Source organism: Streptomyces sp. CA-249302 (assembly GCF_050936785.1).
GTDB lineage: Bacteria > Actinomycetota > Actinomycetes > Streptomycetales > Streptomycetaceae > Streptomyces.
The window spans coordinates 4,894,263-5,116,896 of sequence record NZ_JBNJMG010000001.1 but is presented as its reverse complement, the minus strand read 5'-3'; the positions used below and the strand labels follow the sequence as shown (position 1 = coordinate 5,116,896).

The window sequence follows — 222,634 nt, the reverse complement described above, 5'->3', positions numbered from 1 at the left end:
CGTCCGACCTGATGGGCCGCCCGGCCGGCTGGCACGCGCTGTACCTGCTGGGCCTCGGCCTTACGGCGGCGCTGCTCGCCGTCGTCGCCGGGGGCGGCCGCAGCTGGGTGCTCAAGGGCGCGGTCGCCGGGGCGCTGGCGCTGGCGATCACGGGCGGGGTGGCCCAGACCTCCGGGCTCCCGGCCGACACGGTCGTCGCCCGCGCGGCGGCCACCAACAACCCCGACAAGCAGCAGACCTGCGTGAACCGGGACGGCTCGACGTACTGCGCCTTCCCGGAATGGCAGCCGCGGACGGCCACCTGGGCCTCGGTCGTGCGGCACGTCCAGTCCCTGGCCGGCGGCAGGGCGCACACCCAGCCGCTCATCGTCCGCCAGCGCGTCTACGCCACGGACGGACTCGCCTCCGACGGCGCGATCGCCCAGTCGACCAACCCGTACCAGGTCACGGTCGGCACCAGCTGGGGCGGCAACCGCGTCCCCGAGTTCTCGGCCGCGGTCTCCTCGGTCCTCGTCGCGGGCAACGAGAAGGCGACGAGCGCGATGTGCGACGGCCGCATGGTGACGACGATGTGGCTGGCCCTGGCCTGGCAGCCCGACCCGATGCAGTCCCTGCGCAACGTCCGCCTGGACGACAGCGTGACGGGCTCGGCGATCGTGCTGTCCCCGACCGACCCGCTCCAGATGACGGCCGGCCAGACGGACGTCGTACGCGAACTGCTGGGCAAGCCGCAGGAGTCCGTGGCCGCGAAGGTGAAGGCCCACTGGGCGGAGCTGACGGCACCGAAGGTGACCAGCGCGCGGGTGGCGGAGCTGCTGGGGGTCACGGCACCGAAGGAGGCGGACAAGTGCGACTGAGGGGGAGCCGACGGGGCGTGTGGCCCGGCGTCGAGCGGTGCCGCGGCTCGCGTGCGGAGGTGGCGAAGTGCGGGGCTTGATAAGGGAGTTGACGCTCCCCGTCTGGCGCACCCTGCCGTGGCGGGCGCTCGCGGCGGGCGGTGGGCTCGGCTTGGTGCTCGCGGGAATGATGCGGCTCTACAGCGACTCGCTCGCCGGCTGGTCCACGCTCACCCTGCTCCGCACCGCCGCCCTCGCCTACGCCCTGGGCCTGACCTTCCTCCTCGACGACCCGGCCCGCCACACCACCGCCGCGGTGCCGACCCGGCGCCCCGTGCGCACCGTGCTCCGGGTCGCCCTGGTCACCCCGGTCACCGCACTGTGGTGGACGGCGACCGTCCTGCTCGTCCCGTCCGACCTGCGCCCTCCGGTGGGCGCGGTCACCCTGGAGGCCGGCACGACCTGCGCCCTGGCGCTCGCGGCGGGGGCCCTGGCGGTACGCCTGACGGACGAGCCCCGACCGGGCCCCTCGGTGGCGGCGGCCCTGCTCTTCACGGCCGTCGTCGGCCCGCTCCTGCTCCCGGGCCGCTGGGCCCTGTTCGTCTTCCCGCCGGACAAGAGGTGGGAGGCGGCGCACGAACGGTGGGGGATGGTACTGGCGGCGGCGCTGGTGCTGTGGGCCGCGTGTCTGGGAGAGCCGGTACGGCGGAGACGCTTGCGCCGTCATCGCGGCTCATCCGGCGCCGGAGCCCTGATGGTTGACGCCTGACGCCTGACAGCTGAAACCACGTGAGCCTGTGGCCGAACTCCGGCCACAGGCTCTCGCGCTTCCCGTGAACTACCTACTGAACGACCGTGATCCGGTTCGCCGTCGGTGGTGCGAGCGGGTTCGTTGCCGATGAGTTCGCCGTCAGGTACTGCTCCAGTGCCGTCAGGTCGTCCGTGCCGACCAGGTCGTTCGTGCCCTGGCCCAGGGTCGTGAAGCCGTCGCCGCCGCCCGCGAGGAAGCTGTTCGTCGCGATGCGGTAGGTGGCGGCCGGGTCGATCGCGGTGCCGCCCAGCCTGATGGAGTCCGTGATGACGCGGTCCGCGCCCGACTTCGTCAGGTCCAGCGTGTAGGAGAGGTTCGACGAGGGCTGGAGGATCTTCGGGGAGGCCGCGTTCGTGCCGCTGACCTGCTCCTTCAGGACCTGGATGAGTTGCGCGCCGGTGAAGTCCTGGAGGTTCACCGTGTTGGAGAACGGCTGGACCGTGAAGCCCTCGGCGTAGGTGACCACGCCGTCGCCCTCGGTGCCCTTGGCCGCGTAGGTGAGACCCGCCCGCACACCGCCCGGGTTCATCAGCGCGAGGTCGGTCTCCGCGTCCAGCCCCTTGCCGTACGCCAGTTGCGCGTCGGCGATGAGGTCGCCCATCGGGGACTCGGTGCCGGTGCTGGGGACGTCCGCTGAGATGTAGCCGATCGCGCGGTTGCCGATGGGAGCCGCGAGGGTGTTCCACTTGGCGATCAGCTCGGTCAGGTCCGGCGCCTTGGCGACGGTCCGGGTGACCACGTGGTTCGCCGACTTCACGGACGTACGCGCGATGTCACCGGTGAAGCGGTCGTACGTCAGCGTGGTGTCCGTGTAGAGGCGGCCGAAGGAGGCCGCCGACGTCACCATGCGCGGCTGGCCCGCCGGGTCCGGGATCGTGCAGACGTACGCGGCGTGCGTGTGGCCGGTGACCAGCGCGTCGACCGACGGCGAGATGTTCTTCGCGATGTCCACGATCGGGCCGGAGATGCCGCTGCCCGCGCTCCCGGAGTCGCAGTCGTAGTTGTACGAGCCCGAGGCCGGCAGACCGCCCTCGTGGATGAGGGCCACGATCGACTTCACGCCCTGGCGCTGGAGCACCTTGGCGTACTTGTTGATCGTCTCGACCTCGTCCTTGAACTTCAGGCCCTTGACGCCCTCGGCGGAGACGACACCCGGGGTGTCCTCCAGCGTCACGCCGATGAAGCCGACCTTGACGTCCTTCTTCTTCCAGACCCAGTACGGCTTGAGGATCGGCCTGTTGGTCTTCTCGTCGAGGACGTTGGCGGCCAGGTAGGGGAAGTCCGCGCCCTCGAACTCCTCGTCCGTGTAGCAGCCGGCCGTCGGGTGGCAGCCGCCGTTCTGGAGGCGGGCCAGCTCCTTGGCGCCCTCGTCGAACTCGTGGTTGCCGACCGAGGTGACGTCCAGGTCGAGGTCGTTCAGCGCCTCGATGGTGGGCTCGTCGTGGAAGAGGCCCGAGATCAGCGGGGAGGCGCCGACCATGTCGCCGCCCGCCGCGGTGATGGAGTACGGGTTGCCCTTGCGGGCCTCGCGCAGATGCGTCGCGAGGTACTCGACACCACCGGCGTCGATTGTCTTCGTCGTACCGTCCGCCTGCAGCTCGGTGACCCGGCCCGAGGAACCCGACGGCGGCTCCAGGTTGCCGTGCAGGTCGTTGAAGGACAGCAGCTGGACGTCCTGGTAGCGGCTCGGCAGATGCCCGCCGCCCTTCGTCTCGTGCGCGTCGGCCGGCAGCGCGGCCGCGAGGGCACCGGCGGTGGCGAGCGTGGCGGCCGCGGCCAGCAGTCGGTACGTCCGTCTGCGGCGCGGGTACGGCTGGGTGGTGGCTGGCATACGCCCCCCTGTGGCTGTGCAGCCCCGCTGTGGGTCTGCTGAGTGACATGGCCCCGTCCGGCGCAGCCTAGGGTCAACGCGCGTAGCGCGACAGGGGGTTCTTGGTTACATCCTGGTTTCCCTTTGCCCTCTGCTTTGCCTTTCCGCTCGGTTTGCCGCGCACCCCCACTTTGTCGGCCGGCCCGCTTACCCTCGTACGCATGACCAGCGACGACACCGCCCCCGCGGGCCGGACCCGCTCCATCGAGACCCTTTCCGCGCTCTCTCCCGGGCAGACCGAGGCCGTGCTCGCCCTGCTGGCGGAGGCCGCGAAGAACGACGGCCAGCAGGCGGTGTCCGAGCAGGGCCGGCTGCAACTGCGGGACGGCGAGCGCGAGGGCGTCTCCCATCTGCTGCTCACGGCCGGCGATGAACTCGTCGGCTACGCGCAGCTGGAGGACACCGACCCGGTGGAGGCGCCGGCCGCCGAGCTGGTCGTCCACCCCGCGCACCGCGGACACGGCCACGGGCGGGCGCTGGGCTCGGCCCTGCTCGCCGCCTCCGGCAAGCGGCTGCGGGTGTGGGCCCACGGCGGCCACTCCGCCGCCCGGCACCTCGCGCAGGTCCTCGGGCTCACCCTCTTCCGTGAACTGCGGCAGATGCGGCGGCCGTTGGCGGGCCTCAACCTGTCCGAGCCGGTGCTGCCGCTGGACGTGACGGTGCGGACCTTCGAGCCCGGGCAGGACGACGCGGCCTGGCTCGCGGTGAACGCGGCCGCGTTCGCCCACCACCCCGAACAGGGCTCGCTGACCCAGCGGGACCTGGACGCCCGCAAGGCCGAGCCCTGGTTCGACCCGGCCGGCTTCTTCCTCGCCTTCCGCGGCGAGGAACTCGTCGGCTTCCACTGGACGAAGGTGCACGCGGCGGAGCGCTTGGGCGAGGTGTACGTCCTCGGCGTGCGGCCCGGCGTGCAGGGCGGCGGGCTCGGCAAGGCGCTCACCACGATCGGGCTGCGGCACCTGGAGGCGCAGGGCCTGCCGACGGCGATGCTGTACGTCGACGCCGACAACAAGGCCGCGGTGTCCGTGTACGAGCGGCTCGGCTTCACCACGTACGAGACGGACCTGATGTACCGCACGGAGACGTGATCTCCCACCACCCCTGGACGGCCGCCGGTCATCGACCGGCGGCCGTCTCTTTTTCCGTAAGTTCTGTGTGAGCGCGGTTTCAGTTCCAGGGTCCGTGTAGCAGTTTAAATTCAGAGGCAACCCACATCGATCCTTATTGACGTCTAAGGCAATTTGGCTTTTCCGGCTTCGGAAATGCCGTAGTGTTTTCCATGTCGAAAGCGAACGGCGCGGACGACACCGAAACGAAGGAGAGCCCGATGAGCTTCCACAAGATCGCCCCGGTCAAGAAGGCCCACAAGCCCGCCCCGGCCCCGAAGAAGAAGCCGGTCAAGAAGGCCGCCCCGGCCCCGAAGCGTCGGCCCGTCGGCCACAAGTAAGTCATCCATAAAGAACTCAGGGAGGGAAATAAATCATGAGCTTCCACAAGATCGTCCCCGTCAAGAAGACCCGCAAGCCCGCTCCCGCGCCCAAGAAGCACGCGCCGAAGAAGGCCGCTCCGAAGCGGCGCCCGGTCGAGCACAAGAACTGACGCAGAACTTATCCACGTAATTCACAGGCACTTGCAGCAGATCGGTAGAAGGACTGTTGCAGAACAGTAGTGAAGAGGGAAACAGACATGAGCTTCAAGAAGATCGCCCCGGTCAAGAAGAACGACTGCAAGAAGGCCGCGCCGGCCGCCAAGCGCGCCGCCAAGCCCGCGCCGAAGAAGGCCCCGAAGCGCCGCCCCGTCGGCCACCAGGGCTGACGACCGTGCGGCGGGGCCACCGGTTAGCGAGCGAGCTCGCGCCGGTGGCCCCGCCCGGCCATGTAGTACCCCCCGTACCGCCGTGCCCGTAGTCCCGAAGGGAGTTGATCATGAGAGAGGTCCGTGAGGCCTTCCGCCGGTTCTGGCCGCTGACCCGCGGTGACCGCAAGTGGCTGGCCGCGATCGTCGCGTGCGTGGTGGTGTCCGCGCTCGCCGAGACCGCCTCGATCCTGCTGTTCGCGCAGCTCACCGACAACGCCCTGGAGGCCGGTTCGATCACCGCGTTCTGGGGCCCGGCCGGCGCCTGGCTGGGCGTTGCCGTGCTCGGCGCGCTCGTCGGCTACTTCGGCAACTCGCTCGCCACCTGGACCGCGGAGAGATTCGTCCTGCGGCTACGGGCGAAGGTCTTCCGGCACGTCCAGGACCTGCCCCCGCACTTCTTCCAGAAGCACCGCCAGGGCGACCTGGTGGAGCGGCTGACCGGTGACGTCGAGGCCATCGAGCAGATGGTCGTCTCCGGCGTGGTCGGCGCCGTCTCCGCCGCCTTCTCGGCGGTCTTCTACTCGGCCGCCGCCCTCTACCTCCGCTGGGACCTGGCCCTCGCCACCTTCGTCCTGGCCCCCCTCTTCCTGCTGGCCGCCCGCCGGTTCTCCGGCCGCATCCGCACGGCCTCGCAGGACGAGCGGGTCGCCGACGGCGCGATCACCTCCGTGGTCGAGGAGTCGCTCGGCAACATCGTGCTGACCCAGGCGTACAACCGCCGCGCGGACGAGGAGAAGCGGCTCGACCGCGAGGCCCGCGCGTGGATGAAGGCGTCCGTCCGGGGCGCCCGACTGAGCGAGATGTACGAGCAGTTCGTCGAGGTCGTCGAGACGCTGTGCGTGCTCGCGGTGATCGGTCTCGGCGTCTGGGAGATCTCGGCCGGCCGGATGACCCTCGGCCAGCTCCTCGCCTTCGCCGCCTTCATCGGCTACCTCTACCCGCCGGTCCGCAGCCTCGGCCAGCTCGGCCTCACCCTCACCGCGGCCACCGCGGGCGCCCAGCGCCTGAACGAGATCCTGGACGCGGAGCCGGCCGTCACCGACCCCGCCGAACCGGTCGCCCAGTGGCCCGTGCGCGGCTGGGTCGCCTTCCACGACGTCTCCTTCCGCTACCCCGAGTCCCGCCGCGCCTCCCTGCGTGACGTGACCTTCACCGCGGGCCCCGGCGAGCTGGTGATCGTCACCGGCTCCAGCGGCGCCGGCAAGTCCACCCTCGCCAAGCTCATCCCCCGCTTCTACGACCCCGCGCAGGGCACGATCACCCTCGACGGCGTCCCGCTCATCGACGTGCCCCTGGAGTTCCTGCGCGAGAACGTGGCGCTGCTCCCGCAGGAGACCCTCATCCTCAACGGCACGATCCGCGAGAACATCGCCTGCGGCCGCCCCGGCGCGAGCGAGGAGGAGATCGTGCGGGCGGCGACGGAGGCGGCGGCGCACAACTTCATCACCGCACTGCCCGAGGGTTACGACACCCACATCGCCCCCGGCACGGCCGCCCTGTCCGGCGGCCAGCTCCAGCGCGTCGCCATCGCCCGCGCGATGCTGCGGGCCGCACCGGTCCTCGTCCTCGACGAGCCGACCGCGGGCCTGGACGCGGTGGCCGCCCGCCAGGTGGTGACGCCGCTGCGGAAGCTGATGGCGGGCCGTACGACGATCATGATCACCCACGATCTGAGCCTCGCGCCGGACGCGGACCGGATCCTGGTCGTGCACCGCGGACGCCTCGTCGAGTCGGGCACCCACAAGGAGCTGCTCGCCCGGCAGGGCGCCTACGCGCAGCTCGCCCAGCCGCTGCCGGACGCGGTGGCGGACGTACCGCCGACGGTGGACGAGACGATGATCCTCAGGTGGTAGGGCTCAGTTGGTAGCCCTCAGGGTGTAGCCGAGTCCTCGCACGGTCTGGATGAGCCGCGGTTCGCCGCGGCTCTCCATTTTTCGTCGCAGGTACATGACGTACACGTCGAGGGTGTTGGAGGTCGGCTCGAACTCGAAGCCCCACACGTCGTGCAGGATCTGCCCGCGGCTGAGCACCTTGCCCGCATGCCGGAGCAGGTACTCCAGCAGGGCGTACTCGGTCTTGGTGAGGTCGAGCGGGCGGTCCTCGCGGGTGACCGTGCGGGTGCGCGGATCCAGGGCGAGGTCCTGGAAGCGGAGCCGGTGGTCGGGCGCGGACTGGGTGGGCTGCCGGGGCACTCGGCGCAGCAACGCCCGTACGCGCGCGAGGAGTTCCTCGGCGGCGAACGGCTTCATGAGATACCCGTCGGCGCCGTTGTCGAGCGCGACGATCCGGTCGCCCACCGCGTCCCGCCCGGTGATCATCAGGATCGGCACGGTGGACCCGGAGGCCCGGATCCGCCGGGTGGCGGCCAGCCCGTCGAGGCCCGGCATGGTGACGTCCATCAGCACGAGGTCGGGCTCCTCCTCGGGCACCCCGAGCAGATCGAGGGCGGCACGCCCGTCCCCGGCGAGGAGCGTGTCGTACCCCTCGAACCGGAGCAGTCGCCCGATCCCCTCCCGTACGGCCTCGTCGTCGTCGGCCAGCAGAACCGTTGTCTTCCGCGCCATCTGAACAAGGTGTGACGGCCGCCTGTGCCAGGGCTGGCAGCCGCTTATGGCTGAGCTGGGACCAGGGACTTCCAGCGCCAGTCAAGGAGTGCGCCCAGCAGCGCGAAGGAGGCCAGCGGCACGCACACGAACAGCAGGAACGGGTGCTCGGGGCGGCCGGTGACGATCTCCCAGACGTCGACCACGAACATGGCCGCCAGCATCACGAGCGCGCCGTAGGCGGCCCAGGTCCACGCCCGGCGCCGGGCGGCCCGGCGCACGATGAGGGCCTCGACCTTCGGGCGGCGTTCCCAGGTGAGGCTGCGGTTCGGGTCGGCGGCCAGGCAGAGGTCGGAGACCTCGGCGTAGGGGTCGTCGAGCTGCCAGTCGTTGAGGTGCGGGAGCAGGAAGCGACGGCCCTCGAAGTCGTAGACGTACGCGAGCCATTGGGGAGCCATCCGGCCCGAGCCGCGCGGGGCGGGCTCGACCCGGATGTCGTACACCTGCTGCCAGGTCCAGGAGCGCGAGCGCACGGCCCACTGCGCGGTGACGCCGGTGCTCGTGACGCGGGTGCGGGAGCGGTACTGCTCCAGGAGGATCCGTGCGACGGCCGCCGCCATCACCACCAGGAACACCACCGTGGACCACTTGTCGCGGCTGGTGTAGTGGGTGCGGCCGGTCTGGATGAGGGTGTTGAGGCAGAGCACCGCCAGCAGCCCGACCACCGGCCCCGGCAGTCTTCGCCGCTTGCGGTACTCCCGCTCGGTCATGCCCCCGTGCGCGTCCATCGCCCCGCCCTCCCCGACGTGTGTGCGAGCGATGGTACGACCGCCGGCTGTGGGCTCAGGAGGCCGACGGCGTCCAGTCGCCCAGCCAGTCCGCGACCTCCTGGTCCGCGGCCTGGGCGTCGGTCAGCTGCGGCCGGTTGCTGCTCGCCGCGCCCGACCCGGCGCCGGTGTTCCGGTACTCGGCGAACCGGTCGTCCTTCCAGCTGAAGCCGCCCATGTCCGACCAGGGAGTTGACCTGATCGCCGCGCCGAGGGTGCTGTTGCGGACGGTGGTCTGCGGGTCGACCGTGGTGTCGCCGCCGGGGTGCCAGTTGCGGCCGAGGAAGAAGGAGGCCGCGGAGACGTCACCGCCGATCGTGGACCGGTTGATCAGGATGCCCTTGCGGCCGGCCGGGGTGCTCGGCGCGGTGACGTACCCGGCGGACGTGCCGTTCCAGCGCTTCTTCAGCGTGATGACGGACTTGTCGACCACGACCGTCGCCCGGCCGAAGACGAAGTCGACGTTCCCGGTGACGTAGGAGTTGTTGATGTAGACCCGGCCGGGCTTGTCCTTGGCGGCGGTCTCCAGCTCCAGGGTGTCCTGATCGCCGTTGACGATGACCCCGTCGAGCACGATCCGGTCCGCCTGGGTCAGCAGCGCGACCGCCTGGTTGGCGATGTCCTGGTGCCTGGACTCGTCGAAGTCGTTGGTGACGGTGAGGTTGCGCACCTGGGAGTCGTCCGACAGGACCGAGACGGTGGCGCTGCCCGGGGTGCCGTAGGTGCCCGACCCGTCCGGCTTCCGCGTCCCGGCCGCGTTGTCGTACACGATCGTCGTGTCCTTACGGCTGCCACCCGCGCCCTGGATGGTGACGTGCGGCTTGTTGGCGGGGACCTTGACCAGCTCGCGGTACGTGCCCGGCTTGACCGAGATGACAACCCGGGAGGGGTTGTCGACCGGCACGGCGTTCACGGCGGCCTGCACGGTCGTGTACTGCCCGGACCCGTCCTGGGCGACGGTGAGGGTGGTAGCGGCGGCGGAGGTCGTGTTGGCCGTGGTACCGAGCGAAGTACGCGGCCCCGCACCGGACTTGAGCAGCGCGGGCACGTCGGCGGCCTTGTCGAGGGTGTACGGGTAGTAGCTCTTCGGATCCCAGGAGGCCCCGCTGCCCCCGCTCTCGTTCCGCCCGCTCGTCCCCGAGAAGACGTTCCCCTTCTGCACGAGCGTCGCCGTACTGTCCCTGATCACCGGGTTGTTGATGCCCTGGAAGTACGAGTTCTCCAGCAGCATGTTGGTCTTGCCGCGGGAGTAGTTGCCGTAGGAGGACTTGATGTCGGTCCCGGCCTCGTCCTCCAGGTAGTTGTTGTAGAGGTGGGCGTGGGCGACGTTGTCCGTGGACGGGTTGCGCTGCTCGGTCTCGCGGATCCAGTTGTGGTGGATCGTGATGTCCGAGGTCACGTTGGTGGTCCAGCCGATGCCGAAGGCCTTGTTCTCCTGGCTGAGCTTGTTCCAGGAGACGGTCAGGTAGGTGGTGTCCTTGCGGCTGTCGATGAGCCCGTCGGCCATGTGCCGGATGTCGTTGTGGTCGATCCAGACGTGATGCGCGCCGTCCATCTGGATGCCGTCGTAGTCGTGCTCCTTGTCGTTCCACGTGCCCTGGTAGGCATCCCGGATCGTCAGGTTCCGGATGATGACGTTGTGGACGCCCTGCCCGAGGAAGAACCCGCCGGCGACGATCTGCCCGGCGGTCCCGGAGCCGATGATGGTCTTGTCGGACTGGACCTTGATCTCCTTGCCGACGGGATCCATGTTGATGGTCGCGGCCACGACGATGACGTACGGCTCGGCGGCCGTCGCGTACTTCTCCAGATCGGCGAGCGTCTTGACGGTGACCGTCTTCCCGTCCCTGCCGCCGTAAGTCCCGTTCTGCCCCAGGGCGTTGACGGAGGCGAACCCGTCCGCACCGGCCGTGGCCCAGGCGGGCGCGGTCGCGGCGGAGGCCTTGGACTGCGAGCCGGGGAGCAACCCGTAGGCGGCGGCCGAGGTGGCCGCGAGGGCGACGGGGATGGCGATCACGAGGGCGGTACGACGCCGTCTGTGCTGGGCCATGGGAGGGGGCTTCCGTTCCGTGCGGGTGACAGGGACCGGTGTGGGGTCGTCACAGGGGACGGAAAGGTTGCCGTGACGACGGGAATCTCCACCGGCGGACGGGGGTTGCTTGCTGTCACAGCGATGACAACGGGGGGCTCGCCCTCGTGGAGTGGAGGGGACGGGAGCCGATGAGCCTTCGCCAGTTCGAGTACGCCCTGGCCGTCGCCGAGGAGGGCTCGGTGACGGCGGCGGCGGAGCGGCTGCGCGTCGCTCAGCCCTCGGTGTCCCAGCAGATCCGCGGCCTGGAGCGGGAACTCGGCGTGGAACTCTTCGCCCGCACGCCGACCGGACTCGTTCCCACCGTGGTCGGCCGGGCGTTCCTGCGGGAGGCGGAGCTCGCGGTGAGCGCGGCGCGGCGGGCGCGGGCGACGGCGCGGGCCGGTGCCGACGATCTGGTGGGCGAGCTGGTGGTCGCGGCGCAACTGGGCTTCGGTACCCGGCAGTTGCCGGGCGCGCTGGGTGCGCTGCGGCGCCGCTTCCCACGCGTCGAGGTCACCGTCTTCGAGGAACAGAGCTCCGCCGAGCTGGAGCGGCTGTGCCGCCGGGGCGTGACGGATCTCGCCCTGATGGCGGCCTGCAAGCGCAGCCCGGCCGACGCCCACCACCTCGGCGACGAGGAGTTCGTCGTGGTACTGGGCGCCGGGCACCCGCGGCTCGCCGCGGACCGGGTCGAGCTGCGCGAACTGGACGGGGAGCCGTGGGTGAGGTTCGACCGGGACAGTGCGCTCGACGGCGTGCTGCTGAACGTTCTGCGGGACAACGACCTGACCCCGATCACTGCCGCCCGCGTCTCCCAGACGGCCACGGCCGTGCGCTGGGCCGCCCACGGGCTGGGGGTCACGCTCGTCCCGGCCTCCGCGGTGCCCCCGGGGCACGAGCACCTCGTCCGCCCGGTGTTCCCGGTCGTGTCCCAGCCCGTCATCGCCGTGGTCCGGCCCGCCGCAGGCCCGGGGGAGACGGCGCTGCTCGAACTCCTGCGCAGGGAAACCTGGCCGGAGCCGGAATTCCTCTCGCCGGAAGCCGCTGAAGTCCTTTGAACTCCTGCGGACCACTATGAATTGCTGTTCCTCCGGCGTCAGCCCCGGGGGAATTCACCGCCGTCCACGACGATATTGCTCCCGGTCAGCCATCCGGCCCGCTCGGAGGCGAGGAACAGCACCGCGTCGGCGATGTCCTCGGACCTGCCGTCGCGCCCCAGCGGGGTGGTGTCGTCGGCGTTGACCCGGGCCGGGCCCTCGCTCAGACGCGCCCACTCCTCCCGCGTCTCCTCGCCGCCGGGCGTGGCGACCCGGCCGGGACTCACGGTGTTGACCCGGATCCCGAACGGGGCCAGCTCCAGGGCCAGTCCCCGGCTGTAGTTCTCCAGTGCCGCCTTCGCCGCCGTGTAGTGCAGGAACGGTCCCATCGGGGTGAGGACCGCGGCCGATGAGATGTGCACGATCATCCCGGTACGCCGTTCCCGCATCCCGGGCGCCAGCAGCGAGTCCAGTCGCACCGAGGCCAGGTAGTTCAGCTCCAGCGCGTCCTGCCACTCCTCGTCGGGGATGGCCGAGGCGTCCTTGTACGGCCGCGCCCCACCCGCGTTGTGGACCAGGATGTCCACCCCGCCGAGCCTCTCCCGCACGGCCGCGGCGAGCGCCTCCGCGCCGGCCCGGGTCCGGACGTCGGCAGTCACGAAGCCGGCCCCCTCCGGCGCCGTGCTCGTGGCCGACCTGGCGGTCGTGATCACCTCGGCGCCCGCGTCCAGGAGTTGCCGCACGACGGCCGCGCCGATTCCGCGAGAACCTCCCGTGACGAGGGCCCGCTTTCCCTTCAGTTCATTCTCGATCGTGGCCATGCCACCGTTCCTCTCGATCTCGCCGTTGTCCGTTTCACGGTACGTACGGGAAAGAAAGAGAGGCAAAGACGAAATTGCAGCAGGCGCTATAGGGAATTCCTATGTCATGCGGGCTGCGTCTCCGGCGGAGCGGTGGGCGCTCCCGGCAGTCGTACCGTCGCCATCGTGCCGCCGCCGGTGGGGCGGGACAGGGTGACCTCGCCGCCGGCCTGTTCCACCGTGCGCGCCACGATCGACAGGCCGAGGCCCGAGCCGGGGAGGGCGCGCGCTGACGGGGAGCGCCAGAAGCGGTCGAAGACGTGGGGGAGTTCGTCGGCGGGGATGCCGGGGCCGTGGTCGCGGACGGTGAGGGTGCCGTGGTCGAGCTGGACCTCGATCGTGCCGCCGTCGGGGCTGAACTTCACGGCGTTGTCGAGGATGTTGACGATCGCCCGCTCAAGGGCGGAGGGCTCCGCCCGTACGAACCAGGGCTGGAGGTCGGCGTTGATCGTCAGCTCGGGGCCGCGGAGGCGGGCCCGGCGGAGGGCCGCCTCGACGGTGTCCTGGAGGGAGACCACCTGGACGCGTTCGCCGCGCTGGCCCTCCGAGCGGGACAGCTCCTGCAAGTCGCCGATCAGGGACGCCAGTTCGGTCATCTGGGCCTTCACGGAGGCGAGGAGCGCCTTGCGGTCCGCCGGGGGGATGGGGCGGCCGGTCTCCTCGCTGCGGGTGAGGAGTTCGATGTTGGTACGGAGGGAGGTCAGGGGGGTGCGGAGTTCGTGGCCTGCGTCGGCGATGAGCTGCTGCTGGAGTTCACGGGAGCTGGCGAGCGACGAGGTCATCGAGTTGAAGGAACGGGAGAGGCGCGCGATCTCGTCCTCGGCGTCGTCCTCGACGGGGATGCGGATGCCGAGATCCTCCGTGCGGGCCACGTGTTCGACGGCCTCGGTGAGCTTGTCGACGGGACGGAGACCCGCGCGGGCGACGAAGAGCCCGGCGGCTCCGGCGCCCAGGACTCCGATGCCGGAGACGAGGAGAAGGATCAGGGCGAGGTCGTTGAGGGTGTTCTGGGTGCTCTTCAGGGGGACGGCGACGACGATTCCGATGTTGGGGCCGGCCTCCCCCGTGGAGTTGTTGGTCGTGGGGGCCAGATAGCGCGTCATCACACGCACTTCGCTGCCGTCGTCGGCGGTGCCGTTGCGGAAGTAGACCCGCTGGACGTTCCCCGACTTGATCGCGTCCTTGTCGGACTGGGTGACCTTGACCGTGCCGATGGAGTCGTCGGTGATGCAGACCTTGCCGTTCTCCGTGACCACCTGGGAGTAGGTGTTCCGGAAGAAACCGTTGTTGTTCTGCGCCGTCTTGCTGCAGTTGAGGAGGGCGAGCTGGGCCTGCTGGATCTGGCCCCCGGGCCCCTTCCCCTTCGTCAGGTCGCTGTCGAGCTGCTCGTACAGCTTCCCCTGCACGATGAACCAACACGTCACCGAAACCGCCGCCACCGCGAACGCCACCGCCGCCGCCACCAGCATCGCCAGCCGGGAACGGATCGGCAGCGTCTGGAAACGGCGCAGAACCTTCCTCACTCCGCGCCGCCCTGTCGGAGCACGTAGCCGACACCCCGCACCGTGTGGACGAGACGCGGCTCGCCGCCCGCCTCCGTCTTGCGGCGCAAGTACATGACGTACACGTCCAGGGAATTCGACGACGGCTCGAAGTCGAAGCCCCAGACCGCCTTCAGGATCTGCTCGCGGGTGAGGACCTGGCGCGGGTGCGCCATGAACATCTCCAGGAGGGTGAACTCCGTGCGGGTCAGCTCCACCTGGCGTCCGGAACGGGTGACCTCCCGCGTCGCGAGGTCCATGCGGAGGTCGGCGAAGGTCAGCGCCTCGTCCTCCGGGACCGTACCCGCCACGGCCGCCGCCGCGTACGAGCTGCGCCGCAGCAACGCACGGACGCGGGCGAAGAGTTCGTCCAGTTCGAAGGGCTTGACCAGGTAGTCGTCCGCGCCGGCGTCGAGCCCCGTCACGCGGTCCCCGACCGTGTCCCGGGCGGTCAGCATCAGGATCGGCGTCGTCGTGCCCGCACCCCGCATGCGGCGCGCCGCGGTCAGGCCGTCCATGCGCGGCATCTGGATGTCGAGGACGACCAGGTCGGGCTGGTACGCCGTCGCCTTCTCCAGCGCGTCGGCGCCGTCCACCGCGACCTCGGTGTCGTAACCCTCGAAGGCGAGGCTGCGCTGAAGTGCTTCGCGCACGGCCGGCTCGTCGTCGACGATCAGGATGCGCTGGGGTTCACGGTCACCATCGGCGGGGCTCATGGGCTTCGGATCCTCGGGTGCGGTGGGACGACATGGGGCTGGCACTGCTGATGGCCTTCAGCCTCGCATGTTTCCCGGCGGGCGCGTTAAGGCGGAGCGAGGGGAAGCGGCTCAGCCGCGGGCTGCCGTACGGCGGCGGCCGCGCGCGGCGCTCGCCCGGCGGCCGGCGCCGAGGGCGGGCGCGACCTCCGGGGCCCGCCCCGCCGGCGCGTGCAGTTCGTACGCCACTTCGAGGGCCAGCGCGAAGCCGGCCGGGTCGGTGCCGGCGACGGTGTGCGAAACCTGCTTGATCATGACGTACTCCCTGCGTGGTCGAGGTGGCTGAGGGGCCGATGGGTCAGCTGTCGGAGCCGCCGGCCCGGAGCGTGGCCAGGTCGGCCTTGACGGTGTTGATCGGGATGGCGAAGCCGAGGCCGACGCTGCCGGCGTCCGAGGAGGAGCCGGAGGAGGACGAACTGGCCGAGTACATCGCGGAGTTGATGCCGATGACGTTGCCCGCGGCGTCGAACAGGCCGCCGCCGGAGTTGCCGGGGTTCAACGAGGCATCCGTCTGGATCGCCTTGTAGGTCGTCGTCGACGAACCCGTGTCGCCGTTGAACTGCTGGCCGCCGAAGGAGAACGGCCACTGGCCGTCGCCGCCGCTCTGTCCCTGGCTCTGGCTCTGGGACTGGCTCTCGTCGGTCGCGACGGTCACGTCACGGTTGAGGGCGGAGACGATGCCGCTGGTGACGGTGCCGCTGAGGCCCTCGGGGGAGCCGACCGCGACGACGGTGTCGCCGACCTGGATGCCGGAGGAGTTGCCGAGCGTGGCCTTGGTGAGGCCGGAGGCGCCCTCCAGCTTGATCAGGGCGAGGTCCTTCTTGCTGTCGGTGCCGACCACCTTCGCGGTGTACGACTTCCCGGTGCTGGTCGTCACCTTGATCGACGTGGCGCCGGAGATGACGTGGTTGTTGGTGACGATCTCGCCGTCGCTGGTGATGATCACGCCGGAGCCGGTCGAGGTGCCGTTGCTCAGCGTGGCGCTGATCTCGACGACGCTCGGGCTGACGGCCGCGGCGATGGTGGCGACGTCGCCCTTCTTGCTGGACGGCACCACGCTGGTGGTCGTCGAGCTGGTGGCGGCCGTGTCGTTGCCGGTGAGCTCCTGGATGGCGTAGGCGGTGCCGCCGCCCACGGCCGCGGCGACTATCGCGACGGCGGCCAGCAGGGCGATGGGGCCCCGGGTGCGCTTCTTCGGGGCGGGCGCGGGCTCGGCCGGTACGGCGGTCAGGACGGCCGTACCGCCGCCGCCGTACCCGTCCCCGCCATTGCCCTCGGCCGTGAAGCCGGCGGGTGCGGCGGCGTGCGAGGCCTGGGCGGGCCACACCGTGGTGCCGGGCTCGACGGTGACCGGCTCCACGGGCTGCGGCTGCGGCGCGTGCTGCTGCTGCGCGGGCTGGTACGCCGGCGGGGGCGGCCACTCCGGGTTCACAGGCGAGGAGGAGTGCTGCTGGGCGCCCTGGTAAGGGTTCTCGTACTGCTCGTACTCGCCGTCGCGGCGGAAGCTCTCGGTCATGACACTGAGCTTGTCGCCCGACCATGAGAGCTACCTGAGTGCCCGCTGAGAAGCCCGGCAGAACCTCGTATGCCCGATATAAAGGCGGTCCCGGGGGCCGTGAAGGGTCTCTCAGGAACCTCTCAGGAACCGCTCACGAGGTCACTCGCAGCCGCAGGACCGGCGCACGACCAGCCGCGACGGGAAGGTCTTCAGCCGCTCCCGCCGCGACCCGGCGACCCGCAGCCCGTCGTCCAGTACGAGATCCACCGCCGCCCGCGCCATCGCGCTGCGGTCGGATGCGATCGTTGTCAGCGGCGGGTCCGTCAGGGCCGCTTCCTTGATGTCGTCGAAGCCCGCGACCGCCAGCTCGCCCGGCACGTCGATGCGCAGCTCGCGGGCCGCGCGCAGGACGCCGATCGCCTGGTCGTCGGTGGAGCAGAAGATCGCCGGCGGCCGCTGCGGCCCGGAGAGCAGCTCCAGCGCTATCCGGTACGCGTCGTAGCGGTTGTACGGCGCCTCGAACAGCCGCCCCTCGGTGGGCTTCCCGGCCTCCTCCATCGCGCGCCGCCAGCCCTCGACGTGGTCGGAGACGGGGTCACCGACGGCCGGCGTCTCGGCCGTACCGCCCATACAGGCGACGTAGTCGTAGCCGTGCTCCAGGAGATGGGTCACGGCGAGCCGGGCGCCGCCGAGGTCGTCCGTGACGACGGCGACGTCGTCGATGGCCTCGGGCCGCTCGTGCAGCAGGACGACCCGGGCGTCCCAGGCCTCTATCTCGGCGGCGGCCTGGTCGTTGAGCGCGTGCGAGACGAGGATGAGCCCGGAGACCCGCATGCCGAGGAACGCGCGCAGGTAGTGGACCTCGCGCTCGCTGACGTAGTCGGTGTTGCCGACCAGCACCATTTTTCCGCGCTCGGACGCGGCCTGTTCGACCGCGTGCGCCATCTCGCCGAAGAAGGGCTGCCGGGCGTCCGGGATGATCAGGCCTATGAGGTCCGTGCGCCGGGACGCCATCGCCTGGGCGACCCGGTCGGGCCGGTACCCCAGCTCCTTGATCGCGGCGAGTACACGCTCGCGCGTTGCCGGGGCGACCGGCCGGGGTCCGTTGTTGATGACATAACTGACGACGGCGGTCGAAGTCCCCGCCAGCCGCGCCACATCATCCCGAGTCACCTTGGCCACGCGCGGAGTCTACGCGGATATACCCGCTCCGGGCAGGGCGAGCGGAAGCTTCCGGCGGTACCTCGTGTGCGGAAGCAATGCCCTGCCCGGGGGTCCGCTAAGCCTCCGCCGGTACCTCGACCTCGTCCAGGGCGGCCGGCTCGTCCGCATCCTCCGCCTTTGCCCGGTCCGCCTTGGCCCTGGCCTCGTCGGACCCGCGGTCGGCCTTCTCGGGCGTAACGAATCGATAACCGACGTTCCGGACGGTCCCGATCAGCGACTCGTGCTCGGGGCCGAGCTTGGCGCGCAGCCGTCGTACGTGCACGTCGACCGTCCGGGTGCCGCCGAAGTAGTCGTAGCCCCAGACCTCCTGGAGCAGCTGGGCGCGCGTGAAGACGCGGCCCGGGTGCTGGGCGAGGTACTTGAGGAGCTCGAACTCCTTGAAGGTGAGGTCGAGGACGCGCCCCTTGAGCTTCGCGGAGTACGTCGCCTCGTCGACCGACAGGTCGCCGTTGCGGATCTCCATCGGGGAGTCGTCGTTGACGATCTGCTGCCGGCCCATGGCAAGGCGCAGGCGCGCCTCCACCTCGGCCGGACCGGCGGTGTCGAGCAGCACGTCGTCGATGCCCCAGTCGGCGGTGACGGCCGCGAGACCGCCCTCCGTGACGACCAGGATGAGCGGACAGCCGGGGCCGGTGGAGCGGAGCAGCTGGCAGAGGCTGCGGACCTGCGGGAGGTCACGGCGGCCGTCGATGAGGATGACGTCGGCACCAGGGGTGTCGACGAGTGCGGGGCCTTCCGCCGGTGCCACGCGCACGTTGTGCAGCAGCAGGCCGAGGGCCGGCAGCACCTCCGTCGACGGCTGGAGGGCATTGGTCAGGAGCAGCAGCGAACTCATACGTCTGGTTCCTCCTCGGTCCCTGCGAGGACGTGTGTGGTGCATCACCTGCTCTGCGATCCCGAAGGCTCCATATACCGGCGGTCACCTGGAGTTTCCCGCTTCGTATACAACGCTTCCGAAAGCACAAAAGGACCCGGGGGCTACGCTGCCCGAGTCCTCTGCCCAGCAGAATAGCCCACATGAGCACTACTCCGGCAGGTCATGTGGCGCGATCCACCGTTCGTCCGAACTTCGAGACGGCCAGACGTACCCCTTTACGGACGTTTCTCCACACGGACGACGGTGTGACGATCGATTCCGTATACGACCCGTCGAGGGTCGTATACGACGTGTCCGCGCCATCTGCCGGTCATCTCGCGTTCGTCGTCGCACACGGCTTCACCGGCGACGTGGACAAGCCGCATGTGCGCCGGGTGGTCGAGGCGTTCGCGCAGTACGGGGCCGTGGTCTCGTTCTCGTTCCGCGGGCACGGGGCGTCCGGCGGGCAGTCGACGGTGGGCGACAAGGAGGTGCTCGACCTGGCCGCCGCGGTGCGCTGGGCCCGGGAGCTCGGGCACGCGCGCGTGGCGACCGTCGGCTTCTCCATGGGCGGCTCGGTGGTGCTGCGGCACGCGGCGCTGTACGGAGCGGACGGCTCGGGGCGCGAGGGGCGCACGGAGGCGTGCACGGACGCGGTGGTTTCGGTGAGTGCTCCGGCTCGCTGGTACTACCGGGGTACGGCCCCTATGCGGAAGCTCCACTGGCTGGTAACCCGACCCGAGGGACGGCTGGTGGGCCGCTACGGCTTCGGTACGAGGATCACGCACCGCGAGTGGGATCCGGTCCCGCTCTCCCCCGTGGAGGCGGTCCCGCACATCGCCCCCACCCCGCTCCTGATCGTGCACGGCGACCGGGACGGCTACTTCCCGGTGGACCACCCCAAGTCCCTTCACGAGGCGGCCGGCGGTCATGCCGAGCTGTGGATGGAACCCATCGGTCACGCCGAGCACGCGGCCACCGACGAGCTGCTGGCGCGCATCGGGGACTGGGCTGTCGGTCACGGCGGCTAGCCTGGCGTCGTACACAGCCGATTGATTGAGGGACCGGATGCCGAAGGTCACGGTGCGCTACTGGGCGGCCGCGAAGGCCGCCGCCGGGGTGGCCGAGGAGCCGTACGACGCGGGCACCCTCGCCGAGGCGCTCGACGCCGTGCGCGAGCGACACCCCGGGGAACTGGCTCGCGTGCTGCGGCGATGCTCGTTCCTGATCGACGGTGACCCCGTGGGCACCCGCGGACATGAGACGGTACGGCTGGCCGACGGCGGGACGGTCGAGGTGCTCCCGCCGTTCGCAGGAGGGTGACGATGACCGATCAGCCGTACGACCCGTATCAGCAGCAACAGCCACAGCAGCAGGAGTGGCCCGGGCAGCAGGCGTACCAGGGGTACGACGACCCGTACGCCGCCCAGCAGTACACGCAGCAGTGGCAGGGGCAGACGTGGGAGACCCAGGTCCACACGCCGGTCCAGGAGGCCCCGCAGTGGCCGCAGCAGCCGCAGGCGTACCAGCCACCGGTTCCTGATCCTGAGCCCGTCCACGAAGCCCCCGCCGTCGGCCATCAGGCGCAGGCGCCCGGGACGGACGACACCGGCTACGGCCCCGCCACCCTCTCCGGCAACTCCCGCATCACGGACGCGCAGCGGGCCCGCCTGGAAGGCCGTTCCCCGATCATCGAGCCCGGCATGCAGCCCGCCGGCCTCACGGCGCTGCTCGGCCTGCTGCTCTCCGGCACGGCGGCGGTCGGCTCGTACGCCCTTCTCGTCCCGCTCGTCGTCCTCCAGGCCGTCACCGCGGCGGGCTGGTTCCGCCTCAACGGCATGTGGCCGGCCCGGCAGGGCATCGCGCTGGCGTTCCTGGGCGCGTTCGTCGCGGACGTGGTGCTGCTCGCGGCGGGCCGGGAGAACGGTCCGGCGGCCATCCTCGGCACCCTCGGCGTCTGGGTCCTGCTCACCCTGGTCCTCCAACTGCGTTCGCACGCGGACCCGGACACCCGGATGTACGGCCTGATGGCGACGGTCGCGTCGGCGGCGCTGGCCATTGTGGCGGCGGGGTACCTCGCGGCGGATCCGGACGCGGTGTCGGTGGGCGCGGCGGCGGTGGCGGTGGCCGTCCTGGCGCGGGCGCTCCCGCTCCCCACTCCCGCCTCGGTGATCGTGTCTCTCCTCGCCGCGGCGGGCGCGGGTATCGCGGTGGGCGGCATGACGGGCCTCGGCGCGAAGGGTGCGCTGCTGGGCGGGGCGGCGGCGGTCTGCGCGCTGATCGGCCACCGGGTCGCGAGCTACGACTACCCGTCCCGCTTCGTCCACTTCACGGCGGGCGTGGCGCTGCCGCTGGCGGCGGCAGCTCCGGCGGTCTACGTGCTGGGTCGGGCGCTCACCGGCTGACGCCTTCGACGAAGGCGGCCCACGCCGACGCGCTGAAGACGAGCGGGGTACGGGCGGTGTCCTTGCTGTCCCGGACGGGGACGAGGGCGGGGAGGTGGTCGGAGACTTCGAGGCACTCGCCGCCGTCAGGGTTGCTGTAGCTGCTCTTGCGCCAGAGGGCGGTGGCCAGAAGGCCGTCGGAGACTTCGAGGCACTGTCCGCCGTCAGGGTTGCTGTAGCTGCTCTTGCGCCACGTCACGCCGCTCAGGTCGATGGCTCGCACGGCACTTCCTCCAACATCCGCAGGATGAACTTGCGTGACTCGTCCGGGTTCAGCGCGAGGTCACGCATCGCATCGTATGCACGGTGGAGGCGCTCGACAGACGCGTTTTCCTCGATCAGTTCACCCCGGAGGGCGTTCTCCATGTACGCCACCGTCCGCCCGCCCAGCAGCTTGAGGAACATCACGCTGGTGCTCACCAGACCGTGCAGCCCCGCGCGCTGCGGCACCACCTGGAGCGTGACGTTCTGCCACCGCGACACCTCCAGCAGATGCTCCAACTGCCCGCGCCACGCGGCCGTGTCCCGCAGCGGCGTTCGCAGCACCGCCTCCGCGATGAGCGCGCGGAAGATCGGTGCGTCCTCTTCCTCCAGCAGCTTGCGACGCCCGGTGCGGGCTTCGACCTGCTGATCCAGTTCGTCGCCCTTGGCTCCGCCCAGTGCGAGCAACTCGCGGGCGTAACCGTCCGTTTGAAGCAGTCCCGGCAGGATGCTGACGCCGTAGTGCCACAGGCTCAGCGCTTCCGTCTCCAGGATCATGTACCGCCGGTACTGCTCCTTGAACTGCGTCGGGTCCCCAACTGCCAGCTCCCACAGGGCCAGTAGCAGCCCCGGAGTCCCGTAGTACCGCTCCAGGGCCTCCACGATCTCCGGGCTGCCCAGGCTCCGCCCGCTCTCCATCTTCCCGAGGGTCGACGGGTCCCAGCCGAGCCGTTCGGCCAGGTCACGCAGGCTTTCCCCCTTCCCCGCCCGGAGCAACCGCAGCTCCTCCGCGAACCGCAACCTCGGCTCGTAACTCCGCCCCGTAACCACCCGCCGCTGCGGCACCGCGCCCTCCCGCTGCTGTGGAATTTGTGGAATTTGGACCGCCCCTTGTGGAATTTGCGGCCCTTCTGGTCGCGAACAGCCTCCTCGCCGGGCCATCCTCGTAACGCCCAGGAACACACCCAGAGTAGTTCAACTGTCGCATTACGTAAGAAAGTTCAAGAAATCTCTACAAAGGAGGTCGTATGGAACCCAGAACTCCTCGGCCCTGTACCGACGGCCCGTTCCTCGTCGCCGACCCACCCCGCCCCGTCCGCGGCTGCGCCACCTGCGCGGAGCTGAACGGGCTGCGGGCCTCCGCCCAGGCGGAGTTCGACCGCAGCGCGGAGGTCGACGCGAACGTCCGGCTGCGCAGGCACCAGCGAGAGGAGCACGCCGTATGACCGCCGACGCCAGGAGGCTGCCGAACGCGCCGCAACCGCACCAGCTCGTGCAGGTACTGCCGACGTCCTCGCTGCCGCCGCCGCTGTTCCCCCCTCCACCTCCGCCCGCGGCCACCCGCACCACGCCCCGCCCCTCCCGACGCCGCCGGCTCCGGCCGCCCCGGTTCCTCACCGACGGCGCCTTCTGGAGCGGCGTACTCACCGCGCTCAGCGTCGCCGGGCTGGTGGCGGCGATCGTCGCGACGGCCTGACCATCGTCCGGTCAAGCTCTGTCACAGCTGATCGACAATTCCTCTGCCGCCCTTGCCCCCCGGGTTAGTGTCGCGGTCGGCGGCAACCCGTCCGTCGACCGACCGCCGCTCCGCCAACTGCCTGCCGCCCCGGGGGGAATCACCGCATGCGCGCCCTGCGAATACTTCTGATCGTCGTCGTGATCCTGGGCGGCCTCTTCGTGATCGCCGACCGCGTGGCCGTGCACTTCGCCGAGAACGAGGCGGCGGACAAGGTGCGTACCACCGAGGGTCTGGCCTCCACCCCCGACGTCTCCATCAAGGGCTTCCCCTTCCTCACCCAGGTCGCGTCCGGCGACCTGGACGACGTCCGGATCAGCATCAAGGACTACGAGGCCGACACCGGCACCGCCGGCAAGACCATCCGTATCGACGACCTGCACGCGGACATGAAGGACGTCAGCTTCTCCGGCGACTACAGCTCCGCCACCGCGCAGACCGCCACCGGCACCGCGACCATCTCCTACGACGAGCTGCTCAAGAACGCCCCCACCGAGCCCGTCGACATCGGCCTCGGCTTCACCGGCAAGGTCGTCGGTCTCGCCGACGGCGGCAACGGCAAGATCAAGGTCACCCTCGTCGTCAATGGCCCCGCCATCGACAACCAGAAGGTGAACGTCCTCAGCGCGGTCACCGTCAAGAACAACACCGTCCAGGTGCACGCCGACAACCTCCCGAAGCTCCCCGGCATCAGCCTCGTCGAGGACCGCTTCCGCCAGGCCTCCGACTTCGACCAGGCCATCGACCAGCTCCCCGGCGGCATCAAGCTGGACACCGTGCAGGCCGCGGCGGATGGTGTGGACATCACGGTGAAGGGTTCGAACGTCAAGCTGGCGGGGTAGGGCAGTCCGAAGGGCGAGACGGTGATGTCCGTACCAGAGGTGTGACGGCGGCTACACGGGCCGCGAACCCCTGCGGGAGCGGCCTTCCCGGTTGATCCATCCCACATTCCGGACGATCGCATCTCAGAATACGACACACCGGTGACATGCCCGCGTTTCCGTCCCTAAGCTCGACGGCATGAAGCGACAGGCGGATCTCACGAAGCGGCGGGCAGTAGACCTGTGCCGCGTCGCCGCCATGCTCTGTCGCACCTTCTGAGCGGACGGCACCGACCTCCGCATTCCCAGCAGCCCTGTCATGGGCACCCGTGCGCCCCGAACTGCCCCGGAGGAGAAAGAGCATGAGCCGCAGCGACGTCCTCGTAGACGCCGACTGGGTCCAGGACAACCTGGACAACGCCGACATCGCGATCGTTGAGGTGGACGAGGACACGTCCGCCTACGAGAAGAACCACATCAAGAACGCGATCCGGATCGACTGGACCAAGGACCTCCAGGACCCGGTCCGCCGCGACTTCATCGACCAGGAGGGCTTCGAGAAGCTCCTGTCGGCGAAGGGCATCGGCAACGACACCCTGGTGATCCTGTACGGCGGCAACAACAACTGGTTCGCCTCGTACGCCTACTGGTACTTCAAGCTCTACGGCCACGAGAACGTCAAGCTTCTCGACGGCGGCCGCAAGAAGTGGGAGCTGGACGCCCGCGAGCTGGTGGAGGACGTGCCCGAGCGCGCGACCACCGACTACAAGGCCAAGCCGCAGAACAAGGCCATCCGTGCCTTCCGCGACGACGTCGTGGCGGCCATCGGCTCGCAGAACCTGGTCGACGTGCGTTCGCCCGACGAGTTCAGCGGCAAGCTGCTCGCCCCGGCGCACCTGCCGCAGGAGCAGTCGCAGCGTCCGGGGCACGTCCCGTCCGCGCGCAACATCCCGTGGTCGAAGAACGCCAACGACGACGGCACCTTCAAGTCGGACGACGAGCTCAAGGAGCTCTACGCCGAGGAGCAGGTGGACCTCGCCAAGGACACGATCGCCTACTGCCGCATCGGTGAGCGCTCGGCCCTGACCTGGTTCGTGCTGCACGAGCTGCTCGGTGTCGAGAACGTCAAGAACTACGACGGCTCCTGGACCGAGTACGGCAGCCTCGTCGGCGTCCCGATCGAGCTCGGCGCCAACAAGTAAGTCCGACCCCTCAGCAACCCGACCGGCCTTCCTTCCGGTCAGACCCTCTGAATCTGAATCTGGAGAAAGACATGTGTGGAGCGAAGGCCGGCGGCCCGGACGCCTCGACGATCAAGCCCGGTGAGACCACGATCCAGGGCCAGGTGACGAAGGACGGCGAGCCCGTCGTCGGTTACGTCCGCCTGCTCGACTCGACCGGCGAGTTCACCGCCGAGGTCCCGACCTCGGCGACGGGCCAGTTCCGCTTCTACGCGGCCGAGGGCACCTGGACCGTCCGCGCCCTGGTCCCCGGCGCCACCGCCGACCGCACGGTCGTCGCCCAGCAGGGCGGCCTGGCCGAGGTCGCGATCGCGGTCTGAGACCCGAACGCCAGAAGGGCCGCACCTTTCGAGGTGCGGCCCTTCCGCATGCTCAGGCCTACCCTGGACCTATGTTGGCTCGGCGGCGTCACGTGACCCCTCCTTGACGCGCCCCTCGCACTGCTTCGCAGGCAGCGGAGCGCTGCGCCGGCCTCCGGCCGTCGGCCTTCGGTAGTGGGCCTGCGCCGATGCGGCTGTCGGGGCTCTCGGCATTCGTGCCGACGCGCGTGGTCCGGCCTACCCTGGACCTATGTTGGCTCGGCGGCGTCACGTGTACTTCGCCATGATGGGGACCTGTATCGGGCTCTTCGTCCTGGCCTGGGGAGTCGTGCGGCTGTGGTCCGTTCCGGTGGCCGTGGGCATGTGCGTGGTCGCGATGCTCATTCCGCCGGTCGCCGCGATGGTCGCGAACCGGCGCGGGCCGGACGACCGGTGGTGGGACGATCCGTCCGGTGACCCGAAGTCCGACGAGTGGTGGGACGAGCTGGACGGGAAGAAGCGGCGCCCGTAGGCCGTCGAGTCGCTTACCCCCGGTGCTTCACGGGGAGACGTAGCAGATCGCTGCCCAGGATCATGCGGCCGCCGTATCCGGCGCTCCGCGCGCTGTCGCGCAGCAGGCGGCGCCAGGTCGCGTCGGGGACGGTGGCCGGGTCCCCGGGGCCGAGGTGGGTGGCGACCAGTGTCCCGACACCGGCCGCGGCGGCGATCCCGCCGAGCTTCGCCACGTCGGTGTGGGTGGCCAGGATGTGGTCGACGAGGGCCTGCGGCAGGCCGAGCCCGAGCAGCCCGGCGGGGTAGACGGCCTCGTGGACCAGTACGTCCGCGCCCTGGGCCAGCGTGATGATGTTGGGGGTGGGGGCCGTGTCGCCGGAGAAGACGACGCTCCCGTGGTCGGTGTCGAAGCGGTAGGCGTAGGCCGGGTACACCGCGCCGTGCGGCACGAGGATGGCCGTGACCTTGACGTTGTCGTCCTCCATGACCGTGAACGGCTGCATGGCGGGTGCCGTGTTCGTGGCGGAGGCGCCGACCGCAGTCGGCGGCAGGACGTCGTGGACGTCCAGCAGCGTGGCCGGGTCGATACCGGCGTGCTCCGTCATGAAGAACGTGGGGGAGGCGGCGTACGCCTGCCCGGCCAGCTTCGTCATCTCGACGGTGCCCGGCACGGTGCCGGGGGCGCCGGTCACCGTGGAGGCGATGCCGGCCGAGCCGGGGCCGTAGACCGACACCTTCGTCTGGAAGCCCTGGTTCCCGGCCGCTCCCGCGGCCAGCGACGGGAAGGCGTAGTAGTCGACGACGTGGTCGGCGTGCAGGTGGGTCAGGAAGATGCCGGTCAGCGACGGCAGCGACAGGCCCGCGCGCATGTACTGCGTGACCGCACCGCGGCCGCAGTCGACGACGTAGGTCTTGCCGTTCACCACCAGCGCGGAGGAGATGCCGTACCGGTCCGCCAGCGGCGGCGGTCCGGCGTTCGTGCCGAGCAGGACCAGGGTCAGGTCGGAGTCGGACGTACTGGTGGTGTCGGCGGCTGTCGCGGCCGCGGCCTGCGACGCTCCGAGCAGCGGCGCGACGGCCAGGGCCGAGGCCGTCACGGCACCCAGCAGCGTTCGGCGGGACGGGGTGGGCTGTTCGTTTTCCTCGGTGCTGCACATCGCGGGTCGGCTCCTCTTGCGGGCACGGCGGACACGTTAGCGGGAGCCACTTAATCGTTCTAGAGGGGCGGGCTGTCAATCCCGGTTCTGCTGTAGGGTGTTGGTTCGGTGGATTTACTAAATCGTTTTGTTCCACCCATATTTACACAACCCTCGCAACCGGTAGCATCTCGCCCCATCGAACGGACCGTAACGGGTCTGTTACACCGAGCATGCTGGGGACATCCGTGGCAGTGCATGCACGCGCGTCGAAGAGGCAGAGCCGTACGGACAGTGGGGGAAGTCGGCAACTATCCCTGCGCACAGCCCTGTTGGTGCTGGCGCTCGTGCCCTGTGTGGCACTCGTCGCCCTGTGGTCGACGACCTCCGTACAGCTGTACAGCGACTGGCGGACGCAGAAGGACCGCAGCGACTCGGCGCAGCAGTCCTCGGTCAAGGTCGCCCAGGTCTGGTACAGCCTCCAGGAGGAACGGCGGCTCAGCGGCGCGGCGTTGGCCGATCCCGACGCCTACCGCTCGCAGCTGGCCGTCCAGCGCGAACGTACCGACGCGGTGGCGAAGCTGGTCGAGGCGCTGCCCAGCAGCGGCTGGGACGGCCCCGCCGACCTCGACCGCGACGTGTCCGACGTGATCAAGAGCCTTGGGAAGCTGGCGAGTTACCGCGAGTCGGTCGACCGCCGGACCTCCAGTCAGCAGGAGACGTACGACGACTACACCCGACTCATCTCCGCCGACCTCAAGCTCTTCTCCACCATGAGCTACCTCGGCATGGCCGACATCGACTACCGCATCCGGCCCGCCAACGACGCGATCTGGGGCATGGAGATGGTCGCCCGCGAGAACGCGTTCGTCAGCCGCGCCGCCGCGACCGGACGGCTGTCCGCCGAGGAACGCGGCCAGCTGGCGGAGACGGTGGGTTCCCAGACGTTCGTCTACGACAACCGGGTCCTGGCCTTCATGCCGGCCGACCAGACGGCGCGCTACGAGAAGTTGATGACGAGCGGCGCGTGGAAGACGAAGACCGCGAGCGAACAGGCCGTACTGCACGCGTCGGCGTCCTCGGACGGCACCGTCTCCGCCGCGCTCGCCAAGAAGTGGAGCGGCGCCCTCACGCAGATCGCCCCTCAGCTCCAGAAGTTCAACCAGGCGTACTGGCTCACCATCAACGCCGCCATCGCCGACGAACTGGACGCGATGGAGATGAAGTTGATCGTCACCAGCGCCCTGGACGCGGCGGCCGTCGTCCTCGTCGTCGTGATCAGCCTGCTGCTCACCCGGATGCTGCGGCGGCGGATCTTCGCGCTGCGCCAGGCGGCCCTCGACCTCCAGACCCGGATGCCGTCCGTGGTGGAGCGCATGCGGCGCGGCGAGGCGGTCGACCCCGACGCCGAACTGCCGCCGATCCGGCACAGCGACGACGAGCTCGGCCAGTTGGGGCAGGCCCTCAACCTCGCCCGGCACAGCGCGCTGGACACCACGATGACCCAGGTCAGCCAGTTCCGCGGGTTCGAGAAGCTGCTCCAGCGCATCGCCCGCCGTACCCAGCTGCTGATCGGGCTCCAGATGAAGAAGCTCAACGAACTGGAGCGCCGGCACGAGGATCCCGAGGTGCTGGAGGGCCTGTTCGACCTCGACCACCTCACCGCCCGGCTCCGGCGGTACGAGGAGAACCTGGTGATCCTCGGCGGTGGCCAGCCGCAGCGCAAGTGGCGCAAGCCGGTGCTGATGGTGGACGTGCTGCGCTCGGCGCAGAGCGAGGTCCAGGACTACCGGCGGGTCCAGATCGAGGTGGAGGGCCGGGTCTGGCTCACGGAGCGCGCCGTCGGTCTGGTGGTGCACGTGCTGGCCGAGCTGATGGAGAACGCGGTGACGTTCTCGAAGCCGCCGACCCCGGTGGAGGTGTACGCGTCCAGGGTGGGGCGCGGTCTCGCCGTGGAGATCGAGGACCGCGGCATGGGGATGGCGCCCGAGGAGTACGACGAGGCGAACCGGCTGATGGCCGACCCGCCCCGGATGGACGTGCTGTCCCGCGCCGAGGACGTCCGCCTCGGCCTGTACGTGGTGGCGCGGCTGGCGCAGAGCCTCGGTCTCCAGGTGGAGCTCAGGCCCTCGTCGTTCGGCGGCACCCGGGTGGTCGTGCTGATCCCCGAGGGACTCGTCCTCGACGACGCCGGGGCCGAGCGGGCTCCCGAGCCCGAGCCCGTCGGTGTCGCCGCGGGGCCGTCCGCGCACTCGGACCGGATGGTGCGGGTGCCCGAGATGCCGCAGACCCCGCCCACCGTGCACGTCGGCGCCTTCGCCACGGACCCGGGACCGGCCGCCGGACGCGGGACTCCCACCGTCGTACGGCGTGTGCCCGAGCGGCCCCGCTCGGCGCCCCACCGCACCGAGGTTCCGGGTCCCGGCCTGCCCAGTACCGAGCCGCTGCCCAAGCGGGTGCGCATGGCCAGCCTCGCCGACGAACTGCGCGATCCGGACGCGGACGTGCGGTCCGCTCCGGCCGAGGACCGGCCGCCGGTCCGCAACGGGAGTCCGGCCCGCTCGGGCGCGACCATCGGGGCCTTCCAGCGCCAGTCCAGGATCGCCCGGCAGGGAGCCTTCACCGCTCACTCGGCCGTGGCCGACCGGGGCGGCTTTGCCGACCGTGCCGGTGCGGCGGAGCACCGAGACGGAGAGCAGGACCGCCCGGCGGTCCTGCCGCATCGCAGACAGACCACGACGGAAGACTGACCATGACACAGCGAACGACCGCCACGCATCAGGACCTCGACTGGTTGCTGGACGGACTGGTCGAACAGGTCCCCGGCACGCAGCACGCGATCGTGCTGTCGGACGACGGGCTGGTGGTGAGCCAGTCCCGCTCCATCGCGCGCCGGGACGCCGAGCGCCTGGCCGCGGTGGCCACCGGCCAGCAGAGCCTGGCCCGCGGTGCCGGGAAGCTCTTCAACGGCGGTCCCGTGCAGCAGGTCATCGTCGAGATGGCCGACCTGTGGCTGTTCATCTCCGCCGCGGGCCAGGGCACCCACCTCGCGGTCGTGGCGTCCCAGGACGTCGAGGCCGAGGTGCTGGCCGTGGCCATGCACACCCTCATGCAGCAGGTGGGCCGCCGACTGGGCACCGAGGCCCGGGTCGCGTCGGTGAGCCTCGAGGGCGGTGTACGTGAGTGAGCCACTGGATGGACGACCTGGAGGCGGAAGCGGGTGACCCGGAGGAGCTCTCCGTCCGGCCCTACACGATCACCCAGGGGCGTACGGCACCCTCCCGCGACGACCTCACCCTGATCACCATCGTCACCACCGTGGACCCGCCGCCGGGCCGGTCCGCCTCCCGCGGTCTCCAGCCCGAGCACCAGGTGATCCTGCGGCAGTGCCGGGGCTCGGCGGCGGTGGCGGAGATCTCCGCCGAACTGAACCTCCCGGTGTCGGTGACGAAGATCCTCATCGACGATCTGGTCGCCCGCGGCCAGGTCACCACCCGGCCGCCGATCGCCATGGCGGCGGGCAACGAATCGGACATGAACCTTCTACGAGCGGTGAGAGATGGTCTTCGCAGACTCTGAGGCGACCGGTGGCGTGCACGTGAGCACGCCACCCGCGGCCGTCAAGATCCTTGTCGCAGGCGGCTTCGGCGTGGGCAAGACGACCCTGGTCGGGGCGGTCAGCGAGGTGACGCCGCTGCACACCGAGGAGTACCTGACCGTCGCGAGCGAAGGCGTCGACGACGTGGGCGGGGTGGAGGAGAAGACGACCACCACGGTGGCGATGGACTTCGGCCGCATCACCGTCAACCCCCAGCTGGTCGTCTACCTCTTCGGCACCCCGGGCCAGGAACGCTTCTGGTTCATGTGGAACGACCTGGTCCACGGCGCCCTGGGCGCGATCGTCCTGGCCGACACCCGGCGCCTGGAGAGCAGCTTCGCGTCCATCGACTTCTTCGAGAGCCGCGGCATCCCGTTCGTCATCGGGGTCAACTGCTTCCACGGCCACGTCGACCGCACCGAACAGGAGGTCCGCGACGCCCTGACCCTCGGCTCCGAAGTACCCCTGGTGATGGGCGACATGAGAAGCAGAGAGGTCGGCCGCGACCTCCTCCTCGCCCTCGTCGAGCACCTGCTCGCGACCATGTCGGCGGTCCAGTAGCGGTCCAGTAGCGGTCCAGTAGCGGTCTAGTAGACGAGGGCCTGCGTCTCGTCGGCCAGTGCCTCCTGTACGAAGACCTGGGCGCCGGCGATGCGTACGCCCTCGATGACGTCCTTCTCCGTGATGTCCCGGCGGGCCGCGCACTGGGTGCACAGCGTCAGACGGCCCGCGGCCAGGATCGAGTCGATCAGGTCGGGGAGCGGGGCCGCGTGCGGGAGGTCGAAGTCGGCGGCGCGGCCGGGGAGGGCGAACCAGGCGGACTCGCCGGTCAGCCAGAGCGAGACGTCCACGCCGCTGGCCACGGCCACCGCCGCGACCGTGAACGCCTGCGAGCAGCGCTCGGGGGCATCGGCCCCCGCCGTCACCTTGATCACGAGCTTCTTCGCCATGGCCGAATCGTAATCAACCCTCTTACAACTTCGTGCGTTGGCCATGGGTCTTCTATGCGCGCATGTGGCATGCGCGCTTCATGTATGTGGGGGACGTCGTGGAAGTACCCGAAGAAGTGCCCGAAGAAGTGCCTGAAGAAGTCGTCGCGCCCGCGCCCCGGCGCCGTGGCCGCACCACGCTGCTCATCGTCGGTGCCGCCGTGCTCGGCGTGGTCGCCGGCACCTGCACCGGCTACCTCGTCCAGGCCGACCGCGAGCCGACGAAGCTGCCCCCGCTGTCCCAGCCGACGCTCGCGCAGGCCAAGGGCGACGGGCCCGAGCCGCTGTCCGCGGCCCAGGACCGCCGGGTGAAGACCAACGGCGACCTGCGCAAGCTGCTGCTGAACAAGCCGGGCGGGGCGAAGAACGCCTCCTGGCTGGCGGGCGACGACGGCTGGATGAACCTGGCCGAGTTCGCCGAGACTTACGAGAAGCCGGGCAGCGTGTTCGGCGACCTCGTGGGCGACGAGTTCCGCCGCGCGGCGGTCACCGGCTGGGAGAGCGGCAACCAGACCGTGGAGATCCGGCTGATCCAGTTCCGCCAGCAGGAGACCCTGGCCGCCGCCGACTCCAGCGACAACAACCAGTACTGGGCGGACGCCAAGTCCTCCACCGACAGCTGGACCATCCCCGGCACCGGGAGCGGTACGGCCTACGTGCACAGGAAGCCGAAGACCGAGGCCGGCTACCTGCCGATGTACAGCGCCGAGGCGCACGCCTACCGCGCCGACATCGCCATGGAGCTGTGGGTCTACGACACCAGGCCCATCACCAAGGCGAAGATCATGGACCTGGCAAAGCGGCAGATGGAGCGGCTGTGAGCGAGAACCAGAACCAGCCCCTCGGCGAGCTGGGCCCCGTCGAGCTCGTCGAGTCCACCGCCGACCCGGAAGCGCCCGGCAGGAAGCCCGTCCGCCGCGGCAAGGTCGCCGCCATCGCCGGTTCCGCCCTGCTCGCCGTGGCCGTCGCGGCCGGCGTCGGCTACACCGTCGTCACCGTGAACGGCGCCGACCGGGACGCCGGCGCCCCCGTCTGGAAGATCCCGGAGGGCGGCGCCGAGAAGGCGAAGGCGGCCTCCGGCAAGGGCCTCGCCGGGATGCTCGTGCCGTACGGCTCGGACGGCTGGAGCAGCGGTCCGGACATCGGCGAGTACGGCGCCGACGCCGCGCTGAGCGGCCGCGAGGCCACGGCGCTCCGCAAGGAGGCGCTGAGCGGGCTGCCGCGCACCCAGCGCAAGAAGCTGGAGAAGCAGATCGACAAGCAGCGCCTCCAGGGCATGGCGATGCGCAGTTACGTCAGCACCGACGAGAGCTCCTCCGTCTACACCGACCAGGCCTCCACCGTCACCATCGAGCTGGCCCAGATGGACAACAAGGCGGCGGTCCGGAACATCTCGGAGTTCCAGAACGAGTTCCTCGACGCCCTCGGTGTCTTCCGCGAGGGCCCGCGGATCGAGGGCCACAAGAACGCCCGCTGCTTCCTGCCGCCGGCGGACAAGGACGAGAAGCTCGACGCGATGTACTGCTCGGCCTACCAGGGCGACGTCCTGGTCACCCTGGCCGCCAACAGCGCGAAGCCACTGCAGAAGACAGGAATCGCGATGCTGCTGAAGGAACAGCTCGACCGCATCGCCGAGCCGGGGGAGGCGGTATGACCGAGCAGCAGCAGGCCGAGGCTCCCGAGCCCGCCGAGGCTCCCGAGCCCGCCGGGGTTCCGGAGGCGGCCGGGGTTCCGGAGCAGCCCGGGGTTCCGCCGATGCCGGACGCGCCGCCCGTCGTATCGCCGGACGCGCTCCCCGTCGTATCGCCGGACGCGCCGCCCCTCGTACCGCAGGCCGTGCCCAAGAAGGATCGCCGGGTGTTGCGGGCCGTGCTGCGGTGGACCGCCGCCGTCGTGGTGTTCGCGGCGGCCGGGGCGGGGACGGCGTACGGGATCACGGGGATGGAGCGGACGGACGTACCGGGGCTGAAGACCCAGGCGGACGGGCGGTGGGACTATCCGACGCTCACCAGGCCGCCGCTGCCGTCCGGGAGCCCGGGGCCGTTCGCCGACGAGAACAAGGCCGGCTCCCACTACGCCGACCTGCGCGCCCTGGTGCTGCCCCAGCCCGAGGGGGCGAGCGGGAACAAGGCGCTGAACGGTGCCGGCGGGTGGCTGCCGACGAAGGACTTCCTCGCGGAGTTCACCGACAAGGAGCGCGTCGACGCGCTCCGGCAGACGCTCACCGACAACGGCCTCCGGCACATCGCGGCCCGTGGCTGGACCACCGCGGACGGCACCCGTACCCGCGTCTACCTGCTCCAGTTCGACACCGCGGCCGTCGTCGACGACCTCTTCTCCCGCGACATCGCCCCGTACAGCGCCCCGGGCTACGCCGTCCGCGGCGCCGGCAACTCCGCCGCCGACGACGACTTCCCGTCCGAGGCCCGGGTCGAGAACATCCCGTACTCCGTGTACGCCGAGACCAGGCCGTACGGCGTCGAGCAGGTCCGGCAGGCCTATCTGTCCGCCGGTGACGTCCTCGCCGTGATCGTCCAGTCGAGCAAGAACGTCGTGCACGAGGTCCCGTTCCAGCAGACGGTCATCCTGCAGAGCGAGCTGCTGGGCTGAGCCCGCGGGGAGTACCTCACACGGAGGGCCGGGTCCCAGCCGCGTAAGCTGGGGCCCGGCCCTGTGTACGTACAGCATCTCTGCTCGACAAGGAGCAACCCGTGGAGATCTTCTTCGAAACCCTGCTGGTCCTGGTCTGCGTGGGCGTGCTCGCCTTCGCCGGACTGACCGTGAAGAAGCTGTACCAGGGCCAGCGCTGACCCACGTCTAGGAATAGCCCCTCATGATCGAGATCCCGTCCGACCTTCACAAGGACCTCGTCCCGCTCGTCTTCCTGCTCGGCAACTGGGCCGGCGCGGGCGTGCACGACTTCCCCGGTGCCGAGAAGTGCAACTTCGGCCAGGAGGTCGCCTTCACCCATGACGGCCGGGACTTCCTGGAGTACCACTCCCACACCTGGGTGCTGGACAACGACGGGAACAAGGTCCGCCCCCTGGAGTCCGAGTCCGGCTACTGGCGCATCGACGCCGACCGCAAGGTCGAGGTGACGATGGTCCGCAACGACGGCGTCGTCGAGGTCTGGTACGGCGAGCTGGCCGACAAGAAGCCGCAGATCGACCTGGTCACGGACGCGGTGGCCCGGACGGCCGCCTCGGGCCCGTACACCGGTGGCAAGCGGCTCTACGGCTACGTCAACAGCGACCTCATGTGGGTCGGCGAGAAGGCGACCCCCGAGGTCGAGCTGCGCCCCTACATGTCGGCCCACCTGAAGAAGGTCGTCACCCCGGAGGACGTCGAACGCTGGGCGAAGGCCCTCCCGGACGACATGCCGGACGACGGCATCGCATTTTTCAAGTAGGCCTAGACTCGTCGGTGTGGTGAGCACCGACTGGAAGAGTGATCTGCGGCAGCGCGGTTACCGGCTGACCCCGCAGCGCCAGCTTGTCCTCGAAGCCGTGGACAGCCTCGAGCACGCGACCCCCGACGCCATCCTCACGGAAGTGAAGAGGACGGCGTCGGGGGTCAACATCTCCACGGTGTACCGGACCCTGGAGCTCCTGGAGGAGCTCGGGCTGGTCAGCCACGCCCACCTCGGGCACGGCGCTCCCACCTACCACCTGGCCGACCGGCACCACCACATCCACCTGGTCTGCCGCGACTGCGAGAACGTCATCGAGGCCGACGTGGCGGTGGCCGCCGACTTCACGGCCAAGCTCCGGCGCGAGTTCGGCTTCGAGACCGACATGAAGCACTTCGCGATCTTCGGCCGCTGCCGGGACTGCTCCGGCAAGCTCAAGAGTTCAACTACCAAGTCGTAGGCTTGGGGATTATGAAGAGCGGGATTACGAAGAGCGGGATGATGAAGAGCCCTCTGCTGTCCCTGCCGGGCGCCGTCCCCGCCGAGGGTGTGGACGAAGGCGTGGCCGCCCACTACGGCGACCTGTTCCGCGAGCAGCGAGCCCTCGCCGACGGCGCCGGTTTCGTCGATCTGTCCCATCGGGGGGTCGTGACGGTCACCGGTGACGACCGGCTCGGCTGGCTGCACCTGTTGCTCACCCAGCACGTCAGCGACCTCCCGGCCGGGCAGGCCACCGAAGCCCTGATCCTCTCCGCGAACGGCCACATCGAGCACGCCCTGTACCTCGTCGACGACGGCCGGACGGTCTGGGCCCACGTCGAGCCCGGCACCCAGGGCGAGCTGATCGCCTACCTGGAGTCGATGAAGTTCTTCTACCGGGTCGAAGTCGCCGACCGCACGGCCGAGTTCGCGGTCGTACACCTGCCGGCCGGTTCGATCGCCGAGGTGCCGGACGGGATCGCGGTAAGGGAGACGGCGTACGGCCGTGATCTCTTCCTGCCGCGCACGGACCTGGAGGCGTACGCCGAGAAGGCGGGCCCGGCGGCCGGGATCCTGGCGTACGAGGCGCTGCGGGTGGAGCAGCACCGGCCCCGGCTCGGCTTCGAGACCGACCACCGGACGATCCCGCACGAGCTGGGCTGGATCGGGACGGCGGTGCATCTGCAGAAGGGCTGCTACCGCGGTCAGGAGACCGTCGCCCGCGTCCAGAACCTGGGCAAGCCGCCCCGCCGTCTGGTCTTCCTCCACCTGGACGGCAGCGAGGTGCATCTGCCGCCGGCCGGGACCGAGATCCGGGTCGCGGACGAGGGCCCCGACGGCCGCAAGATCGGATTCGTCACGACGTCCGTACGCCACCACGAGCTGGGGCCGGTGGCGCTGGCGCTGGTCAAGCGGAACGTACCGGTGGATGCGCGGCTGATGGCCGACACGACGGCTGCCGCGCAGGAAACCGTCGTAGAACCCTAGATTTCCACCAGGACGGTGAACGGGCCGTCGTTCGTCAGTGAGACGCGCATCTTCGCGCCGAAGCGGCCCGTCGCCACGGTCGCGCCGAGGGCGCGGAGTTGGGCGACGACCTCCTCGACCAGGGGCTCGGCGGTGTCGCCGGGGGCGGCGGCGTTCCAGGTGGGGCGGCGGCCCTTGCGGGCGTCGCCGTAGAGCGTGAACTGGCTGATCACCAGGAGCGGGGCGTCGATGTCACTGCACGACTTCTCGTCGTGCAGCATGCGGATCGACCAGAGTTTGCGGGCCAGTTGGGCCGCCTTCTCCTTGGTGTCCTCGTGCGTCACCCCGACCAGGACGCACAGCCCCTCGCCGTCGATCTCCCCGACGGTCTCGCCGTCCACGACGACGCTCGCGCCGTCCACCCTCTGCACCACTGCTCGCATGCCCCCATGATGCCGTGCGGTCGTGGACGCCCCGCAGGGGGCTTCTTAATGATCCTTAACCCCCCATCTGGGGCCGATCGGGGGCACTCGGTCACATAGCGGCCACTTGGGGTGGCACGATGCTTCCACACGCCGGTCGAGGGGACGGTTGAGGCACATGAGCACACCGAGTACGGGGCGGCCGCCCGTCTCGCTGACGCGAACCGGGGAACGGGCGTCCGCCCGGCCGCCCGTGCAGCGCACCGAGAGCCCGGACGGCGGCCCCTGGCTGCCCACCGATCCGCCCGAGCACGACCTGACCCTGCTGAGCCTGTCCGAACTGCGCACCCTGCGCCGGGACGCCCAGCGCGACGAGGCCGACCTCAGCTATGTCCGACGGCTGCTACAGGGCCGTATCGACATCCTGCGCGCGGAGTTGGCGCGCAGATCGCCCGCCGGGGCGGCGTCCGTGGTGGACCGGCTCCCGGAGATCCTGACCGACGCCCCGGCCCGGCACCGCTCCTCGGCCCGGCACGTCACGCTGGGCACCCCGCACAGCGAGGAGTACCGCCGACTGGCCGCCGACATGCTCGCCGAGGTCGAACTCTCCGACCTCGCCGCCCGCACCGACCTGGAACTCAACACGGCGATGGGCCGCCTGGTCCGGTACGAACAGCAGGTCTCCCGCCGGCGGCAGCGGCTGCAGGGCACCACGGACGAGTGCAGCGGGGAGATCGCGCGGCGGTATCGGGAGGGGGAGGCGCAGGTGGACGACCTGCTGACGTGAGGTGAGGCGTGGTGCGGGTGGGGCGGCCGGGGAGAAAACGGCGCGACACCCCACCGCCCGCCGCCTACCGTGATCCCATGAGCCGAGCCGCCGACGACATCGACGTCCGTCCGATCACCGAGGCCGAATTCCCCGAGTGGCTGCGTGCCATCAAGGTCGGGTTCCTGCGGGAGCCGGTCGTGCCGCAGGCCGAACTCGACGGTCGGCGGGGGCAGTTCGAGGAGGGGCGCTTCATCGGCGCCTTCGACGGGGACCGCTGTGTGGCGACGTACCGCTCCTTCGCCCAGGAGGTCACCGCGCCCGGCGGGACCCCGGTCCCCGCCAATGCTGTCTCCGGCGTCACCGTCACCGCCACCCACCGCCGCCGCGGCCTGCTCACCCGCATGATGGGCCAGGACCTGGCGGCGGCGAGGGAGCGCGGTGACGTGGTGGCCACGCTGAACGCGGCCGAGTACCCGATCTACGGGCGTTACGGCTTCGGCGTCGCCACCTCCACGGCCGAGTGGACGGTCGACGTCCCGCGGGCCGGCCTCGACGGCCGCTGGTCCGGCCCGGAGGGCGGGGCCCGGATCGACCTGGTGGACGGCGACGACGTACGCAAGCTCGGCCCCGAACTGCACGACCGGTTCCGCCGTGCCACCCCCGGCGCCGTCAGCCGCACCGAGTGGCGCTGGCAGCACGACACCGGCGCCCTGCGCATCGACGCGAAGTGGACCGAGCCGTTCTACGCCGTGTACCGCGCGGCGGACGGCACGGTCGAGGGGCTCGCCGTGTACGAGGTGGACGACACCTGGGGCGACGCCAAGCAGCCGCTGGACACGGCGACCGTACGGGACCTGTTCGCGACCACCCCGGCCGCCGAGCACGCCCTGTGGCGCTACCTCTGCTCCATCGACTGGGTCACCCAGGTCAAGACCGGCCCCCGCGCCCCCGACGACCTCCTCCCGCACTTCCTGCCGGACCCGAGGGCGGCCAGGATCACCACCCAGGCGGACTGGCTGTGGGTGCGGATCCTCGATGTCGTACGGGCTCTGGAGGCGCGTTCGTACGAGGGGACCGGCGCCCTGGTCCTGGAGGTAACCGACGCGGCCGGCTTCACGGGCGGCCGCTACCGGCTGGAGGCGTCGGCGCAGGGCGCGTCCTGCACGCCGACCCGCGAGAGCGCCGAACTCACGCTGGACGTGGCGGAGTTGGCACGGCTGTGGCTGGGCGACGAGTCCGCCGTACGACTGGCGGCGCTGGGCCGGGTCAGGGAAGAACAAGCGGGCGCCGGCCGACTGGCCGACGCCCTGCTGCGTACGTCCAGGCGGCCTTGGTGCCCGGACATGTTCTGAAGTTCCTTTCTCCCGGGGACGGTTGGCTGCTCATCCGTAGCTGTGCTGTTCAGTTGTAGGTGTGCTGTTCAGTTGTGACTGTGCTGTTGAGTTGTGGCCGTGCTGTCGGAGCTCTTCGGTTGTCGATGTTCAGTTGTGGCTGTGCAGACTGACCGGGCTCCCGGCTCCCCTCCGGAAGGGAGCCCGATCAGCCGGACTGGGCGTCAGCCCGCCTGGGCGAGCAACATGACGAGAATGAGTGCTCCCGCGCCGCTGATCAGGCCGTTCTTGGCCTTGAGACCGATGGAGAACACGACACAGGCGATCACGAGGGCGGTGACGGAGGCGACAGGTGGCATTTTGATCCCTCCAAGTTTGACCATGTTGCTCAAGTTGGCGACCAACTCATCTCTACTTATCTCCGCTTGGAAGCGTCTTATAACCACCTTCCCTGGAACTGCCCAAAGATGGCGGGAAGTTGTAGTGTTTGGTCGTGGACCCGAAACACGCCTCCGTCAATGGACGGACGAGGTCACAGCGGCCACAGAAGTCACATGAAGAGGTGGCCGACGAGCTGCGCGCGCGCATCAGGTCGGGCACGCTCCGGCCGGGACAGCGCATGCCCACGCAGGCCAGGCTGGCCGTGGAGTTCGGCGTCGAGCGCGGCGCCGTACGCCAGGCGCTGCGCATCCTCCAGTCGGAGCACCTGCTGACCAACGTGTCCAAGGGCGCGCCCGCCACCGTCGCCGCCGACCTGGGCCTGACCAGGGCACTCACCGGCCCCGCGGCCCCACCGCTGCCGACGATGGTGGCGCTGGCCCCGCGCATAGAGGCGGCCTTCGCCGACACTCACGTCGAGATAGATGCCCTCTGCCTGACCTCGATCTCCCTCAACCTCGCGTTGGGCGTGCCGTTGCGTCAGATCCACGCCGGGCGACTGAAACCGGCCAAGGTCGACGTCCGGATCCTGTTGCCGAGCGACGACATCGACCTGGCCTTCCCGACGCCGGTGGACCCGGCCGTCGACGGCCGGCTGCAGCGCCGCTGGCTGACCAACCGCAACGCGCAGGGCCGGGTGCTCAAGCACAACCTGCTGGCGCTGCGCGCGACCCACGGCATCGACGTCCAAGTCACCTTCCGCGCCCTGCCGTTCACCCCGCCGGTGAAGCTCTACCTGCTCAACGGCGCGGAGGCGCTCTTCGCGTACTACACCCTCACCCGCCGTGAGGAGGAGGTCGACGACGAGCAGCTGCAGATGTACGACGCCGAGGGCACGCAGTCGATGCTGTTCGCCTTCGAGCAGGGGGCCGACCTGCGCGACACCACCTTCGTCGAGCAGTCGCATCTGTGGTTCAACGCGCTGTGGGAGACGATCAGTTCGGAGCTGGTGCTCGCGGACTGATCGTCTCCCACGGTGTTGCCGAACTGCGTGTTCATGCTCCTAGAGCCGGTCCGGCGACCAGCAGGGCGAGCACGACGGCTCCCATGGAGCTGAGTGTGGGGTTCTTCGCCTTGAGGCCTACGGTGAGCAGCAGCAGCCCGATGATGCCGGTGACGCCGTACTTCACCTGGATGGACTGCTCGATGCCGACGACGAAGACGGCGGAGAGGAGGGCGAGGACAGGCACGGTGGTTCCCCCTTCGGGCTTCGCGGGCGGGACGGTGCGGTGGTGCGGTGGTGCGGGGCGGTGCAGCGGGGCGGTGCGGGTTGGAGTCAGTTGGAACCGAGGAAGCAAAACTTCCGCCAAGTAGGCTAAGTTGGCAACCAACTTCGTCTAAGTTATCCCCACTTGGTACCACCTCATAAACAAGTCACAAACAACTCCCCGTAGATGGATCCGAGTTGTAGCGTTTGGTCGTGACCCAGGAGAACGTGGCAGTGAACGGCAGCAGAAGGCTCTCGCCCCAGGAGATCGCCGACATCCTGCGGGAACGCATCCGCGCCGGCGACCTCAAGGCGGGCGACCGGCTGCCCACCCAGGCCGAACTCGCCGACGAGTTCGGCGTGGAGCGCGGCACGGTCCGCCAGGCCCTGCGCGCCCTCCAGGACGACGGCCTGCTGACCAACGTGAGCAAGGGCAGCCCCCCGCGGATCGCCCAGCCGGCCCCGGTCTCGGGCGAACCACAGCCGACGATGGTGGCGCTGGCCCCCCGCCTGGCGGAGGCCTTCTCGGCCCCACACGTCCACGTGGACGCGGCGTGCCTGACTGCGGAGACGCTGATGCTGGCGCTGGGCGAGCCCCTGCGCCGTATCCACGCGGGCGAAATACGCCCGGAGTCGATCGACGTCCGCATCCTGCTGCCGTCGCGGGAGATCACGCTCGCTTTCCCGGTCCCGATCGAGGGCCGCAGCGAGGACGACCCGGTCCATCAGCGGTGGCTGGCCCAACGGAATGCTCAGGGGCAGGTGCTGAAGCACAATCTCCAGGCGTTGCGGGCGACACATGGCATTGACGTCCGGGTCACGTTCCGCGCCCTGCCGTTCACCCCGCCCATCAAGCTGTACCTGCTCAACGGCACGGAGGCGCTCATCGCCTACTACGTGATCACCGAGCGCGAGGAGGAGTGGGACAGCGAGACCCTGGAGATGTACGACGCCCTGGGCGGCAAGTCGCTCCTCTTCTCATTCGAGCAACGGGCCGGTCAACGGGACGCCGCCTTCGTCGAGCAATCCCAGAAGTGGTTCGACGCCCTCTGGGAAACCATCACGACGGACCTGACACTCTCCTAGTGACTAGTGATACGACGCAGACTGATCCGGTGACAGCAGAGACAGAGAACCTGCGAGAACTGATCACCGACGCCCGCTTCGTGCTGTTCGACTTCGACGGTCCCATCTGCCGCCTGTTCGCCGGACACACGGCGGAGGAGGTGGCGAAGGAACTGGTCGACTGGCTGGCCCGACAGGGGCTGCGCGGGCTGCTCACCGAGGAGGAACGGGGTCATCCCGACCCCATGGTGGTCCTCTACGCGGTCAACCGCCGCCACCCGAACAGCGATCTGGTGGCCGAGCTGGAGGAGAGACTCACCCAGCAGGAGCTCAAGGCGGTCACGTCCGCGATGCCGACGGCGTACGCGGATCCGCTGATACGCACGTGGTCGGCGGTGGGCAGCCGGCTTGCCGTGGCCACGAACAACTCCCCGCGCACGGTGGCGGGTTACCTGTACCAGCGGGGTCTCACCGACTGCTTCACCCCCCACGTGTACGGCCGAACCAACGAACTCGACCTCCTGAAGCCCGACCCGCACACCCTCAACCGCGCCCTGAACGCGATGGGCGCCGCCCCGTCGACGGCCCTGATGATCGGCGATGCCCCTACGGACTTCAGGGCCGCGCAGGAGGCCGGCGTTCCGTTCCTGGGCTACGCGCGTAACGAGTACAAGGCGAAGCAGCTGAGGGACGCGGGCGCCAAGGATGTCGTCGGGTCGCTGTTGCCGGTGTTGCGGGTACTGCGGGATCAGGCCTGAGGCGCCGCCACGGCCAGCATTAAGAGTGCGGCGCCGGCACCGGCACACCTCGCGCTGCGGGCTTCGACCCCGACGCCGATGAGGATGAGGCCCAGCACGGCCGCCATCCCGTAGCGCGTCTGGATCAGCTGATTCAGTGTCAATGCCAAGACCGAACCCACCAATTGGATGACCAGCATGGGACCCCACCCCTGTCCACTTCCGAAGACCGATCAACTTCCGGTCCAATTGGACTGATTGCCTTGGATTGGTTGTGCCCGGACTGCTTGATCCCTTAACAGTCAGACCAATGTGACTTGAATTGGTTTGTTGTTGGCGCGGGAGAGGTACGGTCGCGATGTGAGCGCGGAACGTGGTGAGGGCGTAGGGAAGGGATCGCTCCTTCTGGAGACGTTGCGTGCTCGGATCGCTGATGGGGAGTACGGGGTGGGTTCGCATCTGCCCACGCAGCGGGCACTCGCGGACGAGTTCGGCCTGTCCCGTGAGACGGTGCAGCGGGTGCTTGCCGAGCTGAAGAGTGAAGGGTGGGTCGAGTCCCGCCAGGGCAGCGGCACATGGGTTGTGGAGCCGCCGATACATTCGCTGATCAAGCTGCCTTCGGCGCCGCTTCTGCGCGCCGCGCTCGGACCTTTCATCGCGCGCGCCTTCGCTCAACCATCAGTGCGCATCGATGTGTTCACGCTCACCTCGGAGAGTCTCGACGCGCATATCCGGCTCCAGGCGGAGCGCATCCGCCTTGGGGAGATCAGTCCCGAACGCATCGAACTACGGATGCTGCTGCCCGCCGACTCGGTCGACCTGCCGTATCCAAGGGCCAACAGGTCGGCCGCGAGCCAGGCCGATGCGGCGGAGATCGACCGCCGGCTCCAGGACCGGCTGCGTGACATCACCCGACGGCACACGTCTTCACTGCGCGCCGCGCTGCGGGACCTGGAGACGGAGGGGCTGGTGCCGTCTGTCGAGGTGGAGGTCAGGAAGGTACCCCTGGCCCCGCCCTTCAAGCTCTACATGTTGCGGGACGTCGAGGCGCTTTTCGGTCCCTACCAGGTGGTCGAGCGCTCGGTCCTGCTGGAGGACGACACGGAGATAGACGCCCTGGACGTCCTGGGTCTGGGCTCGACCCTCACCCGGCACGTCAATGACGCGGGCGACCCCAACTCCACCGGAACTGTGTTCATGGAGAGCTGGCAGGCTTGGTACGACTCCTGGTGGGGACTCCTCGACGCCACGCATTGAAACCAGCCGACCACGACCTGCTCAAGTGCGCCACTATTTGGTGACGACGGCCTCGCGCGAGTATTCAAGCCACTAGTCTGTGTCCATTCACCTCAGTGTATGAACTTTAGCGCGATTGCATAACTATTCAGGAGTGCCCCTTGGGTGGTCCAGCATTGCCCGGAGCCGTGCCGTCGGCGTACGACGATTTCGTTCGCTACGCCAGGGCGCTGGGGGAGTTCGGCCGGGGGCACCACAATCTCAACTACATGGTGCGGCCGCTGACGGAGGATCAGCGGCGGGCCATCGGTTGCGCGGACAGGGAACTGGTCACGGTGCGAGAGCGCATCCGCACGTCGCTGCCCGTGGTCATCAGGACCTGGCAGGACGAGGCGGAGATCCTTGCAGCCGTCCGCCGTTTCCTGCCGCACGTGCCGCAATGCCTGGTTCAGAGCCGAGACGAGACCATCCTGAGCTATGTCGAGGGCGTGCCGCTGTCCAGCATCTGCCCCAACGGCAAGCCGGTGGACTCCCATCTCCTCTACGGCCTCGTTGGGCTGCTGGGCGACATGACACAGGTGGGCAGAAAGGATCTGCCACCGCTGCCGCAGTCCTGGCCCCGGTCCAGCCGTGACAGCCGCGCCTTCCTGCGTGCCCTTGCCTATGCGGCCGAGGAACAGATCAGGCAGCGCAACTGGGGCAGATTCGGCGGCCTCTTCGCCATGCTGGGCATTCCCGAGGACGCGATGGTGCGATTCGCCGAGCGGGTGCCCTCGATGATCAGCCGCCCCTTCAGCCTGCTCCACACGGACCTGCACCGTGACAACGTGATCGTGTCGTTCGACGGCGATCCACCGTTGATCTGTGTCGACTGGGAGCTCGCGAGTTACGGCGACCCGCTGCACGATCTCGCCACCCATCTGGTGCGCATGCAGTACCCCGACTACCAGTGGTGGGAGGTGGTAGAGGCGTGGCGCGACAGCATGGGGAAGCGGCGCCTCAAAGCGGTCAACGGTCTCGACCGAGACTTGAAGCACTATGTGGCCTTCGAACACGCTCAGTCTGTCTATCCCGACGTGATGCGGGCCGCGACCTCTCTTGGCGACTCGTACGATCAGCGGGACCTGGACGAGGCGACCCATGCGGTGCACGGGGCGCTGCTTGCCGCCGAGGAGCCTCTACGGCTCAAGAGCGTGCCGGACGAGAAGGCTATCGAACGCATTCTCTTCCGCTGGAACGTTTCCCACGGCAAGCGGCACAGCCGCGAGCGGACGGTGTCGTCGATCTCCTGGATCCGTGACGAAAGGCTGCCGCAGCATCGTCTGTTCCCCTCGTCAGCCGTCCAGGAGGCCCTGTTCGAGGAGGGTGCGGCCTCGGCCGACCGAGTGTTCAAGGGCACGGCGCACCTGAGCACTGCCGTGACGGTGAGTAGGTACCCAAAACCGGTCATGGTGCGCCGAAAGGTGGGCTCCGGCAGTCCATTGGAGCGGCGGTTCCTCAATGAACACGCGGTGCTTACGGCGATCGAAGTGTCACGCGTCAATGTGCGTGCGCCCAGGGTGCTGGCGCTGGGCACCAGTGAGCTCGGAGACGAGTTCACCATCCACTCCTACGAGGGGCCAAAAGGGCAGATCCGGCACCCGGAGCACCCGGCCGACGGCCTGCTGCCGCATGAGGCGGACGATCTCGTCAACCAGCTCTGCGAGTTGACCGACATCGACTGTGAGCAGTTCGGTCTGTATTCGGACACGGAACTCTATCCCCTCCTGTGCGACGAACTGATCCGCATGGTCGCCGAACTTCCCAAGCAGACCTCTGCGCTGGCCCGTGAGCTTGGCCTGCCGAGTGCAGTCCGGCTCGGCGAGATCCTTCGGCGGCACTTGGTGGCACCACGCCGGCCCGTCCTGCTCCACGGCGACCTCAACCCTTGGAACATGGTGCGCCGTGAGGATGGCACCGGGCTGACCCTCATCGACTGGGAGATGGCGATGGTGGGGGATCCGCTCTACGACTTGGTCCGCCACATGCACCTGACACCGACGCTGCCGGACATCCGCGGGCGTCTGTTCATCCGCTGGTCCACTCTCCTGCCGGAGGACTGTACGAAGGGCTGGGAGCAGGACTGGCGGGTGTACCGCTGGATCGAGACAGTCCGCTCGGCCTATGTGGACCTCGACCGCATGGTGACTGGCGACAGCCTCGAAGCTCCCAACGTCCACCGGGCCGTGGAGCGGTACGCCATGACCCTGACGGAGGCCACCGCGAACCTGGGACTGCCGTCCAGATCCACAGTGAACCCCTATCTTGCCCGCGCGCTGCCTCATGGAGACCATGGAGGTTCGTCGGGGGAGGGGACTGCGTATGTCCGGAGTTGGGACCAGGTTTCCTGAGGAAGGCATAGGCGAGCGGCTCAAGCGTTTACAGGCGCGCTACGAACCCGCCGCCACGCGTCTGTTGCTGCTCGGCATGTTCGTCACGGGCCTGGCCGCCCAGTTAGTGAAGCCGATCGGTGACGCACTGGAGGGCAAGGCCTTCCTCGGTGGCGCGCTGCTCAGCCTGGTGGCCTACGTGCTGTACGACACCCTGAAGGACGTGGCTTCCTCTCTCCGGGCACCGTCGCGGACTCAGGTGAAATCACGGGAGCTCGGCAGCTTCGTCACCGAGGCGTTCGAAGCCCAGAACGTGGAGATCGGCTTTCTCGGCTACACGGGCGAAACGCTTTATCACGCGCTCCACCACCATCTCGAAGGGTTCTTCGACGACCCAGGTCCGACCAGGAAGGTCACCATAAGGTTCCTGGTCCCCGACTTCCGGCAGCCCATGATCGTCCCGTCCAAGGTGGGCGAGAACGGTGTGCCCGAGGACGATGCCGAGTTCCGCAAGCGCCTGGAGCTCAAGTGCCAGGAGTACGACCGCGCGCTGTCGGCGATCGCCGAGCGCCTCACCATGCTGGGCCGGGTGACCGCCGTCTGCGAGTACCGCTTCTATCCCGGTATACCGCGCGACAAGATCTGCATCTTCAACCGCGAACTGGTCCTGCACGGACTGTACGACGTGGTCGCCCGCACTATGGGATTCAGCACGGAACCCGAGTACTACGACCCCAAGGGCTACCGCACCGACCTAAACGTCTGGTCCCGCAAAGACGACGATGACGCCAGGGTCGCCGTAGCCACTTGGAACAAGCACTTCGACGACCTGTGGGGTTTGGCCGCGACCCCACCTTGGCATCGCAGCGGCGCCGCGACCTGAAGCTGGCTCATGCCTCCAGCACCACCTTCCCCACCACCCCCCGCCCCTCCACAGCCCGATGTGCCTCCCCCGCCCGCTCCACCGGAAACACCTCCCCGACCACCGCCCGCAACCGCCCCCCAGCCGCCTCCCCCAGCGCATACGAGGCCAGCCGACCGACCTCCGCCGCCCCGAACTGCACATCCCCGATCCCGAACATCTTGATCCCGCGTTCGGACGCCGCCTCCCCGTCGACCAAGGCAAAGCCCCCTGACGGCGCCCCATGTGCCGAGAACCGCCCCCCGTCCGCAGTCAACCCCAGAGCCACCCCGCCCAATTGGCCGCCCACCCCGTCCAGAACCACGTCGGCCGCACCCCCGAGCGCCTCCCGAGCCCGCTCCGGCCAATCCACCCCCGTGACATCCACCGCCACCGACGCCCCCAACTCCCGTACCAGCGCAAGCTTCTCCGCACCCCGAGCCGCCCCCACCACCCGCGCTCCCCGCGACCGGGCCAATTGGACCAGTAGCGTGCCCATACCCCCGGACGCCCCCACAATCAGCACCCGATCCCCGGCCGACACCCCCGTCAGTTCGAGCAGCCCCGCCGCTGTCACCCCGTCATGCACCAGTGCCGCCGCCGTCAACAGGTCCAGCCCCTCCGGTACGGCCGTCAGGGACGAGACCGCCGCCACGGCCCGCGACGCATAGCTGCCCTGGACGAAGGACACCACCCGGCGCCCGAGCCACGACTCCGGCACCTCAGGGCCGATCGCGCCGACCGTCCCCGAGACCCCGCCTCCCGGCACATACGGCGGCGTCACCGGGAAGTAGTCCCGCCCCCACCCCGCCCGCACCTGCGTCTCCACGAAGATCGTGTCCGCGTACGCGACCTCGATCAGCACCTCGCCCCGCCCCGGCACCGGGTCCGGGAGTTCCACCGGTACCAGTACCTCCGGTCCGCCGAACTCCGTCACCTGTGCTGCCCGCATCACAAACCCCCAGTGGTAGTCGCCAGCTCCCCCGCAGTCTTCGACCTCAAGCAGAGTTGAGGTCAAGGGCGAGTGGTTACGCTCGCCGTATGGGTGAGACAGAGTCGGCCGGGATCGGGCTGCGGGAGCGCAAGCGGCAGCGGATGTACAGGGACGTCTCCGACATCGCCGTCCGGCTGTTCCTGGAGAAGGGGTTCGATGCGGTGTCGGTCGCCGAGATCGCCGCCGCGGCCGAGATCTCCAAGCCGACCCTCTTCCGGTACTTCCCGGCCAAGGAGGACCTCGTCCTCCACCGCATCGCCGACCACGAGACGGAGGCGGCGAGGGTGGTGGCCGAGGGGCCGACGCCGCTCGCCGCCCTGCGCCGGCACTTCCTCGACGGGCTGGAGCGGGGCGATCCCGTCACCGGGCTCAATGACCATCCGGACGTGCTCGCCTTCCACGGACTCCTCTACGGCACGCCCTCCCTCGTCGCCCGCGCCCACACCTTCGCCGAACGTTCCGAGGCCGCACTCGCCGAGGCCCTCGGCGGTGATCTCGACGCGCGGCTCGCCGCCGGCCAGATCACCGCCGTACGACGGATCCTCGCGATGGACAACTGGCGGCGGATCGCGGCGGGGGAGCGGGTGGCGGATGTGCGGGGGGAGGCGATGGCCGCTGCCGAGCGGGCCTTCGAGCGGCTGGCGCTCGGGCTGTCGCATCTCGCCTAGCCACGACCCCCCGTAATCCCCTCCCGATACTCGGTAAATTATTTAACTCGGTTATGCCTTTCGGGTACCCTCCTCCCCATGACGTCGGTCGAACCTGCCCTCGAAGATCTCGAAGAGTCCCTCCGCCGAGAACGCACCCACCACGACCGTTGCCGCACCGCCCTCGCCGCCATGGTCGACGGAGCCCAGGAACACGTCGTCACCGGTGAGGACGTCGCCGCCTCCGGGGCCGATGCCGAAGTCCTCGGCTACCAGCTGCGCAGCAAGGCGAAGGAGATGCGGGAGCTGCCGGAAGGGCCGTTGTTCTTCGGGCGTCTGGACTTCACCCAGGGCGACGGTGAGCACGGCGGGCAGAGCTATCACGTCGGGCGGTTGCGGATCAGCGAGCAGCCCGCTGCCCCGCCGCTCGTCGTCGACTGGCGCGCTCCCGTCTCCCGCGCCTTCTACCAGGCCGGCGCCCATGATCCGCAGGGCGTGGCGGTGCGTCGGCGTTTCGGCTGGGCGGCCGGTAGTCGGGGCGACTCCGCCGACCTGACCGGGCTGGAGGACGAGCATCTCGGCCGCGGGGAGTCGCAGGTCAGCGACATCGTCGCGCGGGAGATCGAGCGGCCCAGGGTGGGCCCGATGCGTGACATCGCGGCGACCATCCAGCCCGAGCAGGACGATCTGGTACGAGGGGATCTGGCGCAGTCGGTGTGCGTGCAGGGCGCGCCGGGGACCGGGAAGACGGCGGTCGGACTGCACCGGGCCGCCTACCTCCTCTACACCCACCCGCAGCGCATCCGGCGCAGCGGACTCCTCATCCTCGGGCCCAACCGCACCTTCCTCTCCTACATCTCCCAGGTGCTTCCCGCCCTCGGTGAGACCGGCGTACGGCAGTCGACCCTCGAAGACGAGATCGCGCGGCATCCGGTCAGGGGGATGGACGGCGAGCTGGCCGCGGTCGTCAAGCACGACGCCCGGATGGCGGAGGTGCTGCGCCGGGCGCTGTACGCGCATGTGTCCAAGGACTGGTCCAACTCCCTTGCCGTGCCGGACGGTTCGTACCAGTGGCGGGTGCCGGCCGGACAGCTCGTGCAGATCGTCGAGGACGTGCGCGCCGAGGAACCGCCGTACGGGATCGGGCGGGAACGGGTGCGGATGCGGGTCGTGCGCGCCGTGCAGTTGCAGGCCGAACGGCGGGCCGGGCCGCAGTCGGCGGCCTGGGTGCAGAAGGTGTCGCGGGCGCGGGCGGTGAAGGAGTACGTGGATGCGGTCTGGCCGCGGGTTCGGCCGGAGGAAGTGCTCTCTCAACTGCTCACGGACGGTGGGGTGTTGGAGGTGGCGGCCGACGGGCTGCTGGATCCGGACGAGCAGGCCGCGCTCCTCTGGGCCAAACCGCCGCGGTCGTGGAAGTCGGCTCGCTGGTCCGCCGCCGATCTCGTCCTCCTCGACGAGGTCGCCGGGCTCGTCGAACACCCCGACGGGTACGGCCATCTCGTCGTCGACGAGGCGCAGGACCTCTCCCCGATGGAGTGCCGGGCCATCGCCCGCCGGGCGCGCTTCGGTTCGCTCACCGTCCTCGGCGACCTGGCACAGGGGACCACGCCGTGGGCCGCCCGCTCCTGGGACACGACCCTCCGCCACCTGGGCAAACCGGACGCTGCCGTCGTACCGCTCACGATCGGTTTCCGGGTGCCGGAGGCCGTCGTGACGCTCGCCAACCGGCTGCTGGAACGGCTCGACGTCGACGTACCGGCGGGGCGATCCCTGCGCAGGGACGGGGAGTTGAGGGTGCGGGTGGCGGCGGAGGGGGGTGTCGGTGGTGCGGTCGTGGACGCCGTGCGGGACGCGTTGGGGAGAGAAGGGTCCGTGGGGGTTGTGGCGGTCGACGGGGAGGTGGAGGGGGTGCGGGCCGCGCTCGGTGCGGCCGGGATCGCGGTGGCGGGGCCGGATGAGCTGGGCGCCCGGGTGACCGTCGTACCGGCGACTCTCGTGAAGGGGCTTGAGTACGACCATGTCGTCGCCGTCGAGCCTGCGGCGATTGCGGAGGCGGAGGCGCGGGGGCTGCATCGGCTGTACGTCGTACTGACCCGGGCGGTGTCGCGGCTGGAAGTGGTGCACGGGCGGCCGTTGCCGTTCTAGCTTGCGTGGCTACGGCCGCCCGGCGGTCACGTCATGCGGAGGTGTCGAGGGGGGCGAGGAGGGGGATCAACCACTCCTCCTCGTACGTGAGATGGGCTTCGAGTTCGTGCGTCAGGCGCTCGACTTCGGCGCGGGCGGCGGCCGGGTCGGGCCCGTCGGCTGATACGGCCCCGCGCAGATCCGCGACCAGCTCGGCGATCCGCTCGTGCTCCTGGCGCAGGCGGGCGAGGACCGGGGCGGTGGAGGGGTGTTGCTTCTCGATGAGCGGGAACAGACCGATGTCCTCCCCTGTGTGGTGGTTGTGCAGGCCTTGGCAGAAGGTCAGGCAGTTGACGCGGAGTTGGGCGCCGAGGGTGCTGCTGCTCGTGCTCCCTTTGCTCATCTCCCCTCGAATCAGGGCGAGTTCGCGGCGGAAGACGTCGTGCACGACCTTGATGGCCTCGCCGGGGGAGGCGGCGTTGATGTTCGGGGGGCCGGGCTCAGGGATCTCCTTCAGGGCGACCACGGGGATCACCCGGTCCGTCTTCTCCTGGTACGCCGCCCAGCCGGTGTCGGTCTCCACGGCGCGCGCCCAGGCTCGGTCGCGTTCCTCGCCGTCGAGGACGACGGCCAGTGCCTGGTAGGTGAACACGCCGCTCTCGACGGTGACTTGGGGGTGGGCGAGGAGGTTCCGGTACCAGTCCGGGTGTTTGTCGGCGCCGCCGGCCGAGGCGATGACCAGGACGCGGTCGCCGCCGTCGGGGAAGTAGCCGACGGGGGTGGTGTGGGGTGCCGGTGCGGGCGCCGGTGGTGGTGAGGAGGAGCAGGCGGGCGCCCTCGAAGTAGCCGCCCACGCGGCCGTGGTTGGTGCGGAACTCGTCGATGACCTGCTGATTGAAGGGGTTGGGCATTCTCGTCTCGGTTCTCTTTCTCTGGCGCTTTCCGATGGACTCGAAGGCGGTGCGGAGAAAGAGGCGGGCTCCTGGCCCGCCGCGGCCTCACTCAGAGGCCGGGCACCCAACTCGTTCGCGGCACGAGGCCGACCCGGCAGTCATGGGAGGGAACGGTAGCGTCGCGCCCATGACTGACGCCAGCGAATTCCGGGCCGTGCCGACCACCACGCTCGCCGACCTCCTCGGCCGCGAACAGGTCATGGACATCGGCATCCGCCCGCTGTGGGGACCGGCGGAACGGCTGGCCGGCCCTGCCTTCACCGTCCGTTGCCCGCCGGGCGACAACCTCATGCTGCACGCCGCCATTTACCGCGCCGAGCCCGGGTCGGTCGTGGTCGTGGAGTCGGGCGACCTGGACTGGGCGCTGGCGGGCGGCAACGTGTGCGCCGTGGCCCAGCGGCGCGGAGTCGCCGGCTTCGTCCTGGACGGCCTGATCCGCGACCTCACCGAGGTACGCGAGGCCCGCTTCCCGGTGTTCGCCCGCGGCGTCATCCCGATCCCGGGCGCCAAGTCGGCCGTAACCCCGCTGGGGGAGCCGGTGACGTGCGGGGGTGTACGGGTCGAGGCGGGCGACGTCGTGGTGGCGGACGAGGAAGGCGTGGTCGTCGTACCGGCCGGTCGCCGGGCAGAGGTGCTGGCGGGCGCGCGGGCCAAGCTGGCGAAGGAGGACGCGGAGACGCTGGACGAGTGGGAGCAGGCACACCGGGCGCGGATCGAGAAGATCCTCGCGGAGCGGGGGTACGAGGGCTGAGGCCGGCGCCCTGGCTCGGGCTGCCGCAACGAGATCGCCGACGCCGATCGGGAGTGGGTGGCCGCGCATCATCCGGGGCCTGCCCTGCTGCACCGCGTCGACCACCGGTACGGGCTGACGGATGCCGACTTCGCGGTGCTGGAGGCTTGGATCAGAGGGTGTCGGGCCAGGTCGTGAGGCGGGTGCCCTCGCGGGGCATGATGTCGGGGTCGCGCAGGGCGTTGGTCAGGAGGGACATGCCCTGGATCCCGACGACGTGGCGGCTGGCGGCTGTCGGCTCTCGGGGGCGTGCGGACGAAGTGGCGTACCGGAATGGCGTGTTGGGCCAGGCCTCTGCCGATCTCGCGCCAGTAGGTCTCGGCCGTGGGTGGTCGCCAAGGCGGTCGGCCTGGGGAAACCGGTGCTTCAGGCGAAGGCGGCCGCGTTCTCGGTGGCCCACTGCCGGAACGGTCGGGCCGGAGTGCCGGTGAGGCGGGGAACCGTGTCGCGGACCGCGAGCAGTTCGGCGTTGACGTCTCCGCCCATGACGTCGAGCACCGCGTCCGCGGCCTCCGCCCCGAAGATCGCGGCCATCCGCGCGTGCGCCTGCGCGCGGCTGATCTCGGCGAACGGCACCTCCCGGCCCAGCGCCGCCGCGATGGCCTCGACCTGCTGCCGGGCCGTCACCGGCTCCGGACCGGTCAGGGCGTACGTGCGCCCATGGTGGCCGGGCTCGGTGAGTGCTACCCGTGCCACCGACGCGATGTCCGCGGGATGGATGGTCGGCAGTGCGGTGTCCGCGTACGGCGCGTGGACGACCTCGTGCGCACGGACGGCGGCCGCCCACATGAGGGCGTTCGAGGCGAACTGCGTCGGCCGCAGGATCGTCCAGGCCATGCCGCTCTCCTTGAGCAGCCGTTCCACCGCCAGGTTCTCGCCGGCGGGGCCCAGGTGCGGATGGGTCCGGGCGGTGATCGACGACACCAGCACCACGTGTTCCACACCCGCCTGCCAGGCGGCCTCAAGGATGTCCGCGTCCGAACCCAGCCGCGACACGAGGAACAGCGAACGCACCCCCACCAGCGCGGATTCCACTGACGTCGGTTCCGCGAAGTCGCCCCGCACGGCCTCGACCCCTTCGGGGAAGGCGGCCCGCGCGGTGTCCCGGGTGAGCCCTCTCACCGGTCCGGCACTGTGCGCGTGCAGCTCCTTGAGCAGTGCACTGCCTGTGTTTCCGGTCGCTCCGGTCACGAGGATCATGCGCTCTCTCTCCCGCCGTCGAGTGATCAACCAGAGGGCACGCTAGAAACTCAACCGCGCTTCAGGTCAAGGGGAGGAAGGGCGCCGGTACGGCTTCGCGGCACCCTTCAGGGTGGCGTGGCGCACTATTGCAAGCGCCTGCTTGCAATAGTTAGCGCGAGTGGGGCACAGTGGGGGCATGGCATCGCTCAACGTCGGCAATCTCGGTGAGTACCTGCGTGAGCAGCGGCGCACCGCGCAGCTCTCGCTCAGGCAGCTCGCCGACGCCGCCGGGGTGTCCAATCCGTATCTGAGCCAGATCGAGCGCGGGCTGCGCAAGCCGAGCGCGGAGGTGTTGCAGCAGGTCGCCAAGGCCCTGCGGATCTCCGCCGAGACGCTGTACGTGCGGGCCGGCATCCTCGACGCCGAGCGGGACCGGGACGAGGTGGAGACGCGCGCCGTCATCCTCGCCGATCCCACGCTGAACGAGCGGCAGAAGCAGGTGCTGCTCCAGATCTACGAGTCGTTCCGCAAGGAGAACGGCTTCGGGATCGACCCGGCGGAGGAGAGGGAGGGGGAGGGGGACCAGGCCGAGGCCGTCCGGGTCTCCGACGCCCTCGACGTGATCGAGACCGTCGTCGTCACCGAGGCCGACCGGCCCGGCGACGGTACGGCGGAGGCTCGGCCCGGCGACACGGTCGACACCGGCGAAACCCCTGGGCGCCGTACCCGCAAGACCCGCGCGGCCGACGGGCGCAAGTCCGCCGCGCGCCGCACCCGCACGTCCGACGGCAGCGACGCCGAACCGCACGACCCGCAGCAGCCCACCGGTTGAGCAGGCCGGACCGACTGCCCGCGGGAACCGAGACCCGCAGTACGTAAAACCCGCAGTACGCAAACCCTCAGTACGCAAACCCTCAGTACCCAAAACCCTCAGCCGAAAGTGATCCGGGAGGACCATCACCATGGCCATCACCGACGACCTCCGTAAGACCCTCAGCGACCCGACGCCGCTCTACTTCGCCGCCGGCACCGCCGACCTGGCCCTCCAGCAGGCCAAGAAGGTGCCCGGCATCGTGGAGCAGCTGCGCGCCGAGGCCCCGGCCCGTATCGAGGCCGTCCGCAACACCGACCCGAAGGCCTACCAGGAGAAGGCCCAGGCCCGTGCCAAGGAGGCCGGCGCCAAGGTCAAGGAGACGCAGGAGACCCTGCAGACCAAGGTCACCGAGTTCATCTCGAACATCGACGGCGACCTGAAGAAGCTCGGTTCGACGATCGACGCCGACCTGAAGAAGTTCGGCGAGTCCGCCCAGGACTTCGCGCTGCGCGGGGTCGGCGTCGCCGCCGAGTACGCCGTCAAGGCCCGCGAGACCTACGAGAAGGTCGCCGAGCACGGCGAGCAGGCCGTGAAGACCTGGCGCGGCGAGGCCGCCGAGGAGATCGAGGAGCTGGCCGTCGCCGTCGAGCCGAAGGCCGAGCCGGTCGAGGTCAAGGACGAGCCCGCGAAGCCCGCCGCTGCCGAGGCCCAGGCCGCCGCTCCCGCCCCGGCCAAGAAGGCCGCCGCCAAGAAGGCGCCGGCCCGCAAGGCCACCGCGAAGAAGACCACGCCGCCCGCCAAGTGAAGTGACACGAACGGGTGATCGGGGACGGGTCGGGCACTCTCACGGTGCCCGGCCCGTTCTCGGTGTAGCGGATCGATGTGGTGGATCGACTCGAACGGGTACGGTGACCGCGTAATGACAAGCCGAGTCTGGTGGTGGACGTTGTGCTGATGCAGGGGTTCGCAGGGTTCATGTGGCTGCTGAGCATGGCCCTGATCCTTTTCAGCGCCTTCGCGCTGATCGACGCAGCCACGCGCCGCGAGGACGCCTACCGCGCGGCCGACAAGAAGACCAAGCCTTTCTGGCTGATCATCCTGGGCCTGGCCTTCGTGGTGAACCTGATCTTCAACATCCTGTCGTTCCTGCCCATCATTGGCCTGGTCGCGACCATCGTGTACATGGTGGATGTCAGGCCTGCGCTGCGCGGACTTCCGGGCGGCGGCCGCAACAACAGGCGGGGTTCGAGCAGCGACGGTCCTTACGGGCCGTACAACGGCGGCCGGTGACATAGGAACGCCCCGAGCAGGAACGCCCCGAGCGGGAGCGCCCCGTCAGGGGCGCCGGGTCACCTCTCCCGGTCGAGCAGCAACACCGCCACGTCGTCCGTCAGCTCGCCCCCGTTGAGCTCCCGTACCTCGTTCACCGCGGCCCGCAGCAACGCCTCTCCGCCCAGCCCCTCGGAGAGAAGTCGCCGGACGATCTCCACCATCCCGTCCTGACCCAGCCGTTCCAGCCGCCCCGCCCCGACCCGCCCCTCGATCAGCCCGTCGGTGTAGAGCATCAGACTCCACTCCCGCCCCAGCTCCACCTGCATCCGAGGCCACCGGGCCCCGGACAGCAGCCCGAGAGCGGGCCCGTTGTTGTCGTACGGCAGCAGCTTCGCGGGCCGCCCGGGCCGGGCGACCAACGGCGACGGATGCCCGGCGAGACACAGCCCCGCCCGACGCCCGTCCGGCGCGATGTCCACCGTGCACAGCGTCGCGAAGATCTCGTCGTCGGACCGCTCATGCTCCAGCACCTGCTGAAGCGTCCCCAGCAGTTCGTCCCCGCACAGTCCCGCCAGCGTCAGCGCCCGCCAGGCGATCCGCAGCTCGACCCCGAGCGCGGCCTCGTCCGGCCCGTGCCCGCAGACGTCACCGATCATGGCGTGCACGGTCCCGTCAGGGGTTCGTACGACGTCGTAGAAGTCCCCGCCGAGCAGCGCACGCGAGCGCCCCGGCCGGTACCGCGCGGCGAACCGCAGCGGTGAGCCGTCCAGCAGCGGCGTGGGCAGCAGCCCGCGCTCGAGGCGCCGGTTCTCCTGTGCCCGCACCCGGCCCTCGGCGAGCCGCCGTTCCGCCGTGTCGGAACGTTTCCGCTCAACGGCGTAGCGGATCGCGCGGCTCAGCAGCCGCCCGTCGAGTTCGTCCCGGAAGAGGTAGTCCTGCGCGCCCACGCGCACGGCCTCGGCGCCGCGCTCGGCGTCACCGGACGGGGCGAGGGCGAGCACGGCGTGCCGGGGCGCGAGCTCCAGCACGTGCTTGAGCACGGCGAGCTCGTCCCCGTCCTCGGCCCGGCCGGGCGCCGGCAGCGCGAGGTCGAGCAGGATGCAGTGGACGTCGTCGGTCAGCAGCCGCCCCGCCTCGGTGAGGTTGCGGGCGGTGCGGACACGGATCGGCCGGCCTGCCGAGTCCTGAAGTTCGGGCACGACGGTGGAGCCGCCGGGATCGTCCTCGATCAGCAGCAGCGTCAGCTGGGTGGTGGCGGCGTTGGTGTCGACCGTGGCTTCCTTGCTAGGGGCCGCTTCCTTGGAGGTGCCGCCTCGGTTCGCGGCCGGCGCCTGACCGCTCTCCGCGGCCGGTACTGCTCGCTGCCGCGGTATGGGTGCGGGCATCGTCTTGAGTTCCTTCCCTCCCCCCGAGGGCGCGGCGGAGCGAGGGACCTCGATCCACCGACGGGGACCATAGCGGTTGTCGGTGGGCCAGCGGAATGGTGTGAGCCACGTCGCCCGCACACCGGCCACTGTCATATGCCGCGTTCCGTACCGCAGTTGGACAGGGTGGCCCACCAGCGGGGATGACGAAGGTCACGTCCGCGGGGGGTTTGGGGACGGGGATACGTGCGCTGGGTCACGTGGTCCCGGTCACGAACCCCGGATACCCGCACCCGGAACGCTCACGCGTCCGGCCGTACCACCCCGAGGATCGGCATCGAGCCCGCGCCCGCGATCGACACGTTCCGCCCGGGCCGCGGGGCGTTCACCATCGCGCCGTCGCCGATGTACATGCCGACGTGACTGGCGTCGTCGTAATAGATGATCAGGTCGCCGGGGCGCATGTCCTTGATGTCGATGTGCTTGAGCTGCTTCCACTGCTCCTGCGAGGTGCGCGGAATGGGCCGGCCGGCGTTCGCCCAGGCCTGTGAGGTGAGCCCCGAGCAGTCGTACGAGTCGGGGCCCTCGGCGCCCCAGACGTACGGCTTTCCTATCTGCTCGGTCGCGAACTCGACGGCCTTCTTGCCCTGCTCGGAGGCCTTGCCCTTGATCTCGTCGAGGATCCCGGAGTCGAGCCAGGCGGTCTGTGCCTTGAGGGCGTCCTCCTGCTCCAGCTCGGCGAGGCGCTCCTTCTCCTTCTCCTCCAGCTGGGACTCGAGCTTCTCGGCCGCCGCGATCTGCTTCTTGATCTTCTTGCGGGCCGCGTCCTTCGCCTTGCGGCCCGCCTCCAGCTTCTTCCACTGCTCGGCGGCGTCCGCGGCGTACTGCTTCAAGTCCTGCTGGGTCTGCGTCATTTCCGCGATCAGGCCCTTGGTCGCGCGCTCGCCCTGAAGCACCCGCCCGGCTCCGTCGAGGAACTCCTGCGGGTTGTCGCTGAGCAGCAGTTGCGCCTCGTCGGGCAGGCCGCCGGTGCGGTACTGGGCGGCGGCCGCGGCGCCCGCGCGCTTCTTCAGCTCGTCCAGCTTCCGCTGGCCCTCGACGATCTCCTTGGCCAGGCCGACGATCGCGGCGGACTGCTGCTTGGAGCTCTCCTCGGCCGCGTTGTACGAGTCGGTGGCGACCGCCGCGTCGTGGTACAGCTTGTCCAGTTTGTCGCGTACGGCCTCAAGGTCCTTGGTGGACACGGCGGTCGAGGACGTCGAGGGCGAGGGGGACGGTTCGGGGCTCGCGAACGCCGTACCCGGTGCGGCCAGCACCGTGATGGCGCAGACCACCGTCACGGCCGTCGCGACCAGTCCGCGCTTGCCCGTGCCCATACGGCTCCCCCAACCTGATTTACCGTCAGTAACTTACGGACGCCTGGGGGATCGTGCCACGCCAAGGCGCAAAACGACAGAGCCAGTCCGAACTCGGACTTCCCCCTCGTCGCCGTCGTAAGCCGCCGAAAGACGATCTCCCCGCCTTTGTGACGAACGACTCGCGGAGATCGTTCCCCGCAGGTCAGGGTATGTGGGGACGGTCAGCTCCGGGGCGCCAACGCCTCCCAGGCCACGGTGACTTCACCCTGCCGCCACCGCACCGGCCCGTCCGTTACCGGCCAGTTCGCCCTCAGGTCCCGTACCGCCCGCTGCCAGCGCTGGCGGGCGCCGTAGGAGGCGTAGGGCGCGGCGGCGGCCCAGGCGCGGTCGAAGTCGCGGAGGAAGGCGTGCACCGGTTCGCCCGGGACGTTGCGGTGGATGAGAGCCTTGGGGAGGCGTTCGGCGAGGTCGGAGGGGCGGTCCAGGGAGCCGAGCCGGGTCGCGAAGGTGACCGTGCGCGGCCCCTCCGGGCCGAGCGCGACCCACACGTGCCGGCGGCCGATCTCGTCGCAGGTGCCCTCGACGAGCAGCCCGCCGCGGGAGCCTTCCGTGGCCGGCGCCAACCGCGCGCACAGCCGCCGCCAGGCCTCGGCCACCTCCGACTCGTCGTACTGGCGCAGGACGTTGGCCGCGCGGATCAGCAAGGGCCGCCGGGGGAGCGGGATCTCGAAGCCGCCGTGCCGGAAGAGGAGGCCGTCGCGCTCGTACGGCCTGGCGGCCGCGACCCTCGCCGGGTCGATCTCGATGCCGACCACGCGCGCGTGCGGGGCGGCGGTGCGCAGCCGCTGGAGCAGCTCCACGGCCGTCCAGGGGGCGGCGCCGTAGCCGAGGTCGACGGCCACGGGGTCGGTGGCGCGGCGCAGTTCGGCGCCGTGCGTGGCCGCGATCCAGCGGTCCATGCGGCGCAGGCGGTTGGGGTTGGTGGTCCCGCGCGTGACCGTGCCCACGGGGCGGTGGGTGGCGCGCGATGTCATGAGTACGAGGGTAAGCGGGTGCCCGTGGCCGCCGTGCACATCGCCCTCCGGCCGCTACGCAGACCACCCTCGAACGGTTGAGCGACCCTCGGTAATGTCTCGGTAAAAACACCCGCCCCCGGAATGGGAATCCCACCCTCCGCTGTTGGACCCCCGTGGAGGGCACCCGCACCCTCCCTCAGGCATGCCCGCTGCGAGGAGGACCGCCACGTGAGCCAGTACGTCAGCAGGCTCGGACGGCGCTCCCAGGCCGCGCCCCACCGGCTGCGCCTGCCGCACCGCCGCCCGCGCCGCGTCGCCATGCTCTCCGTGCACACCTCACCGCTCCACCAGCCGGGCACCGGCGACGCGGGCGGCATGAACGTCTACATCGTCGAGCTCGCGCAGCGCCTCGCCGCGATCAACATCGAGGTCGAGATCTTCACGCGCGCGACGACGGCCGCCCTCCCGCCGAAGGTGGAGATGGCCCCGGGCGTCCTGGTCCGCCACGTCGACGCCGGCCCCTACGAGGGCCTCGCCAAGGAGGACCTCCCCGCCCAGCTCTGCGCCTTCACGCACGGCGTGATGCAGGCCTGGGCCGGCCACCGCCCCGGCTACTACGACCTGGTCCACTCGCACTACTGGCTCTCCGGCCACGTCGGCTGGCTCGCCGCCCAGCGCTGGGGCGCTCCCCTGGTCCACGCCATGCACACCATGGCCAAGGTCAAGAACGCCAACCTGGCCGACGGCGACAGCCCCGAGCCCGCCGCCCGCGTCATCGGTGAGACCCAGATCGTCGCCGCGGCCGACCGCCTCATCGCGAACACCTCCGAGGAGGCCGACGAGCTGGTACGGCACTACAGCGCCGACCCGGACAAGGTCGCCGTCGTCCACCCGGGCGTCAACCTCGACCGCTTCCGCCCGGCCGACGGCCGCGCCGCCGCCCGCGCCCGCCTCGACCTCCCGCAGGACGCCCTGGTCCCCCTCTTCGCGGGCCGCATCCAGCCCCTGAAGGCGCCCGACATCCTCCTGCGCGCCGTCGCCGTCCTCCTCGACGAGCGCCCCGAGCTGCGCTCCCGGATGGTCGTCCCGATCGTCGGCGGCCCCAGCGGCAGCGGCCTCGCCAAGCCGGAGGGCCTGCAGAAGCTCGCCGCCCGCCTAGGCATCGCGGACGTGGTCCGCTTCCGCCCGCCGGTCGGCCAGGACCAGCTCGCCGACTGGTTCCGCGCCGCCTCCGTGCTCGTCATGCCGTCCTACAGCGAGTCCTTCGGGCTGGTCGCCATAGAGGCGCAGGCGGCCGGTACGCCGGTGCTCGCGGCCTCGGTGGGCGGGCTGCCGGTGGCCGTGCGCGACGGACGGACCGGTTTTCTCGTACGAGGTCACGATCCCGCCGAGTACGCGCGCGTGCTGCGCGCCTTCGCCGACGACCCGCACCTCACGGACCGCCTGGGCGCGGCCGCCACCCGGCACGCCCAGTCCTTCGGCTGGGACACCGCGGCCGCCGCGACGGCGGACGTCTACACGGCCGCGATGCAGTCGTACCGGCGTCGCGTACGCTCCCACCATGGCTGATGTACAGAAGGTCATCGAGGGTGTCCTGAAGGACGCCGAACTCGAATGGGAGAGCCCCGCACCAGGCAACTACGTCGTCCAGCTCCCCGGCACCCGCAAGCTGAAGACGACCCTCTCCCTCCTCGTCGGCCGCCACTCCCTCTCCCTCAACGCCTTCGTCATCCGCCACCCCGACGAGAACGAGCCCGGCGTCCACCGCTGGCTCCTGGAGCGCAACCTCAAGCTGTACGGCGTGAGTTACGCGGTCGACCGGCTCGGCGACATCTACGTCGCCGGCAAGCTCCCGCTGACCGCCGTCACCCCCGAGGAGATCGACCGCCTGCTCGGCCAGGTCCTGGAAGCGGCGGACGGCAGCTTCAACACCCTCCTCGAACTCGGCTTCGCCTCCGCGATCCGCAAGGAGTACGAGTGGCGGGTGGCGCGCGGCGAGTCGACGCGAAACCTGGACGCGTTCACTCACCTGACCCAGCGTTCTGCTGACTGACGTCTTCCCTACCCAGTGATGGCCGTGGCATGCTCACGCCCAACGCACATCTGAACGTCGTTCACATCCATGAAAGCACATGGAAGGGCGTACGGACATGGGTAACGCGCATCTCACCAGACGGGCCCTGCTCGGCGGGGCCACGGCCGTGGCCCTCGGTACGACGACCGGTACGGCACACGCTTCCAGCGCCGAAGTCCCGTCCCTCTGGCGGGAGTTCACCCGCGCCCCGTACACCCACCCGCAGATCCCGTACGTCGGCCGGGCCGGCTACCGCGGCGGGGCGGCGCGCTTCCCCCGCCGCCCCGCCGTCGCCGACGTGCGCGACTACGGCGCCGTGGCCGACGGGACCACGGACTGCGCCCCCGCGATCAACCGTGCCGTCGCCGCTGCCGGAAGGGCCGGCGGCGGCACGGTCTCCATCCCGCCGGGCACCTTCCGCATCGACGGCCTGATCCGGATCGGGTACGACAACGTGGTGCTGCGGGGTGCGGGCAGCGGCCGTACGACCCTGTACGCGACGAAGAACCTCACCGAACTCATCGGCGCGTACGGCTCCCGCTACGGCGGCACCAAGTCGTCCTGGTCCTGGGCGGGCGGGCTCATCTGGCTGGCCCCGAAGGCGCGTTGGGACTCACTGGTCACGGCGATCAAGGCGCAGGCGTGGCCGTTCGAGGGCTGGACGGGCAACAAGCGGGACGAGTGGGCGCCGTTGACGACCGTCGAGCCCGCGCGCCAGGGGGACCGGACGGTGAAGGTCGCCGACCCCTCCCACCTCCGCCCCGGCTCCCTCGTCCTCCTCCGCATCTCCGACGACCCGACGCACACCCTCCTCCAGCACATGTCGGGCGGCGGCCCGGGCCCCGCGGCGTACTACTGGACCGACAAGACCAAGCTGCTGTCGTACGTCCCCTACGAATGGCCGGTGCGCGTGGTACGCGTGCGTGGCCGCACGGTCGTACTGGAACGCCCGCTGCCGCTGGACCTGCGTCCGGAGTGGAACCCCCAATTCACCACGCACGCAAGGGAGTTGACGGGAGCCGGAGTCGAGGGCCTGACCCTTGAGGTGATGGAGACCCCGCAGTCGCCCCACCTCCTCGACAAGGGCTACAACGGCGTCGTGCTCCAGTGCACGTACGACTGCTGGGTGGACGACGTGACGGTCCGCAACGTCGACAACGGCTTCGGCCTGGTGGCCGCGTCGTCCTGCACCCTGCGCCGCACGCGTGTGGGCGGCCGGGGCGAACACCATCCGTACTTCTGCCGCGAGGGCTCGCACGACAACCTGATCGAGGACTTCACGATCGAGGAACGCACGGTCCCGGCCCCCGCCGACACCCAGCTCCACGGCATCAACGTCGAAGGCCTCTCCTCCTACAACGTCTGGTCGCGCGGCTCGATGCAGATGGGCACCTTCGACTCCCACCGCGGCCTGCCCTTCGCCAACGTCCGCACGGACATCACGGTGAACAACAACGGCCGCCACGGCGGCGACGCCAACGCGGGTCCCCTGTTCGGCGCCCGCTTCACCCACTGGAACATCCGCGTCACCAACGCCCGCGCGGGCCTGATGAAGATCGACGGCCTCGCCCCCTACTCCGCGACGGTCGGCGTCAACGAGGTCACGGACTTCGACCAGATCGACGTACCGGACTTCACGGGTGACCTCCATGCGCGCCTGGAGCTGTACCCGACGACGGGGGTCGTACGACCGCGGAACCTCCACGAGGCTCAGCGGGACCTCTAGCTCACCGGCGGCGAAGGGCGTCGTACCCGACGAACTCGAACATCCGCCGCCCGGACGGCAACGGCCGGGGCACGCCGGTGAACCGGTGGGCCCCGACGGCCTGTTCGACGGCGGGCTCGGACACCCACAGCCGCTCGAAACCACGCCCCTCCAGCCAGGAACAGACCTGCGGCACCAGGTCGGGGGCCTTGCGGTTACGCGTCCAGACGACGGTCCCGCCCGTGCGGCACAGCCGCGTGCAGTGGTCGAGGAGGCGTTCGACGTCGGTGTCGGTGACGTTTCCGAGCACGCCGCAGATCAGGACCAGGTCGGCGGGGGCGAGAGCGGTGTAGTGGTCGGTCCACGAGGCGTCGCCGGTGACGACCTCGACGTCCGGGAGGCCGGCGGACGCCGCCGCGTGCCGGGCCGCTTCCGTGTTCCGGGCGTCCAACTCGACCAGCCGTGCGCGGACTTCGCGCCGTCGTGGGTGGTCGGTGAGGGCTCCGATCAGGTCGTGGCCCTGGCCCGCGCAGACGCTGACCGCCGTGAGCGGCCCCGGTGGGGCGGTGTCGAGGGTCTCGCGGATGCGGTCCTGGACGGTCGTGAGGCGTCGTGCGAGTGGGGAGTCCGCTCTGTCGTATGTGGCGTGCCAGGCGTGCCAGTCCATGGTGGGACCCTACGGGTCGGGGCGATCGAGGCGCCGCACGTTTTCCCGCGCGTACCGTCCCGGCGTCACCCCCACCAACTTCCGGAAATGGCGGGTGAGATGGGACTGGTCGAAGAAGCCCGTGGCCGTGGCCACTTCGGTTGCCGGGAGGCCGTCGAGGAGGAGGCGGCGGGCTCGGTCCACGCGGCGGGAGTTGAGGTACTGGTGCGGGGCTATGCCGTAGGCCGTGCTGAACGCCCGTACCAGGTGGGCCGGGTGGGCGTGGACGAGGGCGGCGGCCCGGTCGAGGGTGAGGCCGTCCGTGATGTGTTCGTCGAGGAGTTCGCGGAGGTTGCGGGCCAGGGTGGGGTCCGGGCGGGGGGAGCGCGGGTGGTGGGGGCGGAGCAGAGTCGTCAGGCGGTCGGAGATCAGGGTCAGTCTGCTCTCCGCCTCCAGTTTGTCGCCGGCGTGCGTGAGCGCGGTGTGCAGCTGGGCGACTCTGCGGCGGAGCACGGGGTCGCGCAGGTCGGGGCCGTCCACCGCGGGGCCGATGAGGTCGTCGGCGAGGCGGGTGTCGTCGAGGTAGACGACCCGCTTGCGGAAGCCGTGCGGGGTGGCCGGGGAGCCGTTGTGCGGGACGTGCGGCGGCAGCAGGGTCACCGTGTCGTGCGGGGTGCCGTGCTCGTGCCGGTCGAGGTCGTACCGTACGGCCCCGTCGTCCACGATCAGCAGCGTCCACGCCTCGTGCACGTGCATCGGATAGGCGTACTCCGTGAAGTGCGCGTGGAAGACCTCCACGACACCGGGGATCCGGGGGCGCCAGGCGGAGACCTCCTGCTGGGGACGCTGACCGGCCATGCAAAGAACGTACAAGACGAGCCCGTACGACGCTCGGCAGTCTCGGAGTATGAGCGACGCACCCGACGTATCCGGCACATCCGATGCCCCCGTCCGTTTCGACACCAAGATCGCTGTAGTGCTGCGGGAGGACCTCGAGCCCTGGCAGCGGCTGAACGTCACCGCGTTCCTGGTCAGCGGCCTGGGGATGGCCGCCCCCGAGGTGATCGGGGAGAACTACGAGGACGCGGACGGCGTCCGGTACCTGCCGATGTTCCGGCAGCCGGTGCTGGTCTTCGAGGGCACGAAGGAGACGCTGACCGCGGCCCACGCGCGCGTGCTCTCCCGCAGCCTCCCGCGCGCGGTCTTCACCTCCGACCTGTTCGCGACCGGCAACGACCGCGACAACCGGGCGGCCGTGCGGGCGGTGGGGACGGGGGAGCTGGATCTGGTGGGGATCGCGGTGTACGGCCCGAAGAACGCGGTGGACAAGGTCGTCAAGGGGGCGCGGATGCATCCGTGACGGCGGCTGCGACCGAATCTGCACAGTGAATGCGCAACCGCGTGATGGACGGGGACCGTTGGGGCGGAGTTGTCCCGTTCGCGTCCGCACCGGCAATGCCTGTCCGCCCGCTGTGTCCCGCCGTGTGTAGAGAACCCGGCACCAACTCGTGTGCACGTCACCACGGTTCGGTCGCCGACCTGCCCAACTGCCCTGCCGGGACCGGGATCGGACTGGATGACCCGCACGCCGCGTGGTTTGATCCTGCGCACCGCGGCCCTCCGTCTGTCCCCCCAGCGGACCCGCCCCCCACTGTGGAACATCACGCGAAGGGAAGTCCCCCCATGAACTCCGCTCCCCAGGTCCACACCCTCGAGATCTCCGACGCCGAGCTCGACACCGTCTCCGGTGGCGTGAGCCCCTCGATCTCCGTCACCGCCGGCTCGACGACGCTCAGCAGCGACGCCCTCCTCGCCCAGGTCGACTCGGTCAAGGCCACGGCCCTGGGCGCCCTCGGCGGCGTCACCGGCGCCCTTCCCACCCAGGTCGGGGTGAACGTCAGCATCTGATCGACGCCACGGCAGCGGGCCCCTACCGGAGGAGAAGTCCGGTGAGGGGCCCGTCGCCGTGTGTGCAGGGGGGCGCCGTGGTCAGCCCGCGGCAACCTCGGCCTTGACCGGCACGGTCCGTTCCGCGGCCGACTGTTCCTCCTCCGGCAGCCGCCGCATCAGAACCCCGTACCCCAGCGCCGCCACCGTGCCGACCACCGCGCACAGCCCCCACAGCCACTCCGCCCCGAAGTGGTCGATGGTGAAGCCGGACATCAGCGGGGCGACCAGCGCCGCGACCGACCAGGAGAGCGTGTACATGCCCTGGTAGCGGCCGCGGCCGTGCACGGGGGAGAGGCGGACGACCAGGCCGGTCTGGGTCGGCGCGTTGATCATCTCGCCGAGGGTCCAGACGCAGACGGTCATCGCGAACACGCCGACCGACCCGGCGAAGGCGGTGAGCCCGAAGCCGTATCCCGCGAGGAGAGCGGAGACGACGAGCAGCCGTCGTGGGTCCCGGTGTTCGATGAAGCGGGTGACCGGGATCTGCAGCGCGACGATCAGTACGCCGTTGACGGCGATCGCCATGCCGTAGTCGGCGGGCGTGAAGCCGGCGTCGCCCATCGCGACCGGCAGACCGACCGAGCCCTGCTGGAAGACGAGGGCGACCAGGAAGGACAGACCGACGACGGCCATGTACCGCCCGTCGCGCAGCACCGTACCGAGCCCGACCTGGTCCGCGGCCTTCTCCACCGCCGTGCGCTGCGGCCGGGACTCGGGCAGCTTCAGGAAGACGACCACGGCGCATACGGCGGTCATGGCGGCCTCGATCAGGAAGCCGGCGAGGTAGCTGTACTCGGCGATGAAACCGGCGCCCGCGGAGGAGACCGCGAAGCCGAGGTTGATGGCCCAGTAGTTGAGGGAGAAGGCCCGTACCCGGTCCTCGGGCCGCACGATGTCGGCCATCATCGCCTGCACGGCGGGCCGGGAGGCGTTCGAGGCCATGCCGACCAGGAACGCGACCGCGGCGATGGCGACCGGGTCGTGCACCAGGCCGAGCAGTGCGACGGAGACGGCGGTGGCGGACTGGGCGACCAGAAGGGTGGGCCGCCGTCCGAGCCGGTCGGTCATCACGCCCGCACCGATGGAGGAGACGACCCCGCCGAGGCCGTACAGGGAGGCGACGAGGCCGGCGTAGGAGGCGGAGTAGCCGCGGTCGAGCGTGAGATAGAGCGCCATGAAGGTGGCGACGAACGCGCCGAGCCGGTTGACGAGGGTGCTGGTCCACAGCCACCAGAACGCCCGGGGGAGTCCGGAGACGGTCTCCCGGGCGGCACGTCTGAGACTGGCTACGGACATGGAGGACCCCCGGGACGGCTCGGACGGTGTAAGCGGCAGATGGCGCAAGCGCGACTTACGAAGAACTTACGAGGAACCTACGAAGACGGGGTCGTCCCCGGCCACTCAATTAACAGATGCCGTCAATCGTCCGGCAGCTGGGCGGGCCCGCCGCGGGGTCGAATGAGTGGATTACGCTCTGACCCATGGCCGACGCACCGTACAAGCTGATCCTCCTCCGCCACGGCGAGAGCGAGTGGAACGCGAAGAACCTGTTCACCGGCTGGGTGGACGTGAACCTCAACGAGAAGGGCGAGAAGGAGGCAGTCCGCGGTGGCGAGCTCCTGAAGGACGCCGACCTTCTCCCCGACGTGGTCCACACGTCACTCCAGAAGCGCGCGATCCGCACGGCCCAGCTGGCCCTCGAATCCGCGGACCGCCACTGGATCCCGGTCCACCGCTCGTGGCGCCTGAACGAGCGCCACTACGGCGCCCTCCAGGGCAAGGACAAGGCGCAGACCCTCGCGGAGTTCGGCGAGGAGCAGTTCATGCTGTGGCGCCGCTCCTACGACACCCCGCCGCCCCCGCTGTCCGACGACTCGGAGTTCTCCCAGTCCGCGGACCCGCGCTACGCCTCCATCCCCCCGGAGCTGCGCCCGCGCACGGAGTGCCTGAAGGACGTCGTGGTCCGCATGCTCCCGTACTGGTACGACGGCATCGTCCCCGACCTCCTCTCGGGCCGCACGGTCCTGGTCGCGGCCCACGGCAACAGCCTCCGCGCCCTGGTCAAGCACCTGGACGGCATCTCGGACGCGGACATCGCGGGCCTGAACATCCCGACGGGCATCCCGCTGTACTACGAGCTGGACGCGGACTTCAACCCGGTGACGCCGGGCGGACGTTACCTGGACCCGGAGGCGGCTGCGGCGGCCATCGAGGCGGTCAAGAACCAGGGCAAGAAGAAGTAGGGTTTGTGATCATGCCTCCCACCTGCGCATACGGCGTGGGAGGGAGGCATTTTCATGCGCTGGAACCTCTCTGGAACCTAGGTCTTCAAGGTCCTGAAGCCGAAGCGTCCTGCCGAGAGCTTGGCATGAGACGTGCGTACATCTTGAGGGTCGGACAGGCGGGAGGTGCTGCACCCATAGGGTCAATCTCATGTCACAGGATGAGGCTGCACTTGAGGCAGAGCCCACTGACGGTCCGTCGGTGCCACTGACGCGCCTGGAGCGGACGTTGGCGGGTGGGATGGGACTTCTAATGATCGGCGGCGGCACTGCAGCCGTATTTACGCGAAAGGTTGAAGCTGGACCAACAGCTTTGATCACTGTTGGGGCCCTGCTAGTCGTGATTGCTATTTCCGGAGTTTCTGTCAAGCGAGCCAAGATCGGCGACAATGAGATCACGCTGCATAATCGGCAGGCGGCCGCTCTGCAGATTTCTCGCACGCCAGCCGACGAACTAGATGCGGCCCTAAGCGTGTTGGCGGCCTATGATCCGGCTGCTGTCACGGACCCTAGCATTCGAATGGCGATTTCCGGCGCCTACACATCTGCCGTCCTCTCTAGCTTGGAGAGGAAGTTCGGCTCGAAGGTCTCAAAGCCGAGGCACTCATTTGATGCAGAAGTTGCACTCGATGTCGGAATGGTTGCCGTTGAAATCCAGCATTTTCAATCGGCCGAACGGAACGTCCGACTCCAGCTCAGAGGTAAGGTGAAGAACTTTGTGAGTCGGATCGAGCGGGGTGAGGTTGAATGTCGGCGAATTGCGATCCTCAGTAATATCGATGTCCCGCCCTCGCTGCAGCAGCAGATTGATCAATCGCTGGCAAGTGAGCTCGAAGCTAATAATCTCCCTCGTGTGCGTTTGAGGTTTATTATCTTGGAAAATCCTTCCGATGAAGAGGAGATTAGTCGAAAGCTGTCGGCCGCATTTTCCAGTCGCTAACCACAGGGTCAGAAGGAGTGGGAACAGAGAATGTCTCCCGCCTGCGCATACGCGCGGGCGGGAGACATTGCCACGCTTGAAATTCCTTCGGAACCCTAGCCTTTGTGGTCTTGCGGCCGGAGAGCTTGCCCGAGAGTTTTTCGGGCCCGATCTCGGCTGCTCGGCATTAGGTGCGCGTAGACCTTCAGCGTCAGCCCTGGGTCCGAATGCCCAAGGTACTCCGCCAGGGCTTTGATGCTCTCCCCGGCGTCCAAGAGCACGGACGCGTAGAAGTGACGGAGCGCGTGCATGCCGTGCTCGCGGGCGCCGACGTGTTCGCGGCTCTTGGCCTTCGGAATCACGCCTGCCTTAGCGAGCGCTGGCTTCCAGTGGTCCTCGTTCAGCGACGTACGCCAGATGTGTCCGCCGTTGGGGCCCGAGAAGATGAGCCGACGGGTCACGGGAAGGCCGTTCGCTCGCATCCACGGCAGCTTGATCTCCACAGGCGGGTATTTCTTGATGTGCTCCTGTAGCGCCTCCGCCACGGGGTCGGGGAGAGGCACATCGCGGAGCTTGCCGCCCTTCGGGGGCGCGAAGACGGCCTTGCTCAGGCTCAGCTTGAGTTGCTGCACCACGTGCAGAGTGCCGTTGTCGAAGTCGATGTCATCTACGGATAGCCCGAGGATCTCCCCTTGCCACAGGCCGCATCCGGCGCCCACGTCGACCATGGGCCGAAACCGTTCGACCATGGCGGTGCGCACGGCGAAGACGCGCTCTGGCGCCCATGGAACGACGCGGCGTGAGCCCATGGCCGGCGGGGTCACCGTGCGAGAGTTGCAGGGGTTCCGGCGTAGGCATCCGTCCTCCACGGCGGCGGAGAGCACGGCACGGACGTTGGAGAAGATGACGCGGGCGTACGAGCCGGACATGCCCGTCTCTTCGAACTCCCGGATGTGGCTCGGCTGGAACGACCCGATGCGGGGGAAGGCGTGCAGCTTGAGCTGAGACTCCATCGATGCACGGGTGTTGGGGTCGCCGCTCTGGCTCGCGAGGGGTGCCTGCTATCGGTGCCGCTAACGTTAGCGGGCCTAACGACTCAGGGCGAGTGTCGGCCCCGCACAAGCAAGAGGAGCACCCCGCCGCGCGTGCTCCTCTTGCTCGTGTGGGCGATAGAGGTCCGCGACGCGGTCACGGTGAATCCTGCCAGGCGCAGAATTCGAGAGGTTCCGAAGACAGCCCTCTACCATCTAGCGTTCTGGTCAGAGATGGTGCAGGCCGCTAGCGAGACCTCCAGTGGTAGAGGGCCCGGCCTCTAGGGCCTGTCCGGCGGATCATGTGACTGTCGGGTGGCCTGCTCGTTGATGTCGGCGTGGGGCGGGGTGATCTGACGAACGCGGAGTGGGTGCGGCTGGAGCCGCATCTGCCTCCGTCCGGGCGGCGTGGCGGCCGGTGGAACGACCACCGCTCGGTGGTCAACGGGATCCTGTTCCGGGTCCGCACCGGCATACCGTGGCGCGACCTGCCCGAGCGTTTCGGCAGCTGGAAGACCGTCTATGAACGCCACCGGCGCTGGTCGGCGGACGGCACGTGGGACCGGATCCTCACGGCCGTCCAGGCGGATGCCGACCTGGCCGGCCGGATCGACTGGAGCATGGTCGGTGTGGATTCGACGTCCTGGCGTGCTCATCAGCACGCGGCCGGCGCCCGCAAGACCAAGCCGCGCGTCCCGAAAAAAGGACCACGCCCCGAAACCATCGCCCCGATGAGGGACTTGGACGGTCCGGGGCGGCCTGACCTGCAAAATCCACCTCGCAGGCGAAGGCGGATGCCGCCCCCTGGCCCTGCTCGTCACCCCCGGCCAGTTCGGTGACGCTCCGCAGATGATCGAGGTCCTCAGCCGCATCCGCGTTCCCCGCCCCCAGGGCGGACACCCACGCACCCGCCCCGGCCACCTCAGCGGCGACAAGGCATACAGCTCCCGCCGAAACCGCCGCTACCTGCGAAGACGTCAGATCAAGCACACCATCCCGGAGCCGAAGGACCAGCGGGCCCACCGCAAACGACGCGGCAGCAAGGGCGGCCGGCCCGCCGGCTTCGACAGCGAAATCTACAGACGCCGCAACGAGGTCGAGCGGACCATCAACCGGCTCAAGAACTCCCGGGCCGTCGCGACCCGTTACGACAAGCGGGCCTACGTCTTCCACGGCACCGTCACCACCGCAGCCATCAAGCTATGGCTCCGACCATGATCCGCCGGACAGAACCTAGCGCTAGAGGCCGATCCCGCCCGCCGGTGTGAGGGTGGAAGCGCTCGACCAGACGAGGCCGCGGTGCCCGTCTGATGCGGCCATCCATACCGGCGCGTCACAGATGCGTCACCGCTCCGCTTCACAAAGTAGTCGCCTGTCACGCTGCCCTCATGGCAGATGACAAGTTCCTTCGGGCGCTCGGCGAGATCACCGTCGAGGCGTCAGCTCTCGAATACTGCGTGGCCTACCTCGTCACAGTGGCGCGAGGCCATGACAAATCCGAACTAGCGTCCATCCTGAAGCGCGTTGGTGCCGCGCGGAACGAACTCTTGAAGCTCTGCCAAGAAATCCGGGCGGATCGAGGTGAGGACGACGGGCTGTTCAAGGATCTCGTCAGCCTGGAGAAGCGGATGTCCAGAACACTCTGGGAACGCAACCGTCTGGTTCACGCCGTTGAGGTACTACGGCTTACTGACCGCCTCTCCGAAGCTGAGTTGGCGATGTGGCACCCGAGGACCGACACAGATCTACAGGTCAGCGAGAAGGAGCTACGGTCGCTCGTCTGCAAGCTTCGCGATGTAGCGGGAATGGCGCTGCGGATGACACACCGCTTCAACACGCCCAAGCAGCCGGGACAGACGGACGCTGGTTGACCAAGGGGACGGTGGCTTGCCTCATGCGCAGGGAGCGGAGACTGTCATCGGGTGCACGTCCTGGGCACCTGCCCGCGCACACCCGCATGGTGATCGGCTACACGATCACGCGGGACCACCCCAGGCCTTTGGGACCGTCCGACGAGTCACGCGAAGGACCGGGTGGTTGATGGTTCCTTCCCATGTGGGGTGGGGTGTTCTTGCGGCAGCATTACCAGCCATGGACTCAACCGTCATCGCCGCAGTAATCGCCACTCCTACGGCCATCCTCGCAGCAGCCACCGCCTACGCCGCTGGGCGCGCCCAGGCACGCGGCGCGCACCGGGGACCCGTGGACGCGATACGCCGGCAGCACCAGCGGGAGACGTACGCCGCCTTCCTCGCCACCGCCCACACCTTCGCAGACGAGACCAACTACCTCGTGCGCATGCCTGAAGTGGTCAGACAGCAAGCCGCGAGCGGACGGCCGGAGCCGGATGATCCTCTGTGGCTGCCCCGGACGACTCTCGGACTTATGGCGGCTTCGGACATGACCCCCTTGCGCAACCGAGGCGCCGTCGTCAGCTTGGAAGGCCCTGCATTCATCGCAGCAGCCGCAACCCAGGTACAGAGCGCTGCCCTGCACACGCTCAACATCGCGAGCGCGATCTGCGGAACGCTCACCGAATGGGCTCCGTCAGGCAACGAACTGACCCAGCTCCACAGGGAGCTACGCCAGGCGATTGAGGCCTTCACCCTGGCGGCACGTGACCACCTCAATGCCAGCGAATGACACGGACCCACTCCCCGTGTGAAGATCACCCCGCCCCGTACGGGCCGGTACGACCAACGGCTAGGCCCCTCGCCTGACCCATCGAAGTCCCTCACGCTAGAGGCCATGAGGGGCCCGGAGCCGGGACCTGTCTGGAACCTCCGAGGTCAACCAGCAACGACAGACAACGACCGCCAACGACCGCTGGACCGCAGGTCAGTTGAGATGAGCACCCCTCTGATCAGCCCCAAAAACTGGGCGGTCGAAACCCAGGGCAAGAAGAAGTAGGCTTTGTGATCATGCCCCTGACCTGTGCGTATGGCGCGAGTCAGGGGCGTTTTCATGCCGTCGGGGTCCGCACCCCAGCAGCTGTCGGAGTCTGCACCCCCAGCAGCTAAGCGACGCGCCTCCCGCTGTCGCCGAGAACCTCTGCCGCCGCCGCGCGGAGGCCTTTCACGGCCTGTTACAGCAGGTGTTCGCGCTCGACGACGAGCGCTGTGTCCGCGGCTGTGCGGGAGGTGCCGCCGACGTGGGCGTCCCGGGCCATCCGCCGGGGCCTCGGACTCACGGAGCACGAGACGTTCGGTCCCGATCGGGGCAACTGGCCAGGGGACGGGGCCGAGTTCACTCATGGCCGGCAACCTATCGGAGGCCCGCGGAACGCCGTCTAAGGCAGGAAGACCCAGGTGTAGACGGAGCCGGCCAGGGCGACCACGACGCTCACGTACATCACCCACTTGGTGAAGTCCTGGCCGAGGTACGTGGGCGGGGCCGCGCGGCTCTCGAGCTCTCGCTGATGCAGGCGGAGTTTCTCCGTTCCCAGCGCGTCGGCCAGACGGTCCTGCAGTTCGGCGACGGCATCGGCAGCCAACTCCGCCGACCGGTGGCACCGCGTGGCCTCCTGCTCGACCGCGACGAAGATGCCGGCCGTCCCCGCGCTCACGAAGCCGGCCAGGCCGTACAGCTTCGCCTGGATGGCGGCGCCGTACAGCGCTCCCGAGATGGCGAGGCACAGCATGAGGATCTGAAGCAGGGTCAACGCCCGGCTTCGGCGGTTCTCGTACCAACGCCACGCGTGGTCCAGCGCGATGGCCAGCGTCTCCCGCTCCCCCTCGGTCATCGCCACACGATCGCACCGCCAGGACCCGGTCCACAACGCCGTGCGGCGGTTGATTGTCGGGAAGGCCCCGGTGGCGACGGGAATTACCGGGATCCCTGTTCCTGGAGTTCCCAAGGCGGGGAATTGCGAATTCCGCAAAGTCGGTCAATTTTACGGTGGGGCGGGCCGTCGACAGGTCGTTGGCGCGGGTGTAGCCATGAAGGCAGTCCACATCGCTCGGGGAGGATTCTTCATGGGGTATGTGTGCTCGTTCGTTCCCGCTCACGTGTTGGATCACATCGCGCAGGTCCATGCGCGCGAAGGCCTTGATCCGACCGACGCCCAACGGTCCGCCGTCGTTTCGGAGCAATTCCGCCGGACCCGGCTCCAGGCACCCGTGCTCGCGCCCAACTCGCCCGCCCCGCCGGAGATTCACGAGCTGACGGAAGGGCTGATCGAGGGGATACAGATCCCCAAGCCCGGGACCGCCGGCGTCATCGTCTACGACGACCTCAACCAGTGGAAGTACAACGTCAAGGCTGTCCGCGGTGAAGGCGACCCCGCCGTGCCGGGGCAGAACGCCAACGACGCCTACGACCACATGCACAAGGTGCTGGCGTACTACCGGGAAAGGCTCGGGCGTAATTCCCTCGACAATTCCGGGCTGAACGTCATCGCCAACGTCAATTACGGCGTCGGCTTCGACAACGCCTTCTTCGACCCGGCCGCACTCCTCATGGTTTTCGGCAACGGCAGCAATGTCGTCTTCCGGGACCTGACGGCAGACATCGACGTCGCGGCCCATGAACTCACCCACGGCGTCACCCAATTCACCAGCGCGCTGAACTACACGCCCGACCAGAGCGGCGCCCTCAACGAGTCGTTCAGCGACATGCTCGGCTCGGCGATCGACGCCTGGGCCAACGGCAAGGACGCCGACAACCACGACTGGCTCATCGGCGACGACATCATGGCCCCGAAGCTGGTCGGCGAGGCCCTGCGCAACATGGCGGAGCCGGGCACCGCGTACGACAACCCCGTCATGGGGCGCGACCCGCAGCCGCGCGACATGAGCGGCTACTTCCAGCCCGCCGACCCGCACCTGATGTCGGGCATCACCAACCGCTGGTTCTATCTCGTCTGCCGCGAGATCGGCATCGACGAGGGCACCCTGATCATGTATCAGACGCTCCAGAACCTCTGGCCCACGGCGAAGTTCAAGGACGCGGCGTCGGTCGCCGCGGCACAGGCGGCGATCCTCGCCACCAACAAGAAGGTGTCCCGCGAGGCACCCCAGGTGGTCCGGGCCGCGGCCCGACAGCAGGGCATTTGGTGACAGTCAGTACCTGACGGCCAGTACCGCCGGCAGCCCCCTACCCGCCGTGGGTGGAGGGCTGCCCGGCGTCAGACCGTCAGCGGCACCGGCACGACCTCGTCCGCCCGGTGCCCCGCCCGCTCGTGGATGCGCTGCACCGCTTCGGCCGACGGCGCCTCGGAGAGGCAGTACACCGTGCCGGACTCCGGATCCGCCCAGGCCTTCTCGAAGTGCACGCCCTCGTCCTTCTCTATGGCCAGGTCGGCGTTGTGGGCCTCCCGCAGCTGGTCGGCGGTGATGCCCTTCATCCCGTGGTGTACGTCCATGAACTGAGCCATGGCCCGCACCTCCTTTCCACCTTTCCCCTTCCATGCTGCGCCCCTCCGCCGACCCCGGCGAGCGCTAACGTGGCCGGACGATCAGGGGAGGGGACGTACATGCGGCGGGCGCGATGGGCGGTCGGCGGCACGGCGGTCGTCGGGGTGCTGCTCGTAGGCGGTTGGTGGATCGCATACGGCGACCAGGGGCATCCGTTCGGCGACGGGCGGGCCTGCGCGGGCAGCGACGTACCGCTTCAGCAGGCGCTCGACGGCGTGCGGCTCGGGCTTCCCGAGGGTGCCGAGGACGTGCACTACGTCACGCACGCGACCGCACCCGAGGGCGATGTCCGGGTGGCGGTGGCCTTCCGCAGCACACGGCGGGCCATGCAGACGTATCTGAGCGAGAACCGGATCGTCACCAAGGGCCTCGACACCCTCGACGACGGGCGGTTCGAGAACGGGGACGTGGGCGCGGAGCCGAAGACGCTGGGAATGTGCGGGGGAGTGAAGGTGATCCTGGGGCCCGCGGTCGGCATCGAGAAGAAGGTGGACGTCGGCGGCGCCGCGGAGTACGTCGACATCGCGATGCAGCTCTCCGACGACCTGTCCGGCAGCATCCGGACCCCGACGGACGTCCTGATCACCGTGCGGAACGCGCCCTTCTGGGGCTGAGCCCGCCCCTGGGATGCCGAAAGGCCCCGGCGACCTCGGTCACCGGGGCCCTTCACCGTCGTATGTGAACCGTCGTAAGAGAACCGTCGTATGCGATCAGCCGCACTGACACGGATTGCCCGACTGGCACCCGCAGCCGCAGCCCGAGCCGCAGCCGCACGCGCCGAAGAGCGGGAGGCTCTTGATCTCGGCGGGCTGGTCCGTCTCGCGCTCCTGCGTCGGGTCGGGCGTGGTGGGGGCTTCGGCCATGAATCCTCCTGGAGACCTAGAGGCTGGTGCCGGATCGGGAGACTGGTGCCTCGCCCATTGCATGCCCGTTCCGCCGGACCCATCAACAGCGCATCAACGGCGCACGGTGGCGCCCACGCGCCCCGCGGACCCGCCGGGCTCCCGGGGCTACGCCCCCTCGGTGCCCGCCACCGGCTGGATGTCCGGCTGGACGTCGGGCTGGAGGTCGTCCGCGTGCTCACCCGTCACCAGGAACACCACACGCTTGGCGACCGCCACCGCGTGGTCGGCGAACCGCTCGTAGTAGCGGCCGAGCAGCGTGACGTCCACGGCCGTCTCGATGCCGTGCTTCCAGCGGTCGTCGATCAGGTGCTGGAAGAGCGTGCGGTGCAGCAGGTCCATCTCGTCGTCGTCCGACTCCAGCTGGAGCGCGAGGTCGACGTCCTTGGTGATGATGCACTCCGCGGCCTTCGCCATCAGGCGCTGCGCCAGCTGGCCCATCTCCAGGATGGTGGCGTGCAGGTCGCGGGGGACCGCCGTGCCCGGGAAGCGCAGCCGGGCGAGCTTCGCCACGTGCTGGGCGAGGTCGCCGGAACGCTCCAGGTCGGCGGACATCCGCAGCGAGGTGACGACGATACGGAGGTCGGTCGCCACCGGCTGCTGGCGGGCCAGCAGCGCTATGGCGCGGGCCTCCAGGTCGTGGTGGAGCTCGTCGATCTTCTGGTCGGCCTCGATGACGTTCTCGGCCAGCTTCAGGTCTGCGTCGAGGATGGCCGTAGTGGCGCGCCCGATGGCCGACCCGACCAGCCGGGCCATCTCCACCAAGCTGTCACCGATCGAGTCAAGTTCCTCGTGGTACGCGTCCCGCATGTTCGGATCCCTCTCGTACGTGTTCATCGGGGGCTGCCGGGGCCGGTGCCCGCCGTGAAAACAGGCGCTTCGCACCCCACGCTCCCACGATCCGGCCGGAACGCGTCGGTTTCCGTCCCCTCAAATGAACCATCACTGGCTCCAAGGTGAACTCTGGGCGACGAGTGTTCGAGCTCGCACCTCGACGGCTGTGGGGATGTCGTACCCCCTGCTTAACCTGTTTGCATGGACGTGAACGCGGCGGTCGCCGCAGCGGCAGCGATCGCCGGGGTGCTCACCGGCGTCATCGCCATGCTGGCGTTCCGCTGGAGCGAGCGGGAGCAGAAGCGCCCGACCCGCACCTCACTGCATACGGACCCGGTGCTTCCGCCGGGTGTGGACACCGTCCTGTCCGTGCTCCGGTCGTCGGCGGTGGTCCTCGACGAGGCCGACGCCGTCGTCAAGGCCAGCTCCGCGGCGTACGCCCTGGGCCTGGTCCGCGGTGGCCGACTCTCGGTGGAGCCGATGCTGCAGATGGCGCGGGACACCAGGCGGGACGGGGAGATACGCCAGGTGGAGCTGGACCTGCCGAGGCGCGGGACCGGGCGGGGCGAGGCCCTCGCCGTGTCCGCGCGCGTGGCACCGCTCGGCTCCCGCCTTGTGCTGCTCCTGGTCGAGGACCTCACCGAGGCCCGCCGTATCGAAGCGGTACGCCGCGACTTCGTCGCGAACGTGAGCCATGAGCTGAAGACCCCGGTCGGCGCGCTCTCCCTGCTCTCCGAGGCCGTCATGGACGCCTCCGACGACCCGGAGGCCGTCGAGCGCTTCGCCGGGCGGATGCAGATAGAGGCCACGCGCCTGACCAACCTGGTGCAGGAGCTCATCGACCTCTCCCGGGTGCAGAACGACGACCCGCTGGAGGACGCCGAGCCGGTCCGGGTGGACGAGCTGGTCGCCGAAGCCATCGACCGCTGCCGCCACCAGGCGGGCGCCAAGCAGATCACCATGGCCGCCGGCGGCACCGCCGACCTGCACGTCTGGGGCAACCGCGGCCAGCTCGCCGCCGCCCTCGGCAACCTCGTCGAGAACGCCGTCAACTACTCGCCGGCCCGCACCCGGGTGGGCATAGCCGCCCGCCGGGTGACCGTGCCCGGCGGCGACTACGTGGAGGTCGCCGTGACCGACCAGGGCATCGGCATCTCCGAGAAGGACAAGGAGCGCGTCTTCGAGCGCTTCTACCGCGTCGACCCCGCTCGCTCCCGTGCCACCGGCGGCACGGGTCTGGGGCTGGCGATCGTCAAGCACGTGGCCGCCTCGCACGGCGGGGAGGTCACGGTGTGGAGCGCCGAAGGCCAGGGCTCCACGTTCACCCTGAGGCTGCCGGAGGCGGGTGCGGCCCGCGACCGCGCACTGCAGCACCCCGACCTCGACGACCTCGACGACGAGGCCGGCGAATCCAACCCCGATTCATACGAACCGCTTCCCGCCCCGGAGGTCCTTCCGTGACCCGAGTGCTTGTCGTCGAGGACGAGGAGTCCTTCTCCGACGCCCTGTCGTACATGCTCCGTAAAGAGGGTTTCGAGGTCGCCGTCGCGACCACGGGCCCCGACGGACTCGACGAGTTCGAGCGCAACGGCGCCGACCTCGTGCTCCTCGACCTGATGCTGCCGGGGCTGCCCGGCACGGAGGTCTGCCGCCAGCTGCGCGGCCGTTCCAACGTCCCAGTGATCATGGTGACCGCCAAGGACAGCGAGATCGACAAGGTCGTCGGCCTGGAAATAGGAGCCGATGACTACGTCACCAAGCCCTTCTCGTCCCGCGAACTGGTCGCCCGTATCCGGGCCGTCCTGCGCCGCCGCGGCGAGCCCGAGGAGGTCACCCCCGCCGCCCTCGAAGCAGGTCCGGTCCGCATGGACGTGGATCGCCACGTGGTCACGGTCTCCGGCTCCAAGGTCGACCTGCCCCTCAAGGAGTTCGACCTGCTGGAGATGCTCCTGCGCAACGCGGGCCGCGTACTGACCCGCATGCAGCTCATCGACCGGGTCTGGGGCGCCGACTACGTCGGCGACACCAAGACCCTCGACGTCCACGTCAAGCGCCTGCGCGCAAAGATCGAGCCGGACCCGGGCGCGCCGCGGTACCTGGTGACGGTCCGGGGGCTGGGGTACAAGTTCGAGCCGTAGGAGCGGGCCTGCGAGAGCCGACGGACGGAGTCCGGCGCAGCACTCCGAAGCCCGCGCAGCGGTGCGAGGGGTGCGTCGAAGAGGGTGTTCGAGCCGGACCCGGGCGCGCCGCGGTACCTGGTGACGGTGCGTGGTCTCGGCTACAAGTTCGAGCCGTAAACCGAAGGCGTCATACGCCGAAGGGCGGGACCTCCTCGTGAGGTCCCGCCCTTCGGCGTTACGACTGCTCAGCCGGTCGTCGCGCTCGCGGAGGCCGCGTCCGTCGGGGTGCCCGAGGTCGAGGTGGACGCCGAGTTGCTCGGGCTCGCGGAGCCCGTGGCGCCGGTCTTGCCCGGCTTCGGGGTGGCGGAGGGGGTGGCCGACGGGATCTCGCTCGGGCCCCACTTCTCGAAGTAGCTGGCGGCCGGCACCACGAAGGCGCGCAGGCTCACGTCACCCGTGCTGCTGAAGGTGAAGGTGATCTTCTGCGCGTTGCCGTCCTGCACGGCCTCACGGCTGCTCGGCAGCGCGGCGGAGGCGTTGCCCTTGCCGCCGATCACCAGCGAGCCGTGCGCCGGGACGGTCAGCGGACCGCTGCCCTTGGCCGGCTTCAGCTCGGCGGTCTTGCCGGTGCCGGGCACGGTGATGGAGTCCAGGGTCTGAGCGGTGTCCCCGTTGTTGAACAGGGTCGCGGCGATCGCGGCGGGCCCCGTCGACTCGAGGTCGGGCTGGGTGATGACCACCGCGTTCTGGACCTTGATGTCGCCGACCGTGGCGGCCGCGTTGTCCGGCTTGACCTGCAGCGTCTGGGCGTCGCTCCCGGCAGCGCACGCGGCGAGCGAGGAGATCGAGAACGCGATGGCGGAGGCGGCGAGGGCACCGCGTCGAAGGCTGCTGCTCACGGCGGCGGCAACTCCTTGACTCGAGCGTGGCGACTCGTGAAGCCGCCCTAAGTGTCTGTCAGCGGCCTTAGGTTACCGAGCCGTTCCCGCCGCGCCGCACCCGACCCTCCCCCAAGCCCCCGGCTTCCCTCAGCAGGAGGGTGACGCGGGCACTCGTCCGGCATTCACATAAGACCTTCGCGCATACATCGGGCGGCGCCGCGCAAAATTTCCGTGAAGGAATGCACGGCCCTTCCGAAAATGGATCACGCGCCCCCGCAGCCGGCCGTCGGTGATCAATTCCGGATTCGGCGCGGAAGTCACTCGGGCCATCGAACGGAGTAGCGGAAGTCGCACACCTGGAACCAGACATATGTGGACGTTCGTCCACTTGGAGGGGCCTCCGGATGTGTGTAACGTACGCGTTTCACCTCCCCCGGAGAGCCGCTCCGACCTGCGAATACCTTCCTCCACTGGGTGTGCGAAGCACGTTCGTGTTGCTGTTGTCAAGCCCCGAGATATGCCCTGACCTGCGAAAACGCCATTCAGGAACCGCAGTTTCCGTGTTACCCTGGATAGCCACGGAAGGGGTACCTGTCACATGACGTTCAAGGTTGGCGACACCGTGGTCTATCCCCATCACGGGGCCGCGCTGATCGAGGCCATCGAAACTCGCCAGATCAAAGGCGTGGACAAGACCTACTTGGTGCTGAAGGTCGCCCAGGGTGACCTGACGGTACGTGTGCCAGCGGACAATGCGGAGTTCGTCGGCGTACGTGATGTGGTCGGTCAGGACGGGCTGGACCGGGTCTTCGAGGTGCTGCGCGCGCCGTACGCCGAGGAGCCCACGAACTGGTCGCGTCGATACAAGGCAAACCTGGAGAAGCTCGCCTCCGGCGATGTCATCAAGGTCGCGGAAGTCGTCCGTGACCTGTGGCGTCGTGAGCGCGAGCGCGGACTGTCCGCGGGTGAGAAGCGGATGCTCGCCAAGGCCCGCCAGATCCTGGTGAGCGAACTCGCCCTCGCGGAGAACACGAACGAGGACAAGGCCGAGGCCCTGCTCGACGAGGTTCTCGCGTCCTGAACCACTGACGCAGGCATCCGCCCGCTCAGCACTCAGTACATCGAAATGCCGCGGTGCCCGATGACATCTCCACTGTCGCCGGGCGCTGCGGCATGTTCGTACTCGGACGCCGTACGCACGCGATCCCTCGGGGAAACCCCCGATACTTGGCGTGCCGGGCCCGGGCAGCTGGCGCGACCGGCGTCACGGAAGGGTCCGGTCGGGGCGTCGCGCCCGGCACTCTCCTGGCCATACCCACGTAGGCCGAGCACACAAACCTGACAGGAACCGATGTCTGACGATTCGCGCCCTTCGCCTTCGGAACTGCGCACAGCAGCCGTGATTCCGGCCGCCGGCCGGGGCGTACGCCTCGGTCCGGGCGCCCCCAAGGCGCTCCGTGCGCTGGGAGGCACCCCCATGCTCATCCACGCGGTGCGCGCGATGGCCGCGTCCCGCGCCGTCTCCCTGGTCGTCGTCGTGGCCCCGCCCGACGGCGCCCCCGAGGTCAAGTCGCTCCTCGACGCGCACGCGCTGCCCGAGCGGACCGACTTCCTCGTGGTCCCGGGCGGTGAGTCCCGTCAGGAGTCCGTGAAGCTCGGCCTCGACGCGCTGCCGCCCGACTACGACATCGTGCTGGTCCACGACGCCGCCCGGCCGCTCGTCCCGGTGGACACCGTGGACGCCGTGATCGAGGCGGTACGGGAGGGTGCGCCGGCCGTGGTGCCCGCGCTGCCGCTCGCGGACACCGTCAAGGAGGTCGAGCCCGCGGCGACCCCCGGCGAGCCCGAGCCCGTCGTCGCCACCCCGGTCCGCGCCCGCCTCCGCGCCGTACAGACCCCGCAGGGCTTCGACCGGGCCACGCTGGTCCGCGCCCACGAAGAGGTCACCGAGGACGTCACCGACGACGCGAGCATGGTCGAGAGGCTCGGGCACACGGTCCTGCTGGTGCCCGGCCACGAGGAGGCCTTCAAGGTCACCCGCCCGCTGGACCTCGTCCTCGCCGAGGCGGTCCTGGCCCGCAGGAGGCTGAACGATGGCTTCTGAGAGCCCGATGGTGCTGCCCCAGGTCGGCATCGGCACCGACATCCACGCCTTCGAGGAGGGCCGCGAGCTGTGGTGCGCCGGCCTGAAGTGGGAGGGCGAGGGCCCTGGCCTGGCCGGCCACTCCGACGCGGACGTCGTGGCCCACGCGGCCTGCAACGCGCTCTTCTCCGCTGCCGGGCTCGGTGACCTCGGACAGCACTTCGGCACGGGCCGCCCCGAGTGGTCCGGAGCATCCGGCGTCACGCTCCTGACGGAGGCCGCCCGCATCGTCCGCGAGGCCGGCTTCCGCATCGGCAACATCGCCGTACAGGTCGTGGGACCTCGCCCGAAGATCGGCAGGCGCCGGGACGAGGCACAGAAGCTGCTCTCCGAGGCGGCCGGGGCACCGGTGTCGGTGTCGGGGGCGACCACGGACGGGCTCGGATTCCCCGGTCGGGGAGAGGGCCTGATGGCGGTGGCGACGGCGTTGGTCGTGCGCACCGGCTAAACAAAGGGAGTGCTCCACGCACCCCGTTCCGCCCACTACCCTAGGTCTCGTGACTATTCGCCTGTACGACACCAACGCCCGGCAGATCCGTGACTTCGCCCCGCTCACCGCGGGCTGTGTCTCGATCTACCTCTGTGGTGCCACCGTGCAGGCGGCCCCGCACATCGGGCACATCCGCTCGGGCCTCAACTTCGACATCATGCGCCGCTGGTTCGAATACCGCGGCTACGACGTGACGTTCATCAGGAACGTCACGGACATCGACGACAAGATCATCGCGAAGTCGGCCGAGCAGGGCCGCCCGTGGTGGTCGATCGGGTACGAGAACGAGCGGGCGTTCAACGACGGCTACACCGCGCTCGGCTGCCTGCCCCCGACCTACGAGCCGCGTGCCACCGGGCACGTGACCGAGATGGTCGAGATGATGCAGGGCCTCATCGAGCGCGGTCACGCCTACGCGGCGGAGGGCAACGTCTACTTCGACGTGCGCTCCTTCCCGGGCTATCTGGAGCTGTCCCGGCAGGACCTCGACAAGCTGCTGCCCGCCGGCGACGGCGAGGCCGGCAAGCGGGACCCGCGCGACTTCGCCCTGTGGAAGTCAGCCAAGCCGGGTGAGCCGACCTGGGCGACCCCGTGGGGCCGCGGCCGTCCCGGCTGGCACCTGGAGTGCTCGGCGATGGCGCACAAGTACCTGGGCTCCGCCTTCGACATCCACGGCGGCGGCCTCGACCTGATCTTCCCGCACCACGAGAACGAGATCGCCCAGGCCAAGGCCTTCGGCGACGAGTTCGCGCGGTACTGGGTGCACAACGCCTGGGTGACCATGGCGGGCGACAAGATGTCGAAGTCGCTCGGCAACAGCGTGCTCGTGAGCGAGATGGTCAAGACCTGGCGGCCCATCGTGCTGCGCTACTACCTCGGCACCCCGCACTACCGCTCGATGATCGAGTACAGCGAGGACGCCCTGCGCGAGGCCGAGTCGGCGTTCGCGCGGATCGAGGGCTTCATGCAGCGCGTGGTCGAGAAGGCCGGCGCCGTCGAGCCCTCCGCCGAGGTGCCGCCCGCCTTCGCCGAGGCGATGGACGACGACCTGGGCGTGCCGCAGGCGCTGGCGATCGTGCACACCACGGTCCGCCAGGGCAACAGCGCGCTGGCCGCCGACGACAAGGAAGCCGCCGTGGCCCGCCTCGCCGAGGTGCGCGCCATGCTCGCCGTCCTCGGGCTCGACCCCCTCGACCCGCACTGGGCCGGCGAGGCCGACCGCGGCGAAGACCTGCACGGCGTCGTCGACACCCTGGTCCGCATGGTCCTCGACCAGCGCGAGGCCGCCCGCGGCCGCAAGGACTGGGCCACCGCGGACGCCATCCGCGACCAGCTCAACCAGTCCGGCCTCAGCATCGAGGACGGCCCGCAGGGCCCGCGCTGGAGCCTCGGCCCACGCTGACCCGCCCCCGGGTCACCGAAGATCGACTGTGCCGCCCGGCCTTCCGGGCGGCACACTGCATAAGACGTACGTACGGAACTCACGAAGACAGGTAGGTCATGGCCACCAACAACCGCCGCATGTCCGGCAAGAAGGGCGCGCAGGTCGGCAGTGGCGGCCAGCGGCGCAAGGGCCTGGAGGGCAAGGGTCCGACCCCGCCCGCCGAGATGCGCAAGGGCCACAAGAAGAACCGTGTCGCCAACGCCAAGGCGAAGCAGGCGGTACGGCGTCCCACGCCCCGCGGCCGCGGCGGCAAGTCCACCTCCGAACTGGTCGTCGGCCGCAACCCGGTCGTCGAGGCGCTGCGCGAGGGCGTGCCCGCCTCCACCCTCTACGTCCAGCAGTTCATCGACAACGACGAGCGCGTCCGCGAGGCCCTCCAGCTCGCCGCCGAGCGCGGCGGGATCAACCTCATGGAGGCCCCCCGCCCCGAGCTCGACCGCATGACCAACGGGCTCAACCACCAGGGCCTGGTCCTCCAGGTCCCGCCGTACGAGTACGCCCACCCCGAGGACCTGGCGAACGCCGCCTACGACGACGGCGAGGACCCCCTCATCGTCGCCCTCGACGGCGTCACCGACCCGCGCAACCTCGGCGCGGTCGTCCGCTCCGTGTCGGCCTTCGGCGGCCACGGCGTCGTCGTGCCCGAGCGGCGCGCGGCCGGCATGACCGCCGGTGCCTGGAAGACGTCCGCCGGCACCGCCGCCCGTACGCCCGTCGCCCGCGCCACGAACCTGACCCGTGCCCTGGAGGCGTACCAGAAGGCGGGCATCGTGGTCGTCGGCCTCGCCGCCGACGGCGAGCACGAGATCGGCGACCTGGAGGCCCTGGGCGGCCCGGTCGTCATCGTGGTCGGCAGCGAGGGCAAGGGCCTGTCCCGCCTGGTCGGCGAGACCTGCGACTACCGGGTCCGGATCCCGATGCCGGGCGGGGCGGAGTCGCTGAACGCCGGTGTGGCGGCCGGGATCGTCCTGTATGAGGCGGCTCGACGGCGGGCCTGAGAGCCATCGGCGTAGGCAGGCGGAGCCCGCCGGTCGGAGGCCGGCGCAGCCGCTCGAAGCGCGGAGCGTGCGAGAGCGGCGGTCAAGAGGGGTCCTGCGACTACCGGGTCCGGATCCCGATGCCGGGCGGCGCCGAGTCGCTCAACGCCGGTGTGGCGGCGGGGATCGTGCTCTACGAGGCGGCGCGCCGACGGGGCTGAACACGCGTGCCCATCCTCACTCGTACGGGTCAATCCGGGTGTCCCGGACAAGCTTGACGGGGTCCGGACACATCCGGCAGGTCAAAGCAGTGTCTTAAACACACGTCACTCGGTTAGATGAGTGTGGACACCAGAACACCCCGCACACCCACGGGCGGCCGCTCGCCGGGATTCAACCCCGGATTCGGTTCCGGATTCGACTCCGGGCTCGACGACGCTCCCGCGCTGAGCATGGTGAAGGTGCCGAGCGATCCGGCGCAGGTCATCGTCAATCATGCGAGCTTCCGCGTGCAGCTCGGCGCGTCGACGCGTGCCCGGTCGCCGCGGATCGCACGGAACCTGACCGCCACCGAGGATCCCGGCCGGATGCCCGCAGCGGGCGCCGCCCGCCGCCGGCCCGTCGTGTGGAGCGGCAAGTCCGCGCCCGACGACACCGGCGCCCACCGCCTGCTCCAGGCCGTGCGCGGCGGCAGCGTCCGGCACGGCGAGGACCCGTCCGCCGACGCCGGAGCCACCCAGGTCATCCCGCGCGTCGAGGTCGCCGGCGGCAGCTACGACGAGATCTACGACGAGCTGGACCAGACCGTCGAGACCCCGGTCGTCGGCGCCCAGCGCACCCACGACGGCACCCGCCTCCTCCCGAACATGCGCACCGTCGGCAGCGCCTACGACGAGGAACAGGCCTACGGCGCCGAGGAGTTCGAGGACTTCGACGCGGACGGGCAGGACGGCGAGGGCCGGACCGCCAGGCGGCACGGCGAGGACCCGGCCCGGCACGCCTACTACCCCGGCCGCCGGATGAACCTCGGCGTCGTCCTGCTCCCGCTGCGCATCTTCCTCGGCTTCATCTCCATCTACGCCGGCATGGGCAAGCTCTGCGACCCCGTCTACTTCGACGGCGGCAAGCGCGGCTCCATGGTCAAGTGGCTCAACACCCTGCACCCGTGGGAAGTCGCCGAGCCACTGCGCCAGTTCGCCCTGCACCACCCCGTCGGCTCCGGTCTCGTCATCGCCTTCGCGCAGGTCGTCGTCGGCGTCCTCACGGTCCTCGGCTGCTGGCAGCGGGTCGCCGCCGTCTTCGGCGCGCTGCTCTCCGCCGCGCTCATCGTCACCGTCAGCTGGAAGACCGTCCCCGCCTACGACGCCCCCGACATCATCTACCTCGCCGCCTGGTCCCCGCTGATCATCGCCGGCGCCCCCGTCTACTCCGTGGACGGCCGCCTCGCGGGCAGCGCCTGGCGTCGGCTCGGACCCCGCGCCGACATCTGGGACCTGCGCAGCTACGTGCTGCGCCGCGGCGCCCTCATCACGGCCATCGTCACCGGCCTCACCCTCCTCATCGGCTCGCTGCTCGGCGGCGCCGTCCGCGACGCGGACCGCGTGGTCGTGCCCGGGCCCGGCGAGGCCCCGCGCAACGAACTCCCCGGCTCCCCGCTCCCGCAGGAGCCCGGCAAGCGCCACAAGGCGTCCCCGTCCGCCGCCGACTCGCCCACCCAGGGCGCCACCGCCGGCGCCTCGCCGTCCGGCGCGGCGACCACCCCGGGCGCGGCCACGGCGACCGGCGGCGCCCCCAGCCAGACGCAGGGCAGCGCGGGCCAGGCCCCGCCGCAGCAGTCCTCCCCGGCCGGCGGCGCCCCCAGCACCACCTCGGGCCCCACGTCCGGCGGCTCCACGGGAGGCACCGGCTCGACAGGCGGCACCGGCTCCGGAGGCTCCTCCGGCCAACCGGGCCTGGTGGGCGGCCTGTTGGGGTAACCAAGCCGGTGGGCGACATTCTGGGCAAGCCCACCGGCTGAGAGACGTACGGCCCATACGAAGGGGTCCCGCACAGTCGATGTGCGGGACCCCTTGGTCGTACGGGAAAGTCGTACGGGAAAAGGTCTTCGGTGCCGGAACGGCTCTCAGCGTCCCAGGGCCGCCAGTTCCTTCGCGGCCTCCGTCAGGTCCTTCGCCGTGTCGATGGCCCGCCAGTAGGCCCCCTGGGGCAGCGGGAAGCCCGCCAGGCGGCGTTCCCGGGCCAGGTGGGGGAAGGTGGTGCGCTCGTGGTCACCGCGCTCGGGGAGCAGACCGGCGAACTCGGGCGAGAAGACGTACACGCCCGCGTTGATCTCGAAGGGCGACGGCGGTGCCTCGATGAAGTCGGTGATGTGCCCGAAGCCGTCCGTCTTGACGGCGCCCCAGGGGATCCGCGGACGCGCCAGGGCGAGTGTCGCCACCGCGTCCCGCTCCGTGTGGAAGTCGGCCATGTCCCGCAGCGAGAAGCGGGTCCAGATGTCGCCGTTGGTGGCGTACCAGGGCTTGTCGGGGTGGGGGAGGTGCGAGGCCGCGTACTTGAGGCCGCCACCGCGGCCCAGCGGCTCGGTCTCCACGACCGTCGTGACCCCCAACGGCAGGTCCGCCGACTTCAGCCAGTCCTGGAGCACCTCGGCGAGATGCCCGCAGCTGACCACCACGTCCGTCACACCCTCCTCGGCCAGCCAGGCGAGCTGGTGGCCGATGATCGGCGTCCCCGTGCCGGGGATCTCGACCATCGGCTTGGGGCGGTCGTCGGTGTACGGGCGCAGCCGCGAGCCCTGGCCCCCGGCCAGGACGACGGCTTGAACGGGGCGGGATGCGGCGTTCGGATCGGTCATGACCCGAACTGTACGGCGCGTCCTGTGCGCCACCGGATCCGGCAACCGATCCTTAATCAGCCGTTACCCTCCTCCGACCCCGGCCGAATCCGGGCCGGGTCGAAGGAGGGCGGGTGGGTGCTCTCAGCTGTGCGCCGCGGCGACGCCCGAGGCGAAGGCCGTGTCGCAGACGGGACGGGCGTACGACTGTGCCTTGGACGGCCCGTAGACCCGGACCGCGGCGCGGCCCAGGGCGCGGGCGATGGACGCGCAGTGCCCGGCGAGCGACGGCCGCTCGGCCACGGCCTGCTGGAGGTGCGTGAGGACGACGCCGGGGTCGTCCTCCTGGAGCTCGGACAGCAGCTGGTCGCGCAGCACGTCCTGCGGTGCGCGGTGGACCGCCGTGGCGGCGCCCTTGGCGTCGTCGATCGCGTCGGAGGCGGTGAGCACCGAGCCGGACGGGTTTCCCGTCCAGTTGACCCGGGTGACCGCGAGGGTCCCGGAGAGCACCAGGACGACGGGCAGGACGAGGGCGAGGGTGCGGCCGATCCGGCGGGCGGGGCCCCGGCCGCGTCGCGTCTGTTGGTTAGTGGAGTGCTTCACGCGAGTGAGGGTAGCGCCCGGTAATGATTTGGCGACATTTAGTCACCGGTTCGGGGGATGAACTGGTGCCTCTTCTGGGGTACCGCGTTGACGTACAACGCTCGAAATGACCGGTCTGCCGGGGTATTTGTCGACAACGAAAAGGGCCCCGCGGCAGGTTGCGGGGCCCTTCTCGTCAACCTGGGTGAATTCACCCGGGTTGGTGGCTTTGTGCTGACGTCAGTCGGTGAGGCGCTCGCCGGTGGAGGTCGAGAACACGTGGGTCTCGCCCGGCCGCGGCACCACGTGCAGCGTGGAGCCCTTCTCCGGGACCCGGCGGCCCTCGACGCGGACGACGAGGTCCTTGGTCTCGCCGCCGACCTCGGCGGTGCCGTAGACGTAGCCGTCGGCGCCGAGCTCCTCGACGACGTTCACCGAGACCGCGAGACCGGCCGGCTTGTCCTCGGTGTCCTTCGTCAGGGACGAGGCGGCGCCGCCGTTCTCCTCGACGATGTCGAAGTGCTCCGGGCGGACACCGACGGTGACCGTCTTGTCGCCCTTGTCCGTCGCGGTCTTCAGGGCCTCGCGGTTGACCGGGACGACGCTGTTGCCGAACTTCACGCCGCCGTCGGTGATCGGGACCTCGACCAGGTTCATGGCCGGGGAGCCGATGAAGCCGGCGACGAAGAGGTTGGCGGGCCGGTCGTACATGTTGCGCGGTGAGTCGACCTGCTGGAGCAGACCGTCCTTGAGGACGGCGACCCGGTCGCCCATCGTCATGGCCTCGACCTGGTCGTGGGTGACGTAGACGGTGGTGATGCCGAGACGGCGCTGAAGCGAGGCGATCTGCGTACGCGTGGACACACGGAGCTTGGCGTCCAGGTTGGACAGCGGCTCGTCCATGAGGAAGACCTGCGGCTCACGCACGATGGCGCGACCCATGGCGACACGCTGGCGCTGACCGCCGGAGAGCGCCTTCGGCTTGCGGTCCAGGTACTCGGTGAGGTCGAGGATCTTGGCGGCCTCTTCGACCTTCTTGCGGATCTCCGCCTTGTTGACGCCGGCGATCTTGAGGGCGAAGCCCATGTTGTCGGCGACGGTCATGTGCGGGTACAGCGCGTAGTTCTGGAACACCATGGCGATGTCCCGGTCCTTCGGCGGCAGGTGCGTGACGTCGCGCTCACCGATGCGGATGGCGCCGGCGTTCACGTCCTCGAGCCCCGCGAGCATGCGGAGCGAGGTGGACTTGCCGCAGCCGGACGGACCGACGAGGACGAGGAACTCGCCGTCCCCGACCTCGATCTCCAGACCGTCGACGGCGGGCTTCTCGGTGCCCGGGTAGATCCGGGTCGCCTTGTCGAACGAAACAGTGGCCATGGTGAAGGGCCCCCTTCTACCGGCAGGAACGTGCCGGACGATCCGTTGTAGGAAGGTGGTTGGTGTAGTCCACATGAGCGAACTGGGTCAGGACGGTACCTGGCGTTTCCCGGTCTGTCAGTACCTCACGGCATGTGAACTTCGCGGAAATTTTCGACAGGGTGTCCCCGGGGCCTGGGTACACTGCACGGGCACGCCGCCGCGCGCGCGTGCAGGCCTCCTTAGCTCAGATGGCCAGAGCAACGCACTTGTAATGCGTAGGTCGTCGGTTCGAATCCGACAGGGGGCTCCGCTACACCCCAGGCCAGAGACTATCTGACCTGGGGTTTTCTGCTTAGCGGAGTCGGCGACGCCGACGGCGGCGGGCCGTGCGGCTGTCGGTGGTCTCACTCTTGGTCTCAGTCGGGGGTTCCGGCTGAGGTTCCGGGCCGGGCATGAAGGCGTCTCCCATGCGGCGCATGGCGTCCTTCGAGAGGTGGGATCTGCCCTTGACGTACCGCCGGGTCTGGCTGATCTGGGTGTGGCGAAGGATCTCCATGATCGTGGGCATGTCCACCCCGAGCTCGTTCAGGATCGTGCCGGCCGTATGACGGCTGCCGTCGTACAGGCGCCGGTCGTCGATCCCGGCTTCCGCGAGCAGCTCCTTGAACTCCTGCCAGTCCTGGCGCGGGTCGAGGGGGCGACCGTCGGGGCGGGTGAAGACCAGCTTGTGTTCCTCCCAGGCGTCTCCTGCCTCGGCACGCACTTCCTGCTGCTGCGCCTGGTGCTCGCGCAGGTAGGGGATGAACGGCGGCGGGATCGGTACCGCGTTGCGGCTCTTCTTGGTCTTGGGACGGGTGAAGACCAGTCCGCCGCCCTTTCGGTCCGGGCACGCACGGGCGTGGCTCGTACAGCCCTGGGGGCAGGGCTTTGGGCAGCCCCGCTTGTAGCTCTTGTGCCTCTTGCAGTCGGGTGGGCAAGGCTCGAACCGGTGACGCTTGGCGCCGCACGCGTGCGGGTCCTTGCAGCCGTGCCGCCAGGTGAGGCGCTGGAGCTGCCAGTGCGGGTGGAACAGTTCGTTGTCGAGGTCGACGTACGGCCACCGCAGACCGAGCGTCTCGCCCTGGCGGAAGCCCATGCCGACGCCGACGCACCACCGCATGAAGGTGGGGCGCTTGGCGGCGGCTTCCAGGAACGCCTTGGCTTCCTCCGTCGTGAACGGGTTCGCCTCGGTCTCGTCGACCGAAGGCGGGTCCACGAGGGTGGCCACGTTCTCCACGATGAGGCGGCGGCGGTGGGCGATTTTCAGGGCGCGCGACAGGATGCGGTGCACCTTGAGCACGTGGGAGGGCGCGTGTCCCTCATCGAGCATGACGCGGTACATCCGCTCCAAGTGCTCCGGCTGAAGCTTGTCGAGGCGGTGCTTGCCGATGCCGGGGACGATGTCGTTCCTGGTCTTGGACCAGTAGTCGTCCAGCGAGCGCGGCTTGAGCTTCAGGGACGCGATGTCCGTGAGGTAGGTGGTCATCCACTGCTCAACGGTCGGCTTGCGGCCGGCCTTGGGCGCGCGTCCCTTGTCGCGGAGTTCCTCCAACTCGCGGACCTTGCGCTTGATTTCCGCCTCGGTCCGCGCCCGGCGGTGGCGCCGGTCGGGGCTGCCGTCGTCCTTGACGCCCATGGTGACGCGACCGTGCCACCAGCCGTCGCTACCGAGATAGATGGACGACTCCATGTTCGGGTTTCTGGTACCCATGCACTCCTCCATGCAGGGGAGGCCCCCGGACACAGGTCCGGGGGCCTCCCCAATTGCGCTTGTGCTTCGGTCAGTTGGCGACGGGTTCGAGGCCGTTCACGTAGGCCTCAAGGTCGGCGCGGCGTATGCGACGCGAGCGTCCGCGCTTGACGTACTTCAGGACCCCTTCGGCCATCAGCTCGTAGACGGTGGAGCGGCCGAAGCTCAGCACCTCGGCGGCTTCCTCGGGGGTGTAGAGGAGCCGCGTGAGGGGAATTCCGAGGGACTTGCTCAGGTCGGCAATGGCGTCACTCATCCGAGATGTCTCCTCGCTCGGGGTGCGGTCGGTTCTCGGGCCTTCTGGGAATCCGCAACATCCGCCACGCCGCAACATCGCTGGTCAGCGGCTTGGATTTGTGGCGGATGCCGGTTGTGTTGCGGATCGGTGCCGCCGCGCGGGGCGCGCGGCGGCACGGTGGGTTACTGCTGGTCAGCCCGCGATGCGGAGTTGGCGCGTGTCGGTTTCCGCGGACGTGTGGCGGCTTGCGGAAGGGGTATCCGCCACAGATTCACCCTCGTTGACCTGCGGTGTTGCGGACGTTGCGGATGTTGCGGATTTCTCGGGGGGCGGGGGGCAGTAGCGGTTCCAGGCGTCGCTGAGGTCTTCCGCGTAGTAGCCCTTGGGGGTGCCGCTTCCTACCCGGATACCGCGGGGCTTGATGGGGGTGTTGTCGGGGCGCACGTACTGGCTCAGGAGTCTGGACAGGGCGCGCGCGGTGAGCGGCTTGATGTTCTGTCCGTCCTCGCTCATGTCGGCCCACGGGGCGTCGTCGAGTCCGAGCAGGACTTCCAGGATGGCGGCGGTGGGCATGCGGTCGGCGCCGCAGTACACGCGGTCACGCAGGTCGGTCAGCAGTCGCACTCCCAGCGATGCCTCGCCGCCCTGGGATGCGGCCTTGATGAGCACGACGCAGGCGGCGCGGGCGCGTTCGGGCCAGTGCCCGCCGGCCGCGTCGGCGACCGCCAGGAGCGGTTCCCATACGTCGGCGGGCCGGTCGGAGACCCCGTCGGGCATCTCGGGCCAGGCCGCGGCGACGTCGTCCTTGATGGTGTCGGCCCACTTGGCGAGCCGGTCGCGCAGGGCGTGGCCCTGCTTCTCGTGGACGCGGCGCCGGTAGGGCTCGGCGTGCTCGTTGGGGGCCTTCTTGCGCATGCGGATGATGACCGAGCGGGTCAGGATCGTGTCCGGCAGGGAGCCGAGTCCGGCCATGGCGACCGCGCAGAACGAGGAGAACCACTCCGTGTTCTGGTTCGAGCCGTCGCCGACGCAGCGCAGGGACTTGGCGCCGCGCCGGTAGCCGGAGTTGAGGAACCCGCGGACCTCTTCGTTGCCGCCGGCCTTGGGCCCGAACACGGTGTCGATCTCGTCGAACAGCACCGTCGGTGTCCCGCCTCCTGCCTCTACCAGCCGGAACAGGGCGTTGGCGGACGCGTTGACGATGGTGGCCGCGTGAGGTGTCAGCGTCTCCACGATTTCCAGCGCGCGGGACTTGCCCGATCCGGGTTCCGGGGACAGGAAGGCCAGACGGGCGGTGCCGTCGAAGGAGTCGATCAGGTGGGCGTGCGCGTCCCACAGGGTGACGGCGACGTAGGCGGCTTCGGTGGGGAAGATGTTGAAGCGGCGGTGGAACGCTTCGACCTCATCGAGCAGGGCCGCGCCGTCGATGGACGGTGCGGGCGGCTTGGCGCTGGTCATGCGGCGTTCCTCCTTTCCTGGGTGGTGCGGAGCGGGCATTCGTCGCGGTGGGTTTCGTGGTCGGCGATCAGCGCGTGGACCTTGCGGTGGCCGACGGCGCTGCGGTCTCTGCCGCACAGGCACGTCGACGTGGCGGTCGGGGTGGTGCCGCGCGGTGCGCAGATGGTGAGCCAGGCCACGGGGAAGCGCCCGTCACCGGTGGGCGGGGCACTGGGGTGCTGGCCGGGGGGAAGGGATGAAAGGACGGCCTGGCGGCCGTCGTCCTTCGTGCCACGGCCACCGTCGGGGATGGCCGCAGTCAGGCGCGGACGGTCCGGTGTGGGCGGGTGAGGCTTTTCAGGCACGGGGCGGAGGCTCACGCGGCCTCCCTCGGTCGGCACGTGCGGATGGACCAGTCCAGGGCGCTGCGGATGGTGGTGCGGCACTCGGCCGGTGGCAGTCCGGCCGTCTCGCCGGCCGCCTGAAAAGCCTCCTCGACCGCGTCTCGGGTGATCTCGCCCCAGGCGACGAACCGTCCAAGGGAGCGGGCGCCCGCCAAGAGCCGGTTGTTCCGGCCGCCCTCCGAGGTGGTGCGGACGGCGGCCGTCTCGCGTTCCAGGGCCGCCGTGGCGCGGCGGGTGGCCTGGCCCGGGATGAGCAACGGGGCGGGCACAGTAGCGGGCTTGGGGGTGGTCTGGAGACGCTGCGACAGCCACCCAGGCAGGACGACAACCGGGTGGTCGTCACTGACCTCGTAGACGCCCTGTGGGGTGGTGCTGCCCGCGGCGACGATGTTGCCGCCCCATGCGCGGGTGTCGACGTTGGGCGCCACGGTGCGGGCGGTGCAGGGCAGTCGGATGCCGGGTGGGGTGGTGAAGTACAGGTGCATGCCGCCGGAGGGCGTCCGCACCGTGTAGGTGGCGGGCCAGGGCTGTCCGGCGCGCTCGCAGAGCGCCAGGAAGGTCGTCGCGCCGTCAGGCGCGTCCGAACTGCCCTTCCCGTTCTTGTCCTTGGGCACGTCGAGGTCGACGACGACCAGGTGGGAGGGGCCGGTGGCGATGCCCACGTTGAACGCGTCCACCGACCATGCCTCGCGGATGCGGTCGGGGTCGGTGGTGGCGCGCTGTTCCCACTTCACGTGCCCGTCGGCGCAGCCGTCCGTGCGCAGGCAGCGGCGTTCGCCGTGCAGAGCGGATGCCTTGCCGCCGGGCACGAGCGGGTGGACGCGCCAGTCCCGCGCAGCGGCGTTCAGCGCTGCCGTCAGCAGCGCGGCGGGGTTGGGTTGGGGCATGCTGGAGGTTCTCCTGTTCTGTGGTCAGGACAAGGGAGCCGGGGCGGCCACGGACTTTGGCGAGACGGTGGCCGCTCCGGGCGATCAGGCCGCGTCCAGGGCGGGTTGCTGCCAGGTGGGCAGCGCACCCAGGACGCGGGAGCGCCAGCGCAGCGCGTAGGGCAGGCAGTTGGCGCAGTTCTTGTGCGTGTGCCCGGGCAGGGGCGGCCGGTAGCGAGCGTGGGAGCTCCAGGCCGCGGAGTCGGAGGACGCCAGCAGATGCCCGACGCGGGCCAGACCGAGGGTCTTGAAACCGAAGCCGTGCAGCTTGAAGCCGTGTGCGGCCATGGCGGTGACGATCGCGGCGCCCTTGCGGGTGGACTGCAACCGGCACACCGAGCCGAGACCGACGATGGGTTCCGCTCGCAGGTCGACGCCGGCCTTCTCGTACAGCTCAACGCACCACTCGTAGTCGTCGACTTCACGGCCCTGAAGGACGGGTGCGATGCGCAAATCGGGGGCGAGGGAGCGCAGTTCGAGGAAGTTGTTCACCGTGCGGCGTTGGTGCTCTTGCACGCTGAGGTGGGTGCCGACGAAGTACTGCCCGCCGAACCAACCGCCCTCGATGATGGCTTCCTCGCACATCCAGTCCTGTGGGGCTGCCCAGTCGTAGGGGCCGACGTGCTCCCAGATGCGGCGCAGGTCCTGCACGTACTGGCGGGGCGGGCGGGTCCAGGTTCCTTTGTCTTTGAGCTCCATGAAGCCGCCGGAGTCGACCGCGTACGGACCGAGCGCCGGGTAGAGCTTGGCCGCTGCGACGAAGTGCTCGGACTTCAGGAACAGCGGCACGTCGGTGAGCTTGATCCAGTGCCGTTTGTGGGTGGTCAGGTAGAACAGCAACGGCTCTCCTGTTTCTGTGGTCAGGACAAGGGAGCCGGGGCGGCCACGGACTTAGGCGAGACGATGGCCGCCCCGGGCCGACCTAGAACGGGGGCTCGTTGCCCGCTTCGGGCCGGTTGTCCCCGGTGTTCCACGGGTCGCCGGACCCGGCGGCGCCGCTGTTGCCGCCCGCGCGCTTGGCGTTGATCGTGACGGTGGTGAAGCGCAGAGAGGCGCCGATCTCGTCGACCTCGACAGCGAGCATGGAGCGGTTGTCGCCCTCGGGGGTCTGCCAGTCGTGCTGGCGGATCCGGCCGGACAGCACCACCCGCGAGCCCTTGCCGAGGGATTCCGCGACGTGTTCGGCCAGCGCGCGCCAGGCGGCGCAGCGGAAGAAGGTGGACGTGCCGTCCTTCCACTGGTTGGCCTCGCGGTCGAAGGCGCGCGGGGTGGAAGCGACGGTGAACTTGGCCAGGGCTTGGCCGGAGGCGGTGAACTTCAGTTCCGGGTCGGCGGTCAGGTTGCCGATGATGGTGATGGGGGTCTGTCCGAAGGACATGGTCACTCGCTTTCGTGGGTGGCGGTGCGGTGGTCGGCGGTGAAGTAGAGGCGGGTGTGCTTGCCGTCGCGGGTGGGGTACTGACGTGCGGGGCCGGTGTCGAACGCGGCGGCCAGGGTCTGGCTGACGCGGTCGGCCTCGGTCGGCTCGCAGATGACGCGGATCTCGAACATGAGCCTCCTTTGTGCAGGTCAGCGCTTTGAGCTGAAGAGTTTGAGGGTGATTCCGCCGACGCCGATGGGTCCGGCGGCTCCGGCTATGACGGTGGCGGTGTGGGCGACGGCGCTCAGCAGCCAGACCAGGGCGGCGACCAGTCCCCAGACGCCGACGACGAACGCGCCGACGATGGCGAACGGGTACAGCAAGCGCCGCCAGGGGAAGCCGCTGCCGCCGGTGCTGAAGTGCATCATCGGGATCTCCTTTGCTCTCGGGGGGGGCGGTGCGGGACGGCCGGGCGGCCTGTTCAGTCCTCGCTCGTCGCGCCGGGCGGTGGGCGAGGGCTGGACGGAGCGTCCGGGAGCGAGCACGCGTGAGGGCCCGCACCCTTCGGGGGTGCAGGCCCTCAGCGGCGGGCGGGTGTCAGAGGTCGGAGGGGAGTTTCTCGCCGCTCTCTGCGTCGTAGGCGATGCCGGTCGGGGACAGCCGGATCGTCTGGGAAACGGCCCGGGAGCCTTCCTTCCAGGTGCGTCCGCCGATTGCCACGTGGACCGTGACGTCGGCGAGGGGATCGGTCACCGGGAGCTTGATTTCCGGGGTCTTGGGGAACCAGCGGTCGTTTCCCAGAGTGCTTTGGGCGCTCTCGCCTGCCCCGTCGATCCGCAGGTACTTGGCGTTTTTGTCGAAGTAGGAGCGCAGTTCGACGATGACGTTGTCCCGGTCGGTCGTCCAGTGCGCCACGACGTCGGCCTTGACGCCATCGAGGGTGAGCGCTGCGCCCGAGCGGCCCTTGTAGGCGGCGGCTTTCTGCTGGCGTTCCTGCGTGTGGTGTTCGTTCTGGCCGTTCTGCCACACACCGACGGCTGCGATGGACAGGGTGGCGACGGCGGCGACGTAGGGCCAGGTCCGCCGACGCGTCCGGGCCGGTTGTTCGTCGTCCGGTGTCGGGTCGGGGGCAGGCTGCGGGGGAACGCTGTGCCAGGTCGGGGACGTGCTGTCGTTCTTCTCGAACCACTCAGCGTCGTTGCCCATGCGGGCGACGGTAGCGCGCAGCTGCACCGCCTGTCCGTGCTCCCCGCGCAGATCCGCCACTTGTGCCCGGGTCTCCAACCAGGCGAGCGCCTGAGTGGAGTTGAGGCCGTGGGCGGTGATGTCCTCGCGCTCGTAGACGGCTGCCAGTTCCGCGGCTTCGCCGAACCGGCCCTCGATCGCGGCTTGGAGGACGCGCTCGTGCCGGGCGAGGTCGAAGCGCTCCGGCCCGATGACGTTGGGCGGCAGCGCCTCCCAGTCCCACGTGCCGTCGTCCGTCGTGAAGTCGGCGTGCAGGTCCTCGATCGGGTCGACCACGGCGCCGGTGTCCTCGCCCGCCTCCATGACGAGCTCGGTCGCCCTGGTGGTGTCCTGTTCGACGGTGAGGGTCTGCTGTGCCAGGCGGCGTCGTGCCGAGGTGTCGGTGAGCGCTGCTTCGTCCTCGCTGAGGACGGTCTGGATGATGTCGGCGTAGTCCGGGCCGACCTTCCACACCGCCTGGCCCGGATCCAGGGTGGGGATCTTCTCGACTGCCCAGGCGGGCAGTCCGAGCAGCGCGCCCACGGCGGCGGCTTCTTCGGGACCCAGGCGTCCGACGTGGGCGATCTCGCACAGCCGGGCCAGGTCGCGGGCCTTGCCTTCCCCGAGGTCGGACAGGGTGTGCATGAGCACGTCCAGCGACAGCCCCGCCTTCCGGCTGTTCTTCAGTAGCCGCTGGATCAGCTCGGAGGTGGCCGGTGACAGCAGGATCTGCCACGCCTCCTCCAGCACCAGGTGCTTGTGCACGGCGGTGGACTGGCGCAGCCACACGTGCTCTGCCCAGCAGCTGACCGCGGCCATCAGGGAGGGGATCGCCGGGGAGTTGCGATCCAGGTGGGAGAAGTCGAAGGAGATGATCGGCAGGTCCGTCTCGGGCAGGCTCGCTTCGGGGCCGTCGAACAGGCCGCGCAGGGATCCTTCGGTGTAGCGGGAGAGGCCGATCGCGGCGCCCTCGCCCCACTCGGTCAGCTTGGCGGCCGGCCAGCGGCCGTTTTCCGGGCTGATCAGGGCGTCGACCAGGCCGTTGAGCGAGGTGGCCTTGGGGTGGTTGAGGGCGTGTTGCAGGGCGTGGGTGGCCTGGTGGGTGAGCGCTCCGGGCTCCACGGCCAGGATCAGCGAGCGCACGAGCTGTTCGCGGACCTCGGGCGGGAAGAGGGTGCTGACCGGGTTGAGGGTGAAGGTGCCGGCCTCGATGACCCGGCCGCCCAGCGAGCGCGCGAGCGGCGCCCACTCGCCGGTGTTGTCCTCGCCGAAGGAGTCGATGACGACGGCCTGGTGGCCGTTCTCCAGGATCTCGCGGCGGATTCGCTTCTTCGCCGTCGTCGACTTGCCGGAGCCGAGACCGCCCAGCGCGAGCGAGTTGGTCGAAGGCAGGAGTGCGGCGGAGGTCTGGACGGGCGAGAGGTGGAAGGCGCGTCCGTCCAGCAGGGAGCGGCCGATCGGGATGCCGGGGAAGCGGGTGTTGGAGGCGACCAGCGGGGCGGTGATCGCGGCGTGGGTGGTGGGCAGTCGGATCACAGGATGGCTCCTTTCCGGGTGGAGGCTCCGTGCGGGGTGGTCATCACGTGCGCGCGGTGCTGCTGGCCGGGCAGCCAGTCGAGGCGGATGCGGTGCCGGTCGGCAGCAAGGGAGGCCTGCCAGCGCGCTTCCGTGACGCTCTCGGGGCTGTCGCCGAAGACGGTGAGGTAGGCGTCCAGGTCCACGAGGGTGGCTCCGTGGACGAGTGCGCCGTGGGTGGTGCCGCTGGCGATGTCCTGGGTGTCGGCTTTCACCTTGTCGGCGGTGAAGGCTTCGGAGGCGGCGCGCTGCCACTTCGCCGACCGGCGCGACAGACCCGTGGGCAGCGGCCGGTACAGGACGGCGAGGGAGCGGTCGGGGCCGGGTCCGAGCAGGAGTCGGGGCATGAGGTCGCCGTCCGTCTCCTCCGGCCACGAGGTGATCCGGGCGGTCGCCGCGTACCGGCCGTCGTCCAGCCCCGCCCACCCCGGGCCGCGTTTGCTCACGGCGGGCAGCGGCTTCGGCTCGATGGGGGTCAGTGCTCCGAGTCTGGCGAACTCGGCTTGAAGGCTGTCGAGGATCCGGGTGGGGTGGGCGATCAGTCCTTTGGGGACGTGGACGGTGATGGTCTGGGTGTGGTCGGTGTAGTCGCCGGTGGTGGTGTGGTGGGTGACGTGGACCTGGACGCCCGCGGTGCGGGCCTGCTCGCCGGCGAAGGTGAGGGCGCGGGCGAACGCGTCGTGGAAGCCCGCCCGGCGGTGCGGGTCCTGCATGGTGCCGTGGTCCGGGTACAGCGCCCACGTCGTGGTCGCGCCCGGGTGGGCGGCGATCGCGTCGGGTGCGCTGCGCTCACGGACATGTCGGTAGCCGACGGCCGTCCAGCGGGCGAGGGAGCGTGGTCCGGGGGCGAGGTTGAGGACGGCGGCGGTGGCGCCGACGGCGGCGAACGTCCAGGCCGGGGGTGGGGTGATCATCGCGGACATGAGGGCGGCGCTCCCGAGCCCGGCGTTCACCTTGGTCAGCAGGGCTTCGGCGCGGCTGAGGCCGCGCTGCACGGCGGGGATGCGGTAGCCGGGGGTCAGGGAGTACACGGGAAACAACCTCCAGAAGTCGGAAACGGCCTGGCCCCGGCGCTTTCTCCTGCCGCCGGGTGGCAGGAGCGGAGAGAGCGCCGGGGCCAGGGACCGGCTCTTACGGGGTGGGCATCTGGCCCGGTGCCGACGGTTGGGTTACCGGCCGCCGACGCGTGGCGGGATTGTTCGGCGGGCCGGCGGGGGCCGTCGTCGGCGGCCGGGGAGTGGTCCGGTACTGCTGGCGTACCTCCCGCAGTTGCTGGCGGCGGGTGGCGCTTTCGCTCGCCTCCCGCCGTTCCTTCGCGACGGCGGACTGGGTGGTCAGCCGTCCGGACCGGTCGGGGGTGTTGATGCCGTAGGCGGCGAACAGGACGCCGCGGTCCTTGGAGATGGCGCGGCCGGGGGTGTCGACGGTGCGCGGGCCGCGCGGGGCGTTCTCCCTTTCGTAGACGTCGGGTGCACCGGCCCGCACGAGTGCATGGACCAGGGGGCTGGGGGTACGGCGTTCCACCCAACCGCGGGTGGCGCGGGCCACCTTGGGCCCGAAGTACGGCACACCGTGGAAGATCATCCGCAGCATCAGGACGTCCGCGGCGATGAGCAGGAGCGTGTCCAGGACCAGCGAGCCGTGCGCGAACTCCACGAACGGGGAGAGCAGCAGCAGCGCGAAGGGGGCGAACATCAGCCCCAGCAGCCGCTGTGCCCATGCCCGGATCGCGGTGGTGTCGCCCCCGCGGGCCAGCGAGGCCAGCACCAGCGGGGCCATGCACACGAACGCGAGGATGCCGATCTGGCGGGTCATGAACACCAGCGCGGCAAAGGCGAGGACGACCACGAGAGCGGAGATGACCAGCAGGGTCACCAGCGGGTTCCCCGCGTCCGTCCCGTGCTGGAAGTCATCACTGATCGCGCCGAACAGGGTCGACTCGTTGCTGTCGAACGCGGCCGTGAACGCACTGCTCACCGCCTTGTTGAGCAGCATGACGGCCCCGGGGATGGACGCCATGCCGGCCACGGCCACCAGGGTCCATCCGGTCGACGCACCCATCTGCTTCAGCCGGGGCGCGCCCTGCCAGGCGGTCAGGCCACACACGACGACGACACACACGAAGATGGCGACCGCCAGGTGCTGACCGAGCCACAGGAACGGCTCGTACAGCACGCTGTCGGATCGAGACGGTGCCCACGCATCCTTCGGCGAGATGAGGTCACCGATCTTCTTGATCAGGCTGTTTGCGAGGTCTTTGACGTGGTCGGAGGCGCCGCCGGTGATGCCGCCGGTGCCGGGGACGCCACCGGTGTCGGAGGAACCGCCTGAGGTCCCTCGTTCGCAGTACTTCTTCGCTTCGCCGATGATGTCGTCGCACGGGTCACTGGCCATGCGGCATCAGCCCTTGGCCTGGGTGACGGTGGAGAACAGGGTGTCCCCGTACAGGGCGAGGACGACGGCGACGAACAGTGTGCCGACCGCCATCGTCCCCTTGCGCAGGGCGCCCTTGGGGTCGCTGGACGTCTTCAGCAGCATGCCGACCGCGATCACCGCGATCACCGCGGCGAGGCCCTTGGTGACCAGGCCCGCTCCGGTCAGGCCGATGGTGTCGAAGAAGTCCTTGAACCCGCCGGACATGTCGACGGGCTTGGCCAGGATCGTGAACTTGGACATGACTCAGATCTCCTTGCTAGAGCGGGAGGTGGGACGGGCGATGGCGAACAGGTCGCTCATGACGTCGATGCGGTCGTAACGGACCTTCGTGCCGGGCCGGGGAGCGTCGATCATCCAGCCGCCGCCGATGTAAATACCGACGTGATGGATGCTCGTGGGACCGGATCCGTAGAAGACGAGATCCCCGAGACGGGCCTCACCCTTTTTCACGGGCTCCGAGGCCGCGTACTGCTGTGCCGCTGTACGCGGCAGGGAAATACCGGCCCTGGCGTAGGCGTAGAGCGTGAGTCCCGAGCAGTCGAACCCGGAAATCTTCGTTCCCGAACTTCCGTTGGGAGAGCAGCAGGTTCCCGTACTGGGGCCGTTGGCGTTCCCGCCGCCCCACGAATACGGGGTACCGAGCATTTCGACTGCCGCGTTGATTGCGGTAACGGCCTGGTCCACGCTCGCGGTTACGGTCTTCCCGCTGGATGGCTGGTCGGCGAGTGCCTGAATGGATTTGACGTAGTTCTGTGTCTCCTTGTAGGGGGGAATTCCTCCGTACTTGCGGACGGCGCCGCTTCCGGCGTTGTAGGCGGCGAGCATGTTGCTCTGCCTGTTCCCGGGTACGTCCTTGACGTCCTTGGCGATTTCGCACAAGTACTTGGCCGCTGAGGGGATCGCGTCGGCGGGATCCCACACATCGCGCTTTCCGTCGCCGTTGCCGTCGATTCCGTGGGCTTCCCACGTGGACGGCATGAACTGTGCGATGCCTTCCGCACCGACTCCGGATTGCGCTTTCGGGTTGAAGCCGGATTCCTGCGTGAGCAGTGCGGCGAGCAGGTTCGGGGTGACCTCGGAGCAGGTGTTCCCTGCGTCCTCGATCAGGGTTGTGTACTGGCTGGGGACGGTCAGGCTGAGCGCCGTGGACAGCGGGTCGTCGTCGGCGCCCTGGACGAGCGCGGCCACAAGGACGGCCGCGGTCGCTCCTACACCGATCGTGACGGCGGTAGAGGCACGCAACAAGCCTCTTCCCTCCTTCCGGGGGTTGTTGATCGTCTGTGCTGGTCAGGACCGCCATGCCGGACCGCCAGGGCACCGCCGTGCAACCGCCGGGCACCGCCATGCCACCGCCATGAGGCGGCGGGGATGGCGGTGCGGTGGCGGTGGGCTGGCGGTGCCGGGTGGCGGTCAGGAACTGGACAGGGCGGCGGCGGTGAGGTCGGCCAGGTGGTAGCCGCGGCCCTGTGCCGTCTTGCCCGTCGGAACCCCGCCCAGGAGTCGCGAGAGTTGCTTTCCACGTTCCGTGGGATCGGTTTCCGTGATCCCGAGAGCCGGGGCCAGTTCGGGCGTGGGCATGAACTCCACTCCCGTGCTCCGCATCAGTTCGATGGCCTGCTTCAGCGGAGAATCCGGGATCGCTGCTTCGCGCCGGTCGTGGACTTCGTCGACCACACCCCAGATGAACTCATCCGGGAAATGGAAACCCCGGATCAGGGTGGAAGATCCGCTGGCGAACAATACGGCCTGGCCCTTGATTTCAGGGTCGAGAAGTGCCGGGTGGATCGGGGCGACGGTGTCGAAGTACGAGTCTCCGAGGGCGACTTTCGCGCTTCCCTCGGAGGCCACGTAGAGGCACATCCGGTACAGGAACTGGTCCCGCACCTTCACCGGGATCGCGTCGTTTGCCGGACGCTGCGTGAGCATCACGGTGGCGATCCCGGATTCCAGGGATTTCGAGACCAGCGACCTGGACTTGTCCGTTACCCGACGGACGAGTTCCCTTCCTTCCTTGGTTCCGTCGTCGGTGTAGAAGTCGGCTGCTTCGTCGATGATGAAGAACACCGGTTTGAAGACCGGTGTGGGCTGCCGGTTGCGGATGGCGTCCTGCAATTGCGTATACCGGTCGTCCACGCGGGAGTTCAGCTCATTGAGCAGGTCTTCCAGGACGGCCGGATCATCCGATGCCTCGTAGCGGACGGCGAGTTTCTCGAACTTGGTCAGCCCGCACAGTTTCCCGTCCAGGAGATACAGGTCGAACTCGCCGTACGCGATGAGCAGGCAGGTGATGAGCCCGTTGACCAGGGTCGTCTTGCCCATCTGGGTCATGCCCGCGACCAGCAGGGATGCCTTGTCGAAGGTGGGCACCCCGGCGAGCCGGCCGGTGACCTCGTGTCCGAGGGGAACCCCCGTGAACGTGTGGATCTCCTGCCGGGTCGGGGACGGGAACGGCTGGCTGAACGGGGGCTCGTTGAGCACCAGAAGCCGCACCCGGCGCTCGGTCTTCCGGCTCGTCTCCAGCTTCAGGTGCAGCCGGGTCACGCCGAACATGGACGCGATCGGCCCGAGCCGCTTGGCCACGTCGTCGTGGGTACGGCCCTCCGGCACCAGGAAGTCGTAGACGGTGCCGATCCCGGGGAGCGTCTCGATCGTGACGTCACCGGCGCGGATGTGCTCGCTCCGGCCGATGGCGCCAACCCGGGTGAGCGCCATGGTCAGTTGCGGATGGCTCTCATCCCCGCCGCCCGGCGACCCTGCGCCCGGCGTGTGCACCGAGCCCGCGGGCTGACCGGGTACCGGTGCGGGTGCCTGTGCCGGGATCTCGTTGACGGTCTGGACCGGGGATTCCTGTTGCAGGGCCGCCGGTTGGGCCGCCGGGGAGGGTGCCGGTTGGCGCGCCCACCAGCGCGGCACGCCCTGACGGATCTGCCGGGCCAGGTAGCCGAGTCCGACCAGGCTCCCGGTGGCGAGCAGCACCGTGGCCGGCCAGGAGAGGCCGAGTTTGTCCTTGATGGTGGCCAGGACACCGAACGCGATGACGAGTCCGCCGATGGCGCCGACGGCCTGCCCGTAGGTGTCCTCACTTGTGCCGTGTGATTGCTTGCGTCCCACGCCCCTCCGTTCTTCGCGATGAGCAGCACGCGACCTGTTCGCGTGCCTGCGGATTTTGTGGGTGTGCGTGGTGCTCGCCGGGTCTGCGCCGGGTCTGCGAGGGTGCCGCTCGCCGGGGCTCACCGGGTCTGCTTCACTGGGGTTCGACTGCTTCCGGCAGTCGCAACGACGGCCAGCCCAAATGCCCTGGGCTGGCCGTCATTGGTGTGTGCCGGAGACGGTTTACGCCTCGGATTCCCGCTTCACTCCGTCTCCGGGAACCCAGGAGGTGTGGCCGGAGTCCCAGGCGACCTGGACGTGGGGGCTCTCGTCAGCGAACTCGGCGATCTCCCGGTCGACGTCGAGGATGGTTCCCGCTTCGGTGCGGGAGGTGTGATGATTCCCGAGTCCCACGACGCGGGTGCCGATGCTCGCCATGTGGCGCTCCTTTGTGGAGTGGGATTGGTGTGCCGGGTGCTCGTTTACGGCTGTGCGTCCTCCGCGTCGATCAGCGCGGCGTACGCCTTGCGGACCCGTTCCTCCTTCGCCGAGAAGCCCGCCGCGCGGTAGGCGGCCAGGGCCTTGCGGTAGGACAGCGGGGGGTTGTCCGAGTGGCGCAGCCACCGCAGCACGACGGTGAGCTGGTCCTCGCTCAGCGGCTCGCCCGGCTCGGGGGTGTCGACCCCGGCCACGGCCGCGACCGCGGCGAGCGCCGGCCAGTCCAGCGGGGTGTGTCCCTCGCCGTCCGGCGCGGCGAGTTCGCCGATCGGGGACACGGGGCTGACCTGCGGGGACACAGGGGACATGGCCGGGGACACACCATCGTGTGTCCACTGCCCGAGCACGCGGGCCAGGTCGTCGTCGGAGAACAGCGCCGGTACTTCCTGCGGGACGTCGGCGGCCGGGTGCTTGGCGGTGAGCGCGCTCAGCTTCTCGGCTGCCTTGTGGCGCGCCTTGTGTGCCGTGCCGCGGGCCTTGCGCTCCTCGCCCTCCAGGGCGGCGGCCGTGGTGTGCCGGTCGGCCTTGGCCCGGGTGACCGCGCGCCCGATGGCCACCTGGTCGCGCGTCGCGCTGCGCACGGCGTCGATCTGCTGCTGTGCCTGGGGGGAGATGCGGGTGGTGTCCCGCTCTACGGCCATGATCAGGGTGGCCTTGGCGGCGGCCGGAACCACCGCGCCGATCACGGCGACGACCACGGTGGCGTACAGCAGGCCGTGGGTGAACAGCACGCCGACCGAGGTGAGCAGGAACAGCCAGCCCAACGTGGCGGGCAGCTTCCCGGAGGATCCCTGCCGGCGGTGCGCGGTCTCCATCGCGAGGGCGTACAGCCATACCGCGTCGTAGATCCCGGCCACCGTGTAGGCGAGCAGGGCCGGGGCCTGGTGGGCGAGGATCTCCCCCACCGCGTACACGGTCCAGCCCAGCGACAGGCCGGTCAGCCCGACCGGCAGACTCCAGTGCACCGCCCGGCGGGCGGCTTCCTTCCACTCCCTGTCCATGGGATCACTTCCTTCCGTGGTTTTGGCTGTCGGGGTAGGCGCACAGCACGCACATGCCGAGCGATCTCGGCAGGCAGTAGCTGTAGGTGACCTGGCATTTGGGGCAGGTGCGGCGGGCGTGCATGGCCAGCGCGAGCGCGCCCCATTTGCGGGAGGTCATCGGCCGTACGGGCTTGGCGCGGTCGATGGCGTAGAGGTAGGCCACCCGCGGGCTGCCGGTACGGCGGTTGATCCGCATGACCTGCACCTGCACGCCCTGCCCGCCCGGGCGAAGCCCCCGGGCCCGTAACTGGCGCACGGTGGCGTACCCGTCCGGGGCGAGCTTCCAGGGGTAGGTGGGTATGCCGTGGCGGGCGCCGCTCGGGTCGAAGCACTTGCCCCAGGCCGCGGACATCAGCCCGCCGCCGCGACCGTTGCCGGGGCGAGGACGTCGCCGTAGCCGACCAACTCCAGTGCAGCGCCCGCGTATTCGGTGCCCGCGTGCAGGGCGCACGTGAGGCCGTCCTCGCCCTGCGTGTGGTACCGGACGGCGTCCGGGGCGATGGCCAGCGCTTCGCGCCAGGCCTCGAAGCCGGACAGGTCGTCGTGGAAGGCCAGTTCCAGTTGGTTGGGAAAGATGGGGCTCATCCGCACGGTCGGCGCGGGGAGGTGCCCGAAGTCCGTGGCCAGCAGGCGCAGCGCCCGCAGTGGTGCAGCCAGGTCGTCCAGCGTCAGGTTCTCGCTCATGCCGCGGCTCCCTCGTTGATCGCCGGGTTGCGCATGCCGGTGAGTGCGGCGATGTCGTCGCCGCTCAGGGTGGTGTGGTCGCTCAGGGCGTGGGCCGTGATGCGGATCTGCGGCCACAGGTGGCTGATCTTGCGGCGGGCCATGCCGCGGACCATCGCCCACGACTTGCCGCCCACCGGCACCTTGTCCCGGTCGAGCCGGTAGCCCCACTCGGCCAGCACGTCGATGGCCTGCTCGCGGTCGTGGGCCGCGGTGCAGCCGACGGCGGTCTGCGGCGTCCACAGCCCGTGGGTGAGCAGGTACTGCACCTGAGCGACCGAGCCGGCGGCGCACTGCGCAGCGAACCGCCACGGGTGCACGCGGTCGAGCCGGACTTCGGTGGTCGTCAGGCCGGTCACATGGGGCCGCCCGTCGTCCTCGGTCCACGCGATGACCTCACTGGTCAGCACGCGCATGTCGTAGGCCAAGGCCAGCACCGCGTGTCCGGCCTCGTGGAAGGCCAGGCTCAACCGCATGGCCTCGTAGGACAGCGGCATCGTGACGGGGCCGCGCGGGGCGCCCCGGTGGTCCACCAGCTGCTCGGGGGCGGGAGCGACCGCGGACGGCGCGGGGACGCTCATGCCGCGACTCCTCGCCGTACGGTACGGCGGCGGGCCGGGCGAGCAAGCGGGACCACGTTGAACAGATCCGGGTAGTCCTCGACAACCCGCGCGGCCAGCCGGATCAAGTCGTCCGGCAGGGTGCAGAACTCGGGGTCGGCGAGGATGTCGCGGGCCGCGTCCAGCCGGGCCGCGCGCTCCGTCTCGCTCTCGCCGTCGACCCCGAGCCAGAGTTCGACCGGTGTACCGAGGGCGAGTTCGGCGAAGTCCTGTGGGGTGTCGGCCCGGTGGCCGCACACGTAATTGAGCATGGGGGCTCCCATGTCGAAGGGACGGGAAGAGCCGGAGGCCGCGAGAGTGCCCACCAGAGGGCGGCGGCTGGTCCGGGAAGTACGGCCTACGCCGCGCGGGGCGGCGGGCCGGAGCGCCCCGGCCGGGAGTCGAACCCGGCCAGGGCCATCGAGCGGTTGAGGCTCAGTACGGGTGCGGGCCGCGCGGACGCGGCGGCAGCGGATCCTTCGTCTTCTCGTGCTCCGAGCCGGCCATCAACGGCCGCCCCGGGCACGGGCGTTGTCCTCGCTGCGCTTGTTTGCCTCACCGGCCTTGCGGGACAGTTCCGCCCGCTCGGCCTCTGTCAGACTGGTGACCACAGGTGCCTCCACATCAGGTGCCTGCTCGCGGTCCCCCGGGTGGCCCCCCAGGGGACCGCTCCGATTCCCCATCAAACGGGCAGGGCCACCGACGTCACGTCGGTGGCCCTGCCCGCATGACGAGTGACGGGAAAGCCCGTCACTGTCGTCTCGCGGCTCCGTACGCGCCTTACTCCCCTTCGCTAGGTCGGCGCGTCGGTGACCGCGCCACTCAGTCGTCACTCGCTGAGTGGTTGCTCCCTGGATGCCATGGGCTGGGTGCGGCCCAATCACCGGGATCCCCGCCGATCCGGTCCCTGGGTCTACGCCCGAGGGTCAGACCAGTGGCTTAGCCGATGACACCGATCGATCCGTGAAGACGACGGGCTTCTACGTCTCCCCTGCCGCACGGACCGCGTGTAAGCGAGCCCGGCGGGACCTTGTGATGCAGTACCTGTTTTACAGGTACTGCATGGGGGTCCGTCAAGTACAAGCACGGACCTTGTTGGTTTTGCGCCGGGACTTCTTGGCGCACAGTCAGAATCGCTGCAGGTCAGGGGAGTTCGTTACCCCCTACTTGGAAACCTTGCGGAGTTCTGGCACGGTCAGAGGTCCCTAGACGTCCCTCAGAGGTGTGCAGATGTCCAACGAACGTTTGCGTTCAGCCCTGTTGGCTCGCGGCATGACCGTTCAGGACCTGGCCGACGAGATCAAGGTCAACCCGAAGACCGTCGAGCGTTGGATCACGCAGGGGAAGGTGCCGTATCGCCGACACCAGTACGCCACGGCCGCAGCTCTCCAGGTCGACGTGACGACCCTCTGGGAGGACGGCCGCGCTCTGGAGAGTGCAGTAGACCTGACCAAGGCTGAGATTGTGGCCGTCTACCCGCACCGCCACACGGTCCCACCAGGCTTGTGGCGAGAGATGTACGCGCGAGCTGACCGGACCCTTGACGTTCTCGTCTACTCAGGGCTGTTCCTGTCGGAAGACCCCCTGTTTACCGACCTCCTGAAGAAGAAGGTGGAGGGCACCACTCAAGTGCGCATCCTGCTCGGCGACCCTGACTGCGAGGCTGTTCGGCAGCGCGGGATAGACGAGGGGCACCGGATCATGGATGGCAAGATCCGCAACGCGCTTGTGAACTACTGGCCGCTCTTCGAGAGCCACCCTGAGATTGGCTTTCGGCTACACGCCACGACGCTCTACAACTCCATCTACCGGTCCGATGACGAAATGCTCGTCAACCCCCACGTCTACGGCATCGGCGCCTACATGGCACCTGTCTACCACCTGCGCCGAATGCCGGGCGGCGGCCTGTTCGACACGTACGCGAATAGCATCGAGCAGACCTGGGGAGGCGCTCGCCAGGTCACAGAACAAGACATCACGGGAGCCTGATCATGGGACGCATCGACTACCTGCACGACCCCGACGCCCCGCCGGCCAACTCGGTCGTGCCCTCTGTCGTGGCGTTCGTCCAGAACGATGCGGGCCAGGTGCTCATGATCCAGAGGTCTGACAACGGGCGTTGGGCGCTGCCTGGCGGGGGACACGACGTAGGCGAGTCGATCAGCAGCACCGTGGTGCGCGAGGTCTGGGAAGAAACCGGGATCAAGGCGGAAGTGGTCGACATATCCGGGATCTACACCGACCCCGGGCACGTAATGAAGTACGACGACGGCGAGGTCCGCCAGCAGTTCAGTATCTGCTTCCGGGCGCGACCGATCGGCGGTGAGCTTCGTACGAGCAACGAGACGACACAGGTCCGCTGGGTCGACCCAGCGGACCTGGCGAAGCTTGACGTCCACCCCACCATGCGGCTCCGAATTGAGCACGCGATGGACCGGACGCGGCCGACTCCCTACATCGGCTGACGTTTGGCGGCGGCGACCCGTTCGAGGGTGCGTGACGTGCACGCGAGGATCTCGGGTTCGGCGCGACGGATGAACTTGCCGATCAGGCTGTCCGGTCCGTAGCGCCCGGCGATCTCGTTGACGCGGTCGACGGGGTTCGTAGGCGTGCCGTCCGGCGTGGTGTTCATGTCGCAGTAGCAGAGCGCGTCGTTGAGGTGTGCATCGTCTCGGGGGAACTCGCCCTCCAACTCCTCACGCAGGCCCCGCGCTTCCGCCTCCATCCACGCACACGAGTGGTGGGCCACGAGGTTTACGACGCGCGGATCGGCGTCCGCGACGTCGCGGAGGTATCGAGCGCCGTCGAGCGGGTGGAAGCCCGTCTTGGCAAGGTCTGGTGCGTAGCCGATGTCATGCAGGACGGCTGCGGCCTCCAGGAGCTCCGCGTCCTGCCCGAGGACGGGCCCGATGGTTCGCGCCCGCTCAGCGACACCCAAGCAGTGCTTCCACCGCCGCGGCAACGGCTCGGCGAGCAGGGACTCAGCCAGGGGATAGGCCCACTCCGTCAACTCCGACAAGCTACGAACGCTCCTCTCGAGTCGGCACGGCGCGGACGGTCCGCACCTTGCCCTGTCCTCCATTCGCCAGCACGCCGGCGGCCTCTAGCTTGTCGAGCGCTTTCGTCGCTGTGGGTCGTGATACTCCGAATCGCTCGGCCAGGACAGACGCGCTGGGGAATGCTGCCCCGACTTCGAGGCCTTCTTCCGTGATGACGTCCGAGATGCGGTCTTCGAGCGGGCGTCGGTCGGTGCGCGCTCCGGCCCGTACGACGCGCCACCGCCCACCGGGTACTGGTTCGGCGACGCCGTCCCTTTGGAGAGCGCCGAACGCCCGGAGGGCGACTCCACGCGAGATCTTGTAGTCGCGCATCAGATCAGCAGCAGACGGAAGCTCCAACATATCCGGGTCCGCCTCGATCCGGGTCTTCACCGCATCCGCGACCTCCAGGAAGGTCCCGCGGGGGCTGGGCTGCTGCGACAACTCACTCTCCCTCTCTACGCGACCGATGCAAATCTTAAGACTCGCACACACAGCGAACCCGTGCGAAGAGGGGGTCTGGAGCCGTTCACGAGATGTTCCGTAGACCAGGGGTGGCTTCGGCTCTATCGCAGTAGCAGCCGTTCAGAGGTGGCGTGCTGCCACCGTAGCTATGATCACACAAAGGGGCTATGAGGCCTTCCAGGCAGTCAGTGTTCAACGCATTCAAAAAGATGCTCTCTGCAATTAACTTCTCACCCGAGCAGGGTTTTCGCCGCCTTCCGGACACGGACCATAGCGTGATTCCGTGAGATTTTCTGCAATGCGTCGAGAATTATAGGTTGATTAAAAGAACCGCGATTAATTTTAGCGAGACGTAGACCTCGTAGCGCGCCGAACGGTACAGCTACGCCATCCGCACCAAGCATCTCGACGAGCCTATGACCCACTAGCGAGCTATCAGAATCAGCAGGATCAAGAAAATAGCCGAGTGTTTCAGCCGCCTGGGCACGGACGAGTACGGCAGTATCAGCGGTCATGTTGAGTAGGTATCCAGTGGCGAGCGACCCTCCGAGCACCTTGCGAGTCAATGGAAGCGACTTAGCTGCCTCAATGCGGGAGACAGGTTCCTCCACATCGGAAAGCCGCATAAGCACCCTGAGTGCCTCCTCTCTGTCAATAGCCTCGGCCGCACATCGGAAACGCAAGAGTGCCCCAGACTCTTTACTTGACGAGCCAAATAGCTCAGGGTGAACCGCAGTAAGTCGCGCTGGGTCGCTGGAAATCTCCTGCACAACTTCAGCGGGCACGTCATCAATTCGCAGGGCAAGAGCATTAAGGACTGGATCCTTATGATCTGCCGCAATTGAAGTATCGCGCAAGAATTCCGATAGAGTGGACCAAATCTCTACCGCCGGCCACTTGATTGATAGCAACGCTCCAATCAAAGCTGCATTGTAACCCCCGAAACTCCAAGCGCCTTGTGCAGCACCCGTCCGAGTCTCAGAAATCGCCCTCACACATAGATCAGCAATGGAGGCCGCATTGTCTTGAAGTAGGTCTCGGCCAAATTCATCCGCGAGATCGACGATTTGGGAAGAACGCTCCAGCGTCAACTCAGAGTGGCTGATTTGACCAAGCAACTCTAGAGCCGACCTGTTGCCAGTTTCACTCAGCTTATAGAGAACAGTTTGAAGCAAGCTCCCCCATGGTCCTCCTGTAGAAGGAGCAGCCAGGAGGTGGACCCAGTTTTCTTGTTCGGAAGCTGAGACGAGGCTCCAGTCCATAGCCTCAACAGCTTTCTCAATCTCGAACGCTTGCGTAGCGGCCTCACCCCCAACGCTCGCGCGAATTTTTTGAGAAAGATAGTCCGCATTGGAAATTTCTCGGGAAAGGGCTGAAACAGCTTCCCATAGAGAAACCTGAGTCTTGTACCATCCTTGTGTACTTCGAGCACCATCAGGAATCTGCTTTTCAAGCAGTGAGCGAACTACGGAGTCTGCTTCCTCGGCTCGCAGTAGTGGCGCACCAGCCCGAAGGACATGGAGCTCCAGATCAGCGATACCCTTCTGGATCCGGCTCAGCGCTTTTTGTAGTTCGCTATCCAACGCTTCGAGCGGCCCCTCTTCGCGCACTAGCCTCAGCGCTTCGTTATACGACGTGCTAGCCCACCCTTTCCTCAGGTACACAAGTCCCTGACTGGCCCGCGCACCACTGTCGTGCTTCTGGTCGAGTGGCCGAATCATGATCTCCATTCCCAGTTGCCGTGAGGCCTGGAGGTACCTTCGCCAGTGTCCGGCCAACTGAACGCGCACATAATACGCATAAAAATTACGGGAGATGTAGTCCTCGTTTTTAATCACACGAGGGAACCTCCGCAATGCGCGATTTCTGATTCGCCGCTTGAAGTCTTCTGAGATATATTCCAGTGCTGCGAAACCGACAGTAGAATGCAACTCAAGCCAAAAGTCAGGAGTAGTTCGTTTGCTGGAATTCGAGAGAGTGACCTTATTCGACAGCGTGTCATTCAAGGCAACGATATTTTCATCTGCCGAGAAAATTAGCCCGTCAATGATTTTCTTACCCTCGCCAGTGGAAGGTGTCTGCGCCTCCTCGAGCAGCATTCTGGCCGAATGCGCCAAGTGCAGGGCCCTTCGATATTCCTGCGCCTCGGCATTACGCATGCATGCGTGCAATTGCACGATGGCGTTAGGCAGTACGCTTAGATCCAAACGTTCTGCCAGTAGCTGTTCACACACGGCAAGAGAGCGAGCATACGATTCCATATCCGCATAAGCGATACTCGCCAAAATAGCGGCAATCGCGCGCAGTTCAGGGTCAAGCGCATCGTTGAACGCAAACTCATTGAGTTCAAGAGCGCCCAATTCTTGTGAATCGTCCAGCATGGAACGCAGAGCTGACCTTACGAGCGCCCACTCGTCGGAAGGCATACGGTCGCTGCCTAGGAGATCAGGAATCGGACCCGAAGATGTCCTGTCACGCCAGAGATCGAGTTCAATAAGGCGCCCCATAACAACATACGCGAGAGCCGTAGGGCCAGATGAGTACTTCTGCTCGCGTCCATTAACAGGAACCACGTCTTGGGGGCAAAGTACGGCTGTAACCCACTCGCTCATGATGTATTTCACCTGCCTTGCATGGGATTGACTGGAATAGTGCCGTACCTTTTCTTGCGAACCATCGCGACGGCTTTCTTGTTCAGGTACGCCACGATTGAATTGATGGGATCGCCACCCCCAAAACTTTCGTATTCAAATGAGTGAAAGTGGTCAGATTCAAGTTGCTGGAACTGGCTCTTCGTAATCAAGTCCAAATCCATGCCTGACAACACAATAACAGGGACCCGGTTTCTCGCGGCGGCTCGGGCTAGTTCCAAGCATGGAGCAGTCACGGAATCCGTATCCACGATCACAATCGCTGCAGTTATGCCTGACATGAGGCCATCAATTTTTTCTATTTCTATGCCCGCCTGCGTGGCAAAGCGAACCTGTTCAACTTCGATCTCATTGGGGGGCCAGATTTTTTTTAGATTTTCAACGGCGGAATTCATGGCATTATTTGCCGCTCTTGCGTCTCCGCCACTCACCCAAACGACACTGGGCCTGATTGTTGTGGCCCTTTCGACGTTGGCTAGAGCGGTATCCCATGCATTATTGGTTGCATGGAAGACGCTATTCATTTCCAGCAGTTCCGCTAGCTCGGGAGTGACGCGCAACGCCTCGCTAACGTGCACTGCCCAAGCTCCTAGATCACTAGAAGCGTCCCGTGTGCGGGTAACCACTCCAAACACTTTATTGCTCTGAAGGTTCAAGAGAGGGGCGCCGCTCAAGCCTGGTGATGCCTGGCCTGACTTGAGCATCCATCTGACGCCGTCGCCACTGGAAGCTGGGCCTTCGATTTTGAAGCCTACCGGCGAAGATCGATAAATTCGCTGTTCAAATCGATCAGTGAAACCGTATGCCCAGCCCTCAGTTCCGGGATATGCGAGGCTTGGTTCCTGATCATCTAGCTGAACGCAGGGGTGCTGACGGAGATCGATTTCCAGCCATGCAAGGTCAGGCCACGGATAGGGGTCCAGAATCTGGGCAGGTGGCGTGGGAGGCGAAGGGCAAACAAACTTTACATTTGCAGGATACGGAGAATCAATTACTTCAACCGTAACGGCCTCTCCCTTGCGGGACGCCTCAGCCACGACGTGAGCACAAGTAATCAGTTGCCCCGGGGCAACAAAGAAACCAGTCCCGATACTACTGGCTGATGCGACTCGAACCGTGCACTCCATCAAGAGTTTGTGCACGGAGTTTGATAGCGACTCCAACGAGTGTCTCCGTGTCGACGCTCCTACTGTGCCGACGTCTGGGCTGCAGAGTCTGACTCCCAGTTGAGAGTAACCTTCAGCGTCGCGTTCGCCGCTCCGGAAACGATCAGGCCGCTGAGCTTCCCGGATTCGATCTTTACGTCGACGCCGAACTCCACGCTCGCCGAGCTGGGGCGAGCAGCCACAACGGCGTCCCGCACAACACTTGCCATGCCAGTGATCGAGGAACGCACGTCATCCAGAGAAGGAATCCCCCTAGCACTGATGTCCTGTGCTGCGTCACGACCGTCGACACTCACCGCAACGATGGAGACGATCGTGTCGTTGGGTAGGAGAGCCTCCACAACTTGCCTTGATTCGCTCACCTGTTCCACTCCCTTGTGACTCAAGTCGTTGCTGGCCGCAGCCTACCGGTCTCGCGTCACTCCGGGCCGTCGAAGCTCGCAGGAGCCGCTTGTGCGGGCGCCTGGAAGTCGTCGGAGTGCCTTCCAGTGGATGCGCGGTTGGGATACGCAGTCCGATCAATCTGCCCGCGGCTTCGCTTCAGGTTAGCCTCTTGATCACGCCGCACAAGATCGGTCTCTTCTAAGCACAGGCCCGGTCTCAATCGCGGTCTCAGTCGAGCTTCGATCCGAGCGCGTCCGTCATCGTCCCCTGAAGTCCGAAACCGTCCTGAGCAGGCATCACGCCTGCTTCTCGTACGCCCACGGACGCCCCCGGACCAGGATCCGACAACTTGTAATGCGTAGGTCGTCGGTTCGAATCCGACAGGGGGCTCTGTCAGGCCCGGGTCGGGGCTACTCCGACCTGGGCCTTCTTGCTTCCCGGTACAGGGCGCGGGTCAGTGCCGGGCGGGTCAGGATTTCCGGGTTGTCCGTGAACTGGTCGATCGCGCCGGACGCCGGCAGTGCCTTGATCGCGGGGTTGGAGATGCGGGCGGTCAGGGCTGCGGTGAATCGTTCCGGCGGGGCGTCCGGGTGGATGCGGTCGGTGAGCTCCAGCTGGTTGTGCAGGTCTGTGATCGCCTCGTATGCCTGTGTGAGGTGCTTCTCGCGAGTGCGCCAGTCCGTGGCTGTGACGGCGGCGGTCAGGACCGGGGCGAGGTGGTGGCCGGGGGTGGTGCGGGCGAAGGCGGTGCCCAGCCATTTGCCGTACGGCGGGTAGCGGCGGTCCATGAGGAGGCCCAGGCGCATCAGGTCGCGGGTCAGGCGGGCGGTGGCGACCGCGGAGCCGAGTTCGTCGCCGAGTTCGCCGCAGTGCGTGGCGAAGGGGGCCTCGCGGGATATGCGGCGCCACTGGCAGGCCAGGACGTGCAGCCAGATGTCGTGCGGGTACCAGCAGAGGGCCGAGCGCAGCGGGGCGAGTTCGCCGAGGCCGTCGTGGAAGACCGCGCCCGCGGTGACCTCGGCGAGGAGCTGGGTCGGGGTGGCCAGCCAGTCGGCGGGGGTGATCTCCGCGGGGGTGGACGGGTCGAAGCCGAGGGCGCCGATGAACCACGGGGCGATACGGGTGACCTCGACGCCCTCCTGGGCGGGGTGGCCGTGGAAGGTCTCCGGGAGGTGGGCGGCGAGGACGTGTCTGATGCGGCCCGCGTGGCGGTGGACGTCGTGGCGGCGGAGGAAGAGCTGGAGGCGGGGTCCCCAGGTCGGGCCGGCCGAGTGCGGGGTGTCGTAGCCGAGGACGTCGGAGCCGCTGCCGAGGCGGGCGGCGGAGTGCGGGACGCCGGGGGCCGCTTCGTCGAGTAACGGGCGTACGACGTCGGTGTACAGGCGGCGGGACAGCTCCAGGCCGGGGATGAAAGGGGGCGGGGCGTCGCGCATATTCGTGGTGCTCATGCCTGGGGCCGTGCCCGTTCCGTGAGGGCTCATGCCCGGTTCCTTCACGCTGTTACACAGGCCGTCCCAATCGCGCCAACTCCTCGTCCGTGAGGCGGTAGACCGTCCACTCGTCCTGGGGGCGGGCGCCGAGGGACTCGTAGAAGGCGATGGACGGGGCGTTCCAGTCGAGGACGGACCACTCCAGGCGCTGGTAGCCGCGTTCCACGCAGATGCGGGCGAGTTCGGCGAGCAGGGCCTTGCCGTGGCCGGCGCCGCGGGCGGTGGGGCGGACGTAGAGGTCCTCCAGGTAGATGCCGTGGACTCCGCGCCAGGTGGAGAAGTTGAGGAACCAGAGGGCGAAACCGACGGCCTCGCCGGTGGTGTCGTCGACGGCGATGTGCGCGAACGCCGCGGGCCGCTCGCCGAAGAGCGCCTCGTGCAGCTGTGCCTCGGTGGCCTTGGCCTCGTGCGGGACCTTCTCGTAGTCGGCGAGTTCGCGGACGAGGGCGTGGATCAGGGGGATGTCGGCGGGGGTCGCGGTGCGGATCATGCCGTCACGCTAGCTGGCCGGGGAGCGCAGCCGGCGGGCGATCTCCAGGACCTCGGGGAGCGGGGTGCGGTGCTCCTCCAGCTGCCACACCGAGTTCTGCAGGACCCGGGCCAGGGTCCAGGCGCGGGCCCGGTGCCGGTCAAGCCCCAGGACGTCCGTCATGGCGTCGAACCGCCAGTGCACCTCGTCCGCGTCGAAGCGGTTCCAGAGGGCCGGGAACAGGTCGAAGCCGGGGTCGCCGGCGAGCGGCTTGGGGTCGATGGCGAGCCAGCGGGCGCGGTCGGCGCCGAGGACGTTGTCGAAGTGCAGGTCCCAGTGGAGGAGACGGTCGCCGGGTTCGCCGGCGACCTCGCGTACGGCCGCCGCACAGTCCGCGAGCAGATGTCGTACGGCGGGTTCGGGCACGCCGGGCAGGACCGCCGCGGTCCGCTCCAGCAGCCGGGCCGTGATGTCGCCGAGCCGACGCAGGCCCGCCGGGGCCTCGGTGGCGGTCAGCCGGGCCAGCAGCCGGGCGATGACCAGCGTCGCCTCGCGGAAGTCCGGCAGGTCCGGCAGACCCGGCAGGCCCGCCAACGGCCGTCCGGCGTCGAGCCGTTCGAGCAGCATGGTGCCGGTGACGCCGTCGGCCTTCAGCAGCCGGACCGCCCCGTCGCCCCGCCAGGCGCCCAGCGCGAGGGGCTCCCCGACGGTCTCCTCGTCGACGTCCTGGAGCTTGAGCACGGCCCGCGTCCCGTCGGCCCGCAGCACGGGCAGCACCAGCGCGCACCGCCCGTACATCGACGCCCCGTCCAGCCGCAGCCCCCACTGCTCCAGGAACCGTTCGCCGCGCCCGGCCAGCGCGGCGACGAAGGCACGCCCCGCCTCTCCTCCGTACCGCTCATGCTGGGCGATCAGCTCGTCCGGGATGTCGATCACCTTCGCGACGATACTTGCGTGCGTGAATCGCCTCATGCGAATTTTCCGGGGCCTCGGCGACAGGGTGTGGGGGTACCTCCGTAGCGCCCCCGGCACCTACGTCTGGCTGGCGATCCTGTTCGTCACCACGGTCGCCCTGCATCACATGTCGCCGGAGTTCGAGGAGCAGTTCCTGCGGCAGCGGTCGACCAATATCCGGGAGCTGTCGGACAACCCGGTGCGGGTGCTGGTGCAGAGCGCGATGTGGATCGACGGCGGCCACTGGCTGCCGTACGCCTTCCTCTACACCGTCTTCCACGCGCAGGCCGAGCGCTGGCTGGGGACGGCGCGGTGGCTGATGGTGTGCGTGGCCGCGCATGTGCTGGCGACGCTGATCAGCGAGGGCGCGCTGCTGCGGGCGATCAAGGACGGGGTGGCGCCGGTGTCGGCGGTCAACACCCTGGACATCGGGGTGAGTTACGCGCTGGCCGGGGTGATCGCCGTACTCGTCTATCGGATCGCTTCGCCGTGGCGGTATCTGTATCTGGCGGTCGTGCTCGTCGTGTACGGCGTTCCGCTCACCTCCACTCCCACGTTCACCGACCTCGGGCACTTCGTCTCGGTGCTGATCGGGCTCGCGTGCTATCCGCTGGTCAGGGGGTGCGGGCAGGCGTGGAACCCATGGACGGCGCTGACCACCGCCGTGGCCCGGGGGCGCGCCGGGGCGGGATGAACCGCCGCTCTCCGCTCCGCGTTGTGTCGTGCGATGTCCCGTCCTGGGAGAGGGAGGCGATGGGCGTATGGCGCACCGACCGTGGCCGGTGTTCGGGCTGGAGGGGCGGAGTGCGGAGGAGGTGCGGGACGCCGTCGATCTCGGGTACCGGCGGTTCGACGCGGGAGAGCGTTACGGCCGTACGACCGAGCAGCTCGCCGAGGCGATCCGGGGCGGCGGACTGGACCGGGACGGCGTCGAGGTCCTGTACCGGTTCGAGGTACGGCCCAACGAGAGCCGCGAGGAGCTGAAGGCCCGGCTCACCGAGGTCGCGGACCGGTTCGACGGGCACCTCGACGCCGCGGTGATCGGCAACCTCGACGCGTCCGAGGAGAAGGTGAAGGAGGCCTGGGAGGTGCTCGGCGAGCTCAAGGAGGACGGGACGGTCGCTCAGGTGGGGGTCGCGGGGGTGGCGCCCCGGCACGCGAACCTCCTGGTGGACCTGAACGAGCAGGAAAGTGTGGGCGTCGTCGACTTCGCGGCCGAACCCGGGCGGGAGCAGCGGGGGTTGGGGGACGGGTGGCGGAAGAACCTCCTCGATGCGCTGGGCGGGGAGGAGGACCTGCGGTACTACGAGGTCGTACGGGCGCTGGGGGAGCTGCTGGGGCGGGCGGCAACACAGACCACGGCGCCGGTACTTGGTCAGCAGGCGGCGCCGGTGCCGGGTCAGCAGGCGGCACAGGTACCTGTTCAACAGGCGCTCGGTCAGCCGCAGTTCGTGCCGGGGCCAGGTCCGTCCGGCGCCGTGCCTCGGAGCGCGCCGGCCGGTGTCCGTGGCATGGCGCTGCGTGACGACGACACGCCTCTGCCGGACGGCGTACGGGAGCTGCTGGTCCCCCTCTACGAGGATCCGGAGTGGATGCGGGCGGAGGTCAGGGCGTTCGCGCTGGGCGGGGCGGTGGACCGGGAGACGGTCAGCCGTTGGCTGATGGAGGAACGGGGGTTCAGCCGGGAGGAGTTGGAGGGCGTCACCGTGCCGGACCGGGTGGGGCTGCGGGGCGAGTTCCGGGACGTGAAGCTGGCCGACGTGCTCGCCGGGCATCTGGGGGCCGACCCGCGGGGCCAGGCGGTGGGCAACGAACTCGGCCACGCCCTGCTCCAGGATGCCGCGACCTGGAAGGAGGTCCGGCCGGCGCTGACGACGGTCGCCGTCGCGCCGGGGGGTATGTCGGTCGCCGACGTGGCAGCGTTGCAGGGCGTCAACACGCTCTCGGTGACCAGGAGTCGGGCGGGCGGCGGGAGCGGGGACGGCACCGCTGTGACGGCGCGTCCCGCGACGCCGCCGTCGACGACTCCCCGGACTCGCTGACCCGGCCCTAGGACGGGTAGGCGTCCATGCCCGGCGGCTCCTTCTCCCGGTGGCTGCCGGACTTGCAGCCCGCGAAGGGGCCCGACGGGTCGCGAAGGGCGGCCATGACGTGGGAGAGGTGGTCGCGCTGCCACACGGAGGGGCCGGTCAGTCCGGCCGCCGGGTTGGTCAGTTCCTGCCAGGCCATCCAGAGTCCGTAGAGCTGGGCCACGGCCTCCTGATGACGCCACCAACTGGTGCACCAGGGCGCGGTGGAGGTGACCTCGCGGCCGTACACGGGCAGCAGCAGATGACGGACCCACAGCGTCAGTCTGTGCAGCGCTTCCTCGTGCTCGGAGCCTTTCATGTAGAGGATGAAGGGGTTCTTCTCCGGCTGCGGCGATTCCGGCTGCGTCAATTCCTTCTGCTGCTCGGTCATTCGGTTCTCCCGGTCCGGCGGAGTGTTCTCGCCCGCACTACGGGAAAGCGGCGCCCGGGGTTCAGGCGTGTTGAACCGTCCCCTTCCCACGGCCCGTTGTGCGGAGCGGAACAGTGCCGATGGGAGAAGGAGACGCACCTATGCCATTCGACGAGGTGAACGACCCGAAGCGGGTCCAGGGCATCTGGTTCGGTGGTCCGATGTCCGACAACGCCAAACAGGGGCTGAGGGAGCTCACGGAGCGTTTTCCGGAGTCGGAGAGGGTTCTGTGGGTCATGCCGCGGACACGGCCGGGGGCAGCGGGTCAGGAAGCGGCCCGGGCTCTGATGGATGAGTACCAGCAGGAGGCGACGGCAAGCGGATTCAAGGTCCGGAACGCTTTCGACGAGGCCGAGTGGCTCACGGAGAATCTGGACTCGAAGAAGTACAACGCGGAGACACTCCGGGACGTCTACCGCATGGAGATGAGCAACCAGGGCTATATCGCGGCCAAGGACCTGACCGCGTTCATGGTCGGCTCCAAGGAGACCAGCCTGACCGTCGACCTGTCGAACCGTCATATGCGGGACACCGAGATGGAGGCGGTGAGGGGGGACGGCAGGTACGACGTCAAGGCCACGGACCCGTTCGGCTACAACGAGGCCGAGCTGAAGATCGTCGACCTGTCGTACGGCGACGACGCCCTTCAACGGCACGTCATGCAGACGGACTTCGAGCGGACGAGCGAGAAGTTCTACGACGCGGGGATAGAGCCGCAGTTGTATCCCCACCTCGATGTCTTCGCCATGTACTCGCGGGAGGGCACGAGGGGCCAGGAGGTGATGACGGCCTCGGCGGAGGCGTATTTCTCCCAGCTCTCCCAGATAGCCATGAACGGGCAGAAGAACGGTTACGTCCAGTTCCAGGACAACAGCGACCCCCAGGGATTCAAACCGGAGTCCATCAAGCTCGAGCGGCCGCTCAACGAGAACTACGGCACGGAGAACGACAACTGGCTGGGCGCCAAGTACAACACCCTGGACCAGGACCGGGACCGGGTCATCGGCCAGATGGCGATCCACTCCCTCACCGACGGCATCTACCAGGTGTACGGACAGCCGGAGTACGAGGCCAGCCCGGACAAGCCGATGCCGGGCCGCGTGGTCGCCCCGGAGACCTGGAACGACATCACCATGCGGGCGTACGACGTCGACGGGGTGAAGGTGCTTCCGCAGATCAGCCTGACCAAGGACGCGCAGAACTCCTGGCGGGGGAGGGACCTGCCCGAGAACCCGCAGAACCTGCACGAGCGGAGTGAGGCCAACGCGCAGGGCGTCCGGGAGTCGAAGCTGCGGGGCGAGAAACTGACCCTTGTCCAGGCCACCCACCTGGGGGTTGACAGGGCGAGGGAGCGGGGCCTCGACACGGCGCTCCAGAACCCGGGCAGGATCCGCTTCGAGATTCGGCAACCCGTGTCGGCCGACCAGTCGCCGGTCACCACGCCGCCCCGTACCGCGTCCCCGGACTTGAACCAACTCACGGCGGACGTGGCCGCCATACCGATCCTGAACGCCCCCAACGTCCTGAACGCGAACGCCGTCACGCCGGTGCCGCCGCGGCCGACGGAAACGGCGCGGAGCAACAGCGCGCCGGTGGCCAACCACCGGAAGTAGCGCGTAAGAGCGTGTCGTTCGAGGCGAGGGGGACGGGCCGTCGGGTCCGTCCCCCGAGGCGTGAAAGGAGCCGTATGGACGCGGAGTTGGCCTTGGAGGCCGTTTCCACGGCGGTCGGCCTGTACTGCCTGGTGCGGGCCCTCGGGGAGGCCGGTCGACGGGCGCCGGACCAGGCCCTCGGCTGGTTCCTGGCGTCGACCCTGGCCTTCGGCATCGCCGCCGCGATCGGGCTGTCACGGTGACGCCGTCGCGGGGGCGGGCATATGGGACCGGGCCGGAAGCGGGTTTCGCTTCCGGCCCGGTTCGTCGGGGCGTGGGGTCAGGCGGGGGAGGCGTCCGGCTGTTCTGTCCGCTTGGTGAACTCCACCGCCGGGCCCGGCAGTCGGGCCGCCGCGCGTTCCGTGATCGCGGCCGTCTCCGCCTTCGCCGCCGCCGAGACGGTGCCCGCGTCCGGTTCCTTGTACCAGGGGCGCAGGCGGATCAGGGCGGGGCGGATGCCGGTGGCGAGGAGGAGGGCCGTGCCCTTGGGGAGGGCGCGGATGCGGTCGGGGGGCAGCACGGCCTCCTGGCGGTAGGAGTACGAGCGTGACGTGCCCTCCTTGCTGCGGGAGACGCTGGGGGTGCGGACGTCGTGCTGGCCCACCAGCGTGGAGACCTTCTGCACGAAGTCCGCGTCGTCCAGGCCGGCGCCGAGCAGCTTCACGGTCGCGGCGCTCCACAGGGCGTCCATGCCGGCCTCGCCCCACACCCGCGCGCCCTGCCGGTAACTCTGCAGCAGGGTCACGACGTTGATGCCGCGGGAGCCGAAGTGCGAGTACAGGTCGGGGAGGTCGGAGATGCGGCAGACGTTGGCCGCCTCGTCGAGGACCGCGGTCATGGGCGGGTCCAGGCGGCCGCCCATCCGTTCGGCGGCCACGACTCCCGCGCGCATCGTCGAGTCGGCGATGCCCGCGATGACGCCGGCCGCCGAGCCGCCGCCGTCCTTGGACAGGAGGTAGAGGGTGTCCTTGCCCAGGACGTGTGCGGCGGGCCGGAACTCGGGGAGGTCCGGGTCCGGGGTCACCCAGGCGAGGATCTCCGGGTCGAGGAGGCAGGAGACGGTCTGCCGGGCGGTCTCGTAGATGCCGTCCCTGGTCTCCACGGCGCCGCGGACCGTGCCCTGCAACTGGTCTGCCATCGCCGGGAGTTGGGCGTCCCGCAGCAGGTCGATCGGGGTGCGGTCGGCGGGGTCCGCGAGCCAGGCCAGCAGGTCGCGGACGCCGGCGCCGCCGAGCGCGGCGGCCAGGAAGAGGGCGGTGAGGGTGTTCTGGGCGGCGGCGATCCAGAAGTCCTTCTGCGAGGAGTCGTCGTTGACCGACGCCACGAAGTGGCCCGCGAGGCGGCGGGCGCCCTCGATGGTCGTGCACTCGCCGAGCATGTTCCACCACATGCCGCGCGGGGTGTGCGCGATGCCCTGCGGATCGAAGGTCCACACGGTGCCGGCCTGCGCGCGGGCGGCGCGGGTGACGGCGTACACGTCGGACTTGTTCGACGTCAGCAGGACCGGGCCCTGCGCGCGCAGCACCCGTGGGACGGCGATGCCGGTGGACTTGCCGGCCCGCGGGGCCATCAGATCGAGCTCCACGTCCTCGTAGGAGGACCGGAGTTCGGGGCCGGCGGGATCGAGGTCGCCGAGCAGGTTGCCGGTCTCGTCCGGGTGCAGGTCCCGGCGGCCCTTGAGGCTCGGGCGCAGATCACGGGCGCGGTCCGCGATGCCCTGCGGGCACATGCTCGCGAGCTCCCGGCGCCCGGCGAGGCCGGAGGGCCGGGCGAGACGCTTCACCAGGAGTCGTACGGCGATGACGACGGGGACCGCGACGAGGGCGGGCAGCCCGGCCAGCCCCGCGTAGACGGCGGTGGCCGGCGCGTGCGGCCACAGGACCGCGGGACCGTCGGCGACCAGTGCGGTCAGGGTGGACATCGCGAACGGCGGCGCGTCCCACCCGTGACCGCTGAGCCCGGCCCCCAGCGTGCCGCCGCACCACAGCAACGCGAACAGCAGCACCCCCAGGGCGGCCACGGCGGCGATCGCCCAGGACGCCAGCTCCTGGCTGCCGACGGCGGAGGGACGACCGGCACTCATGCGGGCCTCCGGATGCGGTTCAGCAGCATGGTCGGCGCGTCTTCCAGGGGAGCGTCTTCGAGGGGCGCGGCGACAGGGGACGACTGGAGCGAGGCCGGCCGAGGCGCGGTTTCGGCGGAGGCGTGCGGAGCCGCCTCGGTGGCGGTCGGCAAGGACCCGGCACCGGCGCCCGGTCGCGGGCCGGTGCCGTGCATGGCGGCCGGCGGGAGCGCCTCGACCGGGGGCGCCCAGGACTCGGCGGCGGGCGGTGTGGCCCGTGCGTCCGCCCTCGGCCCGAGCGCCCCCAGGTCCAGCACCTTCGCCGACGTCACCCCGTTCGGGGTCCAGCGGGTGTTCGTGTCGTGGAGGCGGCGTTCCACGTCGGTGATGGCCACGCGGATGGGGATGCCGGGGCGGCCGCCGACCTTGATGAGGAAGCGGCCCCGGCCGGGGGGCTCCTCGTGGTCGCCGCCGGCGCCCCAGCCGGGTGGGGAGGACCAGGAGGAGACCAGCTCGATCTCGCGCTGGGAGAGGCCGACGACCTTGCCGAGGTCCTCCATCTCGGCCCGGGGCAGGCCCGCGCAGACCACCATGCCGGCCCGTTCGACGAACCCGCGTGCCTTGGCCCGGTCGGAGTCGGTGCCCAGGGCTTCCGCGTCCTTCAGGGTGTGCGTGATCTTCGCGTCGCCCAGGCCGAGCGAGCGGTTGAGGCGGGTCAGCGCGTCGATGCGGTCGACGATGCCGGAGGCGGCCCGCAGCGGGCGCCACAGCTCGTCGAGGACCGTGAAGAACCAGCGGCGGGGCGCCAGGCCCGCGTCCGCGAGCGCGTGCGACGCGGCGACCGTGCCGAGCCCGTCCGACCAGGCCGCCAGCATCGCCGCGGCCGTGAGCTGGGTGTCCGCCTCGCCGATGCCGGAGATGTCGATGCACACGGCGGGCGAGTCGGGGTCGATCCTGGTGGACGTCTCCGAGGCGAAGGTGTCGCCCAACGGCCCGTCCAGGATGCCCAGCAAGGAGCGGTGCAGCGGGTCGACGGCGTCCCGGTAGCGGGTGTCGTCGCCCCGGTCCAGGGTCACCGCACGCACCCGGTCCGGTCCCTCGGCCAGCACCCGGAGCAGGTCCGGGAGCAGCACCGAGCGTCCGGCCGGGGTGCGTTCGCGCAGGTGGTGCAGGACCGCCGAGAGCACCGACTGCTCATGGTCGTCCATCGGGCGGCCCCGCACGATGGTGATCAGCGCGGCCACCATGTTCAGTACCCGCCCGTGCGTCTCGGCCTTGAGGACCTCGCCCGCCTCCCCGCCGATCCGCGCCGCCGCCGCGCCCATCGCGCCCGGGTCGAGGACGTTGATGCCGCCCCGCCCGCGCCCGATGGAGATCACCTGGCCGCCCAACGCCCGTACGGTGTCGGCGTAGTCGGGCTTGAGGTCGCCGAGGACGAGCGGTACGACACCGGTCGCGGCGAGCCCGATCAGCATCCGGTTCACCAGGGTGGACTTGCCGAGGCCCGGCATGCCGAGCATGAAGAGGGACGGGTTGGAGATGTAGCGGGCCCGGGTGAACCAGTTCAGCGGGTCGCCGCAGACCGTGGCTCCCGTGAACAGGTGCTGCCCGAGCGGCACTCCGGTCATCGGAGACCCCGACCCCGCGGCGAACGGCCACATGCCGCACGCCTGCACGGTGGTGGCCCGCCACATGGTCGGCGGATCCATATGGCCGACCCGCCCGCCACCGGGGCCTGGCCAGCCCCGCGAAGGGACGTACAACTGCTTCGGAGCGGCCTTCGTCTGCTTGGTGTCGCGCCTGCTCACAGTGCCTCCTGCAACTGCTGCGGAACCAGGGTCTGCTCCCAGGGCAGGAGCCCCGCCGGGAGCGTGCAGGTGAAGGCCGCCGCCTGCATACGGTCGGCGGCGCGCAGCTGCACCCGCGCGGCGGCCGAGAGATTGCGCACCGTCACGCTCGCGTCGGCGAGCTCGTCCTCCGAGTCGACGGTGACCGTCAGCATCAGCGAGAACTCGACGAGCCCGGCGCCCGCGGCCTCCTCGGCCGCCGCCTGCTCGGCCGCCCGCACCTCCGAGGCCGCGCGGGCCTGCACCATGCCCTTGCCGGAGGTCGCCATGAACTGGGCGCTGCGCCGGTCCGACTCCACGATCCGGGCCGAGGTGGCCGGGTCGATGGGCCGGTAGACCAGCGCCACCCGCTTGCGCCGGGTGCCGGGCGCCGCCTCCAGCATCCCGCGCAGCACCGAGGACCGTACGGTGCCGCGGGGCGCGAGGGTCAGCAGCCAGGTGCGGGAGACGCCCGAGTCGTGCCGGTAGCTGCCGACGGTCTCGACGGCGGCGGCGGGCCCGGCGTCCTCCCACTCCAGTCCCGTACCGCCTTGCTGCGCACGGGCGTTGAGGACGTCCGGGGCGACCGCGGGGTCGTACGCGACCCGTACGACCTCGGCGATGCGCTCCGCCGACAGCGGGTAGGCGGCACCGCCGCCCGCGCCGACCAGTCCGCCGAGCAGGCCGGGGATGCGGATCGCCAGATCGGTGACCACGTCCTCCGGGCGGCGTTTCTGGCCCGGAGGGGTGCCGTAGGTGAGGGTGACATAGGTGTGCATCTCGGAGGAGGCGCTCGGGTAGCGCTGGACGACCTCCTCCATCACCGCGCGGGCGGCGGGCGGGGCGTCGGGGTGGATGCGGGGCAGCACCTCGTTGGCGAGGCGGGTGCCCGGGTCGGGGGCGGTCTCGACGACGACGCTCGCGCCGCGCAGCCCGGGTTCGTGGGAGAGCCGGGCCAGCCAGTCGCCCCACAGGGCCACCCAGACGTCGACCTGGTCGGGGTCGACCAGGGAGCCGCCGTCGGGGTCGCAGCCGAGGACGATCGTGTACTGGCCGCGGGCCGGGTGGTGCAGGATGCCGAAGGGGCGGTCGTACGCGTCCCGGCCCTCGCTCATCGTCACCTTGTTCAGCAGGCCCGGCGGGCGGAACCGGCCGCCCGGGCGGCGGGACAGCGGCCCGGACGTGTAGAGGTGCGCGCCCTTGCGCTTGCGGCGGCGCCAGCCGATCCGCAGGGTGAGCAGCTGGTAGACGTTGCGGCCGTCCTGGGTCCGCACGGCGAGCGGCATCAGGAACAGCAGCAGCGGTACGAACACGACGACGGCGGCGATCAGCGAGATCAGCGACGCCAGCAGGACCAGGATCAGCCCGCCGAAGACACCGAAGGTGCCGACGAGCCCGAGCGGGCCGAGGCCCGGCCTGCGCGGGCGGCGCCAGTTGCCGTAGGTGGGCTGGGGGACGGCTTCCGTGGACATGGGAGGTCAACCTCCTTGCGTGGATGGGTGGTTGGGTGACTTCGGGTCAGGTGTTGTGGCCCCGGTCGCCGTCCGCGCCCTCGATGGCACCGGAGGCGACCTTGCCGACGAACTGGGCGGCGGCGACCGCGGCCGCCGCGGGCCCGGCGGCCGCCGCCGCCCCGGCACCGGCCGCGCCGGCGCCACCGGCGGATCCCGCGCCACCGGCCGCTCCGCCGGATCCCGTGGACCCCGCGGCTCCGGACGAGCCGGCGGCTCCGCCGGAACCGGCGGTCCCCGAGGGGCCCTCGGCCCCGCTGCCGCCGCCCGTGCCCGCGGCACCCGAGGGACCGGACTGCCCGGCCGGGCCACCGCCGCCGCCGACCGAACGGGCGCCGGAGGCCAGCGATCCCGCGGTGGACATCGCGGTGGCCATGGGGTTGCCCGTGCCGAGCGCCGCCGTGGCGGGTACGACGAGCTTCAGCAGCGCGGGCAGTGCGATCGCGGAGAGCAGCATCACGCCGATGCCGGCGATCCGCTGGTTGATGTCGTTGTTCTTGTCGCCCGCGTTGAAGATCGCCGTACCCGCGAACAGCACGAGTCCGGCGGCCGGTTTGTACAGCAGCCAGGCGGTCATCCAGCCGATGTGCTTGCGCCACCAGCCGCCGCCCCAGTCGGTCATGGACGCGGAGGCGGCCAGTGGCAGCGTGCCCAGCAGGATGACCATCACGCCGAGCCGGATGAAGAGCAGGATCGTCTGCACGATCCCCGCGATCAGCAGCAGGAACGCGAGGACCAGCAGCAGGGTGGACTCGATGTCGCTCTGGCAGCCGAAGTTGTTCAGCTGGTTCTGCGCGCCTCTGGCGAACAGGTCGTCGGCGTACCGGTCGGAGAGCCGGGCGGCCGTGGTGACGACGGTGGTGGCGGCGCCCGCGACGAGGATCATCCGGATGACGCCCTTGAGCGCCGTACGGCCCGCGTCGCCCCGGCGTTCCAGGGCCATGCGCGCGGCGGCGAACAGCAGGGAGCCGACCGCGAGATAGACCACCACCCCCTGCGTCTGGTCGTCGACCGCGCGTGCCGTGTCCGCCGAGGCCAGGGTCGGAATGTTGGTGGTCAGGCTGCCGAACACCGAGATGGCACCGGACAGCACGGCGTTCGCGATACCCCTGACGATCGTCCCGATGGGATCCCCGAGGAAGTCGAAGAACCCCTTGATGCCGTCCTCGATCGGGTTGCCGGTGGAGCAGGTGAAGGCCATGTCACACCCCTGTCCACAGGACGAAGCCGCCGGGTCCGGACACCGACTGCACGGGCGTGTGCAGGGAGCCGTCGTCGCCGGGCACGAGCTTCCAGTCGCCGTCGCTCCAGCGCAGCCGGACGGCGGTGGAGGAGTAGCCGCTCGCGGACTTGATGAGCAGCGCCACCGTCGCCGTCGGGTTCTGGTACGACGTCACGGAGAACCCGGCGTACGAGGCCGTGGAGCCGCCCGCGTCCGGGGTGGCGTCGGGCACCACGGAGCGCTGGGACTCGAACAGGTCGCGTCCCCGGCCGGCCACCACCTGCATCCGGGTGACGGACCGCCAGGCGGGGCCGCTCATCTGCGAGGGGATGACGTGTGCGGCGAGCGCGGCGCCGGTGGGGGAGTGCGCGAAGCACCACCACACCGGGCCGGTCGTCATGGTGGGGCCCGCCGAGGCGGACACCGGGACCCGGGTGCCGGACAGGTCACGCCAACGGACGTCCGAGGGTGCGTTCGTGGGCGCCGTGTCGCCGCCGCCGTCGTCGGCGGAACAGCCCTCGGGGCGGCCGCCGCGCAGGGTCGGCAGCGCGACCACCTGCCCGGTGCTCTCCTTGCCGGTGGCCCCGGCGGGCCGGTCGCCGTCCCCGGTCAGCGCCGCGAACACGGCGAGGAACAGGATGACGGCGAGGAAGCCCGCCGACAGCTGCCAGCCGCGCTGGCGCCAGAATGGCTGTCGCATGTCGTTCGTCTCCCGCCGGCTCACTGGAAGACGAACTGGATCAGCGGGCCGGCCGTGGCGACCAGGACGCAGCCGCCGAGCACCATGCCGAGCCGGCTCATGTGCTCCGAACTCTCCCCGCGCTTGAGGGAGATGGCCATCATCGTGCCGGTGATCAGCACCCCGGCGACTCCGGCGGCGGTGCCCGCCCAGGCGGCGATGCCCAGCACGGTGTTGACCTTGCCGGTGAGTTGGTCCGGCGCGTTGCGGCCGGGTTGGGGGACGTTGCCGTCGGCCAGCAGGACCGAGGCGGAGTGCAGGAGTGAGCTCATGATGCCCTCCGTGAATCGTGACGAACATGGATGAAAGGTCGGGTGGAAGGCATGCCGAACGCACGTCTTCCGAAAGGGAGTCGACCGGGATGCCGGTGCTGACCGGGCGTCAGATGGACAGGCTGCCGAGTGCGGCGACCAGGGGGCCCGCCGAGGCCGCGAGCACGCAGCCGAGCAGGACGAAGAAGACCCCGCGGAAGTGCTCGCCGCCCTCGCCCGGGTCGCCGCGGCGGAGCTGGAGCGCCATCTGGATGCCGACGACGATGAGCCCGGCGACACCGCACGCGGACGCGGCCCAGGCCAGGATGGCGAGGATCTGGTCGCCGTCGGCGCCCGGGTCGAACGCGGCCAGGGTGGTGGGGATCACCGGTCGTCCTCCTCGTGCCCGGGGCGGACGCCCACCAGGTCGGCGAGTTCGACCAGTTCCTTCGGCAGGGTGCCGAGGCGGCCGCCCACCCGCCACGCCGGGATCCACGGCACCCGCCTGACCGGCGCGACGGACCCGATGATCCGGACCCGACGGGCGAGGCTGAACGGCAGCCGGCCGGGCGCGTCGGCGACCAGGACGAGGGACAGCAGCTCCAGCCCCTCGGGTGCGCGCCCTTCGCGCAGGGCGTTCAGGGACTGGGCCACCGACTGGAGGCCCTCGGCGTTGGTACGGCCGACGATCAGGATGCGGCGGGGTTCGCCACGGGCCGGCTCGGGCCAGCGGCCGCCCACGTCGACGCCCCCGAACAGGCCCGCCAGCGCACTGGCACCGGCCCCGCCGTGCGCCCTGACCCAGCCGACGCCGGTCTGCGAGCGGCGGCCCGGCCGGGGCGGTTCGGACTCCGGCGGCGCGCTCCAGGCGGCGGCGGGGTCGGGGGTCACCGGGCGGGGAGTGACGAGGTCGGGTGCGGGCGCCTGGACCGGCTGTTGGGTCGGGTGCGGGCCGGGATGCCGGACCGGGTGCCGGATCGGCACCGGTACGGATGTGGTGGGGGTGCCGGTGGTGCCGTAACCGGTCGGGCCGCGTACCCAGGCCTGTGGGCCCGGGTGCGTCGGTATCGACGCCTCTGTGCTGCCTGTCATGTCTGGCCTGCCCCTCTCTTCACCGGTCTTCCGCGGTGCTCGGTGTTTCTGATGTTTTGAACCGTCTTGCTCCGGGGCCCGTTCTGGTCTCACGAGTCCGTTGGCCCCCACAACGCACCGATCGCCCGGGGCGGTTCAAAGGAAACGGACGGTTCGTTCCGCAGCGGTCGGCCGGAAGGAAGAAGGCACGCGAACATGAGTCCGAGTACGGGTGGGGAGAACGAGAGCGGCGGCGACGGCGGGGACCAGGAGGCCTCCAAGGCCGTCCGCAACGCCGCCGTGGTCACCGGGTTCGGCTGTCTGCTGTCGCCGGTGGCCCTGCTCGGCGCGGTCACCGTCGTCATCGTGATCGGCGGGTTCGGCGTTGTCCTGGCCCCGCTGATCGCCCTGGTCATGGCGTTCGGCGGGGGCGGCGGTACGGCGGGGCCCGACGACGCGGACGACGTGATCGCCGTGTTCCAGGGGGACGGCAAGGGGGCGCTCGATCCCGCCACCGTCCCGGCCGACCTCGTCGACCCCATCGAGCAGGCGGGGTCGGTGTGCGACGCGATCGGGCCGACGGTGATCGCCGCGCAGATCGAGCGGGAGTCGAACTTCAACGCGAACCTGGTCGGGCCGGACGGCTCTCAGGGCATCTCGCAGCTGCCGCCGGCGGTGTTCCAGCAGTTCGGCGAGGACGAGGACGACAACGACAAGGTGTCCGCCTTCGACGCGGCCGACTCGATCGTGGCGCAGGGCCGGTTCCTGTGCGACCTCGCCGGACAGGCGCAGCAGCTCCTCGACAGCGGGGCGGCACAGGGGTCCGTACTTGACCTCGCGCTCGTCGGCTACGACCAGGGGCTGGACGTCGTCCGGGCGGCCAAGGGGGTGCCGCGGACCGACCGGGCGCAGGGTTACGTCCTCGGCGTACGGGCGCTGCTGGCCAAGTACCAGGGCATCGCGACCCCTCCACCGTCGGCGACACCGGCCCAGCAACCGACGCCGACCACCGCGGCACCGGATCCCGACGAACAGTGAAACGAAGCGAGCGAGGAGCACAAGCCATGGAGACGACACACGGGGGCGGGCATCCGGCCGACGGCTGGAGGCAGGGCCGCGACGACGGCCGAGAGCACGGGGTCGGTGACGGCCGGGAGTACGGGGTCGGTGACGGCCGGGAGTACGGGGGTGGTGACGGTCGGGGGTATGGACGTGGTGACGGCCTGGAGCACGGGGATGGTGACGGCCGGGAGCATGGAGGCGGTCACGGCCCGGAGCATGGAGGCGGTTACGGCCGGGGGCGCGGGGTCGGTGACGGCCGGGGGCGCGGGGATGGTGACGGTCGGGAGTACGGAGGCGGTCACGGCCCGGAGCATGGAGGCGGTTATGGCCGGGGGCGCGGGGACGGTCACGGCCGGGGGCGCGGGGATGGTTACGGCCCGGGGCATGGAGGTGGTCGCGGGCGGGACGGCGAGGCTGGTCGTGAGGGCGGGCGGCACATCGACGTGTTCCTCTCCGACGACGGGTCCGCGCTCGTCGACGGGGAGCCGTTGTTCCCCGAGGCCGGGCGGTCCGTGCACGAGGCGGTGCTCGATCTGCTGCACCGGCACGCACAGGAGCGGGGGCGGGCGGCCGACGCCTGGGTGTACGACCGCCCCGGCGCGACCCGCTTCCTCCTCGAGGTGGCCCCGGACGGCTCCAGCCGGATCCTCGCGACGGAGGAAACGGCAGCCACTCACCCACCCCGGCCCCCGGCCCCCACACCCGAACCGCCCCACCCCGCAGAGGTGACGGCCATCGCCCCGATCCCCTTGGCCAACCGCCCACAACCCCCGACCCCGGCCCCCACTCCGACCTCGGCTCCGGCCCCGGAGTCGCCCCTGGCCCCGGCTCCGGCCCCAGTCCCCGCCCCGGCCCCGGAGTCGACCCCGGCCCCGGCGCCGAACTCCGGCCCGGCCGTCGCTTCGGAAGCGGCCTCCATTCCGCATGGCCTCGCTTCGGCGTCGCTCCCCGGCCCGTCGACGTCCTCGCCCACGCTCACCCTCCGCCCAGCTGCCGGCCCACCGGCGTCAACTCCGCAAGCCCCGGAGGCACTCCAAAACCCTCAGCCCTCTCAGATCCCTCGGACTCTCCAGATCCCCCAAGCCCCTCAAGCCCCCCAAGCTCCCCAAGCCCCCCAAGCCCTCCAAGCCCTCCAAGCCCCCGGATCCCGCCCGATCCCCGTGCCCTTGGCCGAGCGCATCGGTCGGCTTGACCGTGCTTTGGCGGTCGCGGAGTTGGAGCAGGCGTACGTGCTGGCGAGCGGGCTGCGCAGGCGGCTGGGGGAGGTTGGCGGCGGATCGCATCCGTATGTCGGGGAAGTGCGGGCGCTGGAGGGGGTGTTGGCGCGGCTGGTGGGGCGGCGGCGCGGCACCGTCGTGCTCGCGCTCGCCGTCGCGCGGGTCCACTGCCGCGGTGGGGATCCGCGGGCCGCCGACGCCGTGGTGCGGGCCGCCGCTGCCTGGCGGACGCTCGACGACGAGCGGGCCGTACGCGCGCACGGTCGCGAACTGCTGGAGCTGTGGGGCGAGTTGCAGCGACAGGAGTTACTGCCGGCCGCCCATGCCGACCTGGCCGAGGAGGTCCGCCGCTACCTCGACGCTCCCGTACACCGGGCGTCAACGGAACGTGGAACACCCCCCGGCACACTCGGATGACTCGCCGACCACGAGTGCTCACCCGCAAGCCGCACGTACCCCCCGCATCGCACCAGCCATCGGATCACGGAATTTCTCGGCCCACGGGGGTCGATCACACCGAGGAACGCCCATGAATCTGAACGTCATCGGATCGGCCGCCGCCGTCTCGCCCGAGGAACGGGCGCTGCACGGCCTCTACAAAGCACACGGTCCCGCCCTGTACGCGTTCGTCGTACGGCTCGTCGGCGGGGACTGCCACCGCGCGGAGGACATCGTCCAGGAGACGCTGCTGCGCTGCTGGAAGAACGCGGACCGGTGGAACGGCTGGGCGGAGCCCGCCGACGTGGCGCAGATGTCCGTACGGCCGTGGCTCTTCCACGTGGCCCGCAACCTCGTCATCGACGGCCACCGCACCCGCCGGGCCCGCCCGGTGGAGGTGGACGGCGACAAGTGGCTCGGCGAGTCGTCCGCGGTGGCGGGCGGTGGCGACGACATCGACCGGATGCTGTCGGCGATGGTGCTGCGCGACGCGCTCGACGCGCTCTCACCGGCCCACCGGGAGGCCCTGGAGGCCACCTACTTCGCGGATCGCACGACCCAACAGGCCGCGGACTTCCTGGGCGTTCCGCACGGCACGGTCAAGTCCCGCGTCTACTACGCCCTGCGCAACCTCAAACTGGCCCTCCAGGAACGGGGCATGACGATGGGCGAGGGTCCGCCCCCCGTTCCTCAGGTGGACCGCGACCGGTCCTGACCCCGGTCCCGGTCCTGCCCCCGCAGCGGCTGCTCCTGCTCCTGCGCCCGCTCCAACCCCCGCAGATCCTCCCGCACCTCGTCCGCCTCCGGATGGCCCGCCTCGGTCAGCAGGGCGAGGGCCTGGGTCCAGGCTCTGCGGGCCGGGGCGCGGGCGCCGATGCCGTGGTGGGTGGCGCCCAGGTGCCGTAGGGAGTCGGCCTCCATGTGGCGGTCGCCGATCTCCCGGAACAGCTCCACCGCCCGCTCGAAGCGTTCGACGGCTGCCTCGTGGCGGCCGAGGTGGTGGAGGGTGTAGCCGAGGCTGTCCTCCGCGGAGGCCCGGCCGAAGGTGTCGCCGGTCTCGCGGTACAGCACGATGGCCCGCTCGCACTCGCGCAGCGCCTTCTCGTGCTCGCCGGTGAGGATGTACGTCCAGCCGATCTCGTTGAGGACGCCCGCCTCGCCGTTGCGCAGCCCGAGCGCCCGGTACAGCGCGAGGGCGCGGGCGTAGTGGCCGAGGGAGACGTCGTAGCGGCCCGCCTTGTTGTTCTGGAAGGCGAGGGAGCGGCGGGCGAGGGCCTCGCCGAAGGCGTCGTCGGCCTCCTGGAAGAGTTCCAGCGAGCGTTCGAGGTGGGCCGCGGCCTCCGGCCGGCCGAGCCGCATCGCCGAGTGGCCGAGGCCGCGCAGGGCGTGGGCCCGGCCGACCGGGTCGCCGAGGTCGGTGGCGGCGCGCAGGGCGGCGCCGTTGATCTCGACCAGGTCGTGGCTGTAGCCGAGGCGGTTGAAGAAGAGGTCCAGCGCGCAGGCCGTACGCCAGGCGTGTTCGTGGTAGCCGTGGCGGGCGGCGTGCGTGACCACCGCGCGCAGTACCTGCCGTTCGGTGCGCAGCCAGGTCGTTGCCCGTTTGCGGTCCTCGAAGCGGGCCGGCTCGCTGCCCGGCACGGGTGGAGGCAGCGGCACCATCTCGCGGAACGGCCCGAGTACGGCGGCCACATGGTGGGCGGTGCGCAGATAGTGGTCGTGCAGCCGCAGCAGCGCGGGCCCGGACTCCGCGGCGCCGGCCTCCTCGGCGAGCTCCGCCGCGTACGCGCGCAGCAGGTCGTGGAAGACGAAACGGCCGGGGGAACGTTCCATCAGGAGGTTCGCGGCGGTGAGTTCGGCGAGCAGCGGCCGGACCCGGCGGGCCGGGACGCCCGCGAGGGCGGCCGCGGCGGCGCCGGTGATGTCGGGGCCGGGGTGCAGGGAGAGCAGCCGGAAGAGCTGTGCGGTCGCGGGCGGCAGCGCGCGGTAGGACCAGGAGAAGACGGCCCGCGTGTCGGTGTCACCGCCGACGAACGCGTCCAGGCTGCCGTGGTTCTCGCGCAGTTCGTCGGCGATGTCCGCGAGCCGGAAGCCGGGGTGGTGGGCGGCGCGGGCGGCGGTGATGGCGAGGGCCAGCGGTAGCCCGGCGCACAGGCCGACGATGGCATCGGCGGCCTCCGGTTCGGCTGCGATCCGGGCCGGACCCAGCCGCCGTACGAGCATCTCGCGGGCCTCGTCGGGTGGTGGCGGGCCGAGGGTGAGCGGGTGGGCGCCCTGCCCGGCGACCAGGCTGCTGAGCCGGGACCGGCTGGTGACCAGGACCAGACAGCCGGGGGTGCCGGGCAGCAGCGGCCGGACCTGCTCGGCGTCGCGCGCGTTGTCCAGGACGATCAGCACCCGCCGTCCGGCGAGGACGCTGCGGTACAGGGCGGCCTGCGCGTCGAGTCCGTCGGGTACGGCGCCGGGGGCCACGCCGAGCGCGGCCAGGAAAGTCTGGAGCACCTCGGAGGGGGGTGTGCCGGTGCCACCGGGGTCGTAGCCACGGAGGTTGACGTAGAGGGCGCCGTCGGGGAAGCGGTCGGCGGCGCGGTGGGCCCAGTGCACGGCGAGCGTGGTCTTGCCGGTGCCGGCCATCCCGTCGATGAGGGCGATGGTGACGGTGGCGGGCGGCCCGTCCTCGGGCAACAGGGCGGTGGCACGGTCGAGTTCGCTGCGGCGGCCGGAGAAGACCGGCAGGTCGGCGGGGAGTTGGGAGGGGCGCAGGGTCAGGGCCGGTGCGGGCGCCACTTCGGCCGGGTCCGCCGGTCCTCCGGCGGGCGGCTCCTCGTCCACTCCGGCCAGGATCCGCGTGTGCAACGCCCGTAGGGACGGGCCCGGTTCGATGCCGAGTTCCTCGACGAGCGTGCGGCGGGTGCGGGTGTACTCCTCCAGGGCCTCGGCCTGGCGGCCCGCGCGGTACAGGGCGAGCAGCAGCAGCTCGCACACGTTCTCCCGGAGCGGATGCGCGTCCCGCAGCGCGGCCAGCTCCGGCAACACCGCCTCGTGGCGCCCGAGTTCGAGCTCCAGGCGGAGCCGGCTCTCCAGGGTGCCCAGGTGCCGTCGCTCCAGATGGGTGCGCTCGGCCTCGGCGTACGGGCCGGGGACGCCGGCCAGCGGGGTGCCCGACCAGGTGCCGAGCGCGGTGCGCAGCAGCTCGGCGGCGATGGTCTTCTCGCCCGCGGCGCGGTGGCGGTCGGCGCGGGCCGCGTACTCCTCGAACAGGTCGAGGTCGCTGGAGACGGTGTCGGTGCGCAGGGCGTACCCGTCGCCGAGGGAGACCACCAGCCGGGGCGGCGCGCCGGGGTGCCGGTCGGGCTCCAGGAGCTTGCGCAGCCGGGACACATAGGTGCGCAGCACCGAGACCGCGCCGGGCGGCGGATCGACACCCCAGACACCGTCCACCAGGTCGCCGACACCGGCGGCACGGCCCCGGCGCAGCAGCAGCGCGGCCAGGACGGCACGCTGCTGGGGCGATCCGAGCTCCAGTTCAGCCCCGTCCCGCCAGGCTCGCAGCGGACCCAGCAAGGTGAACCGGAGCGGGGCCGTACCGGTTGCCTTCACATGGCCGGAGAGTAGTGATCGGACTGCGGAACGTCAGCCGGATCGACGATTTGGCGTGTTCTCACCGCTCGCCCGCCCTCCCGCCGTCGCGTCCGGGCCGTGGAAAAGCACGGAATCCGAAGGAGACAGCGGGCGCGCGCACGGGTTAGCGTCCGGTCATGAGCACCTCGGCAAGCGGCGTCGTCAACGGCGGCATCTCCTACTGGTACGCGGACGACGGCTTCCCGGCGGTGCGGGAGCCGCTCGACGGGGACGCGGCGGCCGACGTCGTGATCGTCGGGGGCGGCTATACGGGGCTGTGGACCGCGTACTACCTGAAGAAGGCCGCGCCCTTCCTGCGGATCACCGTCCTGGAGCAGAAGTTCTGCGGGTACGGGGCCTCCGGGCGCAACGGCGGCTGGCTGTACAACGGGATCGCGGGCCGGGACCGGTACGCGAAGCTGCACGGCCAGGAGGCCGCCGTACGGCTCCAGCAGGCCATGAACGACACCGTGGACGAGGTCGTCCGGGCCGCCGCCGAGGAGGGCGTCGAGGCCGACATCCACAAGGGCGGCGTACTCGAAGTGGCCACCACGCCCGCGCAGTTGGCCCGGTTGCGGGAGTTCCACGCGCACGAGCTGTCGTACGGCGAGAAGGACCGTGAGCTGTACGGCGCCCGGGAGACCGCCGAGCGGATCCGGGTGGCCGGAGCGGTCGGTTCGACCTGGACCCCGCACGGGGCGAGGCTGCACCCGGTGAAGCTGGTGAAGGGGCTCGCGGCCGTCGTCGAGGGGCTCGGGGTGACGATCCACGAGTCGACGCCGGTGACCGAGATCCGGCCGAAGCACGCCGTCACGCCGTACGGGACCGTCCGCGCGCCCTACGTCCTGCGCTGCACGGAGGGCTTCACCGCCGCCCTCAAGGGTCAGAAGCGCACCTGGCTGCCGATGAACTCCTCGATGATCGTGACCGAACCGCTCACCGACGAGCAGTGGGAGTCGGTCGGCTGGGACGGGCGCGAGGCGCTCGGCGACATGGCGCACGCGTACATGTACGCGCAGCGCACGGCCGACGGGCGGATCGCGCTGGGCGGGCGCGGGGTGCCGTACCGCTTCGGCTCGCGCACCGACAACGACGGGCGCACGCAGGCCGAGACCATCGAGGCGCTGCGCGAGATCCTGGTCCGCTTCTTCCCGCCGCTGGCCGGCGTCGGCGTCGAGCACGCCTGGTCGGGGGTGCTCGGGGTGCCGCGCGACTGGTGCGCGACGGTGACCCTGGACCGGTCGACGGGCCTTGGCTGGGCTGGCGGTTACGTCGGTTCGGGCGTCGCCACCACCAACCTCGCGGCGCGGACCCTGCGCGACCTCGTCCAACTGGACTCCGGGCAGGGACCGCAGACCGAGCTGACCGAACTCCCGTGGGTCGGGCACAAGGTGCGCAAGTGGGAGCCGGAGCCCTTCCGTTGGCTGGGCGTGCACGGCATGTACGCCACCTACCGGGCCGCCGACGAACGGGAACGCCGCACACACAGCACCGGGTCGTCGAAGCTGGCGCAGGCCGCCGACCGGGTGGCGGGGCGGCACTGAGGACCCTTACCGGGCGAACCTTTACCGGGTGATTGCGCTCACAGGAAGCTCTCAGTGACGCGTTCCCCTCGAAGCTGTTGGCCAGTTCATGCCACTGCTCCAAGGGGAGGGCAATCCATGGCAGCCAACGGCTGGCGAAGAAGACGGATATGGGCGCTACTGGCCACAACGGCCGCCCTGGGCCTGACAGTCACGCAGGCCCAGGCGTCCTCCGGTGGCACAAGCCCCTTCGGGGTACGGGAACTTCGCGCGCAGGCCCTTCTGCATCAGCAGCAGAAGGGCCTGTCGGCTTTCGCGGAGGCGGGGGACGACGACGATGACGGCGGCGAGGCCCAGGAGGAGGCCGAGCAGGCCGACCAGTACGCCGAGGCGCGCACCTCGCCGGGGATCGTGGCGCCGGGCGCGTACGGGGCGGCGTACGACTCCTTGACGGAACTGCCGCACACCAAGGGGAGTTGGAGCGACCTGACCCGGCTGCCCTACGACTCCGACGACCCCCGCTACCGGGACATCAACTCCAACTCCAGCGGCGGGGCCGGGAAGGTGACCGGCCGGGTCACCGGGCTCGCGGCCGACAACCACGGCTATGTGTACGCCGGTTCGGCCAACGGCGGTGTCTTCAGATCGCGTTCGGGCGGCGGCCACTGGACGAACATCTCCGACGGGCTGCCCGCGCTGTCCACCGGCGACCTGCAACTCGACGGCCGCGGACGGCTCTGGTACGCCACCGGCGAGGCCAACACCAGCGCGACCTCCTTCCTCGGTACGGGTGTGTACGTCCTCGCCGACCCCCGGAAGGGCAGCTTCAGCCCGCGTGACCGGGTCGGCGGCGACGAGCTGGAGTCCACCTCCATCAACGCGCTGCGGTTCGCCGGCGACAAGGTGTGGGCGGCGACCACCGAGGGCGTGTGGAGCCACTCCACGAAGACGTCGAAGGGGCACTGGAAGCTGGAGTTCGCGCCCAACCCGGACTATCTGCCGGGTGGTTCGCTGGCGAGCGACCCGAACGCCCCGTACAAGAACATCACCAGCGACATCGCGGTCGACCCGAAGGACCCGAGCAGGGTCGTGCTGGCGGTCGGCTGGCGCGGTGGCGACACCTACAACGGCTTCTACACGAAGTCCGGCGGGAGTTGGCAACGGCTGACCGGGCTCGGGGACCTGCCGAGCAACGCCGAGGACGTCGGCAACGTGACCTTCGCGCGCAGTGCGGACGGGTCGCGGTACTACGCGATCGACCAGTCGCCGGAGCAGACGGCGGAGAACCCGGACAGTGGTCTTGAGGGCATCTTCGTCTCCAAGTCCGGCTCGCCGACCGGCCCTTGGACCCGCATAGCGACCTACCAGCAGCTGCGCGACTCGGGCTCGGCGCTCACCGGCGCCGGATACCAGCCGGGCATCCAGTCCTGGTACAACCAGTTCCTCACCGTCGACCCGAAGAACCCGGACCATGTGTACGCCGGTCTGGAGGAGGTCTTCGAGACCAAGGACGGCGGCAAGAGCTGGAGCGTCCCCGGGCCGTACTGGAACTTCGGCTTCCCCTGCTGGTCGATCGACCCGGGCAAGCAGACCGGCGACTGCCACCAGACCGTCCACGCCGACCAGCACTCGGTGGCGATCGGCAGCGACGGGGGAGCGCCGTACCTCGTGGTCGGCGACGACGGCGGTGCCTTCCGGCGGCCGTTGAACGGCAGCGCCGACGCCACCGGTCACGCGACCGACTGGACCTCCCTGAACGACGGCACGATGGACGCGCTTCAGTACTACTCGGTGGGAGTCGGCGCCGACCCGGCCGGACGCGGTCTCGCCGTCACCGGCGGTCTCCAGGACAACGGCCAGTCCGAACTCCGGCCCGGTGACCGGGTGATGGGCTCCAACTTCGGCGGCGACGGCGGCGACACGATCTCCGACCCGGCGAACGGGTGCAACATCGCGCAGGAGTACGTCTATCTCGCGGTGTCCGTCACCAACAACTGCGCGGTGAACGACGGCAGTTGGCTCACCGACCCGTCGAAGGCGACCTCGTACTCCGTCGCCCCGCCCGACAACGCGACCGGCGAGGCCCGCTTCATCGCTCCGCTGAACGCCGACATCAAGGACCCGAACACGTGGGTCGCGGGCGGGCGGCACGTGTGGATCAACACGAAGGGGTACGCGATCCGCAGCGGGAGCGAGTGGTTCGGGGCGTACGACCTCGGAGATGGGCACACCGCCACGGCGGTCGCCTCCTCCGGCGGCAAGGTGTACGCCGCGTGGTGCGGGCCCTGCAACAACCAGGGCTTCACTCGGGGTATCGCGGTGGGCAACGCGGACGGCACCGGCTGGCACCAGCTGAGCCTGCCGGCCGACGGCACGGTCCCCAACCGCTACCTCTCGGGGCTCGCGATCGATCCGGCCGACTCCAACCACGTCCTGCTGGCCGTCAACGGCTTCTCGCGGAAGTGGACGGAGGGGCCCGGAGCGGGAGTCGGGCATCTGTTTGAGACGCGGGACGGCGGGGTGACCTGGAAGGACGTCTCCGGGAACCTGCCGGACGTACCGGCGAACTCGGTGGTCCTGCTCAAGGGCGGCACGATCGCGCTCGGCACGGACCTCGGGGTGCTGGTGCGGACGCCGGGTTCGAAGGGCTGGAAGGTGGCGGGCGGCAACCTGCCCACCACGGCGGCGCTGCAACTCCGTACCGGGCCCGACGGGCGTTTGTACGTGGCCACGCACGGGCGGGGGATCTGGGCGACAGACGTACGCAGTCTCCGCTGATCCGCCGCTGAAACAACGGGAGTCGGAACGAAGGAGGGGTCTCCATGGTCAAGTCGGAGACCCCTCCTTGGCGATCACCCGGTCAGAAGACCATCTGGCCGTTCTGGCTGATTCGGCCGTTCATGGCTCCAGCACCACCTTTCCGGTAGTCCCGCGCGCCTGGAGCGCGCGGTGCGCGGCCGCCGCCTCGGCCAGCGGGAATCGCTGCACGGCCGGGACCAGCCGGCCCGCGGCGGCCTCGGCGAGGGCGCGCAGTTCCAGGGTCTGTACGGGATTCGGGCCGCCGGCCTTCCGCATCATCACGGGACCGAGGACCTGTTCGGAGACGCCGTCGACGAGGTAGGGCCCGCCGTCGCGGATCCCCTCGGCGGACCAGCCGAAGACGAGGTGCTTGCCGCCGGTCCCGAGCAGGGCGACGGCCTCGCGGGCGACTTCCCCGCCCACGCCGTCGAAAACGACGGTCGCGGACCGCCCGCCGAGGAAGGCGCGGACCTTGCCCGGCCAGTCCGGGTCCCGGTAGTCGACGGCGAGATCGGCGCCGTTGGCCGCCACCCGGGCCGCCTTCTCCGGGCCCCCGGCGAGACCGACGACCAGGGCACCGGAGTTCTTCGCGTACTGCACGAGCAGCGTCCCGATCCCGCCCGCGGCCGCCGGGACCACGACCACGGAACCGGGCCCGACCTCGGCGAACTGCACGATCCCCAGCGCCGTACGCCCCGTCCCGATCATCGCGACGGCCTCGGCGAAGTCGAGGTGCTCCGGAATCTCGTGCACTCGGTCGACATCGGTCACGGCCAACTCGGCGTACCCTCCCGGCGCGAACCCGAGATGGGCGACCACCCGCCTGCCGAGCCACAGCCCGGCCACCCCGTCACCGAGCGACTCGACGACACCGGCGACCTCACGGCCGGGGATCGTGGGCAGCGCGACCGGCGCGGGCAACGGCCCCCGCGCCCCCTCCCGCAGGGCCGTGTCCAGCAGATGCACCCCGGCCGCCTCGACGGCGATACGGACCTGTCCCGGCCCCGGCACCGGGTCCCCGACCTCCTCGTAACGAAGGTTCTCGGCCGGACCGAAGGCGTGCAGGCGGATGGCGAGCATGGTGGATCCCCCTATCTGTGTCCGTCTGTCCGTGTCCCTCTGTCTGCGTCCGTTTCAGGAAGCCCACCCACTCTTCAACCTCAAGCTTGCTTGAGGTCAAGCTGCCGTCGGCCGAGGGCCAGCGACACCGCGGCGAGGGCGGAGTTGAAGGAGACCTCGGAGAGCACGCCGGGGGCGGCGACCTGGTCGCCGGCCAGGTAGACGCCGTCGCCGCGATTCACGGCCGGGCGGTCGCGCCAGCTGGTGCCGGGGAGGTCGACGGCGCCGGTACGGCCGTTCGCGAGGGCCGCGCGCCGCCAGGTGACGCGGTCGCGCCAGCCGTCGAAGGCGAGGTCGAGGAGGTGCTCGGCACGCGTGACGCCGTCGGATTTCGTCTCGTGCGGGGCGACGGGGATCTGCCCCTGGATCAGTTGCTCACCGGCGGGCGCCAGGCTCCGGTCCTGGGCCGTGAACCGTTCGATCCAGCCTGGCGAGTCGAGGTCGGACACGGCGAAGGCGTCGCCTCGGCGGGTGCGGACGGCGAGGTCGACGAGGACGGTACGGCCGCTCGTCCAGGTCAGGGAGTCGTCCCCGAGCAGGCGCCGGGCGGCGTCGAGGGAGGTGGCGACGATGACGGGGGTGTCGGTGGGGAGGGTGTCGACGCGCGCGAGGGTCTCCATCCGGACGCCCAGATTCCAGGCCCGCGCGGCCATGCGGTCGATCAAGTTGGCCCAGCCTCCGCGCGGGTAGTGGGCCTCGGGCGGGAGCTTGGTGGCGCGGCGGAGGCGTTCCTGCACGAAGGCGGCGGAGAGGGCGCCGGGGTCGTGGTGGAAGAGGGCGACGGCGGAGTGGCTGGCGGCGGCCCGGGCGCCCTCCTCGCCGGCGACACCACTGGCCCAGGACAGGAAGTCGACGTCGACGGGGGCCTGCGGCAACCCGGGCCGCAGCAGCTTGAGCATGGCGAAGGGCGGGGTTCGGCGGAGCACGCCGTGATGACGCAGCCGCAGCCGGGTCGCCTCCAGGGGCGGGATCGGGGCGAGCGCCGGGATGAGGTCCCGCTGCTTGAGCCAGGTCCAGTGCGCGCCGCCGCGGTAGAGGGCGTGCGGCCCGTCGTTCGTCCGGTACGGCCCCTCGGCGGTCCGTGCCCGGCCGCCGAGGGTGTGATGGGCTTCGTACACGGTCACCTTGACCCCCGCCTCGGCGGCGGTGATCGCAGCGGTGAGCCCGGCGAATCCGCCGCCGATGACGGTGATGCGGTGCATGACTGACGTCTCCTCGAAGGCTCGGGGTCCGGGTCGGGGTACAGGACTGCACGCATAGGACGGATTAGGCGGCCGGAATGTGACATGAGAGGTGGGCCGAGGGGTGTTTTCGCTGGTCAGGCGGATTGTCAGTGGTGCGGTGCAGGATGGGGGCATGGTGAGGCGAGCGGCGGGTGGGACAGAGATGGCTTCTGCTGGAAGCGGTCCGGGTCGTACGGTGGTGAAGGCGGCCCAGCGGCCGGAGGTGCGGTTGCCCGCGCTGGAGCCGTTCCGGGGCGGGGAGTTGGAGCCGGACGGGGACTACGACGGGCTGGACTTCCGCGAGCTGGACTTCGCGGGGCAGGATGGTGGGGGCGCCCGCTTCATGGACTGCGCGCTGACGGGGTGCGCGGTGGACGAGACGCGGCTGCGGCACGCCCGCGTCCTCGACTCGCGGCTGACGGGGCTGCGGGGCGTCGGCACGGACCTGGCCGAGGCCACGCTGCGGGACGTCGAGCTGGTCGACGCCCGGCTGGGCGGGACGCAGGCGCACGGCGCGATGCTGGAACGGGTGGTCGTCCGGGGCGGCAAGATCGACTATCTGAACCTGCGCACGGCCCGGCTCAGAGACGTCGTCTTCGAGAACTGCGTGCTGGTGGAGCCGGACTTCGGGGGCGCGAAGCTGGAGCGGGTGCAGTTCGTGGACTGCGTACTGAAGGGCGCCGACCTCACGGCGGCGACCCTGAAGGACGTGGACCTCAGAGCGGCGGCCGAGCTGGGCATCGCACGGGGCGTGGACCGGCTGGCGGGGGCGGTGATCAGCCCCGTGCAACTGATGGATCTGGCGCCGGTGCTGGCGGCGGAGATGGGGATTCGGGTGGAGGGATGACCGGGTGGGGACCTTTTACGGAAACGTCCTGGTGGCACGGCCGCTGGACGAGGTGGTGACGCTGCTCGCGGGGGCGGGCGGGCCGGAGGGGACGGCCGACAGTGCGGTACGGGGGTACGCACTGCCGGTCGGGCCTGGCCACACGGTGATCTATCCGGACCCGGAGACGGCCGCGACGGCACTGGCGGGCCCGCTGAGCCGCCTGCTCGGGGCACCCGCGCTGGGGACGTACGTCTTCGACTCGGACGTACTGCTGATGACGGTGTACACGGACGGGGAGCCGACGCATCACTACGACTCGTGGCCGGGGTACTTCGACGAGACCGAGGAGGACGGGGAGTTCCCCGTCCCGGTCGGCGCGGACCCGGACGCCTTCGTGCCGCTCGCCTTCGGACCGGTGGACCGGTCGGCGCTGCGATCGGTCCTGCTGGGGATACCGCCGGACCCGGGGGACGGCGAGGACGGGCGGTACGTGTTCGCCAACACCCAGCACTACGACGCGATGACGAGCCTGGGGCTGAACGCGTGCCGCTTGAGCACCGGGTACCACTACCTGTCGCTCGGGGGCCTGCCGCACGAGACGTCGGCGGAGGAGCTGGTGCTGCTGGGCGGGAGGATGTGGCCGGCGGAGGCGGAAGCGGAGGAGACGGCGGGGCTGGGCTAGGTCACGCTGGTGTGCTGGGGCGTGGGCTCGGGTCTAGGAAAGCCTGGGAAAGCGGGCTTGGAGGGTCCAGATCGCCGGGTTCTCACCGAGGTCCTCGTGCATGTCCGTCAGGTCGGCGAGCAGGTCGTGCAGGAAGTCCCGTGCCTCGCGGCGGAGTTCGGCGTGCGCGAAGGTCAGCGGTGGCTCTTCCGCCCGCATCCAGTCGGCCTCGATGTCCACCCAGCCGAAGCGGCGCTCGAAGAGCATGCGGTCGGTGGACTCGGTGAAGTCGAGCTCGGCGTGCTGCGGGCGCGAGGCACGCGACCCCGCCGGATCCCGGTCCAGGCGTTCCGCGATGTCGCACAGCGCCCACGCGAAGTCGAGCACCGGCACCCATCCCCAGGCTGTGGACAGTTCCTGGTCCTTGTCCGTGTCGGCGAGGTAGACGTCCCCGCAGAACAGGTCGTGGCGCAGGGCGTGGACGTCCGCGCGGCGGTAGTCCGTCTGCGGCGGGTCCGGGAAGCGGTTGGAGAGGGCGTAACCGATGTCGAGCACGTACGAGATGGTGTCACGCCGTCCTAGGATCACTGGCGTGTCCCGTTCTGTACCCGTTCTCCCGGCCGCCTTCCTCGCCCTCGCCCTGACCGCCTGCTCCGCCGGCGTCAACGGCACCCCCGGCGGCTCGGGCGTCCACGACCCGTACTTCCCGAAGGCGGGCAACGGCGGGTACGACGTGACGCACTACGACCTGAAGCTGGCGTACGCCCCCGGCGACCACTCAACGGGACACCTCACCGGCACAGCCACCCTCACCGCCCGTGCCACCCAGGACCTCACCGCCTTCGACCTCGACCTGAAGGGCCTGGACGTCGAGGACGTCACGGTCGAGGGCAAGCGCGCCCGCTGGAACCGCAGCGGCCAGGAACTCACGATCCGCCCGCACGACGACCTCTCCGACGCCGAGACCTTCCGCGTCACCGTCCGCTACTCCGGCACCCCGCAGACCCTCACCGACGCCGACGGCTCCCACGAGGGCTGGCTGCCGACCGCCGACGGGGCGCTGGCACTCGGCGAACCGATCGGCTCGATGACCTGGTTCCCGGGCAACAACCACCCCTCCGACAAGGCGACGTACGACATCGCGGTCACCGTCCCGAAGGGCCTCGAGGCGGTGTCCAACGGCGAGTTGACGAACGAGTCGACGACCGGCGGCCGTACGACAGGCCGTACGACATTCACCTGGCACACCGCCGAGCCGATGGCGACGTACCTGGCCACGATCGCCGTAGGCCAATACACGATCACCCGCTACACCACCGGCAAGAACCACCTCCCCGTGTACGTCGCCGTCGACCCGACGGAGGCGAAGGCGAGCCGGAAGGTGCTGGCGAAGCTGCCCGAGATCATGGAGTGGGAGGAGTACAACTTCGGCCCGTACCCCTTCTCCTCCACGGGCGCGATCGTCGACCGGGGCGAAGACGCCGAGTACGCCCTCGAAACCCAGAACCGCCCCGTCTTCCCCGGCGCCCCCGACACCGCCACCCTCGTCCACGAACTCGCCCACCAGTGGTACGGCGACTCGGTCACGCCGAAGACCTGGCGGGACATGTGGCTCAACGAGGGCTTCGCGACGTACGCGGAGTGGCTGTGGGACGAGGACCACGGCGGGGACACCGCCCAGGAGACCTTCGACGCGCTCTACAAGGGCGACTACTACGACGACTCCGCCGCGAACAAGGCGATCTGGGCCTTCCCACCGGCCCGCCCGAGCAGCGCGGCACACATCTCCGACAGCCCGGTCTACGACCGCGGCGCGATGGTCCTCCACAAGATCCGCGAGACGGTGGGCGACGACACCTTCTACGACATCATCCAGGGCTGGGCGGCCACCCACCGCCACGGCAACGCGGACACCGAGGACTTCACGGCGTACGTGGAGAAGAAGGCACCGGACAAGGACTTCGCCGGGATCTGGAAGGACTGGCTGTACGGGGACGGGAAGCCGGACCACCCCTGACGGGGCTCGGGGCGCTATCGGTCGAGATCGGCACGCATGGCGGCCCGGGCCGCCCAGATCGCCTTTCCGTGCTTGAGCCGGTGCTCCTGGAACTCGGGTGAGTCGAGGGGCTGGTCACCGGCGGCGAAGAACTCCTGGAACTCCCGCAGGGTGACGTAGACGTCCTCCAACACGTCCGACAGCTCCTGCGGAGCGCAGATCAGCGCCGACTCCCTGACCTCGTCGCACCCCGAGGCCCGGAAGGCCTCCCGCACGGCCGCGTCGAGGGTGTGCTGGCCCCGGTGAACCGTCGCGGCGGAGTGCATGGCCTCGTAAGCCAGCCGGTATTTCGTCAGGCAGCCGACATAGATGTCCCGGCGCTCCTGCCGATTCCGCTCGCCCGCGTCCCGCCGCCAGCGCACGCGGTCGGCGAGCAGCGTCGAGCCGACGCCGATGAGCGCGCCGAGGGCTGTGCCGGCCAGGGTGGTCCAGTTCACCGATGCAGTTCCTTGCGCAGTACGGCGCAGGGGCGGGCGAGTTGGAGGTCGTTGCCGTGGCCGATCAGCTCGTAGCCGAGGGTGGTCCAGAAGGCGAGGGCGCGGTGGTTGTCCTCCAGGACGGCGAGGCGTACGGCGTCTCGGCCCGCAGCCCGGAACTCCTCCTCGACGAGCGAGGCCAACTGCCGTCCGTAGCCCTGCCCCTGCACCTCCGCGTCCACCATCAGCAACCCGATCCATGGGTCCGGGTCGACCGGATCCGGGTGATGGGCGAGGGTGATGGCGACCCCGACCAGCCGCCCCTCGCTACGGGCCAGCCGCACCTCGGCATCCGGATTCACCAACTCGTCGGCCAGCGCGACCGCCACCTGTTCGGGCCGGACGTCGTCCGGATCGGGGAAGTCGCCGCTGATCGCGTGGAACTCGCGGTTGGAGGCGTAGAGGGCGGTGAGCTCGGTGAGGAGCTCACCGGGGAGGGCGCCGTCGGTGGGCTGGAGCCGTTCGAGAAGCATGGCAGGACACTAACGGCCGGGTGAGGGCGGCCCGTGGGGCTGGGTAGATTTCACCGGGAACCACATTCACCAGCAGGGGGACGGAATCCCGATGACCACCCAGCCACCGCCGCCGCCATCGCATCCGCCTTACGGCAACCAGCCCGGGTACGGCCAACAGCCCCCACCGCCCCCGCCCCCGACGACCGCCCCACAGGGTTTCGGCCCACCGCCCCCGCAGTACGGCCACGCCACCCCACCCGGGACCGCGCCCGCACCCCAACCACCCCCCACCGGCCCGGAGTTCATGGCGGTCGACCGTCACAACTCCATCGTCGTCGACACGGACGGCGTGGCCTTCGAGGACCACGGCCTCTCCGTCGACTTCCCCTGGCCGGAGATCCGCAGCGTCCACTACAAGGCCAGCCCGAACGGCAAGTCCCTGATGGTGGCCGTGGTCCTCCCGGACGGCCGCTTCTACGAGTGCGTGGTGGAGGCGAGGCCGAGGGCACAACTGGGTGAGTGGTTCGGGCAGTTGGCGGCGGTGCTGGGGTATTACCGGCCGATGGGCTGACGGGGTATCACGCCCCGGGCTCGCTAGGCGGCCTCCGGGAGATCGGTTCGGCAGCCGCGGCAGCGGCCGGGGTGAGGTGCGCGGAAGGCGCGGTCGCAGCCCTCGCAGTTCTGGAGCGGGTGGCTGGCGGCAAGGGGCGGTGCGGGGGCCCGGAACGGTGACAGTGGCGGCAGCCGGTTGGTCAGCCGGTGGGCCAGGAGGGCGGCCGGGCGGCACAGGGGCTCCGACGGGAGGTCCATGATCAGGGATTCACGTACGGCCGTGGGTGTCACGTCCCGTTCCAGCCAGGCGGCGACGCCGGGGGCCAGATGCGCGGTGTCGCGCTCACTGAACAGCAGGCGCCGGTCGTGGCGGCGGAGGTCCGTGAGGAGGTCCGTGGCCTGCTGGATGAGGGCGGGGGCGGGGTACGACGGGCGCGGTACCGGTGGGAGGGGCCGGGGTGGGGACTTCTTCGGCCGAGCGGGCCTGGCGGAGTGCGGCGCGTGGTCGTTCCTGCTGCGGCCCGGCTGGTTGCAGGAGATCGTGCGCGTGACGATGCGGCCCCCGCCGATGCGTTCGCGTTCGCGGCGCAGGTAGCCGTGGGCCTCCAGCTCACGCAAGGCGGCGGCGATACGGGTCGTTCCCTCGGGGAAGCGGGCGGCGAGGCTCTTGATGTCGACGGGGGCGCCTGCTGGAAGGGACTGGATGTACACGGCCAGTCCGATGGCCAGGCCCGACAGCGAACGGTGCTGGGCGAGATGGTTGCCGATCACCGTGAAGCGGGTGGTGTGGCGGGTGTGCTCGTGGATGAGACCACCCGCGTGAGGGTGGTTTTCGCCCGGGATACGGGACTTGGCGTGCGTCGGCGCGCTAGGGTTTTCGGTGTCCATCGGGAAGGTGCTTTTCCTTGGTGGTCAGGCCCTCGCATCGGGATTGCCGTCCCGGCGGGGGCCGTTGCATGTGTGCGGTTGTGTTGCGCCGACTGTAGGGCAGGCAACCGGGCCGAAATCCAGCTGAGTTGGCGATGTTCACTCGCGTGGGTGAGAGCCGCGCACGGGCCTGACCAGCGGACGGACAAGGGGAGGGGGTGGGTTCGGCAGGGGTCCTTTCAACCATTCGTTCCTTGGGAAAGGCAGCCCGCCCCACCGCAGCCCAGCCCCACCGGAGCACGCTCCACCGAACTCCGGCCGAGACAGACCTCGGCCCACACCGTCTTGCGCGGCGGCGCCCCCGCCGCGACCCCCCACTTGTCGGCGAGCGCGTCCACGAGCAGCAGCCCCCGCCCCGACTCGGCGTCGGTTGAAGGGGGTTGGGCATGGGGAACACGGTCACCCCGCGTATCCGTGACCTCGATCCTGAGCGTGTCCCCGACGACGTACAGCTCGCCAGGTCACGGCGGTTCGGAAACCCGGGTCGTCCTTGGTGGTGGTTCCGTTGATCGTCGCGAGAGCGGACCGGTGGCGGGCGTGGAGGTCGGGACGCCGCTCTATCTCGACCTGTACCTGCCAGTGGGTGAGTCAGTGCTGGACGTGGCCGATCTTGCCGTCCTGAATGGCCGCGGCCAGTGCCTCTTCCTTGTGCTGTTCCATCTCGCCGAGGCGGTGGGGCGCGAGGCGGGCCAGTGCCACACGGACTGCTTCGGGGGTTCGTTCGGCGCGCGGGATCAGCTCATGCCCGTGTTCAGGCTGTGTGGTCACGCGATGCTCCTTCGTGTGCTCCCACCTGTACGCCGGAGCCCCCGGCCGTCCAAGACAACCGAGGGCTCCCGCTCAGCTCAGCGCACCGCAGCGTGTGTCAGACGTTCACGCCGAAGTCCTGCGCGATGCCCACCAGGCCCGACGCGTAGCCCTGGCCGACCGCGCGGAACTTCCACTCCGCGCCGTTGCGGTACAGCTCGCCGAAGACCATCGCCGTCTCCGTCGCCGCGTCCTCGGAGAGGTCGTAGCGGGCGATCTCCGCGCCGCCCGCCTGGTTGACGATGCGGATGTAGGCGTTGCGGACCTGGCCGAAGTTCTGCGAGCGGTTCTCCGCGTCGTAGATCGAGACCGGGAAGACGATCTTGTCGATGTCGGCCGGGAGGCCGGCCAGGTTGACGTTGATCGCCTCGTCGTCGCCCGCGCCCTCGCCGGTGCGGTTGTCGCCGGTGTGGACGATGGTCTGGTCCGGGGTCTGCTTGTTGTTGAAGAAGACGAAGTGTCCGTCCGAGTAGACCTTGCCCTGCGTGTTCACCGCGATCGCCGAGGCGTCGAGGTCGAAGTCCGTGCCGGTGGTGGTGCGGACGTCCCAGCCGAGGCCCACGGTGACGGCGGTCAGGCCCGGAGCCTCCTTGGTGAGCGAGACGTTGCCACCCTTGGACAGGCTTACAGCCATGGTTGGGAGTCCTTTCCCTTGTTTGCGTACGGCAGTACAGGTCGTGCGGCCGGTACGGGTAGTACGGGTAGTACGGGCATGAAGCTACAGCTACCCCTATGAACGCCACGAGGGGTACCGAAGGTTCCAGCTCTCTTTACTTTCTTTACCGAACAGGAGGTGAACGATCGAGGAGGATATTCGGGTGACGTGTGCCGGTCAGGCGCGTCACCATGGACGGCATGGCCGGTCCCTACCTCATCCGTGGCTCCGTCTCGCTCCCCGAGGCCGAGCTCCTGTGGCGTTTCTCGCGGTCGTCGGGGCCCGGCGGGCAGCACGTCAACACCAGCGACTCCCAGGTGGAGCTCCGCTTCGACCTGGCCAAGACCGAGGCACTGCCCGAGGTGTGGAAGGCGCGGGCGCTGGAGCGGCTGGCCGGCCGGCTCGTCGACGGCGGTGTCGTCGTCGTACGGGCGTCCGAGCACCGCTCCCAGTGGCGCAACCGCGAGACCGCCGCCGTACGCCTCGCGGCGCTGCTCGCCGAGGCCACCGCGCCACCGCCCAAGCCGCGCCGGCCCACCCGGATTCCGCGGGGGATCAATGAGCGTCGGTTGAGGGAGAAGAAGCAGCGTTCCGACACCAAGCGGGGGCGGTCCGGCCGCGATTGGGGATAAGCCCTGGGAAGCCCCCGAGAAGCCCTGGGGCGGGGTGTCGTAGAACGTCCTTTGTCACATCCGCGGCCTCTCGTACGTCAAGTCATCGACAAGGTGTCGGGCTGCGAGGAGCTGTGGCGATGGACCAGAACCAATTTCCGCCGGAGAACGAATTCAACGACAACGAGTCCAACGACAACGAGTCCAACGAATTCCTTGCTCGGCGATTTGAATCCCATCGGTCTCATCTGCGTGCCGTCGCCTACCGAATGCTCGGTTCCGCCGCCGAGGCCGACGACGCCGTGCAGGAGGCGTGGTTCCGGCTGAACCGGAGTGACACGCGGCAGGTGGACAACCTGGGCGGCTGGCTGACGACCGTGGTCGGGCGGGTCTGTCTGGACATGCTGCGGTCGCGGAGGTCGCGTGCCGAGGAGCCCCTGGAGCCCTTCGAGACGCACGCGCGCGTGGCCGACCGCGCCGCGACCGCCGCCCCCGACCCCGAGCAGGACGCGCTGCTCGCCGACTCGGTGGGCGCCGCGCTGCTCGTCGTACTCGAGACGCTTACGCCCCCGGAACGGCTCGCGTTCGTGCTGCACGACCTGTTCGCGGTGCCGTACGAGGAGGTCGGGGACATCGTGGGGCGCAGTCCGGTGGCGGCACGGCAGCTGGCCAGCCGGGCGCGGCGGCGGGTGCAGGGGGCCGAGGTGCACGATGCCGATCTGGTGCGGCAGCGGGAGGTCGTGGACGCGTTTCTGGTGGCCGCGCGGGAGGGCGATTTCGACGCCCTGGTCGAGCTGCTGGACCCGGATGTCGTCGCCCGCACCGAGGTCGGCGTGACCACGGGCGCGGCGGCGGTGGCCAAGGGTGCGTCGAGTTTCCGCCACTTCGCGGCGGTGGCCCGCCCCGCCCTGATCGACGGCCGCACCGGCCTCGCCGTCTTCGTCGAGAACCGCCTCGACCGGACGCTGACCTTCACTTTCGTACGGGACCGGATCGCCGTCATCGACATCGTCACCGATGCGGGACGGGTCGCGGAACTCGACGTCAGCCTTGTCGACGCGGGCTAGCGACGCCGGTCAGGTCAGATTCAGTACGGCGACCGTCTGGCTGCCGCTGGTCTCTCCGGTCGGGCGGAAGCCGAGGCCCAGGTAGAAGTCCTGGGGGCCGTCCGTACCAGGGTGGTATGTGACATGGCACTGGCTCCCGCCCCGGCTCCGGATCTCGCCCGCCACCGACTCCACGGCGAACCGCCCGTACCCGCGCCCCTGCTCCTCAGCTGCGATGTTCAGCCGCCACAGGCCGGACCGGAAGTCGGTGCCGTCCCCGCGCCAGTCGATGTCCAGGAAGGCCATGAGGAAGCCGACGGGGCGGTCGCCGTCGACGATCAGGCGCGGCCAGGCGACCCCGGCGGGGTGGACGTATGCCTCGGCCAGGGACTGCATGACCGGGGATACGGCGACCTCCTGGTCCGGGCGGACCCTAATGCCGATCGCGGCCTCGAAGTTCCCGGGTGTGATCTCTTCGAGGCGGATGGCTGGATTCGGTGTCGTACGCGTCATGTGGGTCGTACGAGTCGTGCGAGTCATCAGGGGACCGTATGCCGGATGATCACCGTCGGCCACGGATTTTCGTGAGCGGACTCACCCCAACTGCCGGTACCGCCCCCGGAAATAAGCCAGCGGTCCGCCGTCCGCGCTCGGTACGTCCGCGGTCAGGACCCGGCCGATCACCAGTGTGTGGTCCCCGGCGAGTACCCGCTGCTCGGTGCGGCATTCCAGCGTGGCCAGCGCGCCGCCCACCAGGGGGGCGCCGCTCGCCTTCCCGCGGACGTAAGGGATGTCCTCGAACAGCAGCCGATCGCTGATGCGGCCCTTCATCGCGAAGCGGCCGGCGATGTGGCGCTGGCTCTCGGACAGGACCGAGACCGCCCACAGGGGCTGTTCGTCGAGGAGGTCGTCCATGCGGGAGCCGTTGCGCAGGCTGACCAGGACCAGGGGCGGGTCCAGGGAGACCGACATGAAGGCGGTGGCCGTCATGCCGACGTCCTCGCCGCCCGGCGCCGACGCGTCGTCGGGGTCCAGCGGCGGCTCCTGCGCGGTCACCAGGACCACGCCCGCGGCCAGCCGGGACATGGCGGCGCGGAACTCGTCGTTGCTCACACCGACAGCATGCCCGGAGGCGGGCGCGGGAATGATCGGGGCCGTGGCGAAGGGGGTGGCGGGAGGAGTGTTCAGCACGCCGGAAACGCTAATCTCCGGCCCGCCCCGACCGCATCGGACCCCGGTCCGAGGCCGGACCTAGGACCATCGACGGATCAGTCGCATATCCACAAAGTTTGCGTCCAGGAAACGCACAGGAAGGGCGCGAGAAGAACGCAGAAACCCCACTCAATTGTTCATCTTTCGCTGTGACTTGAGTCACAAGAGGGACTAATTGTTGACCCTGTGTACCGGGTGGGCAGCGCGCTGTGATTCAGTGGCGGGGAAGCTGCCAGAACGATACGCCGATGAGAACCCTTGATTCGCTGCGAGGTCTCGGGGGGAGGGCGAGCATGGAGACCGAGTCGGAGCCGTACGTCCGTCTTGCGACCCTGCGACAACTGCACCAGGTCATGGCGGACATGAACACGGCCCGCAGCCTGGCGGACACACTGCAGACCGTCGCCGACGGCGTGGTCAACGGCCTCGGTTTCGAGCTGGCGTGCGTCAACCTGGTCCGCCCCGACGGCGACCTCGTCGTCGCCGCCTTCGCCGGCAACCCGGCGGCCGAGGCGCTGATCACCGGCCGGGCCGGCTCCCGCGAGTCCTGGGAGCGCCGGCTGTCCATGGGTGAGCACTGGGGCGACCTGGTCTTCATACCGCACACCGAGGGCTGGATCCTCGACGACGACGACGTACCGCAGTGGTACACCGACGGGCCCGCGCCGCGCTTCGAGGACGAGTGGCATCCGTCGGACCGGCTGTTCGCGCCCATGTACACGCCCTCCTCGCCCGGCGGCTCCGGCGGCGAACTGATCGGCGTGCTGTCCGTGGACCGGCCGCGCAACGGCCGCCGACCGGGCGCCTGGGGACGCGAAGCGCTCCAGATGTACGCCTTTCAGGCCGCGATCGCGATCAGTAACGCGCGGCTGCGCGCCAACATGCAGCGCGCACTGGTCAGGCTCGAACGCGAGCAGCAGGCCCTGCGCGCGAGCGAGGAGAGCTTCCGGCAGGCCTTCGAGTACGCCCCCTCGGGCATGGCCATCGCCGAGATGGGCGGCGACCAGCACGGCCGGATTCTCCGGACCAACGACGCCCTGTGCCGACTGCTCGGCCGCCCCGCCTCCGCGATGCGCCGCTACTCCTTCTCCGACCTGGTCCACCCCGAGGACATCGGCACCCTGCTGCGGACCTCGGCGGAAGGCGGCCGCGCCGAGCTCAGACTGGGCCGCCGCGACGGTACGTACGTCTGGGTCTCCCTGCGCAACAGCGTGGTCGCGGACGCGGCCGACGGCCCGCGCTTCCTGCTCACCCACGTCGAGGACATAGAGGACCGCAAGCGCCGCGAGCTCCAGCTCGCCCACCGCGCCTCCCACGACTCGCTCACCGGCCTGCCGAACTCCGCCGAGCTGCGCTCCCGCCTCTCCTCCCGCATCTGCCAGCGCCCCTCCCACCCGGGCGCCCTGGAGACCCTGGACGCGGCCTTCGGCCACCCCGCCTACGACGCCAACGGGCACGGCTTCGACTTCCGCCCCGGCGGCATCGAGGTCTACGACGGCTTCGACCACCATGTGCACACCGCCGCGCCCGACGGCGAGCGCGACGAGGGCGCCAAGGGGCTCGCGGTGCTCTTCTGCGACCTCGACGGCTTCAAGTCGATCAACGACCGGTTCGGGCACAACGCGGGTGACGCGGTTCTCATCGAGGTCGCCCGCCGGCTCTCCCGCGCGGTGCGCGACGGCGACACGGTCGCCCGGCTCGGCGGCGACGAGTTCGTGATCCTGGCCGACGGGCTCGGCCGGGCCGACGCCCAGGACCTGGCCGTACGCCTGCGCAACGAGATCATCCAGCCGATCCGGGCCGAGGGGCGGGCCGTGCGCGTCGGGGCCAGTTTCGGCATCGGGTGGGCACACTGCGGCATGACTGCGGACGAAGTGTTGAAGTCCGCGGACGAGCGGATGTACGTAGAGAAACGATCTCGTCCCAAACAACACAGACGCGCCGGCTGATCCCCAGGTCAGGGGGCAGGCCCGCGAGTCGATGCGATCCGAGTCACCCGTTTGGGGCATGGAGAGCGGGTAGGCTCGCCATTCCGACCCCACGTATCGCACCGACCCGCACCCGCTAGGAGTACCAAGGGATGACGTCCGGCAACAACGGGGCCACCACGCCCGAGGACGACGACCCGTTCGGCTACCTCTACGCCGATGGGCAGGCCAACGGCGCCCAGCCGCCCTCCGGCGGAGGCGGCTACGGCTACCCCGGCTCGGTCAACAGAGTGCGTGCGGTCGGCGAGCGCCAGTACGGACAGCCGGCCCAGGCCCAGCAGACGGCCGCCTACGGCCAGGTACCGCAGCAGCAGGGCGCGTACGGTCAGCCGAACGCGCACTACTCGGCCCCGGAGAACTTCACGGGCGGCGGCGCTCCCACGGCCCCGCAGCAGCAGGCGTACGGCGGTGGCGGTGGCGGCGGCCGCCGCGGGCCCAACACCAAGGGTCTGCTGATCGGCGCGATCGCGGTGGTCGCGGCGGTCGTGATCGGCATCGGCGTGGCGATGCTGGGCGGCGACGACTCGGACAACAAGGCCGGCGGCGACTCCTCGCCCTCGACGTCCACCTCCCAGAGCGCCTCGCCCAGCCAGTCGGCGAGCAGCAGTGCGTCGGCGGAACTGCCGAAGACCGATGCCAAGGACCTCCAGCTGGGCGGCGGCGCGACGGTCGCCTCGGACGTCAAGGGCGCCGACGCGGACGGCGGCAGCTATGTGACGGGGTTCAACAATGTCGGCGCCTCGATCACCTGGACCCTCAGTGACTTCCCGAAGGCGGGCTCCTACCGCCTGTACGTGCACTACAGCATTCCCGCCGTGGACGCCGACGCGACGCTGACGGTCAACGGCAAGTCCAACCAACAGTCGCTGGGCATGAAGAACTTCATCAAGTCCTCGGACACCGACCTCGCGAAGAACTGGCAGTCCACCTGGGCTCCGGTGGCGTTGAAGAAGGGCACCAACACGCTGACGCTCTCCTGCGGCCAGGGGAATCAGTGCGATGCGCTGATAGACCAGCTGTGGGTGCAGTAGGGCTCGAACGGCGGACACGGTCCGTCAAGTGCGACAGCCGCCGGAGGTGTTGATCTCCGGCGGCTGTCGCGCTTCGTGAACTTCAGGTTGGTGCTTTCAGCGCACCTCAGCCGTAGATCTCGACCGAGTTGGCGCTGCCGGGGTTGTCCGAGTAGGTGCCCGGCTTCAGCGTGACCAGCTTGGTGCCGGTGGCACAGCCGGTGGTGGCCTTCCAGAAGACCAGGGTGTAGTCAGTCTGGTTCGAGACGGACTTGGCGATGTGGGCGAGAGGGATACAGCCGGGCGTTTCGGAGTAGACCGTCCTGGTCCCGGTCCTGTTCTTCCCCGACCATCCGCAGAACTTGCCCTTCGGGCAGGTGTTGGGATCGGCCGCCGCGGCCGGTGTGGCAAAGACGCCGCCCAGCAGCACTCCGGCCACGGCCGCCGTCGTCAGGCTTTTCCTGAGCAGGCTCATATGAGGTTCCCCCTGTCTCTTTCGCCACTGGTCAGGTGGCGAAAATTGGTCGATGCAATGAACTGGTGATCATCGGATCACTTGATCAGTGTGTGGGGAAGGGTGTTTTCCGCCAAACGGCCGGATGTGCTTTCGGGCGAGGGGCGCAAGGCTTTCACGCCGCGCTGACCTCCCCGGTCACCGCCACCCGCCCCGCCAGCTCCTCGTAGGCCGCGCGGTCGAACTCGCCCGCCACCGGGGCCAGTACGGTCGCCGCGGACAGGGCGACCGCGCGGCACAGCCGGTCCGGCCACGGGAGTTGGTCGACCAGGCCCGACAGCAGGCCCGCGACCACGGAGTCGCCCGCGCCTGTCGGGTTGCCGTGGAGGCGGGCCGGTGGGGTTGCGCGCCAGCGGCCCTCGGGGGTGGTGGCCAGGAGGCCCTCCGTGCCCAGGGAGGCGACGACCGAGCGGGCGCCGCGGCGGCGGGCGTCCTGGGTGGCGCGCAACGGCTCGTGGGAGCCGGTGAGTTCGGCCAGCTCCTCGGTGTTCGGTTTGATCAGGTCGGGCCGCGCGGCGACCCCTCGCCGTAGCGGCTCACCGCTCGTGTCGAGCAGTACCGGCACCCCGGCCGCCTTCGCCAGCCGCACCAGGCCCGCGTACGCGCCCACCGGCACCCCCGGCGGCAGGCTGCCGCACAGGGCCACCGCCGCCATCGACGGCAGCAGATCCTCGTAAGCCTCCTGGAAGGCGGACCACTCGGCGGGTGCGATCGTCGGGCCCGGTTCGTTGAGCTGGGTCGTGTCGCCGGTCCCTTCGTCAACGACCGCTATCGTGCGCCGGGTTGCGGCGGATACGGGGATCAGCGCGTCCACCATCCCTGGGACGGCCGCGAGTTGGTCCTGGACGATACGGCCGGTCGCGCCGCCGGTGAAGCCGGTGACCGTCACCTGGTGGCCGAGCGCGGCCAGCACACGGGCCACGTTCAGGCCCTTGCCGCCGGGGCGTTCGGTCACCTGCGTGATGCGGTGGGAGGCGTGCGGCCTGAGGGCCGGGACGCGGTACGTGATGTCGAGAGCGGTGTTCAGCGTGACCGTGAGGATCACCTGGGCCGACCTCCCCCGAAACGACTGCGACCTGATCTGACCGCCGGGCGTCCGAAGGGCCCGTGATGCCACAAGGACGGCGGCCGTCCCAGTCTCCCAGGACAGCCGCCGCCCCAACAGCCGGACACATCACCCCAGTTGGGGATCGACCACCCATTCACCGCGGCGCATCACGCCCTTGAGGGAGAATTGATGGTCAAGAAGTACCAGGTCGGCGTCCTTGCCGGGCTCCAGCGAGCCGATCCGGTCGTCCAGGCCGAGGAGCTTGGCGGGGTTCGCGGAGATGGCGGCCACCACGTCCTCCACGGGCAGCCGGTCCACGGTCACGGCTCGTTGGAACGCGCGGTCGAGGGTGAGCGTCGACCCGGCGATGGAGCCACCCTCGACGAGACGGGCCACGCCCTCGCTGACCTCGACCTCCAGGGGGCCGAGCATGTAACGCCCGTCGCCGAAGCCGGCCGCGTCCATCGCGTCCGTGATGAAGGCGACCCGGCCCGCGCGCGCGTGGTGGAACGCCAGCTGGAGGGAGGCCGGGTGGAGGTGCGTGCCGTCGTTGATGAGCTCGACCGTGATCCGCTCGTCCTCCAGGAGGGCGGCGATCGGGCCGGGGGTGCGGTGGCCGAGCGCGGGCATCGCGTTGAAGAGGTGCGTGGCCACGGTGGCACCGGCGTCGATCGCCTCCACCGTCTGCTCGTACGTCGCGTCGGTGTGGCCGATCGCCGCGATGACACCGTGTTCGGTGAGCAGCCGTACGGAGTCGATGCCGCCCGGCAGTTCGGTGGCGAGGGTGACCATCGTGGCCCGGCCGCGCGCCGCGTCGATCAGCTTGCGGACCTCGGCGGGATCCGGGTCCCGCAGCAGCTCCTCGGAGTGGGCGCCCTTGCGGCACGGGGAGATGAAGGGGCCCTCGAAGTGGATGCCGGCGATGTCGCCCTGCTCGGCGAGCTCGCTCAGCAGGCCGGCGCGCTGGGCGAGGAAGTCCATGTCACCGGTGACGGTGGAGGCGACGAGGGTGGTGGTGCCGTGCAGGCGGTGGGTGTGGATGCCGTGGAGTACGTCGTCGACCGTGCCGGAGGTGAAGGAGGCTCCGCCGCCGCCGTGGTTGTGGATGTCGACGAAGCCGGGCACAGCCCAGAGGCCGGTGACGTCGATGACCTGGGCGTTCTCTGGGGCGGAACCGGCGATTCGGGTGCCATCGATGACCACTTGGCCGTCTTTGACGGTTCCTGTGGGGAGTACGACCGAGGCGCCGGAGAGCACCAGGGGAGATCCGGCCGTCGCGGGCTGCGGGCTCGTTGTGGCTGGTCGCGCAGTTCCCCGCGCCCCTGGGGTGGGTGCCATTAGGGCGTTACCTCCGTACGGTCGGTGTGGTTGAGGAGATCCCAGGCCATGAGGCCCGCGCCCAGGCATCCGGCGCTGTCGCCGAGCGCTGCGGGGACGATGTTCGGCAGTTTCTGGAAAGTGATCCGGCGTTGCACGGCCTCCCTCAGGGGTGTGAACAAGGTTTCCCCCGCCTCGGCCAGGCCGCCACCGATGATGAGGGTGCGGGGGTCCAGCAGGGTGAGGGCGGTGACCAGGCCGTCGGCCAGGGCGTCGACCGCCTCCCGCCAGACCCGGACGGCGTTCGGGTCGTCGGACGCGACGGCCTTGGCGCAGTCGGCCGCGTCCGCCTCGGGGTCCCCGGAGGCCGCCGCCCACGCCTCGCTGACGGCCGCCGCGGAGGCGTACCGCTCCAGGCAGCCCACCTGCCCGCACGGACAGGGGCTGCCCCCGGGCCGTACGACGATGTGCCCGATCTCGCCCGCGAAACCGTGCGCCCCCGACTCCACCCGGCCCGCGATGCCGATCGCGCCGGCGATGCCCGTGCCGAGGGGGACGAAGAGGAAACGGTCGGCGCCCTTGCCCGCACCGATCCGGCCCTCCGCCAGCCCCCCGGTGCGGACGTCGTGGCCGAGGGCGACCGGGACGCCGAGGCGGTCGGCGAGCAGGTCGCGCAGGGGTACGTCCCGCCAGCCCAGGTTGGCCGAGTAGGCGGCGACGCCCCGCTCCTCGTCGACGATGCCGGGGACGGCGACGCCGGCCGCGACCGCGGGCTCGCCGAAGCGCTCGGCGCCGTACGCGCGCAGCTCGGCGGCGAAGTCGAGGATCGACTCGACCACCGCCTCAGGACCGCGCTCGCGGCCGGTCGCGCGGCGGGCCTGATGGAGCAGCTCGCCGTCCGGCCCGGCCAGCGCGGCCTTCATTCCGGTGCCGCCCACATCGAGGGCGATGACATGTCTCACGGGTGTAGTGTGGCCCGCCGACCCACGAGAGGTCTAGTCCACTCACGTGGTGTAGACCTTATGGCGTCCATATATTGAACGGCGAGACAGTTGGGGTGTGGCGTAGTGCGGCGGCGTAGGACGGGAACGGTCGCGGTGTTGTCCGCGCTGGGGATGACGGCGGCCCTCGGTGGCTGCGGTGTCACCGGCGGCTCGGGCGACGTCACGCTGAGACTGGTCGCGGCGGACTACGGCGACTCGAGCGCCAACGCCTCCCAGAAGTACTGGGACAAGCTGGTCGAGGAGTACGAGAGCAAGCACTCCGGTGTGAAGGTCGAGGTCACCGTCTACTCGTGGACCGACGTCGACCGCAAGGTCAAGGAGATGGTCGACGCCGGGAAGGCGCCGGACATGGCGCAGATCGGCGCGTATGCCGACTACGCGGAGAAGGACCTGCTCTACTCGGCCGACGACCTGCTCTCCATCAGCACCCAGGCCGACTTCGCCTCCCAGCTGGCCACCGCGGGGCAGGTGAAGGGCATCCAGTACGGCATGCCGTTCGCCGCCTCCACCCGGCTGCTCTTCTACAACAAGACCCTCTTCACCAAGGCCGGCCTCACCCCGCCGACCACGTGGAAGCAGCTCGCCGCCGACGCCGAGGCGCTCAGGGCGGCGGGCGTGAAGTACCCGTACGCCCTGCCGCTCGGGCCCGAGGAGGCGCAGGCCGAGACGATGCAGTGGCTGCTCAGCGGCGGGGGCGGCTACACCGACACCGTCGGCACCTACGGCATCGACTCCGCGCAGAACGTCGACACCTTCACCTGGCTCAAGGACGACCTCGTCGACAAGGGCCTGACCGGCCCGGTGGCCCCCGGCAAGCTCAACCGGGCCGCCGCCTTCGCCGCGTTCGCGAACGGTGACGTCGGCATGCTCAACGGGCACCCCTCGCTGATGAAGATCGCCGCGAAGAAGGGCGTCAAGTACGGCATGGTGCCGATGCCCGGCGTGGACGGCGCGACCAAGAACTCCATGGGCGTCGCCGACTGGATGATGGCCTTCAAGAAGAACGGCCACGCCGAACAGGTCGGCGACTTCCTCGACTTCGTCTACGACGAGCAGAACGTCCTCGACTTCTCCCGCGAGTACGACCTGCTTCCGGTCACCAACTCGGCGTCCGACACCATGAGTTCGGCCAAGCAGGACGCCGACCTCAAGCCGTTCCTGGACGAGCTGCCGCAGTCCGAGCTGCCGCCGGTGGACAAGACGTCCTGGGCGACGGTGAGCGCGGCCGTGAAGAAGCGGATAGGCCAGGCGGTGGCCGCGAACGGCAGCCCGGCGGCGACGCTGGAACAGCTCCAGTCGACGGCTTCGACGGCGGAGAGCGCGGAGTAGTTCCCTTCCGCCGGGGTGACTGTCAGTGGCGGGCGCTACGGTTTGTGACATGGAAGAGGAGCAGCTGGGGGAGCGGGAGCGGGCCGTGCTCGCACTGGAACGCCGGGGGTTTTCGGGCCCCGGCGCGAAGGAGCGGGCGATACGGGAGGAGCTGGGGCTGGCTCCGGTCCGCTACTACCAGCTGCTGAACGCGCTCCTGGACGACGAGCGGGCGCTGGCCCACGACCCGGTGACGGTGAACAGGCTGAGAAGGGTACGGGAGCAGCGCAGAGGGGACCGTTAGGGTCGCCGTATGGGCACCCATGACACGGACACGGACCCCCTGCCGACGCCCGCCACCCGGGCCGGACGTGACGGACTCGCCGCGATCCTCGCGAACCCCGGGAAGTCGGTGCTCGCCTTCGACTTCGACGGCACCCTCGCCCCCATCGTCCCGGACCCCGAACAGGCCCGCGCCCACCCGGACGCGGTCCCCGCGCTGGCGAGGCTCGCCCCGAAGGTCGCCTCGGTCGCGGTGGTCACCGGCCGCCCGGCGGACGTGGCCGTCCGCCACGGGGGCTTCGCGGGCGTGCCCGGTCTGGAGCACCTCACCGTCCTGGGGCACTACGGCGCCGAGCGCTGGGACGCGGTGAGCGGCGAGATCAACGCCCCCGCCCCGCACCCCGGCGTCGCCGCCGTGCGCGCCGAACTCCCCGGCTTCCTGGACGGGTTCGGCGCCTGGCAGGGCACCTGGATCGAGGAGAAGGGCCGAGCCGTCGCGGTCCACACCCGCCGCGCGACCGACCCCCAGGCCGCCTTCGACGCCCTCCGCGCCCCCTTGACCGACCTCGCTACCCGCCACGGCCTGATCGTCGAACCGGGCCGCCTGGTCCTGGAACTCCGCCCACCCGGCATGGACAAGGGCGTAGCCCTCCTGAACCACGTCCGCGAGACGTCAGCGACGGCGGTCCTCTACGCGGGCGACGACCTGGGCGACCTCCCCGCGTTCGCGGCGGTGGAGAAGCTGCGGTCGGACGGGGTGCCGGGGGTGCTGGTGTGCAGCGGGAGCGACGAGGTCACGGAGATGAGGGAGAGGGCCGACCTGGTGGTGGACGGGCCGGCGGGGGTGGTGGGGCTGCTGAGGGGGCTGGCGGACCGACTGGGCTGACGATTCAGCCTGTCCGGCGGTTCTTCGTGACGCGGGCCGAGCAATTCCGGCCCGACTGGCGGCACTTCTCGACGCAGGCCCAGCGCTTCCAGCCCGTCCGGCGTTTGAGGACAAGGCCCCTTCAGGGCCGAAGCGGGGGTCTGGGGGCGGCAGCCCCCAGCCTCAGCCCCGCAACGCCTCCAACTGCTCGAGGAACCACTGCGCCGGCGGCAACGCCGTCGCCGCCGCAGCGAGCCGCTTCGTCCGCTCGGCCCGTTCCTCCACCGGCATGGTGAGCGCCTCGTGCAGCGCGTTCGCCGTGCCGAGGACGTCGTACGGGTTCACCACGATCGCGTCCTTGCCCAGCTCCTGGTAGGCCCCGGCCTCGCGGGACAGCACCAGCGCGCAGCCCTCGTCGGACACGACCGGCACCTCCTTGGCGACGAGGTTCATGCCGTCCCGGATGGGGTTGACGAGGGCCACGTCGGCCAGCCGGTACGCCGCCAGCGAGCGGGCGAAGTCGTCCTTGACGTGCAGCACGACCGGCGTCCAACCCGGCGTCCCGTAACGGGAGTTGATCTCCTCGGCCAGCCGCTGCACCTCGGCCGTGTAGTCCCGGTAGACGGCGAGGTCCTGCCGGGAGGGGTAGGCGAAGGCCACGTGCACGACCCGCTCGCGCCACTCGGGGCGGTCGTCGAGCAGCTGCCGGTACGCGAGCAGCCCGCGCACGATGTTCTTCGACAACTCCGTGCGGTCGACCCGGACGATCGTCTTCCGCCCGGCGCCGATCTCCTCCCGCAGCGCCGCCATCCGTTCCTCGACGTCCGCCTCGTGCGAGCGCGCGTGCAGGAACTCGGCGTCGGCGCCGAGGCCGTGGACGGTGACCCGGGTGGTCGTCTGCGGGGCCAGACCGGTCCTCGTGTGCTTGAGGTACTTGACCGGATCCCCGGCGGGCCATCCCGCCTCGACGTGCCCCTCGCCGCCGACGCCCCGGGCGCAGTCCATGAAGGCACCGGCCCACCGGTAGGTCAGGAACCCCAGCTGGTCCGCGCCGAGCATCCCCCACACCAGCTGCTGCCGGATGTCGTCCGGCAGCATCGCGAAGTACTCGGTCGGCGCCCACGGCGTATGCGAGAAGTGCCCGATCCGCAGATCCGGCCGCAGCTCCCGCAGCATCCCCGGCACCAGACACAGGTGGTAGTCCTGCACGAGGACCGCCGCCCCCTCGCCCGCCTCCTCGGCCAGCGCCTCCGCGAACGCCCGGTTGTAGGCCTCGTACGACCCCCACTGCCGCCGGAACTCCGCGTCGAACACCGGCTCCAGCGGCGTCTGGTACAGCATGTGGTGCACGAACCACAGCACCGAGTTCGCGATCCCGTTGTACGCGTCCGCGTGCACCTCGGCCGGGATGTCCAGCATCCGCACGCCGGCCTCGCCCGCCCCGCGCCGTACCGCCTCCCGGTCGCCGTCGGACAGCGCCGAGCACACCCACAGCGCGCCCGCGTCCGGCCCGATCGCCGACAGCCCGGAGACCAGCCCGCCGCCACCCCGCTTGGCGGCCAGCGAGCCGTCGCCCCGAACCTCGTACGAGACCGGGCCGCGGTTGGACGCGACCAGCACCTGATGGGCAGCGTGGGTGGAAGCCATACGCCTCAACCTAGCCCGGCCCGGAAAGACTCAAACGTATGGCCGGTTTGCGGTGGCGGCCCGTATACGGCCCGCTCCGCACCGTTACGCGACCTTGCGCTCGGCGTACTCCGCGATCTCCACCATGGGCGGCCGTTCCTCCGTGTCCACCGAATAGGTGCGCGGCTCGAAGCCGTCCTCGCCCCGCTCGAACTGGGTCAGAGAAGGCCTGATCAGATGCCCGCGGGCCAGCCGCAGCTGGGCCGTGCGGTAGATCGCCGCCGCCATGCGGCCCAGCGCCTGGCCGTCCTGGTGACGGTGCTTGCGGACGCCGACGTCGACCTGGGCGAGCGCGTCGAGGCCGACGAGGTGCAGGGCGTCGACCAGCATGCCGAGCTCCACGCCGTAGCCGACGGGGAACGGGAGCTGTTCGAGCAGCGAACGCCGGGCCGCGTACTCGCCGCCGAGCGGCTGGACGAATCCGGCCAGCTGGGGCCAGTGCATGTTGAGCAGCGGGCGGGCCATGAGTTCGGTCACCCGGCCGCCCTGGCCGGTCGCGCCGCCGAGCGGGCGGTCGTACATGCCCTTGACGAGGTCGATCCCGGGGTCGGTGAGCAGGGGGCCGACGATGCCGGAGACGAAGTCGGAGGAGAACTCCTTCAGGTCCGCGTCGATGAAGCAGACGATGTCCCCGCTCGTGGCGAGGAGCGAGCGCCACAGCACCTCGCCCTTGCCGGGGACGGTCGGGATGCGCGGCAGGATGTCGTCGCGGTGGACGACCCGCGCGCCGGCCGCCGCGGCGACCTCGGAGGTGCGGTCGGTGGAGCCGGAGTCGACGACGACGATCTCGTCGACGAGCGGGACCTGCTGCATGAGGTCGTGGCGGATGATCGCGACTATGTCGCCGACCGTCTCCTCCTCGTTGAGCGCGGGCAGCACTACGGAGACCGTCTGGCCCGTGCGGTGCTTGGCGGCGAGTATCTGGTGCAGCGGGCGGTCGGTGACGGACCAGGAGCGGGTGCTCAGCCAGCGCTCGACTTCTTCCAGCACGTAGGCGGCTCCTCACGTGTGTCTCGCGGTTCGGACGACTATCTCAACTGTCCTGGCCTTCGGTTACAGTCTTGAACAACGTCGATGACCATCGCATGTCCGAGGTCGTTGAACTGACAACCGAATACCGCTCATCCAGAGGGGCAGAGGGATACGGCCCGATGAAGCCCCGGCAACCCTCCAGCCGGTCTTTCCACGTCGTCGTGGTGAGGCTCCCGGCTAGGGAAGGTGCCAAATCCGTCTCACGACGAGATGCGTCGTGAGGAAGATGAGGAGAAAGGGCCTCCCCTCACATGGCTGCGCAGACTGCTGCAAGCACCACGAACCCCACCGTCGACCTCGGTCCCGCCGCAGCGCTGAGCTGCCGCGAATGCGGTCACCAGGTTCCGCTCGGCCCGGTTTTCGCCTGCGAGGAGTGTTTCGGCCCGCTGGAGATCGCGTACGACTTCTCGGCCTACGACACCGAGGAGCTCCGCAAGCGGATCGAGGCGGGACCCGCGAACATCTGGCGTTACGCGCCGCTGCTGCCCGTCCCCGCGGACGTGGCCGAGAAGCCGAACATCAACCCCGGCTGGACCAAGCTCGTCAAGGCCGACAACCTGGCCCGCGAGCTGGGCGTCGAGGCCGGCAAGCTCTTCGTGAAGGACGACTCCGGCAACCCGACGCACTCCTTCAAGGACCGCGTCGTCGCCCAGGCCATCGAGGCCGCCCGCGCCTTCGACTTCACCACCCTCTCCTGCTCCTCCACCGGCAACCTGGCCGGCGCGGTGGGTGCCGCCGCCGCCCGCGCCGGCTTCCGCTCCTGCGTGTTCATCCCGCACGACCTGGAGCAGGGCAAGGTCGTCATGGCCGCGGTCTACGGCGGCGAGCTCATCGGCATCGAGGGCAACTACGACGACGTGAACCGTTTCTGCTCCGAGCTGATCGGCGACCCGGCCGGCGAGGGCTGGGGTTTCGTCAACGTCAACCTGCGGCCGTACTACGCGGAGGGCTCCAAGACCCTGGCGTACGAGATCTGCGAGCAGCTCGGCTGGCGGCTCCCCGACCAGCTGGTCGTGCCGATCGCCTCCGGCTCGCAGCTCACGAAGATCGACAAGGGGCTCCAGGAGCTGATCAAGCTCGGGCTGGTCGAGGACAGGCCGTACAAGATCTTCGGCGCGCAGGCCGAGGGCTGCTCGCCGGTGTCGGTGGCGTACAAGGCGGGGCACGACGTGGTCCGGCCGCAGAAGCCGAACACCATCGCCAAGTCCCTCGCCATCGGCAACCCGGCGGACGGGCCGTACGTCCTGGACATCGCTCGCCGTACGGGCGGTGCGGTGGAGGATGTGAACGACGAGCAGATCGTCGACGCGATCCGGCTGCTGGCCCGCACCGAGGGCATCTTCGCCGAGACGGCGGGTGGCGTGACGGTCGGCGTCACACGCAAGCTGATCGAGAACGGCGTACTCGACCCGACCCTCACCACGGTCGTGCTCAACACGGGCGACGGCCTCAAGACCCTCGACGCGGTGGCCGACACGGGCCTCACCGCCACCATCCGCCCGAACCTCGACTCCTTCCGAGAGGCTGGCCTCGCATCATGAGCGTCAACGTCCGCATCCCCACCATCCTGCGCACCTACACCGGCGGTCAGGCCGAGGTCGCCGCCGAAGGTGCCACCCTCGGCGAGGTCATCGCCGACCTGGAGAAGAACCACACCGGCATCGCCGCGCGCGTCCTCGACGACCAGGGCAAGCTGCGACGGTTCGTCAACGTGTACGTGAACGACGACGACGTGCGGTTCGAGCAGGGGCTGGAGACGGCGACCCCGGACGGTGCGGGCGTCTCGATCATCCCGGCCGTCGCCGGAGGCTGAGCGTGCATACCGGTCGCCCCGATTATTACCGTCGGTAACGCCGGTCACCAAGAGTTCACCGAATTGCCCCCTCCGTGAGAGAAGCGGAGGGGGCAATTCTGCATGGTTGAGCACGGTACAGTTGGGGAACCTGCTGCTTCCCGCATGCCGGACGCATATGAGTACCGGCTTCGGGTGCGACAAGAAGCAGCCAAAGTGTGCAGGTCTTTTGTGGCTTATGTTCCCTTTGTGGGGCCCGACTTGCCCTGAATTCAGGCGAATTCTCGCTACATTCCGGACCGGTTCCGTCCAGAATTCTCGTCCGATTGACCTGTTGCAGACGGCAGTTGGACAGATACATTCAGCCGCGGTCGACGCGTTCCGGCGCACGCCCCCAAACCGTGGGGGGTGAGGTCTGACCCGGATCCGCGAAGTGCGGGTCTGTGCAAGGGCCAGTAATAGGGGAGTTAGGCATGGCTCAGGGCACCGTCAAGTGGTTCAACGCGGAGAAGGGGTACGGCTTCATCGCGGTCGACGGTGGTGCGGATGTTTTCGTCCACTACAGCGCCATCCAGATGGACGGGTACCGCACCCTGGAAGAGGGCCAGCGGGTCGATTTCGAGATCTCGCAGGGTCAGAAGGGGCCGCAGGCGGACATGGTCCGACTGGCGACCAGCTGAAGCACGCGCCGGGTAGATCGCAGCGTCGTTCTTCTGTTTTTTCGGAGGGCTCGTATCCCATGGGGAGTCATGGGTTACGAGCCCTCCGGCATGCCCGGGGAGCCTCAGGGGGCCCGGGGAGCCCCCTGGGGACCCGTGGGGGACCTGGCCGATCCCTGAGAGCCGCTTGCACTCGCCTACCCCGAGTGCTAATCATTGGCGTTAGCACTCTGAAGGTGAGAGTGACAACGAAGGACCGGGTCGGTGAGGCCCGCAGGCCGGGTGGGGAAGGAACCCACGGGGCAGGCGAGCCGTCCGTCGCGGGCGCGGGCGCGGTCCGAAGGAATCACCCCCAGTCCTGGAGGGACCACTTCACATGGCCAAGATCATCGCGTTCGACGAGGAGGCGCGGCGCGGCCTCGAGCGCGGCATGAACCAGCTCGCGGACGCCGTGAAGGTGACGCTCGGCCCCAAGGGCCGCAACGTCGTCCTCGAGAAGAAGTGGGGCGCCCCCACGATCACCAACGATGGTGTCTCCATCGCCAAGGAGATCGAGCTCGAGGACCCGTACGAGAAGATCGGCGCCGAGCTGGTCAAGGAAGTCGCCAAGAAGACGGACGATGTCGCCGGTGACGGTACGACCACCGCGACCGTTCTCGCCCAGGCCCTCGTCAAGGAAGGCCTGCGCAACGTAGCCGCCGGTGCCAACCCGATGGCCCTCAAGCGCGGTATCGAGAAGGCCGTCGAGGCCGTCTCCGGTGCCCTGCTCGAGCAGGCGAAGGATGTCGAGACCAAGGAGCAGATCGCCTCCACGGCCTCCATCTCCGCCGCCGACACCCAGATCGGCGAGCTCATCGCCGAGGCGATGGACAAGGTCGGCAAGGAAGGCGTCATCACCGTCGAGGAGTCCCAGACCTTCGGTCTGGAGCTGGAGCTCACCGAGGGTATGCGCTTCGACAAGGGCTACATCTCGGCGTACTTCGCCACCGACATGGAGCGTATGGAGGCGTCCCTGGACGACCCGTACATCCTGATCGCCAACTCCAAGATCGGCTCCGTCAAGGACCTGCTCCCGCTCCTGGAGAAGGTCATGCAGTCGGGCAAGCCGCTGCTGATCATCGCCGAGGACGTCGAGGGCGAGGCCCTGTCGACCCTGGTCGTCAACAAGATCCGCGGCACCTTCAAGTCCGTCGCGGTCAAGGCCCCGGGCTTCGGCGACCGCCGCAAGGCGATGCTGAACGACATCGCCATCCTCACCGGTGGCGAGGTCATCTCCGAGGAGGTCGGTCTCAAGCTCGAGAACACCTCCCTGGACCTCCTGGGCAAGGCCCGCAAGGTCGTCATCACCAAGGACGAGACCACCATCGTCGACGGTGCCGGCTCCTCGGACCAGGTCGCGGGTCGCGTCAACCAGATCCGCGCCGAGATCGAGAACAGCGACTCGGACTACGACCGCGAGAAGCTCCAGGAGCGCCTGGCGAAGCTCGCCGGTGGCGTCGCCGTCATCAAGGCGGGCGCGGCCACCGAGGTCGAGCTCAAGGAGCGCAAGCACCGCATCGAGGACGCCGTTCGCAACGCGAAGGCGGCCGTCGAGGAGGGCATCGTCGCCGGTGGTGGCGTGGCCCTGCTCCAGGCCTCCCAGGTCTTCGAGAAGCTGGAGCTGGAGGGTGACGAGGCGACCGGCGCGCAGGCCGTGAAGCTCGCGCTCGAGGCCCCGCTGAAGCAGATCGCCGTCAACGCCGGCCTCGAGGGCGGCGTCGTGGTGGAGAAGGTCCGCAACCTCACCCCGGGTCACGGCCTCAACGCCGCGACCGGTGAGTACGTCGACCTGGTCAAGGAAGGCATCATCGACCCGGCGAAGGTCACGCGCTCTGCCCTGCAGAACGCCGCGTCCATCGCCGCGCTCTTCCTCACCACCGAGGCCGTCATCGCCGACAAGCCGGAGAAGGCCGCCGCGCCCGCCGGTGGCGGCATGCCGGGCGGTGACATGGACTTCTGATCGACCTCGGGGGTCCCGGCCTCCGGTTGATCAACGTCCTTGCCGAGGGCGGTACTTCCTGTCATACGACGGGGGGTGCCGCCCTCGGGCTTTTGCGGTGGCTCACACGGGGGTGTAGTGGGAGCCGACCGCGGGCTGGCCCGTGTAGTTCGGCCCGGCGGCCGGATCGGCACCGAGATAGCGGAACGGGAGCCTGACCCGGCGCCCGCCGTCGAGGGTGAGCCGGTGATGCCGGGCGCTGTAACGGAAGCCCGCCGCCCGCAACGCCGGGACCACCACCCGCCCGGCCGCCGATCCGTCGGCCCACCGGACCGACTCCGGGTCGAAGTGCGCGGCCAGCCGTCCGCCGGGTGCGAGCCAGGAGGCGGCACGGGCCAGCAGCCCGAGCTGGTCGCCGACGTAGTGCAGCCCATGAACACAGGTGATGAGGTCGTACGTCCGTGAGGGCGCCCAGGAGCAGACGGAGCCGACGATCTCCTCCAGATTGGGCGGGGCCGGGACGGGAAACAGGGGGCCCACCAGATCGACGGCGGTGAGCACCGCGTCGGCGGCGAGAACGGCGGCGGCTTCCCTGAGGGCGCGGCCCTCCCCACTGCACAGGTCCAGCCAGGAGGGGGCGGCGGGCCCGGCGGCCAGCCTGGCGACCGGATCGAAGCCCAGCTCACGGGCGTAGCTGTTCACTCCGGCGAGACCGCGCTCGCGGTTCATCGTGTTGTTCGCGACCACGGAGGAACGTTCCAGCTCGCTCGCGGAGACCAGTGGGGGCTTCGGCATACGGACATTCTCGGGGGCGGGGCAGAGCCGGATGCGGAATGTGAGGCAGGGCATAGGCGATTGTTTCAGGGGATGCAACAATGCGTGCGCACATACCAACCGGTTTACTCAGCCCGCACGAGGAGTCCCCCGACGTGACCGCCCCCGCCACCTCCCGCGCCGCCGAGGTCCTGTCCCGGCCGACCACGATCAACGGGCTCACCGTCCCGAACCGCATCGTCATGGCCCCGATGACGCGCATGTTCTCCCCGGGCGGCATCCCCGGCGCGGACGTGGCCTCGTACTACTCGCGCCGTGCCGCCGCCGGCGTCGGCCTGATCGTCACCGAGGGCACCTACGTCGGTCACGAGTCCGCCGGACAGAGCGACAGCGTCCCCCGTTTCCACGGCGCGGAGCAGCTCGCCGGGTGGGCCAAGGTCGCCGAGGACGTGCACGCGGCCGGCGGCACGATCGTGCCGCAGCTGTGGCACATCGGCATGGTGCGCGAGCAGGGGCAGCCGCCGTTCGCCGACGCCCCGGCCGTCGGGCCGTCCGGTCTGCGCATCGGCGCCGATGAGCCCACCGGCAGGGCCATGACCCAGCGCGACCTCGACGACGTCATCGGCGCCTTCGCGGAGGCGGCCGTCGCGGCCGAGCGGATCGGGTTCGACGGGGTCGAGCTGCACGGCGCTCACGGCTACCTGCTCGACCAGTTCCTCTGGGCCGGCACGAACCGTCGTAGCGACGCATACGGCGGTGACGCCGTCGCCCGTACCAAGTTCGCTGCGGAGATCGTGGCGGCCGTGAGGGAGACGGTGTCTTCCGACTTCCCGATCATCTTCCGGTACTCGCAATGGAAGCAGGAGGCCTACCGGGCGCGGCTCGCGGAGACGCCGGAGGAGCTGGAGGCGATCCTCGCGCCGCTCGCCAAGGCCGGTGTGGACGCCTTCCACGCCTCCACGCGCCGTTACTGGCTGCCCGAGTTCGAGGGGTCCGACCTCAATCTGGCGGGCTGGACGAAGAAGCTGACCGGGCGGCCGACGATCACCGTCGGGTCGGTCGGGCTCGACGGGGACTTCCTTCGTGGGTTCGCGGGGGAGGGGGCGCCGGTGCGGGGGATCGACGATCTGCTGGACGGGCTGGAGCGGGAGGAGTACGACCTGGTCGCCATCGGGCGGGCGCTGCTTCAGGATCCGGAGTGGGCGGCGAAGGTGCTTTCTGGGCGGGGCGACGAGCTTGAGCCCTACGACGCTGGTGCGTTGGCGTCGCTCAGCTGACGGTTGGTGGTTCGGTGCGGGGTGGTGGGGGTGCGCGGTCCTGGGGGCTGTGCCCCCAGACCCCCATCGGCCTTCGGCCTCGTCCTCAAACTCCCCCAGAGGGGGCACCCCCAGACGGGCTGAAAATAAATCCACGTGGGCTGAAAATGGGCGTATGACCTCCGTCCGTATCGCCACCCCCGCCGACATCGAACCCATCGTCTCCACCTTCAACTCCGCCTTCTTCCATGACCCGGTCTGGGGCGCCGCCTTCCCCGACGAGGGGCGGCGGGCCGCGCAGGCCGCCGTTATGTGGCGGGCCTATGTGACCTCCGCCCTGCGCTATCCCTGGGTCCTCGTCACGCCGGACGTCGAGGCTGCCGCGCTCTGGATTCCGCCGGGCGGGGTCGAGCTGACCGCCGAGGAAGTGGAGCGGCTGGAGCGGGAGTTGGGGGAGGTCACCGATGTGCGGACCGCTCGGGCGATCATGGCGATCGGGGAGCGGTTCGAGGAGGCTCACCCCAGTGAGCCGTTCTTCTATCTCACCATCCTGGGTACCCACGCCGATCATCGCGGGAAGGGGCTCGGCATGGCGCTGGTGGCCGAGAGTCTCGCCCGTATCGACGAACTCGGGGCTCCCGCCTACCTGGAGTCCACCAACCCGGCCAACCTCAAGCGTTACGAGAGCGTCGGCTTCAGGGTGCGTGGTGAGATCACCATCGGTGCGGGGCAGGTCGTGACGACCATGTGGCGGCCGGCGGCCGGCTGACACCCTGGTTGAGGGCGTCAACTCCCGCTAGCGTTCGGTGACATGCGGATCCTGCATCTGTCCGACACTCACGTCGAACGCACCGACGCCCCCAACAGGCACGGCGTCAACGCCACCGATTCCTTGCGTCTCATCCTCACCGAACTCCGCCACCAGCGTGGCGTGGACGCGATCGTCGTCACCGGGGACATCGCCAACGACGGGGCTGTGGAGGCGTATACGGCCGTGAGGGAGCTGGTGGGCGAGTTCGCGCGGCGGCTGGACGCGCCCGTCTTCTACACCACCGGCAATCACGACGAGCGCGAGGCGTTCGGCAAGGTGCTCGGCAGTGGGCATCTGGAGGCCGACGGGAGTGAGCGGGCGGGGGTGGTCGTGTTCGAGTCCGCGGACGGGGAGCGGGCCGCCGTCAGTCACGTGGGTGGGTGGCGGTTCGTGACTCTCGACTCGCTGGTGCCGGGGCGCATTCACGGGTGGCTCGGGGACGGGCAACTGGATTGGCTGCGGGGCGTGTTGACCGAACCGGCCCCGGAGAACGGCACCCTTCTCGCCTTCCACCACCCGCCCATCGGCCTCGACATCTCCGCCACCCAGCAGGCCTTCGGGCTGCGCAACCCCGAGGCGCTGGCGTCCGCCATCCGTGGGAGTGACGTACGGGTCGTCCTCACCGGGCACTACCACCTCCAGCTCTTCGGGATGCTGGAGTCCGTGCCGGTGTGGGTCACCCCCGGCATCGTCAACCGCATCGACCTGACCACCGCCCCCGGCGCCGAGCGTGCGGTGCGCGGCGCCTCGGCCTCGCTGGTGGAGCTGGGTGGGGCTTCGGGGCCGATGTTCCACACCTTCCACGCCCGTGATCCGCGCGCCCACGAGACCGTGTACGAGCTGGACGCGGAGCGGACGCGGGCCCTGCTGGAGCGGTACGACTCCTCTTCACCGCCGATTGGTTGACTTACGCAAGCTCTTTGCGTTTGAGTGAAGCCGAGCAGTGCCGCTCGCCCCCACCAGTGAGGAGTCGACGATGACGACAGCCGAGGGTCCGGTCGTACGCACCGATGCCGGTGCCGTGCGTGGACGGGAGGAGGGCGGGCTGGCGGTCTTCCGGGGCATCCCGTTCGCCGAGCCGCCGGTGGGGGAGGCCCGCTTCCAGGCGCCGCGGCACGCGCGGGCGTGGGACGGGGTCCGGGAGGCTTACGAGTTCGGACCGCCGCCCCCGCAGGACATGGCCTTCCAGGGGCGGGAGGGGGAGCTGGACGCCCCGACCGGTGACGACTGGCTGACCGTGAACGTGTGGACGCCGGACGTGCGTGCGGCCGCGGGGCGGCGGCCGGTGATGGTGTGGATCTATGGCGGTGCCTACAAGGCGGGTCATGCGGGCAGTCCGGGGTACGACGCCCAGTACATCGCCCGTGATGGTGATGTGGTCGTCGTGACCTTCAATCACCGGGTCGGGATCGAGGGGTTCGCGCGGATCGAGGGGGCGCCCGCCAACCGGGGGCTGTTGGACCAGGTCGCCGCGCTGGAGTGGGTACGGGACAACATCGCGGCGTTCGGCGGCGACCCGGCGCAGGTCACCATATTCGGGGAGTCGGCGGGTGCGGGCGCCGTGGCCTCGCTGCTGGCGATGCCGAGCGCGCGCGGCCTCTTCCACCGGGCCGTCGCCCAGAGCGTGCCGGGCACGTTCTTCTCCGACGAACTGGCGCGGGACGTCGCCGCCGAGATCGCCCAGGAGGCGGGTCTGCCGCCGACGGCGGCCGCGCTGGCCACCGTGGATCCGCGTCGACTGACCGCAGCGGGCGAGGCCTTGGGCGAGAAGATGCGGCAGTACGAGGACCGGTGGGGGCGGTTGGCGCCCACGGTCACCCCCTTCTCGCCGGTCGTCGACGGCGAGGTGCTGCCGACGACCCCGTGGGAGGCGCTGGCGGCCGGTGCGGGGCGGGACGTGGAGCTGGTGGTCGGGCACAACCGCGACGAGTGGCGGCTGTTCATCGTGATGGGCGGGCAGCTCGGGAAGATCACGGAGGAGCAGGCGGGGTGGGCGCTGCGGACCTTCGGACCCGGGCCGGAGGGGGAGCAGGCGTATCGTGCCGCCTTCCCGGAGGCCGCGCCGGGTGAGCTGTTCGAACGCGTGCAGACGGACTGGCTGTTCAGCATGCCGAGCCTGCGGCTGGCGGAGGCGCAGGTGGCGGGCGGCGGCCGGGCCCACGTCTACGAGCTGACCTGGCCGGCGCCGGGTGCCGGGGGCGTCCTGGGCGCGTGCCACGGGCTGGACATTCCGCTGCTGTTCGGCACGTACGAGGCCGACCTCGGGAATCTGCTGTTCATGGGCAGCGGGGTGCCGGACCAGGCGCGGGAGCTGTCGGCCCGTTTCCGCTCGGCGTGGACGGCGTTCGCGCGCACGGGCGACCCGGGGTGGCCGGCGTACGACCCCGAGGAGCGGCTGGTGCAGGTCCTGGACGCGAAGCCGGAGGTGCGGGCCTACCCGGAGGAGGTGACGCGGCGCCTGTGGCAGGACTACGAGTTCGCGCCGCTGCCGCTCCTGAACCCGGGTGAGGCCGACTAGAGATTGCCCAGGGGTTCGATGTCGACCTTCACCGGGGTGCCCCAGACGCGGAGCACCTCGTAGTCGGTGAACTCGTGCACGAGCCGGTACGCCATCGCGGCGCGCGGCCCGCGGCGCTGGGCGGCGAGGTAGAGCTCGGCCTCGCGCCGGTCCCGTCTCGGCGTGCCGCACAGCTGCCACTCCTGTCCGTTCCACAGCTCCGGCAGCCAGCGCTGCTGGGGCTGGGGGCGGTCGCCGCGGACGCCGTAGCGGGAGGGGGCGGACTCGGTGGGGGTCTGGGGGAGCGGGCCGCCGTTGAACTCGTTGCGACGGGCTGCGCGGCGCCGGGTCTCGCAGAGCAGACAGAGGTCGGGCGCGGCCTCGTCCACCGGCCCGTTGGGATGTTCGGGGCAACGGGTGGCGGGCGCGGCCCCGGCGACGCTCTCGTCCAGCAGGTCCAGAGCGCGCCGGATATCGGCCTTGACCTCGTGCAGCCTGGCGTCGGGGGTGTCGGCCGTAAGGGCCTCGCCGTGCTCGCCGAGGAGGCGGAGGGCGCGGCCCAGGGCGGTCAGCTGGGCGTGGTTCATGGTGTCAGTCTGCGTGTTCGTCGCACTTTTCGGGATTCTCCTCAGGTCGCCCAGTAGTCGCGGTCGGGCAGTTCGACCCAGTGGTCCGGTGGGCCGAGGACCGCGCGGGCGTCGGTCGGGCGCAGGTCGGCGTACGCGAGGCAGTAGGCCACGGCGTGGTGGGCGTAGACGTAGGAGAACAGCACCTGCTCCGGGGTTTCGCCGGCGTACGGGCCGCCGCCCGGGTGGAGGTCCCAGCCCTCGCAGACGCCGTCACGGTGGATGCTGCCCTGGTTGCCGCTCTTGGGGTTGGCGTACAGGCCGTAGGAGACGGTGCCCGTGGAGAGGCGGGTGTGTATGCCGGGCATCGACGGGCCGTATCCCCACGGCTGGGTGACGACACAGCCGCCCGGCACGGTCGTCACGCCGACGAGCCGGAGGATGTCGTCCATGTCGTGGTCGAGCGGGTCAGCCACCACGGAGGCCATCAACTCGCGGTCGGCCGGCGTCGCCTCCAGCCGGCGTATCGCCTCCTCCGCGTCGATCCCGGCGGCGGAGGCCAGTCCCAGGCCGTCGTAGTGGAAGTCACCGAGGGCGGCGACGAGCCGCCGCCCTTCGTCCGCGACGGCGCGCTCCGCATCGGTCAGACGGGGCCGGTGGCCGGGAGGATCGAGCGGGTCGGGCTGGGCTCCGGGCGGACCGAGCAGCTCGGGTCGGCCCCCGGTCGGCGTGAACAGCCCGGGTTCCGGCCCCGCGAGGCTCAGCCGGGCCGGTGTCCAGCCGCCGTGCCCGATCCACTCCGGGTCGGCTCCGGCGGCGGCCAGTGCACGCGCGTTCTCCGTCCGGCCCGCGACCGTCGCGTCCCACAGCGCGGTCGTCCCGTTCTCCAGCGCGTCCACGTCGGGCACGCGCCGGGCGAGTTCCCCGACGACCTCGGGGGAGCCGAACAGCGCGGCGCGATGCAGGGGCCGCGAACCGCCGACCCCGAAACTCTCCGGATCGGCCCCCGCGTCCAGCCGCCGCGTCACGTCCCCGTGGTCCTGCCAGCCCCGATAATCCATCCCGGCCCAACCACCGGCATCCCGCCCACCCATCCCGTGCCCCCTCCAGCCCGCGGATCTCCGTACCCACACCATCGCAGACCCCACTGACAATGGGCGGTGGGCGGTGGGCGGTGGGCGGTGGGCGGCGGGCGGCGGGCGGCGGACGGCGGGTGGTGGACGGCGGACGGCGGACGGCGGGTGGTGGGCGGTGGAGGGCGGGTGGCGGACGCGCCCGACGGCATTTCGGACGGCCCTTTCGCGCGGGACGAGAGCGTTGTGGAGCGGGTGCTCAGGGTCCTCTCCGGCACCTCGTACGACCGCTGTTCGGCCGTGAGCCCCAGTTCGGCCACCCGCCGGACCCTCAGCCTGCCGCCGCCCCCAGTGCCGCCCGCAGATGCCCCCCCGACTCCGCCAGCAGCCGTGCCGCCGTTGGGCCGTCCACGTCCGCCAGGATGGTGAGGATGGCGTTCTTCACCTCGCCGTCCGTGGCGGCGAGTGCCCGCTCGATCTCCTCGTCCGACGCCCCCGTCGCGAGTGCGACGATGCGGCGTGAGCGGGCACGGAGTTTTTCGTTCGAGGCGCGTACGTCGACCATGAGGTTCCCGTACGTCTTGCCCAGCCGGATCATCGTGATCGTCGAGAGCATGTTCAGGACGAGTTTCTGGGCCGTGCCCGCCTTGAGGCGGGTGGAGCCGGTGAGCAGTTCCGGGCCGACCACGATCTCGATGCCGTGGTCGGCGGCCGCGGCCAGCGCGCTGTCGGCGTTGCAGGCGAGCCCGACCGTCAACGCGCCCGCGCGCCGGGCGTGTTCGACGGCGGCGATGGCGTACGGGGTGCGGCCGGAGGCGGAGACGCCGACCACCGTGTCGGCGGACGTGAGCGCTAGCGCGTCCAGGTCGGCCCGCGCGAACTCCGCCGAGTCCTCGGCCCCTTCGACGGACGTCACCATGGCCGGCGGCCCGCCCGCGATGAGCCCGACCACCTCCGATGGGTCGGTGTTGAAGGTCGGCGGGCACTCGGAGGCGTCGAGCACACCCAGGCGTCCGGCCGTACCCGCCCCGGCGTAGACCAGCCGCCCGCCCCGGGCCATCCGCTCGGCCACGGCGTCGATCGCGGCGGCGATCTCGGGCAGCCGCTCGGCCACGGCGGACGGGACGGTCGCGTCCTCGCCGTTCATCAGGCGGGCGATGTCGAGGGTGGGCAACTGGTCGATGTCGGCGAGTTCCGGCCGGAAGGCCTCGGTGGTCAGCGCTTCCAACTCGGCGCGGAGATCACGGGGGTTGGAGGTGGAGGTCATGACGGGCGGCTCTTTCAGGTGTGCGGTGCGGTCTGATCTGTTGCCTGCGATTGCCTGCGATTGCCTGCGATTGCCTGCGATTGCCGGGGACTGGCGGGATTACCGGGGATCAGCGGCGATGCCGATGCGCCAGCGCCTCGTAGGACGCGGCGAGGGCGGGGGCCGCCGTCTCGTACGTCTTCTGCGCCACCCCGACGAACAGACAGTCCACGACGAGGAGTTGGCTGGTCCGGGAGGACATCGCGGCCGGCCTCAGCTCGCTCTCCCGCGCCGTCGAGGTCGTCAGTACGTGGTCGGCGTACTGGGTGACCGCCCCGCTCGGCCGCCCGGTGATCGCCACCGTCGTGGCCCCGTGCTCGAAGGCGACCCGCAGTGGCTCGATGACGTCTCCGGTCGAGCCGGAGTGCGTGATCGCGATGGCGACGTCCCCGGCCCGCAGTTGCACCGCGTTCGTCACGGCCAGGTGCGGATCGCTGTGCGCCTGGGATATCAGCCCTATCCGCAGCAGCTTCTGCGTGAGGTCCTGGGCAACCAGACCCGACGCTCCCACCCCGTACACATCGATTCGCCGTGCCACCGCCGCCGCGGCGACGGCCGCCCCCAACTGCACGGTGTCCAGCCCCGCCGCCGTGTCGGCGAGGGTCTGCTGCTCGTCGTAGGCGAGCTTCGCCACGACGTCGGCGATCGGATCGTCGACCGCGATGTCGGTGGTGATGGCGGGCGCCCGCCCCGACTGCTGTTGCGCGGCAAGGCCCGCGAGGGCGAGCCGCAGGTCGCGGTAGCCGGGGTAGCCGAGCAGCCGGGCCGTGCGTACGACCGTCGCCTCGCTGGTGCCGGTGAGTTCGGCGAGGCCGGTGACCGTCAGCGCCGCGCAGCCGGCCGGGTCGCCCGCGACGGCCTCGGCGACGCGCTGCATGGAGCGGGTCATGGAGGGCGCGAGGGTGCGGACCTTGGCGGCGAGTGCGGCGGGGGCGGGGCCGGCGAAAATTTCCTTCACGTCCTGGGTCACGTATGAAAGATATTTTCGGCTCGGTCCTGCGGTCAAGAGTGCGCACAATGGGGCCATGGACCCCATCAGCCCCCTGGAGCAGGCGTTGCACGCGGCACGCGCCCTGGTGCTCGCCGACCTGGCCGCGGGCGAGGTCGCCGCGGCCGACGTGGTGTCCATGGTCGAGGAGTCGGTCGTACAGCGGCGCTGGTGGGTGGAGCAGTGGCCGGAGGGTGCGCCGTACGTGGCGGGGCTGGTCGCCCAGGACGTGCAGGACGCCCTCCTCGAGGTGTACGGCCGCTGGCCCCTGTGCCCGGTCTGCGGCTCCGGCGACCCGCACGCGCTCGACGTCGAACCGGAACTCGGCCCCGACCCGCACTGGGTCTGCCACAAGGCGGGCGTCAAGGTCGCGGCGGTGGGCGGGCTGGGCTCGGCGACGGGCGGGATGTCCTCCTCGTGACCGTGTACATCGACCCGCCGGACTGGCCGGGGCACGGCCGGATGTGGTCGCACCTCATCAGCGATGTCTCGTACGACGAACTCAAGCTGTTCGCCGACGAGTTGGGCGTCCCGCGCCGGGCCTTCGAGCGCGACCACTACGACATCCCGTCGCACCGGTACGCGGACGCGGTGGCCGCGGGCGCGGTGGAGGTCAGCAGCCGGGAGGTGGTACGGCTGCTGACGGGGGCCGGGCTGCGGCGGCCGAAGGGGCGGGCCTGGTCGTGAGGCGGGCGCGGGTCGCGGGTCAGCTCGTGAAGACCCGGTCGACGGTGTGCCACCAGTCGGTCAGCGCCACCGGGTCGTTGCCGTCCACCTCGAAGAGCGCGGGCCGGTCGTAGTACGTGCAGAAGATGACGTACTGCGCGGCGCCGGACCAGTAGCAGGCCATGTCACCGGACGGGGTCGAGGAGTCGTTCTCGTGCCAGGTGCCGCGCGCGTTCTGCGTGGTGTCGCAGTTCCCCTCGGCGAGCCTCGACGTGTAACGCAGGTACACCTCCTGGACCTTGCTCTTGGAGGGATACGTCGCGATCTTCGCCTTGGTCGTGCCGCCCAGGGTGGTGACGGTGCAGCGCAGCGCGGCGGTCGCGTCCGGCGCCGTCCAGTGCTCGCAGCTGTCGCGCTGCCACTGGGCGCTGTTGAGGGAGTCCCGCAGTGAGCGCTCCGCGGAGGTCAGCCCGTCGTCACCGGCGCCCGCTTCCTCGGGCGTACGGCCGGTGCTCGACGTACCGCCTGTGGCTGTCGTCCCTCCCGGACCGGACGCGCCGGTCGAACTGCCGCCGGAACCGCCGCCGCTCGAACTACCGCCGCTCGAACCGCCGCCGGAATCACCGCCATTGGACTGCGAGGCCTGGACGAAGAGTCCGATCAGCGCCAGCGCGGTGCTCAGCACCACCCCGATGATGGTCCAGCGCACGCTCCGGCGGGCCAGCAGGTGGTCCGGGTCCGGTCGCGGTGGGCCGGGCGGGCCGGGTGGGTCGTACTGACTCATGGTGCTCCCCCGAATTCCCCCGATGTTCCCCCGATGCGCGGCCCGCACGGCCGATGCGCCGCGTGCACGCCCCGCACGACATGCCGTACCGGAATTATCCGGACAGCGGACGGACCGGGGGAGGGAAAGGGACGGGGATGCGCCCCGGGTACGTCAGGCCGCGGTCAGCGGCGCAGCTCGTAGGCGTATCCCTCCTCGTCCACGCCCGCCTTCCGGAATCCGGCGCGGGTGACGACCGCCTGGGACGGGAGGTTGTCGGGGTCGACGGTCGCGAAGAGGGTGTGTACGTCGTCCCGGGCGAACGCCCAGTCGGCCAGCGCCCGTAGGGCCTCCGTGGCGTAACCCTGTCCGCGGGCGCCCTCGACGAGGTCGTAGCCGATCTCGACCCTTCCCTCCTCGTCCGGCACCCCGTGGAACCCCATGCCGCCGACCGCGCGGCCGTCCTCCCGCCGGACGAGGGCGAAGACGCCGAACTCCGGCCGGTGTACGCCCCCTTCGTAGGCCTTGACCATGAAGCCCGAGGCCTCCCGCGTGCCCTCGTACGGCCCGCCCTCGATCCACCCGAAGCCCCCGTCGCCGCCCATGGCGAGGTCGCGGGCCGCGGCGGGCGTGATGCCCTGGAGGGTGAGGCGGTCGGCGTCGATGACCAGGTTGTTCTTCCAGCGCCACTCGGTGACGGGCGCCCGGCCGGGCAGCTCGCCGCGGCCGGTGGCCCACAGCAGGGTGCGCCAGGCGTCGGGGCCCGGCTGGACCTCCGGGAAGATCCGGGTGAGCACGAACTCCGGGAGTGCGGACGGGGGTTCGTACGGCAGCCCGAGGCCGGCCGTGATGTCGTGCGTGTGCAGCAGCACTTCGGCCACCCCCATCGCCGCGAAGCCCTCGCGGTTCGCGCTGCGGAAGGGGTACGGGTGGAAGGCGCGCGCCTCGCGGGGTGCGGTGCGGACGGCGGCCGCGAGCAGGGCACCGGTCGTCTCGATCACGTGCAGCAGGCCGGAGTTGTCGGTCCCGTCGTCGAGCCGGAGCTCGAAGGGGACGTAGGCGTCGCGCGCCCGTCCGGCCAGGTTGGCCGCGTAGGCGACGAGGTCGTCGGCGATGTGGACCGCCGTCGTGTGCACGGACCACTCCAGCCCGGCCGCGTTCACCACGGCCCAGTCCCGCTCCACCGCCGGCCGCAGCGCCGCCGCGCAGCCGGCGACGGCCTCGGTCACGTACTCCCCGCCCATGTTTCGCATGAGCCGCAGATTAGGCCGCACCGCCCGTCAGGGCGACAGCATTTCCAGCTCGGCGCCGAGGTTGTAGCGAGCGGTCGCCTCCCACTTCTCCGTCCCGTACGGCGTCCTGAAAAGCCGCGGAAGACCGAGGAGCTGCCGCAGAATCGCCGAACGGCCCTCCCGGAAGGCGTCGTTGGGGACGAAGTGGTACTCCTCGCGGACGGCGGCGGTGTAGGCGGCGTACGCGGACGGGGCGGCGGCGAGGATCGCGAGGTCGGCGTCGCACAGGACCGCGCCGTTCGCGTCGTCGGGCTCGGGGGCGTGGGTGACGGTGAGACGGACGAGCCGGGCCACCTCCGCGGTCCGCTCCTCCGACACCCCGGCCTCGGGAAGGGCCCGTTCGGCGAGGCGGGCGGAGCGCTCCTCGTTCTCGGACCGGTCCGGGAGGTAGACCGCGTCGTGGAACCAGGCCGCCAGCCGCACCACGTCCGCATCGGCCGCGTACTTCTCCAGTACGTCGATGTGGTCGAGGACCGCCGTGAGGTGCGCGAGCGTGTGGTACCGGCGCTGCGGCTCCTGCCAGCGGGCGAGGAGGTTGTCGGCGTAGGGGGCGGGGTCGGGACCGGCGGCGGGGGACCGGGCGCCCTCCAGGGCACGGGTCCAGCGGGCGCGCAGGGCGTCGAGATCGGCCATGCCCGCATTCTCCCGCCGATCCCCGCCGATCGATCCCTGTTGATCGCGGATGCGCCCTAGCGTGGCTTCATGACTGCTGCCGAGGTACGCGACCCCGAACTCCCCGGACGAATCCTCACCACCGAGCGCGACGCGCTCGTACCGCTCCTCCGCTCCCGCCCGGACGCCGACTTCGCCCTGCCGACGGTCGCGTGTCCGGGGTGGTCGGTCCGGGATGTGCTGGCCCACTGTTCGTCGGTGCTGACACGGGTGGTGGAGAGCCGCTTCGAGAAGGGCGTGTTCTCGCCCGAGTCCAACGACCGGGATATCGCCGAGCGCGCCGACTGGACGAACGCGCAGGTCGTCGACGAGCTGGAGCGCGGGATGACCGAGGCCGGGCCGGTGATCGCCAAGGCGGGCGGGAGGCTGGACCTGGTCGCGCTGGGCGAGTGGGTGCACGCCGGTGACGTACGGGAGGTGCTCGGCGAGCCGGGCGCGTACGGCGGTCCCGGCCTCACCGACGCCCTCACCCTCCTCGTCCGCGTCACCCGCGAGAAGACGCACGTGCCGCTGCACGCCGACCTGGACGACGTGGACGAGCCGCTCCGCTTCGGCGACCCGGCGGCGGCCCGGCCGCCGGCGCGTTTCATCGGCGAGGCGGCGACGCTCGTACGGCTGTACTCGGGGCGGCCGGTGCGGGGGACCGACCACGAGCTGGTCGGGGTGGAGGCGGGGGAGCTGAACATCTTCGGGTTCTGACGATGCCGAGGTGAGGGGTGTCGTCGTGTCGGCGGGCGTACCGGCGTAGTCTTTGAATTGGACTAGACCTGTATCTGCCCGTCGAGCCGATGAGATGAATGGGGTCCCATGACCAAGCGTGCAGTCCTGGAGGTGATCGCCCTCGACGCCGGGGACGCGATCGCCGCCCAGGCCGGAGGCGCGGACCGCCTCGAACTGGTCACCGACATGGCGGCCGACGGCCTGACCCCGTCGGTCGAGACCTTCACAGCGATCCGCGCCGCCGTCGACATCTCCCTCAGGGTGATGCTGCGCCTGGAGGACGGGTTCGCCGCGGGGGACGCGGGGCGGGTGGTGCGGGTCGCGAGGGAGATGCGGGAGGCCGGGGCGACGGAGTTCGTGCTGGGCTTCCTGGACGCGGACGGGGGCGTCGACCTGGCGGCGGTCGAGCGGGTGCTGGGGGAGTTGGACGGCTGCGCCTGGACCTTCCACCGGGCCATCGACCACTCCGCGGACCGGGACGCCCTGCGTAAACAGCTGGACGGCCTGCCGGGCCTGGACGCCTACCTGACGGCAGGCTCGGCGACGGGAGTGGACGACGGCCTCCCCGCGCTGCTCACGGAGGCGGCGAGGCGCGGGGAGCCGGGTTATGAGCCGCGGATCATGGTCGGAGGGGGGTTGAGACTGGAGCACGTACCCCAGCTGATCGCGGCGGGCGTCGACGCTTTCCACATCGGCGGCGCGGCGAGGCCGAACGGCTGGGACCACCCGGTATCGGCAGAGGCGGTGCGGGATTGGCGTCGTGCACTGGACCGGCCTTCCTGAGCCCTCAGTCCAGTTGAGGCGGCAGTGGCGCCGAATGCGTCACGATCAGTCCCGAGACCGCACGGGTCAACGCCACGTACAACCGCCGCAACCCCGTCCGCTCATCAGGCTCCCCGTCCACCACCGCCTGCGGCTCGTCCAGCACCACGTAGTCGTACTCCAGACCCTTGGCGAGAGACGCCGGCACCAGAGTCAGCCGGGTCTCCGCCGTCGTCTCCTCGCCGGGGGCCAGATGACCGATCCCGGCCGCCGTCAGCGCCCTCGCAAGCTCCGGCACCCGCGCGTCCGCGGCGATCAACCCCGTCGACCCCTCGTTCCGCAGCAACTCCCCACACGCGGCGACCACTTCACCCACCCCACCAACGTCCCGCCGCTCGAAGAACCCCGGATTCTCCCGCACGGACGCGACCGGCGTAAGACCGGGCGCGATGTGCGGGAGCAGGCGGGACGCGTACGTGATGACATCCGTCGGTACGCGGAAACCGGCCGTCAGTTCCTCGATCACGCCGTCCGACTTGCCGAGATGGGCCAGCGCCTCGTCCCAACTCCGGGTGGCCCAGGGCGTGGTGCCCTGTGCCAGGTCGCCGAGGACGGTCGCCGAACCGGTCGTGCAGCGCCGCCCCACCGCCCGGTACTGCATGGGCGAGAGGTCCTGTGCCTCGTCGAGGACCACATGCCCGAGCGAGTGCGTGCGCTGCACGATGTCCGTCGCCTCGTCGATCAACACCGCGTCCGCGGCGGACCACTTGGCCGCCTTCACCGACCGGACCGCCTTCGCCCACCGGATCGTCTTCTGCTCGTCCTCGTCGAGCAGCCCCTCCGCGTGTACGGCGAGGAAGTCCGCGTCCGTGAGCAGGCGCAGGACGAGTTTCGCCGGGTCGACGGGCGGCCAGACCGCCTTCACGGCCGCCTTCACCGCCGCGCTGCGGGCCACCGCGTCCTGCACCCGGTCGTCCGGCGCCTCACCCGACCGCTCCATCTGCACCAGCACGGCATGCGCGATGCGCTGCGGCAGGGCCTCGCGGGCGGCGCCGTAACGGATGTCGCGGGCCAGCAACTCCCGGACGATGTCCTCGAGTTCGTACGCCGGGACCCGCCACCGCCGTGATCCGCGCACGACCATCACCGGCTCGGTCGGCATCGTCACGTGCGAGTACACGGCCCGCCGCAGCACCTCCGCCATCCTCGCGTCGCCCTTGACGACCGCGGCCGTCGCCTCGTCGCTGCCGCGCACCTCCGCGCCGGCCGCCACCAGGTCGTCCACGGTCGCCTGCTGGACGGCCAACTCGCCCAGCGCGGGCAGCACTTGCTCGATGTAGTGGAGGAAGGACCGGTTCGGCCCGATGACGAGGGTGCCGGTGCGGGCGAGCCGCTCGCGATGGGCGTACAGCAGGTAGGCGACCCGGTGCAGGCCAACCGCCGTCTTCCCGGTCCCGGGGCCTCCCTGCACGCAGACCGTGCCGCCCAGCCCGGACCGTACGATCTCGTCCTGCTCGGGCTGGATGGTGGCGACGATGTCGCGCATCGGACCGACGCGCGGCCGCTCGATCTCCTGCTGGAGCAGTTTGCTGGTGCGGGCGGCCTCGGCCGGGTCGGAGAGGTGCTCGTCCTCGTACGCCGTGATGTCGCCCCGGGTGTACCCGAAGCGGCGGCGCAGCGCGATGTCCATCGGGTCCTTCTTGGACGCCCGGTAGAACGGCTGCGAGACCGGCGCCCGCCAGTCGATGACCATCGGGTCGCCGTCGTGGTCGTGCACGTGCCGGCGACCGATGTGCAGTGTCTGATAAGCAGCCTCCGGCTGCGGGCGCTCGCCCTCCCCGCCCTCGGCCCGGTCGGCGCCGGGCGCGTGCAGGTAGTCGAGGCGGCCGAAGAACAGCGGGGTGTCGCTCAGGTCGGCCAGCGCCTTGATGCGCTCCTCGATCTGGCGGGCCAGGACCTCGGCGTTGACCCAGTTCGCGGTGACGTCCTTGATGTCCAGCGACTCCACGTCCTCGCGCATCGCGCGCAGCGCGGAACGGGAGTCGGCGAGGTGGGTGCGCTCGCGGGAGAGGGGGTCGTCGAGTGGCGTCGGGTCGTCGACGGGCGTGGACAAGGGGGTGCCTCCGAAGGTGCTGCGGGCTGTGTGACTGCTGCTGCGATGTGCCGGCCGGTTTCCGTCCGGTCGGCGGCACTCCGGGAGGGGAGGCGGGCAAGAGCGGAGATTCTAGGTCAGGCGCACGGCGGGAGGCCAATGAATTAACGCCCGGCGTCCGTCCCGTCTCCGGGGCGATCCCCTCCATCCCCTAGGGGATGCCCCGTGCGTCTGGTGTAGGAGGCTCCACCCTCAGGGTGTACCCAAGGACCACAGCGATTGGGGCCCTGGGGCCGATGCCCTCCTTATGCGTCGAAGGCCACCATGGAGACATGAGTGCAGCGACCTTCACCCCGGCCCCCGGTCGCCCGTCCGGCGCGACCCCCGTCTCCGGCGCCCACGCCGCCCACCGCATCGGCAACGCCGTGCGCGCGGTCCGTGTCTTCGTGGGCGCCGCCTTCGACGTCGTCATACTCGGCGAGTACGGCGAGGAAGCGGGCGTACGCAGGAAGTGACCTGAGTACGTGATCACGCACCGGACGAGTACGCGCACCGGTGTCCCGGTCCTCCAGGGCCTGTCCGCGATGGCGACGGACGCCTGCGGTCCCGACGACTGCTCGCCGGCCCTCGACTCCCGTCTGTCCCTGATCTACGGGACCCTCTCCTACGCCCCCTGACTCACCCTCGCGGCCCTGGCGACGGCGTGGCTGCTGCCCTGGCGACGCCGCCGGCTCCCGTTGCGCGCAGCCGTGGCCTTCGCCTAGCTCCTGCCGCCCCTGTTCGTCCTGCTCCTGGTGTTCACGCTCCCCGCACCCTGACGGGGCCCGGTGTCCGGCTCAGCCCTCCGCCAACAACTCGTCCGCGTCCACGATCCGGTACGCGTACCCCTGTTCCGCCAGGAAGCGTTGGCGGTGGGCGGCGAAGTCCTGGTCGATCGTGTCGCGGGCGACGACCGAGTAGAAGTGGGCCTTGTGGCCGTCCGCCTTGGGGCGCAGGACGCGGCCGAGGCGCTGGGCCTCCTCCTGGCGGGAGCCGAAGGTGCCGGAGACCTGGACGGCGACCGTCGCCTCGGGGAGGTCGATGGAGAAGTTCGCGACCTTGGAGACGACGAGGACGCTGATCTCGCCCTCCCGGAACGCGTCGAAGAGCTTCTCGCGCTGTGCGTTCGACGTCTCGCCCTTGATCACCGGAGCGTTCAAGTGCTCGCCCAGCTCGTCGAGTTGGTCGATGTACTGCCCGATGACCAGGATCTGCTGCCCGGCGAACCGGCGCACGATCGCCTCGGTCACCTTCCGCTTGGTGTCGGTCGTCGCACAGAAGCGGTACTTCTCCTCCTGCTCGGCCGTGGCGTACGCGAGCCGCTCGGAGTCGGTCAGATTGACCCGCACCTCCACACAGTCCGCCGGCGCGATGTACCCCTGCGCCTCGATCTCCTTCCAGGGAGCGTCGAACCGCTTCGGCCCGATGAGGGAGAACACGTCCGACTCGCGCCCGTCCTCGCGGACGAGGGTCGCGGTCAGCCCGAGGCGACGGCGCGCCTGAAGGTCCGCCGTGAACTTGAAGACAGGGGCCGGCAGCAGGTGCACCTCGTCGTACAGGATCAGCCCCCAGTCACGGGAGTCGAAGAGCTCCAGGTGCGGGTAGACACCCTTCCGCTTCGTCGTGAGTACCTGGTACGTCGCGATGGTGACCGGCCGGATCTCCTTCCGCGTCCCGCTGTACTCACCGATCTCGTCCTCGGTCAGCGAGGTCCGCTTCACCAGCTCGTGCTTCCACTGCCGGGCCGAGACGGTGTTGGTGACGAGGATGAGGGTGGTGGACTTCGCCTGGGCCATGGAGCCCGCTCCGACCAGGGTCTTCCCCGCCCCGCAGGGCAGGACGACGACACCCGACCCGCCGTGCCAGAAGTTCTCCACCGCCTGCTTCTGGTACGGCCGCAGCGCCCACCCGTCCTCGTTCAGCTCGATGGGGTGCGCCTCGCCGTCCACGTACCCGGCGAGGTCCTCGGCCGGCCACCCCAGCTTCAGCAGCGTCTGCTTGATCTGCCCCCGCTCGGAGGGGTGCACGGCGACGGTGTCCGGATCGATCCGCGCCCCGACGAGCGGCGCGATCCGCTTGGACCGCAGCACCTCCTCCAGCACCGGCCGGTCCGTGGTGGTCAGCACCAGCCCGTGCGTCGGATGCTTGCTGAGCGTCAGCCGCCCGTACCGGTCCATCGTCTCGGCGACGTCGACGAGCAGCGCGTGCGGCACCGGATACCGGCTGAACTGCACCAGCGCGTCGACCACCTGCTCGGCGTCGTGCCCGGCCGCCCGCGCGTTCCACAGCCCCAGCGGCGTCACCCGGTAGGTGTGGATGTGCTCGGGCGCCCGCTCCAGCTCCGCGAACGCGGCGATGGCCCGACGGCACTCGTCGGCCTGCTCGTGGTCGACCTCGAGAAGCAGCGTCTTGTCGGACTGGACGATCAGCGGACCATTCACCCGGGGCACCCTTTCCGTACGGCCGTTCTCACCGGCCAAACGTCCAGTGTGCCCCACCCCCGGAAAAACAGGGGAAGATCACGGGCGATGCTCGTCCAGCTCCGCCTGCCGCCGCAGATGCGGCCCGTACTCCGGGTCGGCGAGAGCGGCGGCGAACTGGGCCGTCAGGTAGGCGAGCGGGTTCCCGGTGTCGTACCAGCGGCCCTGGATGACCTGGCCGTAGACCGCCTTGCCGGCGGCGTAGGCGTTGATGGCGTCGGTGAGGTAGATCTCGCCGGTGCGGTGCTCGTACCAGGCCTTGGTCTGCTTGCGGAGCTCCTCGACGATGCCGGGGGTGATCACGTATCCGCCGATGGCCGCGTAGGCGGAGGGCGCGTCCTGGGGCTTGGGCTTCTCGACGAGCCCGGTGATCCGGAGCAGCCCGTCGCCGAGATCCTCCTTCACCCGCGGCACTCCGTAGCGCTGGGAGTCGGCCGGGTCCATGGGGAGGAGGGCGAGGACCGGGCAGCTGGTCGCCTCGTAGGCGCGGATCAGCTGCTGGGCGCGGGGGACGTCCGCCACGAAGACGTCGTCCGGCCACAGGACGAGGATCGGCTCGTCGCCCACGTTGCGGGCGGCGTTGAGGACCGGGGTGCCGTTGCCGTACGGGCCGTGCTGGTCGAGGTAGGTGATGTGGCCCTGCCGGGACAGCTCGCCGACCTCCTCCACCGCGTCCGCGTAGCCGTCCTTGCCGTCCGCCCGAAGCTGCGCGACCAGCCCCGGATTAGGCCGGAAATGATCCTGGATCAGCCCTTTCCCACCCGACACGACGATCGTGATGTCGGTGATGCCGGACGCCACCAGCTCCCGCACGGTGTGCTCGACGACGGGCTTGTCGCCGACCGGCAGCATCTCCTTCGGGATCGCCTTGGTCAGCGGCAGCAGGCGGGAGCCCAGCCCGGCGGCGGGGATGACTGCGCGGCGGATCGTCGTGGCCATGGGGCCCCTTTCGTCGAAAAGCCGGTTACGGTTCCGGTCCCGTTCAGCAAACGCTGCCCGCGAGCCCGGGCCGGAAGCCCCGGGTGAACACTTCCGGACACGTGAGTGGAGCTGTGGCGAAAGGAGCCGGGTTCAGGCCTCGTCCGCCAGTTCCGCCACCCCCGTCACGCGGTGCAGCGGATACGTCCGTACCTCGTCCGCCGTGTGGTCGTACGCCGTCACGAAGCCGCCCTCGACGCGGATAGGGGCGATGACGCGCTGGCTGGCGGCGCCCTCGGCGTTGACGTAGCCGATCCACAGGGCCTCGCCGGTGAGGACGGCGGCCTGCATGGTGGCGAGGGTCTCGGCGGAGCCGGTGCGGGGGAGGGTGCCGGTCGGGGCGGTGGCCGACGGGGGCTGTTTGCGCGGGGTGGTGGAGGCGAGGTCGCCGGCGCGGATGGCGCGGATCGCGGCCGTGAGGAGCGTGGCGTCGGGGGTCGGCGGGCCGTCGGGGACCGGTTCGGGGGCGGTGCGCGGCGGGGTGCGGTGGGCGTCGGGGCGGGTGATCACGACGTCGCCGTCGGCGGACTCGGCGGCCGGCGCGAAGCCCATCGCGCGCAGGCCGTCCAGGAGGGTCGCCGGGTCGGCCTGGGTGGCCAGCACGGTGGGGGCGAGGCGGCGCAGGCGCAGGGCCGCGGCGCGCTTGTCGGCCATGATCTCGTTCAGCAGGGCGTCGTCGTCGCACCGGACGTACGCCGAGGCGGCGCCGACCCGGAGGTGGCCGTGCTTGCGGGCCACGTCGTCGATCAGGTACGCGAGCGGCTGCGGAACCGGCGTACGGGAGTGCGCGGCGAGGAAGGCGTGCAGGTCGGAGGCGCTGCGGCCGGCGTCCAGGGCCCGCCGCACCGACCCGGGCGTGAACCGGTAGACCGTCGCCCCGCCCTTCGACTCCACGTCCCCCAGCACGTCCAGCATGTCCGCGAGCGGCCGCTGGAGCGGGCCGGGGGCCACCGCGGTCAGGTCGGCCTGGAGCAGGACGTGGTCGAGCGGCTCGGGCAGCAGCGGCGCGAGCAGCCGCGCGGCGGCCGCGGAGGCGACGGCCTGCTCGGCGGGGGAGAGAGGCTCCACGACGACCGGCACGCGGTGGACGGGGAGCTTGTCGCCGGGGCCTTTCTCATCGGTGTCGGCTTTCTTCGGCGCCGGTGCCCCCAGCAGCGCCCGCCCCTGCGTCGAAAGGGCCCCGCGCCCCGTCACGCCCAGCAGCTCCGCCTCCGTCAGGGTCCAGCGGGCCAGGCGGGCGCGCAGGTCGTCGTCCTGCTGGGGGCCGCGCAGGGGGCGTTCCCAGCGGAGCCGGTCCAGTACCGAGTCGGGTGACGGCGCGGCGCCCTCCGGCAGGCCGGCGAGGAGCGTCAGCACCCGGTGTCGTACCTCCGGGGCCGCCGAGCGGTCGAGGCCCGGGCCCAGCGCCGACAGTGCGCGATCCTTCGCGTCCCGGCCGCCGACCACACCCGCCGTCCGGGTCGCCGTCAGCCAGGTCTGGGCCAGCCCGGCCCAGCGCTGGGCGGCGGGCTGCTCCAGCCACTCGTCGTAGGCCGGGGTCGCCGCGTACCGCTCGTCGGCCTCGCCGTCGGAGGCCAACAGGCCCGCCGCATAGGCGAGTTCGACCCAGAACGCGGCGATCGGCTCGGACACGTCGAGGGCCACGGCGGTCCGCTTGAGGTCGCGCACGCTCAGCCCGCCCGCGCGCAGCACCGTCGGCCCGCCCTCGTCCCAGTCCTTCAGCAGCTCCTCCACGGTCGCCAGCGCGGTGTACGCCTGCCCGGCCGCCGTGGTGTCCACAACCTGTGGACGGTGTACGGCCGTCGGCTCCGGCGCGGGCGGCAGCGGCTCGGTGGCACGGTGGGCACGGCCGCCGCGCAGGTGCAGGGCCACTTCCCGGGGGAGTACGACCGTGCCGGGCGCCGTCGGCAGCAGCAGCCCGCGGTCGAGGAGGTGCCGCAGATGGGCCGCGGGGTCGGCGGTGACCTGCCCGTACGGCGGCCCCCACACCAGCCGCTCCAGCACCTCCCGGGACTGCGCGGGCGCCTCGGCGAGCAGCGCCGCCATCCGCCGCCGGTCGGTGAACAGGCCGGTCAGCGCGGCCACGGCCGAGACCGAGTCGTGCGTCGAGGTGAGCCCCGCGGTGGCGACGATCTCCTGGATCCGGCCCGGCGACATCCCGGCGGTGGCCTCCTGCACGGTGGGGCCGAGCCCCGTCGGAGAAGGGTGCTGCGGGGACGGCGCCAGCAGCTCCCGCGCCGTCCGCACCAGCCGCAGCTGCTCGTCGCCGCCCCACACCAGCGCCTGTTCGCGCAGGGTGCCGACGGCGCGGGGGAGCGCCGCGGTGACCGTCGGGTCGCCCTCGTCGCCGGTCATCAGCCCGAGCAGTTCGTCGTACGACGCCGGGTCCCCCGCGACCGCCAGCGCCTCCGCCGTCTGGAGCGCGAAACGGTCCAGCCGCTCCAGTGCCCGCACGACCGACGCCCGCGTGCCGGCCCGGGTGGCCAGCTGGGTGAGGTCGGTCGGGACGGGCGTGATGAGGTCCGCGCGGGCACGGAGCAGCGCGGCGAGGGAGGCGTCGTCCCTGAGCCGGAGCGCCTCTGCGAGGGAACGTGGGCCGGGGGTGCTCATCTGACCCACGTTAGCGGGTACCCGGCGCGGCAGTCGGCGTCCCCTGGGGGCGGCGCCCCCAGACCCCCCTTCGGCCTGAACGGCCTCGTCCTCACACGCCGGACGGGCTGCGATGGGGCTGAGCTCGTCTCTCGGCTGAACAGGACATGGCCCCTGGTCTCCCACCCCCTCAACAACCCAATGAATCAAGGGGATTCCGCGGTGAGCCTCTTCGGTGTCGAGCTCGACTTCAACAACGTCGTCGCGATCGTCAGCGTGACGATCCCGATGCTGGCGTTCGTGTGGGAGTTCGTCGTCATCCGCGGCAAGCGGCTCGGTTACCGGCTCCAGACAGCAACGCACCGCCGCCCTCGGCTACAGCGAGGACGGCACCTACCCGTACTGGCAGACCGAGTACGCCTACACCTACGGCGAACCGCCCGCCGACTCCACCGCCGCCGCCTTCCTGCGCTACCTCACCGACCAGGGCGGCAAGGACATCCCGCGCGAGTACGGCAACCGCCCCTGCTCGGAGACCGAGTACCCGCTGGTGTGCACGCCGACGTGAGCCGCGCCCTGCGCTACCGTCGTCCCGTCGGGGTATCCAACGCACCCGCCCCGGAGGGGACTTCGTGGGGATCGAGAGCGACAAGGTCGTCTACGAGTATCTGAGCGCCGTCGGCGACGTCGCGCAGCAGCGCCAGTTGCCGTCGGCCGCCCGCATGCGCCTCGTCTCCGAGCTGCGCGGCGAGATCGAGCGGCGCCGCGCCAAGGCCACCGTGGACAGCCCCGCCGCCGTCCGCCGGATCATCTCCCGGCTCGGCAGCCCCGACGAGGTCGTCAAGGCCGCCGGGGGCTCGGCTGAAGCAGGGGCCCCCGCCGCCCCGGCCCACGTGCCGGTCCAGCGCGACGACGAGCCCGACGACGGCAAGCGCCTGCCCAAGAGCCTGCGCAGGGTCGTACCGCGGCAGCGCCCCGCCAAGCCCGAACCGGCCGCCGCACCCCCCTCCGACGCCCCCTCCCCGCCGCATCTCGCGTCCGCCGACGAACTCGGCGGCAGCGCCACCCACCCCGACTGGTGGCGGGTGGACAACACCCGCTTCGAGGACAGCCTGCCGACCGGGTTCGTGGGCGGCGTGGAGATCCCCGACCTGCTCAGGCCCCCGCGCCCCAAGGAGCCCGAGCCCGCCCCGGCCACCGAGAAGGCCGTAGCAGCCGAGGAAGCGGAAGAGGAGGCCGTCGAGGACGCTCCCGCGCCCCGGCGCCGCCGCCTCTCCCTCCCCGCCTCCCGCTGGAGCAACCCGCTCCTCCTGCTCGCCGCCGGGCTGCTCGTCGCCGGGGCGATCCTCGGGAACTGGTTCGCGCTGCTGCTCGGCTGGCTCATCGCCTACGCCTCCCGCCGCCTGACCCAGAACGAGTCCAAGTGGGCGGTCATGGGCATGCCGGGCCTGGCGGTCGCGGCCGGTGTGGTGTGGCTCTGGGGCCGCAACGACGGCCGCTGGGGCGACCCCATCGCGCAGGGCCACATGAACGACGCCATCTCCCAGACCTGGCCGTGGGTGGTCCGGGGCGCGGCCGTGCTGTCGGCGCTCTTCGTCGTATGGCGGTCGCAGCGCCGGATGTGAGCGCCGGATGTAGGTGTACGTCACACCGGCCGGACGGCTTCCCGTCGTACGGGGTGGGCACAATGGCCGATATGGCCTTCACCCCCGCATCCCCCGCATCCCCCGCCGCCCCCGCCCTCACCGTCGGCTTCGACCTCGACATGACCCTCATCGACTCCCGGCCCGGCATCCACGCCTGCTACCGGGCGCTGGCCGAGCGGACCGGGACGTACATCGACGCCGATCTGGCGGTCACCCGGCTGGGGCCGCCGCTCGCCGAGGAGCTGGTCAACTGGTTCCCGGAGGAGGAGATCGCGGCGATGGGCGATCTCTACCGGTCGATGTACCCGACGATCGCCATCGAGGCGACGCCCGCCATGGCCGGGGCCCGGGAGGCGATCGACGCGGTGAAGGCGGCCGGGGGACGGGCCATCGTCGTAACCGCGAAGTACCGGCCGAACGCCAGGCTGCACCTGGACCACCTGGGGATCCGGCCCGACGAGCTCGTCGGTGACCTGTGGGCCGAGCAGAAGGCGGAGGCGCTGCGCGAGCACGGGGCCGGGGTGTACGTCGGCGACCACGTCGGGGACGTGCGCGGGGCGCGGAAGGCCGACGCGCTGTCGGTGGCCGTGGCGACCGGGCCGTGCAGCACCGACGAGCTGGCGTCGGCCGGGGCGGACGTCGTGCTCGGGGACCTCACGGAGTTCCCGGACTGGCTGGACGGCTACCGTCCGGCGCGCGCCTGACGGCGGCCCGCGGCGATGGAACGCAGCACTCCGGCACCGGCGACCAGGAAGCCGACTCCCATCAGCATGCTCAGTCCGAACATGTAGGTGGGAAATGGTTTCGCGTGGAGGAACAGCGGAGCCACTGTGACGAGTGTGGCCACCGCGCCGAGGAAGAAGACGATGGCACCGGCACGGATCAGTCGGTCACCGGGCTCGGCGGAATTCGTTTGGGTTTTGTCACGCACCGGACCAGGGTAGTTCCCAGCCCGAAGGAACAACCCGGCGACGTCTTGTCACCGGCCTGAAGACCATTAGCCTTGGTACCGGCGGGTCCGTGACGACCCGCCCGAGTGCTATCAAGAGCCGTTTCCGAAGCAGTTTTCCGACGAGTACGAGGACGAGGACAGACGTGCCTACCGGCAAGGTCAAGTGGTTCAACAGCGAGAAGGGCTTCGGCTTTCTCTCCCGTGACGACGGCGGCGACGTCTTCGTCCATTCCTCGGTCCTCCCCGCCGGAGTAGAAGCACTCAAGCCGGGACAGCGAGTGGAGTTCGGGGTCGTCGCCGGTCAGCGGGGCGACCAGGCGCTTTCGGTCACCATTCTCGACCCGACCCCCTCGGTCGCCGCCGCCACCCGTAAGAAGCCGGACGAACTCGCCTCCATCGTGCAGGATTTGACGACCCTGCTGGAGAACATCACGCCGATGCTGGAGCGAGGCCGCTACCCCGAGAAGGCCTCCGGCAAGAAGATCGCCGGCCTGCTGCGGGCGGTCGCCGACCAACTCGACGTGTAGATACGCGAGCGACGAGTACGTGAGCGACATACGCACCGAACCCGAAGGCGGGGCCACGATTTCCGCGGCCCCGTCCGCCGAACTCCTGGAACGGATCCGGAGACAGCGCCGGCACACCCTGGAACTCCTCACGGTGTCCGCGGTGGGCCTCGTCCCCTGGACGATCCTCCTCTGGTTCACGCTCCCCAGCGGCTACACGGTCCGCCAGTGGCGCGCGGCGTGGGTCGGCTTCGACGTGCTGCTCGTCGTCGCGATGGCGATCACCGCGGTGCTGGGCTGGCGCCGGCACCGCGCGGTCGCCGTGGCCGCCGCCGCGACGGCGACCCTGCTGATCTGCGACGCCTGGTTCGACGTCTCCCTCGCCCTCGGCACCGACGGCGTCTGGATGTCGGCGGCCATGGCGGTCTGCGTCGAACTCCCCCTGGCCTTCTTCCTCATCCGCAAGGTGCTGGGCATGCTGTCCCTGGCGCAGTGGCCACCGCGCACCCCGCTGGCCGACGGTGACGAGAAGGCGTGAGCCCTTTGCTCAGGGGAAGTCGAGGGCTTCCGGCCCGAGTGCGGGTACGAGTCCTTCCGCCGCGGCCCGTGTGAGCAGCCCCCGTACCGCCGCATAACCGTCCTCACCGAGGTCGGCCGTGAACTCGTTGACGTACAGCCCGATGTGCTGATCCGCGACGGCCGGATCCATCTCCTGCGCGTGCTCCATGACATACGGCCGAGACACCTCGGGGTCGTCCCAAGCCGCGCGTACGGACGTCCGGATCGCGGCAGCCAGTCCGGTCAGCGTCTCCGCCCCGAGCGACCGTTTGGCGATGATGGCGCCCAAGGGAATGGGCAGCCCGGTCGTGTCCTCCCAGTGCTCGCCCATGTCCGCGAGCTTGTGCAGCCCGTAGTTCTGGTACGTGAAGCGCGCCTCGTGGATCACCAGCCCCGCGTCGACCTTCCCGTCCCGCACGGCCGGCATGATCTCGTGGAACGGCAGGACGACGATCTCGCCGACGCCACCGGGCAGGGTGTCCGCGGCCCACAGGCGGAACAGCAGGTACGCCGTCGACCTCTCGCTAGGCACCGCGACGGTACGGCCGGTGAGGTCGACGCCCGCCTCCCGCGTCAGCACCAGCGGCCCGCACCCCCGCCCCAGCGCACCCCCGCACGGCAGCAGCGCGTACTCGTCGAGGACGTACGGCAGCACCGCGTACGACACCTTCAGCACGTCGGACTCGCCGCGCTCGGCCATGCCGTTGGTGATGTCGATGTCCGCGAAGGTCACGTCCAGCGCCGGCGCGCCCGGCACGCGGCCGTGGGCGAGGGCGTCGAAGACGAAGGTGTCGTTCGGGCAGGGCGAGTACGCGATGCGCAGAAGGTCACTGGTCATGTGGGTTCCAACTCTCCAGGACGGGCGCGAGCTTCCCGAAACCCTCGGTCAGGGCCGCGAGCGCGTCGCCGATGCGCCAGGCGGCACGGTCGCGCGGGCCGACGGGGTTGGAGACCGCGCGCAGTTCGAGGACGGGGACGCCATGGGCGGCGGCGGCCTCGGCGACCCCGAAGCCCTCCATGGCCTCGGCGAGGGCGCGCGGGTGGCGGGCGCGGAGCACGGCGGCGCGCTCGGCGGTGCCGGTCACCGTGGAGACGGTGAGTACGACGCCGGGGCGCGCTCCGGTGGCACTCACGAGGTCTCGTACGAGTGTTTCCGGCGGACGGTGGGTGACGGTCCCGAAACCGAGCTCGGTGACCGGGAGGAACCCGTCGGCCGTCTCGGCGCCCAGGTCGGCCGCGGTGATCTCGTCGGCGACGACGAGCGAGCCGACGGGTGCCCCGGGCTGGAAACCGCCGGCGATCCCGGCGGAGACGACCAGGTGGTACGGGGTGCCGTGCAGGGCGGCCGTGGTCAGGGCCGTCGCGGTGGAGGCGGCGGCGAGGGCGGGGCCGACGCCGGCCGCGATGACGTCACCGCCGGTGAACGACCGTGCCACCGCGTCCCGTTCGGCGGGGACCGCGGTGGCCACGAGGACACGTACCGAAGTCGTGATCAGTCGTCCTTCTTCAGCTTGAACGACCACAGGCCGGTCACGCCGGTGCCGCTCTTCTTGCCGTCGCCCGCCTTGATGGAGACCAGCGTGGAGTTGCCGGTGGCGCCGTACTGCTGGTTGAAGAAGACGCTGCCCGGGATGGTGCGGTAGGTCTTGTCGCTGTCCTCGGTGAGGGGCTGACCGTTCATCAGGATCGTCCACCGCTTGTCGGCGATGTCCGGGTCGACGCCGAAGCGGACCGTGTCGTCGGGGTCGACCTTGATGGACTGGATGTCCTTGTCCTTCAGGCACTTCGTGAGGTCCGCGGTCTGGAGGTTCTTGCCCTCACCACCGCACGTCGCCTCCTCGCTGACCGAGGAGCGGCCGACCGTGATCGTCGAGCGGGGCGTCGGCTTGTCGCAGGCCGACAGGACGAGCAGCCCGGCGGAGACGGCGCCGGCGACAGCGACGGCGCGGCGGCGTCGCACAGATTGCATCGAGGTCATGGCGGAAGGCTATAGGGCGCGCCTCACGCGCTCCTTACGTGGGGTGCGGCGTGCCTGTGTGTTACGCCACGCGGGGCTTCGCGGGCCCCCCGCGGCGGGCCGAGCCGAGCAGGCCGCGGACCGTGGTGGCCCAGCCGACGGCGATGACCGCGGCGCACAGGCTCAGGCCCGCCGCGCCGTTCAGCGGCATCACGATGCCGATCGCGCCGCCCAGCACCCAGGCCATCTGGAGCATGGTCTCCGAGCGGGCGAACGCCGACGGGCGCACCGTCTCCGGCACGTCCCGCTGGATCAGCGCGTCCAGCGACAGCTTGGCCAGCGCCTGCGAGAACCCGGCGAACGCGGCGAGGCACGCCACCAGGAACGCGCCGAAGAAGATCGCCGCCGTGATCGCCACGCCGAGCACGATCGGCAGCACCGTCACGATGATGATCTCCGGGGCCCGCTGGCGCAGCGCCGCCCCGACGGCCGTACCGAGCGCGTTGCCCGCCCCCGCCGACACGGCCACTATGCCCAGCGACACGGCCGCGCTGGAGCCGGTGAGCGGGTGCTCGCGGAGCAGGAAGGCGAGGAAGAAGGTGAGGAAGCCGGAGAGCCAGCGCAGGGCGGCGTTCGCGCCCAGGGCGTGGGTGACGGCGATGCCGACCGTGCGCAGGCCGGGGCGCTTGACCGGCTTGAGGTGCGGCCCGTGCAGATGCTGCTCGTCCGCCGCCAGCAGGGCCGTGTCCTCGCCCTTGGCCGAGTCGACCTTCGGCGGCAGGGTGAAGGACAGGAACATGCCCCAGATGTAGATCACGAAGGCGCCGTAGAGCGGCCACTCGGGCCCGATCGCGTGCAGGCCCGCCCCGATCGGCGCGGCCACACCGGTGGCCAGGAGCCCGCCGAGGGTGACCCGCGAGTTGGCCTTGACCAGGGAGAACTTGGGTGGGAGCAGCCGGGGTACCACGGCGCTTCTGACCACGCCGTACCCCTTGGACGCGACCAGCACGCCCAGCGCGGCCGGATACAGCTGGAGGCTGCCGGTGGAGACGGCGCTCGCGATGATCAGGGCGAGCAGGGCGCGGGCCAGCATCGAACCGGCCATCGCGGCCCGGCGGCCGTGCGGGAGGCGGTCCAGGAGCGGGCCGATCACCGGGGCGAGGACCGTGAAGGGCGCCATGGTGATCGCGAGGTAGAGCGCGACGCGGCCGCGGGCCTCGTCGGTCGGCACCGAGAAGAAGACGGTGGAGGCGAGCGCGACGGTGATCATCACGTCGCCCGCGCCGTTCACCCCGTGCAGTTCGATCAGCTTGCCGAGGCCGGACTCACCGGCTCCGTGGGCGTGCGTGGCCTTGCGGATCCCGCGGGCGGTACCGGTCACCGGGAAGTGCAGGGCACGCCCGACCGCGCGGACGGGCCCGCCGAACCGGCCCGAACCGCCACCACGACTGCTGCCCTTGACCCCACCGATCCCGGTGGCTCCTTGGGGCGTCCTTGCGGCTGCCACTCCGTCATAGTGCCCCGAGAAAGCTGTGAGTAGTGCGGTTACCGCGCGTATGAACGCCTATGAAGCGCCTATGGGGCGATGAACCATCACGTCGGTGTAGGCCGGAAGGTCGCGAGAAGGTAGCGTGCGTAGCGCGTCGTGGCGAACGTTCTCGGCCGCGCGCCTCTCGGACATCCCGCAGAATGGATGCATGAGGTGCGCCCGAGTGCGATCGGGCACGGACGTCGACGCGGCCCTTCGGTCCGCTCCGTCCACGCCCACCGCCTTCAGGCCGGCGCACCCGAGTGACGGCGTAGGAGAGAAGCGATACCTGTGAGCGCAGCGACAACGCGAAGCCGCACCACCGACCGCCTGTGTGCCGAGGCCGTCGACCTCGCCCGCGCCGCCGCCGAGGAGGCCGCCGCGCCCGGCGTGGTCGGCGAGCACTCCGGCCTGACCTCCGAGGGCGACCGTGTCGTCACGCACTTCTTCGAGTGCAAGGAGCTCGGCTACCGCGGCTGGCGCTGGGCGGTGACCGTGGCCCGCGCGTCCCGCGCCAAGATCGTGACCCTGGACGAGGTCGTCCTGCTCCCCGGCCCGGACGCCCTCCTCGCCCCCGAGTGGGTCCCGTGGAGCGAACGCCTCCGCCCCGGCGACATGGGCCCCGGCGACCTCCTCCCCACCGACGCCGAGGACCTCCGCCTGGAGCCCGGCTACTCCGGCGAGGACGAGCCGACCCCGTCCTCGCCCGTCTCCGAGGAGATGGCCGAGCTGGTCGAGGCCGAGGACGCGGAGGTCACGGAAGGCACCCCCGCGAACCTCCCGGTCGCCCCGGCCCGCGGCTCCATCACCTCCGTGGCCGAGGAACTCGGCATGCGCCGCGCCCGCGTCCTCTCCCGCTACGGCCTCCACACCGCCGCCGACCGCTGGGACGAGGCGTACGGCTCCCAGACCCCCATGGCCCAGGCGGCCCCCGCGACCTGCGTCAGCTGCGGCTTCCTCCAGCCGATCGGCGGCTCCCTCGGCCAGGCCTTCGGAGTCTGCGCCAACGAGTTCTCCCCGGCGGACGGCCGGGTGGTGTCCCTGTCCTACGGCTGCGGCGGCCACTCGGAGGCGGCGATCATGCCGAGGCCGCCCCAGCCCGCCCCACCGGTGGTCGACGAGACCAGGGTCGACCCGTTCCCCCTCCGCCCGTCGGCCGACTCGGGCTCGGTCCCGGTGACGGCGGACGAGGACACGGCGGAACTGGGGCATTCGTAAGGGTTTCGGCATGGTCGCGCGCCGGGCGGGGGCCGACGCGCCGGGCCCGGGGTCAGCTTGTTCGGTCCCCGGCCTCGGCGTAGACAGTGGTCCGCGATCTCGGCGAAAGCGCCCCCGAACCCTGGGAGTACTCCCTCTCGTCGACACCGCCGAATCGTCGATACCGCCGAACTCCTCGCCACCGAGTTGCTCTCCCATGCCGTACGCCACGCAAAAGGCCCCGCCACCCTCCGCGTCCGCTGGTCCGTCGGCGTAGTCCGCATCGGCGCATGGGACGCGAACCCGGAGCCCTCCCGAACCGCCGGCCGAGCTTGAGCGGCTCGGTGACGCGGAGTCCGGCTCAACAGGGCCGTGTTTTCCCGTCGTTGAGCTGTACCGCGACGGCTACCGTGAGGTGTGTCGGAGCGACACCCGTGGTTCTGTCGCATGACGTTCGGTCGGGCGGCAGCGGGCTGCCGGGCCGGGGCGGGGGGCTGCGCATGAAAGAGATCCGGCTGCTCGGCGAGCAACGCATCGTTTCCGGCACGGACTCCGACGCCATGCCGCAGTCGTCGCGAGCGGTCGCACTGCTGAGCTATCTCGTGCTTCGTACGGGGATGGCGCAGGGCCGGCAGCATCTCGCGGCCGTCTTCTGGCCTGATTCCGGGGAGGCGCAGGCGAGAACCAACCTCCGGCGCGAGCTCCACCATCTCAGGCTCCTCCTCGGCCCGGACCCGTCGCTGGTGATCGGTACCGCGACGCTGGCGTGGTGCGACAGCCCGTCGTGCCGTGTGGACGTCCGGGTGTTCCGCACCGAGCGGGCTGCGGCGATGGCGGCGTGGGCGGCGGGGGACCGCCCCGGGTTTCTGGCGCACGCGGCCACGGCGATCGGTGAATATCGCGGTGAGCTCGCGCCTGGGGCCTTGGACGACTGGGTCATCGATGAGCGGGAGCGATTACGGCGGGAATGCGCCGACCTGTGCGACCTGGCCGTCACCGGCTGGCACGAAGCCGGGGATCTGTTCCGGGCGGTGGAGGTCGCCCGGTTCCGGATACGGCTCGAGCCGTACGAGGAGACCGGCTACCGCCGGTTGATGGAACTGCAGCTGGAGTCCGGGGACCGGGCCGCCGCGATGAGCACGTATCACCGGTGCGCTTCGGTTCTGGAGCAGGAACTCGACATGGTTCCGAGCCCTGACACCGAGTCACTGGTCACGCGGCTGCTGGCCCCGCTCCCGGCCTCCTCGCAGCGTCCGGAGTCCGTAGAACCCCGCGCGCGCCTGGGCTCCGCGGGTCTGAGCCTGGTCGGGCGGGAGGCCGAGTTCGCCGCCCTGACGCGGTGCTGGCGCCAGGCCGCCGACGGACGCTGCGGACTTGTCGTCGTGTCGGGCGAGGCCGGGATCGGCAAGAGCAGGCTCGTCGCCGAGGTCGCGGCGGTGGCCGCCGCCGAGGGCGCGGTGGTGGCGACGGCGCGGTGCTTCGGTCTGCAGGGGCAGATCGCGCTCGCACCGATCGCGGACTGGCTGCGTGGGCCGGAGGTGCGGGCCGCCGTCAGCACGCTGGACCCGGTGTGGCGTACCGAAGTGGAACGGCTGGTACCGCGCGGAGAAGCCCGCCCGCCGGACGAGGCGGCCGGACCGCCGATCGGCGGGCGGCGCACCCCCTCCGCCGAGGGATCCCGTGCGATGGCCGACGCCTGGCAGCGGCACCGGTTCTTCGAGGGACTGGCACGCGCCGTGCTCGGCGCCGCGCGCCCGACCCTCCTCGTCCTCGACGACCTCCAGTGGTGCGATCAGGAGACCATGGCCTGGCTGGCCTTCCTGCTCGGCTTCGCGGACGGCTCGCCCGTCCTGATCGCGGCCACGGTCCGCACGGACGAACTGGCGGACAACCAGGATGTCTCCGCCACGCTCAAGGCCCTCAGATCGGCGGGGTCCGTCACCGACTTCGTGCTCAGTCCGCTGGAGCGGGACCAGACCGCGGAGCTCGCCGAATCGGTGCTGGGCCGACCGCTGGCCCCGGCACAGCGCAGGCTCCTGCACGCGGCCACAGGCGGGTTCCCGTTGTTCGTCGTCGAGGCGTCCCGCGGTCTGCCCGGCGTGGGCGCCCCGGACACCTCCGAACCGGGAGCGGACCTGACGGCGGTCCTGAGACGGCGGCTCGAACTGCCCTCGCCGGCGGCCCGGGAAGTGGCGGGCCTCGCCGCCGCACTCGGCCGGGACTTCAGCCTCGACCTGCTCAGCGAGGCCAGTGACCTCGCCCCCGACACTCTGGTGCGGGCGGTCGACGAACTCTGGCGGCACCGGATCCTGCGAGTGCAGCGCACCGGCTACGACTTCTCCCACGACCTGCTCCGCGACGCGGCCTACGCGTCGGTCAGTCCCGCCCGGCGCTGGCTGCTGCACCGGCGACTGGCACAGGGGGTCGAACTCCTCTACTCCGGGGGCCTCGACGAGGTCGCGGCCATGCTCGCCGAGCAGTACGACCGGGGCGGCCGCCCGGACCGCGCCCTGCACTACTTCGCGCGGGCCGCCGAGGTGGCCGCCGGGACGTTCGCCCACGCCGAGGCGGTCCGGCTCTACCGGCGCTGCCTGGCCCTGGTGGCCCGGCTCTCCGGGCGCGAGCGCGACGTCCGCGAGCTGGAAGTGCTCCAGGCGATGTCCGCGCCACTCACCGCTTCGCAGGGCTATGCGTCCCTTGAAGTGCAGAAGGCCCTGGAGAAGTCGGTCTCGCTGGCCGAACGTCTCAACAAACCCGCGCAGTTGCTGGCCGGGCTGGTCGGGCTGTGGTCGGTCTGCTTCGTCCAGGGCCGCATCACGCTCGGCCACGACATGGCGACCAGGGCCCTGAGTCTCGCCGCAGCGGACCGGGAACTGGCAGGGCAGGCGCACTTCGCCTTCGCCGGCGGGGCGACCAGCCTCGGCCGGCCGGCGAGTGCGATCCCGCATTTCGACCTGGCCCTCGAACTCTCCCCGGGGACGGTGTCCCTGGTCGTCGGCTCCCGGCCCGACGTCCATTCCCAGGCCTTCGCCGCCCACGCCTGCTGGCTGCTGGGCGAGAGCGACCAGGCCGCCGAACGGTGTGCCGACGCGATCGCCCGGGCCCGCGCGGCCGAACACCCGTACAGCGTCGCCGTCGCCCTCGCCTACGCGGCCATCACGCACCAGATCAGCGGCGACCGAGCCGCCGCCGACGAGGTCGTCGCGGAGTTGAGCGGCCTGTGCCGCCGCCACGGCTTCGCCTACTACGGCGAATGGGCCCTGATCGTCAGCGGCTGGACGGTGGGCGGCGAGCAGGGTGCCGGTCGGATTCGCGAGGGAATCGGAAGGCTGAGGGCCCAGGGTGCCCACACCCGGATGCCGTACTGGTTGTCGCTGCTCGCCGAGGTGCTCATCGCCGACAAACACCCCGAAGCGGCCCGTGCTGTCCTCGACGCGGCCCGGATCGGAGCCGAGCAGCGCGACGACCTGTGGTGGCTGCCTGAGGTGCTGCGCCTGCGAGCCGGCCTCGAACCGGGCCCGGCCGCCGTGTCCCTGCTCGAACGTGCCGCCGACCTCGCTGCCGGTCAGCAGAGCCGGGTCCTGGAGTCGAGGTGCCGCCGCGATCTCGCCGACCGCACCGTTCGCGGCGCGTCCCGCCGGCTGCCCGTGGCCGCGTCCGGCGCGAACGGATCGCGAACGCGCGGTACGTAGCGTCGGATCCCGAGGGCGGCCTGCCAGGACGCCCAGCAGCGAACCGAGCACCGCAATGGGGGAATGCCATGCCAGAACCCACCACCAGCCACCCCTACGAAGCACTGGCCCACTCGCTTCGGGGCGAGCTCATCAGGCCGGGCGAGGACGGCTACGACGGCGCGCGCGCCGTCTACAACGCGATGATCGACCGCAGGCCGGGGGCGATCGCGCGGTGTGCCGACACCGCGGACGTCGTCGGCTGCGTCGACTTCGCCCGTGAGCACGGGATCGACCTGGCCGTGCGCGGCGGCGGCCACAACGCCGCCGGACTCGGCGTCTGGGACGACGCCCTGGTCATCGACCTCTCCGCGATGCGGACCGTCGCGGTCGACGCCGAGGCGCGCCAGGTGACCGCCCAGGGCGGCTGCCTGTGGTCGGACGTCGACGGCGCGACCGCGGCGGCGGGGATGGCCACCCCGTCGGGGTTCCTGGCCTCGACCGGGGTCGGAGGACTCACGCTCGGCGGCGGCGTCGGCTATCTGACGCGCCGCTTCGGCCTCACCGTCGACAACCTGCTGTCGGCGGAGGTCGTGCTCGCGGACGGAACCGTCGTGACCGCGAGCGCCCAGGACCACGTCGACCTGTTCTGGGCCCTGCGGGGCGGCGGCGGCAACTTCGGGGTGGTCACGGCCTTCACCTTCGCCTGCCACGAGATCGGCGAGGACGGCGTCGTCATCGGCGGACCCGTGCTGTACGACCTGGCGGACGCCGCAGCCGTGATGCGGTGGTACCGAGAGCTCGTCCCGGCCCTCCCGGAAGAGCTCAGCGGCTGGCTGGGGCTCATCACCATCCCCCCGGCACCGCCGTTCCCGGAGGAGCTGTGGGGCCGCAAGTCCTGTGCGATCGTCTGGTGTTACACGGGCCCGCACGCCAAGGCCGATGCGGTGCTGGCCCCGGTCCGCGAGTTCGGCTCGCCGCTGCTGACCGGGGTGCAGGAGATGCCGTTCCCCGTTCTGCAGAGTGCCTTCGACGGCCTGTATCCGGCCGGCCTGCAGTGGTACTGGCGGGCGGACGTCTTCCACGAGATCTCCGACGCCGCCATCGACGTGCACCTCGAGTACGGCGAGAAACTCCCCACGGGGCACTCCACCATGCACCTGTACCCGATCGACGGGGCGGCGGCCCGGATCCCGGAGGACGCGACCGCCTTCCCCTACCGAGGAGGCGGCTGGGCGGGTGTCATCGTCGGCGTCGACCCCGACCCGGCCAACGCCGGCCTGATCACCGACTGGGCCCAGCGCTACTGGGAGGAACTCCACCCCACCTCGGCGGGCGGTGCCTACGTCAACTTCCTCGGGGACGAGGGTCAGGACCGGATCCGCGCGTCCTATCTCGGCAACTACGACCGGCTGACCCGGATCAAGGAGCGTTACGACCCCGAGAACCTGTTCCACGTCAACCAGAACATCCCGCCGGCCACCCGGCGGCCGTGAGAGGAGGAAAACCATGCCTTTACGACGCAGACTGTTGGCACTCGTCACCGCGGTATTCGCGGTGCTGGCCATCGGCTGGGCCACGGGGGCGCCCGCTCAGGCCGCGGGCTTCAACTCGATCAACGTCCTGGGCGGGCACCACTGCCTCGACAACGCCACCCAGGACTCGGCAAAGCTCCAGATGTGGAACTGCACCGGCGGTGCTGAGCAGAAGTGGCTCGAAGAGTTCAACAGCCGGAGCTTCCTGTACACCTTCATCAACCAGGACACAGGACGGTGCATGACCGCCCCCTCATCCGGAACGGGCACCGTCGTGATGTTGACCTGCAACGCGGCTGCGGCCAACCAGCAGTGGAACATCTTCCTCTCGGCCACCCTGCCCGCCGGCCAGTACGAAATCTGGCAGAACGCGTCCAGCGGGTTCTGCCTGCACACGAGCAGCGTAGGAGACGGCAACCTCGTCGACACAGCGCCTTGCAGCACCTTGAGCCTGAACCAACGTTGGCACACGCAGGTGTAACCGTCACAGCCCCAACGACGACCGGCTCCCGCCCGACGGGAGCCGGCCCGTCTCTTCCTCCCCTCCACCTCGCGGTACCTTCGACCCACGCCGACGAGGAGAGTGAACGTGAGCAAGTTCGTGCGGCCCGCTGCCGAGGGTGCCGACCCGTTCGGGACCGCCCGCCTCAGGCGAGGTGTGCTCGATGCCTGGGCAACCAGCCCCGCCCGCTTCCGTGAGGACGCCAACGCCGAAGAGGACCTCGTCCTCGGCGGCTACCGCGACCGCCTCGTCGTAGAGCTCGCGCAGAACGCCGCCGACGCGGCCGCCAGGGCCGGCGTGCCCGGGCGGCTCCGGCTCACCCTCCGGGAGGGCGTCCTGGTCGCCGCCAACACCGGCGCCCCGCTGGACGCGGCCGGCGTCGAGTCGCTGGCCACGCTGCGCGCCTCCGCCAAGCGGGACTCCCGGGCGGGGGAGGGGGCCGTGGGGCGGTTCGGCGTCGGGTTCGCGGCCGTGCTGGCCGTGACCGACGAGCCCGCGGTCGTGGGACGGCACGGGGGCGTGCGATGGTCCCTCGCCGAGGCGCGGGAGTTCGCCGCTGACACCGCTCGGCACAGCCCCGGCCTCGGGGACGAGATCAGGCGCCGGGACGGTCATGTGCCGCTGCTGCGGCTGCCGTTCGCCGCCGAGGGCACCGCTCCGGACCCGTACGACACCGCCGTGATCCTGCCGCTCCGGGACGCCGCCGCCACTGACCTCGCCGAGCGCCTCCTCGACGCCGTGGACGACGCCCTGCTCCTCGCCCTGCCGGGGCTGGAGGAGGTGGTGGTGGAGACCGACACCGTCCGTACCCTGCGGCGCAGTGCCGACGGGCCCTTCACCGTCGTGGAGGACTCGCGCACCGGCACCACCCGCTGGCGTACCGCCGTCGCGCACGGCCCGCTCACCCCGGACCTCCTCGCCGACCGGCCGGTCGAGGAACGGCTGCGCCCGCACTGGTCGGTGACCTGGGCGGTGCCCGCCGACGCGGACGGCAGCCCGGTGCGGCCCGGTACCAGCCCCGTCGTGCACGCCCCGACGCCGAGCGACGAGCCGCTGGGTGTACCGGCGCTGCTCATCGCCTCCTTCCCGCTGGACACCACCCGCCGCCACGCGGCCCCGGGACCGCTGACCGACTTCCTGGTCCAGCGCGCGGCCGACGCCTACGCCGAACTCCTCGGCGACTGGCGCCCGGTGGGGGAGGGCATCATCGGCCTGGTCCCCGGCCCGCTGGGCAAGGGCGAGCTGGACGGCGCACTGCGCGCGGCGATCCTGGAGCGGCTCCCGCGCACGGAGTTCCTGCCCCTGGCCGCCGAGCCCACCGCGGGCCGCGAGGGCCGCGACGAGCACGACATCGACCTCCCCGAATCCCTCCGCCCCCGCGACGCCGAGATCGTCGAGGGCGCCGGTGCCGACACCGTCCGGGTGCTGGCGGAGGTCCTCCCCACCCTCCTCCCCGCCGGCCTCGAACGCCGCGTGGAACTACGGACGTTGGGCGTCGCCCGCGTCCCCCTCACCGACGCGATCGACCGGCTCGCGGGCCTGGAGAAGGACCCCGGCTGGTGGCAGCGGCTCTACGACAGCCTCGCCGGGGTGGACCCGGATCGGCTCTCGGGGCTGCCGGTTCCCCTTGCCGACGGGCGTACGACGATCGGGCCCCGGCAGGTCCTCATCCCCACCTCCTCCGACGACACCCGTATCGACCCCGAGGTGCTCGCCCGGCTCGGGCTGAAGGTCGCCCACCCGGACGCCGCCCACCCCCTTCTGGAGAAGCTCGGCGCGCTGCCCGCGACCCCGCGCGCGGTCCTCACCACCCCGCAGGTCCGGGCCGCGGTCGCCGCCTCCCTCGACGACGAGGGCGGCCTTGACTGGGAGCAGGAGGCCCCGGACGCCGAGGAGTTGGCCGACACCGTGCTCGCGCTCGTGCGGGACGCGGGCCTCGATCCGGGTGAGGAGCCGTGGCTCGGCGCGCTCGCCCTCCCGGACGAGGACGGGGAGTTGGCACCCGCCGGCGAACTCGTCTTCCCCGGCAGCCCCTTCCACCAGGTGATCCGTGAGGACGAACTCGCCACCGTCGACGCCGAGTTGGCGGAGAAGTGGGGCGTGCAGCCGCTGGCCGCCTGTGGAGTCCTCGCCGACTTCGCCCTCGTACGAGCCACGGATGTGGTGCTGGACCCAGACGAACTGGAGCCCCGCGAGGGCGACTTCGCCGAGCCCGACGACGCCGGGCTGCTCGACGCCGTGGACGTGTGGAGCGAGGACGTTCTGGACCGCTTCCCGGACACGCCCGTACCGCCGGTCGCCACCGAGCTGATCGCCGTACGGGATCTCGACCTGGTCGACGACGACAAGTGGCCGCAGGCCTTGGCCCTGCTGGCCCGGCCGCCGCTGCGGGACGCGCTCACGCAGCCGGTCCGGATCCTGCTGCCCGACGGCACCCACGAGGTCGTACGGCCTTACACCGCATGGTGGTTGCGCGGGCACCCGGTGATCGACGGGCGGCGGCCGGCCGGTCTGCTCGCCTCCGGCGGGGACCCGCTGCTGCGCGGGCTCTATGACGAGGCCGACGCGACCGGGTTCGACGACGAGCAGGTGCTGCGGGCGCTGGGCGTCCGGACGTCCGTCGCGGCGCTGCTCGACGAGCCGGGCGGTGCGGCCGAGCTCCTCGACCGGCTCGCCGATCCCGAGCGGCCGGTGAGCGGGGCCCAACTGCACGCGCTCTACGGGGCGTTGGCGGACCTGGACCCCGAGCAGGTGACTCTCCCGGACGAGCTGCGGGCCGTCGTGGACGGGCGGGTGGAGGTCGTGGACGCGGCGGACGCCGTGGTCGTCGACTCGCCGGACCTGCTGCCCTTCACCGCGGGTGTCCCGCTGCTGCCGGTGCGCCCGGCGCGGGCGGCCGAACTGGCGGAGCTGTTCCAGGTGCGGCGGCTCAGCGAGTCGGTGACGGGGCGGGTGGACTCCGAGGGCGCCGAACACGACGTACCGGATTCGGTACGGGTGCTGCTCGGCTCGCGGACCCCCGCCACGTACGTCGAACACGAGGAGCTCTTCGTCGACGGTGTGGAGCTCGACTGGCGTCTGACCAGCGACGACGTGCTGCACGCGGCCACCCTGGAAGGGGTCGCCGCGGGGCTCGCCTGGGCGGCCGGGCAGTGGCCCCGGCGGTTCGAGGTGGCGGCCCTGCTGGAGGACCCGTCGCGGACCGGGGAACTCGCGCGGGACCGGTGGTTCGACTGACCCGTCGGAGGCCGTCGTCACACGACGGTCCTTGATCTCAAAATTTCCCGCACAAATTATTTACCCTCGTACAACCTTTCCCGTGCGTCACGGATCTGATCACGTGAGCCAACAGGCTCACGTGATCACTTCCTACGGGGAACACATGCGAATTCGCAGCACTGTGGCCGCCGTCACCGGCGCCCTGGCCCTCTCCGCCCTCGTCGCGCCCGCGGCTCTCGCCGCCGACGGCCCGAAGGCTCCCGCGGGTGTCGCCGCCTCCAACGAGGCCGCGCACTCCGCCGCCGGCAAGACCGCGTTCAGCACCGCCGACGTCACCGGCACGCCGTACGCCCTGGACGCGACCTTCTCCAACGTGAAGGTCAACAAGGGCAAGAACATCGTCGTGGGCACCACGGCCGTCGTGAAGGTGCCGGTCTCCTTCACGCTGACCCACGGCGTGGACGTCGACATCCACGCCTCCGACTTCGTCTCCGCCGTCGAGCTGTACCGCGGCGCGTCCTTCGACGACGAGGAGTGGTGGTTCGACAGCGGCGTGGCCAAGTGCACCGACGCCTCGGACACCGTCGCCAACTGCACCGCCACCGTCGCGGTCGACCCGCTGACGCTGCTGAACGAGGACGCGGGCGCCTGGAAGGCCGCCGCCTTCGCGGTCGCCTGGAACGGCCAGGACCCTGAGGACGAGAACCTGGACCTGAGCAAGGTCGGCGTCGCCGTCAAGGACAAGGCTGCCGCCCCCTACAACCTCCAGCGCCTCTCCAAGCTGACGGTCAACGCCACGCCGGAGCCGGTCAAGAAGGGCAAGACCATCACGGTCACCGGCAAGCTCTCCCGCGCCAACTGGGAGACCGGCAAGTACGCGGGCTACGCGACCCAGCCGGTGAAGCTCCAGTTCCGCAAGAAGAGCAGCAGCACCTACACCACGCTCAAGGGCATCAAGTCGACCTCGACCGGCACCCTGAAGACGACGACCAAGGCCACGGTCGACGGCTACTACCGCTTCTCCTTCGCGGGCACCACGACCACCCCGGCGGTCAGCGCCACGGGTGACTACGTCGACGTGAAGTAAGCACGTGAAGTAAGCAGCAATCGCCTGTGAGTTACGGCGGCTGCCGGGTGGGGACCCGGGCAGCCGCCGTTTCTCCGTGGATGGCAAGGGCTTCGCAATCCAAGGTCAAAATCCCCCGGTGGCCGTACAACTCCCCCCATGCGTCACGGATCTGATCCCGTGAGCCAACAGGCTCCACTTTCGCTTTTCTCCACTTGGGGAACACATGCACATACGTGCCACCGTGGCCGCCGTCTCCGGCGCCCTGGCCCTGTCCGCCTTCGCCCTGCCGGCCGCGCACGCCGCAGACTCCGCCGGCTCGTACCGCGCGGACGTCGCGAAGGTCCAGGAGGCCGCCCGCGCGGCCACCGGCAAGACCGCGTTCAGCACGGCCGCCGACGCGGCCGACCCGCAGCCGTACGCGATGGACGTCACCTTCTCCGACTTCAAGATCGCCAAGGCGGTCAAGGTCGGCACGACCGGGAACGTCTCCACCAAGGTCACCTACACGCTGACCCACGGCGCGGACGTCGACATCACCGCCGACGACTTCCTGACCGGCCCGTTCATCTACCGGGGCACCTTCGCCACCCCGGACAACGAGCTGTTCGGCGACGACCCGGCCACCTGCACGGCCACCTCCGACACCACGGCCAGCTGCACCGGCCTGGTCACCGCCCACCCGAGCGAGGGCGAGCTGCTCAACTCGGACGCGGGCACCTGGAAGGGCGCGGCCCTGGCCATCGCCTACAACGGCCAGGACCCGACCTCCGACAGCTTCGACATCACCAAGGTCGGCTACGCGGAGCAGGGCACCCTCGGCACCACCCTGGTCCAGCGCTACTCCAAGCTGACGGTGAACGCCACGCCGGAGCCGGTGAAGAAGGGCAAGACCATCACGGTCACCGGCTCGCTCACCCGGGCGAACTGGGAGGACAACAAGTACCACGGCTACACCAGCCAGCCGGTGAAGCTCCAGTTCCGCAAGAAGGGCTCCACCACCTACACCACGCTCAAGGGCATCTACTCCAGCTCGACGGGCACCCTGAAGACGACGACCAAGGCCACGGTCGACGGCTACTACCGCTTCTCCTTCGCGGGCACCACGACGACCCCGGCGGTCAGCGCGACCGGTGACTACGTCGACGTGCAGTAAGCAGATCTAGGCGGGAAAGCGGCGGTCGACCAGCTTCCAGAGAAGTTCCAGGACGGCCGCCGCGACCGCCGCGATGCCCACCGCGACCCACGGCATCGTCACCCCGACCAGCTTCAGAGCGAAGAAGTGCTGGAGCCACGGGACGAAGAGCACGAAGAGGAACGCCACGCCCATCGAGGCGACCAGGACGACCCGCCACCAGGTGTAGGGGCGGGCGATGATGGCCAGGACCCACATCGAGATCAGGAAGAGCGTGAGCGTCGCCGCGCTGGTCTCCGCGTCCAACGAGCCCTCGCCGACGTAGTAGTGACGGGCGATCAGATACGTCACGAAGGTCGCGACCGCGGCCACCACCCCACCCGGGACCGAGTACCGCATCACCCGCCGTACGAAGTGGGGTTGGGCCCGTTCCTTGTTGGGCGCGAGGGCCAGGAAGAAGGCCGGGACGCCGATCGTCAGGGTGGAGAGAAGCGTCAAGTGCCTTGGCAGGAAGGGGTATTCGACCTGCCAGCAGACCACCAGGATCGCCAGCAGCACCGAGTAGACCGTCTTGACCAGGAACAGGGTCGCCACCCGCGTGATGTTCCCGATGACCCGGCGGCCCTCGGCGACCACGTCCGGCAGCGTCGCGAAGCTGTTGTCGAGCAGCACGATCTGCGCGACCGCCCGCGTGGCCTCCGACCCCGAGCCCATGGACACGCCGATGTCCGCGTCCTTGAGGGCCAGTACGTCGTTCACCCCGTCCCCGGTCATCGCGACGTTGTGCCCGCGTGACTGCAACGCGCCCACCATGTCCCGCTTCTGCTGCGGGGTGACCCGCCCGAACACCGTGCCCTCGTCCAGGGACCTGGCCATCTCCTCCCGGTCGGCGGGCAGTCGGCGCGCGTCGACAGTGGTGCCGCTCAGCCCCAGCTTCGCGGCCACCGCCCCCACCGACACCGCGTTGTCCCCGGAGATGACCTTGGCCTTGACGTCCTGCTCGGCGAAGTAGCGCAGGGTGTCGGCCGCGTCGGGACGCAGCCGCTGTTCGAGTACGACGAGGGCGGTGGGGCGGGCTTCCCGTGCGGGCTCGGGATCGTCGAGGTCGCGGCCGGTGCGGGCCAGCAGCAGCACCCGCAGCCCCTGCTCGTTGAGCCGCCCGGTCTCGGCGAGCGCCGGGTCGTCGGCGGCCAGCAGCACGTCGGGCGCCCCGAGGAGCCACGTGCTGTTCTCGCCGTTGCCCTCACTGAAGGTGGCGCCGCTGTACTTGCGGGCGGAGGAGAAGGGCAGCGACTCGGTGCAGCGCCAGTCCTCGACGTCCGGGTAGGCGTCGATGATCGCCTGGAGGGAGGCGTTCGGGCGCGGGTCGGACTCGCCGAGGGCGCCGAGCACCTTGCGCACGTACGACTCGTCGGCGCCCTGTAGCGGCCGCAGCTCGGTGACGTCCATGCCGCCCTCGGTGAGGGTGCCGGTCTTGTCGAGGCAGACGGTGTCGATGCGGGCGAGGCCCTCGATGGCGGGGAGCTCCTGTACGAGGCACTGTTTTCGGCCAAGCCGGATCACGCCGATCGCGAAGGCGACGGAGGTGAGCAGCACCAGCCCCTCCGGGACCATCGGCACGATCCCGCCGACGGTCCGCGCGACCGAGTCCTTGAACCCGTGTTCCTTGACGAACATCTGACTGATGATCAGGCCGATCGCGGTCGGGATCATCATCCACGTCACGTACTTGAGGATCGTGGAGATACCGGTGCGCAGCTCGGAGTGGACGAGGGTGAACCGCGAGGCCTCCTCGGCCAGTTGGGCGGCGTACGCCTCTCGGCCCACCTTGGTCGCCTGGAACGCGCCGCCGCCGGCCACCACGAAGCTGCCCGACATCACCTCGTCCCCGGGCCGCTTGACCACGGGGTCGGCCTCACCGGTGAGCAGCGACTCGTCGATCTCCAGCCCGTCGGCCTCGACGCACACCCCGTCGACCACGGCCTTGTCGCCGGGCCCGATCTCGATGAGGTCGTCCAGCACGATCTGCGAGGTGCTGACGGCGCCGGCCACCCCGTCCCGCCGTACCGTCGGCTTCGCCTCCCCGATCACGGCCAGCGAGTCGAGGGTCTTCTTCGCCCGCCACTCCTGGATGATCCCGATCCCGGTGTTGGCGATGATCACGTACCCGAACAGGCTGTCCTGGAAGGGCGCGACGAACAGCATGATCAGCCAGAGCACACCGATGATCGCGTTGAACCGGGTGAAGACGTTCGCCCGGACGATCTCCGACATCGACCGGCTGCTGCGCAGGGGAACGTCGTTGACCTGCCCCCGCGCCACCCGCTCGGCCACCTCGGCGGCGGTCAGTCCGCGTGCCGCCACGGGGGCGGGCGCGGGGTGCACAGGGTCGAGCTCGGCGCCCGCGTCGATGTGCGTCATGCATTCGACGGTACGTGCGGATATGCGGCTTCACCCGCCGAGTGGGCGGAAGATCCGACCTGGGGAGGAGCGGACTCGTGCAGGGGTAGTACGGCTTATTCGGCCGCCTCCGCCTCCAGTGCCGCGGCCCGCTTGATCGCCGCGTCCCGCCGCCGTACGAAGTACACCCCGTACAGCCCGAGCACCCCGCCGGCCAGACAGGTCCACAGCCACCACAGGTGCCCGTGGTCGTCGTACCAGCCGTAGAAGGGGAGCTGCACCAGGAAGAGGACGAACCACACGATCGTGCCGCCGGTGATGGTGGCGACCACGGGCCCCTCCAGGGGCTCCGGCGCCTCGTGCTGCGGTGTCCACTTCGCCATGGCGCCTAGCTTACGAGGCGATCACATCTACGCGCGGAGATGGTCATCGACGATCTCATATGTTCATACTGAAACTGTTTGCGTCTGTCCACTTCTGCTCGTAGGAACATCCAATGACGACCGCCCTCGACCGCTACTTCAAGATCTCCGAACGGGGCAGCACGCTCCCGCGCGAGATCCGGGGCGGCTTCGCCACCTTCTTCGCGATGGCCTACATCATCGTGCTGAACCCGATCATCCTGGGCAGCGCGAAGGACATGTACGGGCACCACCTGGACAACGGACAGTTGGTCACGGCGACCGCCGTCACGGCCGCCTTCACCACACTCCTGATGGGCGTCGTCGGCAACGTCCCGATCGCGCTCGCCGCCGGCCTCGGCGTGAACTCGGTCGTCGCCCTCCAGCTCGCGCCCCGGATGTCCTGGCCCGACGCGATGGGCATGGTCGTGCTGGCCGGCTTCGTCGTGATGCTCCTGGTCGCCACCGGCCTGCGCGAGCGCGTCATGAACGCCGTGCCCTTCGGCCTGCGCAAGGCGATCTCCATCGGTATCGGCCTGTTCATCATGCTGATCGGGCTCGTCGACTCCGGCTTCGTCTCCCGCATCCCGGACGCCGCCCAGACCACCGTCCCGCTCCAGCTCGGCAGCGACGGCCACCTCAACGGCTGGCCGGTCCTGGTCTTCATCCTCGGTGCGCTGCTGACGCTCGCCCTCATCGTCCGCAAGGTCTCCGGCGCGATCCTGATCTCCATCGTCACGATGACCGTCCTCGCGATGATCATCGACGCGGTCGCGACGATCCCCTCCTGGGGCCTGACCACGCCGAAGTGGCCCGGCAACCCGGTCGCCACCCCGGACTTCGGCCTGATCGGCAAGGTCAGCCTGTTCGGCGGCTTCTCCCACGTCGGCGTGGTGACCGGCATCCTCTTCGTCTTCACGGTCCTGCTGTCATGCTTCTTCGACGCGATGGGCACGATCATGGGCGTCAGCGACGAGGCGAAGCTGACCAACGCCAAGGGTGAGATGCCCGGCATCAACCGGGTCCTGTTCGTCGACGGCCTCGCGGTCGCCGCCGGTGGCGCCAGCTCCTCCTCGGCCACCACCGCCTTCGTGGAGTCCACGGCCGGCGTCGGCGAGGGCGCCCGTACCGGCTTCGCGAACGTCGTCACCGGCGGACTCTTCACCGTCGCCCTGTTCCTGACCCCCGTCGCCACCATGGTCCCGTCCCAGGCGGCCACCCCGGCGCTGCTCGCGGTCGGCTTCCTGATCCTGTCCAACTCGGTCAAGGAGATCGACTGGGCGGACTACACGATCGCCGTCCCCGCCTTCATCACGATGGTGATGATGCCGTTCACCTACTCGATCACGAACGGCATCGGCATGGGCTTCATCACCTTCGTGGTGCTGCGCCTGGCCGCCGGCCGGGGCCGGGAGATCCCGGTCCCGATGTACGTGGTCGCGGCGGTGTTCGGCTTCTACTACCTGATGCCGGCGCTGGGTCTGACGTGACGGTTCACGTGCCGGTTCACGTGACCCCGTAGAACTTCTCGGTCTCGTCCACGGCGGTCTTGAACCGCTCGTCGAAGTCATCCCGAATGAGCGTCCGGACGACGTAGTCCTGGACGCTCATTCCCCTTTTGGCCGCATGGTCTCGGAGCCGGTCGAGCAGCTCCCCGTCTATCCGCAGGCTGAGCACTTCGGTCCCCATGTACACGAGGGTCGCTGGCCGGGTTCCGGCGATGTTCACTTTCTGCTGTCGACTCACTCGTTCGGGTGACTATGCGGTTTGGGTGGCCAGGGTCACGGGAATCCGGGCGCGCCCCAGCTTGTTTAGAGAGGGTAATGAGTTACGCTAAAGAGATGCCGGACCTCACCCATGGCGACGACGCTGCCGCCGTGAACTCCCTTCGCTCAGCCGTCATGCGGCTGTCCCGTCGGCTCAAGCACCAGCGCGTCGACGAGTCGCTCAGCCCCACCGAGATGTCGGTGCTGGGCACCCTGTCCAACTGGGGCAGCTGCACCCCGGGCGAGCTCGCCCGCAAGGAGCATGTGCAGCCACCGTCGATGACCCGCATCGTCGCGCTGCTCGAGGCCAAGGGCCTGGTGCGGCTCGAGCCGCACCCCGAGGACCGGCGCCAGAAGGTCGTCACCAAGACCGAGCAGGCCGAGGCCATGCTCGCGGAGAGCCGCGCCAAGCGGAACGCCTTCCTGGCCAACCTGGTCGAGGGCCTGGACGAGGACGAGTGGGCGAAACTGCGCGCCGCCGCCCCCGTGCTGGAGAAGCTCGCACATCTGTAAGCACGCAACAAGGAGGCGAACCCTTTGAGTACGGGACCCGGAGCAGACTCCGCCCCCGCACCGGCCACTACTACCCCTGTTTCTCCCCCCGACCGCCGCAAGTCCTCGATGTTCAGCTCGCTGAAGGTCCGTAACTACCGGCTCTTCTTCGTCGGCCAGGTCGTCTCCAACATCGGCACCTGGATGCAGCGCATCGCCCAGGACTGGCTGGTCCTCAGCCTCACCGGCTCCGCGACCGCCGTCGGCGTCACGACGGCCCTGCAGTTCCTGCCGATGCTCCTCTTCGGCCTCTACGGCGGCGTCCTCGTCGACCGCCTGCCCAAGCGCCGCACGCTCCTGTTCACCCAGTCCTCGATGGGCATCGCCGGCCTCGTGCTGGCCGTGCTGACCCTGACCGGCCATGTCCAGGTCTGGCACGTCTACGTCGCCGCCTTCGCCGTCGGTCTCGCAACGGTCGTCGACAACCCGGCCCGCCAGACCTTCGTCTCCGAGATGGTCGGCCCGGACCAGCTGCAGAACGCGGTCAGCATGAACTCCGCGAACTTCCAGTCCGCCCGCCTGGTCGGCCCGGCGGTCGCCGGCCTGATGATCACCGGCGTCGGCACCGGCTACGCCTTTCTCTTCAACGGCCTGTCCTTCGTCGCACCGATCGCCGGCCTGCTGCTGATGCGCGCCCGCGACCTGCACGTCGTCGAGCGCGCCCCGCGCGGCAAGGGCCAGCTGCGGGAGGGCCTCCAGTACGTCGCCGGACGGCCGGAGCTGATCTGGACCATCGTCCTGGTCGGCTTCGTCTCCACCTTCGGCTTCAACTTCCCCGTCTACCTCTCGGCCTTCGCCGACGACGTCTTCCACGCGGGCGCCGGCTCCTACAGCCTCTTCAACACCCTGATGGCGGTCGGCTCCCTGGGCGGCGCCCTGCTCGCGGCCCGGCGCGGCACGGCCCGCATGCGGGTGCTGGTGGCCGGCGCGGTGGCCTTCGGCAGCCTGGAGATGGTGGCCGCCCTGGCCCCCTCACTCTGGCTGTTCGCCCTGCTGATGGTCCCGATCGGGATGTTCGGCATGACGGTCAACGTCACCGCGAACACCAGCGTCCAGATGGGCACCGACCCGGCCATGCGGGGCCGGGTGATGTCCCTCTACATGATGGTGTTCATGGGCGGCTCGCCCATCGGCGCGCCCATCGCCGGCTGGATCACCGACGCGTACGGCGTCCGCGCGGGCCTCGCGGCCGGCGGCGCCGTCGCGGCCACGGCGGCGGTCGTCATCGGCCTGGTCCTGGCCCGCGTCGGCGGCCTCCGCCTCTCCGTCGGCTGGAACGCCGGCCACCCGCACGTGCGGTTCGTACCGCGGGAGCGGCGGGAGGAGCTGGCGGCGGTGGCGTGACAGCTGCCTTACGGCACCTTCGGCCCGGGGGAGTCACACCCTCCGGGCCAGCAGCTGTCCGGGCCACTCGTTGTCCCCGACGGTGAAGGCCTGGACGCGCGTGAAGCCGTTGTCCTCGTAGTACCGGACGAGCCTGCCGTCGTCGCCGGCGTAGCAGTCGACCCGCAGCAGGGAGACGCCCGCCCGTCGGGTCTCCTCCGCCGCGTGCGCGAGCAGGGCGCTGCCCACGCCGTGCCCCTTGAAGCGGCGGTCCGAGGCGAGCCAGTGGATGTACCGCTCGGGCTCGTCGACCGGCGGGACATAGGACCCGGGGCTGTCGGTGAGGGTCAGGGTGGCGGCCGGTATGCCGCCGGCCTCGGCGATGAACACGTTCCCCGCCCCCATGTACCCGGTGATCGACTCGACCGTCCTCGGGTTCTCGGACAGCGGCTTGCTCCCCCACTGCCCGGTGCGCCCCTCCCCGACCAGCCACTCCACACAGCTGTCGAGCATGCCGAGGATCACGGGTATGTCGTCGGGTCCGCCGTCTCTGATCGTGATCTCCATCCCCTCATGGTGACAGGCTGGCCCTCATGAGACTCTTCGCGGCCGTGCTGCCGCCCGAGGACGTGGCGGAGGAACTCGCCGCCGTGGTGGCCGAGTTGCGCGCAATGCCCGGCGGCGCGGAGGGGCTGCGCTGGACCGGCCGCCCGGGATGGCCCCGCGGCGGAGCCGCTGATTGGCACCTTACGCTCGCGTTCTACGGCGAGGTCGACGACGACGTCGTACCGGAACTGTCGGCGAGGCTGGAGCGGACCGCGCACCGGACCGGGCCCTTCGCGCTGGCCGTGCGCGGCGGAGGCCAGTTCGGGCACGGGCGGGCGCTGTGGGCGGGGGCGGAGGGGGACCTGGGCACGCTGCGCCTGCTGGCCGACCGGGCCGAGGCGGCCGGGCGGAAGGCGGGCGTGGAGATGGGGGAGCACCGGCGCTACAAGGCCCATCTGACCGTGGCCCGGAGCCGCGAGGCGTTCGAGGTGCGGCCGTATCTGGAGGCGCTCGCGGGCTTCACCAGCCGGACCTGGACGGTGGACGAGCTGGTGCTGGTGCGCAGCAACCTGCCGAGGTCCGGGGTGCCGGGGGAGCAGCCGCGGTACGAGGCAGTCGCCCGCTGGGGGCTCGGCGGGGCCGGTTAGGCTCGGGTACGTGGACCCGAAAACCCGGAACCGGATCATGGCCGGTGCGCTTGTGCTGTTGTTCATCGTGGTGGCGTTGGCGGCGGCGCTCGGAAAGTAGCCGAGCACCACCGCCACGCCGAGCCCGTCCCTACCAGGCGAAGGCCTCCGGGGACGGCCCCGGGCCGGGGAAGATCTCGTCCAGGCCCGCCAGCAGCTCCTCGCCCAGCTCCAGCTTCACCGCGCGCAGCGCCGACTCCAACTGCCCGGCGGTGCGCGGGCCGACGATCGGGCCGGTGACGCCGGGGCGGGTCAGCAGCCAGGCCAGGGCGGCCTCGCCGGGCTCCACCCCGTGCTTGTCGAGGAGATCCTCGTAACCCTGGATCTGGGCGCGGATCGTGGTGTTGGCGAGGGAGTCGGCGGCGCGGCCGCTCGCCCTTCGTCCGCCCTCGACCTCCTTCTTGATGACACCGCCCAGCAGCCCGCCGTGCAGCGGCGACCAGGGGATGACCCCGAGGCCGTACTCCTGCGCGGCCGGGATCACCTCCATCTCGGCGCGGCGCTCGGCGAGGTTGTAGAGGCACTGCTCGCTGACCAGGCCGATGGTGCCGCCGCGGCGGGCGGCGGTCTCGTTGGCCTGGGCGATCTTGTAGCCGGGGAAGTTGCTGGACCCCACGTACAGGATCTTCCCTTGCTGCACCAGCACGTCGATGGCCTGCCAGATCTCCTCGAAGGGAGTCCGGCGGTCGATGTGATGGAACTGGTAGACGTCGATGTAGTCGGTCCGCAGCCGCCTGAGGCTGGCGTCGACGGCCCGCCGGATGTTGAGGGCGGAGAGCTTGTCGTGGTTGGGCCAGGCGTCGCCCTCGGCGGCCATGTTGCCGTACACCTTGGTGGCGAGGACGACCTTGTCGCGCCGGCTCTCACCCTTCGCGAACCAGTTTCCGATGATCTCTTCGGTACGGCCCTTGTTCTCGCCCCAGCCGTACACGTTCGCGGTGTCGAAGAAGTTGATGCCGGCGTCCAGCGCCGCGTCCATGATCGCGTGGCTGTCGGCCTCGTCGGTCTGCGGTCCGAAGTTCATCGTGCCGAGGACCAGTCGGCTGACCTTGAGTCCCGTGCGTCCGAGCTGCGTGTACTTCATGACTGCTTAGCCAACGTCTTGGAGTGCGCTCAAGGCAAGGGACGCGATTGCCCGCGGTACGACGCGACCGCGGGCAGGACGAAGACCAGGACCGACCCGACCCCTATGACCACGAACGGGTTCAGCAGCGAGTCCAGCCAGCCGGGCAGGTCCACGAAGAGCGGCAGCAGCGCAAGCGCCGTCAGCGGGATGATCGCCAACATCAGGCAGCCGAGCCCTGACCTGACGGCCGCCTGCCGGACAGCGCGCCGGTGGATGATCACGGCGGCGCCGAGGTCCGGCTCCCAGTCCTCGCCGCGCAGTTCCTCCCAGGCGGTCAGCAGCACCCCGAGTTCCCGCTCCACGTCCACGTGCAGGTCGTCGACGAAGGGCAGCAGCACCTTGCTGCCGTCCCGGCCGTAGGCGTGCACGAGCACGTCGGCCACACCGCTCTGCATCCCCGCGGCCGGGTTGGCCTCGGCCCTGATGTCCTGGATGTCCTCCCAGGCCAGCCGGCGCCTTCTGAGCATGCCGCGCACATGGATCGCCTTGATGTCCGCCGAGGTGGAACAGCGCAGGGTGGCGTAGAAGAGCCACCCCATGAACGCCACCCAGACGATCGCGAGAGGGTAGGCGACCGAGGCCGACAGATCGTCGTCGGTCATCAGGGGCGCCAGTACGGTCAGCGTCCCCGCCGCGATCGCCCACAAGAACGCCAGCATCCGGTTCCGCTTCATCCGGTATTCGCGCGGCAGTACGTCGTACCCCACACCCCACCCCCCTGTCGGACACCCCGTCCCGGTTCCCCCGAGGCACTATGGTGTTCCCCCAACTCGCCTGTGTCGAGAGCGATTTGGGAGAAGTGGGCGGCGGTGGGTGAACGGCCCGGGATCGCGTCCGGCGCCTCAGTTCCCGGGGGCGGCGAGCAGGACGGCGAACAGTGCGTGGGCGCGCGGGCCCTCCGGTGTCTGCCAGGCACCGGCCACGTGGCCTGCCGCCTCCTGGGGAGGGAGCGGCGGCACCCCCGAGGGGTCGGGGCGCAGAACCCGGTTGATGCGGAGGGTCGAGCCGTCGGGGGCGGGCAGTTCGGTGCCGGCCGGGGTGTCGGTGGGAGTGGGATCGGGAGTGGGGACGAGGGGCGTGGCGGGGAAGCCCTTGCCGGTGTAGGACCGGGTGATCTCGTGGTCCGGGGTGTCCGTGATGCTCTGCGCCATCGCCTGGGCGCGCCCCTCCACGAGGGCCAGCAACTCGCCGTACAGCACCGGATCGTGGATGCCGTCGTAGGCCCAGCGCGGGCCCAGCACACCGTGCTCCATGGTGCCGACGAGTGCGTGCTCGGCGCCGGGGAGCGGGGCGCCGCGGTAGGTGAGGGGCACGTGGTAGGCGACGGGCTCGGGGCCGGATTCATCGACGGCCACCATGAACTCGATCCCGACCTCGCCCTCCGGGTCGTCCAGCCGGAAGCCGCCGGCCTTGACCAACTCTGGCGCGCCGTCCCCGACGTACCACGGACGGGTGGGCAGCCAGTCGGTGAGCAGTTCCAGCTTGGTGGGCTTGAGGGTGGTGTGGTGGATGATCGCCATATGGCGGATTGTGTCAGTCAGTCGCGGGGGAACTCGTCTGTTTTCAGGGTGAGGCCGAGCTCGGTGACGGTGAGATCGACATCCGTGCCGAAGGCGACCGTCGTCTCCGTGAGGTAGTCGCCGTCCTTGGGCTGGGTGTAGAGGTGGCATTTGCCCTGGTAGGGGTCGGCGATGAGGTACACG

At 70.2% G+C, this 222,634-nt stretch carries 226 protein-coding genes, 2 tRNA genes, 4 pseudogenes and 1 riboswitch (2 of these 233 only partly in view); of the genes and pseudogenes, 115 read left to right on the top strand and 117 right to left on the bottom strand.

Features of this window, described 5'->3' with window-relative positions; translation table 11 throughout:
* A protein-coding gene (locus ACQEWB_RS22950; protein ID WP_432833920.1) for an ABC transporter permease crosses the window boundary here: on the top strand, positions 1-857 show its 3' portion. It extends 667 nt beyond the left edge of the window; the window shows 857 of its 1,524 coding nt (coding positions 668-1,524); its start codon lies off the left edge, out of view; the stop codon is at positions 855-857.
* A gap of 67 nt (positions 858-924) precedes the next feature.
* Positions 925-1,605: an ABC transporter gene (locus ACQEWB_RS22945; protein WP_432833918.1), complete on the top strand. Its 681-nt coding sequence runs from the start codon at positions 925-927 to the stop codon at positions 1,603-1,605.
* Positions 1,606-1,678: 73 nt separating this feature from the next.
* On the opposite strand, the gene ACQEWB_RS22940 is transcribed toward ACQEWB_RS22945, so the two are convergent.
* The gene (locus ACQEWB_RS22940; protein WP_432833916.1) at positions 1,679-3,478 is read right to left on the bottom strand and encodes a bifunctional metallophosphatase/5'-nucleotidase; all 1,800 of its coding nucleotides are present in this window, start codon (positions 3,476-3,478) and stop codon (positions 1,679-1,681) included.
* A gap of 200 nt (positions 3,479-3,678) precedes the next feature.
* Between ACQEWB_RS22940 and mshD the strand changes: the two genes are divergently transcribed.
* The 3 genes from mshD to ACQEWB_RS22925 all read left to right on the top strand — a co-directional run bounded on the left by mshD (position 3,679) and on the right by ACQEWB_RS22925 (position 7,227).
* Positions 3,679-4,605 (top strand): mycothiol synthase, encoded by a 927-nt coding sequence (mshD, locus tag ACQEWB_RS22935; protein ID WP_432833914.1) that lies wholly within the window; start codon positions 3,679-3,681, stop codon positions 4,603-4,605.
* Between the two features lie 598 nt (positions 4,606-5,203).
* A complete protein-coding gene (locus ACQEWB_RS22930) occupies positions 5,204-5,332 on the top strand; it encodes a hypothetical protein (RefSeq protein WP_278196046.1) in 129 nt (42 codons plus the stop codon).
* 110 nt (positions 5,333-5,442) lie between these two features.
* Positions 5,443-7,227: an ABC transporter ATP-binding protein gene (locus tag ACQEWB_RS22925; RefSeq protein WP_432833911.1), complete on the top strand. Its 1,785-nt coding sequence runs from the start codon at positions 5,443-5,445 to the stop codon at positions 7,225-7,227.
* 3 nt (positions 7,228-7,230) lie between these two features.
* Here ACQEWB_RS22925 and ACQEWB_RS22920 read toward each other — a convergent pair whose 3' ends face one another.
* The 3 genes from ACQEWB_RS22920 to ACQEWB_RS22910 are packed head-to-tail and all read right to left on the bottom strand — an operon-like array spanning position 7,231 to position 10,794.
* Positions 7,231-7,938, bottom strand: a complete 708-nt coding sequence (locus tag ACQEWB_RS22920; protein WP_432833909.1) for a response regulator transcription factor — start codon at positions 7,936-7,938, stop codon at positions 7,231-7,233.
* 44 nt (positions 7,939-7,982) lie between these two features.
* Positions 7,983-8,705 carry a PH domain-containing protein gene (locus ACQEWB_RS22915; RefSeq protein WP_432833907.1) on the bottom strand — a complete coding sequence of 241 codons (723 nt, stop codon included), beginning with the start codon at positions 8,703-8,705 and terminating at the stop codon, positions 7,983-7,985.
* Between the two features lie 55 nt (positions 8,706-8,760).
* The gene (locus ACQEWB_RS22910) at positions 8,761-10,794 is read right to left on the bottom strand and encodes a pectinesterase family protein (protein ID WP_432833905.1); all 2,034 of its coding nucleotides are present in this window, start codon (positions 10,792-10,794) and stop codon (positions 8,761-8,763) included.
* 170 nt (positions 10,795-10,964) lie between these two features.
* Between ACQEWB_RS22910 and ACQEWB_RS22905 the strand changes: the two genes are divergently transcribed.
* Positions 10,965-11,873, top strand: a complete 909-nt coding sequence (locus tag ACQEWB_RS22905; protein WP_432833903.1) for a LysR family transcriptional regulator — start codon at positions 10,965-10,967, stop codon at positions 11,871-11,873.
* A 38-nt stretch (positions 11,874-11,911) separates the two neighbouring features.
* Here the strand turns inward: ACQEWB_RS22905 and ACQEWB_RS22900 are convergent, their stop codons facing one another.
* The 7 genes from ACQEWB_RS22900 to ACQEWB_RS22870 form a co-directional block, all read right to left on the bottom strand.
* Positions 11,912-12,673 carry an SDR family oxidoreductase gene (locus tag ACQEWB_RS22900; RefSeq protein WP_432833901.1) on the bottom strand — a complete coding sequence of 254 codons (762 nt, stop codon included), beginning with the start codon at positions 12,671-12,673 and terminating at the stop codon, positions 11,912-11,914.
* A gap of 104 nt (positions 12,674-12,777) precedes the next feature.
* Positions 12,778-14,235 (bottom strand): HAMP domain-containing sensor histidine kinase, encoded by a 1,458-nt coding sequence (locus ACQEWB_RS22895; protein WP_432833899.1) that lies wholly within the window; start codon positions 14,233-14,235, stop codon positions 12,778-12,780.
* Entirely contained in the window at positions 14,232-14,969 is a 738-nt protein-coding gene (locus tag ACQEWB_RS22890) for a response regulator transcription factor (RefSeq protein WP_432833897.1), read from the bottom strand. Before ACQEWB_RS22890 ends, ACQEWB_RS22895 begins: the two co-directional genes overlap by 4 nt.
* Positions 14,970-15,080: 111 nt before the next feature.
* Positions 15,081-15,263 (bottom strand): hypothetical protein, encoded by a 183-nt coding sequence (locus ACQEWB_RS22885; RefSeq protein WP_432833895.1) that lies wholly within the window; start codon positions 15,261-15,263, stop codon positions 15,081-15,083.
* A gap of 43 nt (positions 15,264-15,306) precedes the next feature.
* Entirely contained in the window at positions 15,307-16,524 is a 1,218-nt protein-coding gene (locus ACQEWB_RS22880) for a S1C family serine protease (RefSeq protein WP_432833893.1), read from the bottom strand.
* 141 nt (positions 16,525-16,665) lie between these two features.
* The gene (locus ACQEWB_RS22875) at positions 16,666-17,688 is read right to left on the bottom strand and encodes a LacI family DNA-binding transcriptional regulator (RefSeq protein ID WP_432833891.1); all 1,023 of its coding nucleotides are present in this window, start codon (positions 17,686-17,688) and stop codon (positions 16,666-16,668) included.
* A gap of 97 nt (positions 17,689-17,785) precedes the next feature.
* Positions 17,786-18,565: a winged helix-turn-helix transcriptional regulator gene (locus ACQEWB_RS22870; RefSeq protein WP_432833889.1), complete on the bottom strand. Its 780-nt coding sequence runs from the start codon at positions 18,563-18,565 to the stop codon at positions 17,786-17,788.
* A gap of 182 nt (positions 18,566-18,747) precedes the next feature.
* On the opposite strand from ACQEWB_RS22870, the gene ACQEWB_RS22865 reads away from it, so the two are divergent.
* Genes ACQEWB_RS22865 through ACQEWB_RS22855 form a run of 3 tightly spaced genes read left to right on the top strand, consistent with a single transcriptional unit; the run spans position 18,748 to position 20,991 of the window.
* Positions 18,748-19,617: an alpha/beta hydrolase gene (locus tag ACQEWB_RS22865; protein WP_432833887.1), complete on the top strand. Its 870-nt coding sequence runs from the start codon at positions 18,748-18,750 to the stop codon at positions 19,615-19,617.
* A gap of 37 nt (positions 19,618-19,654) precedes the next feature.
* Positions 19,655-19,909: a MoaD/ThiS family protein gene (locus tag ACQEWB_RS22860; protein WP_123996627.1), complete on the top strand. Its 255-nt coding sequence runs from the start codon at positions 19,655-19,657 to the stop codon at positions 19,907-19,909.
* A 2-nt stretch (positions 19,910-19,911) separates the two neighbouring features.
* The gene (locus ACQEWB_RS22855; protein ID WP_432833885.1) at positions 19,912-20,991 is read left to right on the top strand and encodes a hypothetical protein; all 1,080 of its coding nucleotides are present in this window, start codon (positions 19,912-19,914) and stop codon (positions 20,989-20,991) included.
* Here ACQEWB_RS22855 and ACQEWB_RS22850 read toward each other — a convergent pair.
* Positions 20,981-21,253 (bottom strand): DUF397 domain-containing protein, encoded by a 273-nt coding sequence (locus ACQEWB_RS22850; RefSeq protein ID WP_432833883.1) that lies wholly within the window; start codon positions 21,251-21,253, stop codon positions 20,981-20,983. The genes ACQEWB_RS22855 and ACQEWB_RS22850 overlap by 11 nt on opposite strands.
* Complete coding sequence (locus ACQEWB_RS22845; RefSeq protein WP_432833881.1) at positions 21,235-22,077, bottom strand: helix-turn-helix domain-containing protein; 843 nt, start codon at positions 22,075-22,077, stop codon at positions 21,235-21,237. The genes ACQEWB_RS22850 and ACQEWB_RS22845 overlap by 19 nt, the downstream gene beginning before the upstream one ends.
* 182 nt (positions 22,078-22,259) lie before the next feature.
* On the opposite strand from ACQEWB_RS22845, the gene ACQEWB_RS22840 reads away from it, so the two are divergent.
* From ACQEWB_RS22840 to ACQEWB_RS22810, 7 genes are all read left to right on the top strand, one after another.
* Entirely contained in the window at positions 22,260-22,457 is a 198-nt protein-coding gene (locus ACQEWB_RS22840) for a hypothetical protein (RefSeq protein WP_432833879.1), read from the top strand.
* The gene (locus ACQEWB_RS22835; RefSeq protein ID WP_432833877.1) at positions 22,454-22,708 is read left to right on the top strand and encodes a hypothetical protein; all 255 of its coding nucleotides are present in this window, start codon (positions 22,454-22,456) and stop codon (positions 22,706-22,708) included. Before ACQEWB_RS22840 ends, ACQEWB_RS22835 begins: the two co-directional genes overlap by 4 nt.
* Positions 22,709-22,854: 146 nt before the next feature.
* On the top strand, positions 22,855-23,589 hold the full coding sequence (locus tag ACQEWB_RS22830; RefSeq protein ID WP_432833875.1) for an LmeA family phospholipid-binding protein: 735 nt from the start codon (positions 22,855-22,857) through the stop codon (positions 23,587-23,589).
* 178 nt (positions 23,590-23,767) lie between these two features.
* Positions 23,768-23,848: a putative leader peptide gene (locus ACQEWB_RS22825; RefSeq protein ID WP_350310325.1), complete on the top strand. Its 81-nt coding sequence runs from the start codon at positions 23,768-23,770 to the stop codon at positions 23,846-23,848.
* Between the two features lie 82 nt (positions 23,849-23,930).
* Positions 23,931-24,770, top strand: a complete 840-nt coding sequence (locus tag ACQEWB_RS22820; RefSeq protein WP_432833873.1) for a sulfurtransferase — start codon at positions 23,931-23,933, stop codon at positions 24,768-24,770.
* A 71-nt stretch (positions 24,771-24,841) separates the two neighbouring features.
* Positions 24,842-25,129: a DUF1416 domain-containing protein gene (locus ACQEWB_RS22815; RefSeq protein ID WP_003991226.1), complete on the top strand. Its 288-nt coding sequence runs from the start codon at positions 24,842-24,844 to the stop codon at positions 25,127-25,129.
* A 250-nt stretch (positions 25,130-25,379) separates the two neighbouring features.
* Entirely contained in the window at positions 25,380-25,640 is a 261-nt protein-coding gene (locus tag ACQEWB_RS22810) for a DUF3099 domain-containing protein (RefSeq protein ID WP_401671437.1), read from the top strand.
* Between the two features lie 13 nt (positions 25,641-25,653).
* On the opposite strand, the gene ACQEWB_RS22805 is transcribed toward ACQEWB_RS22810, so the two are convergent.
* A complete protein-coding gene (locus ACQEWB_RS22805; RefSeq protein ID WP_432833870.1) occupies positions 25,654-26,778 on the bottom strand; it encodes an MBL fold metallo-hydrolase in 1,125 nt (374 codons plus the stop codon).
* Positions 26,779-27,005: 227 nt separating this feature from the next.
* Between ACQEWB_RS22805 and ACQEWB_RS22800 the strand changes: the two genes are divergently transcribed.
* Genes ACQEWB_RS22800 through ACQEWB_RS22785 form a run of 4 tightly spaced genes read left to right on the top strand, consistent with a single transcriptional unit; the run spans position 27,006 to position 30,916 of the window.
* A complete protein-coding gene (locus ACQEWB_RS22800; protein ID WP_432833868.1) occupies positions 27,006-29,507 on the top strand; it encodes a nitrate- and nitrite sensing domain-containing protein in 2,502 nt (833 codons plus the stop codon).
* 2 nt (positions 29,508-29,509) lie between these two features.
* On the top strand, positions 29,510-29,944 hold the full coding sequence (locus ACQEWB_RS22795; RefSeq protein ID WP_432833866.1) for a roadblock/LC7 domain-containing protein: 435 nt from the start codon (positions 29,510-29,512) through the stop codon (positions 29,942-29,944).
* An 8-nt stretch (positions 29,945-29,952) separates the two neighbouring features.
* Positions 29,953-30,336 carry a DUF742 domain-containing protein gene (locus tag ACQEWB_RS22790; RefSeq protein WP_432843955.1) on the top strand — a complete coding sequence of 128 codons (384 nt, stop codon included), beginning with the start codon at positions 29,953-29,955 and terminating at the stop codon, positions 30,334-30,336.
* Positions 30,317-30,916: a GTP-binding protein gene (locus ACQEWB_RS22785; protein WP_432833864.1), complete on the top strand. Its 600-nt coding sequence runs from the start codon at positions 30,317-30,319 to the stop codon at positions 30,914-30,916. The genes ACQEWB_RS22790 and ACQEWB_RS22785 overlap by 20 nt, the downstream gene beginning before the upstream one ends.
* Positions 30,917-30,942: 26 nt before the next feature.
* Here the strand turns inward: ACQEWB_RS22785 and ACQEWB_RS22780 are convergent, their stop codons facing one another.
* Positions 30,943-31,305, bottom strand: a complete 363-nt coding sequence (locus tag ACQEWB_RS22780; RefSeq protein ID WP_432833862.1) for a DsrE family protein — start codon at positions 31,303-31,305, stop codon at positions 30,943-30,945.
* Positions 31,306-31,433: 128 nt separating this feature from the next.
* On the opposite strand from ACQEWB_RS22780, the gene ACQEWB_RS22775 reads away from it, so the two are divergent.
* From ACQEWB_RS22775 to ACQEWB_RS22750, 6 genes are all read left to right on the top strand, one after another.
* Complete coding sequence (locus ACQEWB_RS22775; RefSeq protein WP_432833860.1) at positions 31,434-32,165, top strand: hypothetical protein; 732 nt, start codon at positions 31,434-31,436, stop codon at positions 32,163-32,165.
* Positions 32,162-32,998 (top strand): hypothetical protein, encoded by an 837-nt coding sequence (locus ACQEWB_RS22770; protein ID WP_432833858.1) that lies wholly within the window; start codon positions 32,162-32,164, stop codon positions 32,996-32,998. The genes ACQEWB_RS22775 and ACQEWB_RS22770 overlap by 4 nt, the downstream gene beginning before the upstream one ends.
* Positions 32,995-33,954, top strand: a complete 960-nt coding sequence (locus ACQEWB_RS22765; RefSeq protein ID WP_432833856.1) for a hypothetical protein — start codon at positions 32,995-32,997, stop codon at positions 33,952-33,954. The genes ACQEWB_RS22770 and ACQEWB_RS22765 overlap by 4 nt, the downstream gene beginning before the upstream one ends.
* 223 nt (positions 33,955-34,177) lie before the next feature.
* Positions 34,178-34,753: an FABP family protein gene (locus tag ACQEWB_RS22760; RefSeq protein ID WP_432833854.1), complete on the top strand. Its 576-nt coding sequence runs from the start codon at positions 34,178-34,180 to the stop codon at positions 34,751-34,753.
* Positions 34,754-34,769: 16 nt separating this feature from the next.
* Complete coding sequence (locus tag ACQEWB_RS22755) at positions 34,770-35,213, top strand: Fur family transcriptional regulator (RefSeq protein ID WP_432833852.1); 444 nt, start codon at positions 34,770-34,772, stop codon at positions 35,211-35,213.
* 41 nt (positions 35,214-35,254) lie between these two features.
* The gene (locus tag ACQEWB_RS22750) at positions 35,255-36,220 is read left to right on the top strand and encodes a YgfZ/GcvT domain-containing protein (RefSeq protein WP_432843953.1); all 966 of its coding nucleotides are present in this window, start codon (positions 35,255-35,257) and stop codon (positions 36,218-36,220) included.
* Here ACQEWB_RS22750 and dtd read toward each other — a convergent pair.
* A complete protein-coding gene (gene dtd / locus ACQEWB_RS22745) occupies positions 36,217-36,642 on the bottom strand; it encodes a D-aminoacyl-tRNA deacylase (protein WP_432833850.1) in 426 nt (141 codons plus the stop codon). The two genes, ACQEWB_RS22750 and dtd, sit on opposite strands and share 4 nt — an antisense overlap.
* A 157-nt stretch (positions 36,643-36,799) precedes the next feature.
* On the opposite strand from dtd, the gene ACQEWB_RS22740 reads away from it, so the two are divergent.
* Both ACQEWB_RS22740 and ACQEWB_RS22735 read left to right on the top strand, forming a co-directional pair.
* Entirely contained in the window at positions 36,800-37,408 is a 609-nt protein-coding gene (locus tag ACQEWB_RS22740; RefSeq protein ID WP_432833848.1) for an RsiG family protein, read from the top strand.
* Positions 37,409-37,485: 77 nt separating this feature from the next.
* A complete protein-coding gene (locus tag ACQEWB_RS22735) occupies positions 37,486-38,742 on the top strand; it encodes a GNAT family N-acetyltransferase (protein WP_432833846.1) in 1,257 nt (418 codons plus the stop codon).
* A gap of 203 nt (positions 38,743-38,945) precedes the next feature.
* On the opposite strand, the gene ACQEWB_RS22730 is transcribed toward ACQEWB_RS22735, so the two are convergent.
* Positions 38,946-39,080 carry a hypothetical protein gene (locus ACQEWB_RS22730; RefSeq protein WP_432833844.1) on the bottom strand — a complete coding sequence of 45 codons (135 nt, stop codon included), beginning with the start codon at positions 39,078-39,080 and terminating at the stop codon, positions 38,946-38,948.
* A gap of 128 nt (positions 39,081-39,208) precedes the next feature.
* On the opposite strand from ACQEWB_RS22730, the gene ACQEWB_RS22725 reads away from it, so the two are divergent.
* Positions 39,209-40,123 (top strand): winged helix-turn-helix domain-containing protein, encoded by a 915-nt coding sequence (locus ACQEWB_RS22725; RefSeq protein WP_432833842.1) that lies wholly within the window; start codon positions 39,209-39,211, stop codon positions 40,121-40,123.
* Positions 40,124-40,154: 31 nt separating this feature from the next.
* Here ACQEWB_RS22725 and ACQEWB_RS22720 read toward each other — a convergent pair whose 3' ends face one another.
* Entirely contained in the window at positions 40,155-40,349 is a 195-nt protein-coding gene (locus tag ACQEWB_RS22720) for a hypothetical protein (RefSeq protein ID WP_432833840.1), read from the bottom strand.
* Between the two features lie 224 nt (positions 40,350-40,573).
* On the opposite strand from ACQEWB_RS22720, the gene ACQEWB_RS22715 reads away from it, so the two are divergent.
* Entirely contained in the window at positions 40,574-41,452 is an 879-nt protein-coding gene (locus tag ACQEWB_RS22715; RefSeq protein ID WP_432833838.1) for a GntR family transcriptional regulator, read from the top strand.
* Positions 41,452-42,189 (top strand): HAD family hydrolase, encoded by a 738-nt coding sequence (locus tag ACQEWB_RS22710; RefSeq protein WP_432833835.1) that lies wholly within the window; start codon positions 41,452-41,454, stop codon positions 42,187-42,189. Before ACQEWB_RS22715 ends, ACQEWB_RS22710 begins: the two co-directional genes overlap by 1 nt.
* Here the strand turns inward: ACQEWB_RS22710 and ACQEWB_RS22705 are convergent.
* Positions 42,180-42,368: a hypothetical protein gene (locus ACQEWB_RS22705; protein WP_432833833.1), complete on the bottom strand. Its 189-nt coding sequence runs from the start codon at positions 42,366-42,368 to the stop codon at positions 42,180-42,182. The two genes, ACQEWB_RS22710 and ACQEWB_RS22705, sit on opposite strands and share 10 nt — an antisense overlap.
* Before the next feature lie 160 nt (positions 42,369-42,528).
* Between ACQEWB_RS22705 and ACQEWB_RS22700 the strand changes: the two genes are divergently transcribed.
* From ACQEWB_RS22700 to ACQEWB_RS22690, 3 genes are all read left to right on the top strand, one after another.
* Complete coding sequence (locus ACQEWB_RS22700; protein WP_432833831.1) at positions 42,529-43,425, top strand: GntR family transcriptional regulator; 897 nt, start codon at positions 42,529-42,531, stop codon at positions 43,423-43,425.
* Between the two features lie 248 nt (positions 43,426-43,673).
* Entirely contained in the window at positions 43,674-45,794 is a 2,121-nt protein-coding gene (locus ACQEWB_RS22695) for a phosphotransferase (protein ID WP_432843951.1), read from the top strand.
* Positions 45,766-46,656 (top strand): hypothetical protein, encoded by an 891-nt coding sequence (locus ACQEWB_RS22690; protein ID WP_432833829.1) that lies wholly within the window; start codon positions 45,766-45,768, stop codon positions 46,654-46,656. Before ACQEWB_RS22695 ends, ACQEWB_RS22690 begins: the two co-directional genes overlap by 29 nt.
* A gap of 7 nt (positions 46,657-46,663) precedes the next feature.
* On the opposite strand, the gene ACQEWB_RS22685 is transcribed toward ACQEWB_RS22690, so the two are convergent.
* The gene (locus tag ACQEWB_RS22685; protein WP_432833827.1) at positions 46,664-47,626 is read right to left on the bottom strand and encodes a zinc-binding dehydrogenase; all 963 of its coding nucleotides are present in this window, start codon (positions 47,624-47,626) and stop codon (positions 46,664-46,666) included.
* A gap of 89 nt (positions 47,627-47,715) precedes the next feature.
* Here ACQEWB_RS22685 and ACQEWB_RS22680 point away from each other — a divergent pair, with 89 nt between their 5' ends.
* Together ACQEWB_RS22680 and ACQEWB_RS22675 are read left to right on the top strand one after the other, a co-directional pair.
* Entirely contained in the window at positions 47,716-48,336 is a 621-nt protein-coding gene (locus tag ACQEWB_RS22680; protein WP_432833825.1) for a TetR family transcriptional regulator, read from the top strand.
* 78 nt (positions 48,337-48,414) lie between these two features.
* A complete protein-coding gene (locus ACQEWB_RS22675) occupies positions 48,415-50,460 on the top strand; it encodes a HelD family protein (RefSeq protein ID WP_432833823.1) in 2,046 nt (681 codons plus the stop codon).
* 31 nt (positions 50,461-50,491) lie between these two features.
* On the opposite strand, the pseudogene ACQEWB_RS22670 reads toward ACQEWB_RS22675, so the two are convergent.
* Positions 50,492-51,350, bottom strand: a pseudogene (locus tag ACQEWB_RS22670) (nitroreductase/quinone reductase family protein).
* A 169-nt stretch (positions 51,351-51,519) separates the two neighbouring features.
* Between ACQEWB_RS22670 and ACQEWB_RS22665 the strand changes: the two are divergent.
* Entirely contained in the window at positions 51,520-52,143 is a 624-nt protein-coding gene (locus ACQEWB_RS22665) for an RraA family protein (protein WP_432833820.1), read from the top strand.
* Positions 52,144-52,548: 405 nt separating this feature from the next.
* On the opposite strand, the gene ACQEWB_RS22660 is transcribed toward ACQEWB_RS22665, so the two are convergent.
* Complete coding sequence (locus ACQEWB_RS22660) at positions 52,549-53,382, bottom strand: NAD(P)H-binding protein (RefSeq protein ID WP_432833818.1); 834 nt, start codon at positions 53,380-53,382, stop codon at positions 52,549-52,551.
* A 178-nt stretch (positions 53,383-53,560) separates the two neighbouring features.
* On the opposite strand from ACQEWB_RS22660, the gene ACQEWB_RS22655 reads away from it, so the two are divergent.
* From ACQEWB_RS22655 to ACQEWB_RS22645, 3 genes are all read left to right on the top strand, one after another.
* Positions 53,561-54,196: a helix-turn-helix domain-containing protein gene (locus ACQEWB_RS22655; protein WP_432833814.1), complete on the top strand. Its 636-nt coding sequence runs from the start codon at positions 53,561-53,563 to the stop codon at positions 54,194-54,196.
* Between the two features lie 130 nt (positions 54,197-54,326).
* Positions 54,327-54,983, top strand: a complete 657-nt coding sequence (locus tag ACQEWB_RS22650; protein WP_432833812.1) for a hypothetical protein — start codon at positions 54,327-54,329, stop codon at positions 54,981-54,983.
* 149 nt (positions 54,984-55,132) lie between these two features.
* Complete coding sequence (locus ACQEWB_RS22645) at positions 55,133-55,468, top strand: DUF2516 family protein (protein WP_432843949.1); 336 nt, start codon at positions 55,133-55,135, stop codon at positions 55,466-55,468.
* A 59-nt stretch (positions 55,469-55,527) separates the two neighbouring features.
* Here ACQEWB_RS22645 and ACQEWB_RS22640 read toward each other — a convergent pair whose 3' ends face one another.
* The 3 genes from ACQEWB_RS22640 to ACQEWB_RS22630 form a co-directional block, all read right to left on the bottom strand.
* The gene (locus ACQEWB_RS22640) at positions 55,528-56,835 is read right to left on the bottom strand and encodes a PP2C family protein-serine/threonine phosphatase (protein ID WP_432833810.1); all 1,308 of its coding nucleotides are present in this window, start codon (positions 56,833-56,835) and stop codon (positions 55,528-55,530) included.
* A 281-nt stretch (positions 56,836-57,116) separates the two neighbouring features.
* Positions 57,117-58,190 carry an NlpC/P60 family protein gene (locus ACQEWB_RS22635; protein ID WP_432833808.1) on the bottom strand — a complete coding sequence of 358 codons (1,074 nt, stop codon included), beginning with the start codon at positions 58,188-58,190 and terminating at the stop codon, positions 57,117-57,119.
* Between the two features lie 203 nt (positions 58,191-58,393).
* Positions 58,394-59,206, bottom strand: coding sequence for a class I SAM-dependent methyltransferase (locus ACQEWB_RS22630; RefSeq protein ID WP_432833806.1), 813 nt, complete (start codon positions 59,204-59,206; stop codon positions 58,394-58,396).
* A gap of 210 nt (positions 59,207-59,416) precedes the next feature.
* Here ACQEWB_RS22630 and mshA point away from each other — a divergent pair, with 210 nt between their 5' ends.
* From mshA to ACQEWB_RS22615, 3 genes are all read left to right on the top strand, one after another.
* Complete coding sequence (gene mshA, locus ACQEWB_RS22625) at positions 59,417-60,757, top strand: D-inositol-3-phosphate glycosyltransferase (protein ID WP_432833804.1); 1,341 nt, start codon at positions 59,417-59,419, stop codon at positions 60,755-60,757.
* The gene (locus tag ACQEWB_RS22620; protein WP_432833802.1) at positions 60,750-61,241 is read left to right on the top strand and encodes a YbjN domain-containing protein; all 492 of its coding nucleotides are present in this window, start codon (positions 60,750-60,752) and stop codon (positions 61,239-61,241) included. The genes mshA and ACQEWB_RS22620 overlap by 8 nt, the downstream gene beginning before the upstream one ends.
* Positions 61,242-61,338: 97 nt before the next feature.
* Complete coding sequence (locus ACQEWB_RS22615; protein ID WP_432833800.1) at positions 61,339-62,988, top strand: glycosyl hydrolase family 28-related protein; 1,650 nt, start codon at positions 61,339-61,341, stop codon at positions 62,986-62,988.
* A 1-nt stretch (position 62,989) separates the two neighbouring features.
* On the opposite strand, the gene ACQEWB_RS22610 is transcribed toward ACQEWB_RS22615, so the two are convergent.
* Positions 62,990-63,634: a class I SAM-dependent methyltransferase gene (locus tag ACQEWB_RS22610; protein ID WP_432833798.1), complete on the bottom strand. Its 645-nt coding sequence runs from the start codon at positions 63,632-63,634 to the stop codon at positions 62,990-62,992.
* A 9-nt stretch (positions 63,635-63,643) separates the two neighbouring features.
* Positions 63,644-64,471 carry an AraC family transcriptional regulator gene (locus ACQEWB_RS22605; protein ID WP_432833796.1) on the bottom strand — a complete coding sequence of 276 codons (828 nt, stop codon included), beginning with the start codon at positions 64,469-64,471 and terminating at the stop codon, positions 63,644-63,646.
* 49 nt (positions 64,472-64,520) lie between these two features.
* Between ACQEWB_RS22605 and ACQEWB_RS22600 the strand changes: the two genes are divergently transcribed.
* Together ACQEWB_RS22600 and ACQEWB_RS22595 are read left to right on the top strand one after the other, a co-directional pair.
* Positions 64,521-64,973 carry a DUF2000 family protein gene (locus ACQEWB_RS22600; RefSeq protein ID WP_432833794.1) on the top strand — a complete coding sequence of 151 codons (453 nt, stop codon included), beginning with the start codon at positions 64,521-64,523 and terminating at the stop codon, positions 64,971-64,973.
* 323 nt (positions 64,974-65,296) lie between these two features.
* Complete coding sequence (locus tag ACQEWB_RS22595) at positions 65,297-65,521, top strand: hypothetical protein (RefSeq protein ID WP_432833792.1); 225 nt, start codon at positions 65,297-65,299, stop codon at positions 65,519-65,521.
* Between the two features lie 81 nt (positions 65,522-65,602).
* On the opposite strand, the gene ACQEWB_RS22590 is transcribed toward ACQEWB_RS22595, so the two are convergent.
* Complete coding sequence (locus ACQEWB_RS22590) at positions 65,603-66,859, bottom strand: MDR family MFS transporter (protein ID WP_432833790.1); 1,257 nt, start codon at positions 66,857-66,859, stop codon at positions 65,603-65,605.
* A gap of 185 nt (positions 66,860-67,044) precedes the next feature.
* On the opposite strand from ACQEWB_RS22590, the gene ACQEWB_RS22585 reads away from it, so the two are divergent.
* On the top strand, positions 67,045-67,806 hold the full coding sequence (locus ACQEWB_RS22585) for a phosphoglyceromutase (RefSeq protein WP_432833788.1): 762 nt from the start codon (positions 67,045-67,047) through the stop codon (positions 67,804-67,806).
* 190 nt (positions 67,807-67,996) lie between these two features.
* Positions 67,997-68,785, top strand: a complete 789-nt coding sequence (locus tag ACQEWB_RS22580; RefSeq protein WP_432833786.1) for a hypothetical protein — start codon at positions 67,997-67,999, stop codon at positions 68,783-68,785.
* Between the two features lie 95 nt (positions 68,786-68,880).
* On the opposite strand, the pseudogene ACQEWB_RS22575 reads toward ACQEWB_RS22580, so the two are convergent.
* Positions 68,881-69,816: pseudogene (locus ACQEWB_RS22575) on the bottom strand (tyrosine-type recombinase/integrase); the annotation flags it as partial.
* Positions 69,817-70,133: 317 nt separating this feature from the next.
* Here ACQEWB_RS22575 and ACQEWB_RS22570 point away from each other — a divergent pair.
* The 3 genes and pseudogenes from ACQEWB_RS22570 (at position 70,134) to ACQEWB_RS22560 (ending at position 72,438) form a co-directional block, all read left to right on the top strand.
* Positions 70,134-71,013 (top strand): annotated as a pseudogene (locus tag ACQEWB_RS22570) (IS5 family transposase).
* A 170-nt stretch (positions 71,014-71,183) separates the two neighbouring features.
* Complete coding sequence (locus ACQEWB_RS22565) at positions 71,184-71,666, top strand: hypothetical protein (RefSeq protein WP_432833784.1); 483 nt, start codon at positions 71,184-71,186, stop codon at positions 71,664-71,666.
* Between the two features lie 220 nt (positions 71,667-71,886).
* A complete protein-coding gene (locus ACQEWB_RS22560; protein ID WP_432833782.1) occupies positions 71,887-72,438 on the top strand; it encodes a hypothetical protein in 552 nt (183 codons plus the stop codon).
* Positions 72,439-73,084: 646 nt separating this feature from the next.
* Here ACQEWB_RS22560 and ACQEWB_RS22555 read toward each other — a convergent pair.
* Complete coding sequence (locus tag ACQEWB_RS22555; RefSeq protein WP_432833780.1) at positions 73,085-73,537, bottom strand: hypothetical protein; 453 nt, start codon at positions 73,535-73,537, stop codon at positions 73,085-73,087.
* A 268-nt stretch (positions 73,538-73,805) separates the two neighbouring features.
* Between ACQEWB_RS22555 and ACQEWB_RS22550 the strand changes: the two genes are divergently transcribed.
* Positions 73,806-74,852, top strand: a complete 1,047-nt coding sequence (locus ACQEWB_RS22550; RefSeq protein ID WP_432833778.1) for a M4 family metallopeptidase — start codon at positions 73,806-73,808, stop codon at positions 74,850-74,852.
* A gap of 68 nt (positions 74,853-74,920) precedes the next feature.
* On the opposite strand, the gene ACQEWB_RS22545 is transcribed toward ACQEWB_RS22550, so the two are convergent.
* Entirely contained in the window at positions 74,921-75,169 is a 249-nt protein-coding gene (locus ACQEWB_RS22545; RefSeq protein WP_432833776.1) for an SCO4226 family nickel-binding protein, read from the bottom strand.
* A 99-nt stretch (positions 75,170-75,268) separates the two neighbouring features.
* Between ACQEWB_RS22545 and ACQEWB_RS22540 the strand changes: the two genes are divergently transcribed.
* A complete protein-coding gene (locus ACQEWB_RS22540) occupies positions 75,269-75,823 on the top strand; it encodes a hypothetical protein (protein ID WP_432833774.1) in 555 nt (184 codons plus the stop codon).
* Positions 75,824-75,919: 96 nt separating this feature from the next.
* Here ACQEWB_RS22540 and ACQEWB_RS22535 read toward each other — a convergent pair whose 3' ends face one another.
* Both ACQEWB_RS22535 and phoU read right to left on the bottom strand, forming a co-directional pair.
* Positions 75,920-76,072, bottom strand: coding sequence for a hypothetical protein (locus tag ACQEWB_RS22535; protein ID WP_185124092.1), 153 nt, complete (start codon positions 76,070-76,072; stop codon positions 75,920-75,922).
* A gap of 147 nt (positions 76,073-76,219) precedes the next feature.
* Positions 76,220-76,921 carry a phosphate signaling complex protein PhoU gene (phoU, locus tag ACQEWB_RS22530; protein ID WP_432843947.1) on the bottom strand — a complete coding sequence of 234 codons (702 nt, stop codon included), beginning with the start codon at positions 76,919-76,921 and terminating at the stop codon, positions 76,220-76,222.
* A 225-nt stretch (positions 76,922-77,146) separates the two neighbouring features.
* Here phoU and ACQEWB_RS22525 point away from each other — a divergent pair, with 225 nt between their 5' ends.
* Together ACQEWB_RS22525 and ACQEWB_RS22520 are read left to right on the top strand one after the other, a co-directional pair.
* Entirely contained in the window at positions 77,147-78,406 is a 1,260-nt protein-coding gene (locus ACQEWB_RS22525; RefSeq protein WP_432833772.1) for a sensor histidine kinase, read from the top strand.
* The gene (locus ACQEWB_RS22520) at positions 78,403-79,083 is read left to right on the top strand and encodes a response regulator transcription factor (protein WP_015659563.1); all 681 of its coding nucleotides are present in this window, start codon (positions 78,403-78,405) and stop codon (positions 79,081-79,083) included. The genes ACQEWB_RS22525 and ACQEWB_RS22520 overlap by 4 nt, the downstream gene beginning before the upstream one ends.
* A 227-nt stretch (positions 79,084-79,310) precedes the next feature.
* On the opposite strand, the gene ACQEWB_RS22515 is transcribed toward ACQEWB_RS22520, so the two are convergent.
* Complete coding sequence (locus tag ACQEWB_RS22515) at positions 79,311-79,964, bottom strand: DUF461 domain-containing protein (RefSeq protein ID WP_432833770.1); 654 nt, start codon at positions 79,962-79,964, stop codon at positions 79,311-79,313.
* 580 nt (positions 79,965-80,544) lie between these two features.
* Here ACQEWB_RS22515 and ACQEWB_RS22510 point away from each other — a divergent pair.
* The 7 genes from ACQEWB_RS22510 to ACQEWB_RS22480 all read left to right on the top strand — a co-directional run bounded on the left by ACQEWB_RS22510 (position 80,545) and on the right by ACQEWB_RS22480 (position 86,976).
* Entirely contained in the window at positions 80,545-81,027 is a 483-nt protein-coding gene (locus ACQEWB_RS22510; protein ID WP_003953493.1) for a CarD family transcriptional regulator, read from the top strand.
* Between the two features lie 270 nt (positions 81,028-81,297).
* Complete coding sequence (gene ispD, locus ACQEWB_RS22505) at positions 81,298-82,050, top strand: 2-C-methyl-D-erythritol 4-phosphate cytidylyltransferase (RefSeq protein WP_432833767.1); 753 nt, start codon at positions 81,298-81,300, stop codon at positions 82,048-82,050.
* Positions 82,040-82,537, top strand: a complete 498-nt coding sequence (ispF, locus tag ACQEWB_RS22500; protein ID WP_432833765.1) for a 2-C-methyl-D-erythritol 2,4-cyclodiphosphate synthase — start codon at positions 82,040-82,042, stop codon at positions 82,535-82,537. The genes ispD and ispF overlap by 11 nt, the downstream gene beginning before the upstream one ends.
* Positions 82,538-82,586: 49 nt before the next feature.
* Entirely contained in the window at positions 82,587-83,981 is a 1,395-nt protein-coding gene (gene cysS, locus ACQEWB_RS22495; RefSeq protein WP_432833763.1) for a cysteine--tRNA ligase, read from the top strand.
* Positions 83,982-84,079: 98 nt separating this feature from the next.
* The gene (gene rlmB, locus ACQEWB_RS22490; protein ID WP_432833761.1) at positions 84,080-85,021 is read left to right on the top strand and encodes a 23S rRNA (guanosine(2251)-2'-O)-methyltransferase RlmB; all 942 of its coding nucleotides are present in this window, start codon (positions 84,080-84,082) and stop codon (positions 85,019-85,021) included.
* The gene (locus ACQEWB_RS22485; RefSeq protein ID WP_432843945.1) at positions 85,018-85,221 is read left to right on the top strand and encodes a TrmH family RNA methyltransferase; all 204 of its coding nucleotides are present in this window, start codon (positions 85,018-85,020) and stop codon (positions 85,219-85,221) included. The genes rlmB and ACQEWB_RS22485 overlap by 4 nt, the downstream gene beginning before the upstream one ends.
* 117 nt (positions 85,222-85,338) lie before the next feature.
* The gene (locus ACQEWB_RS22480; RefSeq protein ID WP_432833759.1) at positions 85,339-86,976 is read left to right on the top strand and encodes a DoxX family membrane protein; all 1,638 of its coding nucleotides are present in this window, start codon (positions 85,339-85,341) and stop codon (positions 86,974-86,976) included.
* Positions 86,977-87,122: 146 nt separating this feature from the next.
* Here ACQEWB_RS22480 and ACQEWB_RS22475 read toward each other — a convergent pair whose 3' ends face one another.
* The 3 genes from ACQEWB_RS22475 to ACQEWB_RS22465 all read right to left on the bottom strand — a co-directional run bounded on the left by ACQEWB_RS22475 (position 87,123) and on the right by ACQEWB_RS22465 (position 89,792).
* The gene (locus tag ACQEWB_RS22475) at positions 87,123-87,854 is read right to left on the bottom strand and encodes a nucleotidyltransferase family protein (protein ID WP_432833757.1); all 732 of its coding nucleotides are present in this window, start codon (positions 87,852-87,854) and stop codon (positions 87,123-87,125) included.
* Positions 87,855-87,977: 123 nt separating this feature from the next.
* Entirely contained in the window at positions 87,978-88,436 is a 459-nt protein-coding gene (locus ACQEWB_RS22470; RefSeq protein WP_432833755.1) for a hypothetical protein, read from the bottom strand.
* Between the two features lie 219 nt (positions 88,437-88,655).
* Positions 88,656-89,792: an ABC transporter ATP-binding protein gene (locus ACQEWB_RS22465; protein WP_432833753.1), complete on the bottom strand. Its 1,137-nt coding sequence runs from the start codon at positions 89,790-89,792 to the stop codon at positions 88,656-88,658.
* Between the two features lie 215 nt (positions 89,793-90,007).
* Between ACQEWB_RS22465 and ACQEWB_RS22460 the strand changes: the two genes are divergently transcribed.
* Positions 90,008-90,081 (top strand) — tRNA-Thr (locus ACQEWB_RS22460).
* Positions 90,082-90,126: 45 nt separating this feature from the next.
* Here the strand turns inward: ACQEWB_RS22460 and ACQEWB_RS22455 are convergent.
* From ACQEWB_RS22455 to ACQEWB_RS22355, 21 genes are all read right to left on the bottom strand, one after another.
* Complete coding sequence (locus ACQEWB_RS22455) at positions 90,127-91,524, bottom strand: tyrosine-type recombinase/integrase (RefSeq protein ID WP_432833751.1); 1,398 nt, start codon at positions 91,522-91,524, stop codon at positions 90,127-90,129.
* A 70-nt stretch (positions 91,525-91,594) separates the two neighbouring features.
* A complete protein-coding gene (locus tag ACQEWB_RS22450) occupies positions 91,595-91,819 on the bottom strand; it encodes a helix-turn-helix domain-containing protein (protein WP_432833749.1) in 225 nt (74 codons plus the stop codon).
* 174 nt (positions 91,820-91,993) lie between these two features.
* Positions 91,994-93,259 carry a DUF3631 domain-containing protein gene (locus ACQEWB_RS22445; protein WP_432833747.1) on the bottom strand — a complete coding sequence of 422 codons (1,266 nt, stop codon included), beginning with the start codon at positions 93,257-93,259 and terminating at the stop codon, positions 91,994-91,996.
* Entirely contained in the window at positions 93,256-93,438 is a 183-nt protein-coding gene (locus tag ACQEWB_RS22440) for a hypothetical protein (RefSeq protein WP_432833745.1), read from the bottom strand. The genes ACQEWB_RS22445 and ACQEWB_RS22440 overlap by 4 nt, the downstream gene beginning before the upstream one ends.
* A 176-nt stretch (positions 93,439-93,614) precedes the next feature.
* Positions 93,615-94,529: a bifunctional DNA primase/polymerase gene (locus ACQEWB_RS22435; RefSeq protein ID WP_432833743.1), complete on the bottom strand. Its 915-nt coding sequence runs from the start codon at positions 94,527-94,529 to the stop codon at positions 93,615-93,617.
* Positions 94,530-94,613: 84 nt separating this feature from the next.
* Positions 94,614-95,408 carry a DUF7221 family queuine tRNA-ribosyltransferase-like protein gene (locus ACQEWB_RS22430; protein WP_432833741.1) on the bottom strand — a complete coding sequence of 265 codons (795 nt, stop codon included), beginning with the start codon at positions 95,406-95,408 and terminating at the stop codon, positions 94,614-94,616.
* An 82-nt stretch (positions 95,409-95,490) separates the two neighbouring features.
* Entirely contained in the window at positions 95,491-95,946 is a 456-nt protein-coding gene (gene ssb, locus ACQEWB_RS22425) for a single-stranded DNA-binding protein (RefSeq protein WP_432833739.1), read from the bottom strand.
* Positions 95,947-95,948: 2 nt separating this feature from the next.
* Positions 95,949-96,119 (bottom strand): hypothetical protein, encoded by a 171-nt coding sequence (locus ACQEWB_RS22420; RefSeq protein ID WP_432833737.1) that lies wholly within the window; start codon positions 96,117-96,119, stop codon positions 95,949-95,951.
* Between the two features lie 18 nt (positions 96,120-96,137).
* Positions 96,138-96,356 carry a hypothetical protein gene (locus ACQEWB_RS22415; RefSeq protein WP_432833735.1) on the bottom strand — a complete coding sequence of 73 codons (219 nt, stop codon included), beginning with the start codon at positions 96,354-96,356 and terminating at the stop codon, positions 96,138-96,140.
* 169 nt (positions 96,357-96,525) lie between these two features.
* The gene (locus ACQEWB_RS22410) at positions 96,526-98,688 is read right to left on the bottom strand and encodes a hypothetical protein (RefSeq protein ID WP_432833733.1); all 2,163 of its coding nucleotides are present in this window, start codon (positions 98,686-98,688) and stop codon (positions 96,526-96,528) included.
* Positions 98,685-99,758 carry a hypothetical protein gene (locus ACQEWB_RS22405; RefSeq protein WP_432833731.1) on the bottom strand — a complete coding sequence of 358 codons (1,074 nt, stop codon included), beginning with the start codon at positions 99,756-99,758 and terminating at the stop codon, positions 98,685-98,687. Before ACQEWB_RS22405 ends, ACQEWB_RS22410 begins: the two co-directional genes overlap by 4 nt.
* 100 nt (positions 99,759-99,858) lie before the next feature.
* Positions 99,859-101,121 (bottom strand): hypothetical protein, encoded by a 1,263-nt coding sequence (locus tag ACQEWB_RS22400; protein WP_432833729.1) that lies wholly within the window; start codon positions 101,119-101,121, stop codon positions 99,859-99,861.
* 6 nt (positions 101,122-101,127) lie between these two features.
* A complete protein-coding gene (locus ACQEWB_RS22395) occupies positions 101,128-101,403 on the bottom strand; it encodes a hypothetical protein (protein WP_432833727.1) in 276 nt (91 codons plus the stop codon).
* A 3-nt stretch (positions 101,404-101,406) separates the two neighbouring features.
* On the bottom strand, positions 101,407-102,408 hold the full coding sequence (locus tag ACQEWB_RS22390) for an NlpC/P60 family protein (RefSeq protein ID WP_432833725.1): 1,002 nt from the start codon (positions 102,406-102,408) through the stop codon (positions 101,407-101,409).
* Between the two features lie 165 nt (positions 102,409-102,573).
* Entirely contained in the window at positions 102,574-104,274 is a 1,701-nt protein-coding gene (locus tag ACQEWB_RS22385) for an FtsK/SpoIIIE domain-containing protein (RefSeq protein WP_432833723.1), read from the bottom strand.
* Positions 104,275-104,496: 222 nt separating this feature from the next.
* Positions 104,497-104,691: a hypothetical protein gene (locus ACQEWB_RS22380; protein ID WP_432833721.1), complete on the bottom strand. Its 195-nt coding sequence runs from the start codon at positions 104,689-104,691 to the stop codon at positions 104,497-104,499.
* A gap of 44 nt (positions 104,692-104,735) precedes the next feature.
* Positions 104,736-105,752 (bottom strand): hypothetical protein, encoded by a 1,017-nt coding sequence (locus ACQEWB_RS22375; protein WP_432833719.1) that lies wholly within the window; start codon positions 105,750-105,752, stop codon positions 104,736-104,738.
* 4 nt (positions 105,753-105,756) lie between these two features.
* A complete protein-coding gene (locus tag ACQEWB_RS22370; protein WP_432833717.1) occupies positions 105,757-106,146 on the bottom strand; it encodes an RRQRL motif-containing zinc-binding protein in 390 nt (129 codons plus the stop codon).
* Positions 106,146-106,478: a hypothetical protein gene (locus ACQEWB_RS22365; RefSeq protein WP_432833715.1), complete on the bottom strand. Its 333-nt coding sequence runs from the start codon at positions 106,476-106,478 to the stop codon at positions 106,146-106,148. Before ACQEWB_RS22365 ends, ACQEWB_RS22370 begins: the two co-directional genes overlap by 1 nt.
* A complete protein-coding gene (locus tag ACQEWB_RS22360; protein ID WP_432833713.1) occupies positions 106,475-107,098 on the bottom strand; it encodes a hypothetical protein in 624 nt (207 codons plus the stop codon). Before ACQEWB_RS22360 ends, ACQEWB_RS22365 begins: the two co-directional genes overlap by 4 nt.
* Positions 107,095-107,388, bottom strand: coding sequence for a hypothetical protein (locus ACQEWB_RS22355; RefSeq protein ID WP_432833711.1), 294 nt, complete (start codon positions 107,386-107,388; stop codon positions 107,095-107,097). Before ACQEWB_RS22355 ends, ACQEWB_RS22360 begins: the two co-directional genes overlap by 4 nt.
* Positions 107,389-108,346: 958 nt before the next feature.
* Here ACQEWB_RS22355 and ACQEWB_RS22350 point away from each other — a divergent pair.
* Together ACQEWB_RS22350 and ACQEWB_RS22345 are read left to right on the top strand one after the other, a co-directional pair.
* The gene (locus tag ACQEWB_RS22350) at positions 108,347-109,105 is read left to right on the top strand and encodes a helix-turn-helix domain-containing protein (RefSeq protein ID WP_432833709.1); all 759 of its coding nucleotides are present in this window, start codon (positions 108,347-108,349) and stop codon (positions 109,103-109,105) included.
* A gap of 2 nt (positions 109,106-109,107) precedes the next feature.
* Positions 109,108-109,581 (top strand): NUDIX hydrolase, encoded by a 474-nt coding sequence (locus ACQEWB_RS22345; protein WP_432833707.1) that lies wholly within the window; start codon positions 109,108-109,110, stop codon positions 109,579-109,581.
* Here the strand turns inward: ACQEWB_RS22345 and ACQEWB_RS22340 are convergent.
* The 5 genes from ACQEWB_RS22340 to ACQEWB_RS22320 form a co-directional block, all read right to left on the bottom strand.
* Complete coding sequence (locus ACQEWB_RS22340; protein ID WP_432833705.1) at positions 109,569-110,135, bottom strand: HD domain-containing protein; 567 nt, start codon at positions 110,133-110,135, stop codon at positions 109,569-109,571. The two genes, ACQEWB_RS22345 and ACQEWB_RS22340, sit on opposite strands and share 13 nt — an antisense overlap.
* Position 110,136: 1 nt before the next feature.
* Positions 110,137-110,598, bottom strand: a complete 462-nt coding sequence (locus tag ACQEWB_RS22335; RefSeq protein ID WP_432833703.1) for a GntR family transcriptional regulator — start codon at positions 110,596-110,598, stop codon at positions 110,137-110,139.
* 251 nt (positions 110,599-110,849) lie between these two features.
* A complete protein-coding gene (locus ACQEWB_RS22330) occupies positions 110,850-113,231 on the bottom strand; it encodes a hypothetical protein (protein WP_432833701.1) in 2,382 nt (793 codons plus the stop codon).
* A gap of 8 nt (positions 113,232-113,239) precedes the next feature.
* The gene (locus ACQEWB_RS22325) at positions 113,240-114,397 is read right to left on the bottom strand and encodes a S1 family peptidase (RefSeq protein ID WP_432833699.1); all 1,158 of its coding nucleotides are present in this window, start codon (positions 114,395-114,397) and stop codon (positions 113,240-113,242) included.
* Positions 114,398-114,456: 59 nt separating this feature from the next.
* Complete coding sequence (locus ACQEWB_RS22320; protein ID WP_432833697.1) at positions 114,457-114,798, bottom strand: CU044_2847 family protein; 342 nt, start codon at positions 114,796-114,798, stop codon at positions 114,457-114,459.
* Between the two features lie 347 nt (positions 114,799-115,145).
* Here ACQEWB_RS22320 and ACQEWB_RS22315 point away from each other — a divergent pair.
* Positions 115,146-115,210: transfer RNA gene (locus ACQEWB_RS22315), tRNA-Ser, on the top strand.
* Between the two features lie 20 nt (positions 115,211-115,230).
* Here the strand turns inward: ACQEWB_RS22315 and ACQEWB_RS22310 are convergent.
* The 3 genes from ACQEWB_RS22310 to ACQEWB_RS22300 are packed head-to-tail and all read right to left on the bottom strand — an operon-like array spanning position 115,231 to position 117,751.
* Positions 115,231-116,268: a DUF4037 domain-containing protein gene (locus ACQEWB_RS22310; RefSeq protein ID WP_432833695.1), complete on the bottom strand. Its 1,038-nt coding sequence runs from the start codon at positions 116,266-116,268 to the stop codon at positions 115,231-115,233.
* A 52-nt stretch (positions 116,269-116,320) separates the two neighbouring features.
* Complete coding sequence (locus ACQEWB_RS22305; RefSeq protein ID WP_432833693.1) at positions 116,321-116,800, bottom strand: N-acetyltransferase family protein; 480 nt, start codon at positions 116,798-116,800, stop codon at positions 116,321-116,323.
* 9 nt (positions 116,801-116,809) lie between these two features.
* Positions 116,810-117,751 (bottom strand): aminoglycoside phosphotransferase family protein, encoded by a 942-nt coding sequence (locus ACQEWB_RS22300; protein ID WP_432833691.1) that lies wholly within the window; start codon positions 117,749-117,751, stop codon positions 116,810-116,812.
* Here ACQEWB_RS22300 and ACQEWB_RS22295 point away from each other — a divergent pair.
* A complete protein-coding gene (locus tag ACQEWB_RS22295) occupies positions 117,750-118,427 on the top strand; it encodes a rhomboid-like protein (protein ID WP_432833689.1) in 678 nt (225 codons plus the stop codon). The genes ACQEWB_RS22300 and ACQEWB_RS22295 overlap by 2 nt on opposite strands.
* Positions 118,428-118,494: 67 nt before the next feature.
* Positions 118,495-119,775 carry an aldo/keto reductase gene (locus ACQEWB_RS22290; RefSeq protein WP_432833687.1) on the top strand — a complete coding sequence of 427 codons (1,281 nt, stop codon included), beginning with the start codon at positions 118,495-118,497 and terminating at the stop codon, positions 119,773-119,775.
* A gap of 7 nt (positions 119,776-119,782) precedes the next feature.
* On the opposite strand, the gene ACQEWB_RS22285 is transcribed toward ACQEWB_RS22290, so the two are convergent.
* Positions 119,783-120,193: a DUF4913 domain-containing protein gene (locus ACQEWB_RS22285; RefSeq protein ID WP_432833685.1), complete on the bottom strand. Its 411-nt coding sequence runs from the start codon at positions 120,191-120,193 to the stop codon at positions 119,783-119,785.
* A gap of 140 nt (positions 120,194-120,333) precedes the next feature.
* Between ACQEWB_RS22285 and ACQEWB_RS22280 the strand changes: the two genes are divergently transcribed.
* Both ACQEWB_RS22280 and ACQEWB_RS22275 read left to right on the top strand, forming a co-directional pair.
* On the top strand, positions 120,334-121,845 hold the full coding sequence (locus tag ACQEWB_RS22280) for a hypothetical protein (protein WP_432833683.1): 1,512 nt from the start codon (positions 120,334-120,336) through the stop codon (positions 121,843-121,845).
* Positions 121,846-121,919: 74 nt separating this feature from the next.
* On the top strand, positions 121,920-122,087 hold the full coding sequence (locus tag ACQEWB_RS22275; protein WP_432833681.1) for a hypothetical protein: 168 nt from the start codon (positions 121,920-121,922) through the stop codon (positions 122,085-122,087).
* Positions 122,088-122,164: 77 nt separating this feature from the next.
* Here the strand turns inward: ACQEWB_RS22275 and ACQEWB_RS22270 are convergent, their stop codons facing one another.
* The 8 genes from ACQEWB_RS22270 to ACQEWB_RS22235 all read right to left on the bottom strand — a co-directional run bounded on the left by ACQEWB_RS22270 (position 122,165) and on the right by ACQEWB_RS22235 (position 130,587).
* Positions 122,165-123,967, bottom strand: coding sequence for a type IV secretory system conjugative DNA transfer family protein (locus tag ACQEWB_RS22270; protein WP_432833679.1), 1,803 nt, complete (start codon positions 123,965-123,967; stop codon positions 122,165-122,167).
* A complete protein-coding gene (locus ACQEWB_RS22265; protein WP_432843943.1) occupies positions 123,964-125,655 on the bottom strand; it encodes an ATP/GTP-binding protein in 1,692 nt (563 codons plus the stop codon). The genes ACQEWB_RS22270 and ACQEWB_RS22265 overlap by 4 nt, the downstream gene beginning before the upstream one ends.
* Before the next feature lie 95 nt (positions 125,656-125,750).
* A complete protein-coding gene (locus tag ACQEWB_RS22260) occupies positions 125,751-127,244 on the bottom strand; it encodes an SCO6880 family protein (RefSeq protein WP_432833677.1) in 1,494 nt (497 codons plus the stop codon).
* Between the two features lie 46 nt (positions 127,245-127,290).
* Entirely contained in the window at positions 127,291-128,484 is a 1,194-nt protein-coding gene (locus ACQEWB_RS22255; protein ID WP_432833675.1) for a hypothetical protein, read from the bottom strand.
* A 1-nt stretch (position 128,485) separates the two neighbouring features.
* On the bottom strand, positions 128,486-129,205 hold the full coding sequence (locus ACQEWB_RS22250; protein ID WP_432833673.1) for a hypothetical protein: 720 nt from the start codon (positions 129,203-129,205) through the stop codon (positions 128,486-128,488).
* Positions 129,206-129,225: 20 nt separating this feature from the next.
* Positions 129,226-129,516: a hypothetical protein gene (locus ACQEWB_RS22245; RefSeq protein ID WP_432833671.1), complete on the bottom strand. Its 291-nt coding sequence runs from the start codon at positions 129,514-129,516 to the stop codon at positions 129,226-129,228.
* 109 nt (positions 129,517-129,625) lie between these two features.
* The gene (locus ACQEWB_RS22240) at positions 129,626-129,883 is read right to left on the bottom strand and encodes a hypothetical protein (protein ID WP_432833669.1); all 258 of its coding nucleotides are present in this window, start codon (positions 129,881-129,883) and stop codon (positions 129,626-129,628) included.
* A complete protein-coding gene (locus tag ACQEWB_RS22235; RefSeq protein ID WP_432833667.1) occupies positions 129,880-130,587 on the bottom strand; it encodes a DUF6668 family protein in 708 nt (235 codons plus the stop codon). Before ACQEWB_RS22235 ends, ACQEWB_RS22240 begins: the two co-directional genes overlap by 4 nt.
* 195 nt (positions 130,588-130,782) lie before the next feature.
* Between ACQEWB_RS22235 and ACQEWB_RS22230 the strand changes: the two genes are divergently transcribed.
* The 3 genes from ACQEWB_RS22230 (at position 130,783) to ACQEWB_RS22220 (ending at position 133,998) form a co-directional block, all read left to right on the top strand.
* Positions 130,783-131,604, top strand: coding sequence for a transglycosylase SLT domain-containing protein (locus ACQEWB_RS22230; protein ID WP_432833665.1), 822 nt, complete (start codon positions 130,783-130,785; stop codon positions 131,602-131,604).
* Positions 131,605-132,794: 1,190 nt separating this feature from the next.
* Complete coding sequence (locus tag ACQEWB_RS22225) at positions 132,795-133,262, top strand: hypothetical protein (RefSeq protein WP_432833663.1); 468 nt, start codon at positions 132,795-132,797, stop codon at positions 133,260-133,262.
* A gap of 112 nt (positions 133,263-133,374) precedes the next feature.
* Positions 133,375-133,998: a sigma-70 family RNA polymerase sigma factor gene (locus ACQEWB_RS22220; protein ID WP_432833661.1), complete on the top strand. Its 624-nt coding sequence runs from the start codon at positions 133,375-133,377 to the stop codon at positions 133,996-133,998.
* On the opposite strand, the gene ACQEWB_RS22215 is transcribed toward ACQEWB_RS22220, so the two are convergent.
* Positions 133,974-136,880, bottom strand: a complete 2,907-nt coding sequence (locus ACQEWB_RS22215; RefSeq protein WP_432833659.1) for an AfsR/SARP family transcriptional regulator — start codon at positions 136,878-136,880, stop codon at positions 133,974-133,976. The two genes, ACQEWB_RS22220 and ACQEWB_RS22215, sit on opposite strands and share 25 nt — an antisense overlap.
* A gap of 158 nt (positions 136,881-137,038) precedes the next feature.
* Here ACQEWB_RS22215 and ACQEWB_RS22210 point away from each other — a divergent pair, with 158 nt between their 5' ends.
* Both ACQEWB_RS22210 and ACQEWB_RS22205 read left to right on the top strand, forming a co-directional pair.
* Complete coding sequence (locus ACQEWB_RS22210; protein ID WP_432833657.1) at positions 137,039-138,445, top strand: NAD(P)/FAD-dependent oxidoreductase; 1,407 nt, start codon at positions 137,039-137,041, stop codon at positions 138,443-138,445.
* 117 nt (positions 138,446-138,562) lie between these two features.
* Positions 138,563-141,202 carry a glycosyl hydrolase gene (locus tag ACQEWB_RS22205; protein WP_432833655.1) on the top strand — a complete coding sequence of 880 codons (2,640 nt, stop codon included), beginning with the start codon at positions 138,563-138,565 and terminating at the stop codon, positions 141,200-141,202.
* Between the two features lie 120 nt (positions 141,203-141,322).
* Here the strand turns inward: ACQEWB_RS22205 and ACQEWB_RS22200 are convergent, their stop codons facing one another.
* Positions 141,323-142,303 carry a zinc-binding dehydrogenase gene (locus ACQEWB_RS22200; RefSeq protein WP_432833653.1) on the bottom strand — a complete coding sequence of 327 codons (981 nt, stop codon included), beginning with the start codon at positions 142,301-142,303 and terminating at the stop codon, positions 141,323-141,325.
* An 80-nt stretch (positions 142,304-142,383) separates the two neighbouring features.
* A complete protein-coding gene (locus ACQEWB_RS22195) occupies positions 142,384-143,544 on the bottom strand; it encodes an NAD(P)-binding protein (protein ID WP_432833651.1) in 1,161 nt (386 codons plus the stop codon).
* A gap of 154 nt (positions 143,545-143,698) precedes the next feature.
* Here ACQEWB_RS22195 and ACQEWB_RS22190 point away from each other — a divergent pair, with 154 nt between their 5' ends.
* Positions 143,699-144,412, top strand: a complete 714-nt coding sequence (locus tag ACQEWB_RS22190; protein WP_432833649.1) for a pentapeptide repeat-containing protein — start codon at positions 143,699-143,701, stop codon at positions 144,410-144,412.
* Positions 144,413-144,416: 4 nt separating this feature from the next.
* Positions 144,417-145,076, top strand: a complete 660-nt coding sequence (locus tag ACQEWB_RS22185) for a hypothetical protein (protein ID WP_432833647.1) — start codon at positions 144,417-144,419, stop codon at positions 145,074-145,076.
* 33 nt (positions 145,077-145,109) lie between these two features.
* Here ACQEWB_RS22185 and ACQEWB_RS22180 read toward each other — a convergent pair whose 3' ends face one another.
* A complete protein-coding gene (locus ACQEWB_RS22180) occupies positions 145,110-145,610 on the bottom strand; it encodes a hypothetical protein (protein WP_432833645.1) in 501 nt (166 codons plus the stop codon).
* On the opposite strand from ACQEWB_RS22180, the gene ACQEWB_RS22175 reads away from it, so the two are divergent.
* A complete protein-coding gene (locus ACQEWB_RS22175; RefSeq protein WP_432833643.1) occupies positions 145,600-147,072 on the top strand; it encodes a M1 family metallopeptidase in 1,473 nt (490 codons plus the stop codon). The two genes, ACQEWB_RS22180 and ACQEWB_RS22175, sit on opposite strands and share 11 nt — an antisense overlap.
* A 14-nt stretch (positions 147,073-147,086) precedes the next feature.
* On the opposite strand, the gene ACQEWB_RS22170 is transcribed toward ACQEWB_RS22175, so the two are convergent.
* Entirely contained in the window at positions 147,087-147,548 is a 462-nt protein-coding gene (locus ACQEWB_RS22170; RefSeq protein WP_432833641.1) for a hypothetical protein, read from the bottom strand.
* Positions 147,545-148,060: a GNAT family N-acetyltransferase gene (locus ACQEWB_RS22165; RefSeq protein ID WP_432833639.1), complete on the bottom strand. Its 516-nt coding sequence runs from the start codon at positions 148,058-148,060 to the stop codon at positions 147,545-147,547. Before ACQEWB_RS22165 ends, ACQEWB_RS22170 begins: the two co-directional genes overlap by 4 nt.
* A gap of 91 nt (positions 148,061-148,151) precedes the next feature.
* Between ACQEWB_RS22165 and ACQEWB_RS22160 the strand changes: the two genes are divergently transcribed.
* Positions 148,152-148,613, top strand: a complete 462-nt coding sequence (locus tag ACQEWB_RS22160; protein WP_432833637.1) for a hypothetical protein — start codon at positions 148,152-148,154, stop codon at positions 148,611-148,613.
* Between the two features lie 23 nt (positions 148,614-148,636).
* Here the strand turns inward: ACQEWB_RS22160 and ACQEWB_RS22155 are convergent, their stop codons facing one another.
* The 3 genes from ACQEWB_RS22155 to ACQEWB_RS22145 all read right to left on the bottom strand — a co-directional run bounded on the left by ACQEWB_RS22155 (position 148,637) and on the right by ACQEWB_RS22145 (position 150,962).
* Positions 148,637-149,482 (bottom strand): helix-turn-helix domain-containing protein, encoded by an 846-nt coding sequence (locus ACQEWB_RS22155; RefSeq protein WP_432833635.1) that lies wholly within the window; start codon positions 149,480-149,482, stop codon positions 148,637-148,639.
* Positions 149,483-150,109: 627 nt separating this feature from the next.
* Positions 150,110-150,289: a hypothetical protein gene (locus ACQEWB_RS22150; protein ID WP_432833633.1), complete on the bottom strand. Its 180-nt coding sequence runs from the start codon at positions 150,287-150,289 to the stop codon at positions 150,110-150,112.
* 97 nt (positions 150,290-150,386) lie between these two features.
* Positions 150,387-150,962, bottom strand: a complete 576-nt coding sequence (locus tag ACQEWB_RS22145; protein WP_230221891.1) for a TerD family protein — start codon at positions 150,960-150,962, stop codon at positions 150,387-150,389.
* 212 nt (positions 150,963-151,174) lie between these two features.
* On the opposite strand from ACQEWB_RS22145, the gene arfB reads away from it, so the two are divergent.
* A complete protein-coding gene (gene arfB, locus ACQEWB_RS22140; protein WP_432843941.1) occupies positions 151,175-151,615 on the top strand; it encodes an alternative ribosome rescue aminoacyl-tRNA hydrolase ArfB in 441 nt (146 codons plus the stop codon).
* Between the two features lie 119 nt (positions 151,616-151,734).
* Entirely contained in the window at positions 151,735-152,661 is a 927-nt protein-coding gene (locus ACQEWB_RS22135) for a sigma-70 family RNA polymerase sigma factor (protein ID WP_432833630.1), read from the top strand.
* Positions 152,662-152,670: 9 nt separating this feature from the next.
* Here the strand turns inward: ACQEWB_RS22135 and ACQEWB_RS22130 are convergent, their stop codons facing one another.
* Both ACQEWB_RS22130 and ACQEWB_RS22125 read right to left on the bottom strand, forming a co-directional pair.
* A complete protein-coding gene (locus ACQEWB_RS22130) occupies positions 152,671-153,153 on the bottom strand; it encodes a GNAT family N-acetyltransferase (protein ID WP_432843939.1) in 483 nt (160 codons plus the stop codon).
* 81 nt (positions 153,154-153,234) lie between these two features.
* The gene (locus ACQEWB_RS22125; RefSeq protein WP_432833628.1) at positions 153,235-153,831 is read right to left on the bottom strand and encodes a flavin reductase family protein; all 597 of its coding nucleotides are present in this window, start codon (positions 153,829-153,831) and stop codon (positions 153,235-153,237) included.
* A 314-nt stretch (positions 153,832-154,145) separates the two neighbouring features.
* On the opposite strand from ACQEWB_RS22125, the gene cdgB reads away from it, so the two are divergent.
* On the top strand, positions 154,146-155,801 hold the full coding sequence (gene cdgB / locus ACQEWB_RS22120; RefSeq protein WP_432833626.1) for a diguanylate cyclase CdgB: 1,656 nt from the start codon (positions 154,146-154,148) through the stop codon (positions 155,799-155,801).
* 131 nt (positions 155,802-155,932) lie between these two features.
* On the top strand, positions 155,933-156,871 hold the full coding sequence (locus ACQEWB_RS22115) for a carbohydrate-binding protein (RefSeq protein ID WP_432833624.1): 939 nt from the start codon (positions 155,933-155,935) through the stop codon (positions 156,869-156,871).
* Positions 156,872-156,977: 106 nt separating this feature from the next.
* Here the strand turns inward: ACQEWB_RS22115 and ACQEWB_RS22110 are convergent, their stop codons facing one another.
* The 4 genes from ACQEWB_RS22110 to ACQEWB_RS22095 form a co-directional block, all read right to left on the bottom strand.
* Entirely contained in the window at positions 156,978-157,325 is a 348-nt protein-coding gene (locus ACQEWB_RS22110; protein WP_432833622.1) for a peptidase inhibitor family I36 protein, read from the bottom strand.
* 154 nt (positions 157,326-157,479) lie between these two features.
* Positions 157,480-158,409 carry a 1-phosphofructokinase family hexose kinase gene (locus ACQEWB_RS22105; protein WP_432833620.1) on the bottom strand — a complete coding sequence of 310 codons (930 nt, stop codon included), beginning with the start codon at positions 158,407-158,409 and terminating at the stop codon, positions 157,480-157,482.
* Between the two features lie 129 nt (positions 158,410-158,538).
* On the bottom strand, positions 158,539-159,669 hold the full coding sequence (gene nagA, locus ACQEWB_RS22100) for an N-acetylglucosamine-6-phosphate deacetylase (protein ID WP_432833618.1): 1,131 nt from the start codon (positions 159,667-159,669) through the stop codon (positions 158,539-158,541).
* A gap of 80 nt (positions 159,670-159,749) precedes the next feature.
* On the bottom strand, positions 159,750-160,691 hold the full coding sequence (locus tag ACQEWB_RS22095; protein WP_432833616.1) for an ROK family protein: 942 nt from the start codon (positions 160,689-160,691) through the stop codon (positions 159,750-159,752).
* A 153-nt stretch (positions 160,692-160,844) separates the two neighbouring features.
* Here ACQEWB_RS22095 and ACQEWB_RS22090 point away from each other — a divergent pair, with 153 nt between their 5' ends.
* Genes ACQEWB_RS22090 through otsB form a run of 3 tightly spaced genes read left to right on the top strand, consistent with a single transcriptional unit; the run spans position 160,845 to position 163,209 of the window.
* On the top strand, positions 160,845-162,062 hold the full coding sequence (locus ACQEWB_RS22090) for an extracellular solute-binding protein (protein ID WP_432843937.1): 1,218 nt from the start codon (positions 160,845-160,847) through the stop codon (positions 162,060-162,062).
* 49 nt (positions 162,063-162,111) lie between these two features.
* Positions 162,112-162,345: a DUF3263 domain-containing protein gene (locus ACQEWB_RS22085; RefSeq protein ID WP_432833614.1), complete on the top strand. Its 234-nt coding sequence runs from the start codon at positions 162,112-162,114 to the stop codon at positions 162,343-162,345.
* Between the two features lie 9 nt (positions 162,346-162,354).
* The gene (gene otsB / locus ACQEWB_RS22080) at positions 162,355-163,209 is read left to right on the top strand and encodes a trehalose-phosphatase (protein WP_432833612.1); all 855 of its coding nucleotides are present in this window, start codon (positions 162,355-162,357) and stop codon (positions 163,207-163,209) included.
* A gap of 162 nt (positions 163,210-163,371) precedes the next feature.
* On the opposite strand, the gene ACQEWB_RS22075 is transcribed toward otsB, so the two are convergent.
* Complete coding sequence (locus ACQEWB_RS22075) at positions 163,372-164,835, bottom strand: alpha,alpha-trehalose-phosphate synthase (UDP-forming) (RefSeq protein WP_432833610.1); 1,464 nt, start codon at positions 164,833-164,835, stop codon at positions 163,372-163,374.
* A gap of 84 nt (positions 164,836-164,919) precedes the next feature.
* Positions 164,920-165,864, bottom strand: coding sequence for a glucosyl-3-phosphoglycerate synthase (locus ACQEWB_RS22070; RefSeq protein WP_432833608.1), 945 nt, complete (start codon positions 165,862-165,864; stop codon positions 164,920-164,922).
* 128 nt (positions 165,865-165,992) lie between these two features.
* Positions 165,993-166,139, top strand: a riboswitch (SAM riboswitch).
* Positions 166,140-166,157: 18 nt separating this feature from the next.
* Here ACQEWB_RS22070 and thrC point away from each other — a divergent pair.
* From thrC to groL, 4 genes are all read left to right on the top strand, one after another.
* Positions 166,158-167,447 carry a threonine synthase gene (gene thrC, locus ACQEWB_RS22065; protein WP_432833606.1) on the top strand — a complete coding sequence of 430 codons (1,290 nt, stop codon included), beginning with the start codon at positions 166,158-166,160 and terminating at the stop codon, positions 167,445-167,447.
* Positions 167,444-167,719 carry a ubiquitin-like small modifier protein 1 gene (locus ACQEWB_RS22060; protein ID WP_128432056.1) on the top strand — a complete coding sequence of 92 codons (276 nt, stop codon included), beginning with the start codon at positions 167,444-167,446 and terminating at the stop codon, positions 167,717-167,719. Before thrC ends, ACQEWB_RS22060 begins: the two co-directional genes overlap by 4 nt.
* A 452-nt stretch (positions 167,720-168,171) precedes the next feature.
* Positions 168,172-168,378, top strand: a complete 207-nt coding sequence (locus tag ACQEWB_RS22055; protein WP_019057200.1) for a cold-shock protein — start codon at positions 168,172-168,174, stop codon at positions 168,376-168,378.
* A gap of 355 nt (positions 168,379-168,733) precedes the next feature.
* Positions 168,734-170,356, top strand: coding sequence for a chaperonin GroEL (gene groL, locus ACQEWB_RS22050; protein ID WP_432833603.1), 1,623 nt, complete (start codon positions 168,734-168,736; stop codon positions 170,354-170,356).
* A gap of 102 nt (positions 170,357-170,458) precedes the next feature.
* Here the strand turns inward: groL and ACQEWB_RS22045 are convergent, their stop codons facing one another.
* Positions 170,459-171,130, bottom strand: coding sequence for a class I SAM-dependent methyltransferase (locus ACQEWB_RS22045; protein WP_432833600.1), 672 nt, complete (start codon positions 171,128-171,130; stop codon positions 170,459-170,461).
* A 134-nt stretch (positions 171,131-171,264) separates the two neighbouring features.
* On the opposite strand from ACQEWB_RS22045, the gene ACQEWB_RS22040 reads away from it, so the two are divergent.
* From ACQEWB_RS22040 to ACQEWB_RS22025, 4 genes are all read left to right on the top strand, one after another.
* Positions 171,265-172,386, top strand: a complete 1,122-nt coding sequence (locus tag ACQEWB_RS22040; protein WP_432833598.1) for an NADH:flavin oxidoreductase — start codon at positions 171,265-171,267, stop codon at positions 172,384-172,386.
* Positions 172,387-172,540: 154 nt separating this feature from the next.
* Positions 172,541-173,134 (top strand): GNAT family N-acetyltransferase, encoded by a 594-nt coding sequence (locus ACQEWB_RS22035; protein ID WP_432833596.1) that lies wholly within the window; start codon positions 172,541-172,543, stop codon positions 173,132-173,134.
* A 42-nt stretch (positions 173,135-173,176) separates the two neighbouring features.
* Positions 173,177-174,082 carry a metallophosphoesterase family protein gene (locus ACQEWB_RS22030; protein ID WP_432833594.1) on the top strand — a complete coding sequence of 302 codons (906 nt, stop codon included), beginning with the start codon at positions 173,177-173,179 and terminating at the stop codon, positions 174,080-174,082.
* A 70-nt stretch (positions 174,083-174,152) separates the two neighbouring features.
* Positions 174,153-175,694 (top strand): carboxylesterase/lipase family protein, encoded by a 1,542-nt coding sequence (locus tag ACQEWB_RS22025; protein ID WP_432833592.1) that lies wholly within the window; start codon positions 174,153-174,155, stop codon positions 175,692-175,694.
* Here ACQEWB_RS22025 and ACQEWB_RS22020 read toward each other — a convergent pair.
* The 4 genes from ACQEWB_RS22020 to ACQEWB_RS22005 form a co-directional block, all read right to left on the bottom strand.
* Positions 175,691-176,260: a hypothetical protein gene (locus ACQEWB_RS22020; RefSeq protein ID WP_432833590.1), complete on the bottom strand. Its 570-nt coding sequence runs from the start codon at positions 176,258-176,260 to the stop codon at positions 175,691-175,693. The two genes, ACQEWB_RS22025 and ACQEWB_RS22020, sit on opposite strands and share 4 nt — an antisense overlap.
* Positions 176,261-176,301: 41 nt before the next feature.
* Positions 176,302-177,267, bottom strand: coding sequence for an ankyrin repeat domain-containing protein (locus ACQEWB_RS22015; RefSeq protein ID WP_432833588.1), 966 nt, complete (start codon positions 177,265-177,267; stop codon positions 176,302-176,304).
* Between the two features lie 376 nt (positions 177,268-177,643).
* On the bottom strand, positions 177,644-178,579 hold the full coding sequence (gene murQ / locus ACQEWB_RS22010; RefSeq protein WP_432833586.1) for an N-acetylmuramic acid 6-phosphate etherase: 936 nt from the start codon (positions 178,577-178,579) through the stop codon (positions 177,644-177,646).
* A 109-nt stretch (positions 178,580-178,688) separates the two neighbouring features.
* Entirely contained in the window at positions 178,689-179,588 is a 900-nt protein-coding gene (locus ACQEWB_RS22005) for a MurR/RpiR family transcriptional regulator (protein ID WP_432833583.1), read from the bottom strand.
* A gap of 55 nt (positions 179,589-179,643) precedes the next feature.
* Here ACQEWB_RS22005 and ACQEWB_RS22000 point away from each other — a divergent pair, with 55 nt between their 5' ends.
* Both ACQEWB_RS22000 and ACQEWB_RS21995 read left to right on the top strand, forming a co-directional pair.
* Positions 179,644-180,027 carry a hypothetical protein gene (locus ACQEWB_RS22000; RefSeq protein ID WP_432833581.1) on the top strand — a complete coding sequence of 128 codons (384 nt, stop codon included), beginning with the start codon at positions 179,644-179,646 and terminating at the stop codon, positions 180,025-180,027.
* The gene (locus ACQEWB_RS21995; protein ID WP_432833579.1) at positions 180,024-180,293 is read left to right on the top strand and encodes a DUF4031 domain-containing protein; all 270 of its coding nucleotides are present in this window, start codon (positions 180,024-180,026) and stop codon (positions 180,291-180,293) included. The genes ACQEWB_RS22000 and ACQEWB_RS21995 overlap by 4 nt, the downstream gene beginning before the upstream one ends.
* Before the next feature lie 19 nt (positions 180,294-180,312).
* Here the strand turns inward: ACQEWB_RS21995 and ACQEWB_RS21990 are convergent, their stop codons facing one another.
* The 3 genes from ACQEWB_RS21990 to ACQEWB_RS21980 all read right to left on the bottom strand — a co-directional run bounded on the left by ACQEWB_RS21990 (position 180,313) and on the right by ACQEWB_RS21980 (position 182,960).
* Complete coding sequence (locus ACQEWB_RS21990; RefSeq protein WP_432833577.1) at positions 180,313-181,056, bottom strand: hypothetical protein; 744 nt, start codon at positions 181,054-181,056, stop codon at positions 180,313-180,315.
* A 164-nt stretch (positions 181,057-181,220) separates the two neighbouring features.
* Positions 181,221-182,288: a GNAT family N-acetyltransferase gene (locus ACQEWB_RS21985; RefSeq protein ID WP_432833575.1), complete on the bottom strand. Its 1,068-nt coding sequence runs from the start codon at positions 182,286-182,288 to the stop codon at positions 181,221-181,223.
* Between the two features lie 27 nt (positions 182,289-182,315).
* Positions 182,316-182,960, bottom strand: coding sequence for an HD domain-containing protein (locus tag ACQEWB_RS21980; RefSeq protein WP_432833573.1), 645 nt, complete (start codon positions 182,958-182,960; stop codon positions 182,316-182,318).
* Positions 182,961-183,029: 69 nt separating this feature from the next.
* Between ACQEWB_RS21980 and ACQEWB_RS21975 the strand changes: the two genes are divergently transcribed.
* Both ACQEWB_RS21975 and ACQEWB_RS21970 read left to right on the top strand, forming a co-directional pair.
* The gene (locus ACQEWB_RS21975) at positions 183,030-183,698 is read left to right on the top strand and encodes a maleylpyruvate isomerase family mycothiol-dependent enzyme (protein ID WP_432833571.1); all 669 of its coding nucleotides are present in this window, start codon (positions 183,030-183,032) and stop codon (positions 183,696-183,698) included.
* A 108-nt stretch (positions 183,699-183,806) separates the two neighbouring features.
* On the top strand, positions 183,807-184,502 hold the full coding sequence (locus ACQEWB_RS21970; protein ID WP_432833569.1) for a copper homeostasis protein CutC: 696 nt from the start codon (positions 183,807-183,809) through the stop codon (positions 184,500-184,502).
* 4 nt (positions 184,503-184,506) lie between these two features.
* On the opposite strand, the gene ACQEWB_RS21965 is transcribed toward ACQEWB_RS21970, so the two are convergent.
* Positions 184,507-186,594 (bottom strand): HelD family protein, encoded by a 2,088-nt coding sequence (locus tag ACQEWB_RS21965; protein WP_432833567.1) that lies wholly within the window; start codon positions 186,592-186,594, stop codon positions 184,507-184,509.
* Positions 186,595-186,905: 311 nt separating this feature from the next.
* On the opposite strand from ACQEWB_RS21965, the gene ACQEWB_RS21960 reads away from it, so the two are divergent.
* Together ACQEWB_RS21960 and ACQEWB_RS21955 are read left to right on the top strand one after the other, a co-directional pair.
* Positions 186,906-187,088, top strand: a complete 183-nt coding sequence (locus tag ACQEWB_RS21960) for a hypothetical protein (protein WP_432833565.1) — start codon at positions 186,906-186,908, stop codon at positions 187,086-187,088.
* A gap of 9 nt (positions 187,089-187,097) precedes the next feature.
* Entirely contained in the window at positions 187,098-187,250 is a 153-nt protein-coding gene (locus ACQEWB_RS21955) for a hypothetical protein (protein WP_432833563.1), read from the top strand.
* Positions 187,251-187,409: 159 nt separating this feature from the next.
* On the opposite strand, the gene ACQEWB_RS21950 is transcribed toward ACQEWB_RS21955, so the two are convergent.
* From ACQEWB_RS21950 to ACQEWB_RS21940, 3 genes are all read right to left on the bottom strand, one after another.
* Positions 187,410-189,053 carry a DNA repair helicase XPB gene (locus ACQEWB_RS21950; RefSeq protein WP_432833561.1) on the bottom strand — a complete coding sequence of 548 codons (1,644 nt, stop codon included), beginning with the start codon at positions 189,051-189,053 and terminating at the stop codon, positions 187,410-187,412.
* A 78-nt stretch (positions 189,054-189,131) separates the two neighbouring features.
* A complete protein-coding gene (locus ACQEWB_RS21945) occupies positions 189,132-190,031 on the bottom strand; it encodes a UTP--glucose-1-phosphate uridylyltransferase (protein ID WP_432833558.1) in 900 nt (299 codons plus the stop codon).
* A gap of 132 nt (positions 190,032-190,163) precedes the next feature.
* Positions 190,164-192,680, bottom strand: a complete 2,517-nt coding sequence (locus tag ACQEWB_RS21940) for a helicase-associated domain-containing protein (RefSeq protein ID WP_432833556.1) — start codon at positions 192,678-192,680, stop codon at positions 190,164-190,166.
* A 611-nt stretch (positions 192,681-193,291) separates the two neighbouring features.
* On the opposite strand from ACQEWB_RS21940, the gene ACQEWB_RS21935 reads away from it, so the two are divergent.
* On the top strand, positions 193,292-194,284 hold the full coding sequence (locus ACQEWB_RS21935; protein WP_432833554.1) for a hypothetical protein: 993 nt from the start codon (positions 193,292-193,294) through the stop codon (positions 194,282-194,284).
* A 71-nt stretch (positions 194,285-194,355) separates the two neighbouring features.
* Entirely contained in the window at positions 194,356-195,009 is a 654-nt protein-coding gene (locus ACQEWB_RS21930) for an HAD family hydrolase (RefSeq protein WP_432833552.1), read from the top strand.
* Here the strand turns inward: ACQEWB_RS21930 and ACQEWB_RS21925 are convergent.
* A complete protein-coding gene (locus tag ACQEWB_RS21925) occupies positions 194,988-195,236 on the bottom strand; it encodes a hypothetical protein (RefSeq protein WP_432833550.1) in 249 nt (82 codons plus the stop codon). The genes ACQEWB_RS21930 and ACQEWB_RS21925 overlap by 22 nt on opposite strands.
* A gap of 164 nt (positions 195,237-195,400) precedes the next feature.
* On the opposite strand from ACQEWB_RS21925, the gene ACQEWB_RS21920 reads away from it, so the two are divergent.
* Together ACQEWB_RS21920 and ACQEWB_RS21915 are read left to right on the top strand one after the other, a co-directional pair.
* Entirely contained in the window at positions 195,401-195,784 is a 384-nt protein-coding gene (locus tag ACQEWB_RS21920) for a cold-shock protein (protein ID WP_432833548.1), read from the top strand.
* 19 nt (positions 195,785-195,803) lie between these two features.
* Entirely contained in the window at positions 195,804-196,301 is a 498-nt protein-coding gene (locus ACQEWB_RS21915) for a hypothetical protein (RefSeq protein ID WP_432833546.1), read from the top strand.
* Between the two features lie 9 nt (positions 196,302-196,310).
* Here ACQEWB_RS21915 and ACQEWB_RS21910 read toward each other — a convergent pair whose 3' ends face one another.
* The 4 genes from ACQEWB_RS21910 to ACQEWB_RS21895 form a co-directional block, all read right to left on the bottom strand.
* On the bottom strand, positions 196,311-197,159 hold the full coding sequence (locus tag ACQEWB_RS21910) for a 1,4-dihydroxy-6-naphthoate synthase (RefSeq protein ID WP_432833544.1): 849 nt from the start codon (positions 197,157-197,159) through the stop codon (positions 196,311-196,313).
* Entirely contained in the window at positions 197,149-197,844 is a 696-nt protein-coding gene (locus tag ACQEWB_RS21905; RefSeq protein ID WP_432833542.1) for a futalosine hydrolase, read from the bottom strand. Before ACQEWB_RS21905 ends, ACQEWB_RS21910 begins: the two co-directional genes overlap by 11 nt.
* Positions 197,814-198,299, bottom strand: a complete 486-nt coding sequence (locus ACQEWB_RS21900; RefSeq protein WP_432833540.1) for a DUF2771 domain-containing protein — start codon at positions 198,297-198,299, stop codon at positions 197,814-197,816. The genes ACQEWB_RS21905 and ACQEWB_RS21900 overlap by 31 nt, the downstream gene beginning before the upstream one ends.
* Positions 198,300-198,360: 61 nt before the next feature.
* Complete coding sequence (locus ACQEWB_RS21895; RefSeq protein WP_432833538.1) at positions 198,361-199,785, bottom strand: MFS transporter; 1,425 nt, start codon at positions 199,783-199,785, stop codon at positions 198,361-198,363.
* A 312-nt stretch (positions 199,786-200,097) separates the two neighbouring features.
* Here ACQEWB_RS21895 and ACQEWB_RS21890 point away from each other — a divergent pair, with 312 nt between their 5' ends.
* From ACQEWB_RS21890 to ACQEWB_RS21855, 8 genes and pseudogenes are all read left to right on the top strand, one after another.
* Entirely contained in the window at positions 200,098-201,024 is a 927-nt protein-coding gene (locus ACQEWB_RS21890; protein WP_432833536.1) for a DUF3027 domain-containing protein, read from the top strand.
* Positions 201,025-201,120: 96 nt separating this feature from the next.
* A pseudogene (locus ACQEWB_RS21885) lies at positions 201,121-201,454 on the top strand (ATP-binding protein).
* A 49-nt stretch (positions 201,455-201,503) separates the two neighbouring features.
* A complete protein-coding gene (locus tag ACQEWB_RS21880) occupies positions 201,504-204,695 on the top strand; it encodes an ATP-binding protein (protein ID WP_432833534.1) in 3,192 nt (1,063 codons plus the stop codon).
* Positions 204,696-204,763: 68 nt separating this feature from the next.
* Positions 204,764-206,170 (top strand): FAD-binding oxidoreductase, encoded by a 1,407-nt coding sequence (locus tag ACQEWB_RS21875; RefSeq protein ID WP_432833532.1) that lies wholly within the window; start codon positions 204,764-204,766, stop codon positions 206,168-206,170.
* Between the two features lie 34 nt (positions 206,171-206,204).
* On the top strand, positions 206,205-206,690 hold the full coding sequence (locus ACQEWB_RS21870; protein ID WP_432833530.1) for an RICIN domain-containing protein: 486 nt from the start codon (positions 206,205-206,207) through the stop codon (positions 206,688-206,690).
* A 108-nt stretch (positions 206,691-206,798) separates the two neighbouring features.
* Complete coding sequence (locus ACQEWB_RS21865) at positions 206,799-209,948, top strand: sacsin N-terminal ATP-binding-like domain-containing protein (RefSeq protein WP_432833528.1); 3,150 nt, start codon at positions 206,799-206,801, stop codon at positions 209,946-209,948.
* Positions 209,949-210,093: 145 nt separating this feature from the next.
* Positions 210,094-211,017, top strand: a complete 924-nt coding sequence (locus ACQEWB_RS21860; RefSeq protein WP_432833526.1) for a hypothetical protein — start codon at positions 210,094-210,096, stop codon at positions 211,015-211,017.
* A 205-nt stretch (positions 211,018-211,222) separates the two neighbouring features.
* A complete protein-coding gene (locus ACQEWB_RS21855) occupies positions 211,223-212,152 on the top strand; it encodes a hypothetical protein (protein WP_432833524.1) in 930 nt (309 codons plus the stop codon).
* Positions 212,153-212,158: 6 nt separating this feature from the next.
* Here the strand turns inward: ACQEWB_RS21855 and ACQEWB_RS21850 are convergent, their stop codons facing one another.
* Positions 212,159-214,552, bottom strand: coding sequence for an HAD-IC family P-type ATPase (locus ACQEWB_RS21850; protein ID WP_432833522.1), 2,394 nt, complete (start codon positions 214,550-214,552; stop codon positions 212,159-212,161).
* Positions 214,553-214,647: 95 nt separating this feature from the next.
* Positions 214,648-214,914, bottom strand: coding sequence for a DUF2530 domain-containing protein (locus ACQEWB_RS21845; RefSeq protein ID WP_432833520.1), 267 nt, complete (start codon positions 214,912-214,914; stop codon positions 214,648-214,650).
* A 113-nt stretch (positions 214,915-215,027) separates the two neighbouring features.
* Between ACQEWB_RS21845 and ACQEWB_RS21840 the strand changes: the two genes are divergently transcribed.
* Positions 215,028-216,422, top strand: coding sequence for an NCS2 family permease (locus ACQEWB_RS21840; protein ID WP_432833518.1), 1,395 nt, complete (start codon positions 215,028-215,030; stop codon positions 216,420-216,422).
* A gap of 16 nt (positions 216,423-216,438) precedes the next feature.
* On the opposite strand, the gene ACQEWB_RS21835 is transcribed toward ACQEWB_RS21840, so the two are convergent.
* Entirely contained in the window at positions 216,439-216,621 is a 183-nt protein-coding gene (locus ACQEWB_RS21835; RefSeq protein ID WP_432833516.1) for a ribbon-helix-helix protein, CopG family, read from the bottom strand.
* A gap of 152 nt (positions 216,622-216,773) precedes the next feature.
* On the opposite strand from ACQEWB_RS21835, the gene ACQEWB_RS21830 reads away from it, so the two are divergent.
* Positions 216,774-217,211 carry a MarR family winged helix-turn-helix transcriptional regulator gene (locus ACQEWB_RS21830; RefSeq protein WP_432833514.1) on the top strand — a complete coding sequence of 146 codons (438 nt, stop codon included), beginning with the start codon at positions 216,774-216,776 and terminating at the stop codon, positions 217,209-217,211.
* A 24-nt stretch (positions 217,212-217,235) separates the two neighbouring features.
* Entirely contained in the window at positions 217,236-218,594 is a 1,359-nt protein-coding gene (locus ACQEWB_RS21825; protein ID WP_432833512.1) for an MFS transporter, read from the top strand.
* A gap of 33 nt (positions 218,595-218,627) precedes the next feature.
* Here the strand turns inward: ACQEWB_RS21825 and ACQEWB_RS21820 are convergent, their stop codons facing one another.
* Positions 218,628-219,140 (bottom strand): GNAT family N-acetyltransferase, encoded by a 513-nt coding sequence (locus tag ACQEWB_RS21820; RefSeq protein ID WP_432833510.1) that lies wholly within the window; start codon positions 219,138-219,140, stop codon positions 218,628-218,630.
* 26 nt (positions 219,141-219,166) lie between these two features.
* Here ACQEWB_RS21820 and thpR point away from each other — a divergent pair, with 26 nt between their 5' ends.
* A complete protein-coding gene (gene thpR, locus ACQEWB_RS21815; protein WP_432833508.1) occupies positions 219,167-219,766 on the top strand; it encodes an RNA 2',3'-cyclic phosphodiesterase in 600 nt (199 codons plus the stop codon).
* Between the two features lie 130 nt (positions 219,767-219,896).
* On the opposite strand, the gene ACQEWB_RS21810 is transcribed toward thpR, so the two are convergent.
* From ACQEWB_RS21810 to ACQEWB_RS21795, 4 genes are all read right to left on the bottom strand, one after another.
* Positions 219,897-220,889: an aldo/keto reductase gene (locus ACQEWB_RS21810; RefSeq protein WP_432833506.1), complete on the bottom strand. Its 993-nt coding sequence runs from the start codon at positions 220,887-220,889 to the stop codon at positions 219,897-219,899.
* 29 nt (positions 220,890-220,918) lie between these two features.
* A complete protein-coding gene (locus ACQEWB_RS21805) occupies positions 220,919-221,638 on the bottom strand; it encodes a PH domain-containing protein (protein WP_432833504.1) in 720 nt (239 codons plus the stop codon).
* A 135-nt stretch (positions 221,639-221,773) separates the two neighbouring features.
* Positions 221,774-222,451 carry a maltokinase N-terminal cap-like domain-containing protein gene (locus ACQEWB_RS21800; protein ID WP_432833502.1) on the bottom strand — a complete coding sequence of 226 codons (678 nt, stop codon included), beginning with the start codon at positions 222,449-222,451 and terminating at the stop codon, positions 221,774-221,776.
* A gap of 17 nt (positions 222,452-222,468) precedes the next feature.
* Positions 222,469-222,634, bottom strand: partial view of a Uma2 family endonuclease gene (locus tag ACQEWB_RS21795; RefSeq protein ID WP_432833500.1) — the 3' portion only. The gene runs 419 nt beyond the window's last position; 166 of the gene's 585 nt are visible here — the last part of the coding sequence; its start codon lies beyond the right edge, outside the window; the stop codon is at positions 222,469-222,471.

Coding starts and splice junctions, on each gene's coding strand:
- ACQEWB_RS22610 (WP_432833798.1), bottom strand. CDS start 63,634: ATGGACTGGCACGCCTGGCACGCCACATACGACAGAGCGGACTCCCCA.
- ACQEWB_RS21960 (WP_432833565.1), top strand. CDS start 186,906: ATGAGTGCAGCGACCTTCACCCCGGCCCCCGGTCGCCCGTCCGGCGCG.
- ACQEWB_RS22910 (WP_432833905.1), bottom strand. CDS start 10,794: ATGGCCCAGCACAGACGGCGTCGTACCGCCCTCGTGATCGCCATCCCC.
- ACQEWB_RS22560 (WP_432833782.1), top strand. CDS start 71,887: ATGGACTCAACCGTCATCGCCGCAGTAATCGCCACTCCTACGGCCATC.
- ACQEWB_RS22370 (WP_432833717.1), bottom strand. CDS start 106,146: ATGTCCGCGGCCTGGGGCAAGTGCTTCGACCCGAGCGGCGCCCGCCAC.
- ACQEWB_RS22285 (WP_432833685.1), bottom strand. CDS start 120,193: ATGACCGAGCAGCAGAAGGAATTGACGCAGCCGGAATCGCCGCAGCCG.
- ACQEWB_RS22110 (WP_432833622.1), bottom strand. CDS start 157,325: ATGAGCCTGCTCAGGAAAAGCCTGACGACGGCGGCCGTGGCCGGAGTG.
- ACQEWB_RS22820 (WP_432833873.1), top strand. CDS start 23,931: ATGAGCCGCAGCGACGTCCTCGTAGACGCCGACTGGGTCCAGGACAAC.
- ACQEWB_RS22455 (WP_432833751.1), bottom strand. CDS start 91,524: ATGGGTACCAGAAACCCGAACATGGAGTCGTCCATCTATCTCGGTAGC.
- ACQEWB_RS21945 (WP_432833558.1), bottom strand. CDS start 190,031: ATGGCCACGACGATCCGCCGCGCAGTCATCCCCGCCGCCGGGCTGGGC.
- ACQEWB_RS22665 (WP_432833820.1), top strand. CDS start 51,520: ATGACTGACGCCAGCGAATTCCGGGCCGTGCCGACCACCACGCTCGCC.
- ACQEWB_RS22645 (WP_432843949.1), top strand. CDS start 55,133: ATGCAGGGGTTCGCAGGGTTCATGTGGCTGCTGAGCATGGCCCTGATC.
- ACQEWB_RS22265 (WP_432843943.1), bottom strand. CDS start 125,655: ATGGATCCGCCGACCATGTGGCGGGCCACCACCGTGCAGGCGTGCGGC.
- ACQEWB_RS22555 (WP_432833780.1), bottom strand. CDS start 73,537: ATGACCGAGGGGGAGCGGGAGACGCTGGCCATCGCGCTGGACCACGCG.
- rlmB (WP_432833761.1), top strand. CDS start 84,080: ATGGCCACCAACAACCGCCGCATGTCCGGCAAGAAGGGCGCGCAGGTC.
- ACQEWB_RS21835 (WP_432833516.1), bottom strand. CDS start 216,621: ATGGGGACCGAAGTGCTCAGCCTGCGGATAGACGGGGAGCTGCTCGAC.
- ACQEWB_RS22165 (WP_432833639.1), bottom strand. CDS start 148,060: ATGCTTCTCGAACGGCTCCAGCCCACCGACGGCGCCCTCCCCGGTGAG.
- ACQEWB_RS22540 (WP_432833774.1), top strand. CDS start 75,269: ATGCGGCGGGCGCGATGGGCGGTCGGCGGCACGGCGGTCGTCGGGGTG.
- ACQEWB_RS22640 (WP_432833810.1), bottom strand. CDS start 56,835: ATGCCCGCACCCATACCGCGGCAGCGAGCAGTACCGGCCGCGGAGAGC.
- ACQEWB_RS22145 (WP_230221891.1), bottom strand. CDS start 150,962: ATGGCTGTAAGCCTGTCCAAGGGTGGCAACGTCTCGCTCACCAAGGAG.
- ACQEWB_RS22300 (WP_432833691.1), bottom strand. CDS start 117,751: ATGAGGCGATTCACGCACGCAAGTATCGTCGCGAAGGTGATCGACATC.
- ACQEWB_RS22735 (WP_432833846.1), top strand. CDS start 37,486: ATGAGCCGAGCCGCCGACGACATCGACGTCCGTCCGATCACCGAGGCC.
- ACQEWB_RS22175 (WP_432833643.1), top strand. CDS start 145,600: ATGTCGAGCACGTACGAGATGGTGTCACGCCGTCCTAGGATCACTGGC.
- ACQEWB_RS22620 (WP_432833802.1), top strand. CDS start 60,750: ATGGCTGATGTACAGAAGGTCATCGAGGGTGTCCTGAAGGACGCCGAA.
- ACQEWB_RS22230 (WP_432833665.1), top strand. CDS start 130,783: ATGAGTCCGAGTACGGGTGGGGAGAACGAGAGCGGCGGCGACGGCGGG.
- ACQEWB_RS21930 (WP_432833552.1), top strand. CDS start 194,356: ATGGCCTTCACCCCCGCATCCCCCGCATCCCCCGCCGCCCCCGCCCTC.
- ACQEWB_RS22450 (WP_432833749.1), bottom strand. CDS start 91,819: ATGAGTGACGCCATTGCCGACCTGAGCAAGTCCCTCGGAATTCCCCTC.
- ACQEWB_RS22635 (WP_432833808.1), bottom strand. CDS start 58,190: ATGGGCACGGGCAAGCGCGGACTGGTCGCGACGGCCGTGACGGTGGTC.
- murQ (WP_432833586.1), bottom strand. CDS start 178,579: ATGACCTCCACCTCCAACCCCCGTGATCTCCGCGCCGAGTTGGAAGCG.
- ACQEWB_RS22260 (WP_432833677.1), bottom strand. CDS start 127,244: ATGTCCACGGAAGCCGTCCCCCAGCCCACCTACGGCAACTGGCGCCGC.
- otsB (WP_432833612.1), top strand. CDS start 162,355: ATGGGCACCCATGACACGGACACGGACCCCCTGCCGACGCCCGCCACC.
- ACQEWB_RS22790 (WP_432843955.1), top strand. CDS start 29,953: ATGGACGACCTGGAGGCGGAAGCGGGTGACCCGGAGGAGCTCTCCGTC.
- ACQEWB_RS22695 (WP_432843951.1), top strand. CDS start 43,674: ATGGTGCGGCCGCTGACGGAGGATCAGCGGCGGGCCATCGGTTGCGCG.
- ACQEWB_RS22685 (WP_432833827.1), bottom strand. CDS start 47,626: ATGCGGGCAGCACAGGTGACGGAGTTCGGCGGACCGGAGGTACTGGTA.
- ACQEWB_RS21830 (WP_432833514.1), top strand. CDS start 216,774: ATGCCGGACCTCACCCATGGCGACGACGCTGCCGCCGTGAACTCCCTT.
- ACQEWB_RS22420 (WP_432833737.1), bottom strand. CDS start 96,119: ATGTTCGAGATCCGCGTCATCTGCGAGCCGACCGAGGCCGACCGCGTC.
- cdgB (WP_432833626.1), top strand. CDS start 154,146: ATGGAGACCGAGTCGGAGCCGTACGTCCGTCTTGCGACCCTGCGACAA.
- ACQEWB_RS21910 (WP_432833544.1), bottom strand. CDS start 197,159: ATGACCAGTGACCTTCTGCGCATCGCGTACTCGCCCTGCCCGAACGAC.
- ACQEWB_RS22135 (WP_432833630.1), top strand. CDS start 151,735: ATGGACCAGAACCAATTTCCGCCGGAGAACGAATTCAACGACAACGAG.
- ACQEWB_RS22860 (WP_123996627.1), top strand. CDS start 19,655: ATGCCGAAGGTCACGGTGCGCTACTGGGCGGCCGCGAAGGCCGCCGCC.
- ACQEWB_RS22090 (WP_432843937.1), top strand. CDS start 160,845: ATGACGGCGGCCCTCGGTGGCTGCGGTGTCACCGGCGGCTCGGGCGAC.
- ACQEWB_RS22545 (WP_432833776.1), bottom strand. CDS start 75,169: ATGGCTCAGTTCATGGACGTACACCACGGGATGAAGGGCATCACCGCC.
- ACQEWB_RS21975 (WP_432833571.1), top strand. CDS start 183,030: ATGACTGCTGCCGAGGTACGCGACCCCGAACTCCCCGGACGAATCCTC.
- ACQEWB_RS21980 (WP_432833573.1), bottom strand. CDS start 182,960: ATGGCCGATCTCGACGCCCTGCGCGCCCGCTGGACCCGTGCCCTGGAG.
- ACQEWB_RS21880 (WP_432833534.1), top strand. CDS start 201,504: ATGAAAGAGATCCGGCTGCTCGGCGAGCAACGCATCGTTTCCGGCACG.
- ACQEWB_RS22000 (WP_432833581.1), top strand. CDS start 179,644: ATGGACCCCATCAGCCCCCTGGAGCAGGCGTTGCACGCGGCACGCGCC.
- ACQEWB_RS22600 (WP_432833794.1), top strand. CDS start 64,521: ATGAGCGACGCACCCGACGTATCCGGCACATCCGATGCCCCCGTCCGT.
- ACQEWB_RS21810 (WP_432833506.1), bottom strand. CDS start 220,889: ATGAAGTACACGCAGCTCGGACGCACGGGACTCAAGGTCAGCCGACTG.
- ACQEWB_RS22395 (WP_432833727.1), bottom strand. CDS start 101,403: ATGTCCAAGTTCACGATCCTGGCCAAGCCCGTCGACATGTCCGGCGGG.
- ACQEWB_RS22235 (WP_432833667.1), bottom strand. CDS start 130,587: ATGACAGGCAGCACAGAGGCGTCGATACCGACGCACCCGGGCCCACAG.
- ACQEWB_RS22855 (WP_432833885.1), top strand. CDS start 19,912: ATGACCGATCAGCCGTACGACCCGTATCAGCAGCAACAGCCACAGCAG.
- ACQEWB_RS22840 (WP_432833879.1), top strand. CDS start 22,260: ATGGAACCCAGAACTCCTCGGCCCTGTACCGACGGCCCGTTCCTCGTC.
- ispD (WP_432833767.1), top strand. CDS start 81,298: ATGTCTGACGATTCGCGCCCTTCGCCTTCGGAACTGCGCACAGCAGCC.
- ACQEWB_RS22740 (WP_432833848.1), top strand. CDS start 36,800: ATGAGCACACCGAGTACGGGGCGGCCGCCCGTCTCGCTGACGCGAACC.
- ACQEWB_RS22535 (WP_185124092.1), bottom strand. CDS start 76,072: ATGGCCGAAGCCCCCACCACGCCCGACCCGACGCAGGAGCGCGAGACG.
- ispF (WP_432833765.1), top strand. CDS start 82,040: ATGGCTTCTGAGAGCCCGATGGTGCTGCCCCAGGTCGGCATCGGCACC.
- ACQEWB_RS21820 (WP_432833510.1), bottom strand. CDS start 219,140: ATGGAGATCACGATCAGAGACGGCGGACCCGACGACATACCCGTGATC.
- ACQEWB_RS22085 (WP_432833614.1), top strand. CDS start 162,112: ATGGAAGAGGAGCAGCTGGGGGAGCGGGAGCGGGCCGTGCTCGCACTG.
- ACQEWB_RS22925 (WP_432833911.1), top strand. CDS start 5,443: ATGAGAGAGGTCCGTGAGGCCTTCCGCCGGTTCTGGCCGCTGACCCGC.
- ACQEWB_RS22250 (WP_432833673.1), bottom strand. CDS start 129,205: ATGCGACAGCCATTCTGGCGCCAGCGCGGCTGGCAGCTGTCGGCGGGC.
- ACQEWB_RS22675 (WP_432833823.1), top strand. CDS start 48,415: ATGACGTCGGTCGAACCTGCCCTCGAAGATCTCGAAGAGTCCCTCCGC.
- ACQEWB_RS22380 (WP_432833721.1), bottom strand. CDS start 104,691: ATGGCGAGCATCGGCACCCGCGTCGTGGGACTCGGGAATCATCACACC.
- ACQEWB_RS21990 (WP_432833577.1), bottom strand. CDS start 181,056: ATGAGTCAGTACGACCCACCCGGCCCGCCCGGCCCACCGCGACCGGAC.
- ACQEWB_RS22690 (WP_432833829.1), top strand. CDS start 45,766: ATGTCCGGAGTTGGGACCAGGTTTCCTGAGGAAGGCATAGGCGAGCGG.
- ACQEWB_RS21875 (WP_432833532.1), top strand. CDS start 204,764: ATGCCAGAACCCACCACCAGCCACCCCTACGAAGCACTGGCCCACTCG.
- ACQEWB_RS22510 (WP_003953493.1), top strand. CDS start 80,545: ATGACGTTCAAGGTTGGCGACACCGTGGTCTATCCCCATCACGGGGCC.
- ACQEWB_RS21985 (WP_432833575.1), bottom strand. CDS start 182,288: ATGCGAAACATGGGCGGGGAGTACGTGACCGAGGCCGTCGCCGGCTGC.
- ACQEWB_RS22275 (WP_432833681.1), top strand. CDS start 121,920: ATGGACGCGGAGTTGGCCTTGGAGGCCGTTTCCACGGCGGTCGGCCTG.
- mshD (WP_432833914.1), top strand. CDS start 3,679: ATGACCAGCGACGACACCGCCCCCGCGGGCCGGACCCGCTCCATCGAG.
- ACQEWB_RS22400 (WP_432833729.1), bottom strand. CDS start 101,121: ATGGCCAGTGACCCGTGCGACGACATCATCGGCGAAGCGAAGAAGTAC.
- ACQEWB_RS22915 (WP_432833907.1), bottom strand. CDS start 8,705: ATGGACGCGCACGGGGGCATGACCGAGCGGGAGTACCGCAAGCGGCGA.
- ACQEWB_RS22060 (WP_128432056.1), top strand. CDS start 167,444: ATGAGCGTCAACGTCCGCATCCCCACCATCCTGCGCACCTACACCGGC.
- thpR (WP_432833508.1), top strand. CDS start 219,167: ATGAGACTCTTCGCGGCCGTGCTGCCGCCCGAGGACGTGGCGGAGGAA.
- ACQEWB_RS22565 (WP_432833784.1), top strand. CDS start 71,184: ATGGCAGATGACAAGTTCCTTCGGGCGCTCGGCGAGATCACCGTCGAG.
- ACQEWB_RS22365 (WP_432833715.1), bottom strand. CDS start 106,478: ATGAGCGAGAACCTGACGCTGGACGACCTGGCTGCACCACTGCGGGCG.
- ACQEWB_RS22360 (WP_432833713.1), bottom strand. CDS start 107,098: ATGAGCGTCCCCGCGCCGTCCGCGGTCGCTCCCGCCCCCGAGCAGCTG.
- ACQEWB_RS21800 (WP_432833502.1), bottom strand. CDS start 222,451: ATGGCGATCATCCACCACACCACCCTCAAGCCCACCAAGCTGGAACTG.
- ACQEWB_RS21840 (WP_432833518.1), top strand. CDS start 215,028: ATGACGACCGCCCTCGACCGCTACTTCAAGATCTCCGAACGGGGCAGC.
- arfB (WP_432843941.1), top strand. CDS start 151,175: ATGGACGGCATGGCCGGTCCCTACCTCATCCGTGGCTCCGTCTCGCTC.
- ACQEWB_RS22115 (WP_432833624.1), top strand. CDS start 155,933: ATGACGTCCGGCAACAACGGGGCCACCACGCCCGAGGACGACGACCCG.
- thrC (WP_432833606.1), top strand. CDS start 166,158: ATGGCTGCGCAGACTGCTGCAAGCACCACGAACCCCACCGTCGACCTC.
- ACQEWB_RS22130 (WP_432843939.1), bottom strand. CDS start 153,153: ATGACGCGTACGACACCGAATCCAGCCATCCGCCTCGAAGAGATCACA.
- ACQEWB_RS21850 (WP_432833522.1), bottom strand. CDS start 214,552: ATGACGCACATCGACGCGGGCGCCGAGCTCGACCCTGTGCACCCCGCG.
- ACQEWB_RS22245 (WP_432833671.1), bottom strand. CDS start 129,516: ATGAGCTCACTCCTGCACTCCGCCTCGGTCCTGCTGGCCGACGGCAAC.
- ACQEWB_RS22830 (WP_432833875.1), top strand. CDS start 22,855: ATGCGCGCCCTGCGAATACTTCTGATCGTCGTCGTGATCCTGGGCGGC.
- ACQEWB_RS22475 (WP_432833757.1), bottom strand. CDS start 87,854: ATGACCGATCCGAACGCCGCATCCCGCCCCGTTCAAGCCGTCGTCCTG.
- ACQEWB_RS22020 (WP_432833590.1), bottom strand. CDS start 176,260: ATGAACCACGCCCAGCTGACCGCCCTGGGCCGCGCCCTCCGCCTCCTC.
- ACQEWB_RS22035 (WP_432833596.1), top strand. CDS start 172,541: ATGACCTCCGTCCGTATCGCCACCCCCGCCGACATCGAACCCATCGTC.
- ACQEWB_RS22295 (WP_432833689.1), top strand. CDS start 117,750: ATGCGAATTTTCCGGGGCCTCGGCGACAGGGTGTGGGGGTACCTCCGT.
- ACQEWB_RS22590 (WP_432833790.1), bottom strand. CDS start 66,859: ATGTCCGTAGCCAGTCTCAGACGTGCCGCCCGGGAGACCGTCTCCGGA.
- ACQEWB_RS22650 (WP_432833812.1), top strand. CDS start 54,327: ATGGCCATCACCGACGACCTCCGTAAGACCCTCAGCGACCCGACGCCG.
- ACQEWB_RS22750 (WP_432843953.1), top strand. CDS start 35,255: ATGAAGAGCCCTCTGCTGTCCCTGCCGGGCGCCGTCCCCGCCGAGGGT.
- groL (WP_432833603.1), top strand. CDS start 168,734: ATGGCCAAGATCATCGCGTTCGACGAGGAGGCGCGGCGCGGCCTCGAG.
- ssb (WP_432833739.1), bottom strand. CDS start 95,946: ATGTCCTTCGGACAGACCCCCATCACCATCATCGGCAACCTGACCGCC.
- ACQEWB_RS22825 (WP_350310325.1), top strand. CDS start 23,768: ATGAAGCGACAGGCGGATCTCACGAAGCGGCGGGCAGTAGACCTGTGC.
- ACQEWB_RS22325 (WP_432833699.1), bottom strand. CDS start 114,397: ATGGAGTGCACGGTTCGAGTCGCATCAGCCAGTAGTATCGGGACTGGT.
- ACQEWB_RS22580 (WP_432833786.1), top strand. CDS start 67,997: ATGTCACAGGATGAGGCTGCACTTGAGGCAGAGCCCACTGACGGTCCG.
- ACQEWB_RS22345 (WP_432833707.1), top strand. CDS start 109,108: ATGGGACGCATCGACTACCTGCACGACCCCGACGCCCCGCCGGCCAAC.
- ACQEWB_RS22210 (WP_432833657.1), top strand. CDS start 137,039: ATGAGCACCTCGGCAAGCGGCGTCGTCAACGGCGGCATCTCCTACTGG.
- ACQEWB_RS22705 (WP_432833833.1), bottom strand. CDS start 42,368: ATGCTGGTCATCCAATTGGTGGGTTCGGTCTTGGCATTGACACTGAAT.
- ACQEWB_RS22605 (WP_432833796.1), bottom strand. CDS start 64,471: ATGGCCGGTCAGCGTCCCCAGCAGGAGGTCTCCGCCTGGCGCCCCCGG.
- ACQEWB_RS22525 (WP_432833772.1), top strand. CDS start 77,147: ATGGACGTGAACGCGGCGGTCGCCGCAGCGGCAGCGATCGCCGGGGTG.
- ACQEWB_RS22480 (WP_432833759.1), top strand. CDS start 85,339: ATGAGTGTGGACACCAGAACACCCCGCACACCCACGGGCGGCCGCTCG.
- ACQEWB_RS22805 (WP_432833870.1), bottom strand. CDS start 26,778: ATGTGCAGCACCGAGGAAAACGAACAGCCCACCCCGTCCCGCCGAACG.
- ACQEWB_RS22795 (WP_432833866.1), top strand. CDS start 29,510: ATGACACAGCGAACGACCGCCACGCATCAGGACCTCGACTGGTTGCTG.
- ACQEWB_RS22905 (WP_432833903.1), top strand. CDS start 10,965: ATGAGCCTTCGCCAGTTCGAGTACGCCCTGGCCGTCGCCGAGGAGGGC.
- ACQEWB_RS22155 (WP_432833635.1), bottom strand. CDS start 149,482: ATGGACACCGAAAACCCTAGCGCGCCGACGCACGCCAAGTCCCGTATC.
- ACQEWB_RS22880 (WP_432833893.1), bottom strand. CDS start 16,524: ATGACCGAGAGCTTCCGCCGCGACGGCGAGTACGAGCAGTACGAGAAC.
- ACQEWB_RS22730 (WP_432833844.1), bottom strand. CDS start 39,080: ATGCCACCTGTCGCCTCCGTCACCGCCCTCGTGATCGCCTGTGTCGTG.
- ACQEWB_RS22270 (WP_432833679.1), bottom strand. CDS start 123,967: ATGAGTGCCGGTCGTCCCTCCGCCGTCGGCAGCCAGGAGCTGGCGTCC.
- ACQEWB_RS22220 (WP_432833661.1), top strand. CDS start 133,375: ATGAATCTGAACGTCATCGGATCGGCCGCCGCCGTCTCGCCCGAGGAA.
- ACQEWB_RS22920 (WP_432833909.1), bottom strand. CDS start 7,938: ATGGCGCGGAAGACAACGGTTCTGCTGGCCGACGACGACGAGGCCGTA.
- ACQEWB_RS22075 (WP_432833610.1), bottom strand. CDS start 164,835: ATGGCTTCCACCCACGCTGCCCATCAGGTGCTGGTCGCGTCCAACCGC.
- ACQEWB_RS22025 (WP_432833592.1), top strand. CDS start 174,153: ATGACGACAGCCGAGGGTCCGGTCGTACGCACCGATGCCGGTGCCGTG.
- ACQEWB_RS22330 (WP_432833701.1), bottom strand. CDS start 113,231: ATGAGCGAGTGGGTTACAGCCGTACTTTGCCCCCAAGACGTGGTTCCT.
- ACQEWB_RS22465 (WP_432833753.1), bottom strand. CDS start 89,792: ATGGCCACTGTTTCGTTCGACAAGGCGACCCGGATCTACCCGGGCACC.
- ACQEWB_RS21940 (WP_432833556.1), bottom strand. CDS start 192,680: ATGAGCACCCCCGGCCCACGTTCCCTCGCAGAGGCGCTCCGGCTCAGG.
- ACQEWB_RS22055 (WP_019057200.1), top strand. CDS start 168,172: ATGGCTCAGGGCACCGTCAAGTGGTTCAACGCGGAGAAGGGGTACGGC.
- ACQEWB_RS21900 (WP_432833540.1), bottom strand. CDS start 198,299: ATGACCTCGATGCAATCTGTGCGACGCCGCCGCGCCGTCGCTGTCGCC.
- ACQEWB_RS22930 (WP_278196046.1), top strand. CDS start 5,204: ATGAGCTTCAAGAAGATCGCCCCGGTCAAGAAGAACGACTGCAAGAAG.
- ACQEWB_RS21970 (WP_432833569.1), top strand. CDS start 183,807: ATGACCAAGCGTGCAGTCCTGGAGGTGATCGCCCTCGACGCCGGGGAC.
- ACQEWB_RS21860 (WP_432833526.1), top strand. CDS start 210,094: ATGCGAATTCGCAGCACTGTGGCCGCCGTCACCGGCGCCCTGGCCCTC.
- ACQEWB_RS22415 (WP_432833735.1), bottom strand. CDS start 96,356: ATGATGCACTTCAGCACCGGCGGCAGCGGCTTCCCCTGGCGGCGCTTG.
- dtd (WP_432833850.1), bottom strand. CDS start 36,642: ATGCGAGCAGTGGTGCAGAGGGTGGACGGCGCGAGCGTCGTCGTGGAC.
- ACQEWB_RS22280 (WP_432833683.1), top strand. CDS start 120,334: ATGCCATTCGACGAGGTGAACGACCCGAAGCGGGTCCAGGGCATCTGG.
- ACQEWB_RS22865 (WP_432833887.1), top strand. CDS start 18,748: ATGAGCACTACTCCGGCAGGTCATGTGGCGCGATCCACCGTTCGTCCG.
- ACQEWB_RS22375 (WP_432833719.1), bottom strand. CDS start 105,752: ATGGACAGGGAGTGGAAGGAAGCCGCCCGCCGGGCGGTGCACTGGAGT.
- ACQEWB_RS22350 (WP_432833709.1), top strand. CDS start 108,347: ATGTCCAACGAACGTTTGCGTTCAGCCCTGTTGGCTCGCGGCATGACC.
- ACQEWB_RS22030 (WP_432833594.1), top strand. CDS start 173,177: ATGCGGATCCTGCATCTGTCCGACACTCACGTCGAACGCACCGACGCC.
- ACQEWB_RS22785 (WP_432833864.1), top strand. CDS start 30,317: ATGGTCTTCGCAGACTCTGAGGCGACCGGTGGCGTGCACGTGAGCACG.
- ACQEWB_RS22255 (WP_432833675.1), bottom strand. CDS start 128,484: ATGGCCTTCACCTGCTCCACCGGCAACCCGATCGAGGACGGCATCAAG.
- ACQEWB_RS22885 (WP_432833895.1), bottom strand. CDS start 15,263: ATGATCAAGCAGGTTTCGCACACCGTCGCCGGCACCGACCCGGCCGGC.
- ACQEWB_RS22355 (WP_432833711.1), bottom strand. CDS start 107,388: ATGCTCAATTACGTGTGCGGCCACCGGGCCGACACCCCACAGGACTTC.
- phoU (WP_432843947.1), bottom strand. CDS start 76,921: ATGCGGGACGCGTACCACGAGGAACTTGACTCGATCGGTGACAGCTTG.
- ACQEWB_RS22780 (WP_432833862.1), bottom strand. CDS start 31,305: ATGGCGAAGAAGCTCGTGATCAAGGTGACGGCGGGGGCCGATGCCCCC.
- ACQEWB_RS22765 (WP_432833856.1), top strand. CDS start 32,995: ATGACCGAGCAGCAGCAGGCCGAGGCTCCCGAGCCCGCCGAGGCTCCC.
- ACQEWB_RS22870 (WP_432833889.1), bottom strand. CDS start 18,565: ATGAGTTCGCTGCTGCTCCTGACCAATGCCCTCCAGCCGTCGACGGAG.
- ACQEWB_RS21855 (WP_432833524.1), top strand. CDS start 211,223: ATGCACATACGTGCCACCGTGGCCGCCGTCTCCGGCGCCCTGGCCCTG.
- ACQEWB_RS22760 (WP_432833854.1), top strand. CDS start 34,178: ATGATCGAGATCCCGTCCGACCTTCACAAGGACCTCGTCCCGCTCGTC.
- ACQEWB_RS22205 (WP_432833655.1), top strand. CDS start 138,563: ATGGCAGCCAACGGCTGGCGAAGAAGACGGATATGGGCGCTACTGGCC.
- ACQEWB_RS22655 (WP_432833814.1), top strand. CDS start 53,561: ATGGCATCGCTCAACGTCGGCAATCTCGGTGAGTACCTGCGTGAGCAG.
- ACQEWB_RS22890 (WP_432833897.1), bottom strand. CDS start 14,969: ATGAGCCCCGCCGATGGTGACCGTGAACCCCAGCGCATCCTGATCGTC.
- ACQEWB_RS22595 (WP_432833792.1), top strand. CDS start 65,297: ATGAACTCCGCTCCCCAGGTCCACACCCTCGAGATCTCCGACGCCGAG.
- ACQEWB_RS22200 (WP_432833653.1), bottom strand. CDS start 142,303: ATGCTCGCCATCCGCCTGCACGCCTTCGGTCCGGCCGAGAACCTTCGT.
- ACQEWB_RS22585 (WP_432833788.1), top strand. CDS start 67,045: ATGGCCGACGCACCGTACAAGCTGATCCTCCTCCGCCACGGCGAGAGC.
- ACQEWB_RS22305 (WP_432833693.1), bottom strand. CDS start 116,800: ATGATCCGCACCGCGACCCCCGCCGACATCCCCCTGATCCACGCCCTC.
- ACQEWB_RS22835 (WP_432833877.1), top strand. CDS start 22,454: ATGACCGCCGACGCCAGGAGGCTGCCGAACGCGCCGCAACCGCACCAG.
- ACQEWB_RS22435 (WP_432833743.1), bottom strand. CDS start 94,529: ATGCCCCAACCCAACCCCGCCGCGCTGCTGACGGCAGCGCTGAACGCC.
- ACQEWB_RS22680 (WP_432833825.1), top strand. CDS start 47,716: ATGGGTGAGACAGAGTCGGCCGGGATCGGGCTGCGGGAGCGCAAGCGG.
- ACQEWB_RS22045 (WP_432833600.1), bottom strand. CDS start 171,130: ATGCCGAAGCCCCCACTGGTCTCCGCGAGCGAGCTGGAACGTTCCTCC.
- ACQEWB_RS22445 (WP_432833747.1), bottom strand. CDS start 93,259: ATGACCAGCGCCAAGCCGCCCGCACCGTCCATCGACGGCGCGGCCCTG.
- ACQEWB_RS22660 (WP_432833818.1), bottom strand. CDS start 53,382: ATGATCCTCGTGACCGGAGCGACCGGAAACACAGGCAGTGCACTGCTC.
- ACQEWB_RS22190 (WP_432833649.1), top strand. CDS start 143,699: ATGGTGAGGCGAGCGGCGGGTGGGACAGAGATGGCTTCTGCTGGAAGC.
- ACQEWB_RS22900 (WP_432833901.1), bottom strand. CDS start 12,673: ATGGCCACGATCGAGAATGAACTGAAGGGAAAGCGGGCCCTCGTCACG.
- ACQEWB_RS22195 (WP_432833651.1), bottom strand. CDS start 143,544: ATGCACCGCATCACCGTCATCGGCGGCGGATTCGCCGGGCTCACCGCT.
- ACQEWB_RS22815 (WP_003991226.1), top strand. CDS start 24,842: ATGTGTGGAGCGAAGGCCGGCGGCCCGGACGCCTCGACGATCAAGCCC.
- ACQEWB_RS22630 (WP_432833806.1), bottom strand. CDS start 59,206: ATGACATCGCGCGCCACCCACCGCCCCGTGGGCACGGTCACGCGCGGG.
- ACQEWB_RS22810 (WP_401671437.1), top strand. CDS start 25,380: ATGTTGGCTCGGCGGCGTCACGTGTACTTCGCCATGATGGGGACCTGT.
- ACQEWB_RS22160 (WP_432833637.1), top strand. CDS start 148,152: ATGACCACCCAGCCACCGCCGCCGCCATCGCATCCGCCTTACGGCAAC.
- ACQEWB_RS22310 (WP_432833695.1), bottom strand. CDS start 116,268: ATGAGCACCACGAATATGCGCGACGCCCCGCCCCCTTTCATCCCCGGC.
- ACQEWB_RS21845 (WP_432833520.1), bottom strand. CDS start 214,914: ATGGCGAAGTGGACACCGCAGCACGAGGCGCCGGAGCCCCTGGAGGGG.
- ACQEWB_RS22290 (WP_432833687.1), top strand. CDS start 118,495: ATGGCGCACCGACCGTGGCCGGTGTTCGGGCTGGAGGGGCGGAGTGCG.
- ACQEWB_RS22940 (WP_432833916.1), bottom strand. CDS start 3,478: ATGCCAGCCACCACCCAGCCGTACCCGCGCCGCAGACGGACGTACCGA.
- ACQEWB_RS22615 (WP_432833800.1), top strand. CDS start 61,339: ATGGGTAACGCGCATCTCACCAGACGGGCCCTGCTCGGCGGGGCCACG.